This is a genomic window from Streptococcus sp. 68, assembly GCF_013277415.1.
Classification (GTDB): Bacteria; Bacillota; Bacilli; order Lactobacillales; family Streptococcaceae; genus Streptococcus.
The window spans coordinates 1-230686 of sequence record NZ_VMMX01000005.1 but is presented as its reverse complement, the minus strand read 5'-3'; the positions used below and the strand labels follow the sequence as shown (position 1 = coordinate 230686).

Annotated in this window: 207 protein-coding genes, 1 tRNA gene and 3 pseudogenes (1 of these 211 cut by a window edge); 168 read left to right on the top strand and 43 right to left on the bottom strand. The window is 40.7% G+C overall.

Annotated features, from left to right (window positions below; translation table 11 throughout):
* The 4 genes from HT720_RS03410 to HT720_RS03395 form a co-directional block, all read left to right on the top strand.
* Positions 1 to 538 carry the 3' portion of a threonine/serine exporter family protein gene (locus HT720_RS03410; RefSeq protein WP_173274710.1) on the top strand. It extends 221 nt beyond the left edge of the window, so the window shows 538 of its 759 coding nt (coding positions 222-759); the start codon falls outside the window, past its left edge; its stop codon occupies positions 536 to 538.
* Position 539: 1 nt separating this feature from the next.
* Positions 540 to 989, top strand: coding sequence for a threonine/serine exporter family protein (locus tag HT720_RS03405; protein WP_000176928.1), 450 nt, complete (start codon positions 540 to 542; stop codon positions 987 to 989).
* Between the two features lie 112 nt (positions 990 to 1101).
* Positions 1102 to 2274, top strand: a complete 1173-nt coding sequence (locus HT720_RS03400) for a hydroxymethylglutaryl-CoA synthase (RefSeq protein ID WP_173274709.1) — start codon at positions 1102 to 1104, stop codon at positions 2272 to 2274.
* Positions 2274 to 3548: a hydroxymethylglutaryl-CoA reductase, degradative gene (locus tag HT720_RS03395; RefSeq protein ID WP_173274708.1), complete on the top strand. Its 1275-nt coding sequence runs from the start codon at positions 2274 to 2276 to the stop codon at positions 3546 to 3548. Before HT720_RS03400 ends, HT720_RS03395 begins: the two co-directional genes overlap by 1 nt.
* A 36-nt stretch (positions 3549 to 3584) precedes the next feature.
* On the opposite strand, the gene HT720_RS03390 is transcribed toward HT720_RS03395, so the two are convergent.
* Both HT720_RS03390 and HT720_RS03385 read right to left on the bottom strand, forming a co-directional pair.
* Positions 3585 to 4550, bottom strand: coding sequence for a LacI family DNA-binding transcriptional regulator (locus HT720_RS03390; protein ID WP_173274707.1), 966 nt, complete (start codon positions 4548 to 4550; stop codon positions 3585 to 3587).
* Positions 4531 to 5985 (bottom strand): glycoside hydrolase family 32 protein, encoded by a 1455-nt coding sequence (locus HT720_RS03385; RefSeq protein WP_173274706.1) that lies wholly within the window; start codon positions 5983 to 5985, stop codon positions 4531 to 4533. The genes HT720_RS03390 and HT720_RS03385 overlap by 20 nt, the downstream gene beginning before the upstream one ends.
* A gap of 381 nt (positions 5986 to 6366) precedes the next feature.
* Here HT720_RS03385 and HT720_RS03380 point away from each other — a divergent pair, with 381 nt between their 5' ends.
* Both HT720_RS03380 and scrK read left to right on the top strand, forming a co-directional pair.
* The gene (locus tag HT720_RS03380) at positions 6367 to 8253 is read left to right on the top strand and encodes a sucrose-specific PTS transporter subunit IIBC (RefSeq protein ID WP_188111064.1); all 1887 of its coding nucleotides are present in this window, start codon (positions 6367 to 6369) and stop codon (positions 8251 to 8253) included.
* Between the two features lie 149 nt (positions 8254 to 8402).
* The gene (gene scrK / locus HT720_RS03375) at positions 8403 to 9290 is read left to right on the top strand and encodes a fructokinase ScrK (protein WP_164226651.1); all 888 of its coding nucleotides are present in this window, start codon (positions 8403 to 8405) and stop codon (positions 9288 to 9290) included.
* Between the two features lie 319 nt (positions 9291 to 9609).
* On the opposite strand, the gene HT720_RS03370 is transcribed toward scrK, so the two are convergent.
* Complete coding sequence (locus tag HT720_RS03370) at positions 9610 to 10227, bottom strand: TVP38/TMEM64 family protein (protein ID WP_000076168.1); 618 nt, start codon at positions 10225 to 10227, stop codon at positions 9610 to 9612.
* A 450-nt stretch (positions 10228 to 10677) separates the two neighbouring features.
* Positions 10678 to 10910 (bottom strand): annotated as a pseudogene (locus HT720_RS03365) (IS30 family transposase); the annotation flags it as partial.
* 339 nt (positions 10911 to 11249) lie between these two features.
* Here HT720_RS03365 and HT720_RS03360 point away from each other — a divergent pair.
* The 3 genes and pseudogenes from HT720_RS03360 to HT720_RS10400 all read left to right on the top strand — a co-directional run.
* Positions 11250 to 12143 carry an ABC transporter ATP-binding protein gene (locus HT720_RS03360; RefSeq protein WP_000895303.1) on the top strand — a complete coding sequence of 298 codons (894 nt, stop codon included), beginning with the start codon at positions 11250 to 11252 and terminating at the stop codon, positions 12141 to 12143.
* Positions 12140 to 13339, top strand: coding sequence for an ABC transporter permease (locus HT720_RS03355; protein WP_173213035.1), 1200 nt, complete (start codon positions 12140 to 12142; stop codon positions 13337 to 13339). The genes HT720_RS03360 and HT720_RS03355 overlap by 4 nt, the downstream gene beginning before the upstream one ends.
* A 566-nt stretch (positions 13340 to 13905) precedes the next feature.
* Positions 13906 to 14055 (top strand): annotated as a pseudogene (locus tag HT720_RS10400) (IS630 family transposase); the annotation flags it as partial.
* A gap of 63 nt (positions 14056 to 14118) precedes the next feature.
* Here HT720_RS10400 and HT720_RS03350 read toward each other — a convergent pair.
* The 5 genes from HT720_RS03350 to HT720_RS10180 form a co-directional block, all read right to left on the bottom strand.
* Positions 14119 to 14814, bottom strand: coding sequence for an LrgB family protein (locus tag HT720_RS03350; protein WP_173213033.1), 696 nt, complete (start codon positions 14812 to 14814; stop codon positions 14119 to 14121).
* Positions 14811 to 15185: a CidA/LrgA family protein gene (locus HT720_RS03345; protein ID WP_000781325.1), complete on the bottom strand. Its 375-nt coding sequence runs from the start codon at positions 15183 to 15185 to the stop codon at positions 14811 to 14813. Before HT720_RS03345 ends, HT720_RS03350 begins: the two co-directional genes overlap by 4 nt.
* A 183-nt stretch (positions 15186 to 15368) precedes the next feature.
* Positions 15369 to 16916, bottom strand: a complete 1548-nt coding sequence (locus tag HT720_RS03340; RefSeq protein WP_173274705.1) for an ABC transporter ATP-binding protein — start codon at positions 16914 to 16916, stop codon at positions 15369 to 15371.
* Positions 16917 to 17192: 276 nt separating this feature from the next.
* Positions 17193 to 18338, bottom strand: a complete 1146-nt coding sequence (locus tag HT720_RS03335) for an N-acetylmuramoyl-L-alanine amidase family protein (protein ID WP_173274704.1) — start codon at positions 18336 to 18338, stop codon at positions 17193 to 17195.
* 12 nt (positions 18339 to 18350) lie between these two features.
* Entirely contained in the window at positions 18351 to 18503 is a 153-nt protein-coding gene (locus tag HT720_RS10180; protein WP_240149781.1) for a hypothetical protein, read from the bottom strand.
* 537 nt (positions 18504 to 19040) lie between these two features.
* Here HT720_RS10180 and HT720_RS03325 point away from each other — a divergent pair.
* A complete protein-coding gene (locus HT720_RS03325; protein WP_173274703.1) occupies positions 19041 to 19895 on the top strand; it encodes an Rgg/GadR/MutR family transcriptional regulator in 855 nt (284 codons plus the stop codon).
* 104 nt (positions 19896 to 19999) lie between these two features.
* Here HT720_RS03325 and HT720_RS03320 read toward each other — a convergent pair whose 3' ends face one another.
* The 3 genes from HT720_RS03320 to HT720_RS03310 are packed head-to-tail and all read right to left on the bottom strand — an operon-like array spanning position 20000 to position 21849.
* On the bottom strand, positions 20000 to 20767 hold the full coding sequence (locus tag HT720_RS03320) for a hypothetical protein (protein WP_050252784.1): 768 nt from the start codon (positions 20765 to 20767) through the stop codon (positions 20000 to 20002).
* Positions 20768 to 20783: 16 nt separating this feature from the next.
* On the bottom strand, positions 20784 to 21479 hold the full coding sequence (locus HT720_RS03315) for an ABC transporter ATP-binding protein (protein ID WP_004256110.1): 696 nt from the start codon (positions 21477 to 21479) through the stop codon (positions 20784 to 20786).
* Between the two features lie 4 nt (positions 21480 to 21483).
* Positions 21484 to 21849 carry a GntR family transcriptional regulator gene (locus HT720_RS03310; protein ID WP_000119149.1) on the bottom strand — a complete coding sequence of 122 codons (366 nt, stop codon included), beginning with the start codon at positions 21847 to 21849 and terminating at the stop codon, positions 21484 to 21486.
* 139 nt (positions 21850 to 21988) lie between these two features.
* Here HT720_RS03310 and nrdR point away from each other — a divergent pair, with 139 nt between their 5' ends.
* The 6 genes from nrdR (at position 21989) to HT720_RS10175 (ending at position 26977) form a co-directional block, all read left to right on the top strand.
* Positions 21989 to 22462, top strand: coding sequence for a transcriptional regulator NrdR (gene nrdR, locus HT720_RS03305; protein ID WP_001203672.1), 474 nt, complete (start codon positions 21989 to 21991; stop codon positions 22460 to 22462).
* Positions 22463 to 23632: a replication initiation and membrane attachment family protein gene (locus HT720_RS03300; RefSeq protein WP_173274702.1), complete on the top strand. Its 1170-nt coding sequence runs from the start codon at positions 22463 to 22465 to the stop codon at positions 23630 to 23632.
* Positions 23633 to 24529: a primosomal protein DnaI gene (dnaI, locus tag HT720_RS03295; protein ID WP_173274701.1), complete on the top strand. Its 897-nt coding sequence runs from the start codon at positions 23633 to 23635 to the stop codon at positions 24527 to 24529. It abuts the gene before it with no gap.
* A complete protein-coding gene (locus HT720_RS03290; RefSeq protein ID WP_173274700.1) occupies positions 24526 to 25239 on the top strand; it encodes an NADPH-dependent oxidoreductase in 714 nt (237 codons plus the stop codon). Before dnaI ends, HT720_RS03290 begins: the two co-directional genes overlap by 4 nt.
* 13 nt (positions 25240 to 25252) lie before the next feature.
* A complete protein-coding gene (der, locus tag HT720_RS03285) occupies positions 25253 to 26563 on the top strand; it encodes a ribosome biogenesis GTPase Der (protein ID WP_001207696.1) in 1311 nt (436 codons plus the stop codon).
* 81 nt (positions 26564 to 26644) lie between these two features.
* Positions 26645 to 26977 carry a hypothetical protein gene (locus HT720_RS10175; protein ID WP_240156314.1) on the top strand — a complete coding sequence of 111 codons (333 nt, stop codon included), beginning with the start codon at positions 26645 to 26647 and terminating at the stop codon, positions 26975 to 26977.
* A gap of 239 nt (positions 26978 to 27216) precedes the next feature.
* On the opposite strand, the gene rgg1518 is transcribed toward HT720_RS10175, so the two are convergent.
* On the bottom strand, positions 27217 to 28068 hold the full coding sequence (gene rgg1518 / locus HT720_RS03280; protein ID WP_173274699.1) for an Rgg/GadR/MutR family transcriptional regulator Rgg1518: 852 nt from the start codon (positions 28066 to 28068) through the stop codon (positions 27217 to 27219).
* 462 nt (positions 28069 to 28530) lie between these two features.
* Here rgg1518 and HT720_RS03275 point away from each other — a divergent pair, with 462 nt between their 5' ends.
* The 22 genes from HT720_RS03275 (at position 28531) to HT720_RS03170 (ending at position 52769) form a co-directional block, all read left to right on the top strand.
* On the top strand, positions 28531 to 29106 hold the full coding sequence (locus HT720_RS03275) for a phospholipase (RefSeq protein ID WP_173274698.1): 576 nt from the start codon (positions 28531 to 28533) through the stop codon (positions 29104 to 29106).
* Positions 29100 to 29390: a hypothetical protein gene (locus HT720_RS03270; protein ID WP_173274697.1), complete on the top strand. Its 291-nt coding sequence runs from the start codon at positions 29100 to 29102 to the stop codon at positions 29388 to 29390. The genes HT720_RS03275 and HT720_RS03270 overlap by 7 nt, the downstream gene beginning before the upstream one ends.
* A 145-nt stretch (positions 29391 to 29535) precedes the next feature.
* Positions 29536 to 32049: a preprotein translocase subunit SecA gene (gene secA / locus HT720_RS03265; protein ID WP_173274696.1), complete on the top strand. Its 2514-nt coding sequence runs from the start codon at positions 29536 to 29538 to the stop codon at positions 32047 to 32049.
* An 80-nt stretch (positions 32050 to 32129) separates the two neighbouring features.
* Positions 32130 to 33161 (top strand): 3-deoxy-7-phosphoheptulonate synthase, encoded by a 1032-nt coding sequence (locus HT720_RS03260; RefSeq protein ID WP_173274695.1) that lies wholly within the window; start codon positions 32130 to 32132, stop codon positions 33159 to 33161.
* Between the two features lies 1 nt (position 33162).
* On the top strand, positions 33163 to 34194 hold the full coding sequence (locus HT720_RS03255) for a 3-deoxy-7-phosphoheptulonate synthase (protein ID WP_050091698.1): 1032 nt from the start codon (positions 33163 to 33165) through the stop codon (positions 34192 to 34194).
* 44 nt (positions 34195 to 34238) lie between these two features.
* The gene (gene acpS, locus HT720_RS03250) at positions 34239 to 34601 is read left to right on the top strand and encodes a holo-ACP synthase (protein ID WP_000635003.1); all 363 of its coding nucleotides are present in this window, start codon (positions 34239 to 34241) and stop codon (positions 34599 to 34601) included.
* Positions 34591 to 35694 (top strand): alanine racemase, encoded by a 1104-nt coding sequence (alr, locus tag HT720_RS03245; protein ID WP_173274694.1) that lies wholly within the window; start codon positions 34591 to 34593, stop codon positions 35692 to 35694. The genes acpS and alr overlap by 11 nt, the downstream gene beginning before the upstream one ends.
* Positions 35695 to 35712: 18 nt before the next feature.
* Entirely contained in the window at positions 35713 to 37728 is a 2016-nt protein-coding gene (recG, locus tag HT720_RS03240) for an ATP-dependent DNA helicase RecG (protein WP_173274693.1), read from the top strand.
* A 577-nt stretch (positions 37729 to 38305) separates the two neighbouring features.
* Entirely contained in the window at positions 38306 to 39286 is a 981-nt protein-coding gene (locus tag HT720_RS03235) for an acetylxylan esterase (protein ID WP_173274692.1), read from the top strand.
* A gap of 930 nt (positions 39287 to 40216) precedes the next feature.
* Positions 40217 to 40669, top strand: a complete 453-nt coding sequence (locus tag HT720_RS03230; protein WP_000587470.1) for a YhcH/YjgK/YiaL family protein — start codon at positions 40217 to 40219, stop codon at positions 40667 to 40669.
* Between the two features lie 18 nt (positions 40670 to 40687).
* Positions 40688 to 42025, top strand: coding sequence for a sugar ABC transporter substrate-binding protein (locus tag HT720_RS03225; protein ID WP_000738775.1), 1338 nt, complete (start codon positions 40688 to 40690; stop codon positions 42023 to 42025).
* A 78-nt stretch (positions 42026 to 42103) separates the two neighbouring features.
* The gene (locus HT720_RS03220; protein ID WP_000237985.1) at positions 42104 to 42988 is read left to right on the top strand and encodes a sugar ABC transporter permease; all 885 of its coding nucleotides are present in this window, start codon (positions 42104 to 42106) and stop codon (positions 42986 to 42988) included.
* Positions 42988 to 43821: a carbohydrate ABC transporter permease gene (locus tag HT720_RS03215; RefSeq protein ID WP_000730332.1), complete on the top strand. Its 834-nt coding sequence runs from the start codon at positions 42988 to 42990 to the stop codon at positions 43819 to 43821. Before HT720_RS03220 ends, HT720_RS03215 begins: the two co-directional genes overlap by 1 nt.
* A 230-nt stretch (positions 43822 to 44051) precedes the next feature.
* A complete protein-coding gene (locus HT720_RS03210; RefSeq protein ID WP_173274691.1) occupies positions 44052 to 45155 on the top strand; it encodes a Gfo/Idh/MocA family oxidoreductase in 1104 nt (367 codons plus the stop codon).
* A 179-nt stretch (positions 45156 to 45334) separates the two neighbouring features.
* The gene (locus HT720_RS03205; protein WP_173274690.1) at positions 45335 to 46033 is read left to right on the top strand and encodes an N-acetylmannosamine-6-phosphate 2-epimerase; all 699 of its coding nucleotides are present in this window, start codon (positions 45335 to 45337) and stop codon (positions 46031 to 46033) included.
* Between the two features lie 114 nt (positions 46034 to 46147).
* Positions 46148 to 47476 carry an ABC transporter substrate-binding protein gene (locus HT720_RS03200; protein ID WP_173274689.1) on the top strand — a complete coding sequence of 443 codons (1329 nt, stop codon included), beginning with the start codon at positions 46148 to 46150 and terminating at the stop codon, positions 47474 to 47476.
* A 221-nt stretch (positions 47477 to 47697) separates the two neighbouring features.
* Positions 47698 to 48564 (top strand): sugar ABC transporter permease, encoded by an 867-nt coding sequence (locus tag HT720_RS03195; protein WP_173274789.1) that lies wholly within the window; start codon positions 47698 to 47700, stop codon positions 48562 to 48564.
* A gap of 15 nt (positions 48565 to 48579) precedes the next feature.
* Complete coding sequence (locus tag HT720_RS03190) at positions 48580 to 49419, top strand: carbohydrate ABC transporter permease (protein ID WP_001192009.1); 840 nt, start codon at positions 48580 to 48582, stop codon at positions 49417 to 49419.
* 125 nt (positions 49420 to 49544) lie between these two features.
* The gene (locus HT720_RS03185; RefSeq protein WP_000575436.1) at positions 49545 to 49997 is read left to right on the top strand and encodes a YhcH/YjgK/YiaL family protein; all 453 of its coding nucleotides are present in this window, start codon (positions 49545 to 49547) and stop codon (positions 49995 to 49997) included.
* A gap of 134 nt (positions 49998 to 50131) precedes the next feature.
* Entirely contained in the window at positions 50132 to 50776 is a 645-nt protein-coding gene (locus HT720_RS03180; protein WP_173274688.1) for a YesL family protein, read from the top strand.
* 173 nt (positions 50777 to 50949) lie between these two features.
* Positions 50950 to 51867: a dihydrodipicolinate synthase family protein gene (locus tag HT720_RS03175; protein ID WP_001281495.1), complete on the top strand. Its 918-nt coding sequence runs from the start codon at positions 50950 to 50952 to the stop codon at positions 51865 to 51867.
* 17 nt (positions 51868 to 51884) lie between these two features.
* Positions 51885 to 52769 (top strand): ROK family protein, encoded by an 885-nt coding sequence (locus HT720_RS03170; protein WP_173274687.1) that lies wholly within the window; start codon positions 51885 to 51887, stop codon positions 52767 to 52769.
* A 15-nt stretch (positions 52770 to 52784) separates the two neighbouring features.
* Here HT720_RS03170 and HT720_RS03165 read toward each other — a convergent pair whose 3' ends face one another.
* Entirely contained in the window at positions 52785 to 53636 is an 852-nt protein-coding gene (locus tag HT720_RS03165; RefSeq protein WP_173274686.1) for a MurR/RpiR family transcriptional regulator, read from the bottom strand.
* A 193-nt stretch (positions 53637 to 53829) separates the two neighbouring features.
* Here HT720_RS03165 and pbp2b point away from each other — a divergent pair, with 193 nt between their 5' ends.
* The 18 genes and pseudogenes from pbp2b (at position 53830) to HT720_RS03075 (ending at position 82210) form a co-directional block, all read left to right on the top strand.
* The gene (pbp2b, locus tag HT720_RS03160; protein ID WP_173274685.1) at positions 53830 to 55887 is read left to right on the top strand and encodes a penicillin-binding protein 2B; all 2058 of its coding nucleotides are present in this window, start codon (positions 53830 to 53832) and stop codon (positions 55885 to 55887) included.
* Positions 55888 to 55897: 10 nt separating this feature from the next.
* The gene (gene recR, locus HT720_RS03155) at positions 55898 to 56494 is read left to right on the top strand and encodes a recombination mediator RecR (RefSeq protein WP_000966754.1); all 597 of its coding nucleotides are present in this window, start codon (positions 55898 to 55900) and stop codon (positions 56492 to 56494) included.
* Between the two features lie 174 nt (positions 56495 to 56668).
* Entirely contained in the window at positions 56669 to 57712 is a 1044-nt protein-coding gene (locus HT720_RS03150; RefSeq protein WP_173274684.1) for a D-alanine--D-alanine ligase, read from the top strand.
* A gap of 85 nt (positions 57713 to 57797) precedes the next feature.
* Complete coding sequence (murF, locus tag HT720_RS03145) at positions 57798 to 59171, top strand: UDP-N-acetylmuramoyl-tripeptide--D-alanyl-D-alanine ligase (RefSeq protein ID WP_173274683.1); 1374 nt, start codon at positions 57798 to 57800, stop codon at positions 59169 to 59171.
* Positions 59172 to 59265: 94 nt separating this feature from the next.
* Positions 59266 to 59970, top strand: coding sequence for a TIGR02206 family membrane protein (locus tag HT720_RS03140; protein ID WP_001055238.1), 705 nt, complete (start codon positions 59266 to 59268; stop codon positions 59968 to 59970).
* A gap of 218 nt (positions 59971 to 60188) precedes the next feature.
* A complete protein-coding gene (gene ftsA / locus HT720_RS03135; protein ID WP_000090393.1) occupies positions 60189 to 61562 on the top strand; it encodes a cell division protein FtsA in 1374 nt (457 codons plus the stop codon).
* A 16-nt stretch (positions 61563 to 61578) separates the two neighbouring features.
* Positions 61579 to 62838 (top strand): cell division protein FtsZ, encoded by a 1260-nt coding sequence (gene ftsZ, locus HT720_RS03130; protein ID WP_000144272.1) that lies wholly within the window; start codon positions 61579 to 61581, stop codon positions 62836 to 62838.
* Positions 62839 to 62842: 4 nt separating this feature from the next.
* Complete coding sequence (locus HT720_RS03125; protein ID WP_173274682.1) at positions 62843 to 63514, top strand: YggS family pyridoxal phosphate-dependent enzyme; 672 nt, start codon at positions 62843 to 62845, stop codon at positions 63512 to 63514.
* Positions 63515 to 63523: 9 nt separating this feature from the next.
* A complete protein-coding gene (locus HT720_RS03120) occupies positions 63524 to 64063 on the top strand; it encodes a cell division protein SepF (protein WP_054385286.1) in 540 nt (179 codons plus the stop codon).
* Positions 64063 to 64326 (top strand): YggT family protein, encoded by a 264-nt coding sequence (locus tag HT720_RS03115; protein WP_173274681.1) that lies wholly within the window; start codon positions 64063 to 64065, stop codon positions 64324 to 64326. Before HT720_RS03120 ends, HT720_RS03115 begins: the two co-directional genes overlap by 1 nt.
* A complete protein-coding gene (locus tag HT720_RS03110) occupies positions 64323 to 65108 on the top strand; it encodes an RNA-binding protein (protein ID WP_173274680.1) in 786 nt (261 codons plus the stop codon). The genes HT720_RS03115 and HT720_RS03110 overlap by 4 nt, the downstream gene beginning before the upstream one ends.
* An 8-nt stretch (positions 65109 to 65116) precedes the next feature.
* Positions 65117 to 65998 carry a DivIVA domain-containing protein gene (locus tag HT720_RS03105; protein ID WP_050252815.1) on the top strand — a complete coding sequence of 294 codons (882 nt, stop codon included), beginning with the start codon at positions 65117 to 65119 and terminating at the stop codon, positions 65996 to 65998.
* 252 nt (positions 65999 to 66250) lie between these two features.
* A complete protein-coding gene (ileS, locus tag HT720_RS03100) occupies positions 66251 to 69043 on the top strand; it encodes an isoleucine--tRNA ligase (RefSeq protein ID WP_173274679.1) in 2793 nt (930 codons plus the stop codon).
* Positions 69044 to 71465: 2422 nt separating this feature from the next.
* Positions 71466 to 75367, top strand: a pseudogene (locus HT720_RS10395) (ZmpA/ZmpB/ZmpC family metallo-endopeptidase); the annotation flags it as partial.
* A 144-nt stretch (positions 75368 to 75511) separates the two neighbouring features.
* A complete protein-coding gene (locus tag HT720_RS03090; RefSeq protein ID WP_000240129.1) occupies positions 75512 to 76204 on the top strand; it encodes a phosphoglycerate mutase in 693 nt (230 codons plus the stop codon).
* Positions 76205 to 76256: 52 nt separating this feature from the next.
* A complete protein-coding gene (locus tag HT720_RS03085) occupies positions 76257 to 78668 on the top strand; it encodes a glycoside hydrolase family 95 protein (RefSeq protein ID WP_173274678.1) in 2412 nt (803 codons plus the stop codon).
* A 130-nt stretch (positions 78669 to 78798) separates the two neighbouring features.
* Positions 78799 to 79500, top strand: a complete 702-nt coding sequence (locus HT720_RS03080; RefSeq protein ID WP_172931860.1) for an ABC transporter ATP-binding protein — start codon at positions 78799 to 78801, stop codon at positions 79498 to 79500.
* 1 nt (position 79501) lies between these two features.
* Positions 79502 to 82210: an ABC transporter permease gene (locus HT720_RS03075; RefSeq protein ID WP_173274677.1), complete on the top strand. Its 2709-nt coding sequence runs from the start codon at positions 79502 to 79504 to the stop codon at positions 82208 to 82210.
* Between the two features lie 95 nt (positions 82211 to 82305).
* Here HT720_RS03075 and tpx read toward each other — a convergent pair whose 3' ends face one another.
* From tpx to HT720_RS03055, 4 genes are all read right to left on the bottom strand, one after another.
* Entirely contained in the window at positions 82306 to 82797 is a 492-nt protein-coding gene (gene tpx, locus HT720_RS03070; RefSeq protein ID WP_000256026.1) for a thiol peroxidase, read from the bottom strand.
* Between the two features lie 122 nt (positions 82798 to 82919).
* Positions 82920 to 83849 (bottom strand): metal ABC transporter substrate-binding lipoprotein/adhesin PsaA, encoded by a 930-nt coding sequence (psaA, locus tag HT720_RS03065; RefSeq protein WP_173274676.1) that lies wholly within the window; start codon positions 83847 to 83849, stop codon positions 82920 to 82922.
* Between the two features lie 34 nt (positions 83850 to 83883).
* A complete protein-coding gene (locus tag HT720_RS03060) occupies positions 83884 to 84732 on the bottom strand; it encodes a metal ABC transporter permease (RefSeq protein ID WP_000559787.1) in 849 nt (282 codons plus the stop codon).
* On the bottom strand, positions 84729 to 85451 hold the full coding sequence (locus HT720_RS03055; protein ID WP_000619142.1) for a metal ABC transporter ATP-binding protein: 723 nt from the start codon (positions 85449 to 85451) through the stop codon (positions 84729 to 84731). Before HT720_RS03055 ends, HT720_RS03060 begins: the two co-directional genes overlap by 4 nt.
* Positions 85452 to 85628: 177 nt before the next feature.
* Between HT720_RS03055 and pepO the strand changes: the two genes are divergently transcribed.
* Entirely contained in the window at positions 85629 to 87521 is a 1893-nt protein-coding gene (pepO, locus tag HT720_RS03050) for an endopeptidase PepO (protein WP_173274675.1), read from the top strand.
* Positions 87522 to 87649: 128 nt separating this feature from the next.
* Here the strand turns inward: pepO and HT720_RS03045 are convergent, their stop codons facing one another.
* On the bottom strand, positions 87650 to 88279 hold the full coding sequence (locus HT720_RS03045) for an MBL fold metallo-hydrolase (protein ID WP_173274674.1): 630 nt from the start codon (positions 88277 to 88279) through the stop codon (positions 87650 to 87652).
* Positions 88280 to 88528: 249 nt separating this feature from the next.
* On the opposite strand from HT720_RS03045, the gene HT720_RS03040 reads away from it, so the two are divergent.
* The 4 genes from HT720_RS03040 (at position 88529) to dtd (ending at position 93359) form a co-directional block, all read left to right on the top strand.
* Complete coding sequence (locus HT720_RS03040) at positions 88529 to 88741, top strand: hypothetical protein (RefSeq protein WP_173274673.1); 213 nt, start codon at positions 88529 to 88531, stop codon at positions 88739 to 88741.
* Positions 88742 to 88834: 93 nt separating this feature from the next.
* Positions 88835 to 90214, top strand: a complete 1380-nt coding sequence (locus tag HT720_RS03035) for a hypothetical protein (RefSeq protein ID WP_240156312.1) — start codon at positions 88835 to 88837, stop codon at positions 90212 to 90214.
* A 449-nt stretch (positions 90215 to 90663) separates the two neighbouring features.
* Complete coding sequence (locus HT720_RS03030) at positions 90664 to 92886, top strand: bifunctional (p)ppGpp synthetase/guanosine-3',5'-bis(diphosphate) 3'-pyrophosphohydrolase (protein ID WP_173274672.1); 2223 nt, start codon at positions 90664 to 90666, stop codon at positions 92884 to 92886.
* Positions 92887 to 92915: 29 nt separating this feature from the next.
* Positions 92916 to 93359, top strand: a complete 444-nt coding sequence (gene dtd / locus HT720_RS03025; RefSeq protein ID WP_000691419.1) for a D-aminoacyl-tRNA deacylase — start codon at positions 92916 to 92918, stop codon at positions 93357 to 93359.
* A gap of 38 nt (positions 93360 to 93397) precedes the next feature.
* Here the strand turns inward: dtd and HT720_RS03020 are convergent, their stop codons facing one another.
* Together HT720_RS03020 and HT720_RS03015 are read right to left on the bottom strand one after the other, a co-directional pair.
* Positions 93398 to 93811 (bottom strand): hypothetical protein, encoded by a 414-nt coding sequence (locus HT720_RS03020; protein ID WP_173274671.1) that lies wholly within the window; start codon positions 93809 to 93811, stop codon positions 93398 to 93400.
* 165 nt (positions 93812 to 93976) lie between these two features.
* A complete protein-coding gene (locus HT720_RS03015) occupies positions 93977 to 94627 on the bottom strand; it encodes a metal-dependent transcriptional regulator (protein WP_173274670.1) in 651 nt (216 codons plus the stop codon).
* Positions 94628 to 94738: 111 nt separating this feature from the next.
* On the opposite strand from HT720_RS03015, the gene HT720_RS03010 reads away from it, so the two are divergent.
* Positions 94739 to 95581, top strand: a complete 843-nt coding sequence (locus HT720_RS03010) for a metallophosphoesterase family protein (RefSeq protein WP_173274669.1) — start codon at positions 94739 to 94741, stop codon at positions 95579 to 95581.
* Between the two features lie 75 nt (positions 95582 to 95656).
* Positions 95657 to 96094 (top strand): Rrf2 family transcriptional regulator, encoded by a 438-nt coding sequence (locus tag HT720_RS03005; protein WP_001166796.1) that lies wholly within the window; start codon positions 95657 to 95659, stop codon positions 96092 to 96094.
* A gap of 58 nt (positions 96095 to 96152) precedes the next feature.
* On the opposite strand, the gene HT720_RS03000 is transcribed toward HT720_RS03005, so the two are convergent.
* Positions 96153 to 97226 (bottom strand): DUF2974 domain-containing protein, encoded by a 1074-nt coding sequence (locus HT720_RS03000; RefSeq protein WP_173274668.1) that lies wholly within the window; start codon positions 97224 to 97226, stop codon positions 96153 to 96155.
* A 155-nt stretch (positions 97227 to 97381) separates the two neighbouring features.
* Between HT720_RS03000 and HT720_RS02995 the strand changes: the two genes are divergently transcribed.
* The 3 genes from HT720_RS02995 to HT720_RS02985 all read left to right on the top strand — a co-directional run bounded on the left by HT720_RS02995 (position 97382) and on the right by HT720_RS02985 (position 101336).
* Positions 97382 to 98059, top strand: a complete 678-nt coding sequence (locus tag HT720_RS02995; RefSeq protein ID WP_173274667.1) for a response regulator transcription factor — start codon at positions 97382 to 97384, stop codon at positions 98057 to 98059.
* Complete coding sequence (locus tag HT720_RS02990; RefSeq protein WP_173274666.1) at positions 98052 to 99026, top strand: sensor histidine kinase; 975 nt, start codon at positions 98052 to 98054, stop codon at positions 99024 to 99026. Before HT720_RS02995 ends, HT720_RS02990 begins: the two co-directional genes overlap by 8 nt.
* A 798-nt stretch (positions 99027 to 99824) precedes the next feature.
* Positions 99825 to 101336, top strand: a complete 1512-nt coding sequence (locus HT720_RS02985; protein WP_173274665.1) for an ABC transporter ATP-binding protein — start codon at positions 99825 to 99827, stop codon at positions 101334 to 101336.
* 92 nt (positions 101337 to 101428) lie between these two features.
* On the opposite strand, the gene thrS is transcribed toward HT720_RS02985, so the two are convergent.
* Together thrS and HT720_RS02975 are read right to left on the bottom strand one after the other, a co-directional pair.
* Positions 101429 to 103372: a threonine--tRNA ligase gene (gene thrS, locus HT720_RS02980; RefSeq protein ID WP_173274664.1), complete on the bottom strand. Its 1944-nt coding sequence runs from the start codon at positions 103370 to 103372 to the stop codon at positions 101429 to 101431.
* Positions 103373 to 103426: 54 nt separating this feature from the next.
* A complete protein-coding gene (locus tag HT720_RS02975) occupies positions 103427 to 103750 on the bottom strand; it encodes a hypothetical protein (protein ID WP_000422772.1) in 324 nt (107 codons plus the stop codon).
* 834 nt (positions 103751 to 104584) lie between these two features.
* On the opposite strand from HT720_RS02975, the gene rpsO reads away from it, so the two are divergent.
* From rpsO to HT720_RS02940, 6 genes are all read left to right on the top strand, one after another.
* A complete protein-coding gene (gene rpsO, locus HT720_RS02965; protein WP_001018251.1) occupies positions 104585 to 104854 on the top strand; it encodes a 30S ribosomal protein S15 in 270 nt (89 codons plus the stop codon).
* A gap of 554 nt (positions 104855 to 105408) precedes the next feature.
* Complete coding sequence (locus HT720_RS02960) at positions 105409 to 106029, top strand: CadD family cadmium resistance transporter (RefSeq protein WP_000531713.1); 621 nt, start codon at positions 105409 to 105411, stop codon at positions 106027 to 106029.
* A gap of 235 nt (positions 106030 to 106264) precedes the next feature.
* Positions 106265 to 107311, top strand: coding sequence for an iron ABC transporter permease (locus tag HT720_RS02955; RefSeq protein ID WP_173274663.1), 1047 nt, complete (start codon positions 106265 to 106267; stop codon positions 107309 to 107311).
* A 1-nt stretch (position 107312) separates the two neighbouring features.
* Positions 107313 to 108068 (top strand): ABC transporter ATP-binding protein, encoded by a 756-nt coding sequence (locus HT720_RS02950; RefSeq protein ID WP_173274662.1) that lies wholly within the window; start codon positions 107313 to 107315, stop codon positions 108066 to 108068.
* 19 nt (positions 108069 to 108087) lie between these two features.
* On the top strand, positions 108088 to 109098 hold the full coding sequence (locus HT720_RS02945) for an ABC transporter substrate-binding protein (RefSeq protein ID WP_173274661.1): 1011 nt from the start codon (positions 108088 to 108090) through the stop codon (positions 109096 to 109098).
* Entirely contained in the window at positions 109079 to 109771 is a 693-nt protein-coding gene (locus HT720_RS02940) for an alpha/beta hydrolase-fold protein (protein ID WP_173274660.1), read from the top strand. Before HT720_RS02945 ends, HT720_RS02940 begins: the two co-directional genes overlap by 20 nt.
* A 43-nt stretch (positions 109772 to 109814) precedes the next feature.
* Here the strand turns inward: HT720_RS02940 and HT720_RS02935 are convergent, their stop codons facing one another.
* Entirely contained in the window at positions 109815 to 110564 is a 750-nt protein-coding gene (locus HT720_RS02935) for a 1-acyl-sn-glycerol-3-phosphate acyltransferase (RefSeq protein WP_173274659.1), read from the bottom strand.
* Between the two features lie 132 nt (positions 110565 to 110696).
* On the opposite strand from HT720_RS02935, the gene HT720_RS02930 reads away from it, so the two are divergent.
* The 6 genes from HT720_RS02930 to HT720_RS02905 all read left to right on the top strand — a co-directional run bounded on the left by HT720_RS02930 (position 110697) and on the right by HT720_RS02905 (position 117806).
* Complete coding sequence (locus HT720_RS02930; RefSeq protein WP_173274658.1) at positions 110697 to 113033, top strand: cation-translocating P-type ATPase; 2337 nt, start codon at positions 110697 to 110699, stop codon at positions 113031 to 113033.
* 102 nt (positions 113034 to 113135) lie between these two features.
* Positions 113136 to 113813: a tRNA (adenine(22)-N(1))-methyltransferase TrmK gene (locus HT720_RS02925; protein WP_049512302.1), complete on the top strand. Its 678-nt coding sequence runs from the start codon at positions 113136 to 113138 to the stop codon at positions 113811 to 113813.
* Positions 113800 to 114597, top strand: coding sequence for a Nif3-like dinuclear metal center hexameric protein (locus HT720_RS02920; RefSeq protein WP_173274657.1), 798 nt, complete (start codon positions 113800 to 113802; stop codon positions 114595 to 114597). The genes HT720_RS02925 and HT720_RS02920 overlap by 14 nt, the downstream gene beginning before the upstream one ends.
* Positions 114598 to 114613: 16 nt before the next feature.
* The gene (locus tag HT720_RS02915; protein ID WP_173274656.1) at positions 114614 to 115717 is read left to right on the top strand and encodes an FAD-dependent oxidoreductase; all 1104 of its coding nucleotides are present in this window, start codon (positions 114614 to 114616) and stop codon (positions 115715 to 115717) included.
* 102 nt (positions 115718 to 115819) lie between these two features.
* Complete coding sequence (gene galE / locus HT720_RS02910) at positions 115820 to 116839, top strand: UDP-glucose 4-epimerase GalE (RefSeq protein ID WP_173218569.1); 1020 nt, start codon at positions 115820 to 115822, stop codon at positions 116837 to 116839.
* A 1-nt stretch (position 116840) separates the two neighbouring features.
* Positions 116841 to 117806, top strand: coding sequence for a glycosyltransferase family 2 protein (locus HT720_RS02905; protein ID WP_173274655.1), 966 nt, complete (start codon positions 116841 to 116843; stop codon positions 117804 to 117806).
* 50 nt (positions 117807 to 117856) lie between these two features.
* On the opposite strand, the gene HT720_RS02900 is transcribed toward HT720_RS02905, so the two are convergent.
* Positions 117857 to 118063, bottom strand: a complete 207-nt coding sequence (locus HT720_RS02900; protein WP_173218573.1) for a ferredoxin — start codon at positions 118061 to 118063, stop codon at positions 117857 to 117859.
* A gap of 51 nt (positions 118064 to 118114) precedes the next feature.
* On the opposite strand from HT720_RS02900, the gene HT720_RS02895 reads away from it, so the two are divergent.
* The 8 genes from HT720_RS02895 to HT720_RS02860 all read left to right on the top strand — a co-directional run bounded on the left by HT720_RS02895 (position 118115) and on the right by HT720_RS02860 (position 123689).
* On the top strand, positions 118115 to 118582 hold the full coding sequence (locus HT720_RS02895; protein ID WP_173274654.1) for an SAG1386/EF1546 family surface-associated protein: 468 nt from the start codon (positions 118115 to 118117) through the stop codon (positions 118580 to 118582).
* Positions 118583 to 118590: 8 nt separating this feature from the next.
* The gene (cmk, locus tag HT720_RS02890) at positions 118591 to 119262 is read left to right on the top strand and encodes a (d)CMP kinase (RefSeq protein WP_173226968.1); all 672 of its coding nucleotides are present in this window, start codon (positions 118591 to 118593) and stop codon (positions 119260 to 119262) included.
* A gap of 130 nt (positions 119263 to 119392) precedes the next feature.
* A complete protein-coding gene (locus HT720_RS02885) occupies positions 119393 to 119731 on the top strand; it encodes a zinc ribbon domain-containing protein YjdM (RefSeq protein WP_001061596.1) in 339 nt (112 codons plus the stop codon).
* A 2-nt stretch (positions 119732 to 119733) separates the two neighbouring features.
* On the top strand, positions 119734 to 120363 hold the full coding sequence (locus tag HT720_RS02880; protein ID WP_173226970.1) for a Pr6Pr family membrane protein: 630 nt from the start codon (positions 119734 to 119736) through the stop codon (positions 120361 to 120363).
* Positions 120364 to 120487: 124 nt separating this feature from the next.
* The gene (locus HT720_RS02875; RefSeq protein ID WP_173274653.1) at positions 120488 to 121639 is read left to right on the top strand and encodes an MFS transporter; all 1152 of its coding nucleotides are present in this window, start codon (positions 120488 to 120490) and stop codon (positions 121637 to 121639) included.
* A gap of 98 nt (positions 121640 to 121737) precedes the next feature.
* A complete protein-coding gene (gene truA / locus HT720_RS02870) occupies positions 121738 to 122487 on the top strand; it encodes a tRNA pseudouridine(38-40) synthase TruA (RefSeq protein WP_173274652.1) in 750 nt (249 codons plus the stop codon).
* Positions 122477 to 123250, top strand: coding sequence for a bifunctional hydroxymethylpyrimidine kinase/phosphomethylpyrimidine kinase (locus tag HT720_RS02865; protein ID WP_173274651.1), 774 nt, complete (start codon positions 122477 to 122479; stop codon positions 123248 to 123250). Before truA ends, HT720_RS02865 begins: the two co-directional genes overlap by 11 nt.
* Positions 123228 to 123689, top strand: coding sequence for an ECF transporter S component (locus tag HT720_RS02860; RefSeq protein ID WP_000814989.1), 462 nt, complete (start codon positions 123228 to 123230; stop codon positions 123687 to 123689). The genes HT720_RS02865 and HT720_RS02860 overlap by 23 nt, the downstream gene beginning before the upstream one ends.
* 103 nt (positions 123690 to 123792) lie before the next feature.
* On the opposite strand, the gene HT720_RS02855 is transcribed toward HT720_RS02860, so the two are convergent.
* The 4 genes from HT720_RS02855 to HT720_RS02840 all read right to left on the bottom strand — a co-directional run bounded on the left by HT720_RS02855 (position 123793) and on the right by HT720_RS02840 (position 128542).
* The gene (locus HT720_RS02855) at positions 123793 to 124875 is read right to left on the bottom strand and encodes a Xaa-Pro peptidase family protein (protein WP_173274650.1); all 1083 of its coding nucleotides are present in this window, start codon (positions 124873 to 124875) and stop codon (positions 123793 to 123795) included.
* Between the two features lie 126 nt (positions 124876 to 125001).
* Positions 125002 to 125784 carry a lipid II isoglutaminyl synthase subunit GatD gene (gene gatD / locus HT720_RS02850; protein WP_173274649.1) on the bottom strand — a complete coding sequence of 261 codons (783 nt, stop codon included), beginning with the start codon at positions 125782 to 125784 and terminating at the stop codon, positions 125002 to 125004.
* Positions 125784 to 127127, bottom strand: coding sequence for a lipid II isoglutaminyl synthase subunit MurT (gene murT / locus HT720_RS02845; protein ID WP_173274648.1), 1344 nt, complete (start codon positions 127125 to 127127; stop codon positions 125784 to 125786). Before murT ends, gatD begins: the two co-directional genes overlap by 1 nt.
* A gap of 98 nt (positions 127128 to 127225) precedes the next feature.
* Positions 127226 to 128542 (bottom strand): FAD-containing oxidoreductase, encoded by a 1317-nt coding sequence (locus tag HT720_RS02840; RefSeq protein WP_125452543.1) that lies wholly within the window; start codon positions 128540 to 128542, stop codon positions 127226 to 127228.
* A 193-nt stretch (positions 128543 to 128735) separates the two neighbouring features.
* Between HT720_RS02840 and HT720_RS02835 the strand changes: the two genes are divergently transcribed.
* From HT720_RS02835 to whiA, 20 genes are all read left to right on the top strand, one after another.
* Entirely contained in the window at positions 128736 to 129962 is a 1227-nt protein-coding gene (locus HT720_RS02835) for an OFA family MFS transporter (protein ID WP_173274647.1), read from the top strand.
* A 197-nt stretch (positions 129963 to 130159) separates the two neighbouring features.
* Positions 130160 to 131734, top strand: a complete 1575-nt coding sequence (locus HT720_RS02830; RefSeq protein ID WP_173274646.1) for a DEAD/DEAH box helicase — start codon at positions 130160 to 130162, stop codon at positions 131732 to 131734.
* 397 nt (positions 131735 to 132131) lie between these two features.
* Positions 132132 to 132920 (top strand): GTP-sensing pleiotropic transcriptional regulator CodY, encoded by a 789-nt coding sequence (gene codY, locus HT720_RS02825; protein WP_000940732.1) that lies wholly within the window; start codon positions 132132 to 132134, stop codon positions 132918 to 132920.
* A complete protein-coding gene (locus tag HT720_RS02820) occupies positions 132920 to 133495 on the top strand; it encodes an isochorismatase family cysteine hydrolase (RefSeq protein WP_173274645.1) in 576 nt (191 codons plus the stop codon). Before codY ends, HT720_RS02820 begins: the two co-directional genes overlap by 1 nt.
* Before the next feature lie 80 nt (positions 133496 to 133575).
* Positions 133576 to 133661: transfer RNA gene (locus HT720_RS02815), tRNA-Leu, on the top strand.
* A 281-nt stretch (positions 133662 to 133942) separates the two neighbouring features.
* The gene (gene ugpC / locus HT720_RS02810) at positions 133943 to 135073 is read left to right on the top strand and encodes a sn-glycerol-3-phosphate ABC transporter ATP-binding protein UgpC (RefSeq protein WP_000229957.1); all 1131 of its coding nucleotides are present in this window, start codon (positions 133943 to 133945) and stop codon (positions 135071 to 135073) included.
* A 272-nt stretch (positions 135074 to 135345) separates the two neighbouring features.
* A complete protein-coding gene (locus HT720_RS02805) occupies positions 135346 to 135858 on the top strand; it encodes an adenine phosphoribosyltransferase (protein WP_001049318.1) in 513 nt (170 codons plus the stop codon).
* A 336-nt stretch (positions 135859 to 136194) separates the two neighbouring features.
* Positions 136195 to 137139: a homoserine O-succinyltransferase gene (gene metA / locus HT720_RS02800; protein WP_173274644.1), complete on the top strand. Its 945-nt coding sequence runs from the start codon at positions 136195 to 136197 to the stop codon at positions 137137 to 137139.
* 8 nt (positions 137140 to 137147) lie between these two features.
* Positions 137148 to 137825 carry a DnaD domain-containing protein gene (locus tag HT720_RS02795; RefSeq protein WP_173274643.1) on the top strand — a complete coding sequence of 226 codons (678 nt, stop codon included), beginning with the start codon at positions 137148 to 137150 and terminating at the stop codon, positions 137823 to 137825.
* A gap of 97 nt (positions 137826 to 137922) precedes the next feature.
* The gene (tpiA, locus tag HT720_RS02790) at positions 137923 to 138681 is read left to right on the top strand and encodes a triose-phosphate isomerase (protein WP_173274642.1); all 759 of its coding nucleotides are present in this window, start codon (positions 137923 to 137925) and stop codon (positions 138679 to 138681) included.
* 37 nt (positions 138682 to 138718) lie between these two features.
* Positions 138719 to 140209 carry a choline binding-anchored murein hydrolase LytC gene (gene lytC, locus HT720_RS02785; protein WP_173213485.1) on the top strand — a complete coding sequence of 497 codons (1491 nt, stop codon included), beginning with the start codon at positions 138719 to 138721 and terminating at the stop codon, positions 140207 to 140209.
* Positions 140210 to 140709: 500 nt separating this feature from the next.
* The gene (locus HT720_RS02780) at positions 140710 to 141228 is read left to right on the top strand and encodes a Dps family protein (protein ID WP_000229861.1); all 519 of its coding nucleotides are present in this window, start codon (positions 140710 to 140712) and stop codon (positions 141226 to 141228) included.
* Positions 141229 to 141357: 129 nt separating this feature from the next.
* The gene (locus HT720_RS02775) at positions 141358 to 141864 is read left to right on the top strand and encodes a dihydrofolate reductase (RefSeq protein WP_173274641.1); all 507 of its coding nucleotides are present in this window, start codon (positions 141358 to 141360) and stop codon (positions 141862 to 141864) included.
* On the top strand, positions 141864 to 142034 hold the full coding sequence (locus tag HT720_RS02770; RefSeq protein ID WP_000442276.1) for a hypothetical protein: 171 nt from the start codon (positions 141864 to 141866) through the stop codon (positions 142032 to 142034). The genes HT720_RS02775 and HT720_RS02770 overlap by 1 nt, the downstream gene beginning before the upstream one ends.
* A gap of 31 nt (positions 142035 to 142065) precedes the next feature.
* Positions 142066 to 143298: an ATP-dependent Clp protease ATP-binding subunit ClpX gene (clpX, locus tag HT720_RS02765; RefSeq protein ID WP_000106341.1), complete on the top strand. Its 1233-nt coding sequence runs from the start codon at positions 142066 to 142068 to the stop codon at positions 143296 to 143298.
* An 8-nt stretch (positions 143299 to 143306) separates the two neighbouring features.
* A complete protein-coding gene (gene yihA / locus HT720_RS02760; RefSeq protein ID WP_000422605.1) occupies positions 143307 to 143894 on the top strand; it encodes a ribosome biogenesis GTP-binding protein YihA/YsxC in 588 nt (195 codons plus the stop codon).
* A 10-nt stretch (positions 143895 to 143904) separates the two neighbouring features.
* On the top strand, positions 143905 to 144285 hold the full coding sequence (locus HT720_RS02755; protein ID WP_173274640.1) for a RidA family protein: 381 nt from the start codon (positions 143905 to 143907) through the stop codon (positions 144283 to 144285).
* Between the two features lie 51 nt (positions 144286 to 144336).
* Positions 144337 to 145227 (top strand): RNase adapter RapZ, encoded by an 891-nt coding sequence (gene rapZ / locus HT720_RS02750; protein ID WP_050153533.1) that lies wholly within the window; start codon positions 144337 to 144339, stop codon positions 145225 to 145227.
* A complete protein-coding gene (locus tag HT720_RS02745; RefSeq protein WP_001231075.1) occupies positions 145224 to 146201 on the top strand; it encodes a YvcK family protein in 978 nt (325 codons plus the stop codon). The genes rapZ and HT720_RS02745 overlap by 4 nt, the downstream gene beginning before the upstream one ends.
* Positions 146198 to 147109: a DNA-binding protein WhiA gene (whiA, locus tag HT720_RS02740; RefSeq protein ID WP_173274639.1), complete on the top strand. Its 912-nt coding sequence runs from the start codon at positions 146198 to 146200 to the stop codon at positions 147107 to 147109. Before HT720_RS02745 ends, whiA begins: the two co-directional genes overlap by 4 nt.
* A gap of 207 nt (positions 147110 to 147316) precedes the next feature.
* On the opposite strand, the gene HT720_RS02735 is transcribed toward whiA, so the two are convergent.
* The gene (locus HT720_RS02735) at positions 147317 to 147742 is read right to left on the bottom strand and encodes a hypothetical protein (protein WP_240156311.1); all 426 of its coding nucleotides are present in this window, start codon (positions 147740 to 147742) and stop codon (positions 147317 to 147319) included.
* Between the two features lie 699 nt (positions 147743 to 148441).
* On the bottom strand, positions 148442 to 149410 hold the full coding sequence (locus HT720_RS02730; protein WP_173274637.1) for an NAD(P)/FAD-dependent oxidoreductase: 969 nt from the start codon (positions 149408 to 149410) through the stop codon (positions 148442 to 148444).
* 135 nt (positions 149411 to 149545) lie between these two features.
* Here HT720_RS02730 and cdaA point away from each other — a divergent pair, with 135 nt between their 5' ends.
* The 8 genes from cdaA (at position 149546) to HT720_RS02690 (ending at position 157943) form a co-directional block, all read left to right on the top strand.
* Entirely contained in the window at positions 149546 to 150403 is an 858-nt protein-coding gene (gene cdaA / locus HT720_RS02725) for a diadenylate cyclase CdaA (RefSeq protein ID WP_101501303.1), read from the top strand.
* On the top strand, positions 150390 to 151169 hold the full coding sequence (locus tag HT720_RS02720) for a CdaR family protein (RefSeq protein ID WP_050236658.1): 780 nt from the start codon (positions 150390 to 150392) through the stop codon (positions 151167 to 151169). Before cdaA ends, HT720_RS02720 begins: the two co-directional genes overlap by 14 nt.
* A 24-nt stretch (positions 151170 to 151193) precedes the next feature.
* Complete coding sequence (gene glmM / locus HT720_RS02715; protein ID WP_173274636.1) at positions 151194 to 152546, top strand: phosphoglucosamine mutase; 1353 nt, start codon at positions 151194 to 151196, stop codon at positions 152544 to 152546.
* Between the two features lie 73 nt (positions 152547 to 152619).
* A complete protein-coding gene (locus HT720_RS02710) occupies positions 152620 to 152994 on the top strand; it encodes a DUF1149 family protein (protein ID WP_173274635.1) in 375 nt (124 codons plus the stop codon).
* Between the two features lies 1 nt (position 152995).
* Entirely contained in the window at positions 152996 to 153844 is an 849-nt protein-coding gene (locus HT720_RS02705) for a DegV family protein (protein WP_101501307.1), read from the top strand.
* Between the two features lie 267 nt (positions 153845 to 154111).
* Complete coding sequence (dapB, locus tag HT720_RS02700) at positions 154112 to 154879, top strand: 4-hydroxy-tetrahydrodipicolinate reductase (RefSeq protein ID WP_173274634.1); 768 nt, start codon at positions 154112 to 154114, stop codon at positions 154877 to 154879.
* Positions 154876 to 156075, top strand: a complete 1200-nt coding sequence (locus HT720_RS02695; RefSeq protein ID WP_345890273.1) for a CCA tRNA nucleotidyltransferase — start codon at positions 154876 to 154878, stop codon at positions 156073 to 156075. Before dapB ends, HT720_RS02695 begins: the two co-directional genes overlap by 4 nt.
* The gene (locus tag HT720_RS02690; RefSeq protein ID WP_173274633.1) at positions 156072 to 157943 is read left to right on the top strand and encodes an ABC-F family ATP-binding cassette domain-containing protein; all 1872 of its coding nucleotides are present in this window, start codon (positions 156072 to 156074) and stop codon (positions 157941 to 157943) included. Before HT720_RS02695 ends, HT720_RS02690 begins: the two co-directional genes overlap by 4 nt.
* 37 nt (positions 157944 to 157980) lie before the next feature.
* Here the strand turns inward: HT720_RS02690 and mntE are convergent, their stop codons facing one another.
* Positions 157981 to 159165, bottom strand: a complete 1185-nt coding sequence (gene mntE / locus HT720_RS02685; protein WP_112445507.1) for a CDF family manganese efflux transporter MntE — start codon at positions 159163 to 159165, stop codon at positions 157981 to 157983.
* Between the two features lie 307 nt (positions 159166 to 159472).
* On the opposite strand from mntE, the gene HT720_RS02680 reads away from it, so the two are divergent.
* The 5 genes from HT720_RS02680 (at position 159473) to yaaA (ending at position 165341) form a co-directional block, all read left to right on the top strand.
* On the top strand, positions 159473 to 162169 hold the full coding sequence (locus HT720_RS02680; protein WP_173274632.1) for a cation-translocating P-type ATPase: 2697 nt from the start codon (positions 159473 to 159475) through the stop codon (positions 162167 to 162169).
* Between the two features lie 117 nt (positions 162170 to 162286).
* Positions 162287 to 162697, top strand: coding sequence for a peptide deformylase (locus tag HT720_RS02675; RefSeq protein WP_173274631.1), 411 nt, complete (start codon positions 162287 to 162289; stop codon positions 162695 to 162697).
* An 11-nt stretch (positions 162698 to 162708) separates the two neighbouring features.
* Positions 162709 to 164304: a hypothetical protein gene (locus HT720_RS02670; protein WP_173274630.1), complete on the top strand. Its 1596-nt coding sequence runs from the start codon at positions 162709 to 162711 to the stop codon at positions 164302 to 164304.
* 65 nt (positions 164305 to 164369) lie between these two features.
* Entirely contained in the window at positions 164370 to 164534 is a 165-nt protein-coding gene (locus tag HT720_RS02665) for a YczI family protein (protein ID WP_000508321.1), read from the top strand.
* 78 nt (positions 164535 to 164612) lie between these two features.
* The gene (yaaA, locus tag HT720_RS02660) at positions 164613 to 165341 is read left to right on the top strand and encodes a peroxide stress protein YaaA (protein ID WP_173274629.1); all 729 of its coding nucleotides are present in this window, start codon (positions 164613 to 164615) and stop codon (positions 165339 to 165341) included.
* A 240-nt stretch (positions 165342 to 165581) separates the two neighbouring features.
* Here the strand turns inward: yaaA and HT720_RS02655 are convergent, their stop codons facing one another.
* Positions 165582 to 166130 (bottom strand): NADPH-dependent FMN reductase, encoded by a 549-nt coding sequence (locus HT720_RS02655; RefSeq protein WP_173274628.1) that lies wholly within the window; start codon positions 166128 to 166130, stop codon positions 165582 to 165584.
* Positions 166131 to 166511: 381 nt separating this feature from the next.
* Between HT720_RS02655 and HT720_RS02650 the strand changes: the two genes are divergently transcribed.
* From HT720_RS02650 to HT720_RS02570, 17 genes are all read left to right on the top strand, one after another.
* Complete coding sequence (locus HT720_RS02650) at positions 166512 to 167708, top strand: MFS transporter (RefSeq protein ID WP_173274627.1); 1197 nt, start codon at positions 166512 to 166514, stop codon at positions 167706 to 167708.
* Positions 167709 to 168000: 292 nt separating this feature from the next.
* On the top strand, positions 168001 to 168489 hold the full coding sequence (locus tag HT720_RS02645; protein ID WP_173274626.1) for a DUF5590 domain-containing protein: 489 nt from the start codon (positions 168001 to 168003) through the stop codon (positions 168487 to 168489).
* Positions 168486 to 169673 carry a pyridoxal phosphate-dependent aminotransferase gene (locus tag HT720_RS02640; protein ID WP_173274625.1) on the top strand — a complete coding sequence of 396 codons (1188 nt, stop codon included), beginning with the start codon at positions 168486 to 168488 and terminating at the stop codon, positions 169671 to 169673. The genes HT720_RS02645 and HT720_RS02640 overlap by 4 nt, the downstream gene beginning before the upstream one ends.
* Entirely contained in the window at positions 169666 to 170031 is a 366-nt protein-coding gene (locus HT720_RS02635; protein ID WP_000565214.1) for a VOC family protein, read from the top strand. Before HT720_RS02640 ends, HT720_RS02635 begins: the two co-directional genes overlap by 8 nt.
* Before the next feature lie 16 nt (positions 170032 to 170047).
* Positions 170048 to 171394, top strand: coding sequence for an asparagine--tRNA ligase (asnS, locus tag HT720_RS02630; protein WP_161802379.1), 1347 nt, complete (start codon positions 170048 to 170050; stop codon positions 171392 to 171394).
* A gap of 152 nt (positions 171395 to 171546) precedes the next feature.
* The gene (gene rpsF, locus HT720_RS02625) at positions 171547 to 171837 is read left to right on the top strand and encodes a 30S ribosomal protein S6 (RefSeq protein WP_001151784.1); all 291 of its coding nucleotides are present in this window, start codon (positions 171547 to 171549) and stop codon (positions 171835 to 171837) included.
* 11 nt (positions 171838 to 171848) lie between these two features.
* Positions 171849 to 172319 (top strand): single-stranded DNA-binding protein SsbA, encoded by a 471-nt coding sequence (ssbA, locus tag HT720_RS02620; protein ID WP_000609606.1) that lies wholly within the window; start codon positions 171849 to 171851, stop codon positions 172317 to 172319.
* 31 nt (positions 172320 to 172350) lie between these two features.
* The gene (gene rpsR, locus HT720_RS02615) at positions 172351 to 172590 is read left to right on the top strand and encodes a 30S ribosomal protein S18 (RefSeq protein ID WP_000068664.1); all 240 of its coding nucleotides are present in this window, start codon (positions 172351 to 172353) and stop codon (positions 172588 to 172590) included.
* A gap of 171 nt (positions 172591 to 172761) precedes the next feature.
* Complete coding sequence (locus HT720_RS02610) at positions 172762 to 173265, top strand: GNAT family N-acetyltransferase (RefSeq protein WP_173274624.1); 504 nt, start codon at positions 172762 to 172764, stop codon at positions 173263 to 173265.
* An 82-nt stretch (positions 173266 to 173347) separates the two neighbouring features.
* Positions 173348 to 174748: a bifunctional Cof-type HAD-IIB family hydrolase/peptidylprolyl isomerase gene (locus HT720_RS02605; RefSeq protein ID WP_023940251.1), complete on the top strand. Its 1401-nt coding sequence runs from the start codon at positions 173348 to 173350 to the stop codon at positions 174746 to 174748.
* A gap of 1 nt (position 174749) precedes the next feature.
* Entirely contained in the window at positions 174750 to 175109 is a 360-nt protein-coding gene (locus tag HT720_RS02600) for a S1 RNA-binding domain-containing protein (protein ID WP_016398574.1), read from the top strand.
* A gap of 53 nt (positions 175110 to 175162) precedes the next feature.
* Positions 175163 to 175912, top strand: coding sequence for a tRNA1(Val) (adenine(37)-N6)-methyltransferase (locus tag HT720_RS02595; protein WP_000390770.1), 750 nt, complete (start codon positions 175163 to 175165; stop codon positions 175910 to 175912).
* Entirely contained in the window at positions 175902 to 176186 is a 285-nt protein-coding gene (locus tag HT720_RS02590; RefSeq protein WP_023940249.1) for a GIY-YIG nuclease family protein, read from the top strand. The genes HT720_RS02595 and HT720_RS02590 overlap by 11 nt, the downstream gene beginning before the upstream one ends.
* An 85-nt stretch (positions 176187 to 176271) precedes the next feature.
* Complete coding sequence (locus tag HT720_RS02585) at positions 176272 to 177207, top strand: manganese-dependent inorganic pyrophosphatase (protein WP_172934623.1); 936 nt, start codon at positions 176272 to 176274, stop codon at positions 177205 to 177207.
* Between the two features lie 210 nt (positions 177208 to 177417).
* Positions 177418 to 177912, top strand: a complete 495-nt coding sequence (locus HT720_RS02580) for a YiiX/YebB-like N1pC/P60 family cysteine hydrolase (protein ID WP_173274623.1) — start codon at positions 177418 to 177420, stop codon at positions 177910 to 177912.
* Entirely contained in the window at positions 177896 to 178546 is a 651-nt protein-coding gene (locus HT720_RS02575; RefSeq protein WP_173274622.1) for a DUF1803 domain-containing protein, read from the top strand. Before HT720_RS02580 ends, HT720_RS02575 begins: the two co-directional genes overlap by 17 nt.
* Positions 178547 to 178646: 100 nt before the next feature.
* Positions 178647 to 178841, top strand: coding sequence for a CsbD family protein (locus HT720_RS02570; RefSeq protein ID WP_000051195.1), 195 nt, complete (start codon positions 178647 to 178649; stop codon positions 178839 to 178841).
* A gap of 45 nt (positions 178842 to 178886) precedes the next feature.
* Here HT720_RS02570 and HT720_RS02565 read toward each other — a convergent pair whose 3' ends face one another.
* The gene (locus HT720_RS02565) at positions 178887 to 180332 is read right to left on the bottom strand and encodes a UDP-N-acetylmuramoyl-L-alanyl-D-glutamate--L-lysine ligase (RefSeq protein ID WP_173274621.1); all 1446 of its coding nucleotides are present in this window, start codon (positions 180330 to 180332) and stop codon (positions 178887 to 178889) included.
* A 105-nt stretch (positions 180333 to 180437) separates the two neighbouring features.
* On the opposite strand from HT720_RS02565, the gene HT720_RS02560 reads away from it, so the two are divergent.
* The 23 genes from HT720_RS02560 to HT720_RS02450 all read left to right on the top strand — a co-directional run bounded on the left by HT720_RS02560 (position 180438) and on the right by HT720_RS02450 (position 204549).
* Positions 180438 to 182060, top strand: a complete 1623-nt coding sequence (locus HT720_RS02560; RefSeq protein WP_173274620.1) for a polysaccharide biosynthesis protein — start codon at positions 180438 to 180440, stop codon at positions 182058 to 182060.
* A 204-nt stretch (positions 182061 to 182264) separates the two neighbouring features.
* The gene (locus HT720_RS02555; protein ID WP_173274619.1) at positions 182265 to 184223 is read left to right on the top strand and encodes a peptide ABC transporter substrate-binding protein; all 1959 of its coding nucleotides are present in this window, start codon (positions 182265 to 182267) and stop codon (positions 184221 to 184223) included.
* A gap of 313 nt (positions 184224 to 184536) precedes the next feature.
* Entirely contained in the window at positions 184537 to 184992 is a 456-nt protein-coding gene (locus tag HT720_RS02550) for a hypothetical protein (protein WP_173218108.1), read from the top strand.
* Positions 184993 to 185156: 164 nt separating this feature from the next.
* On the top strand, positions 185157 to 186251 hold the full coding sequence (locus HT720_RS02545) for a cystathionine gamma-synthase (RefSeq protein WP_173218106.1): 1095 nt from the start codon (positions 185157 to 185159) through the stop codon (positions 186249 to 186251).
* Positions 186252 to 186258: 7 nt separating this feature from the next.
* Entirely contained in the window at positions 186259 to 187425 is a 1167-nt protein-coding gene (locus tag HT720_RS02540; RefSeq protein WP_173274618.1) for a MalY/PatB family protein, read from the top strand.
* Positions 187426 to 187517: 92 nt separating this feature from the next.
* On the top strand, positions 187518 to 190616 hold the full coding sequence (locus tag HT720_RS02535) for a DEAD/DEAH box helicase (protein ID WP_173274617.1): 3099 nt from the start codon (positions 187518 to 187520) through the stop codon (positions 190614 to 190616).
* 47 nt (positions 190617 to 190663) lie between these two features.
* The gene (locus HT720_RS02530) at positions 190664 to 191281 is read left to right on the top strand and encodes a cystathionine gamma-synthase (RefSeq protein WP_173274616.1); all 618 of its coding nucleotides are present in this window, start codon (positions 190664 to 190666) and stop codon (positions 191279 to 191281) included.
* A 10-nt stretch (positions 191282 to 191291) separates the two neighbouring features.
* The gene (murC, locus tag HT720_RS02525; RefSeq protein ID WP_173274615.1) at positions 191292 to 192626 is read left to right on the top strand and encodes a UDP-N-acetylmuramate--L-alanine ligase; all 1335 of its coding nucleotides are present in this window, start codon (positions 191292 to 191294) and stop codon (positions 192624 to 192626) included.
* A 9-nt stretch (positions 192627 to 192635) separates the two neighbouring features.
* A complete protein-coding gene (locus HT720_RS02520) occupies positions 192636 to 193118 on the top strand; it encodes a GNAT family N-acetyltransferase (RefSeq protein ID WP_173274614.1) in 483 nt (160 codons plus the stop codon).
* A complete protein-coding gene (locus tag HT720_RS02515; RefSeq protein ID WP_173274613.1) occupies positions 193094 to 193588 on the top strand; it encodes a GNAT family N-acetyltransferase in 495 nt (164 codons plus the stop codon). The genes HT720_RS02520 and HT720_RS02515 overlap by 25 nt, the downstream gene beginning before the upstream one ends.
* Positions 193589 to 193668: 80 nt before the next feature.
* On the top strand, positions 193669 to 195264 hold the full coding sequence (gene mltG / locus HT720_RS02510; protein ID WP_173274612.1) for an endolytic transglycosylase MltG: 1596 nt from the start codon (positions 193669 to 193671) through the stop codon (positions 195262 to 195264).
* Positions 195265 to 195325: 61 nt separating this feature from the next.
* Positions 195326 to 195808, top strand: coding sequence for a transcription elongation factor GreA (gene greA / locus HT720_RS02505; RefSeq protein ID WP_000818760.1), 483 nt, complete (start codon positions 195326 to 195328; stop codon positions 195806 to 195808).
* A gap of 75 nt (positions 195809 to 195883) precedes the next feature.
* Positions 195884 to 197248, top strand: coding sequence for an amino acid permease (locus HT720_RS02500; RefSeq protein ID WP_173274611.1), 1365 nt, complete (start codon positions 195884 to 195886; stop codon positions 197246 to 197248).
* Positions 197249 to 197348: 100 nt separating this feature from the next.
* The gene (locus tag HT720_RS02495) at positions 197349 to 197759 is read left to right on the top strand and encodes a GNAT family N-acetyltransferase (protein WP_173274610.1); all 411 of its coding nucleotides are present in this window, start codon (positions 197349 to 197351) and stop codon (positions 197757 to 197759) included.
* Positions 197760 to 197803: 44 nt separating this feature from the next.
* On the top strand, positions 197804 to 197962 hold the full coding sequence (locus tag HT720_RS02490; RefSeq protein ID WP_173274609.1) for a hypothetical protein: 159 nt from the start codon (positions 197804 to 197806) through the stop codon (positions 197960 to 197962).
* A gap of 255 nt (positions 197963 to 198217) precedes the next feature.
* Entirely contained in the window at positions 198218 to 198418 is a 201-nt protein-coding gene (locus HT720_RS02485) for a F0F1 ATP synthase subunit C (RefSeq protein ID WP_001054562.1), read from the top strand.
* 34 nt (positions 198419 to 198452) lie between these two features.
* The gene (gene atpB / locus HT720_RS02480; RefSeq protein ID WP_000392851.1) at positions 198453 to 199169 is read left to right on the top strand and encodes a F0F1 ATP synthase subunit A; all 717 of its coding nucleotides are present in this window, start codon (positions 198453 to 198455) and stop codon (positions 199167 to 199169) included.
* Positions 199170 to 199182: 13 nt separating this feature from the next.
* Positions 199183 to 199677 carry a F0F1 ATP synthase subunit B gene (atpF, locus tag HT720_RS02475; protein ID WP_112444247.1) on the top strand — a complete coding sequence of 165 codons (495 nt, stop codon included), beginning with the start codon at positions 199183 to 199185 and terminating at the stop codon, positions 199675 to 199677.
* Entirely contained in the window at positions 199677 to 200213 is a 537-nt protein-coding gene (locus tag HT720_RS02470; RefSeq protein WP_173274608.1) for a F0F1 ATP synthase subunit delta, read from the top strand. The genes atpF and HT720_RS02470 overlap by 1 nt, the downstream gene beginning before the upstream one ends.
* A 14-nt stretch (positions 200214 to 200227) precedes the next feature.
* On the top strand, positions 200228 to 201733 hold the full coding sequence (atpA, locus tag HT720_RS02465) for a F0F1 ATP synthase subunit alpha (protein WP_173229432.1): 1506 nt from the start codon (positions 200228 to 200230) through the stop codon (positions 201731 to 201733).
* A 15-nt stretch (positions 201734 to 201748) separates the two neighbouring features.
* Entirely contained in the window at positions 201749 to 202627 is an 879-nt protein-coding gene (locus HT720_RS02460; RefSeq protein ID WP_173234258.1) for a F0F1 ATP synthase subunit gamma, read from the top strand.
* A gap of 85 nt (positions 202628 to 202712) precedes the next feature.
* The gene (gene atpD, locus HT720_RS02455; protein WP_000094360.1) at positions 202713 to 204119 is read left to right on the top strand and encodes a F0F1 ATP synthase subunit beta; all 1407 of its coding nucleotides are present in this window, start codon (positions 202713 to 202715) and stop codon (positions 204117 to 204119) included.
* 10 nt (positions 204120 to 204129) lie between these two features.
* Positions 204130 to 204549 (top strand): F0F1 ATP synthase subunit epsilon, encoded by a 420-nt coding sequence (locus HT720_RS02450; protein ID WP_000068041.1) that lies wholly within the window; start codon positions 204130 to 204132, stop codon positions 204547 to 204549.
* A gap of 46 nt (positions 204550 to 204595) precedes the next feature.
* On the opposite strand, the gene HT720_RS02445 is transcribed toward HT720_RS02450, so the two are convergent.
* The gene (locus tag HT720_RS02445; protein WP_173274607.1) at positions 204596 to 205609 is read right to left on the bottom strand and encodes a lactonase family protein; all 1014 of its coding nucleotides are present in this window, start codon (positions 205607 to 205609) and stop codon (positions 204596 to 204598) included.
* Positions 205610 to 205805: 196 nt separating this feature from the next.
* On the opposite strand from HT720_RS02445, the gene HT720_RS02440 reads away from it, so the two are divergent.
* The 6 genes from HT720_RS02440 (at position 205806) to HT720_RS02415 (ending at position 212666) form a co-directional block, all read left to right on the top strand.
* Entirely contained in the window at positions 205806 to 207782 is a 1977-nt protein-coding gene (locus HT720_RS02440) for a peptide ABC transporter substrate-binding protein (protein ID WP_173274606.1), read from the top strand.
* Positions 207783 to 208005: 223 nt separating this feature from the next.
* The gene (locus tag HT720_RS02435; RefSeq protein ID WP_173274605.1) at positions 208006 to 209172 is read left to right on the top strand and encodes an AI-2E family transporter; all 1167 of its coding nucleotides are present in this window, start codon (positions 208006 to 208008) and stop codon (positions 209170 to 209172) included.
* The gene (locus HT720_RS02430) at positions 209162 to 210391 is read left to right on the top strand and encodes a tetratricopeptide repeat protein (RefSeq protein WP_173274604.1); all 1230 of its coding nucleotides are present in this window, start codon (positions 209162 to 209164) and stop codon (positions 210389 to 210391) included. Before HT720_RS02435 ends, HT720_RS02430 begins: the two co-directional genes overlap by 11 nt.
* Before the next feature lie 145 nt (positions 210392 to 210536).
* A complete protein-coding gene (locus HT720_RS02425; RefSeq protein ID WP_061423889.1) occupies positions 210537 to 211178 on the top strand; it encodes an amino acid ABC transporter permease in 642 nt (213 codons plus the stop codon).
* A 9-nt stretch (positions 211179 to 211187) separates the two neighbouring features.
* Positions 211188 to 211817 carry an amino acid ABC transporter ATP-binding protein gene (locus HT720_RS02420; protein WP_173274603.1) on the top strand — a complete coding sequence of 210 codons (630 nt, stop codon included), beginning with the start codon at positions 211188 to 211190 and terminating at the stop codon, positions 211815 to 211817.
* A 12-nt stretch (positions 211818 to 211829) separates the two neighbouring features.
* Positions 211830 to 212666, top strand: a complete 837-nt coding sequence (locus HT720_RS02415; RefSeq protein WP_173274602.1) for an amino acid ABC transporter substrate-binding protein — start codon at positions 211830 to 211832, stop codon at positions 212664 to 212666.
* Between the two features lie 277 nt (positions 212667 to 212943).
* Here HT720_RS02415 and HT720_RS02410 read toward each other — a convergent pair whose 3' ends face one another.
* The 7 genes from HT720_RS02410 to HT720_RS02380 all read right to left on the bottom strand — a co-directional run bounded on the left by HT720_RS02410 (position 212944) and on the right by HT720_RS02380 (position 220911).
* Positions 212944 to 213291, bottom strand: coding sequence for a PedC/BrcD family bacteriocin maturation disulfide isomerase (locus HT720_RS02410; protein WP_173274601.1), 348 nt, complete (start codon positions 213289 to 213291; stop codon positions 212944 to 212946).
* Positions 213292 to 213402: 111 nt separating this feature from the next.
* On the bottom strand, positions 213403 to 215121 hold the full coding sequence (locus HT720_RS02405; RefSeq protein ID WP_173274600.1) for a phospho-sugar mutase: 1719 nt from the start codon (positions 215119 to 215121) through the stop codon (positions 213403 to 213405).
* Positions 215122 to 215432: 311 nt separating this feature from the next.
* Positions 215433 to 216383 (bottom strand): Rpn family recombination-promoting nuclease/putative transposase, encoded by a 951-nt coding sequence (locus HT720_RS02400; protein WP_173274599.1) that lies wholly within the window; start codon positions 216381 to 216383, stop codon positions 215433 to 215435.
* A 193-nt stretch (positions 216384 to 216576) separates the two neighbouring features.
* Positions 216577 to 217476 (bottom strand): Rpn family recombination-promoting nuclease/putative transposase, encoded by a 900-nt coding sequence (locus tag HT720_RS02395; RefSeq protein WP_173274598.1) that lies wholly within the window; start codon positions 217474 to 217476, stop codon positions 216577 to 216579.
* A 209-nt stretch (positions 217477 to 217685) separates the two neighbouring features.
* The gene (locus HT720_RS02390; RefSeq protein ID WP_173274597.1) at positions 217686 to 218621 is read right to left on the bottom strand and encodes an Rpn family recombination-promoting nuclease/putative transposase; all 936 of its coding nucleotides are present in this window, start codon (positions 218619 to 218621) and stop codon (positions 217686 to 217688) included.
* A gap of 191 nt (positions 218622 to 218812) precedes the next feature.
* Positions 218813 to 219760, bottom strand: a complete 948-nt coding sequence (locus tag HT720_RS02385) for an Rpn family recombination-promoting nuclease/putative transposase (protein ID WP_173274596.1) — start codon at positions 219758 to 219760, stop codon at positions 218813 to 218815.
* Between the two features lie 191 nt (positions 219761 to 219951).
* A complete protein-coding gene (locus HT720_RS02380; RefSeq protein ID WP_173274595.1) occupies positions 219952 to 220911 on the bottom strand; it encodes an Rpn family recombination-promoting nuclease/putative transposase in 960 nt (319 codons plus the stop codon).
* A gap of 440 nt (positions 220912 to 221351) precedes the next feature.
* Here HT720_RS02380 and HT720_RS02375 point away from each other — a divergent pair, with 440 nt between their 5' ends.
* The 3 genes from HT720_RS02375 to HT720_RS02365 form a co-directional block, all read left to right on the top strand.
* Positions 221352 to 222476 carry a YSIRK-type signal peptide-containing protein gene (locus HT720_RS02375; protein WP_173274594.1) on the top strand — a complete coding sequence of 375 codons (1125 nt, stop codon included), beginning with the start codon at positions 221352 to 221354 and terminating at the stop codon, positions 222474 to 222476.
* Positions 222473 to 229444 (top strand): LPXTG cell wall anchor domain-containing protein, encoded by a 6972-nt coding sequence (locus HT720_RS02370; RefSeq protein ID WP_173274593.1) that lies wholly within the window; start codon positions 222473 to 222475, stop codon positions 229442 to 229444. The genes HT720_RS02375 and HT720_RS02370 overlap by 4 nt, the downstream gene beginning before the upstream one ends.
* Before the next feature lie 101 nt (positions 229445 to 229545).
* The coding region (locus HT720_RS02365; RefSeq protein ID WP_173274592.1) for a G5 domain-containing protein at positions 229546 to 230686 on the top strand (1141 nt) is incomplete at its 3' end.

Genomic DNA, 230686 nt, shown 5'->3' with positions numbered 1-230686 from the left:
TTCTTATAATATTGAAAAAGTCTGCGATGTCAACCAGATTTCTCGCCAGCTGGTTGGGGGGCAGATTGATTTAGAAACAGCCTTTAAGCAATTGACGACCTTGCAAGCCCAACCTCTTCCTTATACCAAGTTGCAGGTGACTTTGGCTGCGACCTTAAGTGCTCCTTTCTTTTCAATTATGTTTAGTGGAAATATCTATGACGCACTTGGGGCAGGAGTGGCGACCTTATTTGGTTTTGCCTTTTCCCTCTATGTGGAGAAGTTTATCCGAATTCCCTTTGTGACAGCCTTTGCTGGGGCCTTCGTCTTTGGAATGATTGCCCAGTTTTGGGCTCGCTACACAGGTTTTCCTTCAACAGCAGATTTGATTATAGCTGGTGCAGTCATGCCTTTTGTACCAGGTATTGCCTTGACCAATGCGGTTCGTGATATTATGACCAACCACATAAACTCTGGTATGAGCAAGATGTTTGAATCCCTACTCATTACCCTTGCTTTAGGGGCAGGAACTTCTGTCGCCTTGGTATTGATGAACTAATATGACACTAACAACCTTTTTATTACAAGCAGTGGCAAGTCTTCTTGCCATTATCACTTTTCTAATCGTACTCAATGTGCAGCGGTCCATGCTCTTACCTGGAGGAATTTTGGGCATGGCTGTCTGGCTAATCTATCTTTTGCTTAAGGAACCGACCAATGTTATTGTTGCTACCTTTATTGCGGCTATTATCGGTTCTTGTGTCAGCCAGATTTTAAGTATTCTTTATAAAACACCTGCTGTGGTCTTTATCTTGGCCATCTTGGCACCACTGGTTCCGGGATACCTTTCTTATCGGACAACTGCTTTTTTTGTGACAGGGGACTATAATAAAGCGCTGGCAAGTGCGACCTTGGTTGTCATGCTGGCTCTGGTCATTTCCATTGGAATGGCTAGCGGAACAGTGATTCTCAGACTTTATTCTTACTTACGAAAACAGCATAAAAGTTAGATTCATAAGAGGCTTGATTTGGTGAATCAAGTCTTTTTTCTCTCTTTTACTGCCATTTGTGATAAAATAGTACTGAACGATTTTTTACATGAATGATAAAACAGAGGTAAATATGACAATCGGTATTGATAAGATTGGTTTTGCGACCAGTCAATATGTCTTGAAGTTACAAGACTTAGCAGAAGCGAGGGGCATTGACCCTGAAAAATTAAGCAAAGGACTCTTACTCGAGGAATTGAGTATTGCGCCCCTAACTGAGGATATCGTGACCTTGGCGGCTAGTGCAAGTGACTCTATTTTAACTGAGCAAGAAAGAGCAGAAATTGACATGGTCATTGTGGCTACCGAGTCAGGAATTGACCAAAGTAAAGCTGCAGCCGTCTTTGTACATGGTTTGCTGGGCATCCAGCCCTTTGCTCGTAGTTTCGAGATTAAAGAAGCTTGCTATGGAGCGACAGCGGCCCTTCATTATGCCAAATTACATGTGGAAAATTCTCCAGAGTCCAAGGTCTTGGTCATTGCCAGTGATATTGCCAAATACGGTATTGAAACTCCAGGAGAACCCACTCAGGGTGCCGGAAGTGTGGCTATGTTGATTACACAAAATCCACGCATGATGGCCTTTAATAATGACAATGTAGCTCAGACCCGTGACATCATGGATTTCTGGCGTCCAAATTACTCGACAACTCCTTATGTAAATGGTGTCTATTCTACCCAACAATACTTGGATAGTTTGAAAACGACTTGGCTTGAATACCAAAAACGCTACCAGCTTACTTTGGATGATTTTGCGGCTGTTTGTTTCCATTTGCCATATCCTAAATTAGCACTAAAAGGCTTGAAAAAAATCATGGATAAGAGCCTGCCTCAAGAGAAAAAAGACCTCTTGCAAAACCATTTTGACCAGTCTATTCTCTACAGTCAAAAGGTGGGGAATATCTACACAGGTTCACTTTTCCTTGGACTTTTGTCTCTCTTGGAAAATACAGATAGCTTGAAGGCTGGGGATAAAATCGCCCTTTATAGTTACGGAAGTGGGGCCGTAGCTGAGTTCTTTAGTGGTGAATTGGTTGAAGGATATGAAGCTTATCTGGATAAAGACCGTTTGAACAAACTCAACCAACGAACTGCCTTGTCTGTTGCTGACTATGAAAAAGTCTTCTTTGAGGAAGTAGACTTGGATGGAACAAACTCTGCCCAGTTTGCTGGATATGAAAATCAAGATTTTGCCTTGGTTGAAATTGTTGACCACCAACGCCGTTATAGCAAGGTTGAAAAATAATGAAGATAAGTTGGAATGGATTTTCTAAAAAATCATACCAAGAGCGCCTCGAGCTGTTACAAGCTCAGGCGCTCCTTAGTCCTGAGAGACAAGAGAGTCTGGAGCAGGATGAACAGATGAGTGTGACTGTGGCAGACAAGCTGAGTGAGAATGTAGTTGGAACTTTTTCTCTGCCTTATTCGCTGGTCCCAGAGGTTCTCGTTAACGGTCAGGAATACACAGTTCCCTATGTGACAGAAGAACCGTCCGTGGTTGCTGCAGCCAGCTATGCAAGTAAAATCATCAAGCGAGCAGGTGGCTTTACTGCTCAAGTGCATGAGCGTCAGATGATTGGTCAGGTAGCTCTTTATCAAGTTGATGATCCAGAGCTAGCGCAAGAGAAGATTGCCAGCAAGAAAGCAGAACTCTTGGAACTTGCCAATCAAGCCTATCCTTCTATCGTTAAACGTGGAGGTGGGGCGCGTGATTTGCATGTAGAACAGATAAAAGGCGAAACAGACTTCCTTGTTGTTTATCTCCATGTTGATACCCAAGAAGCCATGGGAGCCAATATGCTCAATACCATGCTGGAAGCCTTGAAACCAGTCTTAGAAGAACTCAGTCAGGGACAAAGTCTCATGGGAATCCTGTCTAATTACGCGACCGATTCTCTGGTGACTGCAAGCTGTCGTATCGCCTTTCGCTACTTGAGCCGTCAAAAGGATCACGGACGAGAAATTGCAGAGAAAATTGCGTTGGCTAGTCAGTTTGCGCAGGCTGATCCTTATCGAGCAGCTACCCACAATAAAGGAATTTTTAACGGTATTGATGCCATTTTGATTGCCACTGGTAATGACTGGCGTGCCATCGAAGCAGGGGCTCATGCTTTTGCCAGTCGAGATGGATGCTACCAAGGTCTTAGTCGCTGGATGCTGGACCTTGAAAGAGAAGAATTGGTCGGTGAGATGACCCTGCCCATGCCTGTAGCGACCAAGGGTGGCTCTATCGGTCTCAACCCTCGTGTAGCCCTCAGTCATGAGCTACTGGGAAATCCTTCTGCCAAAGAATTAGCCCAGCTTATCGTGTCTATCGGTCTTGCCCAAAACTTTGCAGCCCTCAAAGCCTTGGTGAGTACAGGTATTCAGCAAGGCCACATGAAATTGCAGGCCAAATCCTTAGCTCTCCTAGCAGGTGCCAGTGAATCTGAGGTTGCTCCCCTAGTTGAGCGCCTTATAGCAGAGAAAACCTTTAACTTAGAGACTGCCCAGCGTTATCTAGAAAACTTAAGATCATAAAAAAACTCAGACGAATTGGTCTGAGTTTTCTTGTGTTTAAATACTTTTTCCAGGTAATAGAGTAACTGGTAAGAAGTAGCCTGTTGTGGCAACTTCCTTGCCTTCGATTTTTTGCAAGAGTAGGTCAACAGTGAGGCAGGCAATCTCTTCCAAAGGTTGTTTGATGGTCGCGAGTTGAGGATAGTAATTTTCGATAAAGTAAGTCCCATCATAGCCGATGACCTTGAGCTCTTCTGGGACAGAAATGCCCAGTTCTTGAGCGATTTTAATGACCAGAATGGCAGTCAAATCATCCGAAGTAAAGATGGCATCTGGTTTTTGTCGGGTCAAGATATTCTTGATTTCCATTTCTTTTCTGACGGGAGAAAAGTCACTGGAAACATTGATAATAGGTGCTTTGGGGAGTACGGATGCAAAACCAGCGTGGCGCAGTCCGGTTGGTGAGTTAGAATTGTCATTCCCTGTAATCATGATGATAGACTGGGCACCTGTCTTAACCAAGGTCTGGGCGGCTAGGACTCCACCAGCATAGTTGTCAGAGGAGACGACAGGGATGTCTGGCGATAGGTTTCGGTCAAAGGAAATAATCGGTGCTGTCACACGATTGTAGTCTTCGATTCCCAAGTTGTGACTACCAGAAATGATGCCGTCCACCTGATTGGCTTCGAGCATTTCGATGTACTCGCGTTCCTTTTCAGAGTCATGTTCACTGTTGCAGATGATGGTCTTATAACCATTTTTGAAGAGTTGGTGTTCCAGCTTATCAATTAATTCTGCATAGAAAACGTTGGAAATATTTGGGAAAATCAAGCCGATTAACTTAGCTGATTTTCCTTGCAGACTGCGAGCTAGGTTGTTGGGTTTATAGCCCAATTCTCGCATAGCTTCATTAACCTTTTGAATGGTTTTTTCAGAGAGATACCCTTTTTTATTGATAACCCGAGAAACGGTAGTAGGGCTGATGCCTGCAAGTTTGGCGACATCAGTTAGTTTTGCGACCATAATCTAATTCATAGTAAGTTCCAGTTGGGTTTCCAGATTTGATGAGGATCCCATTTTGGTCCGCATGTGGGAAGACACGACCAGAAAATACTTTTTCTCCTTTATTGATGAAAATTTCAAAGACAGAGTTATCGATGAAAATCGTAGCAGTAGCAGCCTGGTTATCGATAGGGCAAGAACGAGTAGTTCCAAATTCTTGGGCGTACTGTTCACCAGCCTGGCTACGATCTACTGTCACTTGACCATTTGCAAGGTCAAAGTTGATGGAGAGTCCCTTGCCTTCTTTATCAGCAAGTAAGACAATCTCGCTCTGGCTATTAGCTTCCAAGTTGAGTTCGAGTTCATAAGTGTTTTTGGTTTGGGCACGGTTTGAGAAAGGTTCTTCAGAAGCACGAAGGTCCTTGATAGCTGCGACTGGGTATTGGTAGAGTTTGCCGTCTTTGATAGTGAGTTCCTTGACCAAAGAGAAGGTTCCTTGGTGATCAAAACGGTCAGATGGATAAGAAACATCAGGCAATCCAAGCCAGCTAACAGCTAGAGCACGTCCATCAGGAGCGTTGAAGGCTTGAGTTGCATAGGCTTCGAAACCATAGTCCATGTTTTGAAGTTGAGACACATCTACCATTTTGGCATTTTCAGGGTCAAAGGAAGCCCCAATCTTATACATATTTGGAAAGATATTATCGTAGTCTAGAACGTTCTTATCCAATCCTTGTGGGCAGTAGAGAAGGACAGGTTGTTCCCCTACAAAGACCAGATTTGGACATTCCATCATGTAGGCAGTACGGTCGTTAGCAAAGTCAAGGTTGCCAACGGCTTGCCAGTTTGTATAGTCATTATCGACAGCCTTGTAGAGACGGACGAAGCCTTTTTTCTCCAAGTCCTGTCCACCGACGATAGCATAGTATTGGCCCTTGAAGTTAAAAATTTGCGGATCACGGAAGTGGTCAGTAGAGTCTGCTGGCTGGTCAATCAAGATCTTGTCAATCTTGGTAATCTTGCCATCCTTGTCCATCAAAGCCCCGATCTGGTATGGGTGACGAATCCAGTTTTCATCCCGAACATTTCCTGTATAAAATAGGAACAAGTTATCGCCAAACTGCATGGCAGAACCAGAGTAGGCACCGTGGCTATCTAATGGAGTATCAGGCAAAACTTTGACTCCAGTTTCCGTGAAGTGAACCAAATCATCACTTTCTAGCTGTGCCCAAGATTTTAAACCGTGGGCTGCACCAAAAGGAAAGTTTTGATAAAATAGGATCCACTTGCCATCAAAGTAAGAAAAGCCATTTGGGTCGTTGAGAAGTCCTGTTTTTGGCTCAACATGGTAATGAGTATGCCATGGAGATTGTGCCATATTTTCCTTTATATGTTGAATTTCTTCTTGCGTCCAATCTTGATAAAGTCTGTAACGACGCTTAGTTGTCCATTCCATTCATTCATTCCTCCAAAAATCTTATCACTTTTAATAGTAACCGTTTTCGATAAAAAATGCAAGCCTTTTATGTTAAAAAAGAGAAAAAACTGTCAAACGCTTATCATAAAATAGAAGCAGAAAATCAATCAACTATCTACAGAGAATTGAAATAAAGTGAAACAAAACCCTTTTGAACTCAGATTTCAAACTTATTTTTTCAAGTAATACCTGATAAAACAGTCAAAAACAATCAATCTAAAGCGTGTCCACTAAGTGGATAGAATATTTTTTCTGCAAAACGCTTGACATATTGCTAAAACATGATAAAATAATAGTCGTAAGGGCGGATAAAATCGCTTTCAAACAAGAACAAAATTTTATATAAGGAGATTTTTGCAAATGAACAATCAGGAAATTGCAAAAAAAGTCATCGATGCCTTGGGCGGACGTGAAAATGTCAACAGTGTTGCCCACTGTGCGACTCGTCTACGTGTCATGGTCAAAGATGAAGGAAAAATCAATAAAGAAGTGATTGAGAACTTGGAAAAAGTTCAAGGTGCTTTCTTTAACTCAGGTCAATACCAAATCATCTTTGGTACAGGTACAGTTAACAAAATGTACGATGAAGTTGTTGCACTTGGTTTGCCAACATCATCTAAAGATGATATGAAAGCAGAAGCTGCCAAACAAGGGAACTGGTTCCAACGTGCTATCCGTACTTTCGGTGACGTTTTCGTACCAATCATCCCAGTTATCGTAGCGACAGGTCTCTTCATGGGTGTGCGTGGTCTTTTCAACGCTCTTGAAATGCCACTTCCAGGCGACTTTGCAACTTACACACAAATCTTGACAGATACAGCCTTCATCATCTTGCCAGGTTTGGTTGTGTGGTCAACCTTCCGTGTATTTGGTGGAAATCCTGCCGTTGGTATCGTTCTTGGTATGATGCTTGTTTCTGGCTCACTTCCAAACGCTTGGGCAGTTGCTTCAGGTGGTGAAGTATCGGCTATGAACTTCTTTGGTTTCATCCCTGTTGTTGGTTTGCAAGGTTCCGTTCTTCCAGCCTTCATCATCGGGGTTGTCGGAGCTAAATTTGAAAAAGCTGTCCGCAAGGTTGTTCCAGATGTCATTGACCTTTTGGTAACACCATTCGTGACACTTTTGGTCATGTCTATCCTTGGACTCTTTGTCATCGGACCAGTCTTCCACGTCGTTGAAAGCTACATCCTTATCGCTACAAAAGCGATCCTTAGCTTGCCATTTGGTCTTGGTGGTTTCTTGATTGGTGGGGTTCACCAATTGATCGTCGTGTCAGGTGTGCACCACATCTTCAACTTGCTTGAAGTTCAATTGCTTGCTGCTGACCATGCTAACCCATTCAACGCAATCATCACAGCTGCTATGACAGCTCAAGGTGCTGCGACTGTTGCGGTTGGTGTCAAAACTAAAAATTCAAAACTAAAAACACTTGCTTTCCCAGCTGCTCTTTCTGCCTTCCTAGGTATTACAGAGCCTGCTATCTTCGGGGTGAACTTGCGCTTCCGTAAACCATTCTTCCTTTCATTGATTGCTGGTGCAATCGGTGGTGGATTGGCTTCTATCCTTGGACTTGCAGGTACTGGTAATGGTATCACCATCATCCCTGGTACAATGCTTTATGTTGGTAACGGACAACTTGTACAATACCTTCTTATGGTAGCTGTATCATTTGCACTTGGATTTGCCCTCACTTACATGTTTGGTTACGAGGACGAAGAAGAAGTTGCTACTGAAGCGACGACAGAACGTTTGGTTCAAGAAGAAACAACTGGCAACATTCCAGCAGCCCTTCAAAATGAAACACTTGTAACTCCTATCGTTGGTGATGTTGTCGCTCTTGCTGATGTCAATGACCCAGTCTTCTCAAGTGGAGCTATGGGGCAAGGTATCGCTGTGAAGCCAAGTCAAGGTGTAGTATATGCACCAGCTGATGCTGAAGTTTCAATTGCCTTTCCAACAGGACACGCTTTTGGTTTGAAAACAACTGATGGTGCTGAAGTTTTGATTCACGTTGGTATTGACACTGTATCTATGAACGGTGACGGTTTTGAAGCAAAAGTTGCTCAAGGTGACAAGGTGAAAGCAGGCGATGTTCTTGGAACATTTGACTCAAACAAAATCGCTGCAGCTGGACTTGATGATACAACAATGGTTATCGTTACAAACACAGCTGACTACGCTTCAGTAGCTCCAGTCGCAACAGGTTCAGTTGCGAAGGGGGATGCTGTGATCGAAGTGAAAATCTAATCAATCCTATCTAATGTGAAAACGAACAAATGACATGTTTGTTCGTTTTTGCTTGAATGGTAAGATTTACAGAGGAAAATCTAAAAAATAGAGAAATTTAGACTTTCGAAATATGCTATAATAAAGAAAATAAAAACAAGAGGTTTATCATGACAAAATTATATGGAAGCTTGGAAGCGGGCGGTACAAAGTTTGTCTGTGCTGTCGGTGATGAAAACTTTAACGTTGTAGAAAAAACACAATTTCCAACAACAACTCCAATCGAAACAATCGATAAAACCATTGAGTTCTTCTCGAAATTCGATAATCTTGCTGGTCTTGCAGTTGGTTCATTTGGTCCGATTGATATTGATAAAAACTCAAAAACTTATGGCTTTATCACGACGACTCCAAAACCAAACTGGGCAAATGTGGACTTGCTTGGTGCCCTTCGTCGTGCCCTCAACGTGCCAATGTACTTCACTACAGACGTAAACAGCTCTGCCTATGGTGAAGTGGTTGCCCGTAACAATGCTGGTGGTCGTATCGAAAACTTGGTTTACTACACAATCGGTACAGGTATCGGTGCAGGTGTCATCCAACGTGGCGAGTTTATCGGTGGTGTGGGTCACCCTGAAATGGGTCATTATTATGTTGCTAGACACCCAATGGATATTGAAAAAGAGTTTAAGGGTGTTTGTTCTTTCCATAAGGGATGTCTGGAAGGCTATGCAGCTGGTCCAAGTTTGGAAGCTCGTACAGGTGTTCGTGGGGAAAATATTGAACTCAACAACCCTGTTTGGGATGTTCAAGCCTACTATATCGCTCAAGCTGCGGTCAATGCGACAGTGACTTTCCGCCCAGACGTGATTGTCTTTGGTGGAGGGGTCATGGCTCAACAACACATGCTGGACCGTGTCCGTGAGAAATTTACATCTCTTCTCAATGGTTACCTACCAGTACCTGATGTGCGTGATTACATCGTGACGCCAGCAGTAGCAGGAAATGGTTCTGCCACACTTGGGAACTTCGTCCTTGCAAAAGAAGTTTCAAAATAAAGCATAAAATCCGCTTGGGAAACCAAACGGATTTTGTGGTTGAAAACAATATTTTTGAGCCTTTCCTTAAGTGATTACGGACGGTAGCGACTTTCTTCGAAATTCCATACCTAAACTTTGAGCCTAATGTCTCAAAGTTTCCGAACACCTGAAACCATTAGATTTCAGGTGTTTCTATCACGGTGGAAAGGCTAGGTAAGTCCTCACTTCACTATCGAAAAATAGGTATGATTTCCATACCAAAGTATATTTAGCATCAAGCTATAATCAATCTACTCTCTAAAAATCCGCTTGGGAAACCAAACGGATTTTTTATGTGTCAAAGCATTTGCCAGAAGAAGTCGATAATATAGGTCAGACCGTAGGTATAAACCACGAGGGTAAAGGGTTTGGTCAGAATGATGATGGTCATATAGCGCTTGAAGCTCATCTTGGTCAGGGCAGCCAGCATACAGAGAAAGTCAGCTGGACTAATGGGCCAAATCATCATAAAGATAAAGAAACGGTCAAAACGATTGCCCTTATCCAACCAGCCGATATACTTGTCGTAGGTACGCTTGCTGACGACAGACTGGACAAAGGCAGCCCCATAGAGGCGCACCAGATAAAATATAATGGCACAGCCAATCACGATGCCGATATAGTTGTAGATAGTCCCGATGATGTGCCCGTAGATAAAGACCCCAGCCACCGAGGTCAAGGCCCCGGGGATGATAGGGACGACCGTTTGTAAAATCTGTAAAAAGATAAAGAGGGGTGGCCCCCAGATACCTGCCTGCTGGATAAAGGCAGAGAGGGTTTCCTTAGACTGTAAAATCCCAGCCTGATAAGCCCAAATACAGAAAATCAAACTCCCAACCCCACCGACAATCGATGAGATATTGATAACTTGCTGTAAAAGGGGAGAAACAGCTTTCATTTGTTTATCCTGTGACATGTAAACTCCTCATAGATAGTATAACTCTACTATACCATATTTTGGGGGAGAAAGGGGGAATGAGTCTTTTTTGATAAGGAATAGAAAGTAAATAGCCCTTCGAGACTTAGAATAGGTCTCTTTCCTAAAGTTTACATGTATTCTAACTTTAGAACAATCGTCATTCCATAAATTTAAAAGTATTTTGAGTTTCGAATAGCTTATCTGAGATAATTTTGATGCATTCGAGCTTTCGAATAGTCATCTTCTCTAAAGTTTAGATGTATTCTGAAGCTAGAAAAGCTAAAATCTAAAAATAATAAGAGTCTCTATCTGATGGATATAATTTATGTTTAGTATGAATCCTTTGAATCGTTAGTTAATTTTAATATTAATCAGTTCTGAAATAATTACTAAATATAGTTAGATGGTGAATGAATTATTGCTAAATTTCAAGTTCAAGTTAGCCATTCAGAAGTCTTCTCTGGGGGACTTGTAGTTCAAGCATTTTTTAGGATAGTTGTTCATCCACTTTTCGATGAAGGCGACTTCTTTGGGAGTCGTTTTTTAGTTCCCTTAGGTAACCATCTACGAATGAGCCTGCTATGATTCTCATTAGTTCCCCTTTTCCAAGAGGCATAGGGATGTGCATAGTAGATATGTTCCTTAGAAAACACATTAGACAAGCGATTGAATTCCGCTCCGTCCATTAGTGGATAAAGGATTACTCCTTCTTGAAATGACAGATGAACTTGTTTCTTATAAAAAATGTTGTCAAGAAATTATCCGTTTTTTTCCAGAAGTTTTAGAGGAAGAAAATTTTATGAGGAAAAAGGAGCTACTCAAATAACAATTCAGGATCAAAAATAGACAGTTGAGGAGCAGAGTGGATAAATTAAGTTTACTACTGTATAATGGATTTATCACTAAAAACGCTCCATGCCATATTTTACATAGCATTAGTCTTCTAAAAATGGACAGAAATCATTGTAAAGGCTATCAAAAAAGAGTATAATGAGTGAAAGAAATTTCGGAGGTTAAAGATGCTAGAAGTAAGAAGTCTAGAGAAAAGTTTTGGATCCAAGCAAGTTTTGTTTGGTATTGACTTTCAAGCGCGACCAGGTCGTATTTTGGGATTAGTCGGGAAAAACGGTGCTGGGAAGACAACAATTTTCCACAGTATTTTGAAGTTTTTAGAATATCAAGGAGAAATCAGTCTGGATGGTCAGGATATTCGTCAGGAAACCTACGCTCGGATTGGCTATCTGCCTGAAGAACGCAGTCTCATGCCTAAATTGACAGTCCTTGAACAAGTTCGCTACTTGGCGACTCTAAAAGGCATGGATGCCAAGGAGGTCAAGGAAAAACTCCCTCAATGGATGAAGAGGTTGGAAGTGAAAGGGAAGCTGACTGATAAAATTAAGAGTCTGTCAAAAGGAAATCAACAGAAGATTCAGCTCATCATTACTCTGATTCATGAACCAGACTTGATTATCTTGGATGAGCCTTTCAGTGGATTAGACCCGGTCAATACAGAATTACTCAAGCAAGTCATTTTTCAGGAAAAAGAGCGCGGAGCAACCATTATCTTTTCTGACCATGTCATGACCAACGTCGAGGAGCTTTGTGATGATATTCTGATGATTAGAGATGGCCGTGTGGTCTTGCATGGACCAGTCCAGGATGTTCGCAATCAATACGGGAAAACGCGTCTCTTTGTTTCAAGTGAACGAAGCAAGGAAGAATTGGAAAATCTTCCTCATGTCAAACAGGTGAGTTTGACCAAACAAGGCAGTTGGAAATTGATCTTGGAGGATGAGAGCGCTGGAAGGGAACTCTTCCCAATCTTGACTCAGGGGCAATATATCGCAACCTTTGACCAGCAAGCGCCAACAATCGATGAAATCTTTAAACTAGAATCAGGGGTGGAAGTATGAGAAATATGTGGGTTGTAATCAAGGAAACCTATCTTCGACATGTCAAATCGTGGAGTTTCTTCTTTATGGTGATTTCGCCGTTCTTGTTTATCGGTCTCTCTGGAGGAATTGGCTATCTCCAAGGCTCTTCAATGGCTAAAAATGATAAAGTGGCAGTAGTGACAACAGTGCCGTCTGTAGCAGAAGGACTGAAGAATGTAAATGGTGTTAACTTTGACTATAAAGACGAAGCAAGTGCCAAAGAAGCGATTAAAGATGAAAAATTAAAAGGCTATCTGACTATTGATCAAGAAGATAGTGTTCTAAAGGCAGTTTATCATGGCGAAACATCGCTTGAAAATGGAATTAAATTTGAGGTTACAGGTACACTCAATGAACTACAAAATCAGCTTAATCGTTCAACGGCCTCCTTGTCTCAAGAGCAGGAAAAACGCTTAGCGCAGACAGTTCAATTCACAGAAAAGATTGATGAAGCCAAGGAAAATAAAAAAATGATTCAAACCTTTGCGGCCGCAGGGCTTGGTCTCATCCTTTATATGATTTTGATTACCTATGCTAGTGTCACTGCTCAGGAAGTGGCTAGCGAGAAAGGAACCAAAATTATGGAGGTGGTCTTCTCTAGTATCCGAGCTAGTCATTATTTCTACGCTCGCATGCTGGCTCTGCTTCTTGTGATTTTGACCCATATTGGCATTTACGTCGTGGGTGGACTTGCTGCCATTCTTCTCTTTAAAGACCTACCAATCTTGGCACAATCTGGTATTTTAAACCATATAGGAGAGGCTTTCTCGCTCAACACCTTATTGTTTGTCTTGGTTAGCCTCTTTATGTACGTTGTTTTAGCAGCCTTCCTAGGTTCTATGGTTTCTCGTCCTGAGGACGCAGGGAAAGCCCTGTCGCCTTTGATGATTTTGATTATGGGTGGTTTTTTTGGAGTGACAGCTCTAGGTGCAGCTGGTGACAATCTCATTTTGAAGATTGGTTCTTATATTCCCTTTATTTCGACCTTCTTTATGCCATTTAGAACCATTAATGGCTATGCAGGGGGAGTAGAAGCATGGATTTCACTTGCTATTACAGTGATTTTTGCGGTGCTAGCAACCGGATTTATCGGACGCATGTATGCTAGTCTAGTCCTTCAAACAGATGATTTAGGGATATGGAAAACCTTTAAACGTGCCTTAGCTTATAAATAGAAGAGCCTCGCGAAAGCGAGGTTTTTTAGAGATAAAAAGAGTGGAATCACGAACCTAATTATGCACACATTATGTAAACAGGTTGCTTGAAAACTCAATTGTATAGTGAACTGAATCTGGACTAGGATAATATTGCTTCTAAAACATTCTTATGAATTGATTTGAATTCCAAAATCTCATCGTTCCGTTCTTATTTCATTTTGCGATATAGTGAAAGGAAATAAGTCAGCTCATAAAAAACGCATACTACCAGGATTTTTTAAGACCTGATAGTATGCATTTTTTGATTGTGAAGACTTTTCATCCAGCCTCTTTATGTGATAAAGTATCGTTAATAGTCAATGAAAATCAGACTGGGAAGTTAGCGGAAGGCTCCTCGAAACATAGTTTTGAGGTTGAGGAACTGACCAAGTCAGTAACATATACACACTAAGGACAAGCTGATGTGGTTTGAAGAGTATAAAAATCTGTTTCGTAAGCATCCAATAATAGGGTGTTTTGATAGTGTCATCATTTGGATAAGCATTATAGTATAGTGATATGAAATCAACTAAAATAAATAAGAAATATAGATTATCAAAACTTTTTGAAAAGATTGCATTAAATCTAAATAACATAGACGTCTTCAGCGTGTGCTGTCTCATCTTATGCGAAAATCTTATAAGGAGAGTATAGAAAATCTCGATTGTAATCAACTAACTGATTGGAGAAACGTATAAATATGAGAAGTTAGACCCCCATGTCACTACCATAATGAGATTGCTCGAATTCCTTGCTTTTTAACTCAATATCAAACTGGCTACGATAGGGCTGACAAAGACATAGAGAATACCGGTGACACCGATAGCCAAACCACCCATGGCTCCTGCTACAGAGCCGTATCGGAAGGCTGTTCCTGTTCCAACTGCATGGCCTGTTCCTCCAAGGGAAAGACCAACAGCTACTGGGTCGTCAATTTTCAACCACTTCAAAAGGGTTGGGCCGACGACACTGGTTAAAATCCCAGTTGCCACTACTACCACCAAGGTCACAGTGGTCAGACCTTGCAATTTTTCTGTGATTCCCACTGCCATGGCGGTTGTCACTGACTTGGGAAAGAGAGAAATAGCTAGGAAAAAGTCCATGCCAAATATTTTCGCTACAAGAGCTGTGAAAGAGGTATTGACAACTACCGCTAGCAGACTACCAAAGAGAATACTCCGAGCGTGGTGCTTCATCAAGTGAAAACTCCTGTAAAGCGGAATCCCTAGAGCAACAGTCGATGGGACAATCAAGTTGTTCAAATAAACCCCACCTTGGTAGTAATCTTGGTAAGAAATACCTGTCACCTTTAGAAAGATGATAATGAAAACAGCTGACAAAAGCAAGGGCGTTGTCAAAGGATGGGGAAAACGTCTGTAAATCAACATTCCCACTAGATAAGCTAGGATAGATAGGGCAAGCCCAAATAGGGGATTGGAAACAAATTCACTCATTTGGCATCTCCTTTCTCATAATCTCCCTCAAATCGTCTCTTGATAAACTGAACGACCAAGGCAATAAGGATAATATTGATAACAGCTGCAAAAAAGACAATCAAAACAATGGGCAAAAGATAGGGAGCAATCACATCAAACTTTTCCATGATTCCCACTGCTGGTGGCAAAAAGAGAATGGTCATATTGGCCAGCAAGAAATTCCCCACCATGTTGACATGCCTGGTTCTCAGCCACTTGAATTGTAGGGCTAGAAAGAGAATAATCAAACCGATAATACTGCCTGGGATAGGCAAATGAAAGAAACTGGAAATCCCCTCTCCGATTAGAGAAATCACAAAGAGAATCATTAATTGAACATATAATTTCATCCTAAACTCCACGAAATAGATTTCTGCATACCAGTTTACTCTTTTTTCAGAAAATTTCAAGCAAATGCATAAGGGATAATGAAAATTAAAGAACAAACTAGGAAGTCAGCTGCATGTTGCTCAAAACAAAGTATTGGGGTTGTAGGTCAAACTGACATAGTTTGAAGCGATTTTCGAAGAATATTACTTTTCTTTGCTTAAGTGAATGACTTGGTCGTAGTGTTTTAAGTCTTCTTCCGTGTAGTGGTGAATGACTTCAATGACTGTTTGAGGTAGGGAGAAGAGCAAGTCGCTAATTTTTCTGCTATTTTCCGAGTCAAGATTGGCCTTAATCTCATCTGCTAAGATGAGTTGGCTATCATGGTAGAGGGCGCGAGCGATTTCTAGGCGTTGTTTCTCGCCACCAGATAGACTATCATTGCTGAGGGGTCGATTTTTCAAATGTTCTAATCCTGTTTTTTTGAGGATATGATTTAAAGTCTCTGGATTTTTATCCAGTCCTAGAAGGATATTGTCTTCCAGAGATAGCGTGTCAAAGCAATGGCTATCTTGGAGAATATAGGAACTAATACTTGTGATTTCTTGACGTGACAGGTTCTGACCAGCAAAGCTAATCTGACCACTTGTTGGTGTCTCTTCTCCATGAATGATATTGAGCAGGGTTGTTTTACCAGAGCCACTTTCCCCGATAATGGCAATTTTTTCTCCTTGCTTGATGTGTATGGAAATCGGAGACAAGAGGCTATTCCCCTCTTTTTCAAGGAAGATGGTGTCAAGTTGGATAGGGAAAATATTTTCTATGCTTCTAGGCGAGATGGGATCAGACTGGTTCAAAAGTTTTTGGTATTTGTTGAGAAGAGTTCGAGTCGCTTTTCGGGTGTTGGTAAAGTAAGCCAACTCTTGGAATTGATAGCCGATATTATGGGAAACTAGATAGATAGCCACAAAACTCGCCGCATCTAAATAATTATAGTAGGTCATAAAGCCACCGATGACGATTGGTGTGACAGAACAAAAGGCATCGATGCTATTGATCAAGAGACTGTTTAAAGTGCGTTGTTTTTCATAGTTGATTTCGGCATCTAGACTGGTTTGTAATTGTTTTTGGTAGCGAGTAAAAAAGTAGTCTTGTCCCTGATAATGGCGAATTTGTTGGCTACCACCAATAAAATTTGTCAAGCTTGCTAAGTAGCTCTGGTTAACAGTGGACCGCTTTTCAGAAAGTGAGTCCAAACGCTTTGATCCGATAGCACTGCAGAGTACAGGAAAGGAGTAGAAGAGGATGAAAATCAAGCCTAGGTAAAAATTAGTCCATAGGGCATAGAGAATGGACACAGTTGTGAAGCCAAGAGAAGAAATGATGATGACCGTTGGCTCAATATAGCTTTCTTCTAGTTGCTTGACGTCATTTTCTAGGTCGGACAAAATATCCTTTTCATCAATCTCATAACTGTTTAAAAATCGCTTGAAAATAGCACTCTTGATTCCATATTTGAAGTCAGTAATCAAACGAGCGTAGTAATAGCGTTTCCCAGCTAAGCCTAGTAAGAGGATGAGGTTTCCAAGGATTCCCAAAATCAAAACTTTCCAAAGAAGGCCTAGCTCTTGATTGGTAAAACTGGTAACAATATTCTGAACAAGGGCTGGTGTGATAATTGCTTCCAGCCAAGTAATCGCAATAGAAAAGAAGTAAAGTATGAGGTGTTTCTTAGTAACAAATCTTCTCAGCATAAAGAGTTGACCTCCCTATCGATATACATGTAATTAGTTTTAAAGTCATTATACTCCTTTTTATTAAATACTTCATATAAAAATGTAAATTTTTTGGGGATATACAATTAAATGAAAATATCGTAATGACACAGATTGAAACAAAAAGCGAACAAAACAGAGTTCATTGTTTCGATTCGCTTTTTGTATTATTATCTAGATTTTTCTTGCATATCTGATAACATTTAGTCTGAGTATGTACACTAATAGCTGATGGAATAAAATGTGTACTTTAGATTATTTCCAAGCGCCACTGGCATCTACATAGTAGCCATCTGGTGTGTAGGTATTGTGAAGCATCTTACCTGATGAAGCGAGGTAGTACCAAGATCCACTATCTTTTACCCAGCCTGTTGCCATAGCACCTGAGTCTTTTAGGTAGTACCAAGAGCCGCTATCTTTCACCCAGCCTGTTGCCATAGAACCTGAGTTGTTTAGATAATACCAAGATCCACTATCTTTGATCCAACCTGTCGCCATAGAACCTGAGTCTTTTAGGTAATACCAAGAGTGATTATCATATAGCCAGTCACTAGCAATCATAGCTCCTGATGATTTAAAGGCATACCAGTTGCCACCCTGATAGAGCCAAGTTTGATTGAACATGACTCCGTTATCATTCATAAAGTACCAAGTTCCCTTGTCCTTAACCCAAGCATTTTGAACCAATTGACCTTGTTTTTGATAGTACCACTTTTCACCTTGATTATTTTTTAGATTTAGCCAGCTTTCTGATTTTACAATCGGATAAAGTTCTCTGAAGACTCCTCCATCATCATATTTATGACTGATAGCACCTGGTTTTACAAGTTTAATACTACCATACTCCTCTGCCCAAGCATAGACTTTTTGACCATTGAGAGTCTCTGGTAAGGTAGCAGTGTAGGTCTTGGTTTGATAGTCCCATTTAGTATCAAGGTAGGTGTATTGATCATTTGATTCTTTAATCTGGTAGTAGCCACTCTTTCCACCATTATATACGTCATCTACCACTTTAGTGGACCAGGTCTTTACTTCATTTCCGCTCTTGGCTTCTACCTTGATATCTCCTCTATAGCCATAAGGTACATAGAAATTCAGGTAACGGCCCTCTGTACCGACCATAGATTTGTCCTTTTCTTGACCTAGGAAATTGATAGTCTGATCTTGACCATTGAGACTAACCGTCCACTCGATTTTCTCAGTTTTTGGCAAATCCAAGACTTTGATATCCACTTCATGGCCATTGTTAAATCGAAGAATTTTGCCATCTTGATACTTAACCCCACCCTTGATAACCCATTCTTCTTCCAACTCGAAGGCCTTTCCTGAATGAGGGAAAGCCAGTAAGGCTAGACCAGCTAAAGACAAACCAAATAATGTGATTTTTTTTGATACTTTCATTTTCTTAACTCCTTATTTTTGAAATAAAACAAATTGACTGTTTTCTGGATAAATTGATACATGTTGCTCCTTGTTACTGCTGGATGCAGCTTCAAGGACTAGAGGATAAGAGTATTGATACAGTTCCTCTAAAGTGATTTTTCCGTTAGTATTGGTGTTTGCCATAGGCGAAATAATTCCATTTTGAAGTGAATCCCAACCTGTAAATACCGTTTTATCGCTACCAATAGATATCGTACAGTTTTTTCCTCCATGACAAGTAAAGATAGTTCACATCGCTTTCGCTAGAAGATTTAAATAGTTCTTGCATATTTGCAATAATCTCAGCTTTTGTTTTATCTGGGAAACGAACAACTTTACTAAAGTTTTGGTTACTAAAAAACTTTTACATAGTATTAACATCTTCAATAGGTACTGCTCTTGTTGATGTTTCACTTGTTTTTAGTGTTTTATACCACCAACGACCATTCGATTGAATCCAACTGTCATTAGAGTGACTATAAGACTTGGGAGAAATAGATTCTTGAGCAGAAACTGGACTATTTACTGATAGTGATGTCACTAGGCTCAGTAAAGCAACTGATTACAATAAAATTTTTTTCATAATCATATTGTCCTTTCTGTTTTATTTTTGTATAATCATAATCATATCACAAATAAAAAAACAGGTTTTATTTTTTGCAGAAATGGAAGAGGAATAGTATGGAAAATTTTGGAGCAGTTTTAAAGGATATTCGTATTTCAAAAAATTTTCGTCTTAAAGATTTGGCTTGTGATAAGATTAGTGAGTCAACTATTTCTCGTTTCGAAAATGGGATTACAAAATTATCTATTGATCATTTTTACATGTTGTTAAATCGCCTGGGGATATCATTTTCGGAATTTGAAGAATTAGTTCATTGCTATTATTCCAAAAAAGAATGCTTTTTTGAAGAACTAGAACATGCTGTAAACTCTTCAGATATCATTTTGTTACAAGAATTAATAAAGAAAATAGAACTAAAACAAAAGCAGGAAAAAAGTCTATGCAATTGTCACATAAAATTGATTGCTGAACAACAGATTAATCGCCTTGCAAACCTTCCTTACAATGCATCTAAATGCAATGAGTTAATAAAGTACTTGCTTTCTGTAGATAATTGGATGGAGTATGAACTGAAAATTTTCTATAATTCGGTGTTTTTTATGAATACTAAGACCATAAGCTTACTATATAGAGCGGTAATCAAGAAAACACGACATTTTTTAAAAACAGATATGGGAACACATAGAGTAATTCCTTTATATTTATTTAATTTAGAATTATTATTAAAAAATAATTTGTTAGATAGCGCTCAATTTTTTATAGATGATTTAGAAAATTTACTGACCAGACAAGGATATTATTTTGAAAAGAATTATTTGCTTTTTTTAAAAGGTATTTATCTCATAAAAACGAATCAAGTAGAGTTAGGTAAAAAAGAATGTCCCAAAGCTATGAGAATATGTAAGGAATATAATGATAGTGATACAATAGAGAAATTAAACAAGACCTTTAAATCAGATTTTGTCATTTAATTGGTTAGAAGGATTCGTTTGTAAAATAAAGTTAGACAGAAAATGAGATAAAAGAAAAAGGATAGCCTCTCTGCGATGAGATGTTATCCTTTTTGATTATGAAACTATTGCAAATTAACCTTGTTTCTCAAAATATAGTAGGTTCCGAGGTAAAAGATAGCTATGAAAATGAGTTCTTCAACAATACTTATACTTGCTCCCATATAGAAATGGTCATTAAGTCCTACAAGTGAATTGACATAGAAATTAGAACTAAGATTGAAGAAAAGTTCAATAAATCCAATGACGATTTGGATACCAATGTAGGCTGCAACAGCGAGTGCTGTACGGTATTCATTGAAAAGCTGTCCAATGGAAATAGCCAAGTAGATGCAGAGGATGCTGGAAATGGTATTTAGTAGGAAGGATATACCTGTAAGAAAGATCTGAGGGAGATGTGTTTCTACAAATGTAATCACATAAGAAAGAGGGATCCATTCTGGAACCGTTATGGTCACAATAATAACAGCACTTAGAACTAGGATAGCAGTGCTAATCATCGACCAGATAAAGGCACCGACTAGTTTGGCTGTGATGATATGGTGTTCAGATACTGGAAGGGTCAAAGTCAGATAGCCTTGTCGGTCATAGACACTGCCTTTAAAGCGTTTAATGATTAAGAAAAGAGTTGAAATTCCAAGTGTAATCATCAAGCCACCAAAGACGAGGGCTAGAAAAGTAAGTAAAACAGGTTGGCTTTCTTTGACAGGCAGATTGTTATAGGTCTGTGCTTGTATCCCGATAAGGGCAGAAAGGACTAGCACAGCAGCGTAGAGGGCTAAATACCACTTGTTAACATTTTTAAATTCGTAGCGAACTAAATTCCAAAACATAAATAATCTCCTTTGCTTAAGCCTTAAATTCCTGACGGAAGAGTTGGTCAATGGATTCCCCCGACTCATAGCGAATATCATCTACATTGCCTTGACGGACGACTTTACCGTCTTTGAGGAAGACAATTTCATCCAAGATTGGCTCGATATCTGAAATCAAGTGGGTAGAAATCAAAACGGTAGAAGTTGGGGAGTAGTTGTTGATAATGGTATTGAGGATATAATCACGGGCTGCTGGGTCCACCCCACCAATGGGTTCGTCCAAAACGTAGAGACGAGCATCACGGCTCATAACCAAAATCAGTTGTACCTTTTCTTTGTTCCCTTTTGATAGTTTCTTGAGACGGCTATTTTCATCAATACCTAGGTCTGCAAGTAGATGATGGGCGCGTTCCAGATTGAAATCTTTATAGAAGGTCTTGAAGTAGGTTAGGGCTTCTTTGACCTTCATTTGCTCATTGAGATAGGTGGTATCAGGCAAATAAGCTACGATAGCCTTGGTTGCTGGGCTTGGGTCCATATCGTTGATAAGGACACGTCCTTGATCTGGTTGCAAGAGGCCATTGATTAGTTTAATCAGGGTTGTTTTTCCTGAGCCATTTGGCCCAAGGAGACCGACAATTTTTCCAGCTGGAATGTCAAGGGAAACATTTTCAAGGGCTGGGGTTGCTCCATATGATTTGGATACATTTTCAAATGCTAGTAGTGACATAGGTTTAAACTCCTTTAATATAATCGCCGACTACGCCTGGTAGTTCTTCTTTTTCATAGCCAAAATGGGTCATGGAGGAAACGAAGTGTTCCAATTCTTCTTCCGATAATTGTTTGCGCGATTGGGCGATTAGCTCCTTATCCTCAGTCACAAATCGTCCAGTTGTTCGCTTGCTGTAGACAAAGCCTTCTCGTTCGAGGTCTGATAAGGCTCTTTGGATGGTGTTTGGATTGACACCAGCCTCGCTAGCTAGCTCTCTCACGGTTGGAAGTTGTTGATTGGGTTCCAGTGTATGGGAAACAATCTGAAGCTTGATTTTCTCCATAATCTGTAAATAGATGGGTTTTTTGTTGTCAAATGTCCAGGACATCTTGGTCTCCTTTCTTTTACCTCTTTGTCTTAATTAAATAATACAACAAAACAAAAAACTTGTCAAGCAAAAAGAAGAATTGTTTTGGGAATCGTTTAAAAAATGGTATAATGAAAAGAAAACGATAAGGAGGGAAAGGATGCGTTGTCCAAAATGTGGGGCTACCAAGTCAAGTGTTATCGATAGTCGCCAAGCAGAAGAAGGGAACACTATTCGTAGAAGACGTGAGTGCGATGAATGCCAGCACCGTTTTACAACCTACGAACGAGTAGAAGAAAGAACCTTAGTAGTTGTTAAAAAAGATGGCACACGGGAACAATTCTCCAGAGATAAAATCTTTAATGGGATTATCCGCTCAGCCCAGAAACGTCCTGTGTCAAGTGATGAAATCAACATGGTAGTCAATCGTATCGAACAGAAACTCCGTGGTCGAAATGAAAATGAAATTCAAAGTGAGGACATTGGTTCACTCGTCATGGAGGAGTTGGCTGAACTGGACGAGATTACCTATGTACGTTTTGCCAGTGTCTATCGTAGTTTTAAGGATGTCAGTGAGCTAGAGAGCTTGCTCCAACAAATCACCCAGTCCTCTAAAAAGAAAAAGGAAAGATAAATGAAGCCAATTGACCGTTTTTCTTATCTAAAGAATAATCGGGTGTCGCAAGATACCTCATCTCTGGTACAGTGCTACCTCCCGATTATCGGTCAGGAGGCACTGAGCCTTTATCTTTATACGATTAGTTTTTGGGATAATGGCAGAAAGGAATATCTTTTTTCAAGCATTCTCAACCATCTTAACTTCGGAATGGATAGATTGATAAAATCCTTGAAAATCCTATCTGCTTTCAATCTCTTGACTCTCTATCAAAAGGGGGACGTTTATCAGTTAGTCCTCCATACTCCTCTATCTAGTCAGGACTTCTTGGAGCATTCTGTTTATCGCAGACTTTTGGAGAAGAAGATTGGCGATGCAGCTGTGGAGGATTTGAAAGTTGAGAGTGCTGAGGGAGAAGAAATACCTGTCTCACTCAATCAAGTCTTTCCAGACTTGGCAGAACTGGGAAGTCAAGAAGACCTTAGTCTCAAGAAGAAAGTGGCCAACGATTTTGACTTGGACCATTTTCGTCAGCTGATGGCTCGAGATGGGCTTCGTTTTGCGGATGAGCAGTCCGATGTCTTGAACCTCTTTGCCATTGCCGAGGAGAAGAAATGGACTTGGTTTGAAACCTATCAATTGGCTAAGTCAACAGCTGTTTCCCAGGTCATTTCAACCAATCGTATGCGGGAAAAAATTGCTCAAAAACCTATTTCCTCTGACTTTAGTCCTAAGGAAATGATCATTATCAAAGAAGCCAAAAGTAAAACGGCCTTGCAGTTCTTGGCAGAAATCAAGCAAACTCGTAAGGGAAACATTATCCAAACAGAAAGAGAACTCTTGCAACAGATGGCTGGCTTGGGCTTGCTGGACGAAGTCATCAATATCATTCTCTTGTTGACCTTTAATAAGGTCGATTCGGCAAACATCAATGAGAAATATGCCATGAAAGTGGCCAATGACTATGCCTATCAAAAGATTCATTCGGCAGAAGAGGCAGTCTTGCGCATCCGTGAGCGTGGGCAAAAGAGCCAGGCTCAAAAGGCTAGTAAACCGAGTCCTACCAAGTCCAATGTACCCAAGTGGAGCAATCCAGATTATAAGAATGAAACCAGCGAGGAAACTCGTCTGGAACTAGAACGTAAGAAACAAGAACTATTAGCTCGATTAGAAAAAGGAGGAGATTAGATGGAAAGTGTCGGAGACGTACTCAATCGTCAACCTAGCCGTTTTCATTATCAAGATTTGGTCCAGAAAATCATGAAGGACCCTGATGTTGCGGCCTTTATCCAGCAAGAATCCCTTACTCCAGAGGAATTAAATCGCAGTATCTCCAAGTTTAATCAGTACATCACCGAGCGTGACAAGTTTCTCCGTGGTGATACGGATTATATCGCCAAAGGCTATAAGCCGATTTTAGTTATGAATCATGGCTATGCGGATGTTTCTTATGAAGAAACTCCTGAACTAATCGCGGCGGAAAAAGAAGCGGCTATTAAGAACCGTCTCAAGTTAATCAATCTGCCAGCCAGTCTCAAGAAAGCTAGTTTAGCTCAAGTAGACTTGGATGATTTGGGGCGCTTGCCAGTTTTTGAAAAGCTATTAGCCTTCGTGGAGCAATATCCAGCTATTCGAAAAGGTCTTTACTTATATGGAGACTTTGGTGTGGGCAAAAGTTTCATGGTGGCTGCCTTAGCCCATGATTTATCAGAAAAACGTGGTGTTTCATCAACTCTCCTCCACTATCCTAGCTTTGTCATAGATGTCAAAAATGCTATCGGTGATGGTAATGTGAAGACCTTGGTGGATGAGATTAAGCTTTCTGAAGTCCTGATTTTAGATGATATTGGTGCCGAGCAATCAACAGCTTGGGTGCGTGACGAAATCCTGCAGGTCATTCTCCAATATCGGATGCAGGAAAATTTACCGACCTTTTTCACCTCCAACTTCAACTTTGAAGAATTGGAGCAGCATTTCGCTAAAGGGAAACATGGAAATGACGAAACCTGGGAAGCCAGACGGGTCATGGAACGCATCCGTTATTTGGCCGAGGAGACTCGTTTAGAAGGAGTGAATCGTCGATGACAGAAACAATCAAATTGATGAAGGCTCACACTTCAGTGCGCAGATTTAAGGAGCAAGCCCTTCCTCAGGAAGATTTGACTGAAATCCTGACAGCGGCCCAAATGGCCTCGTCTTGGAAGAATTTTCAATCCTACTCTGTGATTGTGGTACGAAGTCAAGAGAAGAAAGATGCCTTGTATGAATTGGTGCCTCAAGAAGCCATTCGCCAGTCAGCTGTTTTCCTTCTCTTTGTCGGAGATTTGAACCGAGCAGAAAAGGGAGCCCGACTTCATACGGACACCTTCCAACCACAAGGTGTAGAAAGTCTCTTGATTAGTTCGGTCGATGCGGCTCTTGCTGGTCAAAATGCCCTGCTGGCAGCTGAAAGTTTGGGCTATGGTGGTGTGATTATCGGTTTAGTCCGATACAAGTCAGAAGAAGTGGCAGAGCTTTTTAACCTGCCTGACTACACCTATCCTGTCTTTGGGATGGCACTAGGTGTGCCAAATGAGGAACATGAAGTCAAACCTCGCTTGCCATTGAATCAGGTGGTGTTTGAGGAAGAATATCAGGAACAAACAGTTGATGTGATTGAGGCTTATGACCGTGTGCAGGCTGACTATGCTGGGGCGCGTGCGACCACAAGCTGGAGTCAGCGCCTAGCAGAACAGTTTGGTCAAGCTGAACCAAGCTCAACTAGAAAAAATCTTGAACAGAAGAAGTTATTGTAGAAAGTGAGAAATTATGGCCCTACCAACTATTGCCATTGTAGGACGTCCCAATGTTGGGAAATCAACCCTATTTAATCGGATCGCTGGTGAGCGAATCTCCATTGTAGAAGATGTCGAAGGAGTGACACGTGACCGTATCTATGCGACGGGTGAGTGGCTCAATCGTTCCTTTAGCATGATTGATACAGGAGGAATCGATGATGTCGATGCTCCTTTCATGGAACAAATCAAGCATCAGGCAGAAATTGCCATGGAAGAAGCAGATGTTATCGTCTTTGTCGTGTCTGGTAAGGAAGGAATTACTGATGCAGACGAATACGTAGCTCGTAAGCTTTATAAGACCCACAAACCAGTTATCCTCGCAGTTAACAAGGTGGACAACCCTGAGATGCGAAATGATATCTATGATTTCTATGCCCTCGGTTTGGGTGAACCCCTGCCAATCTCATCTGTCCATGGTATCGGTACAGGGGATGTGCTAGACGCGATCGTAGAAAATCTTCCAAATGAATATGAAGAAGAAAATCCAGATGTGATTAAGTTTAGCCTAATTGGACGTCCCAATGTTGGAAAATCAAGCTTGATTAACGCTATTTTGGGCGAAGACCGTGTCATTGCTAGTCCTGTTGCTGGAACAACTCGTGACGCTATTGATACCCACTTTACAGATACAGATGGCCAAGAGTTTACCATGATTGATACGGCTGGTATGCGTAAATCTGGTAAGGTTTATGAAAATACCGAGAAATATTCTGTCATGCGTGCCATGCGAGCTATTGACCGGTCAGATGTGGTCTTGATGGTTATCAATGCGGAAGAAGGCATTCGTGAATACGACAAGCGTATCGCAGGATTTGCCCATGAAGCTGGTAAAGGGATGATTATCGTGGTCAACAAGTGGGATACACTTGAAAAAGACAACCACACTATGAAAAACTGGGAAGAAGATATCCGTGAGCAGTTCCAATACTTGCCTTACGCACCGATTATCTTTGTATCAGCTTTGACCAAGCAACGCCTCCACAAACTTCCTGAGATGATTAAGCAAATCAGCGAAAGTCAAAACACACGTATTCCATCAGCTGTCTTGAACGATGTCATTATGGATGCTATTGCCATCAACCCAACACCGACAGACAAAGGGAAACGTCTCAAGATTTTTTATGCGACCCAAGTGGCAACCAAACCACCAACCTTTGTCATCTTTGTTAACGAAGAAGAACTTATGCACTTTTCTTACCTGCGTTTCTTGGAAAATCAAATCCGCAAGGCCTTTGTCTTTGAGGGGACTCCAATCCATCTCATCGCAAGAAAGCGTAAATAAAAAAGTAGAATCTGGAATGACATTTCCAGATTTTTTTGATATAATAAGATAATAGAAAACGCTATCAAAAAGGAGGTGTCGATGAAACATTTGTTCAAATTTATAATCTTATTTCCCTGGTTTTACTTTTTCAGCTGGATTGAAAAGGATAATAGAGAAAGTAAATTTTTCCCAATTTTTTACTATTTTTACTGGTTTTACATTCCCCTCTATGCTCTTTTTAGCCTTGCTTGGACAGTTGTTTCAGTTCTGTTTTTCAATATCGTCTTGAGAAATTTGACATATATCAAGTTATGGGGCATTTGGTTTCTTTTTATTCTGCTAGCTATTGGTCTGAATAGGTTAACTTATTTCTGTTTCAAAAAAATGCTTAGATTAAGAAAGGAGTTAGGAAAGTCTAAGGGCGTGAATTAAGAAAAGGGTAGGAACTAAAAAATGACTGTATCTATGATTTGTTTATGGAGCTATAGATACAGTCGTTTTTATTTTGATTATGAAACTTGAGAGAAATATTCATCTTGTATAGTGGATTGAATATGGAATAATACAATACAACTTATAAAACATTGGTATAAAATGCTTTAGATCCCCTAATTGATTCGTTCACATTCTATTCCAATCTACTACAATAAAACGATAAGAATTATTACAAATTACAGGTTTGAAAAATCATAAATTTCTTTTTCGAGTATTTTAACTAATGACTCTTCTTTGGTTAGTCGTAATAAGGTTATTCCTTTATCAATCAAATCGGAGTTATGTTGTAGTATTCCCAAGCGTACTTGAGAAAATCCAAGAATATCGTATATTTTTAATTCTTCTGCTAATACCAAAAGTTGTAGGGTGATTGTTTCACATTCTTTGAATAAATGATGTTGAAAATATACAGTGGAGAGATTGGCTAAAAAAGATGATAAAAATACTTTTGTTTCTCGGAAGTATTTATATTTCTCGATGGTTTTCATAATTCTATCAATAAGAAGGGGAAGATTTTCAGAAGGAAAGAAAAAGAGAATGGTTCCAAGCAATTTCAAATCACTAATGTACCATGTATCCATAGGTTCAAGATAGTCCCAAATTTCTTCAGACAAATCTTTCAAGACGTGGTTGTTTTTGAAGCCTTTAGTTCGTAACTCTGTGACAATTTTTGTATGACGATAGATATTTTGAATAGGAACATCGTGATGTGTCTTAAGATATTTTTGACACTTCTCAGTGAGTTCAACCATTTTTTTAGTATCTTGAAAAGTAGACGGATTTTGGCTCTCTACAATAATGTCTCGTCTTTCACTAGGATGGTATTCGTTGCATATATATTTGAATTCTGCTAAGCTCATATCAATTTGTTCAAGAAGAAATACCATGTTTTCAAAACTGGGAATAACTTTACCGTGTTCAATATTTGTTAGAGTTGTCCGATGTATGACTTGTCCACATACATCTTGTTGGGTCAATCCTTTTGACTTTCGAATTTCTTTAAAAATCTGTCCATAATCCCATCTCATATTGTTCCTCCTAGGTAAATGTGAATATTTTCTACATTTATAAAAAACGTAGAAAAAGGTGGTATTATTATATCAAAAAGGAGGGAAAAAGTCATGGAAATAGAAGATTTACTTAATTTTGTTATATATTGTAATGTTTGGGAGCCTTTAATACCATGGTTTGATATATGGTTTTGGGAGTGACTAATTGATGTGTTATTTATATTCTTTAGTTAAGTTTGACATACTTATTTTTTGTAGTTTTATTATAGCCAAACTTAAATATTTTATAGCTTATAGGTAAGGAGGAGAACATATGAAATATCATCTGTTAGAATAATATAAAACATGTATTTCTTAAACTCATTTGACAAGCTTTAAGTTTATGTGTATTTAGTACATTTACCAAAAATTAACTTTCTTTTGGTAAAAATATAGTTTGCGTATTTAGCTTATAACTTATGTTTATTAGGAGGAGTAGTCATGAAAACTATCGTTAAAATTTGTTTAGTTGCTTTATCTGCCTTTTTACTTTTATTTGCTGGAAAAAATGTTTTTGCAGACTCTAATTCACATGATAACTTAAACTCTTTGGAAGTTAGCGATAGAAGTTTTCGTAACGGAGAATTGTTGAAGAGTTATCTTGTAAAAGATAAAGATAGGATTTATTTTGATTATGATAAAGCGGTTCAAGATAAACAAGCGAAAGATGTAATTGACATGGGTTTATTGGTAGAGACAATAAGCGAAGACTATAGTTCAAATACGTTTACACCTGCTAAATATTTTAAGGCAGGATTGCCTGTTCACGGGAATTACTGTGGTCCTGGTTACGACGGGGAAGGATTTACTTTACCTGTGGTAGACGTTTTGGATCAAGGTTGCCAAAATCATGATAGATGTTACAAGTGGGGAGCTGGTATTGGAGCTAATTGTGAGTGTAATCGTCAGTTAGTCGATTTTATAAAAGTTAACAGACGTTGGATACCAGAAAGTACCTTATGGGTTGCGGATGCTATCAGAGTTTATTTTGAAACGATTGGAGCTATAGGATGTTGAATCTAAAATCATTTATTACACGCTATTCCAAGGTTTATATTGGTTTAGTTCTGTTGATCTGGATTGCTTTCTTCTTTCTTCCTTGGGGCAGTCCGATTCTGGGGGGGAAGATTGACCTCTTCAGCATACAGAAAGTCTTGCTAGTTTTTGGAATTCTGTCGATTTTGATGGCCTTGCTGTCCAAGAAAGTCAGTCTCTTTGTTTTTGGATTGATCTGCTGTTTTTCTCTTTGGATAAATCTATTTATCCTATTTGCGATTTTGCCGATTTTTGTTGGCAATTAAAGCATCATAAAAGTCAGAGAGGTTAGCTTGGAAACTAGCCTCTTTTTCCTTTTCAAAATGGGGATTCTTCCTTGAAAATAATCAGTAATTGTGCTAAAATTAAAAGAACATTCTAAAATATTCGGAATTTAAAGTAAGGAAAAACATGGCTAATATTTTAAAAACAATTATCGAAAATGATAAAGGAGAAATCCGTCGTCTGGAAAAGATGGCTGACAAGGTTTTCAAATACGAAGACCAAATGGCTGCTTTGACAGATGACCAACTAAAAGCAAAAACAGTTGAATTTAAAGAACGTTATCAAAATGGAGAATCGCTGGATTCATTGCTTTATGAAGCATTTGCGGTTGTCCGTGAGGGTGCCAAACGTGTCCTAGGTCTCTTCCCATATAAGGTTCAGGTCATGGGGGGAATCGTTCTTCACCATGGTGACGTGCCAGAAATGCGTACAGGGGAAGGGAAAACCTTGACTGCGACCATGCCGGTATACCTCAATGCCCTTTCAGGTAAAGGGGTTCACGTAGTTACGGTCAATGAATACCTATCAGAACGTGACGCGACTGAGATGGGTGAATTGTACTCATGGCTTGGTTTGTCAGTAGGGATTAACTTGGCTGCCAAATCTCCAATGGAGAAAAAAGAAGCCTATGAGTGTGATATTACTTACTCAACCAACTCAGAAATCGGATTTGACTACCTTCGTGACAACATGGTCGTTCGTGCTGAAAACATGGTACAACGTCCGCTTAACTATGCCTTGGTCGATGAGGTTGACTCAATCTTGATTGATGAGGCCCGTACACCTTTGATCGTATCAGGTGCTAACGCAGTTGAAACCAGTCAGCTCTACCACATGGCAGACCACTATGTGAAATCTTTGGACAAAGACGACTACATCATCGATGTGCAGTCTAAGACTATTGGTTTGTCTGATTCAGGGATTGACAAGGCTGAAAGTTACTTCAAGCTTGAAAACCTTTATGACATTGAAAACGTAGCTCTGACTCACTTTATCGATAACGCCCTTCGTGCCAACTACATCATGCTTCTCGATATTGACTATGTGGTCAGCGAAGAGCAAGAAATCTTGATTGTCGACCAATTTACAGGTCGTACCATGGAAGGTCGTCGTTATTCTGATGGCTTGCACCAAGCTATTGAAGCCAAAGAAGGTGTGCCAATTCAGGATGAAACCAAGACATCTGCCTCAATCACTTACCAAAACCTTTTCCGTATGTACAAGAAATTGTCTGGTATGACAGGTACAGGTAAGACTGAGGAAGAAGAATTCCGTGAAATCTACAACATTCGTGTTATTCCAATCCCAACCAACCGTCCTGTTCAACGTATTGACCACTCAGACCTTCTTTATGCAAGTATCGAGGCTAAGTTTAAGGCGGTTGTCGAAGATGTTAAGGCTCGTTACCAAAAAGGTCAGCCTGTCTTGGTTGGTACAGTAGCGGTTGAAACTAGTGATTACATTTCTAAGAAATTGGTTGCAGCTGGCGTTCCTCACGAAGTCTTGAATGCCAAAAACCACTATAGAGAAGCCCAAATCATCATGAATGCTGGGCAACGTGGTGCCGTTACCATCGCGACTAACATGGCCGGTCGTGGTACCGACATCAAGCTTGGTGAAGGGGTTCGCGAATTGGGAGGACTTTGTGTGATTGGTACAGAACGCCATGAAAGCCGTCGTATCGATAACCAGCTTCGTGGACGTTCAGGTCGTCAAGGAGACCCAGGTGAGTCACAATTCTACCTCTCTCTTGAAGATGACTTGATGAAACGTTTTGGTTCTGAACGCTTGAAAGGCATCTTTGAACGCTTGAATATGTCTGAAGAGGCGATTGAGTCTCGTATGTTGACGCGTCAGGTTGAGGCAGCGCAAAAGCGTGTTGAAGGAAATAACTATGATACCCGTAAACAAGTCCTTCAATACGACGATGTCATGCGTGAACAACGTGAGATTATCTATGCTCAACGTTATGATGTCATCACTGCAGACCGTGACTTGGCACCTGAAATTCAGTCAATGATCAAGCGCACGATTGAACGTGTCGTTGATGGTCATGCGCGTGCCAAACAAGATGAAAAACTAGAGGCAATTTTGAACTTTGCTAAGTACAACTTGCTTCCAGAAGATTCTATTACGATGGAAGACTTGTCAGGCTTGTCTGATAAGGCCATTAAGGAAGAACTCTTCCAACGTGCCTTGCAAGTTTACGATAGTCAGGTTTCAAAACTACGCGATGAAGAAGCAGTCAAAGAATTCCAAAAAGTCTTGATTCTACGAGTGGTAGATAACAAGTGGACAGATCATATCGATGCCCTTGATCAATTGCGTAATGCGGTTGGACTTCGTGGCTATGCTCAGAATAACCCTGTTGTTGAGTATCAGGCAGAAGGTTTCCGTATGTTTAATGACATGATTGGTTCGATTGAGTTTGATGTGACACGCTTGATGATGAAAGCACAAATTCATGAACAAGAAAGACCACAGGCAGAACGCCATATCAGTACAACAGCGACTCGTAATATTGCTGCCCACCAAGCAAATATGCCAGAAGATTTGGATTTGAGCCAGATTGGACGCAATGAACTTTGCCCATGTGGTTCTGGTAAGAAGTTTAAAAACTGTCACGGTAAAAGACAATAAAATGAGATAGTTTAGAGGCGGATACCTTGTGAAAAGTAAATTTTTACTTGGTATCTGTTTGCTTTATAAGGAGATGAGTTATGGTATTTACAGCAAAAAGTCCTAAAATCAATATTGAAGAAGTTCGTGCCTTATCAAAATTAGAAGGTCAAGCTTTGGAGAGAAAATCTCAGCGCGATCAAGAGCTAGAAGCCATTATACGTGGAAAAGACCAGCGAATTCTCTTGGTAATCGGGCCATGCTCATCTGACAATGAAGAAGCTGTTCTTGAATACGCTAAGCGTTTGGCAGCTTTGCAAGAAGAAGTGGCAGACCGTATCTTTATGGTTATGCGTGTTTACACTGCCAAACCCCGTACCAACGGAGATGGCTATAAGGGCTTGATTCACCAGCCTAATGCGACAGAAGCCCCTAGCCTCATCAACGGAATCAAAGCCGTTCGACATCTTCATTATCGTGTCATCACGGAAACAGGTATGACTACTGCTGATGAAATGCTTTATCCTGAAAATCTACCGCTTGTAGATGATTTGATTTCTTACATGGCAGTTGGTGCACGTTCGGTTGAAGACCAGCAACACCGCTTTGTGGCAAGTGGAGCAGATTTCGCGACTGGGTTTAAAAATCCAACCTCTGGAAATCTCAATGTTATGTTTAATGGGATTTATGCTGCTCAAAACAAACAAAGTTTCCTTTTCCTAGGAAAAGAAGTGGAAACAACTGGTAACCCGCTTTCACATGCCATTCTTCGTGGTGCTCTTAATGAATATGGAAAAAATATTCCCAACTACTATTATGACAATTTAATTGACACCATTGCCCAGTATGAGAAAATGGGCTTGGAAAATCCTTTTATCATCATTGATACCAATCATGACAATTCTGGTAAGCAGTATATGGAACAGATCCGAATTGTCCGCCAGACCTTGATTAACCGTGCTTGGAATGAAAAAATCAAGCAGTTCGTTCGTGGTTTTATGATTGAGTCTTATCTGGAAGATGGTCGACAAAATGAGCCAGAAGTATTTGGCAAATCTATCACAGACCCTTGCCTGGGTTGGGAAAATACGGAAGCCCTTGTCAGAGAAATTTACAAAACGTTAGGAGAATAAGATGGCATTTATTGAAAAAGGTCAAGAAATCGATATGGAAGTCATCAAGGCTGAAACCCAATTGTCTGCGGAAGCCTTGAGACTCAAGGAAAGCCGTGACAGGGAATTGGCAGACATTATTTCAGGGGAAGATGACCGTATCCTCTTGGTGATTGGTCCTTGCTCTTCTGATAATGAAGAGGCGGTCTTGGAATATGCCCGCCGTTTGTCAGCTTTGCAAAAGAAGGTGGCGGACAAGATTTTCATGGTTATGCGCGTGTATACTGCTAAACCTCGTACCAATGGAGACGGCTATAAAGGGTTGGTGCACCAGCCAGATACTTCTAAGGCTCCAAGCCTGATTAACGGTTTGCAGGCTGTGCGCCAGTTGCACTACCGCGTGATTACAGAGACTGGCTTGACAACGGCAGATGAGATGCTTTATCCGTCAAATCTGATTTTGGTGGATGACTTGGTCAGCTACCATGCCGTTGGAGCTCGTTCTGTGGAAGACCAAGAGCACCGCTTTGTGGCTTCTGGGATTGATGCACCAGTAGGGATGAAAAATCCAACCTCAGGAAATTTGGGTGTTATGTTTAACGCCATCTATGCTGCTCAAAACAAGCAAACTTTCCTTTATCATGGGCAAGAGGTTGAGACTTCAGGTAATCCTTTATCCCATGTCATCCTCCGTGGAGCAGTTAACGAGTATGGCAATTATATGCCGAATTACTACTATGAAAACCTACTCCAAGCCATTGAACGCTATGAAACTATGGGACTTGAAAATCCTTTTATCCTCATCGACACCAACCATGATAACTCCGGCAAGCAGTATATGGAGCAGATTCGAATTGTTCGTCAGACCTTGCAAAATCGTGATTGGAATGAGAAAATCAAAAAGACGGTTCGAGGCTTTATGATTGAATCTTACCTAGCAGATGGTCGTCAAAACCAACCAGAGGTCTTTGGTTGCTCTATTACCGATCCTTGCTTGGGTTGGGAAAATACAGAGGCCTTGGTAGAAGAGATTTATGCTACCTTGACAAAATAAGTGAAAAGGATGGAGTTGGGGAATCTCAACTCCTTTTGATGAGAATGATAGTTGGACACGGAATTGACATCGAAGAATTGGCTTCGATAGAAAGTGCAGTTACACGCCATGAAGGATTTGCTAAGCGCGTGCTGACCGCTAAGGAAATGGAGCGGTTTAACAGTCTTAAAGGGCGCAGGCAGATTGAATATTTGGCTGGTCGCTGGTCGGCTAAGGAGGCCTTTTCCAAGGCTATGGGAACGGGTATTGGAAAACTAGGTTTTCAGGATTTGGAAGTCTTGAACAATGAACGCGGGGCGCCTTATTTTAGTCAGGCACCATTTTCAGGAAAAATTTGGCTCTCTATCAGCCACACCGATCAGTTTGTGACAGCCAGTGTCATTTTGGAGGAAAATCATGAAAGCTAGTCCGCATAGACCAACCAAGGCTCTGATTCATCTGGGAGCTATTCGACAAAATATTCAGCAAATGGGGGCTCATATTCCTCAAGGAACGCTCAAGTGGGCAGTGGTCAAGGCTAATGCCTATGGGCATGGGGCTGTTGCTGTTGCGACGGCTATTCAAGATGATGTAGATGGTTTTTGCGTTTCGAATATTGATGAAGCCCTTGAACTCAGACAGGCTGGACTCAGCAAGAAAATCCTTATTTTAGGAGTTTCTGAGCTAGAAGCTGTTGCTCTAGCTAAAGAATACGACATCACCTTGACGGTGGCTGGGCTGGAGTGGGTTCAAGCCCTCTTAGATAGGGAAGAAGACCTAACTGGATTGACAGTCCATCTCAAGATTGACTCAGGAATGGGACGGATTGGTTTTCGAGAGGCTCGTGAGGCTGAGCAGGCTCAAGATTTGCTCCAACAACACGGTGTTCGTGTTGAAGGAATCTTTACCCACTTTGCTACTGCAGACGAGGAATCAGATGACTACTTTAATGCCCAGTTAGAGAGATTTAAAACTATTTTGGCCAGTATGAAGGAAGTGCCAGAGCTAGTTCATGCTAGTAACTCTGCAACGACTCTTTGGCATGCAGAGACTATTTTCAATGCAGTTCGTATGGGAGATGCCATGTATGGTCTCAATCCTAGCGGAGAGGTTTTGGACTTACCCTATGACTTGAGACCAGCCTTGACCTTGGAATCTGCCCTGGTTCATGTCAAGACAGTCCCAGCTGGATCTTGCATGGGTTACGGGGCGACCTATCAGGCAGATAGCGAGCAAGTCATCGCGACCGTGCCAATCGGCTATGCAGATGGATGGACACGAGATATGCAAAATTTCGCTGTCTTGGTAGATGGCCAAGCTTGCCCAATTGTCGGCAGGGTTTCGATGGACCAAATCACTATTCGATTGCCTAAGCCTTACCCACTCGGAACCAAGGTAACCTTGATTGGCTCCAATGGGGATAAGGAAATCACTGCAACTCAGGCAGCGACCTACCGCGGAACCATTAACTATGAGGTGGTTTGTCTTCTCAGCGACCGCATTCCGAGAGAATATGATTAGAAAAGAAAGGAGTGGAGCATGAATCTACATCAACCCTTGCATGTCTTACCTGGTGTGGGACCAAAGTCAGCAGAAAAATACGCCAAACTAGGAATTGAAAATTTGCAAGACCTCTTGCTCTACTTTCCTTTCCGTTATGAAGATTTCAAGACCAAGCAAGTATTGGAACTAGAAGACGGTGAAAAGGCGGTTCTGTCTGGTCAAGTCGTGACTCCTGCCAGTGTCCAGTATTATGGTTTCAAGCGCAATCGTCTGCGCTTTAGTCTTAAGCAGGGAGAAGTTGTTTTTGCCGTGAACTTCTTTAACCAACCCTACCTAGCTGATAAGATAGAGTTGGGAGCAACTCTTGCTGTCTTTGGAAAATGGGACCGTGCCAAGGCTAGTCTGACTGGGATGAAGGTCCTAGCTCAGGTGGAAGATGACCTCCAACCTGTCTATCGTCTGGCTCAGGGAATCAGTCAGGCCAGTCTGGTCAAGGTCATCAAAACGGCCTTTGATCAGGGACTGGACCTCTTGATTGAGGAAAATCTGCCCCAGTCTTTGCTGGACAAATACAAACTCATGTCCCGTTGTCAGGCAGTCCGAGCCATGCATTTCCCCAAGGATTTGGCAGAATATAAGCAGGCTCTTCGCCGTATCAAGTTTGAGGAACTCTTTTACTTTCAAATGCAGTTACAGACGCTCAAGTCTGAAAATAGAGTTCAGGGAAGCGGTCTGGTTCTGAATTGGTCTCAGGAAAAGGTGACAGCAGTCAAGGAAAGGCTGCCTTTTGCCCTGACCCCAGCTCAAGAAAAGAGTTTGCAGGAAATTTTAACCGATATGAAGTCGGACCATCACATGAATCGTCTCCTGCAAGGGGATGTGGGGAGCGGAAAAACAGTGGTCGCTGGTTTGGCTATGTTTGCGGCAGTGACAGCTGGTTATCAGGCTGCCCTCATGGTACCAACAGAAATCCTCGCAGAGCAACATTTTGAGAGTTTGAAGAGTCTCTTCCCAGACCTAAAACTCGCTCTCTTGACAGGTTCCTTGAAAGCTGCAGAAAAGAGAGAAGTCTTGGAGACCATTGCCAAGGGTGAGGCTGATTTGATTATCGGAACCCATGCTCTGATTCAGGATGGGGTAGATTATGCTCGTTTGGGCTTGATTATCATCGATGAGCAGCACCGTTTTGGTGTGGGGCAAAGGCGTATTTTACGGGAAAAAGGGGACAATCCTGACGTTCTCATGATGACGGCGACTCCCATTCCTCGAACGCTGGCTATCACAGCCTTTGGTGATATGGATGTTTCCATTATCGACCAGATGCCAGCAGGGCGGAAGCCTATTGTGACGCGCTGGATCAAGCATGAGCAACTACCTCAGGTCTTGAATTGGTTAGAGGGAGAAATCCAAAAAGGTTCTCAAGCCTATGTCATCTCTCCCTTGATTGAAGAATCAGAAGCTCTGGATTTGAAAAATGCCATTGCCTTATCAGAAGAGCTGACAGCTCATTTTGCAGGTAGGGCAGAAGTGGCTCTTCTACATGGTAAGATGAAGAGTGATGAAAAAGACCAGATTATGCAGGAGTTCAAAGAGAGAAAGACGGATATTCTGGTTTCGACGACGGTTATCGAGGTAGGGGTCAATGTTCCTAATGCGACTGTCATGATCATCATGGATGCCGATCGTTTCGGTCTCAGCCAGCTTCATCAGCTTAGAGGTCGTGTCGGTCGAGGAGACAAGCAGTCCTATGCTGTTCTCGTTGCTAATCCCAAGACGGATTCTGGGAAAGACCGCATGCGCATCATGACAGAAACAACCAATGGATTTGTCCTTGCGGAGGAAGATTTGAAAATGCGTGGTTCAGGTGAGATTTTTGGAACCAGACAGTCAGGTCTTCCAGAGTTCCAAGTGGCTGATATTATCGAAGATTTTCCGATTTTAGAAGAAGCCAGAAAAGTTGCTAGCTACATTAGTTCTATAGAAGGCTGGCAAGAGGATCCGGAGTGGCGCATGATTGCCCTTCATCTGGAAAAGAAAGAACATCTGGATTAAGCTTTCTCTAAGGAAAACTTAAGTTAGCTTTCAGGTTTGGCCCTTATACTAGAGTCATCAAAAAGAAACGAGGACTCTCACATGACAGTAACGATTAAAGTAAATTACCAAACTACTTTCCAAAAGAAGGAAGCAAAAAACTAGTGTAAACAGAAGAAAGAGCGAAAATGCTCTTTTTTCGTTACACAGAAGCTTGGCAAGAGGATCCAGAGTGGCGCATGATTGCCCTTCATCTGGAAAAGAAAGAACATCTGGATTAAGCTTTCTCTAAGGAAAACTTAAGCTAGCTTTCAGATTTGACCCTTATACTAGAGTCATCAAAAAGAAACGAGGACTCTCACATGACAGTAACGATTAAAGTAAATTACCCAAGCACTTTTCAAAAGAAGGAAGCAAAAAACTAGTATAAACAGAAGAAAGAGCGAAAATGCTCTTTTTTCGTTTCTGAAACTACTTTCAGTCAATAGGCTTGAAGGAAGAAAAGCTAAATTCACTTTCTATTTACCCTTCTTTCTTGCATTGCTTCCCTAGATGTGCTACAGTGGTGCTAGCGATTACAAAACAAAAGGAGCATGCTATGAAAAATCCAACTTTGTTAGAAGAGATTAAGACCTATCTAGGAAGGGATGAGGTTCCAGAGGACTTTGACGCTTTCTGGGATGAGGAAGTGAAAAAAGTTTCCACGCTTCCAGCCTACCACTTGGAGGAAAGAAATTTCCACATTACGCAAGTCAAGTGCTATGAGTTAACCTTTGAAGGAACTAATGAAGGCAAGGTCTATGCACGCGTTGTTCTTCCAAAGAGTGAGGAGAAGGTTCCACTAATCTTCCATTTCCATGGTTATATGGGACGTGGTTGGGATTGGGCAGACATGCTGGCCTTCACCGTGGCTGGTTACGGTGTTGTTTCAATGGATGTGCGGGGGCAGTCAGGTTATTCGCAAGACGGTTTGCGTTCTCCTCTAGGAAATACGGTTAAGGGGCATATCATCCGTGGTGCTGTGGAGGGTCGGGAGCACCTCTTTTATAAGGATGTTTATCTGGATATTTACCAGTTGGTTGAAATTATTGCTAGTCTGCCTCAGGTAGATGAGAAGCGTCTTTCTAGCTATGGTGCCTCACAAGGAGGAGCCTTAGCTCTGGTTGCGGCAGCGCTCAATCCTCGGATTCAGAAAACAGTTGCCATCTATCCCTTCTTGTCAGACTTTAGACGAGTTCTTGAGATTGGGAATACTAGCGAGGCTTACGACGAACTTTTCCGTTATTTCAAGTTTCACGATCCTTTTCATGAAACAGAGGAGGAAATCATGGCTACCCTTGCCTATATCGATGTGAAAAATCTTGCCCATCGTATCAAGGGTGAGGTTAAGATGATTACGGGCTTGGACGACGATGTTTGCTATCCTATTACCCAGTTTGCGATTTACAATCGTTTGACCTGTGATAAGGCTTATCGCATCATGCCCGAGTATGCTCATGAAGCCATGAATGTTTTTGTCAACGACCAAGTCTACAACTGGCTCTGTGGGAGTGAGATTTCTTTTAAATATCTAAAATAAGGAGTCGACTCTAAGCACAAAACCTTAAAAAACACAAACACGCATAGTATCAGGTGTTGAACAAGCTTGATACTATGCGTTTTATAGTGCATTGAATCTATATTAGGACATTACAATTCTTAAATCATTGTTAGAAATTAATTTTACTTTCCCAATCGATTTATTCTCATTTTATTTCAATCTGCTATATTTCCTTCATTTTCTCCTAAAATTGACTTTCTTGTTTCTTATCTTGTCCACTCGAAACAGGTCTTGCAAGAAACCTACTTATTTTTGAAAGTACTTTTAATGTAGTTGATATAGTTAAAAAGATTTGAAACTAAATTCCAAATTAGAAAAAGACTTGAAATGCTAAAAAAAAAAGTATACTCTAATTGAAAACGGTAACAAAACTAATTTAGAGTATTTCTCTCTTAAAAGTTTTTGGTGAAACGAGATGTAGAAAGGAGATTTAGCCAAAGAGTCTATTAGTGCTAGAATAATAGATTAGAATTATTTTAGAAAAACGAAGTAAGCAGCTTATAAATTCAACTCCCCAAATAGATTCATACTAGTGTCTTTTGAAAAAAATGAAGGGCGACTTCCTTCATGAATATCAATTTCATCTATAAGGAAGGTAGCTCATTGAACTAACTTATTTATTCTGTTTGTCGCTAGAAAAATCAGACCTCCTTGTGAAGATTGAGGAGATACTGAATGAAAATCAAAGAAGAAACTAGCAAGCTAGCAGTAGATTGCCCAAAACACCGCTTTGAGGTTGTAGATAAGACTGACCTATATAATTCAAGGTGAAGCGACTGTGGTTTGAAGAGATTTTCAAAGAGTATAGGCTAGAGAGTGTAGTGTTTTTATGTCCTTCTAGTAGAAAATGCTAGACAGAAGAATGGGGAACTTGGATAGGAAAAATAGATTGAGAAAGGAGGATAGGGTATGATTATTACAAAAATTAGCCGTTTAGGAACTTATGTGGGAGTAAATCCACATTTTGCAACATTAATAGATTTTCTAGAAAAAACAGGACTAGAAAATTTAACAGAAGGTTCGATTGCTATCGATGGTAATCGATTGTTTGGGAATTGCTTTACTTATCTAGCAGATGGTCAAGCAGGGGCTTTCTTTGAAACACACCAAAAATATTTGGATATTCATTTAGTTTTGGAAAACGAAGAAGCCATGGCTGTTACGTCGCCGGAAAATGTAAGCGTTACCCAAGAGTATGATGAAGAGAAGGATATTGAATTATACACAGGGAAAGTGGAACAGTTGGTTCATTTGAGAGCTGGCGAATGCCTCATCACTTTTCCAGAAGATTTACATCAACCCAAGGTTCGTATAAATGATGAACCTGTGAAAAAAGTTGTCTTTAAAGTTGCGATTTCTTAATGTAGAAAGGGAAGAACGATGAAAAAAATGAGAAAGTTTTTATGTCTAGCTGGAGTTGCGCTAGCAGCCGTTGCCTTGGTAGCTTGTTCAGGAAAAAAAGAAGCAACAACTAGTACTGAACCACCGACAGAATTATCTGGTGAGATTACAATGTGGCACTCCTTTACTCAAGGACCACGTTTAGAAAGTATTCAAAAATCAGCAGATGCTTTCATGCAAAAGCATCCAAAAACGAAAATCAAGATTGAAACATTCTCTTGGAATGACTTCTATACTAAATGGACTACAGGTTTAGCAAATGGGAATGTGCCAGATATCAGTACAGCTCTTCCTAACCAAGTAATGGAAATGGTAAACTCAGATGCTTTGGTTCCGTTAAACGATTCTATCAAGCGTATTGGACAGGATAAATTTAACGAAACTGCCTTAAATGAAGCAAAAATCGGAGATGATTACTACTCTGTTCCTCTTTATTCACATGCACAAGTTATGTGGGTTAGAACTGATTTGTTAAAAGAACATAATATTGAGGTTCCTAAAACTTGGGATCAACTCTATGAAGCTTCTAAAAAATTGAAAGAAGCTGGAGTTTATGGCTTGTCTGTTCCGTTCGGAACAAATGACTTAATGGCAACACGTTTCTTGAACTTCTACGTACGTAGTGGTGGAGGAAGCCTCTTAACAAAAGATCTTAAAGCAGATTTGACAAGCCAACTTGCTCAAGATGGTATTAAATACTGGGTTAAAATGTATAAAGAAATCTCACCTCAAGATTCTTTGAACTTTAATGTCCTTCAACAAGCTACCTTGTTCTATCAAGGAAAAACAGCATTTGACTTTAACTCTGGCTTCCATATCGGAGGAATTAATGCCAACAGTCCTCAATTGATTGATTCGATTGATGCTTATCCTATTCCAAAAATCAAAGAGTCTGATAAAGATCAAGGAATTGAAACCTCAAACATTCCAATGGTTGTTTGGAAAAATTCAAAACATCCAGAAGTTGCTAAAGCATTCTTAGAATCACTTTATAATGAAGAAGACTACGTTAAATTCCTTGATTCAACTCCAGTAGGTATGTTGCCAACTATTAAGGGGATTAGCGATTCTGCAGCCTATAAAGAAAATGAAACTCGTAAGAAATTTAAACATGCTGAAGAAGTGATTACTGAAGCTGTTAAAAAAGGTACTGCTATTGGTTATGAAAATGGACCAAGTGTACAAGCTGGTATGTTGACTAACCAACACATTATTGAACAAATGTTCCAAGATATCATTACAAATGGAACAGACCCTATGAAAGCAGCAAAAGAAGCAGAAAAACAATTAAACGATTTATTTGAGGCTGTTCAGTAGATGTAAAAGACTAGAAAATAGGTGGGCTAGTGAGCTGAAAAGCCCTAGCCCAATCTTGTAAAAGAAGGGAGAAGGAGAATGGTTAAAGAACGTAATTTAACTCGCTGGATATTTGTTTTGCCAGCTATGATTATCGTAGGATTACTCTTTGTTTATCCGTTTTTCTCGAGTATTTTTTATAGCTTTACCAATAAGCATTTGATTATGCCTAATTATAAATTTGTTGGTTTAGCTAACTATAAAGCTGTGCTATCAGATCCCAACTTCTTTAATGCGTTCTTTAATTCAATTAAGTGGACCATTTTCTCATTAGTTGGTCAAGTTTTAGTAGGGTTTGTATTGGCTTTAGCTCTTCACAGAGTACGCCACTTTAAGAAATTATATAGAACCTTATTGATTGTTCCTTGGGCATTTCCTACAATCGTTATTGCCTTTTCTTGGCAGTGGATTCTAAACGGGGTTTATGGCTACTTACCTAATCTAATCGTAAAATTAGGTTTAATGGAACATACACCTGCATTTTTGACAGATAGTACATGGGCCTTCCTATGTTTGGTGTTTATCAACATTTGGTTTGGAGCACCGATGATTATGGTTAATGTACTTTCAGCTTTGCAAACAGTACCCGAAGAACAATTTGAGGCTGCTAAGATAGATGGTGCTTCAAGTTGGCAAGTGTTCAAATTTATCGTCTTTCCACATATTAAAGTGGTTGTAGGGCTTCTAGTTGTTTTGAGAACTGTATGGATCTTTAACAACTTTGACATTATCTACCTCATTACTGGTGGTGGACCAGCCAATGCTACAACGACGCTTCCAATTTTTGCTTACAACCTAGGTTGGGGAACTAAATTGTTGGGTCGTGCTTCAGCAGTTACGGTATTGCTCTTTATCTTCTTGGTGGCGATTTGCTTTATCTACTTTGCTATCATCAGTAAGTGGGAAAAGGAGGGTAGAAAATAATGAAGAAGAAATCCGGTATTTATTTAGATATTCTCTCACATGTACTCTTGATTGGTGCGACCATTGTTGCAATTTTCCCATTGGTATGGATTATCATATCTTCTGTCAAGGGGAAAGGGGAATTAACTCAGTATCCAACACGATTTTGGCCTGAACAGTTTACATTAGATTATTTTACTCATGTTATCAACGATTTGCACTTTATTGATAACATTCGAAACAGTTTAATCATTGCCTTAGCTACAACTGTTATTGCGATTATTATTTCTGCTATGGCAGCCTATGGTATTGTTCGATTCTTCCCTAAATTGGGAGCAATCATGTCAAGACTACTCGTCATTACCTACATTTTCCCACCAATTTTGTTAGCAATTCCCTATTCAATTGCCATTGCTAAAGTTGGATTAACAAATAGTTTATTTGGCTTAATGATGGTTTATCTATCTTTTAGTGTTCCATATGCGGTTTGGCTTTTAGTTGGATTTTTCCAAACAGTTCCAATTGGAATTGAAGAAGCAGCTCGAATTGATGGTGCGAATAAATTTGTTACGTTTTATAAAGTTGTGCTACCGATTGTAGCACCAGGTATTGTAGCAACAGCTATTTATACATTTATCAATGCTTGGAATGAATTCTTGTATGCCTTGATTTTGATTAACAATACAGGAAAGATGACAGTAGCAGTAGCCCTTCGATCACTTAATGGTTCAGAAATCTTAGACTGGGGAGATATGATGGCAGCATCTGTTATTGTAGTTCTTCCATCAATCATTTTCTTCTCTATCATCCAAAATAAAATTGCAAGTGGATTATCAGAAGGATCTGTGAAGTAATACTCAATGAAAATCAAAGAGCAAACTAGGAAACTAGCCGCAGGCTGCTCAAAGTACAGCTTTGAGGTTGCAGATAAAACCGACGAAGTCAGCTCAAAACACGTTTTTGAGGTTGTAGATGAAACTGACGAAGTCAGTAACCATACGCACAGCAAGGCGACGTTGACGCGGTTTGAAGAGAAGTATAAGTTAAAATTAGAAAGTTTATTCAATAATAAAGGAGAAAAAACATGGTTAAATACGGTGTTGTTGGAACAGGGTATTTTGGAGCTGAATTGGCTCGCTATATGCAAAAGAATGATGGAGCAGAGATTACTCTTCTCTATGACCCAGATAATGCAGAGGCGATTGCAGAAGAATTGGGAGCAAAAGTAGCAAGTTCCCTAGATGAGTTGGTTTCTAGCGATGAAGTAGATTGTGTTATCGTCGCAACTCCAAATAATCTTCATAAGGAACCGGTTATTAAGGCTGCACAACATGGTAAAAATGTTTTCTGTGAAAAACCAATTGCGCTTTCTTATCAAGATTGTCGCGAGATGGTAGATGCATGTAAAGAAAACAATGTAACCTTTATGGCAGGACATATTATGAACTTCTTCAATGGTGTCCATCATGCAAAAGAACTAATTAATCAAGGAGTTATCGGAGACGTTCTATATTGTCACACAGCTCGTAATGGTTGGGAAGAACAACAGCCGTCAGTATCATGGAAAAAAATTCGTGAAAAATCAGGTGGTCACTTGTATCACCATATTCATGAATTGGATTGTGTCCAATTCCTTATGGGTGGCATGCCTGAAACTGTAACCATGACGGGTGGAAATGTAGCCCATGAAGGTGAACATTTCGGTGATGAAGATGATATGATTTTTGTCAATATGGAATTTTCTAATAAGCGTTTTGCCTTGTTAGAATGGGGGTCAGCTTATCGTTGGGGTGAACATTATGTCTTAATCCAAGGAACGAAAGGCGCTATCCGCCTAGACTTATTCAACTGTAAAGGAACTCTTAAGCTAGATGGGCAAGAAAGCTATTTCTTGATTCATGAATCGCAAGAAGAAGATGATGATCGTACTCGTATCTATCATAGTACAGAGATGGACGGAGCAATTGCTTATGGTAAACCAGGTAAACGTACTCCATTATGGTTATCATCTGTGATTGACAAAGAAATGCGATATCTGCATGAGATTATGCAAGGAGCTCCAGTATCAGAAGAATTTGCAAAACTATTGACTGGTGAAGCTGCTCTAGAAGCAATTGCTACTGCAGATGCTTGTACCCAATCTATATTTGAAGATCGCAAAGTAAAATTGTCAGAAATTGTAAACTAAATTTTGGTATTCTCCTATTATAGGTCGACTTGCTCCTCTGAAAGTACTTTTAGAGGAGCTGTTTGACTTGGCTAGTTTTTGAAACTGAAATCTATTGTACTACAAACTCTTGAAAGCGTTTTATTTTTAAGGTATAATAATCTTATAGAAACAAAGAAAAAGGAAAAGGAGGTAAGAGGATGCCACATATTAGCAAAGAAGCCTTGATTGAGCAAATCAAAGATGGAATCATCGTTTCTTGTCAGGCTCTTCCTCATGAACCGCTTTATACAGAAGCGGGAGGGGTGATTCCCTTGCTGGTCAAAGCGGCTGAGCAAGGTGGAGCAGTCGGTATCCGAGCCAATAGTGTTCGCGATATCAAGGAAATCAAGGAAGTCACCAAACTTCCGATTATTGGAATAATCAAACGAGATTATCCGCCACAAGAACCCTTCATCACGGCTACAATGAAAGAAGTTGATGAATTGGCAGAACTGGACATCGAGGTGATTGCTCTGGATTGTACCAAGCGTGAACGATACGATGGCTTGGAAATTCAAGAGTTCATTCGTCAGGTTAAGGAGAAATATCCTAAACAGCTCTTGATGGCAGACACCAGTACTTTTGAAGAAGGATTGGCAGCGGTCGAAGCAGGAATTGACTTTGTCGGAACAACCTTATCAGGCTACACATCCTACAGTCCAAAAGTAGACGGCCCAGATTTTGAACTCATCAAAAAACTCTGCGATGCCGGTGTAGATGTCATTGCAGAAGGGAAAATTCATACACCAGAACAAGCCAAACAAATCCTTGAATATGGAGTGCGAGGTATCGTTGTTGGTGGCGCTATTACTAGACCAAAAGAGATTACAGAACGCTTTGTTGCTGGTCTCAAATAACACAATCTTAAAACAGAGGAGAGTGGTGGATGAGTAGGATGGAATGAAATCGCATACAAGAAATAAAGAACTCATTATCCAAGTTGGATACGCTTATTACATAGGAGAATACAGATGAAATTTAGAAAATTAGCTTGTACAGTACTTGCGAGTGCTGCGGTTCTTGGTCTTGCTGCTTGTGGCAATTCTGGCGGAAGTAAAGATGCTGGCAAATCAGGTGGTGACAGTGCCAAAACAGAAATCACTTGGTGGGCATTCCCAGTATTTACCCAAGAAAAAACTGGTGACGGTGTTGGAACTTATGAAAAATCAATCATCGAAGCTTTTGAAAAAGCCAATCCAGATGTAAAAGTGAAATTGGAAACCATCGACTTCAAGTCAGGTCCTGAAAAAATCACAACAGCTATCGAAGCTGGAACAGCTCCAGACGTACTCTTTGATGCACCAGGACGTATCATCCAATACGGTAAAAACGGTAAATTGGCTGAGTTGAACGATCTTTTCACAGATGAATTTGTTAAAGATGTCAACAATGAAAACATCGTACAAGCAAGTAAAGCTGGAGACAAGGCTTACATGTATCCAATTAGTTCTGCTCCATTCTACATGGCAATGAACAAGAAAATGTTAGAAGATGCTGGAGTGGCAAACCTTGTAAAAGAAGGTTGGACAACTGATGATTTTGAAAAAGTTTTGAAAGCGCTTAAAGACAAAGGCTACACACCAGGTTCATTGTTCAGTTCTGGTCAAGGGGGAGACCAAGGAACACGTGCCTTCATCTCAAACCTTTACGGCGGTTCTGTAACAGATAAAGATGTAACAAAATATACAACTGATGATCCTAAATTCGTCAAAGGTCTTGAAAAAGCAACTGGCTGGATTAAAGACAATTTGCTCAATAATGGTTCACAATTTGACGGTGGAGCAGATATCCAAAACTTTGCCAACGGTCAAACATCTTACACAATCCTTTGGGCACCAGCTCAAAACGGTATCCAAGCTAAACTCTTGGAAGCAAGTAAAGTAGAAGTGGTAGAAGTACCATTCCCATCAGATTCAGGCAAACCAGCTCTTGAATACCTTGTAAACGGATTTGCAGTATTCAACAACAAAGACGACAAGAAAGTTGCAGCATCTAAGAAATTCATCCAATTTATTGCGGATGACAAAGAATGGGGTCCAAAAGACGTTGTTCGTACAGGTGCCTTCCCAGTTCGTACATCATTTGGCAAACTTTATGATGACAAACGTATGGAAACAATCAGTGGTTGGACTAAATACTACTCACCATACTACAACACTATCAATGGTTTTGCTGAAATGAGAACACTTTGGTTCCCAATGTTGCAATCTGTATCAAATGGTGACGAAAAACCAGCGGACGCTTTGAAAGCCTTCACTGAAAAAGCGAACGAAACAATTAAAAAAGCTACAAAACAATAAGCACTAAATCAGATTGACTCCTCCCTTTTCCCTGTGCATAGCCTATGTAAGAAAAGGGAGGATTTTATTTGAAATGTAAGGAACTGTCACGAAATTAAAATGAAGTTCTTACATAAGCTAATCTTAAAAAATTTCATTTTGATTTTAAAACAGTTCAAGAAAATCCAAAATATTCTATTTGTGAAAGAGAGGTGCCGACTGTGAAAGTCAATAAAATTCGTATGCGGGAAACAGTGATTTCCTACGCTTTCCTAGCACCAGTATTATTCTTCTTTGTCATCTTTGTATTGGCTCCTATGATTATGGGATTCATTACAAGTTTCTTTAATTACTCTATGACAAACTTTGAGTTTGTAGGCTTAAACAACTATATCCGTATGTTTAAAGACCCTGTCTTTATGAAGTCTTTGATCAACACGGTTATCCTGGTTATTGGATCTGTACCAGTTGTTGTTCTATTCTCGCTCTTTGTAGCATCGCAGACCTATCATCAAAATGCCATTGCCAGATCTTTCTACCGTTTCGTCTTCTTCCTTCCTGTTGTAACAGGTAGTGTTGCCGTAACAGTTGTATGGAAATGGATCTATGACCCACTATCAGGGATTCTAAACTTTGTCCTTAAGTCAAGTCATATCATCAGCCAGAACATTTCTTGGCTGGGAGACAAACACTGGGCTTTGATGGCGATTATGATTATCCTTTTGACAACTTCAGTTGGTCAGCCGATTATCCTTTATATCGCTGCTATGGGGAATATTGACAATTCATTGGTTGAAGCGGCGCGTGTCGACGGTGCAACTGAGTTTCAAGTCTTCTGGAAGATTAAATGGCCAAGCCTTCTTCCAACAACTCTTTATATTGCAATCATTACAACAATTAACTCATTCCAGTGTTTTGCCTTGATTCAGCTTTTGACATCTGGTGGTCCAAACTACTCAACAAGTACACTTATGTATTACCTTTACGAAAAAGCCTTCCAATTGACAGAGTATGGCTATGCCAACACCATCGGTGTCTTCTTGGCAGTCATGATTGCTATCGTAAGTTTTGTTCAATTTAAAGTACTCGGAAACGACGTAGAATACTAAAGAAAGGAGACAGCTATGCAATCTACAGAAAAAAAACCATTAACAGCCTTTACTGTTATTTCAACAATCATTTTGCTCTTGTTGACTGTGCTGTTCATCTTTCCATTCTACTGGATTTTGACAGGGGCATTTAAATCACAACCTGATACAATCGTTATTCCTCCTCAGTGGTTCCCTAAAATGCCAACCATGGAAAACTTCCAACAACTCATGGTGCAAAACCCTGCTATGCAATGGATGTGGAACTCAGTATTTATCTCATTGGTAACTATGTTCTTAGTCTGTGCAACTTCATCTCTAGCAGGTTATGTATTGGCTAAAAAACGTTTCTATGGTCAACGTATCCTCTTTGCAATCTTTATTGCTGCTATGGCTCTTCCAAAACAAGTTGTCCTTGTACCATTGGTACGTATCGTCAACTTCATGGGAATTCATGACACTCTTTGGGCAGTTATCTTGCCTTTGATTGGATGGCCATTTGGTGTCTTCCTCATGAAACAATTTAGCGAAAACATCCCAACAGAGTTGCTTGAATCAGCTAAAATCGATGGTTGTGGTGAGATTCGTACTTTCTGGAGCGTAGCCTTCCCAATTGTAAAACCAGGGTTTGCGGCTCTTGCAATCTTTACCTTCATCAATACTTGGAACGACTACTTCATGCAGTTGGTTATGTTGACTTCACGTAACAATTTGACCATCTCACTTGGGGTTGCGACCATGCAGGCTGAAATGGCAACCAACTATGGTTTGATTATGGCAGGAGCTGCCCTTGCTGCTGTGCCAATCGTAACAGTCTTCCTTGTCTTCCAAAAATCCTTCACACAAGGGATTACTATGGGAGCGGTCAAAGGATAAGAAACGATTTCTTTTACAGTATCAATTGGCTATTGCTAGCACTATCTAAAAGCCTCCGACAGTAAATGACACTGTTGGAGGTGTTAGTTTTAATCGCTTAATGACGATTTTTAAAGGAGAAAATAATGATTTTTGACGATTTGAAAAATATTAGCTTCTATAAAGGGATTCATCCCAATCTTGACAAGGCAATTGATTATCTTTATGAACATCGTAAAGATTCATTCGAGTTAGGAAAATATGATATTGATGGTGATAAGGTCTTTCTAGTTGTTCAAGAAAATGTCCTAAATAAAGCTGAAAATGACCAGTTTGAACATCACAAGAACTATGCAGACTTGCATTTGTTGGTAGAAGGGCATGAATATTCGAGCTACGGTTCACGTATCAAAGACGAGGCAGTAGCATTTGACGAAGCAAGTGACATTGGTTTTGTCCATTGTCATGAACACTACCCACTCTTGTTGGGTTATCACAATTTTGCGATTTTCTTCCCAGGAGAGCCACATCAACCAAATGGTTATGCAGGTATGGAAGATCAAGTTCGCAAGTATTTGTTTAAAATTTTAATTGATTAGAATGATCAGCAGAGATAGCTGATGACTATCTTACTAAGCACTTTTGAAAATTGAGTTTAAGAGTTGAATCTTATCAATTGATAAATCGGAATGATTTAGCAAGTGATATAAATTAAATTATAGGGGGAGCAAACATGTCACAAAAAGGAAGAAGTCTCATCAAGGCTGCATTTGATACAGATAATTTTCTCATGCGAATTAGTGAGAAGGTTTTAGATATTGTAACAGTCAATCTTCTCTTTGTAGTAACTTGTTTGCCAATCGTAACGATTGGAGTGGCTAAAATCAGCCTCTACGAGACCATGTTCGAAGTTAAGAAGAGCAGACGTGTTCCAGTTTTTAGAACCTATCTAAGAGTTTTCAGGCAAAATTTGAACCTAGGTTTTCAGTTGGGGATGTTAGAATTAGGAATTGTATTTCTAACCCTTTCAGATCTCTATCTTTTCTGGGGTCAAACAGCTTTGCCCTTCCAATTGGTTAAAGCTATTTGTCTAGGTATTCTGATTTTCCTTACCATTGTGATGTTGGCTAGCTATCCTATCGCTGCGCGCTATGACCTATCTTGGAAAGAAATTCTTCAAAAAGGATTGATGTTGGCTAGTTTTAACGCTCCTTGGTTTATCTTGATGATTGCAATTATCTTTTTGATTTTGATGATTCTATATCTATCAGCCTTTACCCTTCTATTGGGAGGATCAGCTTTTATTCTCTTTGGTTTTGGATTTCTTGCTTTTTTACAAGTGGGAGTGATGGAAAAGCTATTTGCTAAGTATGAGTAAGGGGTGCAATTATTTCTGAAACTACTTTCAAACGCTCCAAACGCTATTCTATAAGCGAGAAACTAAAATCTAAGTGTCTATAAGATATTGAAAGCCTTTTTGGTAAAGTGTATACTAAAGAAGTAAAGAAAGAATCTGCTTTAGCAGAAAATAGAAATAATAGGAGAAAATCTATGTCAGATTTAAAAAAATACGAAGGTGTCATTCCGGCCTTCTACGCATGTTATGATGATCAAGGAGAAGTAAGCCCAGAGCGCACACGTGCCTTGGTTCAATACTTCATTGATAAAGGTGTTCAAGGTCTTTACGTCAATGGTTCTTCTGGTGAATGTATCTACCAAAGCGTTGAAGACCGCAAGTTAATTTTGGAAGAAGTCATGGCAGTTGCCAAAGGTAAATTGACCATCATTGCTCATGTTGCCTGCAACAATACTAAAGATAGTATGGAACTGGCTCGCCACGCAGAAAGCTTGGGTGTAGATGCCATTGCAACGATTCCGCCGATTTATTTCCGCTTGCCAGAATACTCAGTTGCTAAATATTGGAACGATATCAGTTCTGCAGCTCCAAACACAGACTACGTGATTTACAACATTCCTCAATTGGCAGGGGTTGCTTTGACTCCAAGCCTTTACACAGAAATGTTGAAGAATCCTCGTGTTATCGGTGTGAAGAACTCTTCAATGCCAGTTCAAGATATCCAAACCTTTGTAAGCCTTGGTGGGGAAGACCATATCGTCTTTAACGGTCCAGATGAACAGTTCCTAGGTGGTCGCCTCATGGGTGCCAAAGCTGGTATCGGTGGTACATATGGTGCTATGCCAGAACTATTCTTGAAACTCAATCAGTTGATTGCAGATAAAGATTTGGAAACAGCGCGTGAATTGCAGTATGCTATCAACGCTATCATTGGTAAATTGACTGCTGCACATGGTAATATGTATGGTGTCATTAAAGAAGTCTTGAAGATCAATGAAGGCTTGAATATTGGTTCTGTACGTTCACCATTGACGCCAGTAACGGAAGAAGATCGTCCAGTTGTAGAAGCAGCTGCAGCCTTGATTCGCGAAACCAAGGAGCGCTTCCTCTAATCCATAAGGAGGTATTTATGACACACTATGTTGCAATTGATATCGGTGGAACTAACATCAAGTATGGTTTGGTTGATCAAGAGGGGCAACTTCTTGAATCGCATGAAATGCCAACAGAGGCGCATAAAGGTGGACCACATATTTTACAAAAGACAAAAGATATCGTAGCCAGCTATTTAGAACAAGGACCAGTAGCAGGTGTTGCCATTTCTTCTGCAGGAATGGTGGATCCGGATAAGGGAGAAATTTTCTATGCTGGGCCTCAGATTCCAAATTATGCAGGAACCCAGTTCAAGAAGGAAATCGAGACTAGCTTTACTATTCCTTGTGAAATTGAAAATGATGTCAACTGTGCAGGTCTTGCTGAGGCAGTATCTGGTTCAGGCAAGGGAGCGAGTGTCACCCTTTGCTTGACCATTGGAACAGGTATCGGTGGTTGCTTGATTATGGATGGGAAGGTTTTCCATGGATTTAGCAATTCGGCCTGTGAAGTCGGGTATATGCATATGCAGGATGGGGCTTTCCAAGATTTGGCTTCTACAACAGCTTTAGTGAAATATGTAGCTGAAGCACATGGAGATCCAGTCGACCAGTGGAATGGCCGACGCATCTTTAAGGAAGCCACTGAAGGCAACAAAATCTGCATGGCTGGTATTGACCGTATGGTAGACTATCTAGGAAAAGGTCTGGCAAATATTTGCTACGTTGCTAATCCAGAAGTAGTCATTCTCGGGGGTGGTATCATGGGGCAAGAGGCTATCCTCAAACCCAAAATCCGTACAGCCTTGAAGGCGGCCTTGGTGCCAAGCCTAGCTGAGAAAACACGATTAGAATTTGCCCATCACCAAAATACAGCAGGTATGCTTGGTGCATATTATCATTTTAAGACAAAACAATCCTAGTTTGGCCCAGCCAAACTAGGATTTTCTGACACGTTTTTGTCTACGATAGCCGTTGAGTTTTTTATTTTCCCAGTAGCTATTAAAGATTTTTTCCTTGCTTTCGCGATTGATTTCTAAAAAATAGGCATAAATCAAATCGATAAAGAAGAGCATAGGAAGTTGAGCGGATATTCGTTGGATATAGGAAGACTGGCTGTGGGTGGCTACAAGAACAGTCTCTGTGTAGGCCTGACTATCTTTATTGGGAACACTTGAAAAGAGTACAGTCTTTGCCCCCATCTCCTTAGCGTCTAATAAACTGTCTAAAATAGAGGGAGTTGTGCCAGAAAGTGAGAAACCAAGTACGAGACAATTTTCGTCCATAATACTGGTTGTCCAGGCAAAGCCGTCTTGATCGGTCAAAGCCTCGCAGACCACACCCAGACGCATGAAGCGCAATTTCATTTCACGAGCAACAAGACCAGAACTCCCTGTTCCGAAGAAGTAGACACGCTCAGCATCTTCGATTAATTGGGCAATTCGTTCTAGTTGGACTTCGTCAATCAAGTCTTGTGTTTGTTCCCGCATATTGCTATAACTTCTGAGGACTCGTTTGGTCAGTGGACTGTGCTTGAAGACTTGGTTGGCTTGATTTTCTGCCTCATGTTGGTATTGGAAAATAAATTCTCGGTAGCCAGTAAAGCCACACTTTTTAGCAAAGCGAGTTAGTGCAGCCTGAGAGATATGTAATTTTTGAGTGACCTGTTGGGAGGAAAGGTCATCTTGAATGGTTTCTGCTTGTAAAAAATAGCGAGCGATTTCTTGCTCTAGGTCTGTCATTTCTTCAAAATGTGAATCAATGACAGTTGCGATATCTGGTTTGTCCATAGGGAAGGCTCCTTTAAATGAGTCGTGTTGGAAAAAGACTAGATTATTGAACTTTTACATTCATTATAACATATAATATAGGGATGGATAAATAAAAACGTATCTTACTGTAAAAACGAAAAAAAGCTTCTTTCTTTTCCATAATTTTCTGCTCAAATTGTGGTACAATTAAGAGTAAGATTTTAAGTTAGAAATGAGACTGATTTGTATGAGAAAATTTAACAGCCATTCGATTCCGATTCGGCTTAATTTATTGTTTTCAATCGTCATTTTACTCTTTATGACCATTATTGGTCGTTTGTTGTATATGCAGGTTTTGAACAAGGATTTTTACGAAAAAAAGCTAGCCTCAGCTAGTCAGACCAAGGTCACAACCAGTTCTGCCCGTGGGGAAATCTATGATGCTAGTGGAAAACCTTTGGTAGAAAATACGTTAAAACAGGTTGTTTCCTTTACGCGTAGCAATAAAATGACGGCTACAGACTTAAAAGAAATAGCTAAAAAGTTACTGACTTATGTGAGCATCAGTTCGCCAAATTTGACAGAACGCCAGCTGGCTGATTACTATTTGGCTGATCCTGAAATCTATAAAAAAACGGTGGAAGCTCTCCCAAGTGAGAAACGATTGGATTCAGATGGCAATCGCCTATCCGAATCAGAACTGTATAACAATGCGGTCGATAGTGTCCCAACAAGTCAACTAAACTATACAGAGGATGAAAAGAAAGAAATCTATCTTTTTAGTCAGTTAAATGCTGTTGGAAACTTTGCGACAGGAACCATTGTGACAGATCCTCTAAATGATTCTCAGGTGGCTGTTATTGCCTCTATTTCAAAGGAGATGCCTGGCATTAGTATTTCTACTTCTTGGGATCGAAAGATTTTGGAAACTTCCCTTTCTTCTATAGTAGGGAGTGTATCCAGTGAAAAAGCTGGTCTCCCAGCGGAAGAAGCAGAAGCCTATCTTAAAAAAGGCTATTCTCTAAATGACCGTGTTGGAACCTCCTATTTGGAAAAGCAATATGAAGAGACCTTACAAGGAAAACGCTCGGTAAAAGAAATCCATCTGGATAAATATGGCAATATGGAAAGCGTGGATACAATTGAGGAAGGTAGTAAGGGAAACAATATCAAGCTGACCATTGATTTGGCCTTCCAAGATAGTGTGGATGCTTTGCTGAAAAGTTATTTCAATTCCGAGCTAGGAAATGGTGGAGCCAAGTATTCTGAGGGTGTGTATGCAGTCGCCCTTAATCCAAAAACAGGTGCTGTGTTATCCATGTCAGGGATCAAACATGACCTGAAAACGGGAGAGTTGACGCCAGATTCCTTGGGAACGGTAACCAATGTCTTTGTCCCAGGTTCGGTTGTCAAGGCGGCGACCATCAGCTCTGGTTGGGAAAATGGAGTCTTGTCAGGAAACCAGACCTTGACAGACCAGTCCATTGTCTTTCAAGGTTCAGCTCCAATTAATTCTTGGTATACTGCCTTTTCTGTGCCAATGCCGATTACGGCAGTTCAGGCTCTAGAGTATTCATCAAATGCTTATATGGTCCAAACAGCCTTAGGTCTTATGGGGCAAACCTATCAACCCAATATGTTTGTCGGTACCAGCAATCTAGAGTCTGCTATGGGGAAACTGCGTTCAACCTTTGGCGAATATGGCTTGGGATCTGCGACTGGGATTGACCTACCAGATGAATCCACTGGATTTATTCCCAAAGACTATAGCTTTGCTAATTACATTACTAATGCCTTTGGGCAGTTTGATAACTATACGCCCATGCAGTTGGCTCAGTATGTAGCAACTATTGCAAATGATGGTGTTCGTGTGGCTCCTCGTATTGTTGAAGGCATTTATGGTAATAATGATAAGGGAGGCCTAGGCGACTTGATTCAGCAACTGCAACCGACAGAGGTGAATAAGGTCAATATATCCGACTCCGATATGAGTATCTTGCACCAAGGTTTTTATCAGGTTGCTCATGGGACTAGTGGCTTGACAACTGGACGTGCCTTTTCAAATGGTGCCTTGGTATCTATTAGCGGAAAAACGGGTACAGCCGAAAGCTATGTGGCAGATGGTCAGCAAGCAACCAATACCAATGCGGTGGCCTATGCTCCATCTGATAATCCCCAAATCGCTGTTGCAGTGGTCTTTCCTCATAATACCAATCTAACAAATGGTGTAGGACCTTCCATTGCGCGTGATATTATCAATCTGTATCAAAAATACCATCCAATGAATTAGAAAGGAAATTATGCTTTATCCAACACCCATTGCCAAGCTGATTGACAGTTATTCCAAGTTACCAGGTATCGGGATTAAGACGGCTACGCGTCTGGCCTTTTATACGATTGGGATGTCTGATGATGATGTCAATGAATTTGCAAAAAATCTCCTTTCTGCTAAGAGAGAATTGACCTACTGTTCCATTTGTGGACGTTTGACAGACGACGACCCTTGCTCTATCTGTACCGATCCGACTCGTGACCAGACAACGATTTTGGTGCTAGAGGATAGTCGGGATGTGGCAGCCATGGAAAACATCCAAGAATACCATGGCCTCTATCATGTCCTGCATGGCCTTATTTCTCCTATGAATGGTATCAGTCCAGATGATATCAATCTCAAGAGTCTCATGACTCGTCTGATGGATAGTGAGGTTTCAGAAGTAATCGTAGCAACCAATGCCACAGCAGATGGGGAAGCGACTTCCATGTATCTTTCCCGCTTACTCAAGCCAGCTGGGATTAAGGTCACTCGCCTGGCACGAGGCCTTGCTGTGGGAGCAGATATCGAGTATGCGGACGAAGTGACCCTCTTACGGGCTATTGAAAATCGAACAGAGTTGTAAGTGTAGACAAATTTACGAACTCCATTCATTTATAAAAAATCAAGGAGGCTGAAAATCGTTCCTATCGGCCTTTTTTGTATAGTGTGATGAGTAGTGTCAGGTTCAAGTTTTAAAAAAACAAGCAAATATGATATACTAAAGAGCGAGTATTCTAGTAGAATTAGGACAAATAATATGAAACAAACGATTATTCTTTTATATGGTGGACGGAGTGCAGAGCGTGAAGTCTCTGTCCTTTCAGCTGAGAGTGTCATGCGTGCGGTCAATTACAACCGTTTCACAGTTAAGACTTTCTTTATCAGTCAGTCAGGTGACTTTATCAAAACTCAAGAGTTTAGTCAGACTCCAGGTCAAGAGGACCGTCTCATGACCAATGCGACCATTGATTGGGATAAGAAAGTTGCACCAAGTGCCATCTACGAAGAAGGGGCAGTGGTCTTTCCAGTCCTTCACGGTCCGATGGGAGAAGATGGCTCTGTTCAAGGATTCTTAGAAGTTTTGAAAATGCCCTACGTTGGTTGCAACATCTTGTCATCAAGCCTTGCCATGGATAAAATCACTACTAAGCGTGTGTTGGAATCTGCTGGCATTGCCCAAGTTCCTTATGTGGCCATCGTTGAAGGCGATGATGTGACTGCTAAAATCGCTGAAGTGGAAGAAAAATTGACTTATCCAGTCTTCACTAAGCCGTCAAACATGGGTTCTAGTGTCGGTATTTCTAAATCTGAAAATCAAGAAGAACTCCGCCAAGCTTTGGAACTTGCCTTCCAATATGACAGCCGTGTCTTGGTTGAGCAAGGAGTGAATGCTCGTGAAATCGAGGTTGGTCTACTGGGCAACTACGATGTCAAAAGCACCCTACCAGGAGAAGTAGTCAAGGATGTTGCCTTCTACGACTACGATGCCAAGTATATTGACAACAAGATTACCATGGATATCCCAGCTAAAATCAGTGATGATGTGGTAGCTGTCATGCGTCGAAATGCGGAAACAGCCTTCCGTGCCATTGGTGGCCTCGGTCTCTCTCGTTGCGATTTCTTCTATACAGATAAGGAAGAGATTTTCCTAAACGAGCTCAATACCATGCCAGGTTTTACCCAGTGGTCAATGTACCCACTGCTTTGGGACAATATGGGAATCAGCTATCCAGAACTAATCGAGCGTTTGGTTGACCTTGCCAAGGAAAGTTTTGACAAGCGCGAAGCGCATTTGCTATAAGAATGAAAAGAGAGGGTAGAAGCCAGAACCATCACTGTAAGGTGATTAGAGTTCTTGGACTTCAACCCTTTTTAAAGGAGTAGAAATGAAATTAACAATTCATGAAGTGGCTCAAGTTGTAGGAGTCAAAAATGATGTCAGTATCTTTGAGGACATCCAGTTAGAAAAAGCTGAGTTTGATAGTCGTTTGATTGGAACTGGAGATTTATTTGTGCCACTTAAAGGTGCGCGTGATGGCCATGACTTTATTGAAACAGCCTTTGAAAATGGTGCAGCAGTAACCTTGTCTGAGAAAGAGGTCTCAAATCATCCTTACATTCTAGTAGATGATGTGCTGACTGCCTTTCAGCAACTAGCAGCCTATTATCTTGGAAAAACGGCTGTTGATGTCTTTGCAGTTACAGGTTCGAACGGTAAGACAACGACCAAGGATATGTTAGCGCATTTACTGTCAACGACCTACAAGACCTACAAAACACAAGGAAACTACAATAACGAGATTGGACTTCCCTACACAGTTCTCCATATGCCTGAAGGGACAGAAAAGTTGGTCTTGGAGATGGGGCAGGATCACTTGGGAGATATTCATCTCTTGTCTGAATTAGCTCGTCCAAAAACAGCCATTGTGACCTTAGTTGGAGAAGCCCATTTGGCCTTTTTCAAAGACCGTTCGGAAATCGCTAAAGGGAAAATGCAAATTGCAGACGGTATGGCTTCGGGTTCTTTGCTTTTGGCACCAGCTGACTCCATTGTAGAGGACTACTTGCCAGCTGATAAAAAGGTGGTTCGTTTTGGGCAAGGAGCAGAGCTGGAAATTACCGACTTGGTTGAGCGCAAGGATAGTCTGACCTTTAAGGCTAACTTCTTGGAACAAGCCCTCGATTTGCCAGTGACTGGTAAGTACAATGCCACTAATGCCATGATTGCGTCTTATGTTGCCCTACAAGAAGGAGTTTCAGAGGAGCAAATTCGTCAGGCCTTCCAACATCTTGAATTAACACGTAACCGTACCGAGTGGAAGAAAGCAGCCAATGGAGCAGATATCCTATCAGATGTTTACAATGCCAATCCAACTGCTATGAAGTTGATTTTGGAGACATTCTCTGCCATTCCAACCAATGAAGGAGGCAAGAAAATCGCTGTTCTAGCAGACATGAAGGAACTCGGCGATCAGTCTATTCAACTCCATAATCAGATGATTTTGAGCCTTTCACCAGATGTACTGGATACCGTGATTTTCTATGGAGAAGATATTGCTGAATTAGCCCAATTGGCTAGTCAAATGTTCCCAATTGGCCATGTTTACTACTTCAAGAAAACAGAAGACCAGGACCAATTTGAAGATCTAGTTAAGCAGGTTAAGGAAAGCCTCAGTGCCAATGATCAAATCTTGCTCAAAGGCTCTAACTCCATGAACCTAGCTAAGCTGGTAGAAAGTTTAGAACATGAAGACAAGTGATTTTGTCAAACATTTACGTATTTTTAAATCCATTTTTGACAAATAGCATGGTATAATAATATGCAGGAAAATTTTGAATCATGAGGAAGACTAGATGAATTTATGGGATATTTTCTTTACGACCCAAGCAACAGAACCACCCAAATTTGACCTTTTTTGGTACGTGAGTATATTTACACTATTAGCCTTGACCTTTTATACAGCCTATCGTTATCGTGAAAAGAAGGTTTACCAACGATTTTTCCAAATCTTGCAGGCAGTTCAGTTGATCCTCCTTTATGGCTGGTATTGGGTCAATCATATGCCACTGTCAGAAAGTTTACCCTTTTACCATTGCCGTATGGCTATGTTTGTGGTGCTCTTGCTTCCTGGTCAGTCTAAATATAGGCAGTATTTTGCATTGCTAGGAACATTTGGGACATTAGCAGCCTTTGTTTATCCAGTGCCAGATGCCTATCCTTTCCCCCATATTGCGATTTTGTCCTTTATCTTTGGGCATTTAGCACTCTTGGGGAACTCTCTAGTTTATCTATTGAGACAGTATAATGCGCGATTGCTGGATGTGAAGGGAATTTTTCTCATGACCTTTGGACTAAATGCCTTGATTTTTGTGGTCAATTTAGTAACAGGTGGAGATTACGGATTTCTGACAAAACCACCATTGGTTGGAGACCATGGCTTAGTAGCTAATTATTTAATCGTTTCTCTGGCCTTGTCAGCGGCGATTACGTTGACAAAGAAAATCTTGGAACTATTTTTAGAACAAGAAGCAGAAAAAATGATTGCAAAGAAAGCTTAGAAATGAGCTTTCTTTTTTCATAAATCTGATTTTTTATAATTTGTTTGGAAAATAAACAAAGTTGATGAGCAAAAGTGAAAAAATAGCAAGTAAATTTAGGAAAAAACTAAGCACAATTAGATTTTTTGTGTTATAATATTCTGTGAATAGCTATGCCTAGGTTTAGCTATGGAATAATACGAAGTGCGAAACTTGGAAGATAGAGAGGATGCGATGTAATGGCTAGAGAAGGCTTTTTTACAGGTCTAGATATTGGAACAAGCTCTGTCAAGGTGCTTGTAGCCGAGCAGAGAAATGGTGAATTAAATGTAATTGGCGTGAGTAATGCCAAAAGTAAAGGTGTAAAGGATGGAATTATTGTTGATATTGATGCAGCAGCAACTGCTATCAAGTCAGCTATTTCCCAAGCAGAAGAAAAGGCAGGCATTTCGATTAAATCAGTGAATGTCGGCTTGCCTGGTAATCTTTTGCAGGTAGAACCAACTCAAGGGATGATTCCAGTAACATCTGATACCAAGGAAATTACGGATCAAGATGTTGAAAATGTTGTCAAATCAGCTTTGACAAAGAGTATGACACCTGACCGTGAAGTCATTACCTTTATTCCTGAAGAATTTATTGTGGATGGTTTCCAAGGGATTCGTGACCCACGTGGCATGATGGGGGTTCGCCTTGAAATGCGTGGCTTGCTTTATACAGGTCCTCGTACTATCTTGCACAATTTGCGTAAGACGGTTGAGCGTGCAGGTGTTCAGGTTGAAAATATTATTATTTCGCCACTAGCAATGGTTCAATCAGTTTTGAACGAAGGTGAACGTGAATTTGGTGCTACAGTGATTGATATGGGGGCAGGTCAAACGACTGTCGCTACAATCCGTAACCAAGAACTTCAGTTCACCAATATTCTCCAAGAAGGTGGAGATTATGTAACTAAGGATATCTCTAAAGTCTTGAAAACTTCTCAGAAGTTGGCTGAAGGTTTGAAATTAAACTATGGAGAGGCTTACCCTCCTCTTGCAAGTAAAGAAACCTTCCAAGTAGAAGTTATTGGAGAAGTAGAAGCAGTCGAAGTGACGGAAGCCTACCTGTCAGAAATTATTTCTGCACGAATCAAGCACATCCTTGAACAAATCAAGCAAGAATTAGATAGAAGACGTCTATTGGAGCTCCCTGGTGGTATTGTCTTAATCGGTGGGAATGCCATTTTACCAGGTATGGTTGAACTTGCTCAGGAAGTATTTGGCGTCCGTGTCAAGCTTTATGTTCCAAATCAAGTTGGTATCCGTAATCCAGCCTTTGCGCATGTGATTAGTTTATCAGAATTTGCTGGACAATTGACAGAAGTCAATCTTTTGGCTCAAAGAGCGGTCAAGGGTGAAGTTGCTCTGACTCATCAGCCAATTAGTTTTGGGGGAATGATACAGAAAACAGCTCAGTTTGTACAATCAACGCCTGTTCAACCAGCTCCTGCTCCAGAAGTAGAGCCGGTGGCGCCTACAGAACCAATGGCGGATTTCCAACAAGCTTCACAAAATAAACCGAAATTAGCAGATCGTTTCCGTGGCTTGATCGGAAGCATGTTTGACGAATAAAGAGGAAAAATAAATTATGACATTTTCATTTGATACAGCTGCTGCTCAAGGTGCAGTGATTAAAGTAATTGGTGTCGGTGGAGGCGGTGGCAATGCCATCAACCGTATGGTCGACGAAGGTGTTACAGGCGTAGAATTTATCGCAGCAAACACAGATGTACAAGCATTGAGTAGTACAAAAGCTGAGACTGTTATTCAGTTGGGACCTAAATTGACTCGCGGTTTGGGTGCAGGAGGTCAACCTGAGGTTGGTCGTAAAGCTGCTGAAGAAAGCGAAGAAACACTGACAGAAGCTATCAGTGGCGCAGATATGGTCTTCATCACTGCTGGTATGGGAGGAGGCTCTGGAACTGGAGCTGCCCCTGTTATTGCTCGTATCGCCAAAGATTTAGGTGCTCTTACAGTTGGTGTTGTAACACGTCCTTTCGGTTTTGAAGGAAGCAAACGTGGACAATTTGCTGTAGAAGGAATCAATCAACTACGTGAGCATGTAGATACTCTATTGATTATTTCAAACAACAACTTGCTTGAAATTGTTGATAAGAAAACACCGCTCTTGGAGGCTCTTAGCGAAGCGGATAACGTTCTTCGTCAAGGTGTTCAAGGAATTACCGATTTGATTACCAATCCAGGATTGATTAACCTTGACTTTGCCGATGTGAAAACAGTTATGGCAAACAAAGGGAATGCTCTTATGGGGATTGGTATCGGTAGTGGAGAAGAACGTGTTGTTGAAGCAGCGCGTAAGGCAATTTACTCTCCACTTCTTGAAACAACAATTGATGGAGCAGAAGATGTGATTGTCAACGTAACTGGTGGTCTTGACTTAACCTTGATTGAGGCAGAAGAGGCTTCACAAATTGTGAACCAAGCAGCAGGTCAAGGAGTGAACATCTGGCTCGGTACTTCAATTGATGAAAGTATGCGTGATGAAATTCGTGTAACAGTTGTTGCAACAGGTGTTCGTCAAGACCGCGTAGAAAAGGTTGTGGCTCCACAAGCTAGACCTACTACTAACTACCGTGAGACAGTGAAACCAGCTCATTCACATGGCTTTGATCGTCATTTTGATATGGCAGAAACAGCTGAATTGCCAAAACAAAATCCACGTCGTTTGGAACCAACTCAGGCATCTGCTTTTGGTGATTGGGATCTTCGCCGTGAATCGATTGTTCGTACAACAGATTCAGTCGTTTCTCCAGTTGAACGCTTTGAAGCCCCAACATCACAAGATGAAGATGAATTGGATACACCTCCATTTTTCAAAAATCGTTAAGTAAATGAATGTAAAAGAAAATACAGAACTTGTTTTTCGAGAAGTCGCAGAGGCGAGTCTGAATGCTCATCGAGAGAGTGGTTCAGTCTCTGTCATTGCAGTTACCAAGTATGTAGATGTACCGACAGCGGGAGCCTTGCTTCCGCTAGGTGTTCATCATATCGGTGAAAATCGTGTCGATAAGTTTCTGGAGAAATATGAAGCTTTAAAAGATCGAGATGTGACTTGGCATTTGATTGGTACCTTGCAAAGACGTAAGGTGAAAGATGTCATTCAATACGTTGATTATTTCCATGCCTTGGATTCCGTCAAGCTAGCAGAGGAAATACAAAAAAGAAGTGACCGAGTCATCAAGTGTTTCCTTCAAGTAAATATTTCTAAAGAAGAAAGCAAACACGGTTTTTCGAGAGAGGAACTGCTGGAAATCTTGCCAGAGTTAGCCAGACTAGATAAGATTGAATATGTTGGTTTAATGACGATGGCCCCCTTTGAAGCTAGCAGTGAGCAGTTGAAAGAAATTTTCAAGGCGACCCAAGATTTGCAAAGAGAAATCCAAGAAAAACAAATTCCAAATATGCCTATGACTGAGTTAAGTATGGGAATGAGTCGTGATTATAAAGAAGCGATTCAATTCGGTTCCACCTTTGTTCGTATAGGTACAGCATTTTTTAAGTAGGAGAGGACCATGTCTTTAAAAGATAGATTCGATAGATTTATAGATTATTTTACGGAGGATGAGGATTCAACGATTCCTTATGAAAAAGGAAATGAACCTGTGTTTACTCCAGTAAATTCTTCACAGGAAACGGCTCTCCCAATGAATCAACCTTCACAGTCTGCTGGTGCAAAAGATAGCAATATCACCAGACTGCATGCACGACAACAGGAATTGGCAAACCAGAGCCAGCGTGCAACGGAGAAGGTAATTATAGATGTTCGTTATCCTAGAAAATATGAAGATGCAACAGAAATTGTTGATTTATTGACAGGAAACGAAAGTATTTTGATTGATTTTCAATATATGACAGAAGTGCAGGCCCGTCGTTGTTTGGACTATTTGGATGGAGCTTGTCATGTTTTAGCTGGTAATCTGAAAAAGGTAGCATCTACCATGTATTTGTTAACACCAGTGAATGTCATTGTGAATGTAGAAGATATTCGTTTACCAGATGAAGAACAAAATGGTGAGTTTGGCTTTGATATGAAGCGAAATAGAGTACGATAATGATTTTTTTAATTCGTATGATTTATAATGCAGTGGATATTTACTCCCTGATTTTGGTAGCCTTCGCTGTCATGTCTTGGTTTCCAGGTGCCTACGAATCAAGTTTAGGTCGTTGGATTGTAGCATTGGTAAAACCAGTGCTTGCTCCTTTGCAACGCCTGCCTTTACAGATAGCAGGTCTTGATTTATCTGTTTTGGTTGCGATTGTTTTGGTTCGATTTTTAGGAGAAAACCTAGTCCGTTTTCTGGCGATGATAGGATGAATAAAGGGATTTACCAGCATTTCTCCATAGAAGATCATCCATTTCTTGACAAGGGAATGGAATGGATAAAGAAGGTAGAAGATAGCTATGCTCCTTTTTTAACTCCTTTTATCAATCCTCATCAGGAGAAGCTATTAAAGATTTTGGCCAAAACCTATGGTCTTGCTTGTAGCAGTAGTGGGGAATTCGTCTCGAGTGAGTATGTTCGAGTTTTATTATACCCAGATTATTTCCAGCCAGAGTTTTCAGATTTTGAAATATCTCTCCAGGAAATAGTGTATTCCAATAAATTTGAACACTTAACGCATGCTAAGATTTTAGGGACAGTCATCAATCAATTAGGGATTGAACGGAAACTTTTTGGAGATATCCTAGTAGATGAAGAACGGGCGCAGATTATGATTAATCAGCAGTTTCTTCTTCTCTTTCAAGATGGATTAAAGAAAGTTGGCCGTATACCTGTTTCGCTGGAGGAACGTCCTTTCACCGAGAAAATAGATAAGCTAGAACAGTATCGAGAGCTGGATTTATGTGTGTCTAGTTTTCGATTAGATGTTCTTTTATCAAATGTTTTAAAACTATCTAGGAATCAAGCAAACCAGTTGATTGAAAAGAAACTTGTCCAAGTAAATTACCATGTGGTAGACAAATCAGATTATACTGTTCAAGTTGGAGACTTGATTAGTGTGAGAAAATTTGGACGCTTGAGATTGCTTCAAGATAAGGGACAAACAAAAAAAGAGAAGAAAAAAATAACCGTCCAGTTATTATTAAGTAAGTGAGGAATAGAATGCCAATTACATCATTAGAAATAAAGGACAAGACCTTTGGAACTCGATTCAGAGGTTTTGATCCAGAAGAAGTCGATGAATTTTTAGATATTGTAGTTCGTGATTACGAAGATCTTGTTCGTGCGAATCATGATAAAGATTTGCGTATTAAGAGTTTAGAAGAGCGTTTGTCTTACTTTGATGAAATGAAAGATTCATTGAGCCAGTCTGTATTGATTGCCCAGGATACAGCTGAGCGAGTGAAACAAGCGGCACATGAACGTTCAAACAATATCATTCATCAAGCAGAGCAAGATGCGCAACGCTTGTTGGAAGAAGCTAAATATAAGGCAAACGAGATTCTTCGTCAAGCAACAGACAATGCTAAGAAAGTTGCTGTTGAAACCGAAGAATTGAAGAACAAGAGCCGTGTCTTCCACCAACGTCTTAAATCTACAATTGAGAGCCAGTTAGCTATTGTTGAATCTTCAGATTGGGAAGATATTCTCCGTCCAACAGCTACTTATCTTCAAACCAGTGATGAAGCCTTTAAAGAAGTGGTTAGTGAAGTACTTGGAGAACCGATTCCAGCTCCAATTGAGGAAGAACCAATTGATATGACACGTCAGTTCTCTCAAGCAGAAATGGCAGAGTTACAAGCTCGTATTGAGGCAGCCAATAAAGAATTGGCTGAATTTGAAGCTCAGGCTAAACAGGAAGTGGAAAATCCAACTCCTGTAGTGAGTCCTCAAATGGAAGAAGAGCCTGCTCATCCAGTTGGTCCAATGTACGAAGAACCAGAAGTAGCTCCAGTACATCCTTCGGCTCCAACACCAGCTACAGAAACGTTTGATTCAGCACCAGGATTTGAAGCACCGCAAGAATCTGTTACAATTTTATAAGAAATGATATGAGAACAATATCTTATCTTTATATTTCCAGCGAGCAGGAGATGGTGTGAGTCCTGTAATCCCTATTGATAAGGTTATCCTCTCAAAAACTCAAGTCTGAATGGAGTAAGATTTGACGTTCCCCACGTTACGGGATAAGAGGGAGAAAGACTAGATCTTTTTCCGAATAAAGGTGGTACCACGATTTTCGTCCTTTTTGGCAGTCGTGGTTTTTAATTTGTTATTATTTATAAAGGAGATACCATGAAACTCAAAGATACCCTTAATCTTGGGAAAACAGCTTTCCCAATGCGTGCAGGCCTTCCGACCAAAGAGCCAGTTTGGCAAAAGGAATGGGAAGATGCAAAACTTTACCAACGTCGTCAAGAATTGAACCAAGGAAAACCTCATTTCACCTTGCATGATGGCCCTCCATACGCGAACGGAAATATTCACGTTGGACACGCTATGAATAAGATTTCAAAAGATATCATTGTTCGTTCAAAATCAATGTCAGGTTTTTACGCACCATTTATCCCAGGTTGGGATACTCATGGTCTGCCAATCGAGCAAGTTTTGGCAAAACAAGGTGTTAAACGTAAAGAAATGGACTTGGTTGAGTACTTGAAACTTTGCCGTGAATACGCTCTTTCTCAAGTAGATAAACAACGCGAAGACTTCAAACGTTTGGGTGTTTCTGGTGACTGGGAAAATCCATATGTGACTTTGACTCCTGACTATGAAGCAGCCCAAATCCGTGTATTTGGTGAGATGGCTAATAAAGGTTATATCTACCGTGGTGCCAAGCCAGTTTACTGGTCTTGGTCATCTGAGTCTGCCCTTGCTGAAGCAGAGATTGAATACCATGACTTGGTTTCAACTTCCCTTTACTATGCCAACAAGGTTAAGGACGGAAAAGGTATCCTAGATACAGATACTTATATCGTTGTTTGGACAACTACTCCATTTACTATCACAGCTTCTCGTGGTTTGACTGTTGGAGCGGATATTGATTATGTCTTGGTTCAACCTGCTGGTGAAGCTCGTAAGTTTGTCGTTGCTGCAGAATTATTGACTAGCTTGTCTGAAAAATTTGGCTGGGTTGATGTTCAAGTCTTGGCAACTTACAGTGGTCAAGAACTCAACCACATCGTAACAGAACACCCATGGGATACAGCTGTAGATGAGCTCGTTATCCTTGGTGACCACGTTACAACTGACTCTGGTACAGGTATTGTCCATACAGCCCCTGGTTTTGGTGAGGACGACTACAATGTCGGTATTGCTAATGGTCTTGAAGTCGCAGTGACTGTTGACGAACGTGGTATCATGATGAAGAATGCTGGTCCTGAGTTTGAAGGTCAATTCTATGAAAAGGTAGTTCCAACTGTTATCGAGAAACTTGGTAACCTCCTTCTTGCCCAAGAAGAAATCTCTCACTCATACCCATTTGACTGGCGTACTAAGAAACCAATCATCTGGCGTGCAGTACCACAATGGTTTGCTTCAGTTTCTAAATTCCGCCAAGAAATCTTGGATGAAATTGAAAAAGTGAAATTCCACTCAGAATGGGGTAAAGTTCGTCTTTACAACATGATTCGTGACCGTGGTGACTGGGTTATCTCTCGTCAACGTGCTTGGGGTGTTCCACTTCCTATCTTCTATGCTGAAGATGGTACAGCAATCATGACTGCTGAAACGATTGAGCATGTAGCTCAACTCTTTGAGGAACATGGTTCAAGCATTTGGTGGGAACGTGATGCCAAAGACCTCTTACCAGAAGGATTTACTCATCCAGGTTCACCAAATGGCGAGTTCAAAAAAGAAACTGATATCATGGACGTTTGGTTTGACTCAGGTTCATCATGGAATGGAGTTGTGGTAAACCGTCCTGAGTTGACTTACCCAGCAGACCTTTACCTAGAAGGTTCTGACCAGTACCGTGGTTGGTTCAACTCATCACTCATCACATCTGTTGCTAACCATGGCGTAGCACCTTACAAGCAAATCTTGTCACAAGGTTTTGCTCTTGACGGTAAAGGTGAGAAGATGTCTAAATCTCTTGGAAATACCATTGCTCCAAGCGATGTTGAAAAACAATTTGGTGCAGAAATCTTGCGTCTCTGGGTAACAAGCGTAGACTCAAGCAACGACGTGCGTATCTCTATGGATATCTTGAGCCAAGTTTCTGAAACTTACCGCAAGATCCGTAACACTCTTCGTTTCTTGATTGCCAATACATCTGACTTTAACCCAGCTGAGGATGCAGTAGCTTACGAAGAACTTCGTTCAGTTGATAAGTACATGACCATCCGCTTTAACCAGCTTGTTAAGACAATTCGTGATGCTTATGCTGACTTTGAATTCTTGACAATCTATAAAGCACTAGTGAACTTTATCAACGTTGACTTGTCAGCCTTCTACCTTGATTTTGCCAAAGATGTTGTCTACATCGAAGGTGCTAAATCACTTGAACGCCGTCAAATGCAGACTGTTTTCTATGACATTCTTGTGAAAATCACGAAACTCTTGACACCAATCCTTCCTCACACTGCGGAAGAAATCTGGTCATACCTTGAGTTTGAAGCCGAAGACTTCGTTCAATTGTCAGAATTACCAGAAGCAGAAACTTTTGCTAATCAAGAAGAAATCTTGGATACATGGGCTGCCTTCATGGACTTCCGTGGACAAGCTCAAAAAGCCTTGGAAGAAGCGCGTAATGCAAAAGTTATCGGTAAATCACTTGAAGCACACTTGATAGTTTATCCAAACGAAGTTGTGAAAACTCTACTTGAAGCAGTAAACAGCAATGTGGCTCAACTCTTGATCGTGTCAGACTTGACCATTGCAGAAGGACCAGCTCCAGAAGCTGCTGTTAGCTTCGAAGATGTAGCCTTTACAGTTGAACGCGCTGCAGGCCAAGTATGTGACCGTTGCCGTCGTATCGACCCAACAACAGCAGAACGCAGCTACCAGGCAGTCATCTGTGACCACTGTGCAAGTATCGTAGAAGAAAACTTTGCGGACGCAGTCGCAGAAGGATTTGAAGAGAAATAAGGTTGAAAAGTTTCTATGCGTCTAGTATATAAAAATCAGTTATTCCAAGTTTATAATCTCTCTTGTGAGATGCTAAAGTTTGATGAGAATTGGTTTTGCTAATACTAGGAGAAAGTAAGTATGCTAAAATCGCAAGATTGTTTTTCTTGCGATTTCTTAAACTAGTGAGGAAAAATAAACATTATGAGACAAACAAATGTTAGAGGAAGCTTGTCCCTCCGTGGCTTTAGAAAATTGAGAACTGGTGCAATTGTTGCGACAGGTGTCATTTTATTGGGTCTGGGCTTTTTAGCTCCAACTGTGTCAGCCAGTGAACAAGATGGTATCTGGGTAGCCAGAACAGTTGAGGAAGTGAAAGCTGACCTTCAAAAAGAAGGTGATTTATTTAAGTATGTCATTAAGTGGGGAGATACATTAAGTGTTATCAGCGAAGCAAGCAATATCCCGGTAGATGTACTCCAAGAAATGAATCAAGCTTCAGGTAAGAATTTATTCTTACCACACAATGAATTGTATTTTACTGAATCTGAAACGGTTTCAGATACAGTCACAAAACACAAGATTGTCATCAAAGAAAGTGGTGCAAGTGGCGAAGTTCGCACTTACGAAGTCTTGCTCAAGAAAGACCAAGAGACAAAAGCTGTTACCTTTGAATTAACAGATGTCACTGAGAAAGTTGAAAAAATGGCTGTGAACTATAGCTCAGTCTATCAGCCTGTATCAGCACCAGTAGTGGAAAGAGCGGAAGAATCGGGTGAAGAACCTGCTTCAGAAGCACCAGCAGAGACAAGCCCAGAAGTTAAAGAAGAAACAGAAGCTCCAGTAGCACAAAAAGCAGAAGAGCCAACTGTAACAACGCCAAAAGCAGAAAAACCAGTGTCTCCAGCACCAACAGAATCAGCGCCAGAGGTAGAAAAACCAGCTGAGCCTAAAGAAGCAGAATCAACACCTGAAGGAACATTTACAGGAACAGCAGAATCAGCACCAGATTCAACAGAATTAGTGGCAAATGGAGCTTCAGGAAGAACAGAAGGGGCTTCAGAAGTAACTCCAGGAGTAACAGGAAAAGAAACTGAAGAATCAGGAACAGAAGCACCTACAACTCCAAAAGAAGATACACCTGAAGGAACAGTTTCAGAAGGAGAAACAGGAACAGAGTCAGCAGAATTGGCTGAACCAAAAACAGAAGCACCTACAACTCCAGAAAATAAAGAAGAACAACCAGGTGCAACAGAAGCACCGGAACCACAAGTAACAGAGTCCGAGGCAGCGAAACCAGCTCCAAAAGAAGCAGGAACAACAGCAGGAAATGAAGTAAAAGAAACTGAAGAAGCAGGAACAGGTTCAGAAGTAGCTACAACAGGTGCACCAGCAGCGGAAGGAAGTTCAGAAGCGACTCTAGGTTCAACAGAAGAAGCTTCAGGAACAACACCAAAAGCAGAAGTTTCAGAAGCACCAGTGGCAGAGGCTACAACTTCAGGAGAACAAAGTCAACCAGCAGAAGAAACTCCAGCACCATCAAAACCAGAAACCCCAGCTTCAACAGAAGCAGCTACAGAGGCTACAACTTCAAGTGAAGTAGGCAATGCAGAAGAAACCTCTGTTGAGGAGACAGGAAAACAAGATAGCGCAACAAATACACCGTCAGCTGAGTCTAAAGAAGAAGCGGTAACAACACCAGAAGCAACAGAAAAAGAAGCAAAAGCAGAAGAGTCAGCAGAACCAGGAACATCTGCAACTGTGGAATCAACACCAGCAGGAGAAGAAGGTAAAGCCGAAGCAACGGAAGAAGCTGAAGAACCAGGAATAATAGCAGAAGCAACTCCAGCACCAAAAGAATCAGGAGAAGAAGGTAAAGCGGAGGATTCAGTTTCTTCAACTGAATCTTCATCAACTGCTTCTGAAGGGGAGTCAACAGCTACGCAGCCAGCTGTAGAAGCAGAAACAGATTCAACATCGGAAGCTGAAGAACTTGCAACTACGGAAACAGCAACAGCACCAAAAGCGGAAGAGCCAGAGGCGGCAACCCCAGCTTCAGAAGTACCATCAGAATCAGAGTCGAAAGAAGAAGATTCATCTGCAGGGGATACAACAGTTACAGAAGAACAGCCGGCTTCAGAAACTGTCTCTGAAGGTGGGGCACCAGCTACACAACCAGCTGGAGAAGAAAATAAATCCGAACCAACGTCAGAAACTTCAACTATTCCATCTGTAGATGCTACAAATGATTCAGGTAATTCAGAGTCATCACCTTCAGTAACAGAAGGCAATAAAGAAGAAACAAATTCACAAAATACTGAAGCTTCGACTGTGAACGAAAACTCAGAATCATCTAATTCAGATTCAGAAAAACCACAGGGTGATGAACCAGCTGTACAAGTAGGATCAGACCCAACAGCGTCAACAGAAGGAACATCTACAGGAAAAGAAGAATCAGCACCAAAAGCAGAAGAAAAACAAGTCGACAAGAAACTAGAACTTAGAAATATTTCAAATGTGGAATTGTTTACAGTAGAAAATAATAAATATCGACATGTAACTTCACTTGCGAGTGTTCCAACTACTCCAACTGATTACTTTATGAAAATAAAATCAGAGAACTTTAAAGATGTTATGTTGCCAGTTAAGAGTATTGAGAGTGTTAGAAAAGATAATCAAGATGTTTACAAAATTGTAGGACAAGCTAACGATTTAATTCAACACGAAAACAATAGTACTTTAGACAATTACACTTACTACCTACCTAAGATGGTGAGAAGTGAAAATGGAGTTTATACATCGTTTAAAAATCTAGTAGATGCTATGAATAGTAATCCTTCTGGAGAGTTTCGTTTAGGGGCAACTATGGATGCTCGTGAAGTAGAACTTCAAGATGGTCAAGAAAGTTATATTGATAAAGAGTTTAGTGGTAATTTAATAGGTGAAAACAAAGGTAAGTATTATGCTATATATAACTTGAAAAAACCATTATTTAGAACTTTAAACCGTGCTACAGTAAAAGATATTTCAATAAAAGATGTAAATATTTCTGCAAAAGATCACTCTGCTACAATAGCTAAAGAAGCGAAAAATGGTACTAACATTACTAATGTTCACTCATCTGGTGTAATTGCTGGTGAACGTAGCATTGGTGGATTAGCTTCACAAGTAACTAACTCTACAATTTCTAATAGTAGTTTTACTGGAAGAATAACTAATACTTATGATACAAGAGCTACTTATCAAATAGGTGGTTTAGTAGGAAAACTTTCAGGAGCTAGTGCTTCAATAGATAAATCAATTTCTTCTATTGATATGGCGACAAATGCTAATACAGGAGACCAGGTTGTTGGTGGTATAGCGGGAGCTGTAGATAAAAAAGCAACAATTAGAAATAGTTATGCTGAAGGAAATCTTAATAATGTAAAACATTTCGGTTATGTTGGAGGAATAGCTGGGTATCTTTGGGATAGGGATACTTCAGAACTAAGTAACTCTGGTAATCTTACAAACGTATTAAGTGACGTTAATGTTACGAACGGTAATGCTATTACGGGGTATGATTTTACAGGTATAAAAGCAATAGACACATACAGTAATAAAAATAATAAGGTAGTTAATGTAGAGCAAGTAGATGATGAAGTATTAAGTAGAGATTCAGAAAAACAAAGAGGTACTATATTAGAAAATAATAAAGTTCTTGAGAAAAAAGCTGCACTTGTTACTAAGAAAAATACTAAGATTGAAGAATTCAACTTCTCATCTAGATATGTAACTGACTATAGAAATCTTGAAAATGCTGATTCATCAAAAGAACAAGTTTATAAAAATATAGAAAAACTATTACCATTCTATAATAGAGAAACAATAGTTAAGTACGGGAATTTAGTAGATACTAATAGTAATCTTTACAATAAACAATTATTGTCAGTAGTGCCTATGAAAGATAAAGAAGTAATTAGTGATATTAATGGAAATAAATCTAGTATAAATAAACTATTACTATATTACGCAGATAATACATCTGAAACGGTAAATGTACAATACCAAAGTGATTTTTCAAATGTAGCAGAGTATGGTGTGAACGGTACAAAATTAATTTACACACCTAATACATTACTTCGTAATAATAAAAATATTTTAGATGAAGTATTACCAGAATTAAATAAAGTAGAATATAAATCAGATGCAATTAGAAAAGTATTAGATATTTCTAAGGATATCAGTTTAACAGAATTATATCTAGATGAACAATTTGAAAAAACAAAAGAAGCTATAGGTGATAGTTTAGCGAAACTTCTGTCAGCAGATGCAGCAATCGCTGAGAATAGTAATTCGATAATTGATAATTATGTAATCGAGAAAATCAAGAAAAATAAAGAGGCGTTACTTCTAGGTTTAACATATCTTGAACGCTGGTATAATTTTAAATATGATAATGCAAGTGCAAAAGATTTAGTATTATATCATTTAGATTTCTTTGGTAAATCAAATAGTTCAGCTCTAGATAATGTTATTGAATTAGGTAAATCTGGCTTTAACAATTTACTAGCGAAAAATAATGTAATTACTTACAATGTATTATTATCTAAAAATTATGGAACTGAAAGTTTATTTAAAGCATTAGAAGGATATAGAAAAGTATTCTTACCAAAAACTTCTAACAATGAGTGGTTTAAAACTCAAACTAAAGCACATATTGTAGAAGAAAAATCTACAATTGAAGAGGTAAGTAAAAAACAATCAGAACAAGGAACTAAGTATTCTATAGGTGTCTATGATAGATTAACTAGTCCATCATGGAAATATCAAAGTATGGTCTTACCGTTATTAACTTTACCAGAAGAAAAAATGATATTTATGATTGCCAATATTTCAACTATAGGATTTGGTGCTTATGATAGATATAGAAGTTCTGAATATCCTGAGGGAGAAAAATTAAACAAATTTGTAGAAGATAATGCACAAGAAGCGGCTAAACGATTTAGAGATCATTATGATTATTGGTACAAAATACTAGATACGAAAGAAAAAGATAAATTGTTTAGAAGTATTTTGGTATATGATTCTTTTAGATTTGGTAATGATAAAGATAAAAATACTAGTCAAGCAGATTTTGAAACTGATCATCCAGCAATAAAACATTTCTTCGGTCCTGCGGGGAATAATGTTGTTCATAATGGACACGGAGCATATGCTACGGGAGATGCGTTCTACTATATGGCTTATCGTATGCTTGATAAATCTGGTGCGGTAACATATACTCATGAAATGACACATAATTCTGATAGAGAGATTTATCTTGGAGGATATGGAAGAAGAAATGGGCTTGGACCAGAGTTTTATGCAAAAGGATTATTGCAAGCTCCTGATCATCCAAATGATGCAACAATCACGATAAACTCTGTGTTGAAATATAATGAAGCGGAAAATGCTGATAGACTACAAGTAAAAGATCCAACTCAACGATTTAATAATGCAGAAGATTTACGTAAATATATGCACAATTTATTTGATTTAGTTTATACACTTGAGATGTTAGAAGGAGAAGCAGTAGCTAAGTTAGATAGCAATCAAAAATATGATCTGTTGAGAAAAGTTGAGAATAAATTTAAACCTGATCCTGATGGAAATGAGGTTTACGCAACAAATGTTGTTCGTAGATTAAAACTAGATGAGCTTAATAAATTAACTTCTTTCAATAGTTTAATAGAAAACGATATAATCACAAGAAGAGGGTATATTGATGAAGGTGAGTATAAACGAAATGGATACTACACAATCAATCTTTTCTCGCCAATATATTCTGCCTTAAGTAGTGATAAAGGGACTCCGGGTGATTTAATGGCTCGTCGTATGGCATTTGAACTATTAGCTGCAAAAGGATATAAAGAAGGTATGGTACCATATATTTCTAACCAATATGAAAATGAAGCGAAAGCTAATGGAAGTAAAATTAATTCATACGGTAAAGAAGTAGGATTGGTAACTGATAAATTAGTGCTTAATAAGATATTTAATAACCAGTATTCATCTTGGGCTGATTTTAAAAAAGCAATGTATAAAGAACGAGAAAGTAAATTTAATAAATTAACAAATATTAACTTTATAGATCCAACTAATTGGAGACGTCAAGAGACGGTAACTATTGATAATATTAGTAAGTTAAAAACATTGATTGAAAAAGCGGTGCAAGAAGATGCTACTAATTATGCTTCAATATTATATCCAAAAGAAAGTAGTAAAGTTTACAAACTTAAAAAAGCTATTTTCAAAGCTTATCTAGATCAAACTGATGATTTTAGAACTTCAATATTTGATGAGGAAAATAAATTTACTAATTAGGGTAGCACATGAAGATAGGTTTCGTTTCTTCATGTGTGAAACTCTTTCCTTTTTGGTTATGACTAGCTTTTTTGTGAAAAATTGTGTAAAATAGAATAGATAAACGAGGGGAAACCTCGGAAAATTTAAAGGAGAATCCATCTAATGGTAAAATTGGTTTTTGCTCGCCACGGTGAGTCTGAATGGAACAAAGCTAACCTTTTCACTGGTTGGGCTGATGTTGATTTGTCTGAAAAAGGTACACAACAAGCGATTGACGCTGGTAAATTGATCAAAGAAGCTGGTATCGAATTTGACCAAGCTTACACTTCAGTATTGAAACGTGCGATCAAAACAACTAACTTGGCTCTTGAAGCTTCTGACCAATTGTGGGTTCCAGTTGAAAAATCATGGCGCTTGAACGAACGTCACTACGGTGGTTTGACTGGTAAAAACAAAGCTGAAGCTGCTGAACAATTTGGTGATGAGCAAGTTCACATCTGGCGTCGTTCATACGATGTATTGCCTCCAAACATGGACCGTGATGATGAGCACTCAGCTCACACTGACCGTCGTTACGCTTCACTTGACGACTCAGTTATCCCAGATGCTGAAAACTTGAAAGTGACTTTGGAACGTGCCCTTCCATTCTGGGAAGATAAAATCGCTCCAGCTCTTAAAGATGGTAAAAACGTATTCGTAGGAGCTCACGGTAACTCAATCCGTGCCCTTGTAAAACATATCAAAGGTTTGTCAGATGACGAAATCATGGACGTGGAAATCCCTAACTTCCCACCATTGGTATTCGAATTTGACGAAAAATTGAACGTAGTTTCTGAATACTACCTTGGAAAATAAAAAATTGTAAGTCTAGAATTGATTTCTAGGCTTTTTATGTTAGTATGGTAGTATGATAAGGAATAAAAAACAAGATTATGTACTGGCCTACAAGCAACCAGCGTCAACAACATATAAGGGCTGGGAAGAAGAGGCCTTACCGATAGGAAATGGTTCTTTAGGGGCAAAAGTATTTGGGCTTATAGGGGCTGAGCGGATTCAATTCAATGAAAAAAGTCTCTGGTCTGGAGGTCCACTTCCTGATAGTTCAGATTATCAGGGTGGAAATCTTCAAGAACAGCATAACTTTTTAGCTGAGATTCGGCAGGCTTTGGAAAAGAGAGATTACAATCGGGCTAAGGAACTGGCTGAACAGCACCTGGTCGGGCCCAAAACGAGTCAATATGGGACCTATCTGTCCTTTGGGGATATTTTCATTGAGTTCAGCCAGCAAGGTACGACTTTGTCTCAGGTGACGAACTATCAGAGACAGCTGAATATTAGTAAGGCACTTGCGACGACTTCTTATGTCTATAAGGGAACGAAATTTGAACGTGAAGCCTTTGCCAGTTTTCCAGATGATCTCTTGGTTCAGCGCTTTACTAAGGAAGGGTTGGAAACTCTAGATTTTACTATAGAACTGTCGCTAAGTCGTGATTTGGCTTCTGATGGAAAGTATGAGCAGGAAAAATCTGATTACAAGGAATGTCAGCTGGATATCACTGATTCTCATATCTTGATGAAGGGGCGAGTTAAGGATAATGACCTGCAGTTTGCTAGTTATCTAGCTTGGCAAACGGATGGAGACATTAGAGTCAGGTCAGATAAGGTTCAGATATCAGGAGCCAGTTATGCCAATCTTTTCTTGGTAGCTAAGACGGATTTTGCCCAAAATCCTGCTAGCAATTATCGCAAGAAACTAGATTTAGAGCAACAGGTGATAGACTTGGTGGACACAGCTAAAGAAAAGGGCTATGCCCAATTGAAATCAAGGCATATTGAGGACTACCAAGCCTTATTCCAACGTGTTCAATTGGATTTGGGGTCTGATGTTGACGCATCCACTACAGATGATTTGTTAAAAAATTATAAGCCACAAGAGGGGCAGGCTTTGGAGGAGCTGTTCTTCCAGTATGGACGGTATTTATTGATTAGTTCTTCCAGAGACTGCCCAGATGCTCTACCAGCTAACCTACAAGGGGTCTGGAATGCGGTCGATAATCCTCCTTGGAATTCGGACTATCACTTAAATGTCAATCTGCAGATGAATTATTGGCCAGCCTATGTTACCAATCTCCTAGAGACGGCCTTTCCGGTCATCAACTATGTAGATGATTTGCGTGTCTATGGTCGCATATCGGCTGCAAGGTATGCAGGAATCGTCTCTCAGGAAGGGGAGGAAAATGGTTGGTTGGTTCATACTCAAGCGACTCCCTTTGGTTGGACAGCACCTGGTTGGGATTACTATTGGGGTTGGTCACCAGCTGCCAATGCGTGGATGATGCAAACCGTTTATGAAGCCTATTCATTTTACAGGGACCAAGACTATCTCAGGGAGAAAATTTATCCCATGTTGAGGGAAACGGTTCGTTTTTGGAATGCCTTTTTACATAAGGATCAGCAGGCGCAGCGTTGGGTCTCTTCTCCATCTTATTCGCCAGAACATGGGCCGATTTCGATTGGCAATACCTATGACCAATCTCTGATTTGGCAGTTATTTCATGATTTTATTCAGGCTGCTCAAGAATTGGGACTGGATGAGGCTTTGTTGACTGAGGTTAAGGAGAAGTTTGACTTGCTTAATCCTCTTCAAATCACTCAATCTGGTCGAATCAGAGAGTGGTATGAGGAGGAAGAACAGTATTTTCAAAATGAGAAAGTGGAGGCCCAGCATCGGCACGCTTCCCATCTGGTGGGACTCTATCCTGGAACTCTCTTTAGCTATAAGGGAAAAGAGTATCTTGAAGCCGCGCGTGCTAGTCTTAATGATCGTGGAGATGGGGGCACAGGTTGGTCCAAGGCAAATAAGCTCAATCTCTGGGCGCGTTTGGGAGATGGCAATCGAGCCCATAAATTATTAGCAGAGCAGTTAAAATCATCGACCTTGCCAAATCTTTGGTGTAGCCATCCTCCTTTTCAGATAGATGGTAATTTTGGTGCTACTAGTGGCATGGCAGAAATGTTGCTCCAGTCTCACACGGCTTATCTGGTGCCTCTAGCCGCCCTACCTGATGCATGGTCAACAGGTTCCGTTTCAGGCTTAATGGCACGTGGACATTTTGAAATTAGCATGAGGTGGGCGGATAAAAAACTCTTACAGATGACCATTTTATCAAGAAGCGCGGGAGATTTGCGAGTTTCTTATCCAGATATTGAGAAGAGTGTGGTTGAAGTGAATCAAGAAAAAGCAGAGGTGAAATGCATGGGGAAAGATTGTATTTCGGTAGCAACAGCAGAAGGCGATCTGGTTCAATTTTATTTTTAAGAAGATGTTAGAAGGCAGTAGTTTGAGACTGCCTTTTAATAAGGATTTGAGAATGTAAGCAGTTTCCAACTAGTTGAAAAAGCGTTATAATGGTAGTAGGAAGTAATTTGTTTGAGAGAGGGTGGGTCTGATGGCTTATATTGAGATGAAACACTGTTACAAGCGTTATCAGGTTGGGGACACGGAGATTGTGGCCAATCGTGATGTGAATTTTGAGATTGAGAAGGGTGAATTGGTTATTATTCTAGGTGCGTCTGGTGCAGGCAAGTCAACGGTTCTTAACCTTCTTGGGGGAATGGATACCAATGATGAAGGGGAAATCTGGATTGATGGTGCCAATATTGCAGACTATAGTTCCCACCAGAGAACCAATTACCGTAGAAATGATGTCGGGTTTGTTTTTCAGTTTTATAATCTAGTTTCCAATCTAACCGCTAAGGAAAATGTGGAGTTGGCTTCAGAAATCGTGACGGATGCCTTGGATCCTGAGCAGGTCTTGACAGATGTAGGTCTGACTCATCGTCTCAATAATTTTCCAGCCCAGCTTTCTGGAGGGGAGCAACAGCGAGTCTCCATTGCACGCGCAGTAGCTAAAAATCCTAAAATTCTCCTTTGTGATGAACCGACAGGCGCTTTGGATTATCAGACGGGCAAGCAGGTTTTGAAAATTCTGCAAGACATGTCTCGTCAAAAGGGAGCGACGGTAATCATCGTGACTCACAATGGAGCTTTGGCGCCCATTGCGGATCGCGTGATTCATATGCACGATGCCAGTGTCAAGGATGTGGTGCTCAACCAGCATCCTCAGGATATCGACAGTTTGGAGTACTAGTATGATCAAGCGAAAGACTTATTGGAAGGACTTAATTCAGTCCTTCACAGGCTCCAAGGGACGTTTTTTATCCATCTTGACCTTGATGATGTTGGGGTCTCTAGCCCTAGTAGGTCTCAAAGTAACCAGTCCCAATATGGAGGCGACAGCTAATGCTTATTTAATAAATGCTCAAACCTTGGATTTAGCAGTTATGTCTAATTATGGTTTGGATCAAGCAGATCAAGAAGAACTAGAACAGACTCAGGGTGCAGAGGTCGAGTTTGGCTATTTGACAGATGTGACTATGGAGAATGGGCAGGATGCCATTCGGCTGTACTCCAAACCAGAGCGAATTTCAACCTTTCAGCTAAGAGAGGGACGACTTCCTCAGTCAGACAAGGAAATCGCTTTGGCCACTCATTTGCAAGGCCAATACAGCGTGGGACAGGAGATTAGTTTTAAAGAAAAAGAAGAGGGTCATTCCCCTTTAAAAGACCATACTTATACCATTACTGGTTTTGTGGATTCAGCTGAAATCCTCTCCCAGCGAGATATGGGCTACGCAGGAAGTGGAAGTGGGACTCTGACAGCCTATGGGGTGATTTTACCTAGTCAGTTTGATCAGAAAGTCTACAATATAGCTCGTTTGAAATATCAAGATTTAGCAGGATTAAATGCTTTTTCAGCAGCTTATGAACAGAAATCCAAGCAACATCAGGAAGAACTTGAACAAGTTCTATCTGATAATGGCAAGGCACGTCTACAACTCTTGAGAAAAGAAGGACAAGAGTCTCTAGACAAAGGCAAAGAAACCCTTGATAAGGCTGAGACTAATCTGCAGGAAGGCCAGCGTCGTTTAGCAGCTGCTCAAGCTCGTTTACAGGCTCAGGAAAGTCAACTAGCCTTGCTTCCTCAAGCTCAGAGAGAGCTGGCTAGTGCTCAACTTACCCAAGCTAAGCAGGAATTGGGTAAAGAAGAGGATAGACTAAAGCAGGCTGAACAAAATCTAGCCCAAGAAAAGGAAAAACTAGAAAAACATCAGCAAGCCTTGGATGATTTGGCTGAGCCCAAGTATCAAGTCTATAATCGTCAGACCATGCCTGGAGGTCAAGGCTACCTCATGTATAGTAATGCTTCAGCCAGTATTCGGGCAGTGGGCAATATCTTTCCTGTAGTGCTTTATGCCGTAGCAGCTATGGTGACCTTTACCACCATGACTCGTTTTGTGGATGAAGAGCGAACTCATGCAGGGATTTTTAAGGCCTTGGGCTATCGTAGCAAGGATATTATTGCCAAGTTTCTCCTTTACGGTCTAGTAGCTGGGACTGTCGGAACGGCTCTAGGCAGTATCCTTGGCCATTATTTACTAGCCGGTGTGATTTCAAGTGTCATTACAAAAGGCATGGTGGTGGGAGAAACCCAGATTCAGATCTATTGGACCTATAGCTTACTGGCTCTTGTCTTGAGTTGGTTGGCAAGTGTGTTACCAGCCTACTTGGTAGCTAGTAGAGAACTTCATGACGAAGCAGCCCAGCTTTTATTGCCTAAACCTCCTGTTAAAGGAGCTAAAATCTTACTGGAGCGCATCGGTTTTATTTGGCGTCGTCTCAGTTTTACTCATAAGGTGACAGCCCGCAATATCTTTCGTTATAAGCAGCGGATGTTGATGACGATCTTTGGTGTGGCAGGTTCTGTAGCTCTGCTTTTTGCAGGTTTGGGAATCCAATCCTCTGTAGCAGGAGTTCCTTCTAAACAGTTTCAACAAATCCAACAGTATCAAATGATTGTCTCTGAAAATCCTAGTGCGACCAATCAAGACAAGGCAGAGTTGGAAGAAGTGTTGAAAGAGCAAGATATCCAAGCTTATCAGAAAATCTATTCTAAAACGCTAGACAAGGATTTCAAAGGTAAGGCTGGTCTTCAAACCATTACTCTTATGATGACAGATAAGGAGGATTTGACTCCCTTTATCCATCTGCAAGACCATCAGCAAGAGTTGACATTAAAAGATGGAGTTGTTATTACAGCTAAACTCGCCCAGTTGGCAGGTGTCAAGGTTGGACAGACTCTAGAAATTGAAGGTAAGAAGCTAAAGGTCGCTGCTATTGCTGAGAACTATGTTGGTCATTTTATTTATATGAGTCATACTGACTATGAGCAACTTTACGGACAGCTACCCCAAGCCAACACTTATCTGGTTTCGCTAAAGGATTCTAGTGCGCCTAGTATTGAAAGGCAGGCAGGCTTGCTTATGAATCAAGCTGCGGTGTCCAGCGTTGTCCAAAATGCTTCAGCCATTCGACTCTTTGACTCGGTCGCTAGCTCACTCAATCAGACTATGACTATCTTAGTTATCGTGTCGGTTCTGTTGGCTATTGTTATCCTCTACAATCTGACCAATATCAACGTGGCTGAGAGAATCCGTGAACTCTCCACTATCAAGGTGCTCGGTTTTCATAATAATGAAGTCACCCTCTACATTTATCGTGAGACGATTGTGCTGTCCCTTGTGGGAATCGTACTTGGTTTGGTATCTGGTTTCTATTTACATCAATTTTTGATTCAAATGATTTCGCCTGCGACTATTCTCTTTTATCCGCAGGTAGGCTGGGAAGTCTACGTAATCCCAGTGGCAGCAGTAAGCATCATTTTGACCTTGCTTGGTTTCTTTGTCAATTATCATCTGAGAAAGGTTGATATGCTTGAAGCCTTGAAATCTGTAGAGTAAGGCAGTTGGTTTTAGCTGATTGAAATTATATTTACTCGTAAGCAAAAATCCTCCGTTTCAAAGAGTAGGGAACTCTTTGTGACAGAGGATTTTTTCTATAGGGCTTTAGCAGCTGCAATTGCGGCTTCGAAGTTTGGCTCAGAATTGATATTGTCCACGTATTCAACGTAGCGAATCGTATTGTCAGTATCGAGGACAAAGACTGCGCGTGCCAATAGGTGCCACTCATTGATTAAGAGGGCATAATCACGTCCAAAAGAATGGTCAAAGTAGTCTGAGAGCATGATGGCATTTTCAATACCTTCAGCACCGCACCAACGTTTTTGGGCAAAAGGCAGGTCCATTGAAACAGTCAAGACAACCGTATTATCCAGTCCAGCCAGTTCTTCATTAAAACGACGCGTTTGAGTTGAGCAGATGCCTGTATCGATAGAAGGCACGACACTCAAGACTTTTTTCTTGCCATCAAAATCAGCCAGAGATTTTTTAGAAAGGTCTGTTGTAGTGAGAGAAAAATCAAGCGCCTTGTCGCCGACTTGTAGTTGTTTACCTGTAAAGCTCACAGGATTTCCGAGAAAAGTTACCATAAGATACTCCAATCTTTTTTCTTCCATTGTAGCTGAAACGGTCAGAATTTTCCAATGATTTGACCGGAAATGTGTGCATAGAAAAAACGTCAGCTCATGTGAGAATGACGTTTTTAAGAGGCTTATTTTGCCAATCCTTCAGCAATCTTGTCAAGGTTGTATTTCATCATGCTGTAGTAGCTGTCGCCTTCTTTACCTTGTTCTGCGATAGAGTCAGTAAAGATTTGTGCGTAGATTGGGATGTTTGTGTCTTGAGAAACAGTTTTCATTGGACGGTCATCCACACTTGATTCTACAAAGAGTGATGGAACTTTTGTTTGGCGAAGTTTTTCAACCAAGGTCTTGATTTGTTCAGGTGTTCCTTCTTCTTCAGTGTTGATTTCCCAGATGTAAGCACTTGGGACACCATAGGCTTTAGAGAAGTATTTGAATGCTCCTTCGCTGGTTACAATGAGTTTCTTTTCAGCAGGGATGTTATTAAATTTATCCTTACTTTCTTTATCAAGTTTGTCTAACTTATCAGTATATTCTTTGAGATTTTTTTCATAGAATTCCTTGTTGTTAGGATCTTTGGCGCTCAATTGTTTAGCGATATTTTTAGCAAAGATAATCCCATTTTCAAGGTTGAGCCAAGCGTGTGGGTCTTCTTTACCTTTTTCATTTTTTCCTTCAAGGTAGATGACATCAACGCCTTCGCTGACTGCAAAGTAGTCTTTGTTTTCAGTTTTCTTAGCATTTTCTACCAATTTGGTAAACCAAGCATTGCCACCTGTTTCAAGGTTGATACCGTTATAGAAAATGAGGTCAGCCTCAGAAGTTTTCTTAACATCTTCAGGAAGTGGTTCGTATTCGTGTGGGTCTTGCCCAATCGGAACGATACTATGAAGATCAATCTTGTCACCAGCAATATTTTTAGTAATATCAGCGATGATTGAGTTTGTAGCAACAACTTTTAGTTTTTGACCAGAAGCTGCATCTTTTTTTCCGCTAGCACATGCTACAAGAACAATAACGGAAAGAAAGAGAACGAGTAATGTACCTAATTTTTTCATTAGATCCTCCAATTTATTATTGGGGCTTTGCCCCTTATTTTAACAAATGTTTATTTTTTAGTTTCAAATATCGTTGTTTTGGAGCGATAAAGAAGCTAATGAGAAAGAAACTAGCAGCTGTAAGCACGATACTAGAACCTGCCGCAACGTTAAAGCTATAACCGATAAAGAGTCCCAAAACTGAAGCAGTAGCTCCAAAGGTTGAGGAAAGGAAAATCATGCTTTTCAGGCTATTAGCATACAGATAAGCAGTTGCAGCTGGGGTAATCAGCATGGCTACAATCAGGATAGTTCCGACACTTTGCATGGCTGTCACAGACACGAGAGTCAAGAGTACCATGAGAAGGTAGTGATAGAAATTGACAGGCATTCCCATGGCTTTAGCCAAGAGTTCATCAAAGGAAGTTATCAAGAGTTGCTTGAAGAAAATCCAGATTAACAAGAGAATGACTGCCCCAACACCCATAGTAATAAACATATCCGTATCTTGGACGGCTAGGATATTACCAAAAAGGATATGGAAAAGGTCAGTTGAACTTTTAGCGACACTAATCAAGATGATACCGAGGGCTAAGAAAGAAGAAAAGGTAATGCCGATGGCGGTATCGCTTTTGATAATCGAGTTCCCCTTGATGTAGGTAATGATGATGGCAGCTAGCAATCCAAAGACAATGGCTCCGATAAAGAAGTCAAGGCCCAAGATAAAGGAGAGGGCTACACCTGGTAAGACAGCATGTGAAATGGCATCTCCCATGAGTGACATCCCGCGTAGAATGATGAAACATCCCACAGCTCCAGCTACGACCCCGACGACAATAGCTGTTATCAAGGCATTTTGTAGGAAATGGAATTTTTGCAATCCATCGATAAATTCTGCAATCATAGGTCACCTCCATTGAAAAAGAGTCGATTACCGTAAGCTTCTTTTAGATTGGTTTCGGTAAAGGTTTCTTTGGTTGGACCAAAGGCAATCACTTCTCGATTAACAAGCAAGACTTGATCGAAGTAGTGGGGAACCTTGCTGAGGTCGTGGTGGACGATGAGAACCGTCTTCCCAGCTTTTTTCAGATCTCTCAGCGTATTCATGATGATTTCCTCACTGACAGAGTCAATCCCAACAAAGGGTTCATCCAAGAGGATATAGTCGGCTTCCTGTACCAAACATCTGGCAATCAAGACCCGCTGGAATTGACCTCCAGACAGTTGACTGATTTGCCGTTCAGCGTAGTCAGCTAGACCGACGATTTCAAGGGCTTCTTTCACTTTCTTCCAATGTTTAGCCTTTAAACTTCGAAAGAGAGGGATAGAGGGAAAGAGTCCTAACGAGACGCATTCCTTGACCTTGATGGGAAAGTTGTAGTCGATATTGATTTTTTGTTCGACATAGGCAATTCGGTGTAAGGATTTTTTAACTTCCTTGTCATCGAGAAATGCCTGACCTTGATGTGGGATAATTCCCAGCATCCCTTTTAATAATGTTGATTTTCCAGCACCGTTTGGGCCAATGATACCTGTAATTGTCGGTCCATGGAGCACTAGTGAAATATCCTTAAGTGCCAACGTTTCTTTGTAGGAGACACTGAGGTTTTCGATACGTATCATAAACTTATATTCCTCCTGTCTCTTAATATACATTAAAAAAAAAATTAAGTCAAGTTAATTTTTGAAAAAATTAAAATAATAACTGAAAAATAATGGGAAACATCTATTCATTTTTAATTGCATTCCCAAGCAATTTTTGTTAAGCTAAAAACAAGTACAAATGAAAGCGAGAACACGATGACACGTTATCAAGATGATTTTTATGATGCAATCAATGGAGAATGGCAACAGACAGCTGAAATCCCAGCAGATAAGTCTCAAACGGGAGGTTTTGTTGATTTAGACCAGGAAATTGAAGACCTGATGTTGGCGACAACAGACAAGTGGTTGGCAGGAGAAGAGGTGCCTGAGGATGCTATTTTAGAAAATTTTGTCAAATACCACCGCCTAGTTCGTGATTTTGACAAGAGAGAGGCTGACGGTATCACACCTGTTTTACCTCTTCTTAAAGAATTCCAAGAATTGGAGACTTTTGCAGATTTTACAGCTAGACTAGCAGAGTTTGAGCTTGCAGGAAAACCAAACTTCCTTCCTTTTGGTGTATCACCAGACTTTATGGATGCCAGAATCAACGTTTTGTGGGCTAGCGCTCCAAGCACGATCCTTCCAGACACGACCTACTATGCAGAAGACCATCCTCAGCGCGAAGAGCTCTTAACTCTTTGGAAAGAAACTAGCGCAAATCTTCTCAAGGCTTATGATTTCTCTGATACAGAAATTGAAGATTTGCTAGAGAAAAGACTAGAATTGGACCGCCGAATTGCAGCAGTAGTTCTTTCTAATGAAGAAAGTTCAGAGTATGCTAAACTCTACCATCCATATTCATATGAAGATTTCAAGAAATTTGCGCCTGCCCTACCTCTGGATGATTTCTTCCAAGCCGTTCTTGGACAAGTACCAGACAAGGTTATCGTAGATGAGGAACGCTTCTGGCAAGCAGCAGACCAATTCTATAGTGAAGAAGCTTGGCCTCTCCTCAAGGCAACCTTGATTTTGAGTGTTGTCAATCTCTCAACCAGCTATTTAACAGAAGAAATCCGTGTCTTGTCAGGTGCCTATAGCCGTGCGCTTTCAGGAGTTCCAGAAGCCAAAGACAAGGTCAAGGCAGCTTATCAACTAGCACAAGGTCCTTTCAAACAAGCCTTGGGTCTCTGGTATGCCCATGAAAAATTCTCTCCAGAAGCTAAGGCAGATGTAGAGAAAAAAGTGGCAACCATGATTGATGTCTATAAGGAACGCTTGGCTAAAAATGACTGGCTGACTCCTGAAACTCGTGATAAGGCCATCGTCAAACTCAATGTCATCAAGCCTTATATCGGTTACCCTGAAGAATTGCCAGAACGCTACAAGGACAAGGTAGTGGATGAAAATGCTAGTCTTTTTGATAATGCTCTAGCCTTTGCGCGTGTGGAAATCAAGCACAGTTGGAGCAAGTGGAACCAGCCTGTAGACTACAAGGAATGGGGCATGCCTGCTCATATGGTCAATGCCTACTACAATCCACAGAAGAACCTGATTGTCTTTCCAGCGGCTATTTTACAAGCACCTTTCTATGATTTGCATCAGTCATCTTCTGCTAACTACGGTGGTATTGGTGCAGTTATTGCCCATGAAATTTCTCACGCCTTTGATACCAATGGAGCTTCCTTTGATGAAAATGGTAGCCTCAAGGATTGGTGGACAGAGAGCGACTATGCTGCCTTCAAGGAGAAAACACAAAAAGTCATTGACCAATTTGATGGACAAGATTCTTATGGAGCAACCATCAACGGTAAATTGACTGTATCAGAAAACGTGGCTGACTTGGGAGGAATCGCAGCAGCGCTTGAAGCAGCTAAGCGAGAACCAGACTTCTCAGCAGAAGAATTCTTCTACAACTTCGGTCGCATTTGGCGCATGAAAGGTCGCCCAGAATTTATGAAACTTTTGGCTAGCGTCGATGTACATGCACCAGCTAAACTCCGTGTCAATGTACAAGTACCAAACTTCGATGATTTCTTTACAACCTATGATGTCAAAGAAGGCGACGGAATGTGGCGTTCACCAGAAGACCGCGTCATTATTTGGTAATGCAAAAAATCTAGTCATCAGAAAAAAGGCATCCAATCAGGTGTGAAAAACTTGATAGGATGCCTTTTATAATGGAAAGATTTGCTGGATAGTGTACTTAAAATGCGATAGACATTGTCATCATTTTACTAGAAAAAAGGATTGAAAGTTTTTTCGTGAGCGATAGTAGTAGCTGGACCATGCCCTGGATAGACGTCGTAGTTTGGTAGGGTCAAAAGTTGAGTCTGGATACTATGGAGGAGTTGTTCCATGCTACCAGTTGGAAGATCCGTCCGTCCGATTGTTTCACGGAACAGAGCATCACCTGTCAAGACCAAATGAGCTTGCGGAAAGACGATAGAAACACCACCGATAGAATGCCCTGGTGTTGGCAAGACAGTGAAACGAAATTCCTCTAGTTGGTATTCTTCGTGAAAGACAAAGGTGTGTTCAGCTGGTTTTGCGACCACATCTGCCATATCATCGTGGCGAGGTAGTCCAGAGAGATTATCGACAGGAGTATAGAGCCAGCTGGCTTCGCTATCTGCGATATAGACAGGAGGATTGCCAAAAGTTTCACGAACCAAGTCCAAGCTCATGATATGGTCATAATGGGCATGGGTCAATAGAATGGCACAGATCGGTTTGTTGATCTTCTCGATTGTCTGACGAATGGCTTCCCAATGGCTGCCAGGATCGACGACGATGAGGTGTTTTTCGCCTTCCAAGTAATAGGTATTTTCATAGGCAACAGGATTCACGGTTTTATGGATTTTCATACTAGCTCCAATCTCAAAGAATGTACTAAGATAAGTATAGCACAGTTAGGGAGAATAGGTAAGAAAGAGGTAGATTTTTGATTTTAAGGAAATGTATAAAACTTATGATATAAATGTTGTTGGATGGATATAAAAAATCAATGAAAATTGTAATATAAAATACTTGACAAGGATTTAAAGTGGAAGGTAGAATTGAAATGTAAACATTCTAATTAGAGTGTTTTAAAAATGTTAAAAGAGGTAGTATAGATGGATAAGAAAAGACTAATATTAGCTAGTACTGTGGTGTTAGGATTAGTATTTACGGTAGATCAATCATTAGTGGTACAAGCTACTGAAGAAACTGGAAAACATTTAAAAGAGATTGTAAAAACAGAAAAAGAACAATTAGATTTTGAGTTGAAAAATACTCAAAAAGAATTGGAAAAAATTAATAATGAAATTCATGTTTTAAATAAGTAGGTCGAAGAGATTAGAAACGAAAGAGATACGAAAGAGAATGAAGTTTTCAAAATTGAACTAGAGATAGAGGATAAAAATAATATTGAAAAAGTTTTGAAAACAAGAGAAAAAGAAAAGGAATTATTAAAAGAAAAAATTCAAAAAGATAAAGCAATACTTCCCGAAAAAAAACAAAGTTATCAAAATGCTTATCAAAAAAATGAAGAAGCACTTCAAAAATTGTTGGATGAATCAAAAAAGCTTCAATATTTAAACCATCCGGAAGATTTAAAAAGAAAAATGAGGGAGAAACAAGATAAGATAAAAGAATTTGAAAAAAATATAAAGGAACATGAGGAAATTCTTGAGATTGATATAGCTAATAAAAAACAAAGTGAAAAGGAAAATTTATCAGAAATTAATAATGCTAAAGATATTATTATGCAATTAAAAAAAGAGTTTGAAATTTTGCAAAAAGAATATGAAAAGAATATTGAGCTATTTAAGGATTATTATAAACTTGCTGAAGAATTGGAAGTTTCTGAGAGAGAATTGATAGATTTTCAAAAAGAAGTGGCTAGAATAAACTCTGATATTTACTCAATGACAGGAGAAGTTGAAAATATAGAAAAATATGTTGCTAACGATAAGAAAAAAATTGAAAATTTAAAAGAATTACAAATTAAATTAGAGGAAGCACGTAGAGTGTTACAGGCTTTAAGGGATGACTATACTATAAAACAAAAAGAGTTAGGAGAAAAACAGGATATATCTAAAGATATATTTTTTAAAATGCATGATTTGTTAATAAAGATAGAAGATTTAAAACAAGCTGATAATAATATTAATCAATCAGATAATTATGTTAACACAAAGCAAGAAAATGATGCTAAAGAAAAATATTCAAATCAGGATCGAGAAAATGATAGTAGAAACGAAATTATAAAAATAGCAGGGAAAACTCCTGATTGGAAGCAATTTGAAAGTAGGTGGAATTACCTTAGTCAAAATCAAACAAAAACAGGAGTGCTTTATCAAGAAGTTCGATACTCTTTTAATAACTCAAATGTGCAAACAAGATGGGTGAAAAGAGGTGATTCATGGTATTATCTTGATAGCTCAGGCGCTATACAAACAGGATGGGTAAAAAGTAGTGGTTTATGGTATTATCTTGATAGTTCAGGTGCTATGCAAACAGGATGGGTAAAAAGTAGTGGTTTATGGTATTATCTTGATAGTTCAGGTGCTATGCAAACAGGATGGGCAAAAAGTAGTGGTTTATGGTATTATCTTGATAATAACTCAGGTGTTATGAAAAGAGGTTGGTTACAAGACAATGGAACTTGGTACTATCTAAATCAATCTGGTATCATGCAAACAAGTTGGTTTGAAGTAAATGGGAAATGGTACTATGCAGACAATTCAGGAGCTATATTAACTAACACAACAACACCAGATGGTTACCGAGTGAACGATAATGGTGAATGGATTTAATGTAATCTGAGCAAGAGGTAAAGAATTACCTACTACGATAGGACTTGCGTTTCAAAAGTTAAATAGTTAGGTTATTTGTTAACGGTAGTGCGTATATTGTTAAGAATTAGTATTAGATTATTAAGAAGTCTAGCTTATAACTAGAAAAGCGAACAGATTTAGTTTTTCAAAACAATGTATATTAATTTATTGATTTGTTCTACAGATAAAAATTAAAAGAGTATAAATTTATATACATAATGATTTTCTTTGAGAACTATACCATGGATTCTTTAGACTATAGTAGTCTTTATAAGAACTGTTGAATTTCAAAGTATATTGTTGAACTAAGAGATTTCTTGAGTGTTATCCTCCTTCCTAACAAACTGAATAAGCTTTAGAATCCTCTTTTTCTAGTTTTCATATTCTTAAAAAAGTGATAAAATGGTAGGAAGAATTGGAGAGTAGAGATGCCAAAAGAAGTGAATTTAACAGGCGAAGAAGTTGTCGCCTTAACCAAAGAATATTTAACAGAAGAGGATGTCCATTTTGTCCATAAGGCCTTGATCTATGCGGTGGAATGCCATAGTGGTCAATATCGCAAATCAGGTGAGCCTTATATCATTCATCCTATCCAAGTGGCAGGTATTTTAGCCAAACTCAAACTAGATGCTGTAACAGTAGCTTGTGGTTTCTTGCATGATGTGGTAGAAGATACTGATGCGACCTTGGACGATTTGGAAAGAGAGTTTGGTCCTGATGTGCGGGTAATCGTCGATGGGGTTACCAAGCTTGGTAAGGTCGAGTACAAATCTATCGAGGAGCAATTAGCGGAAAATCATCGTAAGATGCTCATGGCCATGTCTGAGGACATCCGTGTTATCTTGGTCAAACTGTCTGACCGCTTGCACAATATGCGGACCCTGAAACATCTTCGAAAAGACAAGCAGGAGCGCATTTCCAAAGAAACCATGGAAATCTATGCTCCACTTGCCCATCGTTTGGGAATTTCCAGTGTCAAATGGGAGTTGGAAGACCTATCTTTCCGTTATCTCAATCCAACGGAGTTTTACAAGATTACCCATATGATGAAGGAAAAGCGCAGGGAGCGTGAAGCCTTGGTGGATGAGGTGGTCACAAAATTAGAGGAATATACGACAGATCGTCACCTAAAAGGGAAAATCTATGGTCGTCCCAAGCATATTTACTCGATTTTCCGCAAAATGCAGGATAAGAGAAAACGGTTTGAGGAAATCTATGACCTGATTGCCATTCGTTGTATTTTGGATACCCAAAGTGATGTTTATGCCATGCTTGGTTATGTGCATGAGCTTTGGAAACCCATGCCTGGTCGTTTCAAAGACTATATTGCTAACCGCAAGGCCAATGGTTACCAGTCTATCCATACGACAGTTTATGGGCCAAAAGGGCCCATTGAGTTCCAGATTCGAACTAAAGCCATGCACGAGGTTGCTGAGTACGGGGTTGCGGCTCACTGGGCTTATAAGAAAGGCGTTAAGGGGCAGGTTAACAGCAAGGAATCGGCTATTGGGATGAACTGGATCAAGGAGATGATGGAGCTTCAAGATCAAGCTGATGATGCCAAGGAATTTGTGGACTCTGTTAAGGAAAACTATCTGGCTGAGGAGATTTACGTCTTTACACCAGATGGAGCTGTCCGTTCTCTTCCCAAAGATTCAGGACCGATTGACTTTGCCTACGAAATTCATACCAAAGTCGGTGAAAAAGCGACGGGTGCCAAGGTCAATGGCCGTATGGTTCCACTGACAACCAAGCTCAAGACAGGGGATCAGGTTGAAATTGTCACCAACCCTAACTCCTTTGGACCGAGCCGTGATTGGCTCAATATGGTCAAGACCAGCAAGGCTCGTAACAAGATTCGTCAGTTCTTTAAAAATCAAGATAAGGAATTGTCTGTCAACAAGGGTCGTGAAATGCTGATGGCTCAGTTCCAAGAAAATGGCTATGTGGCCAATAAATTCATGGACAAGCGTCATATGGACCAAGTTCTTCAAAAGACCAGCTACAAGACAGAAGAATCACTCTTTGCGGCCATTGGTTTTGGGGAAATCGGTGCTATTACCGTCTTTAACCGTCTGACTGAAAAGGAACGCCGTGAAGAAGAACGTGCCAAGGCCAAGGCGGAGGCAGAAGAACTTGTCAAAGGTGGCGAGGTCAAGGTTGAGAACAAAGAAACCCTCAAGGTTAAGCATGAGGGTGGAGTGGTCATTGAAGGTGCCTCAGGTCTCCTGGTGCGGATTGCCAAGTGTTGTAATCCAGTGCCTGGTGACGATATTGTCGGCTATATCACCAAGGGGCGTGGTGTAGCTATTCACCGTGTGGACTGTATGAACCTGCGTGCCCAAGAAAACTACGAGCAACGTCTCCTTGATGTGGAGTGGGAAGACCAGTACTCTAGCTCAAATAAGGAGTATATGGCCCATATCGATATCTACGGTCTCAACCGTACAGGACTGTTGAACGATGTACTGCAAGTTCTTTCAAACACAACTAAGAATATCTCAACAGTCAACGCCCAACCAACCAAGGATATGAAGTTTGCTAATATCCATGTGTCCTTCGGTATTGCCAACCTCTCTACATTGACCACGGTCGTGGACAAGATTAAGAGTGTGCCAGAAGTTTACTCTGTCAAACGAACTAACGGTTAATTGCCCTAGCTCTTACTAGAAAGGCTATTATGAAAATCATTATCCAACGGGTTAAAAAAGCCCAAGTGAGTATCGAAGGTCAGGTTCAGGGCAAAATCAATCAGGGACTCTTATTGCTGGTTGGTGTTGGACCAGAGGACCAAGAGGAAGATTTGGACTATGCTGTGAGAAAGCTTGTCAATATGCGGATTTTTTCAGACGCAGAAGGTAAGATGAACCTGTCTGTCAAAGATATTGAAGGAGAAATCCTTTCTATTTCTCAGTTTACCCTCTTTGCGGATACCAAGAAAGGCAATCGTCCAGCCTTCACAGGAGCAGCCAAACCTGATATGGCATCAGACTTCTATGATGCTTTCAATCAAAAATTAGCGCAAGAAGTACCCGTTCAGACAGGCATCTTTGGAGCGGATATGCAGGTTGAGCTGGTCAATGATGGGCCAGTTACCATTATCCTAGATACTAAAAATAGATAAGAAAGACCAAGCCCAGATGGCTTGGTTTTTCTTATCTATCACAAAATACTCCAAAAAGACATCGGTTCTTGATAGGCCTTGGGGAAATCTTGTTTCAGGATTTGGCTTATGCGATAGGAAGGGATGAGATGACCTAGGATGAGGAGAGTTCCCTGAAGAAAAAGTGGAATACCGCTTAAAAAGATCAAGGAGAGAATTATTAGGCTATCCCATAGAAGGATTTGTAAGGCAAAGCGCCAGAATCTCGGTCTAATCTGAGAATAGAGTTGACTGAAGTGATCACAAAGTTGGTTAGAAAGATAGGTCAATAGCACAGGATGAAAGAAAATGAGCCAACCACTATAAATCAAAATCCAATCCCAAGTAAGTCCCTCTTTAAATGTCAAAAATGCCAGCATGATTCCATCAATGACAAGGAGTTGAGTGGTTTTGATGAAGATGATTTTTTTCATGCTAAAACCTCCTTTTTTCATCTGTTAGTGACGTAATATTGTATATAATTATTATATAATATTTAGTCGGAGTATGAAAGCGTTTGCTATTATTTTTGATATAAAAAATAGATAAGAAAAACCCTGAAAATAAAACTTTCAGGGTTGGTTGGGGTACTTGAGAAATTAGTCGATTTTTTCGACATAGAGTTGTTTGGCAATGTCCATATTTACTTGTAAATCTTCATTTTTACTGAGGATAGTGAAGGTGTTGCTGAAGCCATCAAACTGCTGGACTTGGAGCGAATCACCGATGTGAAGCGAGTGCTTGTCCAGATAATGGAGAATGTCAAAACTATCATGCACCCGAGTTAGGCGATAGGAGCCAGCTTCCTTGATGTCAGCTAGTGGTAGGTTATTGATTTCAACCAGGAGTTCTCCCTTGGCAGGAATAGTTCCTCCGTGGGGGCAGGTCTTGGGGAAACCTAGCAGTTTATCCAGTCTTTCCACGAATAAGTCAGAGACAGTATGTTCCAAGACCTCAGCTTCCTCGTGAATCTGGTCACTTGTATAGTCTAAATGATGGACTAGAAAAACTTCAATCAAGCGGTGTTTGCGATAGAGTTCAGAGACCAAATTGAGTCCGATGTCAGTCAGTAGATAGCCACATTCCTTGTCCTTGAGGATGAGATTTTCGCTCTTCATCCGTTTAATCATTTCAGTTACTGCAGGGGGAGAGACTTGCATGCGAGCCGCAATTTCCTTGTTGGTGATTTTATGCAGGTCTGTGCCAATTTCATAAATACATTTTAGATAGTCTTCTTTATTCGGGGTCATTCGTTTCCTCTTGTCTAATATCTTTATCTAGTATATCAAAAAAAGCTAGATTTCTCTAGCTGTGACTTTTTATGTTATACTTATTGCAAGAGAAAAAACGAGGAGATGGATATGACGAAAATAGCTCTTCTTTCAGATATTCATGGAAATACCACCGCCTTGGAGGCTGTTTTGGCAGATGCTCGGCAGCTAGGAGTGGATGAATACTGGCTTTTGGGAGATATTCTCATGCCAGGGACAGGGCGTAGAAGGATTTTGGACTTGTTGGATCAACTACCGATTACAGCTAGAGTTTTGGGAAACTGGGAAGATAGTCTGTGGCATGGTGTCCGCAAGGAATTGGATAGTACTCGTCCCAGTCAACGCTATCTCTTGCGCCAGTGCCAGTATGTTTTAGAGGAAATTTCCCTAGAAGAAATCGAAATGCTCCACAATCAACCTCTCCAGATTCATCGTCAGTTTGGTGATTTGACGGTAGGAATTAGCCATCATCTGCCTGATAAGAACTGGGGGCGTGAGTTGATTCATACTGGAGCACAAGAGGACTTTGACCGCTTGGTGACCAATCCGCCTTGTGATATTGCTGTTTATGGTCATATTCACCAGCAGTTACTTCGTTACGGGACTGGTGGGCAATTGATTGTAAATCCGGGTTCGATTGGCCAACCTTTCTTTATAGATGCCCAGCTACGGAAGGACTTGCGAGCGCAGTATATGATTTTGGAGTTTGATGACAAGGGCTTGGTAGATATGGACTTCCGACGGGTAGACTACGATGTGGTAGCTGAATTGCAGCTAGCTAAAGATCTTAAACTTCCCTATTTTGAGGTTTACTATGAAAGTCTGGTCAATGGTATCCATCATACTCACAATCAGGAATTTCTGAGAGAATTAGCCCAGAAAGAGGGTTATGATAGGGAATTAGATGCTTGGTTGAAAAGTGGTAACGATTGACATTACAACTAAAAAGGGTATAATAAAAGAAAAAGAAGAGTAGAGGCAGGGGAGCCTCGTAAAAAGGAGAAGAGGATGCAAATTCCAAGTAGATTTACCATTGCGACTCATATGCTGATAATCATTGCCCTCAAGGGGAAGGAAAGCAAGGTGACCAGTGATTTTCTGGCTGCTAGTGTTGGGGTCAATCCTGTCATTATCAGAAAGACCTTGTCCCAGTTGAAGAAGGCAGAGCTGATTTCAGTCGCGCGCGGAACAGGGGGAACAGAGATTGTCAAGGACCTCAAAGACATTAGTCTATTAGATGTTTATCAAGCGGTTGAGTGTCTTGGTAAGACTGGTCAACTCTTTAGTTTCCATGACAATCCAAATCCAAATTGCCCAGTTGGAGCTCATATTCATGATGTTTTGGATCAAAAATTGGAGAGAATTCAGTTGGCTATGGAGGCAGAGCTTGGTCAGACCAGTTTAGAACAAGTCGTGGCCGATGCAGAGAGTCAAATGAAGGAGTGAATTCTTCTTTAAAACAAGAAAAGCTTATGAAAAGTTTTTTACCTTTTCATAAGTTTTTTTATCTATTTTTCCAGGCTTGGTAACGGGTATCAATCAATAACTGGGTAAGGCGTCCCAAGGTTTCTCTTTCTTCTGGAGTGAGGGATTGCGCTTGGACAAAGAGATGATGAATGTGTTCAAGCGCCTTGAAGGAAGCCAAGTCATTGATAGAAGTAATACCAGAATCAAGAATGGTGCCAAAGAAAAGGTCGAAGTAAAGTTGAAGTTCCTCGTCAGGGACTGTGGCCACCCACTCCTTGAAGGTTGTGTCGACTTGTTGGCTATCACTGTTGGTCTTATCCAGTTGGACGAAGCGCTTGTCCTCAATCTGCCAACTAAAGGTATCGTGCTGGGCGATACCACCCAAGGCAGTACTGTACACGATGATTTGGTGGTTAGGGATTTCCATCATCATACCGATAATAGATCCTTGTGGGATGAAGACCTTGGTTCTATCCATTATCCCTTGATAGCCTGCAGCTTGTGTCAGTTCTTTGTGGAGACCAGGCGCATCAAAGGTATAAACTGTTGTGATTTGATTTTGTAAACTTTGCTCAATTTGGCTAGCAGCATAGATAGCTAGATTTCCTCCCTTGGAATGCCCAGCCAGAATGACCTTTTGCTTAGGATGGTAGGCAAAAAAGTTCTTTAAATAGCGAAGGGCGTGCTTTTGAGCAGGAATTTCCTTCATATAGGTCAGGTGGAAATCTTCCTTCCAGCCAATGATACTGTCATCAGTTCCACGAAAGACAATCAGATAGGTATCGAGAGTGAGGCGGTAGGTCATAGCAGCAAATTGCTTTTGCAGTTCAGGGTCGATGTCGTTGATAAAATGGGAGAGTTTGCAATTTTTGAAGCGCTTGTGTTGAGCTAATTCATCTAATAATTGAAGGCGATTTTTGCTAGTAAGCATGGTGGGCTCTCTTGGAACCTGAGGAGCCAGTTCTAAAAGTCGCTGAGGAGTTGTGGAGACCAGATTATCAAAGGAGAGGTAGGTGGTTTCTGTTGAGGCTAAAATATCTAATTCATTTAAAGGAAGGTCGTAAAAGGAATCGTATGCGACATTTTTCAGATAGTCAAAAATATTGGCCATAAGAGCTCCTTTCTTTTTATTTATCTTATCAAATTTCCCTCAAATTAGCTAGTCGGCTTGCCTATATCTGCTGGTTAAAAACAAGCTCTTTCAAATTCAGTTTTAGACCTTCTAGCATAGAAAAATCTGTTATAATAATAGAAAAGGAGGAGCGCATGCACAAGGTTTTACTAGTAGAAGATGATCAGGTTATTCGTCAACAGGTCGGGAAAATGCTCTCTGAATGGGGATTTGAAGTGGTGCTGGTAGAAGACTTTATGGAAGTTTTGAGTCTATTTGTTCAGTCGGAGCCTCATCTGGTCCTCATGGATATTGGTTTGCCCTTGTTTAATGGTTATCACTGGTGTCAGGAGATTCGCAAGATTTCCAAGGTACCTATCATGTTTCTGTCTTCGAGAGATCAGGCTATGGATATCGTCATGGCAATAAATATGGGGGCGGATGACTTTGTGACCAAGCCTTTTGACCAACAGGTTCTTTTAGCCAAGGTTCAGGGCTTGCTGCGCCGTTCCTATGAGTTTGGACGTGACGAGAGTTTGCTAGAATATGCTGGTGTTATCCTCAATACCAAATCCATGGATGTACATTATCAAGGGCAAGTCTTGAATTTGACCAAGAATGAGTTTCAGATTTTACGCGTTTTGTTTGAGCATGCGGGCAATATTGTAGCGCGTGATGACCTGATGCGGGAACTTTGGAATAGTGACTTTTTTATTGATGATAATACCCTCTCTGTCAATGTGGCTCGTTTGCGTAAAAAGTTGGAAGAGCAGGGCTTGGTAGGATTTATCGAGACCAAGAAAGGGATAGGGTACGGACTGAAGCATGCTTGATTGGAAACCATTTTTTCTAGCCTATCTGCGCTCCCGTAGTCGTCTTTTTGTCTATCTGCTTTCTTTAACATTTCTGATTTTGCTCTTTCAGTTTTTATTTGCCAGTTTGGGAATTTACTTTCTCTACTTTTTCCTGCTGTGTTGCTTTGTAACCATCTTATTTTTCACTTGGGACATATTGGTGGAAATGCAGGTCTATCGCCAGGAACTTCTCTATGGTGAGAGGGAAGCCAAATCTCCATTGGAAAGAGTTTTGGCTGAAAAATTAGAAGCGCGTGAGATGGAACTCTATCAGCAGAGGTCTGACGCAGAAAGAAAACTGACGGATTTGTTGGATTACTATACCTTGTGGGTCCATCAGATTAAGACCCCCATTGCAGCCAGTCAACTCTTAGTTGCAGAAGTAGATGATCGCCAATTAAAGCAGCAGTTAGAACAGGAAATTTTTAAAATCGACTCCTATACCAATCTAGTCTTACAGTACCTGCGTTTAGAAAGTTTTCATGATGATTTGGTCTTGAAGCAGGTGCAAATCGAGGACTTGGTCAAGGAAATAATTCGTAAATATGCTCTTTTCTTTATTCAAAAAGGCCTAAATGTCAATCTACATGACCTTGATAAAGAAATCGTGACGGATAAAAAGTGGCTGCTAGTGGTTATTGAGCAAATTATCTCAAACAGTCTCAAGTACACTAAGGAAGGTGGTCTGGAGATTTATATGGACGGGCAAGAGCTTTGTATCAAGGATACAGGAATCGGGATAAAAAATAGTGATGTCCTCCGAGTCTTTGAACGTGGATTTTCAGGATATAATGGGCGCCTAACCCAGCAGTCATCTGGACTTGGACTTTACCTATCTAAGAAAATTTCTGAAGAACTAGGTCACCAGATTCGTATCGAGTCTGAGGTTGGAAAAGGAACGATAGTGCGGATTCAGTTTGCTCAAGTGAACTTAGTCCTTGAGTGAGAAGAGATAATGAGTTTTTACCCAATCTCTTTTTGCTATATTTCAGGATATTTGAAGACTGTTTTTTACAAAACCAATAATAGGATTTTTAATACGGAATATAGTATAAATACTGGTTCAAAGTGAAGTTTTGTATGCTTTATACTTTTGTTGAGTATAAAATCTATAAACTAAGGGTGAATTACAAAAATTAATTTGAGATGAAGTGAATTGTAGACTTGGGAAATGTCTCCTATTCGATTTCAGAATGAATCGTTGATACAGGATTAAAAGAACTGCAGCCTTCTTTTTATTTTGAATGAGATAGGTGTATATAGATTTGTGTAACTGGTGTAGAACTGTTTCCAAGAATTTATTGAATGTATCGAATACACACATTCTATTGATTTTGAACCAGTTTTTAATTTCTAAATGTTATAATAGTTTTATCAAGTAAAAGGAGACTGCCATGATTGGAGACAATATAAAATTCTTACGAAAATCACATAATCTGATATAACCAGAATTTTCACGGATTGTGGGTGTGTCATGAAATAGCCTAAATCGTTAGAAAAACTGAAAAAGCTTACTTTCAATAGAAGTATTGGAAATATTCATTTTACATCTATCAAAGAAACATGGGATAGACCTATATTTTACAAAATAGCAAATTATATTTTGAATGATAGTAAAAACGGCAGTACTTGTGTGATTTACAATTATTGCACTCAATGTCCGAGTATCGCACTATCTGAAATAGGGAATAGTAGAGATTGTTCTGCGATATGTAAAAAAACGCATTAGCAAGGAGTATCGTATATGCTACCATATCTTAAAACTATTAGATGGTATCTCTTCTTTAATTTTCTTTTTGGTGTAGTATCGAATATCTGCACAGCTTTGTTACCGTATTTCACGCAGGCATTAATCAAAGGTGAATATCAAGTAGCTCTATATGGTTACTCTATGTCAGTGGCAGGCTATTTGAGTTGTAACTATATCCAAATGATACTTGATTGGAAGCAGGGGATTATCTTTTCGACTACTTTGAAAAATGAGTGGTTTCGTTCACTTCTGGGACTCAGTCACCACGATTTCAAGCAGAAAACAGTAGCAGAGTATATTTCCTATCAATCTAATGACCTAGATTCGTTGGAAAAGGATTACCTTCCTCCATTGATGAGTTTTATCAAACAAATTTTACGTATCCTCATTTACGCTTTCATTATTAGCAGAACAATTAATCCTATTGTATCACTGATTTTAATCTTTTCCACTGGAATTAGTATTCAAATTCCTAAAATCGTTGGGAAGTTGACCGCTAATCGTAGACAGGTTTACTTGAAAAAACAAGGAGATTACTATCGAACTTTGGAGGATTTGCTCATGGGACATCATTTGGTAAATAAACTAACTATGTCGCATTTTTTGAATCAACAAAAGAGTTCTCTAAAGAATTTGCAGGATAAGTATTTTAAGTATGGTTTGACAAAAATTACTGGCATCTTATTGACAGGTGTTTCTTTTGAATTCATTAGTCTTGTTCTGTTTATTTATTTAGCCTACTCTCTATCTCACCAGCAACTCGGTATTCCTGAGGTGGTGGCGAGTTTCGGATATATTAATGCTTTTTCTGAACCAATACAGGAAATTCTTTATGATTTACAAATGTTAGAGTCCGTAAAGCCTGTAATCAAGAGTTTTCAAAACATTGTTGGGAGACCCGTTTCAGTTCAAGCACCTCAACATTCTTTTGATACGATTACTTTGAAAAACATTTCCAAACAACTGGGAGAATCAAAATTGATAATTACTTCCGCTACGATTCAAAAAGGGGATAAAATTGCGCTTATTGGTAAGAATGGGTCTGGAAAAAGTAGTCTTCTCAACATTTTAAATGGAACAGATGAAGATTTTGAAGGACAAATTGTGCTAGATGGGCTTGTTTTGGACCATCTTTGGGGAAGATTCGGTATGATTCTGCAACAAGAACATACATTTATTTCGAGTTATGAAAATAATGTAACGCTATTCAATAGTTTCAATGAAAAATTCAGAGAAGAAGATTTTGAAAAAATTCCACCACAATCCCTGTCAGGTGGTCAGCAACAACGAATGTATTTAAATCGTGAGAAAAATCGTAAAAATCCATTGCTTATTCTAGACGAACCTTTCTCTGCCTTGGATACTAATCAGTTTAAAATGGAATTGGAAAGAGTTCTGGAACTACCAAGTGCCGTCATTGTTACTTTACATCGCCAAAACGAATTATTAAGTAAGTTTGACCAAGTTTGGGAAATTAAGAATGGAGAACTTGTAATTTTGAAATAGCTAAATTATAAAGAATAAAACGCATAGTAACAAGGTCATTCTGAACCTGATATTATGCGTTTTTCTGATTTTAAGGACTTTTTACTAGGCTCTTATTTCTCAACGCGTGATTTGTTGGCGATATCAGCTAGGATAGCTTGAACAAAATCATCTACTGAGACAGTTTGTGTTTCTTTTTGGCCGTAGCGACGAACGTTAACAGTTCCGTCTTCCATTTCCTTGTCCCCAACGATCAATTGGTAAGGAATCTTGCTGGTTTGTGACGCACGGATCTTGAACTGCATTTTTTCATTGCGCTCATCTACATCTGCACGGACACCACGGTCACGGAGTTTCTTTGCTACTTCCCAAGCGTAGTCCACGTGTTTTTCGTTAGATACTGGGATGAGGGTTACTTGGTGTGGTGCAAGCCATGTTGGGAAGGCACCCTTGTAGTTCTCAATCAAAATAGCTGTGAAGCGTTCCATAGTTGAAATAACTCCACGGTGGATCATAACTGGACGGTGCTCTTCGCCATCAGCTCCGATGTATTTAAGGTCGAAGCGTTCTGGAAGCAAGAAGTCAAGTTGGATAGTAGAAAGAGTTTCTTCTTTTCCAAGAGCGGTCTTAACTTGAATATCCAATTTTGGTCCGTAGAAGGCTGCTTCACCTTCGGCTTCAAAGTAGTCCACGCCCATTTCATCAAGAGCTGCACGAAGCATAGTTTGGGCATTCTCCCACATCTCATCGTTATCAAAGTACTTATGAGTATCTTGAGGGTCACGAAGAGAGAGGCGGAAGCGGTATTCAGTCAAGTTGAAGTCTTCATAAACATCGATAATCAACTGAAGGGCACGTTGGAATTCTTCTTGGATTTGTTCTGGAGTAACGAAGAGGTGACCGTCGTTGAGTGACATTTCACGTACACGTTGAAGACCAGTGAGGGCACCAGATTTTTCATAACGGTGCATCATACCGATTTCAGCGATACGGATTGGCAACTCACGGTATGAGTGAACATGGTGTTTGAAGACTTGAATGTGGTGTGGACAGTTCATTGGACGAAGGACAAATTCTTCCCCGTCACCCATGTCCATAGTTGGGAACATGTCTTCTTGGTAATGATCCCAGTGACCAGAAGTCTTATAAAGCTCAACAGAAGCAAGTGGTGGAGTGTAGACGTGTTGGTAGCCTGAAGCTAGCTCTTTGTCTACGATGTAGCGTTCCAACTCACGACGAATAGTCGCACCATTTGGCAACCAGAATGGAAGTCCTTGACCAACCTCTTGAGAAATCATGAAGAGGTCAAGCTCTTTACCAAGTTTACGGTGGTCACGTTCCTTAGCTTCTTCACGCATTTGAAGGTAGTTTTTCAAGTCTTTCTTGTCAAACCAAGCTGTACCATAGATACGTTGCATCATAGCGTTGTCGCTATTTCCACGCCAGTAAGCACCTGCTACATGGAGAAGGTGGAAGATTTGGATATGACCTGTTGAAGGGACGTGTGGGCCACGGCAAAGGTCTACATATTCACCCTGACGATAGATAGTCAAACCACCTTCGTCTTCTGAGTGTTCTTCAATCAATTCTAACTTGTAAGGGTCGTTCTTGAAGATTTCACGTGCCTCGTCTTTAGTCACTTCTTCACGAATTGATGGGAAGTTTTCTTTAACGATTTTTTGCATTTCTTCTTCGATACGAGGAAGGTCTTCGTTAGAGATTTGACCAGCTGTGTTGTCAGTATCGTAGTAGAAACCATCTTCGATGGCTGGACCAACTCCCAAGTGAATGTCTGGGAAAAGACGACGAGCTGCTTGGGCGAACAAGTGAGCGGCTGAGTGACGCAAGATTGGAAGGGCATCTTCGTGATCAGGTGTCACGATTTCAATGCTTCCATCTTCAGTGATAGCACGAGTAGTGTCGATGAGTTTGCCGTTGAATTTACCAGCTAAGGCTTTTTTAGCTAGGGAATTGCTGATAGATTGGGCAATTTCAAAAGTTGTAACGCCAGATTCGAATTCACGAACAGCGCCATCTGGGAAAGTAATGTTAATCATGATGTTCTCCTTTTTTATTATTTCATAGTTTCTAAGCATTGACTTTTTTGCAGACTACTTCCTAGTCTTAATATTCAATTGCTTTTCTTTATCAGAGAGGAAGTTTTCCATTTCCGTCAGAATGTCTATATCCAAACGTTGAGAAAGTTCTACTAGCCACCAGATATTTTCTGAAAGCTTTTGTTCCAGTGTGTAGGGTGTTTCATCATAGTAGCGTCCTTGCTTTGTCATCACCAGTCGTTGGAAATTTCCAATATCATTAGATAAAGCCAAGAGGTCTTCTTCTACCGTCCACTTGGAATCATGATGCTTAACTTCCAGTTTGTGATAAGCTTGTCGGATTGCCCCACAGCGCTCCACTAATTCTTGCAACTCCATAGTTAGCCTCCTCATAAAAAAATTGCGACATCCCGAAAGGACGTCGCAACGTGGTTCCACCTTCATTTATGTACCTCAAAAGAGAGGGACACCTCTGATTGGCTCTAACGTGGCCACCGTTTTATGTTTTCATAAAAAACTCAAGAGTAGTGTCAGTTTAGGCTTTCTATGCGTTTCCAGCAACCACGCACTCTCTAGTAGAAAGGGACTAAGTGACTTGTCTCTATGGATTATTATAGCATGATTGTGAGATTTTTCAAGGATTTTGTGAAAGTTTTTTGTTTTTCATTTTTGTAGAATATGCTTGATGCCAATACCGGAAGCTATGCCCACCAGAGCCAAGGTTTCATAGATTAGCAAGTAAATTAGTATAAACTCACCAAAGGTTATGATAGTAAAGCAAAAGAGCAGTCCGTTACCAATTAACCACCAAAGTGAGAAAATGAAACGGTAGCTATAAAGTAGCGATACAATCAAGATTACCAGAGGTGTAAAGAAGAGAATATTATTTACGTAGAGACTCTTGAGAAAAAGGGGGTCAGAAATAATTAGTGATAACAACTGATAAAGTGGCCAATAAAAGAAAAGTATGACCAGATAGTAGGGGAGATGGGAATAGAATCTACGCATGATAATCACCTCGTTTTAAAAAACAGACAACTTAGATTTCTTGCTATGATTATTATAACATATTTAAAACAAGAAAGTAAATCTGTTGACAAAGAAGTTAGTTATTGGTAGAATAGGGATTGTCGTAAAGACAAATAACTTCTTCTTGGTTCCAGGCATGCCAACCTGTCACTCGGATGAAGCCAAATAAAAAGGAGAAACATCATGGCAATCTCAAAAGAGAAAAAAAATGAAATCATTGCACAATATGCACGTCACGAAGGTGATACAGGTTCAGTAGAGGTTCAAGTTGCTGTCCTTACTTGGGAAATCAACCACCTTAACGAACACATCAAACAACACAAAAAAGACCACGCTACTTACCGTGGATTGATGAAAAAAATTGGTCGCCGTCGTAACTTGCTTGCATACTTGCGTAAAAACGACGTTAACCGTTACCGTGAGTTGATTAACTCTCTAGGACTTCGTCGCTAATTCAAGATACAAAGGCCGTCAAAAGCACAAAGCAAAAATAGGAAAATTGACGAAGAAACTTCAGTTTCTAGGAGGTTTTATCTTTTTTGCCAAGTGCTTAGGCCGTGTTCAATTGAGCATATCTTGATAATGAAGCTACTCTAAATAGGGTAGCTTTTTTGTATGGATTTTATCCCAATCTCAAATCAGCTCTCTGACTTCAGAGGGCTTTTTTATTGAGGTTTTATCGGTCACAATTTTGGAGACTACAAAAACCTCAAATGGTATCAGCTAATTACACCATAAAGGTGCGTAGCTACTCGGCTTGAAAAGCCGAGTAGCTGTCTGCAAGCCCCTTCGGAGAGCCCACACTTTACGAAGTAAAGTATAGTATGTTATACTTTACATGGAAGTAGTCACCGAATTTCAGTTAGAAATTACTTTGTAACTACGTTTTGAGGAGGAGTAAAATGCTTTCCTATGTTCGAAATTACCCACTAGCGATAGCTAAATTAATGTGTCTGTGCTCTCCTAAAATCTGCTGATTTATTACTGACCAATACAGGAGGTTTTTTATGGGACAGACAATCATATCTGCTATTGGTGTTTATATTTCCACCAGTATCGATTATTTAATTATTTTATTTATTTTATTTGCACAGCTATCACAGAATAAACAAAAATGGCATATTTATGCGGGGCAATATCTAGGCACAGGCTTACTTGTAGGGGCGAGTTTAGTTGCTGCTTATGTCGTTAATTTCGTGCCTGAAGAATGGATGGTTGGATTGCTTGGTTTAATCCCTATCTATTTAGGGATTCGCTTTGCAATTGTTGGAGAAGGTGAGGAAGAAGAGGAAGAAGAGGAAGAAATTATTGAAAGATTAGAACAAAGCAAGGCAAATCAACTGTTTTGGACAGTTACATTGCTAACAATTGCGTCTGGCGGAGATAATTTAGGTATCTATATACCTTATTTTGCTTCGTTAGATTGGTCACAGACCCTCGTGGCCTTGCTTGTGTTTGTAATCGGTATAATTATCTTATGCGAGATTAGTCGGGTGTTATCCTCTATTCCGTTAATATTCGAGACAATTGAAAAATACGAGCGAATCATTGTGCCCTTAGTATTCATTCTACTTGGATTATACATCATGTATGAAAATGGCACGATAGAGACTTTTCTGACCGTGTAGATTTTTTTGTTTCACTAGGATTTTATCCCGAGCTCAAATCAGCTCTCTGATTTTCAGAGGGCTTTTTGCGTTGGCACCTTACCTCGATATACTCAAGTATAATCTTCGGTTACGGTTCCTAGCACAATAAAATCAACTATATTCATTTGTTCTCATCTTGTTCCATTGTTGAAAATATGGTATACTTTTCATGAGAATTTTCTAAATTTTTAAGATTCTATCAAAGGAGGTTTGCATGCTTTCCAAATTTTCTGGAAGCCGACAAGACCAGCAATTTGTGTTACTTTTAGTTATTTTGCTAGGTATTTTAGGGATTTCTCTCTTTCTAGCAGTTTCAATGGGATCTGTTGTGATTAATCTAGGAGATACCTATCGGATTATTTTGAGCAGGTTGGGATTTCCTCTTGAGATAGGAGAGGTTTCCAAGTCGACTCTTGCCATTGTATGGAATATGAGATTCCCTCGAGTATTGTTAGGTCTGATAGTAGGAGTAGGCCTTTCTATGTGTGGTAGTGTGATGCAGTCCACAGTGAACAATCCCATCGCAGAGCCTTATGTCTTAGGAATATCTGCGGGTGCTACTCTAGGGGCAACTTTGAGCATCATTCTTGGTTTAAAAGTGATGATTAGCCTTGGAGCTTTTCTTGGAGCTATTTTGGCAACAATTGCTGTCCTCATCATTGCCTCTATGCAGGGAAGGATGACGACTTCCAGTCTGATCTTATCAGGAACGGTGGTCAATGCTCTCTTTCTAGCTTTTTCCAACTTTATTATCTCAGTTGGCGCTAATGCGGACAGTGTGATGACCATTAAGTTTTGGACCATGGGCTCGCTCGCTGGGACTTCCTGGGCAGACTTGGTCCTGCCAACTATAGTAGTAGGAATAGCCTTTCTATTTTTCTCTACTCAGTATCGTGTTTTCAATGCGATGATGATGGGAGATGAGGCTGCTTTAACTTTGGGAATTCCCTTACGCTTTTATTGGTATCTTTATGTGACCATGGTGGCTGTGCTGACAGCAGTCTTAGTGGCAACCTGTGGGATTATTGGATTTGTCGGTCTGATTACTCCACATTTAGCTCGAGGGTTAGTAGGAACGAATTACAAGAGGCTTTTTCCTGTTGCAACCTTGCTAGGTGCCCTCTTTGTCATCTGGGCAGACGTACTCTCTCGTATCATCATTCCAAACGCAGAGCTTCCTATTGGTATTTTCACAGCCTTAGTAGGTGCTCCCTTCTTTATCTACATTGTTGGAGGTAGACGAAGGGAGGTGAGGGTCTGATATGGACTTGATTTGTCAGGATGTCCACTTTGGACTGGGAGAGAAAAAAATCCTCAAGGGAGTTTCTCTTAAGGTTGAAGGGAATCAATTTCACACGATACTAGGACCAAATGGAAGCGGGAAAACCAGTCTACTTAAACTCCTCTATCGTCAGGAAAAGGCAGACAAAGGCTTGATAAGCCTAGATGGGAAACCTCTTGAACAATGGACAATCAAAGAAACAGCCAAGCAAATGGCAATTGTGACCCAGTTTAACCAACTGCAGTTTGATTGTACAGTTGAGGAAATCGTCTTGCTGGGAAGAACTCCCCACCTCTCTTTTTTACAGAAGGAAAGGGAAAGGGATTATGCGCTTGTTCAAGATGCTCTCGTCAAGGTGGATATGCTTGAGAAGAAAACTCGTCTCTATTCGTCTCTGTCAGGGGGAGAGAAACAGCGAGTCATACTAGCCCGCGCCTTGGTGCAAGAACCGACTCTCTTGCTCCTGGACGAACCAACCAATCACCTGGATATCAAGTATCAGCTAGACTTGTTGGCCATTGTGAAGGAGCTCAAGGTCAATGTTCTAGCTGTCCTACATGATATTCAACTTGCTTGTCGCTATTCGGATTATCTCTATCTGATGAAAGAGGGAGAAATCCTTTACCAAGGGACTCCAAAGGAGACCATCACCCCTGAGTCATTGCAAACTGTATACGGAGTTCAAAGTCAGGTTACTTGGACCGAGGATCAGCAAGCCATGATTCACTATTTATAAGAATGAAAAGGAAAACAAAATGAAAAAAACACTCAGTATTTTACTCGTGACAGTAGCTACCTTAACGATGGCAGCTTGTAGCAACACTACCACTGAAAAAGCTACCACACAATCTAGCACAGAAACAAGTCAAAAGGCGAGCACAGAGACGACTTATCCACTAACGGTCAAAACCTATGACGCGAAAGGGAATGAAGTCGAACAAATCTTTGACAAGGCACCTGAAAAAGTTATCACCAACAATCTTTCAACCACTGAAATCTTATTGGAGTTGGGGTTGAAGGATAAAATTGTTGGCATGCTCAATCCAGACAATGTTGTGACGGACAAATACAAGGACGCGATTGCATCTATTCCTCAAATTGGGGATAAAAAAACAGTCTCACAAGAGACAGTTCTTTCTTATGAGCCAGACGCTGTGATGGGTCGAAATATGATGTTTTCTGAAAAATCCTTGGGGACAGTTAGCACTTGGAATGAAAATAAAATCCCAGTTTATACGCAAAAAGCTTCTCTCTCAACAATTCAGCAAGATTTGGGGAATATCGTAGAAGATGTCAAAAATCTTGGAATGATTTTTAATGTTCAGGACAAGGCTAATGAATACGCAGCCCAATTACAAACTAAAATTGACGCTGTTAAGAAAGCAAACCCAGCAAGTCAAGGTGAAAAGAAAAAGGCTTTGATTATGGTTGCTTATAATGATGAAACCTTCGGTGCCTACAAGTCTGCTTTGCAAGAGAGCCTGCTCAATCAACTTGGTTATACAAACGTTGCTACGGGGACATCAGGCTTGACCTTGGAAAACCTCGTGTCAATGGATCCTGAATTGATTATCTATGTAACCAGCGATCGTAATAAAAAATTGGATGAAAAAGCAGTAGAGTTGATGAAGGCAAATGCTGTTTTGGAAAGCGTTCCTGCTATTAAGAATCAAAAAATCATGACCATTTCTTACGATGAGTTGATGGACTATGGTCCAGCAGTGATTGATTCCCTTGAGAAAATCAATGACTTTATCAATAAATAATGAGTTTGATTGGGAAGGAATTCAAGTCAAAATCAGCCTTCCTTCTAACTACGACCCCAATCAAACCTATCCGGCTATTTTATTGAATGATGGAAACTTGGATCTCCTATCCTTCCTTTCCGAATCTGTGATTTTAGTGGGCTTGACCTCTAAAAATCGCTTAGACGACTACACTCCCTGGGCAACATCAGCTCTGAGAGATGGAGCTCCAGATTTTGGAGGTCAGGCCAACGTCTATCATGATCATTTATTTGGAGGTCTTTTAGACAAGCTACAGTCGCTTTATCGACTGGATGAAGCACGCCTTGCCTACGGAGGTTATTCACTAGGTGGCTTGGCGGCAGTCTACAGTCTTTTCAGCTTTGACAAGGTTTCCTGTGTCTTTTCAATCTGCGGTTCCTTTTGGTATCCTGATTTTGTGACTTACTGCAAGGAAGAAAATGTGAAAAATTTGGACTGTTTGCTGTATTTACAGAATGGTCAAACAGAAGGAGCACACCATACTAATCGCTTGGGTCAAGCACCAGTCTATGCTGAGCAGATTCATACCAGTCTTCAGAAACGCTATCCGAACGGTCAGTTTGTCTTTGATTCTTATGGACACCATGAACAAGTAGCTGAACGATTTCTAGCTTTTTCCAGCTGGTTGGCCCAAAAATGGAAAATCGAATAAAAGATTTATCCCTTGGCTTTTGCCAAGGGATTCTTGTATTTATTTAACCAAGAGCCTCTCTCTTTTTATCTGGATTCCAGATGAAGCTTGCGATGAAGCTAAAGATGATAGTTAGGATAGCGAGGATAATGGCAAGGATGAGGGCAGGGATGCGGATAAGCCACCAGAGTGGGTTTGGTTTTTTATCATTGTGCCATTGTTTCGTTTCGTCGTCTAGACGTTGAAATTCTGATTGGATACGATTAGCGACTGTTTCAATGCCTTCATCATTCATTTTCTTGATATCTGAGATATCGATTGGATTTCCAAAGTTCATATCAACACGCTCACGGCTAACCAGGCCCTTCAAGGTCATAGGACCTGTATAGGTAACCGGCATGATACGGACCTTGGCCATTTTGGCAATCAGAGCTACGCCACCCTTGACATCGTTTGAGTGACGGCTCCCACTTGGAAACATGATGAGAGAGCGATCACTTTTTTTGAGAACATTGATAGGATATTTGATGGCAGAAGCGCTAGGATTTTCCCGGTCGATAGGAAAGGCACCACACATACGAATCCACCAACCAAAGATACGGTTGGTAAAGAGCTCTTTTTTGGCCATAAAGATAAATTGTTTTGGCTTGGTCGCAAAGGCCATGTAAACAGGATCCCACCAGGTACGGTGAGGGGCAACCAGAATATAATTTTCATCTTGATTAGGAATTTTATCAGTATTATGATAGTGGGCATTGCCATTGATGGACCATAGGAGCAAGACAACCAATCCACGTAAATAAGTATAAAACATGCGATCTCCTTCGATTATTTTCTTGTTATTATTATACCTTATCAAAGGAGGGCTGGCAAACTTTTCCCTTGACCAGGTTCATATTTGGGATGAGATTAGAATTCTTTTAGAAAAAATGATATGATAGAGTTTATGGACAAAAATAAGATTATGGGATTAACCCAAAGAGAAGTTACGGAAAGACAGGCTAAGGGCTTGGTCAATGATTTTACTGTTTCGGCCAGTACCAGCACTTGGCAAATCGTTAAACGAAATGTCTTTACCCTTTTTAACGCTTTGAACTTTGCCATTGCTTTGGCCCTTGCCTTTGTGCAGGCTTGGAGCAATCTGGTCTTCTTTGCTGTTATCTGCTTTAACGCTTTTTCTGGAATTGTGACCGAGCTACGGGCCAAACACATGGTGGACAAGCTCAATCTTATGACCAAGGAAAAAGTCAAAACCATTCGTGATGGCCAAGAAGTGGCTCTGAATCCTGAAGAATTGGTGTTAGGAGATGTCATTCGTTTGTCTGCAGGAGAGCAGATTCCTAGTGATGCCTTGGTTTTGGAAGGCTTTGCGGAAGTCAATGAAGCCATGTTAACGGGGGAAAGTGATTTGGTGCAAAAGGAAGTGGATGCCTTGCTTTTGTCTGGAAGTTTCTTGGCTAGTGGGTCAGTTTTAGCTCGTGTCCATCATGTCGGTGCAGACAACTATGCCGCCAAACTTATGCTGGAAGCCAAGACCGTTAAACCCATCAACTCTCGTATCATGAAATCGCTGGACAAGCTAGCAGGTTTTACTGGGAAAATTATCATTCCTTTTGGTCTGGCTCTCTTGCTGGAAGCCTTGCTTTTAAAAGGCTTGCCTCTTAAGTCGTCCGTTGTAAATTCGTCGACAGCCCTTCTGGGAATGTTGCCTAAGGGAATTGCCCTTTTGACCATTACTTCGCTCTTGACTGCAGTGATCAAGCTGGGCTTGAAAAAGGTTTTGGTGCAGGAGATGTACTCTGTTGAGACCTTGGCGCGCGTGGATATGCTCTGTTTGGACAAGACGGGTACCATTACCCAAGGAAAGATGCAGGTGGAGGCAGTTCTTCCGCTGACGGCAACTTATGGTGAAGAGACTATTGCCAGCATCCTGACCAGCTACATAGCTAACAGTGAGGATAAAAATCCAACTGCCCAAGCCATTCGCCAACGTTTCCAAGGTCTAGTAGCCTATCCTATGATTGCCAATCTTCCCTTCTCAAGCGACCGCAAGTGGGGAGCCATGGAGTTAGAAGGTTTGGGAACAGTTTTCTTAGGTGCACCTGAGATGTTGTTGGATTCTGAGGTCCCAGAAGCCAGAGAGGCCTTGGAGAGAGGTTCACGTGTATTGGTCTTAGCTCTCAGTCAGGAAAAACTGGACCATCACAAGCCACAAAAGCCATCTGATATTCAGGCTCTGGCCTTGCTGGAAATTTTGGACCCGATTCGAGAGGGAGCAGCAGAGACGCTGGACTATCTCCGTTCTCAGGAAGTGAGCCTCAAGATTATCTCTGGTGACAATCCAGTTACGGTGTCCAGTATTGCCCAGAAGGCTGGTTTTGCGGACTATGACAGTTATATAGATTGCTCAAAAATCACGGATGAGGAATTGGTTGCTATGGCTGAGGAGACAGCTATTTTCGGACGTGTTTCCCCTCATCAAAAGAAACTCATCATCCAAACACTGAAAAAAGCGGGTCATACAACGGCTATGACAGGGGATGGAGTTAATGATATCCTGGCCCTTCGTGAGGCGGATTGTTCTATCGTGATGGCTGAGGGAGATCCTGCGACTCGTCAGATTGCCAATCTGGTTCTTTTGAACTCTGATTTTAATGATGTTCCTGAGATTCTCTTTGAAGGTCGTCGTGTGGTCAATAACATTGCCCATATCGCACCGATTTTCTTGATAAAGACAATCTACTCATTCTTGCTCGCAGTCATCTGTATTGCTAGTGCTCTTCTGGGACGGTCTGAATGGATCTTGATTTTCCCCTTCATTCCGATCCAGATTACCATGATTGACCAGTTTGTGGAAGGTTTCCCACCATTCGTTTTGACTTTTGAGCGAAATATCAAACCTGTCGAGCCAAACTTCCTCAGAAAATCCATGCTTCGTGCCCTACCAAGCGCTCTCATGGTTGTATTCAGCGTTCTCTTTGTGAAAATATTTGGCGCGAGCCAAGGTTGGTCTGAGTTAGAAATTTTAACCCTACTCTATTATCTGCTTGGGTCTATTGGTTTCTTATCCGTATTTAGAGCCTGCATGCCATTTACCCTCTGGCGTGTCCTCTTGATTGTTTGGTCAGTAGGAGGCTTCCTAGCCACAGCTCTCTTCCCAAGAATTCAAAAACTGCTTGAAATTTCAACCTTAACAGGACAAACTTTACCTGTTTATGGTGTCATGATGTTGGTCTTTACCGTGATTTTCATCCTGACCAGTTGCTATCAAGCTAGAAAATAAAGACAGACTGCAATCTGTGGATTGCGGTCTTTTTTAGGTGCAGGATTGCCAGCTGAAATGTGGTATAATAATAGGTAATAGAGTTTTGGAAAGAGAGAGAAAATGATTTCAAAGAGATTAGAATTAGTGGCTTCCTTTGTGCCACAGGGAGCCATTTTACTCGATGTGGGAAGTGACCATGCTTATCTGCCTATCGAGTTAGTCGAAAGAGGACAAATCGAAAGTGCCATTGCGGGTGAGGTGGTGGAAGGTCCCTACCAGTCCGCGGTTAAAAATGTTGAAAGTCACGGGTTAAAGGAGAAAATTCAAGTCCGTTTAGCAAATGGCTTGGCAGCTTTTGAAGAGGCAGACCAAGTGTCTGTCATTACCATTGCTGGTATGGGTGGTCGTTTGATTGCTAGGATTTTAGAAGAAGGCTTGGACAAGTTAGCTAATGTAGAGCGGTTAATCCTCCAACCTAATAATCGTGAAGACGACTTGCGTATCTGGCTACAAGAGAATGGGTTTCAGATTGTAGCCGAAAGCATCCTAGCAGAAGCTGGCAAGTTTTACGAGATTTTGGTGGTGGAAGCAGGACAAATGAAGCTATCAGCCAGTGATGTTCGCTTTGGTCCTTTTTTGTCCAAAGAAGTTAGTCCAGTCTTTGTCCAAAAATGGCAAAAAGAAGCTATTAAGCTAGAGTTTGCCCTCGGACAAATCCCAGAAAAAAATCTGGAGGAACGTCAAGTTCTAGTAGATAAAATTCAAGCTATCAAGGAGGTTCTCCATGCAAGCAAGTGAAGTCATTAAACGTTATGAAGACTTTTGTCCGCAAGAATTTTCTATGGAGGGGGATAGTCGTGGTCTGCAAATTGGTACTTTGGACAAGGATATCCAAAGGGTCATGGTTGTTCTCGACATTCGTGAAGAAACGGTGGCTGAAGCTATTGAAAAGGGTGTGGACTTGATTATTGTCAAGCACGCGCCGATTTTTCGTCCCATCAAGGATTTGGTAGCTAGCCGTCCACAAAATCAGATTTACATTGATCTGATCAAGCATGACATCGCAGTTTATGTCAGCCATACCAATATTGACATCGTTGAAAATGGCCTCAATGATTGGTTCTGTCAGATGCTAGGTATCAAGGAAACGACTTATTTGCAGGAAACAGGTCCTGAGCGTGGAATTGGTCGTATTGGAAATATTCAGCCTAAGACATTTGGGGAATTGGCCCAGAATGTCAAGAAAGTCTTTGGTTTAGATAGTCTTCGATTGCTGCATTATCAAGAGAGTGATTTGCAGAAGTCTATTTCAAGAGTGGCCATCTGTGGTGGTAGCGGGCAGTCTTTCTATAAGGATGCTTTAGCTAAAGGAGCGGATGTCTATATCACTGGTGATATTTACTACCACACTGCCCAGGATATGTTGTCTGATGGCTTGCTAGCATTGGACCCAGGTCACTATATTGAAGTGCTTTTTGTGGAAAAAATTGCAGAGCTTCTTAGTCAATGGAAAGAGGAAAAAGGCTGGACAATCGATATTGTACCTAGTCAAGCATCGACCAATCCTTTCCACCATATCTAGTTAGAAAGTGAAAACAATGAAAAAAGTTGCTATTATCGGAGCAGGAATTGTGGGAGCCACAGTTGCCTACTACCTCTCGAAAGAAAGTGACCTAGAGGTGACCGTTTTTGACCATGGACAAGGTCAAGCTACCAAGGCCGCAGCAGGAATTATCAGTCCTTGGTTTTCCAAACGCCGCAATAAAGCCTGGTACAAAATGGCGCGCTTGGGGGCTGATTTTTATGTGGATTTGTTGGCTGATTTAGAAAAGTCGGGGCAAGAAATTGACTTTTACCAGCGTTCGGGAGTCTTTCTCCTGAAAAAGGATGAAACTAAGTTGGAAGAACTCTATCAACTAGCCCTCCAGCGTAGAGAAGAATCTCCTTTGATAGGGCAATTAGCCATTCTAGACCAAGCATCAGCTAATGAATTATTCCCTAGCTTACAGGGATTTGACCACCTGCTCTATGCTTCTGGTGGAGCGAGAGTAGATGGCCAACTCTTAGTGACTCGTTTGCTAGAAGCCAGTCAGGTCAAGCTGGTCAAAGAAAAAGTAACTCTGACACCTTTAGCATCAGGTTACCAGATTGGCGAAGAGGTGTTTGATCAGGTTATTTTGGCAACGGGAGCTTGGTTGGGACACCTGTTAGAGCCTTTAGGTTATGAAGTAGATGTTCGTCCCCAAAAGGGGCAACTCCGAGATTATCAACTTGCCCAAGACATGGAAGATTCCCCTGTTGTTATGCCAGAAGGGGAGTGGGATTTGATTCCTTTTGCAGGTGGGAAATTATCCCTAGGTGCTACTCATGAAAATGACATGGGATTTGATTTGACGGTAGATGAAACCTTACTCCAGAAAATGGAGGAGGCAGCCTTGCCTCACTATCCAGTCTTGGCAGTAGCGACTTCAAGGGCTGAGCGTGTGGGAATCCGTGCCTATACCAGTGATTTCTCACCTTTCTTTGGGCAAGTACCTGGCTTAGCAGGTGTCTATGCTGCTAGTGGACTAGGTTCATCAGGCCTCACAACTGGTCCTATCATTGGTTACCACCTAGCCCAACTGGTCCAAAGCAGGGAAATGACCTTAGACCCAGCAAACTACCCAATTGAAAACTATGTCAAACGAGTAAAAAGCAAATAAGAATTTTACTGAAATTTTAGCCTCCCCTCTAGGATGGCAAATGACATTCCCTATCAAAAATGGTAAAATAAGAAAAAATGATCCGAGAATCGAGGAAAAAAGATGCAAGAAAAGATTTTGGTAACGGGTGGAGCAGGTTTTATCGGAACCCACACAGTTATTGAGTTAATCCAAGCAGGTCATCAGGTTGTTGTGGTGGATAACCTTGTGAATAGTAACAGAAAAAGTTTAGAAGTTGTTGAAAGAATCACAGGAGTTGAAATTCCGTTTTATGGGGCAGATATTCGTGATACTGATACTCTCAGAGATATTTTCAAACAAGAAGAACCAACAGGGGTCATTCACTTTGCTGGTTTGAAGGCTGTTGGCGAATCAACCCGTATCCCTCTTGCCTACTATGACAACAATATCGCTGGAACTGTTAGTCTTTTGAAGGTCATGGAAGAAAACAACTGTAAAAACATTATTTTCAGTTCTTCTGCGACAGTTTACGGAGATCCGCATACAGTGCCAATCTTGGAAGATTTCCCACTTTCAGTGACCAACCCATATGGCCGCACCAAGCTTATGCTAGAGGAAATTTTGACGGATATTTACAAAGCAGACTCAGAATGGAATGTGGTCTTGCTTCGTTACTTTAACCCAATCGGAGCCCATGAGAGTGGAGATTTGGGAGAAAATCCAAACGGTATTCCAAACAATCTCTTGCCATATGTGACTCAAGTAGCCGTTGGTAAACTAGAGCAAGTGCAAGTGTTTGGAGATGATTACGATACGGAAGATGGAACAGGTGTTCGTGACTATATCCATGTTGTCGATTTGGCTAAAGGTCACGTTGCAGCTCTGAAAAAAATTCAAAAAGGTTCAGGTCTAAATGTTTATAACCTTGGAACTGGTAAAGGCTATTCTGTTCTAGAAATTATCCAAAACATGGAAAAAGCAGTGGGACGTCCAATTCCTTACCGCATTGTAGAACGTCGCCCAGGGGATATCGCAGCCTGCTATTCAGATCCTGCAAAAGCCAAAGCAGAACTCGGCTGGGAAGCAGAACTCGGCATCACCCAAATGTGTGAAGACGCATGGCGTTGGCAAAGCAAGCATCCAAATGGATTTGAAGACTAAGATGGTGATGTCAATCATTGTCCCCTGTTTAAACGAAGAGGAAGTACTTCCTCTTTTTTATCAGGCTTTGGAAGCTTTACTTCCAGATTTGGAAACAGAAATCGAGTATGTTTTTGTCGATGATGGATCAAGTGATGGGACCTTGAGACTCTTAAAGGCCTATCGAGAACAAAATCCGGCAGTTCATTATATTTCTTTCTCGCGAAATTTTGGCAAAGAAGCTGCTCTATATGCAGGCTTGCAATATGCAACCGGAGATTTGGTGGTGGTGATGGATGCAGATCTCCAAGATCCTCCTAGTATGTTGCTTGAGATGAAAGCCTTACTAGACCAGAATGCAGATTTAGACTGTGTAGGAACACGCAGAACCAGTCGGGAGGGAGAACCCTTCTTTCGCAGTTTCTGTGCTGATCTCTTTTACGGCTTCATGAAAAAAATCAGTCCAGTAGCCCTGCCGTCAGGTGTTCGTGATTTTCGCATGATGAGAAGGTCTGTGGTCGATGCCATTTTAAGCTTGACTGAGTCCAATCGTTTTTCGAAGGGACTTTTTGCCTGGGTCGGCTTTAAAACCCACTATCTGGACTATCCAAATGTCGAAAGGAAGGCTGGCAAGACCAGTTGGAGTTTTAGGCAACTCTTTTTCTACTCCATTGAAGGGATTGTTAATTTTTCAGATTTCCCGTTGACTATAGCCTTTGTAGCTGGTCTCCTATCTTGTTTTATTTCTCTACTGATGACCTTTTTTGTTGTGGTTCGGACCCTCATTTTGGGCAATCCGACATCAGGTTGGACCTCTCTGATGGCTGTCATTCTCTTTCTTGGAGGCATTCAACTCTTGACCATTGGGATTCTCGGCAAGTACATCAGTAAAATTTATTTGGAGACTAAAAAAAGACCACTTTATCTGATCAAAGAAAAAAGTGACCTTCCTGATTTTACAGAAAAAAATAAAGTGAAAAGACTATAATTTTACATGGAAATGTGCTAAACTAGAGGAAGTGGATTATCGCTATTGATTTAGGCTTCCTGATTGCTAATCAGGGCGCGAGTTGGGCAATTTTTAACAGCCTCTAAGACATCCTGGCTAGGAGAAATTTCTTTTTCTAGTTGGTCAGGGTCATCGTAAAAACGCACGATTCCATTATCGTGGTAATCAAATAAATCAGAATAAGTTTGGCAAAGCCCACAGGCGATACATCGTTCAGGTATAAGTGTGATTTTCATGTTCATATTTATATTGTAATAAGAAACGTAAAAAAAAACAAGGAGTAGGGTATGGAAAAAGAACCGTGGCAAGAAGATATTTATGATCAAGAAGAATCAAGAGCAGAGCGTCGTAAGAGAACTCAAGGCAGAGATGTAGTGGCCAATCGTGTCTTGACGATCTTAGCTAGTATTTTCTTTGTAATTGTGGTAGTGATGATTATTGTTCTCATCTATCTATCATCGGGTGGGAGTAATCGCACAGCAGCCTTGAAAGATTTTCATGATTCTGATACAAGTGTAGTACAAGTCTCATCTTCAAGCAGTTCCCAGCCTGAGCAGAGTTCAGAATCTTCTTCTGAACACTCGGAGGAAGCTACAGATCCAGAAGGGACGACAAAAGTCTTAGCTGGAGAAGGGGAAGCAGCCATTGCCGCTCGTGCAGGAATCTCCATTGCTCAGTTAGAGGCCTTAAATCCTGGGCACATGGCTACAGGATCTTGGTTTGCTAATCCAGGTGATGTTATAAAAATAAAATAGGAGCCGATATGAAAACAATTCAAATTGCTATTGACGGTCCTGCTTCAAGTGGTAAGAGTACGGTCGCAAAAATTATTGCCAAGGACTTTGGATACACCTACCTAGATACAGGTGCCATGTATCGTGCAACGACCTACATGGCTCTCCAAAACCAGTTAGGAGTAGAAGAAGTCGAAGCCCTTCTAGCCTTGTTGGACCAGCATCCAATCAGTTTTGGACGTTCAGAAACTGGAGAACAGCTTGTCTTTGTAGGGGATGTGGATATTACCCACCCTATCCGTGAAAATGAGGTGACCAATCATGTTTCTGCTATTGCAGCAATTCCTCAAGTGCGTGAGAAACTGGTTTCTCTCCAACAAGAAATTGCCCAACAAGGCGGGATTGTCATGGACGGTCGCGATATTGGGACTGTTGTATTGCCACAAGCAGAATTAAAAATTTTCCTAGTAGCTTCTGTTGATGAGAGAGCAGAGCGTCGTTACAAGGAAAATGTTGCCAAGGGAATTGAAACAGACCTTGAAACTCTAAAAGAGGAAATTGCTGCGCGTGACTACAAGGATAGTCATCGTGAGACTTCGCCTCTCAAACAAGCAGAGGATGCTGTCTACCTTGATACAACTGGTTTGAACATTCAAGAAGTAGTTGAAAAAATCAAAGCAGAAGCTAAAAAAAGAATGTAAATGTAGAAAAGCCGATAGATAGATATCGGTTTTTTTCTAAATTTGTCAAAATGCTGATTTTAGGGTATAATAGTTGCTGTTCGAGAAATTTTGATTTTCAAAGAATAGCGAATGATGATAAGGAGAAACCATGAACAACCTACCAAATTGCCCAAAATGTAACTCAGAGTATGTCTACGAAGACGGTGCCCTACTGGTTTGCCCAGAGTGTGCTTATGAGTGGAATCCTGCTGAAGTTGCAGATGTAGAAGAGGGTCTTGTTGCTATCGATGCCAATGGAAATAAATTGGCTGACGGTGATACAGTAACTCTCATCAAGGACTTGAAGGTAAAAGGTGCGCCAAAAGATTTGAAACAAGGGACGCGCGTGAAAAATATTCGCATCGTAGAAGGCGACCACAATATCGACTGTAAGATTGATGGCTTCGGTGCCATGAAACTCAAATCAGAGTTTGTGAAGAAAATTTAAACATGTCAAAACACTATAAACTTGTATTTTATAGCCGTATCTTCTTGTTTCTAGCGGCTTTTACGGGAGTTTACCTTGAAATTACCAAGCATGGTGGTTTTGGGATGCTTCTCTATTACACGGTTCTGTCCAACCTCTTGGTAACTATTTTTACCCTTTATCTTCTAAAGGTTATGAGCCGTGTAGGTGAAAACTGGCAAAGACCAAGTCTCTTGCGCTTAAAAGGTGGGGTCACCATGAGTATCATGATTACCTGTGTGATTTACCATTTCCTCTTAGCGCCTATTGCGACTAATTTCTATACCCTAGAAAATTTCCTTTGCCACTATATCGTTCCCCTCTGGTTTTTCGCAGATACCCTCTTTTTTGACAAACAGGGTCAATACAAGATTTGGGATCCAATTGTGTGGACCATTTTACCCTTGCTGTATATGATGTTTGCTCTTTTTAATGGCTTGGTTTTAAAACTCAATATTCCAAATGCCAAGGATAATCCTTTCCCTTACTTCTTTTTGAATGTGAACAAGGGTTGGGATGTTGTGTTTAAGTGGTGTCTGATTATCTTTGTTGCCTATATGGTAGCAGGATTTATCTTCTACTTTATTAAGCAAATCAAGAGAAAGTCATCCTAAGACACAAGGGATTCATTTTCGAGTTTAAGAAGGAGTCTGTATACCAATGGGACTTCTTCTTTTCTTGCTTGTTTGATAACGATCAAAAAAGTAGAAGATTAAGAGAAATATAGAAAGAGATTTCATGAAACAATTTTTAGAACGGGCCAGTATTTTGGCTCTCTCCCTCGTTTTGATTACCTCCTTTTCCATCTCGAGTGCCCTGCCAGCCATGTTTGACTATTATCAAGGTTATCCTAAGGAACAAATTGAGCTCTTGGCGAGCTTGCCTTCCTTTGGAATCATGATGATGTTACTACTAAATGGTTTCTTAGAAAAAATATTTCCTGAGCGATTACAGATTAGTTTGGGATTGCTGATTTTATCACTGAGTGGAATAGCACCCTTTTGGTATCAAGCCTATCCTTTTGTCTTTGGAACACGGATTCTTTTTGGCTTGGGTCTTGGGATGATCAATGCCAAGGCCATTTCCATTATCAGTGAACGCTATCAAGGAAAAACGCGAATTCAGATGTTAGGGCTACGTGGTTCTGCAGAGGTTGTTGGGGCTTCTCTCATCACCTTGGCAGTCGGTCAGTTGTTGGCCTTTGGTTGGACAGCTACCTTCCTAGCCTATAGTGCTGGATTTTTGGTGCTGACCCTTTATTTGCTCTTTGTACCTTATGGAAAAGAAAAGAAAGAAGTCAAGAAAAAAACGAAGGAAGCAAGTCGTTTAACTCGAGAAATGAAAGGCTTGATTTTTACCCTAGCTATAGAAGCAGCAGTGGTAGTTTGTACCAATACGGCTATTACCATCCGTATTCCAAGTTTGATGGTGGAAAGAGGACTTGGAGATGCCCAGTTATCTAGTTTTGTTCTTAGTGTCATGCAGTTAATTGGGATTGTGGCTGGTGTGAGTTTTTCTTTTTTGATTTCTATCTTTAAGGAAAAGTTGCTCCTCTGGTCTGGTATTACCTTTGGCTTAGGGCAAATTGTGATTGCCTTGTCTCCATCCTTGTGGGTGGTAGTGGCAGGGAGTATTCTGGCTGGTTTTGCCTACAGTGTAGCCTTGACGACGGTCTTTCAACTTGTCTCTGAACGAATTCCAGCTAAACTCCTCAATCAAGCAACTTCATTTGCTGTATTAGGCTGTAGTTTCGGAGCTTTTACAACCCCATTTATTCTAGGTGCAATTGGCTTACTAACTCACAATGGGATGTTGGTCTTTGCTATCTTAGGATCTTGGTTAATTGTAACCTCTATCTTTGTCATGTACCTACTCCAAAAGAGAGCTTAGGATTGGTTTCCTAGGTTTTTCTTTTGAGTTTTTTGTACCCAGACAATATTTATTTTAGAACCTTGTCTACAGATTAATTTCTTGATAAAATAGAAGTTATGACGAGATATAAAGCAACTATTTCCTATGATGGTTACGCCTTTGCTGGTTTTCAGCGCCAGCCTCATGCGCGTAGCGTTCAGGAAGAAATTGAAAAAACCTTGACTAGATTGAATAAGGGGAAAGCCATCACTGTTCACGGTGCTGGTAGGACTGATAGTGGGGTTCATGCTTTGGGACAGGTTATTCATTTTGACCTACCTTATCAGATGGATGAGGAGAAGCTCCGTTTTGCTTTGGACACTCAGTCTCCTGAAGATATTGATGTGATTTCAATTGAGCTTGTGGCGGATGATTTTCATTGTCGTTATGCCAAGCATAGCAAGACCTATGAGTTTATCGTGGATAGAGGACGTCCCAAAAATCCGATGCGCCGTCACTATGCCACCCACTTCCCTTACCCACTTGATGTGGAGAGGATGCAGGAGGCCGTCAAAAAGCTAGAAGGAACCCATGATTTCACTGGCTTTACAGCCTCTGGGACTAGTGTAGAGGATAAGGTTCGCACTATTACAGAAGCCAGTCTTAGGGTTGATGAGACAGGCCAGTTTTTGACTTTTACCTTTTCAGGAAATGGTTTCTTGTATAAACAGATTCGCAATATGGTGGGGACGCTACTCAAAATTGGCAATAACCGCATGCTAGTAGAGCAGATTGACCTCATCTTGGAGAAGAAGGACAGGCAACTTGCAGGTCCCACTGCAGCACCTAATGGTTTGTATTTAAAGGAGATTCGTTATGAAGAATAATCGTATTTTAGCACTTTCAGGAAATGATATTTTTAGTGGTGGTGGATTGTCCGCTGATTTGGCTACCTATACCTTGAACGGCTTGCATGGCTTTGTAGCAGTGACTTGTTTGACAGCCTTGACAGAAAAAGGATTTGAAGTCTTTCCAACTGACGATACCATTTTTCAACATGAATTGGATAGCTTGCGTGATGTGGAGTTTGGGGGAATTAAGATTGGTCTTCTCCCTACTGTCAGTGTGGCTGAGAAGGCATTGGACTTTATCAAGAAACGCCCAGGAGTGCCTGTGGTATTGGACCCTGTCTTGGTCTGCAAGGAAACGCATGATGTAGCTGTCAGTGAACTCTGCCAAGAGTTGATTCGCTTTTTCCCTTATGTCAGTGTGATTACGCCTAATCTTCCTGAAGCAGAATTATTAGCTGATCAGGAAATTAAAACCTTGGAAGACATGAAAACTGCAGCGCAGAAATTGCATGAATTAGGAGCGCCAGCAGTCATTATCAAGGGAGGCAATCGACTTAGTCAGGACAAGGCTGTAGATGTCTTTTATGACGGACAAAACTTTACAGTCCTAGAAAATCCTGTCATCCAAGGGCAAAATGCTGGTGCAGGTTGTACCTTTGCCTCTAGCATTGCCAGTCACTTGGTTAAAGGTGATGAACTTTTATCAGCAGTAGAAAGCTCTAAGGCTTTCGTTTACCGTGCCATTGCACAAGCAGATCAGTATGGAGTAAGACAATATGAAGCAAACCAAAACAACTAAAATCGCCCTTGTATCCCTATTAACCGCCCTCTCTGTGGTTCTAGGTTATTTCTTAAAAATCCCAACGCCGACAGGTATTCTAACTCTTTTAGATGCGGGTGTCTTCTTTACGGCCTTCTACTTTGGTAGTCGTGAAGGGGCTGTAGTCGGAGGACTAGCAGGTTTCTTGATTGACCTCTTATCAGGCTATCCTCAGTGGATGTTCTTTAGTTTGGTCAACCATGGCTTGCAGGGATTTTTCGCAGGATTTAAAGGAAAAACTCAGTGGTTAGGCCTTATCTTAGCAACGATTGCCATGGTAGGGGGTTACGCCTTGGGCTCTACATTGATGAATGGCTGGGCAGCAGCTCTACCAGAAATCCTACCAAATTTCATGCAAAATATGGTAGGGATGATTGTAGGATTTATTCTTAGTCAAAGTATCAAGAAGATTAAGTAAAGAGGCTGAGTCAAAAGTCCTAAGAATTAGAAAAAACGCATAGTATCAGGTGTTGAAAACCTTGATAGTATGCGTTTTATTGTGGGAAGATTTTTGAAAAATTTTAATCAAAATAAAGCAGGTCTTTGCTGGTGCTTGTAAAGAGGTCAAAGCCGTCCTTGGTAACAGCACCGCAGTCTTCGATACGGACACCGACTTTACCAGGGATATAGATACCTGGTTCAACAGAGAAGCACATGCCTTCTTCGATAATCATGTCGTTTCCTTCCATGATAGATGGGAATTCATGGACATCCATACCGATACCGTGACCAAGACGGTGGTTGAAGTACTCGCCGTAACCAGCTTTTTCAATGACCTCACGGGCAGCGCGGTCCACTTCATGGGCAGTCACACCCGGCTTGATAAAGTCAAGAGCAGCTTGTTGGGCTTCAAGGGTCAAGTTGTAAATATCTTTCTTGAATTGGTCAGGTTTGCCGACTGCGACTGTACGAGTCATATCTGACGCATAGCCGTTGACTAGAACACCCAGGTCAAAGAGGAGAAGAGCATCATTTTCAACTTTGTTAGCTGCTGGAATACCGTGTGGATTTGCAGCATTATCACCAGTCAAGACCATGGTATCAAAGCTCATTTCATAACCTTCACGTTTCATGGCAAAGTCAATTTGGGCAATAATATCTGTCTCAGTCTTATCAAGAGAAATATTGTCAAAACCAACCTTAACAGCCTTGTCCGCATAGAGACCTGCAACCATCATTTTTTGCACTTCATCAGCTGATTTGATGAGGCGCATGCGTTGGATACGAGGAGTGAGGTTTTCAAACTCAGCAGTTTCAAAGACTATTTTCAAGCCATGATATTTGGTCAAGATGAGATTGTCAAACTCAACAGCGACACGTTTGAAATCAAGTTGTGGAAGAGCATGTTTCATTTTTTGCCATGGATTTTCAGAATCCACATAGCCCACAACTGGGAAGGAAACAGTGCTAGTAGCACGCTCAACTTCAAGGGCTGGGACAAAGAGGAGGGGTTCCTGATCTGCTAGGACAAAAAGGAACATTTGGCGTTCATGGGGATCACTGTAAAAGCCAGTGAGGTAATTGATTGTGACGGGGTCAGATACGACAGCGACGTCTAGTTTTTCTGATTCAAGATATGTTACGATTTGTTGTAATTTAGACATATGCTACCTTCTTTCTACCCCTCTATTTTGGCAAAAAATGAGAGAAAATGCAAGGGAGAAGGGTAAAAGAACAGACAAAAAGAACTCCGACAAATAACGGAGTTCTTTGATATCATTTTCCTTTGTTTAAGAAAAGTCAGCTTTGCTTTTGACGTCGCTGTATTCCTCAGCGATTTCTTGGCTGAGAATGTCCTCATAGGCAGGGAGTTGGATGTCCTGACCATATTTCTTCTTGAGGGCTGTAGTGACTAGGCGATAAGCTAGATTGGCATTACGAGAGAGGATAGGCCCGTGAAAGTAGGAACCAAAGACATTCTTATAATGAACACCTTCGCCGACTTTTTCTTCATTGTTTCCATTTCCATAGACTACCTGTCCCAGTGGTTTTTGGTCATCAGAGAGGAAGGTACGGCCCTGATGATTTTCAAAACCATAGTAGGTTTCATCGAAATCTTCATTGTGAATCTTGATGTCACCGATAAAACGGTTATTGGTCTGGTTGAGGGTGTAGTGGCCCATGACCCCTAGTCCTTCGATACGTCTCCCTGAAGCTTCAACATAATATTGCCCCAATAGTTGGAAACCACCGCAGATAGCCAGAACCACACCGTCGTTTTGGATGTAGTTGTCAATGCTTTCTTTTTTGGCAGGTAGGTCGTCTGCAATAATACTTTGTTCAAAGTCTTGACCACCACCAAAAAAGGCAATGTCGTAATGATTTTCGTCAAAGTCATCATGGAGTGAAACGATGTCAACGGTCACATGGGCTCCCAGTTTTTCAGCCACATACTTGAGCATGAGGATGTTTCCATTGTCCCCATAGGTATTCATGAGGTTTCCGTAGAGGTGGGCAATGTTAATCTGATAGGGGTAATTACCAGCTTTTGAGGAAAGTGAAGTATAAACCATTAGTTCATCTCCTTTCTAACAATCTGACGACTAGCCAGCAATTCCCGGAATTCCAGCATAGCAGTATAGGTAGCTAGAATATAAGCATGCTTGCAGTCTTGGTTCTCAATGGTCTTAAGAACTTGTTCCAGACTACTTGTTTCAGTGATTTTCTCAGCTGGATAGCCTGTTACTCGTAGACGACGTGCAATTTCAGAATGGCGAACACCGCCAGCGTTGATTTCAGGGATGTCCATCTCAGTGATTTGTTCAAAATCAGCATCCCAGATCCAGCTGGTATCAATACCGTCTGCATAGTTGGCATTAAGAAGAACAGATAGACTAAATGGATAAGGTGCTAGTTTAATCATCTCGATAGCTTGGGTCGCACCGACTGGATTTTTAATCAAGACAAGGGTACATTCCTTATCCCCGATATGGAAGGTTTCCTGGCGTCCAAAGACTGCACGGCTCTTATCAAATCCTTGCTTGATGAGTTGCGAATCTGCACCGAGAAAACGGGCGATGGCAACCGCAGCTAGGGCGTTATAGATATTGTAGAGACCACCGATTTGAATACCGTATTCTTGTCCGTCAATGACAAAGCGAGAGCGATTGTTGGTCAACTCAACTAGTTCTGTCAAGCGATAGTCGAGCTTAGGACGTTTACATCCGCAGCCTTCACAGATATAGGCACCCAAGTTTGCATAGGTATTATGCTCATATTTGAGGATGCTTTGACAGTCAGGGCAGAGAATCCCTTCGGTATTGTAGTGAGCCAGTTGGGCTGGCCCTTTCTCCAAGTCAAAACCAAAATACTGTATAGGATTTGGGAAAGATGGTTTGTAGAAAAGTGGGCTGTCACCATTGAGAAGAACAGTGGCAGTTGGAACTTTTCGAATGGCATCCAATATCATGTTATAGGTAGTATAGATTTCACCGAAACGGTCCATCTGGTCACGGAAGATATTGGTAATGACGAAGAGACTTGGCTGGATGTAGTCGCAGATACGAGATAGACTGGCTTCATCAATTTCTAAGACGGCAATATTTTTCCCAGTTTTAGAAGATTTGGCAGTCAGGAAAGTTGTTGCAATCCCTGTGATCATGTTGGCACCGCTTGGGTTGGTTAGAACTTGACCATAAACCTCTTTTAAAATGCCGACAGTGAGGGCAGTTGTCAAGGTTTTTCCATTTGTTCCAGTGACCACGACAATCTCGTAGTTCTTAGCTAGGTTTTGTAAAATATCTTTATCAAATTGAAGGGCGACTTTTCCTGGGAGCGTACTTCCACGGCCAAGACGGCTTAAAATGAAGTGGGAAGAACGCCCAGCTAGGAGGCCCAAAGTAGTTTTTAAGTTCATGTTTCTATTATATCACAAAAGAGGGAAAAGACAGATTTGGTGTTTCGTAGAAGCAAAAACAGCCCAAAGAGGGCTGTTCGATACGATTGAATCTCAACTTAAATCGCAAACAAGTCATTCAAGTTCTCAGCCAAGGTTGGGTGAGTGAAGATTTGTTTTGTGAAGTAAGTGTAAGGAATCTTGTTGTCCATCGCAACAGTGATGATGTTGATGATTTCTTGAGAACCTTCTGAGAAGATGCTTGCTCCAAGAATTTCTTTGGTTTCAGTATTGACAACAGCTTTGAAGGCTCCACGAAGGTCTCCGTTTACGTGACCACGAGGCATTGCTGCAACGGGGATTTCCTTAACAGCGTATGGAAGTTTCAAATCAGCTGCTTGGCTTTCAGTCAAACCAACTTGTGAAAGTGCAGGTGTGATGAACATAGTATTTGGCACATTGAGACGGTCTTCAAGTGTGTAGCTGCCATCTCCAGCAAGGTAGCTGTAAACAACACGGAAGTCATCAAGTGAAATGTAAGTAAATTGAAGGCCACCGTTGACATCTCCAACTGCAAAGACACCAGGAACGTTTGTTTGACAATGTTTGTCTACTTTAATAGCACCACGTTCAGTTAGTTCAATATCTGTATTTTCAAGTTGAAGTGGTTCTACGTTTGGTTTACGTCCAGTTGCGTAGAGAAGGGCATCGAAACGGTAAGTTTCGTTTTCAGTCACGACAAGCACTTGGTCACCGTCGTTTTTGATTTCAGTAGTACGGATGTTTTGAAGTAATTCAATACCGTCTTCTTCCATGTATTGTTTAGCAAGAGCTGCGATGGAAGGTTCTGCACGAGGTAGGAATGTATCCAAGGCATCTAGGACTGTAACCTTGCTTCCAAGTTTGTTGTAAAGGCCGGCAAATTCAAGACCGATATTTCCACCACCAAGGACTCCAAGTTTTTCAGGTAATTTGTCCAAATTTTGGATACCTGTTGAGTCAAAGACATTCTTGCTTGTAGCAAGTCCAGGAATTGGCAAGACGTTTGAAACAGCACCAGTGTTGATGACGATTGTTTCAGCAGTCAGTTCTTTCTTTTCATCACCAGCTTGGATTTCGATGACTTTATTTGAAAGGAAGTGAGCTTCCGCATCAAAGATATCGACGCCAGTACCAGCAACAGTCGCATAGTTTTTACCGTTGAGGCGACCAGTGATAGTGTTTTTGGTAGCAATGACTTCTTCAAAAGACAAGTCTTTTTCAGCAGCAACTAGCAAAGTTTTAGTTGGGATACAACCAATGTTGATACAAGTTCCACCGTACATAGCTTTGCTACGTTCAATGAGGGCAACTTTTTTACCAGCTGAAGCCAATTTACCTGCTAGTGTTTTACCAGCTTTACCAAATCCGATAACGATTAAATCATAAGTTAACATTTAGAGTTCCTCCTATTCGCATTTCATTCTAGCACAAGAAAAAAACTTTTGCACAATTCTGCTACGAAAAAGACAGAAAAAGATAAAAACGCTTTCCAGACAAAAAACTAGTAATTTTTTGACAAGCTTGATAAACTAAAATCCTATCTATTTTTATATAAGATAGAATAAATGTTCGAAAATAGGAGGTTTTATGAAATCGAATCGTTATATTATTGCCTTTGCTGGGGTCATTTTACACTTAATGCTGGGTTCGACTTATGCTTGGAGTGTTTATCGTAACCCTATTATTGAAAAAACGGGATGGGATCAGGCTTCTGTTGCCTTCGCCTTTAGTCTAGCAATCTTTTGTTTGGGCTTATCAGCTGCATTCATGGGGCGTTTGGTAGAAAAATTTGGTCCGAGAGTCATGGGGAGTCTATCTGCTTTTCTATACGCAGGTGGAAATATATTAACAGGATTTGCAATAGACCGTCAGGAGCTGTGGTTGTTGTATCTCGCTTATGGTATTTTAGGTGGGCTTGGTTTGGGAGCAGGCTACATTACCCCTGTGTCAACGATTATAAAATGGTTTCCTGATAAACGTGGTCTCGCAACAGGTTTAGCGATTATGGGGTTTGGCTTTGCTTCTTTATTGACTAGTCCCATAGCGCAACATCTCATCGCAGGGGTAGGGCTTGTAGAAACTTTTTATATTTTAGGTGCAAGTTACTTTATTATCATGCTCCTAGCTTCACAATTCATTCAGCGTCCAAATGAGCAAGAGCTTGCAATTTTATCTGTTTCAGGGAAAGAAAAAACAGCCTCTTTGACGCAAGGAATGGCTGCAAATCAGGCTCTAAAAAGCAATCGGTTTTATATACTTTGGATTATTTTCTTTATCAATATAGCTTGTGGTTTAGGATTAATTTCAGCGGCATCGCCAATGGCACAGGAGATGGCTGGCTTGTCTACCAGTCATGCAGCAGTAATGGTGGGTATTTTGGGGATTTTCAATGGATTTGGTCGCTTGCTCTGGGCGAGTTTGTCTGACTATATCGGTCGCCCTCTAACCTTTAGTATATTACTGCTTGTCAATCTTTTCTTTTCTCTCTCACTTTGGCTCTTTACAGATTCCGTTTTATTTGTAGTCGCTATGTCTATTTTGATGACTTGCTATGGAGCTGGTTTTTCATTGATTCCAGCTTATCTCAGTGATATTTTTGGAACCAAGGAATTGGCCGCTCTGCATGGTTATATTTTAACAGCTTGGGCAATGGCTGGTTTAGCAGGACCTATTTTATTAGCAGAGACTTATAAAATGGCTCATTCTTACACACAAACCTTGTTCGTTTTTATCATTTTATATAGTATCGCCTTGGCTTTGTCTTATTATTTAGGTCGTTCAATCAAAAAGGAAAGCCAAAAACCGCTTACATGATTTTCTAGAGAAATTGGGCTATCTTTTGCTCTAGTCTTGTGTTATACTAGATAGGTTGCAAAGAAAACAGTACTTTTCTTTTGTGGAAAAGAAGCAACACGATTTTATATCCAGTATATGAAAATACGTCATAAAAAGAAAAGTATACACTAAGCCCTATAGGGTGGCTTCGCACCACCTTTAGAAAGAAGAATAACGTGAAATTTAATGAATTAAACTTGTCTGCTGATTTGTTAGCAGAGATTGAAAAAGCTGGTTTTGTAGAAGCCAGTCCGATCCAAGAACAAACTATTCCCTTGGCCCTTGAAGGCAAGGACGTTATCGGTCAAGCTCAGACTGGTACAGGGAAAACCGCAGCTTTTGGCTTGCCTACCCTTGAAAAAATCCGTACAGAAGAAGCGACTATCCAAGCCTTGGTTATCGCTCCAACACGTGAACTAGCTGTCCAAAGTCAAGAGGAATTGTTCCGTTTTGGTCGTAGCAAGGGAGTCAAAGTCCGCTCAGTATATGGCGGATCGAGCATTGAAAAACAAATTAAGGCTCTTAAATCTGGTGCCCATATCGTGGTGGGAACTCCTGGTCGCCTCTTGGACTTGATTAAACGCAAGGCCTTGAAATTACAAGATATTGAAACGCTCATCCTTGATGAAGCGGATGAAATGCTCAACATGGGCTTCCTTGAAGATATTGAAGCCATCATCTCGCGTGTCCCTGAAAACCGTCAAACTCTACTCTTCTCAGCAACTATGCCAGATGCCATCAAACGTATCGGTGTTCAGTTTATGAAAGAACCTGAGCATGTGAAGATTGCTGCTAAGGAATTGACAACAGAATTGGTTGACCAGTACTATATCCGAGTTAAAGAACAAGAAAAATTTGACACCATGACTCGTCTCATGGATGTGGAGCAACCTGAGCTTGCTATCGTATTTGGTCGTACCAAGCGCCGTGTGGATGAATTGACTCGTGGTCTGAAAATCCGTGGCTTCCGTGCAGAAGGAATTCATGGTGACCTAGACCAAAACAAACGTCTGCGTGTCCTTCGTGACTTTAAAAATGGCAATCTTGATGTTTTGGTTGCGACGGACGTTGCAGCGCGTGGCTTGGATATTTCAGGTGTGACCCATGTCTATAACTACGATATTCCACAAGATCCTGAAAGTTATGTTCACCGTATCGGTCGTACAGGTCGTGCTGGTAAGTCAGGTCAGTCTATTACTTTCGTATCACCAAATGAAATGGGCTACCTCCAAATCATTGAAAACTTGACCAAGAAACGCATGAAAGGTCTCAAGCCTGCAAGTGCAGAAGAAGCCTTCCAAGCAAAAAAACAGGTAGCTCTCAAGAAAATTGAACGTGATTTTGCAGATGAGACTATCCGTGCTAACTTTGAGAAATTTGGTAAGGATGCTCGTAAGCTAGCTGCCGAATTTACTCCAGAAGAATTGGCAATGTATATCTTGAGTCTGACTGTTCAAGATCCGGATAGCCTTCCAGAAGTGGAGATTGCGCGTGAAAAACCACTGCCATTTAAACCATCAGGTAATGGCTTCGGTGGTAAAGCTAAGGGAGGTCGTCGTGGAGATGACCGTCGTGATAATCGCCGAGGAGACAACCGTCGTGGTGGTCGCCGTGATGATTTCAAAAAAGGAAGTCGTGGCAATGATCGTTTTGATAAAGACAGACGTTACCGTAAGGATAATAAAAAACCACGCAATACTTCAAGTGAAAAGCAAACAGGCTTTGTGATTCGTAACAAGGGCGATAAATAGGAAAAAGCGGTTCAAAATGAATCGCTTTTTTATATAAGGAGACCAAGGGTGAAAAAAGATAATACTCTTCGAAAATCTCGTCAACGTCGCCTTGCCGTAGGTATATGTTACTGACTTCGTCAGTTCTATCTGCAACCTCAAAGTAGTGCTTTGAGCAGCCTGCGGCTAGTTTCCTAGTTTGCTCTTTGATTTTCATTGAGTATAAATAAAATCAGTGTATTATCTTTTTATAATGTTATAATACACAAAAATAGGGGGCTTGTCAATAGAAAAGAAGCAATTTAATTAAAAATATTCTTGTTTTTTCAAATTGCAATTAAATAAGGAATTTTCAGATAATTATTGAAAAAGAGAAGTTTTTATGTTATAATGATAGCGATTAAATTCGAGGTGAAAAATGGCACATTTATTAGAAAAAACAAGAAAGATTACATCAATTTTGAAGCGCTCAGAGGAGCAGTTGCAGGATGAGCTTCCTTACAACGCTATTACGCGTCAGTTAGCGGATATTATTCATTGCAATGCCTGCATTATCAATAGTAAGGGACGTCTGCTTGGCTATTTCATGCGTTATAAAACAAATACAGATCGCGTAGAGCAATTCTTCCAAACTAAGATTTTCCCAGATGACTACGTTCAAGGGGCTAATATGATTTACGAAACAGAAGCAAACTTGCCTGTTGAGCATGATATGAGTATTTTCCCTGTTGAGAGTAGAGATGATTTTCCAGATGGCTTGACGACTATTGCACCGATTCATGTATCGGGGATTCGCCTTGGTTCTTTGATTATTTGGCGCAATGATAAAAAATTCGAAGACGAGGACTTGATTCTTGTTGAGATTGCCAGTACCGTTGTTGGGATTCAGCTTCTTAACTTCCAGCGTGAAGAAGATGAGAAAAATATCCGTCGCCGTACTGCTGTTACCATGGCGGTTAATACCCTTTCTTACTCCGAACTCCGTGCTGTTTCAGCAATTTTAGGGGAATTAAATGGAAATGAAGGGCAGTTGACTGCGTCAGTGATTGCAGATCGTATCGGAATCACTCGTTCTGTGATTGTTAATGCCCTTCGTAAACTTGAGTCTGCGGGGATTATTGAAAGTCGCTCACTTGGAATGAAGGGAACCTATCTTAAGGTCTTGATTTCAGATATTTTTGAAGAAGTGAAGAAAAGAGATTACTAATGACAAATGCTTTAATTTCGATTGATTATACAGAAGATTTTGTTGCTGATAGTGGGAAGCTGACAGCAGGTGCTCCAGCTCAAGCTATTTCGGAAGCCATTAGCAAGGTGACTCGATTGGCTTTTGAAAGAGGAGATTACATCTTCTTTACCATTGATGCGCACGAGGAAAATGATTGTTTCCATCCAGAAAGTAAACTATTCCCTCCTCATAATCTGATTGGGACGAGCGGACGGAATTTATATGGAGATTTGGGGATCTTTTATCAAGAGCATGGTTCAGACAGTCGTGTCTTTTGGATGGATAAACGCCATTACTCAGCTTTTTCAGGGACTGACCTAGATATTCGTTTGAGAGAGCGTAGAGTGTCTACCGTTATCTTAACAGGTGTCTTGACGGATATCTGTGTCCTGCATACAGCTATCGATGCCTATAATCTAGGATATGACATCGAGATTGTTCAACCAGCTGTTGCTTCCATCTGGCCTGAAAATCACCAATTTGCCCTAGGTCATTTCAAAAATACACTTGGAGCTAAGTTAGTAGATGAAAATCTAAATGAACTTTCAGAGTAACCTGGTTGGTGAAAATGAAAAAATTTGAAAAAAGTATTGACAAGCATCTCAAAAGTTGATATACTAGTAAAGTAATCGACGCGGGGATGGCGGAATTGGCAGACGCGCAGGACTAAGGATCCTGTGACCGCTTTAGGTCGTGAGGGTTCAAGTCCCTCTCTCCGCATAGGATAAGAGTTAGCTTAGGCTAGCTCTTTTGTATTTCTCTAAAAAATTAGAATCCAGTCAAATGTAGTGGAGAATCAGCGAAAATATGGGAAAGCTAATCCTTGTTTCTGCTTTTGTATAGAAGAATAATAAAGATTATCTTCTTCAAATTCTTCGATATTCTCTAAAGTTTTGTGCAAGTTGCACAGAACTTTTTTGTTTTTTTGGTCACCTTGCCATAGAAATGTAAAGCGTTTTCATATATAATGTAATTATCAAAAGACAAAAGGAGTTCACCTCATGGTAGAATTGAATCTTAAAAATATTTACAAAAAATATCCAAACAGCGAACACTATTCAGTTGAAGATTTCAACTTGAACATCAAAGATAAAGAATTTATCGTTTTCGTAGGTCCTTCAGGATGTGGTAAATCAACTACACTCCGTATGATTGCTGGTCTTGAAGACATCACAGAAGGAACTGCATCTATCGATGGCGTGGTTGTCAACGACGTAGCTCCAAAAGACCGCGACATCGCTATGGTATTCCAAAACTACGCTCTTTACCCACACATGACTGTTTATGACAACATGGCTTTCGGTTTGAAATTGCGTAAATACAGCAAGGAAGACATCGACAAACGTGTGCAAGAAGCAGCTGAAATCCTTGGATTGAAAGAATTCTTGGAACGTAAACCAGCTGACCTTTCAGGTGGTCAACGTCAACGTGTTGCCATGGGTCGTGCCATCGTCCGTGACGCAAAAGTATTCTTGATGGACGAACCTTTGTCAAACTTGGATGCAAAACTTCGTGTATCAATGCGTGCTGAAATCGCTAAAATCCACCGTCGTATTGGAGCTACAACTATCTACGTAACTCACGACCAAACAGAAGCGATGACACTTGCAGACCGTATCGTTATCATGTCAGCAACTAAGAACCCTGCTGGTACAGGTACTATCGGACGTGTAGAACAAATCGGTACTCCTCAAGAAGTTTACAAAAACCCAGTTAACAAATTCGTTGCAGGATTCATCGGAAGTCCAGCAATGAACTTCATCAATGTGAAATTGGTTGGTAGCGAAATTATTTCAGACGGTTTCCGTTTGAAAGTTCCAGAAGGCGCTTTGAAAGTACTTCGTGAAAAGGGCTATGAAGGTAAAGAATTGATCTTCGGTATCCGTCCAGAAGACGTGAATGCAGAACCTGCTTTCCTTGAAACATTCCCAGACTGTGTTGTAAAAGCGACTATCTCTGTATCAGAACTGCTTGGTTCAGAATCTCACCTATACTGCCAAGTTGGTAAAGACGAATTTGTTGCTAAAGTTGATGCTCGTGATTACTTGCAAACAGGCGCAACAGTTGAACTTGGATTTGACTTGAACAAAGCACACTTCTTTGATGTAGAAACTGAAAAAACAGTCTATTAAAATAAATAAAATTTAAAGCACTACAAGAAAAGATATCTCTTTATCAATTGTAGTGGAGAGATATCAGTTAATCTAGGGAGAGAAACGAAATGCTTCTCTCCTTTTTGCTAGGGAAGTCATATTATGCATCTATCTTGTGATACCCTTTGAATAAAAATGGTCATCTTATTTGACTTATAGGGTGACTAGCAGATGAAATATTGTTTTCTCTTTCTTCTTTACTAGAAAGTATGGTATAATAGAGAGTAAAAAACTTTGAAAGAAAGAAAAAGATGAATTTAAAAGATTATATTGCAACAATTGAAAATTATCCGAAGGAAGGTATTACTTTCCGTGATATTAGTCCTTTGATGGCTGATGGAAACGCTTATAGCTACGCTGTTCGTGAAATCGTTCAGTATGCTACTGACAAGAAAATTGACATGATCGTGGGACCTGAGGCTCGTGGTTTTATCGTGGGCTGTCCAGTTGCCTTTGAGTTGGGAATTGGTTTTGCGCCTGTTCGTAAGCCAGGTAAATTGCCACGCGAAGTTATTTCTGCTGACTATGAAAAAGAGTACGGTGTTGATACCTTGACTATGCATGCTGACGCCATTAAGCCAGGTCAACGTGTTCTTATCGTAGATGACCTCTTAGCAACAGGTGGAACTGTTAAGGCAACCATCGAGATGATTGAAAAACTTGGTGGTGTTGTAGCAGGTTGTGCCTTTCTTGTTGAATTGGATGAATTGAACGGCCGTGAAAAAATCGGTGACTACGATTACAAAGTTTTGATGCATTATTAATGAAAAACAGTCCCTAGGGCTGTTTTCTCTACATTGGGATATAAAAATAGACTATAGCTAGTTAGAGAAAAACTATAATTGAAAACTATATCTTCTTGCAGTATAATAAAAGGACTAGATGTTTGAGATTTAGTTTCATACTCAATGAAAATCAAAGAGCAAACTAGGAAACTAGCCGTAAGCTGCTCAAAGTACAGCTTTGAGGTTGCAGATAGAACTGACGAAGTCAGTAACATATACGTACGGCAAGGCAACGTTGACGCAGTTTGAATTTGATTTTCGAAGAGTTTCAAACATATGCAATGATTCCTGAAAGAATACAGTTAGGAGAGGGTTATGCCGATTCGAATTGATAAAAAATTACCAGCTGTTGAGATTTTGCGGACAGAGAATATCTTTGTCATGGATGATCAACGTGCTGCCCACCAAGATATTCGCCCGTTGAAGATTTTAATTTTAAATCTCATGCCACAGAAAATGGTCACAGAAACCCAGTTGTTACGCCATTTGGCCAATACACCTCTACAACTGGATATTGATTTTCTCTATATGGAGAGCCATCGATCTAAAACAACTCGTTCAGAGCACATGGAGACCTTTTATAAAACTTTTCCTGAAGTCAAGGATGAGTATTTTGATGGGATGATTATCACAGGTGCTCCAGTTGAGCATTTACCATTTGAGGAAGTGGACTATTGGGAGGAATTCAGTCAAGTAATCGAGTGGTCCAAGACCCATGTCTATTCGACCCTTCATATCTGTTGGGGGGCTCAGGCAGGACTCTATCTGCGTTATGGGGTGGAAAAATACCAGATGGACAGTAAGTTATCGGGTATCTATCCTCAGGACACCTTAAAGGAAGGTCATCTTCTTTTTAGAGGCTTTGACGATAGCTATGTATCTCCTCATTCACGGCATACGGAGATTTCTAAGGAAGAGGTCTTAAACAAAACCAATCTCGAGATTTTATCAGAAGGACCTCAGGTTGGGGTTTCGATTTTGGCCAGTCGTGATTTGCGAGAAATTTATAGTTTTGGGCATTTGGAATATGACCGTGATACTTTGGCAAAAGAGTATTTTAGGGATCGTGATGCAGGTTTAGCCCCACATATTCCAGAAAATTACTTTAAGGATGATGATGTTAATCAGACACCTTGTCTTTGTTGGTCTTCATCAGCAGCCCTCTTTTTCAGTAACTGGGTGAATTATGCAGTCTATCAGGAGACACCTTTTGACTGGAGAAAAATAGAAGATGATGCATCTGCATTTGGGTATTTATAAGAGGAATTATGACATATTTAGACGCTTTTAAATCAGGGAACTTGGTTTTACCGAGTGCCCTGCTCTTGCATTTTAAGGAACTCTTTCCTTCTAGCGATGATTTTCTAGTCTGGCAATTTTTCTATTTGCAAAATACGACTGGCTTAGAAGAAATGTCGCCAAGCCAGATTGCTGACAGGATTGGCAAGGAAATTTCAGATGTCAACCAGTCCATTTCCAATCTGACGGAGAGGGGACTACTTCAGTATCGTACTATCGAATTGAATGGCGAAATCGAATTGCTTTTTGATACCAGTTTGGCCTTGGAACGTTTGGATGACTTGCTTGGTGCTACTCATTCGAATTCAGACCAGTTGACACCTCAAAACCAGCTCAAGGATTTGGTGGAAACTTTTCAGCAGGAGTTGGGACGCCTGTTGACCCCTTTTGAAATTGAGGATTTGACCAAGACACTAAAGGAAGATGGAACCAGTGCTGACTTGATTAAGGAAGCTCTTCGTGAAGCTGTTTTGAATGGAAAACCAAACTGGAAGTACATCCAGGCGATTTTGAGAAACTGGCGCCATGAAGGCATCAAAAGTGTGGCCCAAATAGAGGCCAAGCGGGCAGAAAGAGAAGCCAGCAATCCTCAGTTGACACAGGTATCTGCAGATTTCAGAAATGCTATGGATCTTTGGAAGGATTAATCCATGCAAGCAGGCTTGAAATCCGAGTAAGATTTGCAAGCTGTGTATAATTGTGATAAAATAAATAGAAAATAAATTGAAAAAAGAGGTATGTGAAATGTCACGTAAACCATTTATCGCTGGTAACTGGAAAATGAACAAAAATCCAGAAGAAGCTAAAGCATTCGTTGAAGCAGTTACGTCAAAACTTCCTTCATCAGATCTTGTTGAAGCAGGTATCGCTGCTCCAGCTCTTGATTTGACAACTGTTCTTGCTGCTGCTAAAGGTTCAAACCTTAAAGTTGCTGCTCAAAACTGCTACTTTGAAAATGCAGGTGCTTTCACTGGTGAAACTAGCCCACAAGTTTTGAAAGAAATCGGTACTGACTACGTTGTTATCGGTCACTCAGAACGCCGTGACTACTTCCATGAAACTGACGAAGATATCAACAAAAAAGCAAAAGCAATCTTTGCAAACGGTATGCTTCCAATCATCTGTTGTGGTGAGTCACTTGAAACTTACGAAGCTGGTAAAGCTGCTGAATTCGTAGGTGCTCAAGTATCTGCTGCACTGGCTGGATTGACTGCTGAACAAGTTGCTGCATCAGTTATCGCTTATGAGCCAATCTGGGCTATCGGTACTGGTAAATCAGCTTCACAAGACGATGCACAAAAAATGTGTAAAGTTGTTCGTGACGTTGTAGCTGCTGACTTCGGTCAAGAAGTTGCGGACAAAGTTCGTGTTCAATACGGTGGTTCTGTTAAACCTGAGAACGTTGCTTCATACATGGCTTGTCCAGACGTTGACGGTGCCCTTGTAGGTGGTGCGTCACTTGAAGCTGAAAGCTTCTTGGCTTTGCTTGACTTTGTAAAATAATCAGTAAGTAGCAAAAGCTAGGTGGAACAGCATTCAGGTGCCTGTTCCATTTTTTATAGGAGAGGAAAGATTGAAAACAAAATTTGTATGTATAGGGCTAGCAAGTCTTTGCTTACTTGGCGCAAGAGTTTCAGGAATTGCGGCAGATGAAACAAGTGGAAGCACAGTTTCAGAAAAATCTAGTCTATCAACAGGAACTTCATCAACTAGTAGCAATGAACAGAGAAACAGTGTCTCTGCCCACTGGGATGGGGATTATTATGTAAAGGCTGATGGTTCTAAAGCTCAAAGTGAATGGATTTTTGACAACTACTATAAGGCTTGGTTTTATATTAATTCAGATGGTCGTTACGCGCAGAATGAATGGCATGGAAATTACTACCTGAAATCAGGTGGATATATGGCCCAAAACGAGTGGCTTTATGATAATAATTACAAGAGTTGGTTTTATCTCAAGTCAGATGGGGCTTATGCTCATCAAGAATGGCAATTGATTGGAAATAAGTGGTACTACTTCAAGAAGTGGGGTTACATGGCTAAAAGCCAATGGCAAGGAAGTTATTTCTTGAATGGTCAAGGAGCTATGATGCAAAATGAATGGCTCTATGATCCAGCCTATTCTGCTTATTTTTATCTCAAATCAGATGGAACTTATGCTAACCAAGAGTGGCAAAAAGTGGGCGGCAAATGGTACTATTTCAAGAAGTGGGGCTATATGGCTCGGAATGAGTGGCAAGGCAACTACTATTTGACTGGAAGTGGTGCCATGGCGACTGACGAAGTGATTATGGATGGTGCTCGCTATATCTTTGCGGCCTCTGGTGAGCTCAAAGAAAAGAAAGATTTGAATGTTGGCTGGGTTCACAGAGATGGTAAACGCTATTTCTTTAATAATAGAGAAGAACAAGTAGGAACCGAACATGCTAAGAAAGTTATTGATATTAGTGAGCACAATGGTCGTATCAATGATTGGAAAAAGGTTATTGATGAAAATGAAGTAGATGGTGTCATTGTTCGTCTAGGTTATAGCGGTAAAGAAGACAAGGAATTGGCGCATAACATTAAGGAGTTAAACCGTCTGGGAATTCCTTATGGCGTCTATCTCTATACCTATGCTGAAAATGAGACCGATGCTGAGAATGACGCTGAACAGACCATTGAACTTCTGAAGAAATACAATATGAACTTGTCTTACCCTATCTACTATGATGTTGAGAACTGGGAGTATGTGAATAAAAGTAAGCGTGCTCCGAGTGATACAAGTACTTGGGTTAAGATCATCAACAAGTACATGGAGACGATGAAGCAGGCGGGTTATCAAAATGTGTATGTCTATAGCTATCGTAGTTTATTACAGACACGTTTAAAACACCCAGATATTTTAAAACATGTAAACTGGGTAGCGGCCTATACCAATGCTTTAGAATGGGAAAACCCTCATTATTCAGGAGAAAAAGGTTGGCAATATACCTCTTCTGAATACATGAAAGGAATCCAAGGGCGCGTAGATGTCAGCGTTTGGTATTAAGATCTGATTAGAAAGAGGGATGTGATAGTAGCACCCTCTTTTTCTTTGTTTTATGATAGTTTATCCTCGAGTAAATTCAAGAACTTGCTCGGAAATGAATCTTAATATAGTAGATTGAATATAGACCAGGACATTGCGGTTGCTAAAACATTTTTAGAAATTCATTTGTCTTTCCTAATCGACTTGGTTCCATCTTATTTCAATCTATTATAGTCTTGGGGAATTTCTTCAAACCACATCAGCGTGGTCAGTTCTACCTGCGACCTCAAAACTTATGCTTTGGCCAAACTGGGTTTAGCTTCCTAGTTTGCTGATGGATTTCTATTGACTATAAGCATCCAGACCTCTTTTTCGTCTTCTAAAGAATTCTTAAATTATCAGTCTATTGCAACTTTTCTCATGTGGGTCATTTGGCTTGCTATTGTCTTTCATTAGTAGTATACTAAGGTAGTAATCATTAAGAAGTGGTTACATAAAAATAATGAATGAGGTAAAATAAAATGGTAGAATTGAAAAAAGAAGCAGCAAAAGATGTCGCAACATTAACAAAAGCAGCGCCAGTAGCATTGGCAAAAACAAAGGAAGTTTTGAATCAAGCTGTTGCTGATTTGTACGTAGCCCACGTTGCTTTGCACCAAGTACACTGGTATATGCGTGGACGCGGTTTTATGGTATGGCATCCAAAAATGGATGAGTACATGGATGCTCTTGATGGTCATTTAGATGAAATCAGCGAACGATTGATTACACTCGGTGGAAGCCCATTCTCTACATTGACAGAATTCCTTCAAAATAGTGAAATCGAAGAAGAAGCTGGTGAATACCGTAATGTTGAAGAAAGCTTGGAACGTGTTCTAGCTATTTATCGCTACCTCATCACTCTTTTCCAAAAAGCGTTGGATGTGACTGACGAAGAAGGCGATGATGTTACAAACGATATTTTTGTTGGTGCTAAGGCTGAACTTGAGAAAACAGTTTGGATGCTTGCCGCAGAACTTGGACAAGCACCTGGTTTGTAAGAAACAAGGCAACATAGATAAATCTGTAGGAAATTTCTTACAGATTTTTTCTATTTTGTAAGCTATTCCAAACCAGTCTTTTTTTGAGTTTTTTGATAGAATAGTACTATCAGTAAAAAGGATGGAAGCATGACTAAGAAAATCGTAGCTATTTGGGCCCAGGATGAAGAAGGTGTGATTGGGAAAGACAATCGTCTGCCTTGGCATTTGCCAGCAGAACTGCAACACTTCAAAGAAACAACCCTGAATCATGCTATCTTGATGGGACGTGTGACCTTTGATGGGATGGGGCGTCGCTTGCTTCCACAACGGGAAACCCTGATTTTGACGCGTAATCCGGAAGAAAAGATAGATGGGGTTGCTACTTTTCAGGACGTCCAGTCTGTTCTCGACTGGTATCAGGCTCAAGACAAGAATCTCTATATTATCGGTGGGAAGCAGATTTTTCAAGCTTTTGAACCCTACCTTGATGAAGTGATTGTGACTCAAATTCATGCTCGGGTGGAGGGAGATACCTATTTTCCTGAGGAGTTTGACCTATCCCTTTTTGAGACAGTTTCAAGCAAATCCTATACCAAAGATGAGAAAAATTCTTATGATTTTACCATCCAATACCGCAAGAGAAAGGAAGTCTAATGGAACGGAGTTTATTTGGTTTATTCACGGCTTTTCTGTGTTTCATCTGCCTTTTGGCAGGAGCACAGGCTTTTCGTAAAAAGCGTTACGGGCTTTCTATCCTCCTTTGGTTAAATGCCTTTACCAATCTGGTCAATAGTATTCATGCTTTTTACATGACCTTATTTTAGATAGAATGATAGTATAGAATGGAAGGAAATCATGTCTACAAATAGAAAAAATGATATGATGGTTTATTGCTCATTTTGTGGCAAAAACCAAGAAGAAGTACAAAAAATAATCGCTGGCAACAATGCTTTTATTTGTAATGAATGCGTGGAGTTAGCTCAAGAAATCATTCGAGAAGAATTGGTTGAGGAAGTCTTGGCAGACTTGTCTGAGGTGCCAAAACCAATTGAACTCCTCCATATCTTGAACCACTATGTAATCGGTCAAGATCGTGCCAAGCGTGCCTTGGCAGTGGCAGTTTACAACCACTACAAACGCATCAATTTCCACGATACGCGTGAAGAGTCAGAAGATGTGGATTTGCAGAAGTCAAACATCTTGATGATTGGCCCGACTGGTTCAGGGAAAACTTTCCTTGCCCAGACCTTGGCTAAGAGCTTGAACGTGCCTTTTGCGATTGCGGATGCGACAGCTCTTACTGAGGCTGGTTATGTAGGTGAGGATGTGGAAAATATCCTCCTCAAACTCTTGCAGGCTGCTGACTTTAACATCGAACGTGCAGAGCGTGGCATTATCTACGTGGATGAAATTGACAAGATTGCTAAGAAGAGCGAGAACGTGTCTATCACACGTGATGTTTCTGGTGAAGGGGTGCAACAAGCCCTTCTTAAGATTATCGAGGGAACTGTTGCCAGCGTACCGCCTCAAGGTGGACGCAAACATCCGCAACAAGAAATGATTCAAGTGGATACCAAAAATATCCTCTTCATAGTGGGTGGTGCCTTTGATGGTATCGAAGAAATCGTCAAACAACGTCTGGGTGAAAAAGTTATCGGATTTGGTCAAAACAATAAGGCGATTGACGAAAATAGCTCTTACATGCAAGAAATCATCGCAGAAGATATTCAAAAATTCGGGATTATTCCTGAGTTGATTGGACGCTTGCCAGTCTTTGCAGCTCTTGAGCAATTGACGGTTGATGACTTGGTTCGTATCTTGAAAGAGCCAAGAAATGCCTTGGTCAAACAGTACCAAACCTTGCTTTCTTATGATGATGTCGAGTTGGAATTTGACGACGAAGCCCTTCAAGAGATTGCTAATAAAGCTATCGAACGCAAGACAGGGGCGCGTGGTCTTCGCTCAATTATCGAAGAGACCATGTTGGATGTCATGTTTGAAGTACCGAGTCAGGAAAATGTGAAATTGGTTCGCATTACAAAAGAAGCTGTCGATGGAACGGATAAACCAATCCTAGAAACAGCTTAGAGGTGACTATGGAACTTAATACACACAATGCTGAAATCTTGCTCAGTGCGGCGAATAAGTCCCACTATCCGCAGGATGAACTGCCAGAGATTGCCCTAGCAGGGCGTTCAAATGTTGGCAAGTCTAGTTTTATCAACACCATGCTGAACCGTAAGAATCTGGCTCGTACGTCAGGGAAACCTGGGAAAACTCAGTTGCTCAATTTCTTTAATATCGACGACAAGATGCGCTTTGTGGATGTGCCTGGCTATGGATATGCCCGTGTTTCTAAAAAGGAACGTGAAAAGTGGGGGCGCATGATTGAGGAGTATCTGACAACTCGAGAAAATCTCCGTGCGGTAGTCAGTTTAGTTGACCTTCGTCATGACCCGTCAGCAGATGATGTACAGATGTACGAATTTCTCAAGTATTATGAGATTCCGGTTATCATCGTTGCGACCAAGGCAGATAAGATTCCTCGTGGTAAATGGAACAAGCACGAATCAGCAATCAAAAAGAAATTAAACTTTGACCCAAGTGACGACTTTATCCTCTTTTCATCTGTCAGTAAGGCAGGGATGGATGAGGCTTGGGATGCAATCTTAGAAAAATTGTGAGGAAAAGAAAATGGCAAAAACAATTCATACAGACAAAGCTCCAAAGGCTATCGGACCCTATGTTCAAGGAAAAATCGTTGGCAACCTTTTGTTTGCTAGTGGTCAAGTTCCTCTCTCTCCTGAAACTGGGGAAATCATTGGAGAAACGATTCAAGAACAGACAGAGCAAGTCCTAAAAAACATCGGTGCTATTTTGGCAGAAGCAGGAACAGACTTTGACCATGTTGTCAAAACAACTTGCTTCTTGAGCGATATGAACGACTTCGTTCCTTTTAACGAGGTTTACCAAACGGCCTTTAAGGAGGAATTTCCAGCTCGTTCAGCTGTGGAGGTAGCTCGTCTTCCTCGTGATGTAAAAGTCGAAATTGAAGTCATCGCAGAGATTGGATAAGCTAGCTGAAGTTTGGTGTTGCCAAACTTCTTTTGATATAAGGAGAAAAAGATGACAAAGAAACAACTTCACTTGGTGATTGTGACAGGGATGAGTGGTGCAGGGAAAACAGTTGCCATTCAGTCCTTCGAAGATTTGGGTTATTTTACTATTGATAATATGCCTCCAGCTCTCTTGCCTAAGTTTTTGCAGTTGGTGGAAACAAAGGAAGACGACCATAAGTTGGCCTTGGTAGTGGATATGCGTAGCCGTTCTTTCTTCTCAGAGATTCAAGCTGTTTTGGATGAGTTGGAAAATCAAGATGATTTGGATTTTAAAATCCTCTTTTTGGACGCAGCAGATAAGGAATTGGTAGCCCGTTACAAGGAAACCAGACGGAGTCACCCACTAGCTGCAGATGGACGGATTTTGGATGGAATCAAGTTGGAACGTGAACTTTTGGCACCTTTAAAAAATATGAGCCAAAATGTGGTGGATACAACTGAACTTACTCCTCGTGAGCTGCGTAAAACCCTTGCAGAGCAGTTTTCAGATCAAGAGCAAGCCCAGTCTTTCCGTATTGAAGTCATGTCTTTCGGCTTTAAATATGGAATCCCAATTGATGCGGACTTGGTCTTTGATGTGCGCTTTTTGCCAAATCCATACTACCTACCAGAACTGCGAAACCAAACGGGTGTGGATGAACCTGTTTATGACTATGTCATGAATCATCCTGAGTCAGAAGACTTTTATCAACATTTGTTGGCCTTGATTGAGCCAATTTTGCCAAGTTACCAAAAGGAAGGAAAGTCTGTTTTGACTATTGCCATGGGATGTACGGGTGGACAACACCGTAGTGTGGCCTTTGCCAAACGCTTGGCGCAGGACTTATCCAAGAATTGGCCTGTCAATGAAGGACATCGTGACAAAGACCGAAGAAAGGAAACGGTAAACCGTTCATGAGAAAACCAAAGATAACGGTGATTGGTGGAGGGACTGGGATCCCCGTCATTCTTAAAAGTCTGCGGGAAAAAGATGTGGAAATCGCGGCTATCGTAACGGTGGCAGATGATGGTGGTTCTTCAGGTGAACTCCGAAAAAATATGCAGCAATTGACACCGCCAGGTGATCTTCGTAATGTCCTTGTGGCCATGTCGGATATGCCTAAGTTTTATGAAAAGGTCTTTCAGTATCGCTTTTCTGAAGATGCTGGAGCCTTTGCTGGCCATCCATTGGGAAATCTCATTATTGCAGGTCTGTCAGAAATGCAGGGTTCGACCTATAATGCCATGCAGTTGCTGAGCAAATTTTTCCATACCACTGGGAAGATTTATCCTTCCAGTGACCATCCCTTGACCCTTCATGCAGTCTTCCAGGACGGGACAGAGGTGGCTGGAGAGAGTCATATTGCAGACCATCCAGGCATGATTGATCATGTTTATGTGACCAATACCCTCAACGATGATACACCTCTGGCCAGTCGTCGAGTAGTGCAGACCATTCTTGAAAGTGACATGATTGTCCTCGGACCTGGTTCCCTCTTTACCTCGATTTTGCCCAATATCGTGATTAAGGAAATCGGGCAGGCACTTTTGGAAACCAAGGCAGAAATCGCCTATGTCTGCAATATCATGACCCAACGTGGGGAGACGGAACACTTTACAGATAGTGACCACGTAGAGGTCTTGCATCGTCACCTTGGTCGACCTTTTATCGATACTGTCTTGGTGAATATCGAAAAAGTGCCTCAGGAATACATGAATTCCAACCGCTTTGATGAATACTTGGTCCAGGTGGAACATGATTTTGCAGGTCTTTGTAAGCAAGTTCCGCGTGTGATTTCATCCAACTTCCTTCGTCTGGAAAATGGGGGTGCCTTCCACGATGGAGATTTGATCGTGGACGAATTGATGCGGATTATACAGGTGAGAAAATGAGTTTCACAGTAGCAGTAAAAGAAGAAATCCTAGGTCAGCACCATCTGAGCCGGCATGAATTATCTGCCATTATCAAGATGTCTGGCAGTATTGGTCTCTCGACTTCGGGTTTGACCTTGTCTGTCGTGACAGAAAATGCTAAGCTGGCTCGTCACCTCTATGAGTCCTTTCTCCATTTCTATGAAATCAAATCGGAAATTCGTCACCACCAACGGAGCAATCTTCGCAAGAATCGGGTCTATACCGTTTTTACAGATGAAAAGGTGCAGGATTTGTTGAGTGATTTGCACTTGGCAGACTCTTTCTTTGGCCTGGAAACAGGTATTGATGAGGAGATTTTATCAGACGAGGAAGCAGGTCGTGCCTATCTTTGTGGCGCTTTCTTGGCGAATGGGAGCATTCGTGACCCTGAGTCAGGCAAGTATCAGTTGGAAATCAGTTCTGTTTATCTGGACCACGCGCAAGGGATTGCCTCTCTTCTCCAGCAATTTTTACTGGATGCCAAGGTGCTTGAGCGTAAGAAGGGGGCTGTGACCTATCTCCAGCGTGCCGAAGATATTATGGATTTCTTGATAGTCATCGGAGCCATGCAGGCGCGTGATGATTTTGAGCGGGTTAAGATTTTGCGAGAAACCCGTAATAATCTCAATCGGGCCAACAATGCCGAAACAGCTAATATCGCTCGGACAGTTTCTGCCAGCATGAAGACCATCAACAATATCAGTAAAATCAAAGATATCATGGGTTTAGAAAACCTGCCAGTGGATTTGCAGGAAGTAGCGCAGTTGCGGATTCAGCACCCAGACTACTCTATCCAGCAGTTAGCAGATAGCCTCAGCAATCCCCTTACAAAAAGTGGTGTCAATCACAGACTCAGAAAGATAAATAAATTAGCTGATGAACTATAAAACCAGGCTCTTGTTTTGCGAGGTTCTTTTTTGAAATAAAAAGAGGTTGGGCAAAAAGCAATGTCATTAAGTTAAGAAATTTGGCTCTTTAAAATCAAAAACGCATAATATCCGGTGCTGACTTGAACCGTAATACTATGCGTTTTATTGTGAGAAAATTTATTTCATTTTCTCCTGAAATTGAGTTTTTACCCAGTCTCTAATGAGTTATTTCCAAGTGACCAGTTCGCTCCAAACGCTAACATTCGATATAGTAGAGGTTTCACCAGCTGGAACCCATTTGTTGGTGCCTAAGTATCTAACTTCTAGTTTACGAACGTTTACTGTGTAAGATGCTTTTAGTCTAATATAACCATAAGTGTAGGGTGGTACGTTATGGGAGACTGAGTGATTTAAACTAAGTCCAGCTCCAGACTCCGGAGTAGAAAAGCTAACACCTGCACCTACAGTCAGAGTAGCTCCAGCTTTTCCACCATAGGCAGTTGAACTTACAGGACCTGATGTGGTGCTTTTCTTGTAAGAGTGAGAGTATTTAGTTCTATAGTCTGCAACACCAGTTGCATTAGAACGAGTCTGATACGTAGATTTAGACTCTAAATAGGCGTCTCTAAGTTCAGTCGTATAAAATGACAATAACTCTCCTGTGTTGATATCTTTTACAATACGATTAGATACAATTTCATAATTTGTACCAGGATAGACATCAGCAAAAACCGTAGATGTTGTGACTAAGAATAATAGACTTGATAGTAGAGAGAAAAACAATAGTTTCAGTTTAATCATAACAAATTTCCTTTCTTCATGAGTAAAAGATTATTTTTTCAATCCTTTGAAAGTTATAATGCAACCCGAAATAATACTGAGAGTTCCTACAGGTCTCCAATATAGTTGCCAAAAGAATAAATTTATTCTTTCTTTCAGTGTCGCATAGGGTTCGGCATAATAGGGGTTGATGTGAAATAATAAAAAACCAAAACATAAAACTATGATTCCAGTTAAGAATAAAATGTCCTTATTTACTTTCCTCATAAAACCTCCTTTTATTTTATTTAAAGCGCTTTCTATTATTAGAATACGTCAAAAAAAGAAAAAAACAAGTCTATTTATTTATTTTTTTATATGGTATAATAGAATAGTTGGAGAGTTTTTATATAGCTTTAAAAGGCTGATATGAATACTTTGTATAATCTAATGATTCTTCAAAAAATTTCTTATTCAAACAAGAGCAAAGAGAAGGTGGGCTGCATATCAGAAGTTAGATGTATTTCTGTCTAACTTTTGAGGTGTAGTTCATTTTAAAACCACGAATCCTATGTGACTCGTGGTTCTTTTTTATAAACTAGTAGAGTGTTTTGGTTGTACTTTTTGCTCAGGGTCGATGTAGTTGATAGCATTATTGACAGCAGTTGGAGCTTCTCCGAGACCTGTCGCAATCAAGTCAATTTTTCCGTCATAGTAGCAGCAGTCACCGATAGCATAGATACCTGCTTGGCTAGATTCTTGTTTGCTGTTGACGATAATCTTGTGGCGGTTGAGGTCGAGCCCCCAGTTTTTAAGATTACCGACCGAAGATTTGAAACCATAGTTGACAAAGAGGTGGTCTAGGTCAATCGTTTCGGTTTCATCAGATTTGACTTTTGTGATTTCAAGTTTATCGAGTGCTTTTCCATCTCCAAGGAGTTGGCTAGGAACGAATGGTGTCTTGATGGATACAGATGATTCTTGCAGGGCTTGAACACTGTGTTCCAAGGCACGGAAATTATCTCTGCGGTGAACAAGGGTGGTTGGTGCAATTTTTTCAAAAGCCAAAGCCCAATCCACTGCTGAGTCTCCCCCACCAAGAATCGTCACGTTCTTACCAGCGTATTGCTGGATGTTGGAAACGTGGTAATGGATATTTTCATAGCCCTCAACGCCTTCTAGTTCCAAAGGACGTGGTTTGAAGGCACCGCCACCCATAGCGATGATAACTGTTTTAGTCAGGTGACTTCCTTTAGAAGTCGTGATGGTAAATCCTTCTTCTTGTTTTTCAATCTCAAGAACCGTTTCATTGAGATGAATAGGGGTATCAAATCCATTTAGCTGTTCAATCAAGCGATTAGTCAACTCTTCTCCAGTCAGGTTTGGGAAGCCTGGGACGTCTAGGATTTCTTTTTCAGGGTAGAGAATAGCAGGTTGTCCACCTAGCTGGGGAAGAGAGTCAATGATTTGAACCTTGGCTTGACGTAGGTGGGCATAAAAGGCTGCAAAAAGCCCAACAGGACCACCACCTACAATGGTAATATCATAGAGTTGAGACATGGTTTCTCCTTTGTTTTTTCTAGTCAGTTTATTGTATCATATTTTTGCTCAATGTAAAATGGACTAGGATAGGGAAAAAAATGCCAGAAAATGGTATAATAGGACGAAAGTGTTTTGATAGGGAGGATATCAGGGATGAATTTTCAACAATTATCCAATCTGCAATATTGGACCAGTTTGTTTGCAAGTCCATGGACGATAGCTATCAATCTGATTGATATTTTGATTGTTGCTTATATTTTATACCATTTTACAAAAGCTATTGCAGGAACCAAGATTATGATTTTGGTACGTGGAGTTTTGGTGTTTATTTTAGCTCAAATCCTTGCAAATATGATTGGCTTGACTACGATTTCTTGGTTGATCAATCAAATTATTACTTATGGGGTTATTGCGGCGGTTGTTATCTTCTCTCCAGAGATTCGGACTGGTTTGGAACGTTTGGGAAGAGCGACAGATTTCTTTTCCAATGCCCCTATTAGTGCTGAGGAACAGATGATTCGTGCCTTTGTTAAGTCCGTCGAATACATGAGTCCTCGTAAAATCGGTGCCTTGGTTGCTATTCAGCGTGTACGTACCTTGCAGGAGTATATTTCGACAGGAATTCCCTTAGATGCTAAGATTTCTGCAGAACTTCTCATTAACATTTTTATTCCCAACACTCCTCTACATGATGGTGCGGTGATTATCAGAGAAGAACGTATCGCTGTGACGTCTGCCTATCTGCCCTTGACAGAAAGTACAGGAATTTCCAAGGAATTTGGGACCAGACACCGGGCGGCTATTGGTTTATCAGAAGTCTCAGATGCCTTGACTTTTGTCGTATCAGAGGAAACGGGAGGAATTTCGATAACCTATAATGGAATCTTTAAGCACAACCTAACACTTGATGAATTTGAAACAGAATTACGTGAAATCTTACTTCCAAAAGAGGAAGCAGGTCTTAGTTTTAAAGAACGATTGCTAGGAGGATGGAAACATGAGAAAAAATAGTTTATATATCATATCCTCACTCTTTTTTGCTTGTGTCTTATTTGTCTATGCTACGGCGACGAATTTTCAAAACAGTACCAGTGCTAGGCAGGTAAAAACGGAAACCTATACGAATACAGTAACAAATGTCCCTATTGACATACGCTATAATAGTGATGAGTATTTTATTAGTGGTTTTGCTTCAGAAGTCTCAGTGGTCTTGACTGGTGCAAATCGCCTATCGCTAGCTAGTGAAATGCAAGAAAGTACACGTAAATTCAAGGTTACTGCTGACCTAACAGATGCCAGTGTTGGAACGATTGAAGTTCCTTTGAGCATTGAAGATTTACCCAATGGTCTGACCGCTGTGGCGACTCCGCAAAAAATTACAGTCAAGATTGGTAAGAAGGCTCAGAAGAATAAGGTAAAGGTTGTACCAGAGATTGACCCTAGTCAAATTGATAGTCGGGTACAGATTGAAAATGTCACGCTGTCAGATGAAGAAGTGTCGATTACGAGTGACCAAGAGACATTGGATAGAATTGATAAGATTATCGCTGTCTTGCCAACTAGCGAACGCATAACAGGTAATTACAGTGGTTCAGTACCTTTGCAGGCAATCGACCGCAATGGTGTTGTCTTACCGGCAGTTATCACTCCGTTTGATACAATAATGAAGGTGACTACAAAACCAGTAGCACCAAGTTCAAGCACATCAAATTCAAGTACAAGCAGTTCATCGGAGACATCTTCGTCAACGAAAGCAACTAGTTCAAAAACGAATTAAAAATAGAAAAAGGATTTTATAAAAATGGGTAAATATTTTGGGACTGATGGAGTCCGTGGAGAAGCTAATGTAGAACTTACTCCAGAATTAGCCTTTAAATTAGGACGTTTTGGAGGCTATGTTCTTAGTCAACATGAAACGGAAGCACCGAAAGTCTTTGTAGGACGTGACACACGTATTTCAGGGGAAATGCTAGAATCTGCCTTGGTGGCAGGTCTTCTTTCAGTAGGGATTCACGTATACAAACTAGGCGTTTTGGCAACACCAGCAGTAGCTTACTTGGTCAAAACTGAGGGAGCAAGTGCGGGTGTCATGATTTCTGCTAGCCACAACCCAGCCCTTGATAATGGGATTAAGTTCTTTGGTGGTGATGGCTTCAAACTAGATGACGAAAAAGAAGCAGAAATTGAAGTCTTGCTAGATGCTGCGGAAGATACTCTTCCTCGTCCAAGTGCAGAAGGCTTGGGAACCTTGGTAGATTATCCAGAAGGCTTGCGTAAGTATGAAGGCTACCTTGTTTCAACTGGAACTCCTCTTGAAGGAATGAAGGTTGCCTTGGATACAGCCAATGGTGCAGCTTCTACAAGTGCCCGTCAAATCTTTGCAGACCTTGGCGCTCAATTGACGGTTATCGGGGAAACACCAGATGGTCTTAATATCAACCTTAATGTTGGTTCTACGCACCCAGAAGCCCTTCAAGAAGTGGTCAAAGAAAGCGGATCAGCTATCGGTTTGGCCTTTGATGGAGACAGTGACCGTTTGATTGCTGTCGATGAGAATGGCGACATCGTCGATGGTGACAAGATTATGTACATCATCGGGAAATACCTTTCTGAAAAAGGACAATTGGCTCAAAATACAATCGTGACGACTGTGATGTCTAATCTTGGTTTCCACAAGGCCTTAGACCGTGAAGGCATTAACAAGGCAGTTACTGCAGTCGGCGACCGCTATGTTGTTGAAGAAATGAGAAAATCAGGCTACAACCTTGGTGGTGAACAGTCTGGGCACGTCATCTTGATGGATTACAATACAACAGGTGATGGTCAATTATCTGCTGTTCAATTGACAAAAATCATGAAGGAAACTGGTAAGAGCTTGTCAGAGTTGGCAGCAGAAGTAACCATCTATCCACAAAAATTAGTCAATATCCGAGTGGAAAATGCCATGAAGGAAAAGGCTATGGAAGTGCCAGCTATCAAGGCTATCATCGAGAAGATGGAAGAAGAAATGGCAGGGAATGGCCGTATCCTAGTACGCCCAAGTGGAACAGAGCCTCTTTTGCGTGTTATGGCAGAAGCGCCTACAACAGAAGAAGTGGACTACTATGTTGATACCATCGCAGATGTAGTTCGAGCTGAAATCGGGATTGACTAAATCCTAGAAAACTAGATGAAAATAAAAAATTATGGTACAATAGCTTATAATATTGTAGCCAAGGGAGAAAGACATGAATCTTAAACGTGAACAAGAATTTGTTAGTCAGTATCATTTTGATGCGCGTAATTTTGAATGGGAAAATGAAAATGGAGCTCCTGAAACTAAGGTGGATGTGAACTTCCAATTGCTCCAACATGATCAAGAAAATCAAGTGACTTCCTTGATTGTCATCTTGACCTTTATGATTGTATTTGATAAGTTTGTCATTAGTGGAACCATTTCACAGGTAAATCATATCGATGGCCGTATTGTCAATGAACCAAGTGAATTGAGCCAAGAAGAAGTGGAAACTTTGGCTCGTCCAATTTTGAACATGCTCAACCGTTTGACTTACGAAGTAACTGAAATTGCATTAGACTTACCAGGAATCAATTTGGAGTTCTAATATGAAACTAGCTGTTATCACAGATTCTTCTGCCTATCTCAGTGCAGAGACCTTGCAAAGAGAAGATTTGTATGTCTTGGATATTCCTGTTAATATTGATGGTGAGGAGTATGTCGAAGGTATCAATCTGACTGCTGAGGAATTTTACCAAAAAATGGCTCAGGCTTCTGAATTGCCTAAGACCAGTCAACCAAGTATTGCCAAGTTAGATGAGATTCTAACTTCGCTTAAAGAACAAGGCTATACACATGCTTTGGGGCTTTTCCTATCTTCTGGAATTTCAGGTTTTTACCAAAATATCCAGTACATGGTCGATGATTATGAGGGCTTAACCATTGCCTTCCCAGACACTTTGATTACAAGTGCTCCTCTGGGTATCATGGTTGAAAGCGTCTTTAATTGGCGTGACCAGGGCGATGATTTTGCCAGCATTCAGGATAAGCTAGCCATTCAAATCAGCCGTACGTCAGCCTTTATCATGGTAGATGATTTGGATCATTTGGTGAAAGGTGGGCGCCTTTCAAATGGAGCTGCTATTTTGGGCAATTTGCTTAGCATTAAGCCAATCCTTTATTTTAACGATCAAGGTGTGATTGAAGTTTACGAAAAAGTTCGTACTGAAAAGAAAGCAACCAAGCGCTTAATTGAAATTATCAAGGAAACAACGGCTTCAGGCCAATATCGGGTCATTGTCATTCATGGGAATGCTCCTGAAAAGGCTGAGGAATTGCGTCAACACTTGCTTGAATCTGGAGTGGGTACGGATATTTCACTTGCTACATTTGGTAGTGTCATTGGGACACACCTAGGATCAGGAAGCATTGCCTTGGGTTATATTCCAGTGATTTAGTTGGCACTTTTAGACTAGTTAAGAAGTTAGCAGTTGAACACGCCTGGAACCCTGTATGAAAAAGATAGTTCTTCCAAGGAGTAGACACTTCTTGAACAAAACTCCTATTTTCACTTTGTGTTCCTACAGGCTTTGTATCTTAGCAATTGAACACGGACTAGCTACCTCTTGAAAAAAGATGCCTGACTTGCCTTTCATGGAAAGTCAGCGTCATTCCCTATTTTTCATGGGCAGCTAACGTCCTTTGTATCTTAGACAGGAGTAGAGATGAGTATTCGAGTAATTATTGCTGGTTTTAAGGGAAAGATGGGACAAGCTGCTTGTCAGATGGTCTTGGCTGATCCAGACTTAGACTTGGTAGCAGTTTTGGATCCTTTTGAGTCTGAGTCAGAATGGCAGGGTATTCCTGTTTTCAAGGATAAGGCTGATTTAGCAGGCTTTGAAGCGGATGTCTGGGTAGATTTTACTACTCCAGCTGTTGCCTATGAAAATACACGCTTTGCTCTTGAAAATGGCTTTGCTCCAGTAGTTGGAACAACAGGTTTCACAAGTGAAGAAATTGCAGAGCTAAAAGCATTTTCTTGTGAACAAAATTTGGGTGGTTTGATCGCTCCAAATTTTGCCTTGGGTGCTGTTTTACTCATGCAATTTGCAAAGCAAGCTGCCAAATATTTCCCAAATGTGGAGATTATCGAGCTCCATCATGATAAGAAAAAGGATGCTCCGAGTGGAACAGCTATCAAAACAGCTGAGTTGATGGCAGAGGTTCGAGAGTCCATTCAGCAAGGTGCAGTAGATGAGGAAGAACTCATTGCAGGTGCCCGTGGTGCTGACTTTGATGGCATGCGGATTCACTCAGTTCGTTTACCAGGCTTGGTAGCACATCAGGAAGTCATCTTTGGCAATCAAGGAGAAGGATTGACCCTCCGTCATGACTCCTATGATCGCAGCTCCTTCATGACAGGGGTGAGTTTGGGAATTAAAGAAGTTGTCAAGCGTCATGAGCTTGTCTATGGATTAGAACACTTATTATGAGATTAACGCAAATGCCTTCTGAATTTCAGAAGGCTTTACCAGTATTAGAAAAAATTAAAGAAGCAGGTTTTGAAGCTTATTTTGTTGGGGGTTCTGTTCGAGATGCCCTCCTTAATCGCACTATCCACGATGTGGACATTGCGACGTCTTCTTATCCAGAAGAGACCAAGCAGATTTTTCCGCGAACAGCCGATATCGGCATCGAGCATGGAACTGTCTTGGTCTTAGACGGGGATGAGGAGTACGAGGTAACCACCTTCCGGACAGAGGATGTCTATGTGGACTATCGCAGACCAAGTGCGGTTTCCTTTGTGCGTTCGCTAGAAGAAGACCTCAAGCGCCGTGATTTCACAGTCAACGCCTTTGCCTTGGACGAGACAGGGGAAATCATTGACTTGTTTCATGGTTTAGACGATTTGGAAAATCAAGTCTTGCGGGCAGTTGGAGTGGCTAGTGAGCGTTTCAACGAAGATGCTCTACGGATTATGCGTGGTTTCCGTTTTCAGGCCAGTCTTGGCTTTGAACTTGAGCCAGAAACGTTTAAAGCTATGAAGACCTTGACGCCACTTTTGGAGAAAATTTCTGTGGAGCGTACCTTCGTTGAGTTTGATAAACTCTTGCTGGCTCCATTTTGGAGAAGGGGCTTGGCTTCCATGATTGAGAGTCAAGCTTATGACTATCTCCCTGATATGGCAGCTAGCCAGGACAAGCTCAATAGACTGTTTGATTTGGAGACTGATTTCACCTTTGAATCTTCAGAGCAAGCCTGGGCGGCTCTACTGTGGGCTTTGGAGATTGAAAATGCGCAGCCATTTTTGAAGGCTTGGAAGACCTCACGCCAGTTTGCCAAGCAAGTTCAGGATTTGCTGACTATTTTGGCCTTGCGTGAAAAGGGAGAGTTGAGCAAGCGCGATTGTTATCGCTTTGACTTGGATTTGCTTTTACAGGCTGAAAATCTTCGTCAGGCTCAAGGAAAAGAAGTTAACCCACAAGCTATCACAGAAACCTACCAGAGTTTGACCATTCATGATAAGAAAGAAATCCAAATCAACGGTGGTATTTTGATCAAGGAATATGGTTATCAGCCGGGACCAGACTTGGGAGAGATTTTAACAGAGATTGAGTATGCCATTGTCGATGGAGAATTGGAAAATGACCGTCAAGCCATCCATGCTTATCTGAGGGAGAAAAAATGAGTGATTTTATCGTTGAAAAACTAAGTAAATCCGTCGGTGATAAGACCGTTTTTAAGGATATTTCCTTTATCATCCATGACCTAGACAGAATTGGTTTGATTGGTGTCAATGGAACGGGGAAGACCACCCTTTTAGATGTCCTTTCTGGTGTTTCTGGCTTTGATGGGGATGTCAGTCCCTTTTCAGCTAAGAATGATTACCAGATTGGTTACTTGACTCAAGATCCTGATTTTGATGATAACAAGACAGTTTTGGATACGGTCCTCTCCAGCGACCTAAAGGAAATCCAGCTTATTCGTGAGTATGAACTCCTCATGCTCAACTATAGTGAGGACAAGCAGGCGCGTTTGGAACGGGTCATGGCAGAAATGGACTCTCTCCAAGCTTGGGAAATTGAGAGTCAGGTCAAGACTGTCCTTAGCAAGCTGGGTATTCAGAACTTATCTACTCCAGTTGGAGAATTGTCAGGTGGTCTAAGAAGACGGGTCCAGTTGGCGCAAGTTTTACTTGGTAATCACGACCTTTTGCTTTTAGATGAGCCGACCAACCATCTGGATATTGCGACTATTGAGTGGCTGACCCTCTTTTTGAAAAATTCCAAGAAGACCGTCCTTTTTATTACCCATGATCGTTATTTCCTAGACGCTTTATCAACACGTATTTTCGAGTTGGACCGAGCAGGATTGACGGAGTATCAGGGCAATTATCAGGATTATGTTCGCCTTAAGGCGGAACAGGACGAGCGCGACGCGGCTCTTCTTCACAAAAAAGAGCAACTTTATAAGCAAGAATTGGCCTGGATGCGCAGACAACCGCAGGCGCGTGCAACCAAGCAGCAGGCTCGTATCAATCGTTTCTACGATTTGAAGAAAGAAGTTTCAGGTGGCGTTGCTGAAACAGATTTGACCATGAACTTTGAAACCAGTCGGATTGGGAAGAAAGTCATCGAGTTTCAGGATGTTTCCTTTGCCTATGAAAACAAGCCTATTTTGCAAGATTTTAATCTCTTAGTTCAGGCCAAAGACCGCATCGGAATCGTTGGGGATAACGGTGTTGGAAAATCAACCCTGCTCAACCTGATTGCAGGCAGTCTTGAGCCGACAGCAGGTCAAGTTGTGATTGGGGAAACAGTTCGCATTGCCTATTTCTCTCAGCAAATTGAGGGCTTGGATGAAAGCAAGCGAGTGATCAATTACCTGCAGGAAGTGGCAGAAGAGGTCAAGACCAGCGGTGGTTCTACGACTTCGATTGCAGAGTTGCTGGAGCAGTTCCTTTTCCCACGTTCGACGCATGGAACCTTGATTGAGAAATTGTCAGGTGGCGAGAAAAAACGTCTTTATCTCCTCAAACTGCTCTTGGAAAAACCAAATGTTCTTCTCTTGGATGAACCGACAAATGACCTAGACATTGCAACCTTGACAGTTTTGGAGAATTTCTTACAAGGCTTTGCTGGTCCAGTTTTGACTGTTAGTCACGACCGCTATTTCTTGGATAAGGTAGCGACTAAGATTCTCGCTTTTGAAGATGGCAAGATTCGTCCTTTCTTTGGTCATTACACCGACTATCTTGATGAAAAAGCCTTTGAAACAGAGATGGCCAATCAAGTACAAAAGGTCGAAAAGGAAAAAGTAGTCAAGGTTCGAGAAGAGAAGAAACGCATGACCTACCAAGAAAAGCAGGAGTGGGCAAGCATTGAAGGTGATATTGAAGCCTTGGAAAACCGTATCGCTGCGATTGAAGAGGAAATGCAGGCCAACGGCTCTGACTTTGGTAAGCTGGCTACTCTCCAAAAAGAACTGGATGAGAAAAACGAAGCACTCCTTGAAAAATACGAACGCTATGAGTATTTAAGTGAGTTTGATAGCTAGAAGAATGGAAAAATCCCGTCTCATGGACAGGATTTCTCTATTCTTTTTTGGTTTCTTGATGAAAGATATTTTGCCAGGTTTCGTGGCGGCGCCAGATACTGGTATGGACGATACCATCTAACTCATAGCAGATGAGTTTTGTTTTCTGACTGATGGAAGTGATTTGGATGTCCTTGATAGCAGCATTCAAGTCTTTTTCGGCTTTATAAGCCTCTTTATCCATCTGCTCTCCATCCTGACGAATATAGACAAAATCGTCAGCCAAGAGTTCTTCCAGTTGATTTCCTTGATCAATCAATTGTTCACGCATAAGCAATTTTTTATAGACATTGTCTAAAATTTCATCCTCAGGGATAGGTGCTGGCTCGATATGGACATCGGTGTCAAAGACGCCAAAACGCTCCTCCAGCATAGACTCGACCTGATCCGCGATTTCATGACTCTCAAAAACAGATAAGTCAGGATTCATTTCTAGCGTAATATCAAGGTAAATGTTGCTACCGTAGGTGCGACCTCTTTGCGACTTAACCTTGCTGATCTTGGGAATTTCCATAATGGCCTTTTGATAGTCCTCAAGCAGACGATCGTCAAAGCCATCTGAAAGACTAAAGGAAGACTCGATAAAGATATCATAGGCGGTCTTCAAGATAAAGAAAGTGATGATGATAGCAACCAGTTTATCTACAATCGGATAATTGAAACTGCTAGCTAGGATGGCAATAGTCGTACCAAGTGAGGTAACAGCATCAGAAAGATTGTCCTTGGCGGCAGCCTTTAGTGCCTTGGAGTTGGATTTCTTACTGAGGCGAGTGTTGTAGAGATACACCACAAACATAATCGCTGCAGACATAATTCCTAGAGTTGCACCCAGAGGATCAATGACCGTTTCTTCCCGACTGAGAATCTTTTGAATGGTATCCCTCAGCACATCAAAGCCAACATAAAACATGATGATGGAAGTGATTAAGCTAGCCAAATCTTCAATCTTCCAGTGACCAAAACGGTGGTCTCGGTCAGCAGGTTGGCGCGCCATCCGAATGCCAATCAAGAGGGCCACATTTCCAATGATGTCCGATATGTTGTTAAAACCATCGGCCACCAAACTGGATGAATGAAGGAGGTGGCCTGTTGCTAATTTTGCTGCAGACAAGATCAAATAGGTTGAAATGCTGATAATGGCCCCACGCTCAGCCAACTTGAGATTTGAAATAGATTGCTTCATTCAACTTCCTTTCTAGTCACATAGCATTCTACCATTATACTGGTTTTCAAGAGAAAATTCAAATGAGTCAGTTTTTACTCTTTGAAAACTTTTCAAAATTTGGTATAATAGAATTACTCAAGGGAGTAGCTGGCAGAAACCTGTGATAGTGTCGTCATTCCGAATTTTATACTGAAAAGTATGCTTTCCGGCACTATCTTAAACAGCGAGACTTGTTATGATTAACAGGTCTCTTTTTGTTTGTCGTAAAAAGATACGATGAGGGAAAAGAGAGTCTGTTTTGCACACAATGTCAAGGAGGAGACACATGTCAAAAGAACAAAAACGCCAAGCGTTTTACACTCAGAGTCCTGAAGAGGTCTTGCAGGCTGTGGATGCGACCGAGCAAGGTTTGTCATCAAGTGAGGCGGAAAAGCGCCTTGCTGAATTTGGCCACAATGAACTCGAAGAAGGCGAGAAACGATCAATCCTGGTCAAATTCATCGAGCAGTTTAAGGATTTGATGATTATCATCCTAGTTGCGGCAGCTATTTTGTCAGTCGTGACTTCTGGTGGGGAAGATATCGCAGATGCCATTATCATCTTAGCCGTGGTTATCATCAATGCTGCCTTTGGTGTTTACCAAGAAGGAAAAGCAGAAGAAGCTATCGAAGCCCTCAAATCCATGTCTAGTCCAGCTGCCCGTGTTCTTCGTGATGGGCACATGGCTGAGATTGACTCTAAAGAATTAGTACCAGGTGATATTGTTGCCCTTGAAGCTGGTGATGTAGTACCTGCAGACCTACGTTTGCTTGAAGCTAACTCTCTTAAAATCGAAGAAGCAGCTCTTACAGGTGAGTCTGTTCCAGTTGAAAAAGACTTGACAGTTGAACTTGCTGCAGATGCTGGTATTGGTGACCGTGTCAATATGGCCTTCCAAAACTCTAACGTGACCTATGGTCGTGGTCTTGGTGTTGTTGTCAATACAGGTATGTACACTGAAGTTGGTCATATTGCTGGTATGATCCAAGATGCGGATGAGACGGATACACCCCTCAAACAAAACTTGAACAACCTTTCTAAGGTCTTGACCTATGCAATCTTGGTCATTGCCCTTGTTACTTTTGTAGTGGGTGTCTTCATTCAAGGAAAAAATCCACTTGGTGAGTTGTTGACTTCTGTTGCCCTTGCCGTTGCAGCCATTCCAGAAGGACTTCCTGCTATCGTGACCATCGTTCTTTCCCTTGGTACTCAAGTTTTGGCCAAACGAAACTCTATCGTTCGTAAGTTGCCAGCAGTAGAAACACTTGGTTCAACTGAAATCATCGCTTCTGATAAGACTGGTACGCTGACTATGAACAAGATGACAGTCGAAAAAGTCTTCTACGATGCGGTTCTACATGATTCAGCTGATGACATTGAACTAGGTCTTGAAATGCCACTACTTCGTTCAGTTGTCTTGGCAAATGATACGAAAATCGATGTGGAAGGAAATCTGATTGGTGACCCAACCGAAACAGCCTTTATCCAATATGCCTTGGACAAGGGCTACGATGTTAAAGGATTTTTAGACAAATATCCTCGTGTAGCTGAATTGCCATTTGACTCTGACCGTAAGCTCATGTCAACAGTTCACCCATTGCCAGATGGTCGTTTCCTTGTAGCAGTCAAGGGTGCGCCAGACCAACTTTTGAAACGTTGTGTTCTTCGTGACAAAGCTGGGGATATTGCTCCGATTGATGAGAAGGTTACAAATCTCATTCATACAAACAATTCTGAAATGGCTCATCAAGCCTTGCGTGTCCTTGCAGGTGCTTATAAGATTATCGATAGTATTCCAGAAAATCTCACTTCTGAAGAGCTTGAAAATGATTTAATTTTTACTGGTTTGATTGGGATGATTGACCCTGAACGTCCTGAAGCCGCTGAGGCTGTTCGTGTGGCTAAGGAAGCGGGAATTCGTCCAATCATGATTACAGGTGACCATCAAGACACTGCAGAAGCTATTGCTAAACGTTTGGGGATCATTGACGCAAACGATACAGAAGGCCACGTTTTAACTGGTGCTGAACTCAATGAACTGTCAGATGAAGACTTTGAAAAAGTAGTTGGGCAATACTCTGTTTATGCCCGTGTGTCTCCAGAACACAAGGTTCGTATCGTCAAGGCTTGGCAAAAACAAGGTAAAGTCGTTGCCATGACAGGTGACGGTGTCAATGATGCGCCAGCTCTGAAAACAGCAGACATCGGTATCGGTATGGGAATCACTGGTACAGAGGTTTCTAAGGGGGCTTCTGATATGATTCTTGCTGACGACAACTTTGCGACTATCATCGTCGCAGTTGAAGAAGGACGTAAGGTATTCTCAAACATTCAAAAGACTATTCAATATCTTCTTTCTGCCAATACTGCTGAAGTATTAACCATCTTCCTATCAACCTTGTTTGGTTGGGACGTCTTGCAACCAGTTCATCTTTTGTGGATTAACTTGGTAACGGATACCTTCCCAGCAATTGCACTAGGTGTTGAACCTGCTGAGCCTGGTGTCATGAACCATAAACCACGTGGACGCAAGGCAAGCTTCTTCTCAGGTGGTGTTTTGAGTTCTATCATCTATCAAGGTGTACTCCAAGCAGCTATTGTTATGAGTGTTTATGCCCTTGCGATTGCTTATCCAGTACATGTGGGGGACAATCATGCCATTCATGCTGATGCCCTTACTATGGCTTTTGCAACACTTGGTTTGATTCAGCTCTTCCATGCCTACAATGTCAAGTCTGTTTACCAATCCATCTTGACAGTTGGTCCATTCAAGTCTAAGACATTCAACTGGTCCATCTTGGTATCCTTCATCCTTCTCATGGCAACAATCGTCGTAGAACCGCTTGAAGGAATCTTCCATGTAACCAAACTAGACTTGTCACAATGGGGAATCGTTATGGGCGGAAGCTTCTCAATGATTATTATCGTCGAAATTGTTAAATTTATCCAACGTAAACTCGGCTTTGACAAGAATGCGATTTAAAAAGAAAAAGTCATCTTCGGATGGCTTTTTGCTACAGTTGAGGGAAAGGGCTTGCAGTTATCGTCTTTTGTGCTATAATTGCTATAATATAGTAAAAATCAAGAGGAGTGTGAGGAAGTGGAAAAGAAAATTGTGAAGGATATTTTGTTCTTATCTCAGGTATCTCAACCGGCAAGTCAGGAAGACCTTTATCTTGCCAGAGATTTGCAGGATACGCTTTTAGCAAATCGTGAGACTTGTGTCGGTCTGGCTGCCAATATGATTGGGGTGCAGAAGCGCGTGATTATTTTTAATCTTGGCTTGGTTCCCGTGGTCATGTTTAACCCAGTGCTCCTGTCATTTGAAGGACCTTATGAGGCAGAAGAAGGCTGTTTGTCCTTGGTAGGTGTGAGATCAACTAAGCGTTATGAAACCATAAGGGTTGCTTATCATGACAGCAAGTGGCAGGAACAGACCATTACCTTGACAGGCTTCCCAGCTCAGATTTGCCAGCATGAACTGGATCACTTGGAAGGACGAATCATTTAGGAGGACAGCAAATGAAACGGATAATCTTTGAACTTATTTTTATCGCAACGACCTGGTATATCTTTTTACCACCCCTTAACCTGACTAGCTGGGAATTTCTCTTTTTCCTCTGTGGGCATTTGCTGCTTGTAGCAGTCTTATTTGGCTTTGGCAAGGGAATCAATCTGGTCAAAACGGTTCATGTGCGCCACGGCAAGGCGGAAGCTGCCTTAAATCTTGAGGGTTTCAAAATCAATCGGTTAGGGAAAATCCTTTTAGCTTCTATTGGAGGAATTCTTCTCTTAGCAGCCTTGGTTTCTTTAGTGACTTCCAGCATTTTTCAGGCTAAAAATTATGCCAATGTAGTCACGGTTACGGAAAAAGACTTCACTGAATTTCCTAAGACTGACACCAGTAAGGTTCCAATCTTAGATAGAAGTACTGCTGAAAAAATTGGTGACCGCTACTTGGGTTCCCTAACAGATAAGGTATCGCAGTATGTAGCGGCAGACACCTATACCCAATTGACGATTGATGGGAAACCTTATCGAGTTACGCCACTAGAATACGCAGACCCTATCAAATGGTTTAACAATCAAGCCAAGGGAATCGGCGAGTATATCAAGGTAGACATGGTAACTGGTAATGCGGACTTGGTGGACTTGAAGACACCAATCAAGTATTCTGACTCGGAGTATTTTAACCGTGACGTCAAACGTCACCTACGCTTGAAGTACCCAACTAAAATCTTCAAGACTCCATCTTTTGAGGTGGACGATGAGGGCAATCCTTTCTACGTGGCGACGGTTTACCAAAAGCAATTTGGACTTGCGGTTCCTCGTCCTGTTTCAGTCATTATCTTGGATGCTACAAATGGAGAAACCAAGGAATACAGCTTGGCAGATGTTCCGGAATGGGTGGACAGAGTTTATCCAGCTGAGGAAACCATTGAGCAAATCAACTACAACGGCAAGTACAAGGATGGTTTCTGGAATGCCATGATTTCCAAGAAAAACGTGACCCAGACTACCAAGGGATATAATTATTTGTCTATCGGTAATGACATCTATCTCTACACAGGTGTGACGTCGGCCAATGCAGATGAAAGTAATCTTGGTTTCATCCTTGAAAATATGCGGACAGGAGAAATCACTAAGTATAGCTTGGCTTCTGCGACCGAAGAATCAGCCCGTGAATCAGCCGAAGGTGCTGTTCAGGAGAAATCCTACAAGGCGACCTTCCCAATCCTCATCAACCTCAATGACAAGCCTCTCTATATCATGGGCTTGAAGGACAATGCTGGCTTGGTCAAAGAGTACGCCCTGGTAGACGCAGTCGAGTACCAAAACGTTATCGTAGCTACGACAGTGGAAGAGCTACTCAGCAAGTACGCCAATAAAAACGACCTTGAAATTGACAATGCAACAACAGAAAGCATCAAGGGTGTGGTAGCAGACCTTAAATCAGCTGTTATCAAGGGCGACACCGTCTACTTCTTTAAAGTTGATGGTAAGATATACAAGGTCAAGGCCTCAGTATCAGATGACCTTCCTTACCTTGAAAATGGTAAAACCTTCGAAGGTCAAGTAGGAAAAGACAACTATCTCAAGACCTTTAAAGTCCAGTAAAAAAAGGTTTATTTAAGAAATATATGTTATAATAAGGTAAATTAAGATTAATGGAGGACAAACAAATGGGTTTTTATGTGATGCTTGCTTCAATGCTACTCGGATTGTTAGCTTTGAAGATAGGTTTTTCTCAGTTCAAGGAGAAAAAAGATAAATTCTTATCTATCTTAACAAGTTTAGCTGGCCTAGCCCTTGTTCTCGTAGCTGTCTGGTTAGGATGGCCAAAATAAATAGAGAAGCCTCGGTCAAACCGAGGTTTTTCAGATGAATTTCTTGGTAGTGGCTAAAAAATATGCTACACTATCAATATGAAAATTTTAATCCCAACAGCAAAAGAAATGAACACAGACTTGCCGAGTATCGAGGCAACTCCTTTAAGACCAGAAAGTCAGGCTGTGCTGGATGCCTTGGCTCTCTATTCTGCTAGTCAATTAGAGAGTTTTTACAAAGTTTCAGCCGAGAAAGCTGCGGAAGAATTTCAAAATATCCAAGCTTTGAAAAGTCAAGCTGCTCAACACTACCCAGCCTTGAAACTTTTCGATGGGCTCATGTACCGCCATATCAAGAGAGATAAGTTGACCGAGGCAGAACAAGCCTATCTTGAAAACCATGTCTTTATTACCTCGGCCTTGTACGGTGTCGTTCCAGTCTTGTCACCTATGGCTCCTCACCGTTTGGATTTTTTGATGAAGTTGAAAGTCGCTGGTAAGACTTTGAAGAGCCATTGGAAGGCAGCCTATGATGAAGCTATGAATGGTGAAGACCTAATTTTCTCTCTCTTGTCGTCCGAGTTTGAGACCGTATTTTCTAAGGAAATTAGAGAAAAAATGGTGATCTTCAAATTTATGGAGGATAGAGGCGGTCAGCTGAAAATTCACTCAACCATTTCCAAGAAAGCGCGTGGTGCCTTCCTGACAGCCCTGATAGAAAATCAAGTACAGACGGTTGATGAAGCTCGTCGCTTAAGCTTTGCAGGATTTAACTACCGAGAAGACCTGTCCCAGCTACAGGAATTGGTTTTTGTTAAGGAAGTATAGAAATCAGATATTTTGTATTTGGCAATATGTATCATCAGCCATTTTGGTTTATAAATGAGAAAAAAAGCGAACAAGCTAGTCTTCTGAGTGTCAGAAAAGTAGTCTTGTTCGCTTTTATTGTGTTAGTTAGTTTAGTTATACTCAATGAAAATCAAAGAGCAAACTAGGAAGCTAGCCGCAGGCTGTACTTGAGTACGGTAAGGCGACGCTGACGTGGTTTGAAGAGATTTTCGAAGAGTATTACTTGATCGCATTGACCAAGTCTTGAGCTTGTTTTTCAAGTGAGTTTAGGACTGTTTCTTCAAGAACCAATTTTCCGTCTGCCCAGGCAGAGTCATTGACACGTGCAGCAGTGAAATCACCAACGACTTGTGTACGGATAAATGGCAAGAGGTCCTTGTAAATAGCGAAAAGTTGATCGTGACCTGCATTGGCTACAGATGATACGGTGACAAACTTGTCTTGAAGGGCAGAAGCGCCACGTGTATCAGACAAGTCAAGGGCACGAGATAGCCAATCAAGCAAGTTCTTCACTGTTCCAGGGATAGAGAAGTTGTAGACTGGAGAGAAGATCCAGATAGCATCCGCAGCGAGAACCGCTTCACGAGCAGCCGCTACAGCTGGATGAGTTGGAACTTCCAAATCTTGGCTGAAGAGAGGAAGGGCTGAATAATCAAGGTAGCTAACTTCCGCTTTACCAGCAAGTGCTTTCTCAGCTTCGAGAGCCATTTGGTGGTTAAAAGAACCTTGACGTAGTGATCCGACGATAAATAATACTTTTTTAGACATGATGTGTCTCCTTTTTCTTTAAATTTACGAGAACTCTCTCGTTGTTATAAAATATATTACAACAAAACAAAAGGACTTGCAAGAAATTTGCTCAGAGATTATTTGAGAAATATAAAATTTCAGAAACTCTAGTTATTTGCGACTGGAATGCATTTGATTTTCGAAGAGTATTCTAACATTCTCTTGTAATATGATGACATAAGTGCTAAAATAAACAAGAAAACTCGTAATAGAAACCGCATAACAGCTATTTTCCGGTATCATTTCAGGAACAATAATGGCATTGAAGAATGCTTCTAAAAAGGGGTGGAGATCATGTAAGACACAGATTAACAAGTGACGGACAAAAGAAATAATAATACACTTGTTAAAGGAGAAAAGATGTTAATAAGAAATTATCGGAAAAATATTGGCCTGATGGCCGGAGTTGAGTTTTTTGCATTTTTAGGGATTACCAGTTTTTGGATTCTCTTTCTCAGTCAAAACGGCATGTCTCTTTGGCAGATTGGACTTCTGGAGAGTATCTTTCATGCGACCAGTCTTCTCTGTGAAATTCCATCTGGAATGTTAGCTGACCGCTATTCCTATAAGACCAACCTTTATTTAAGTCGAATAGCAGGGATTGTGTCTTCTATTCTTATGTTGGCTGGGCAGGGAAATTTTTGGATTTATGCACTAGCTATGGCGGTAAGTGCCTTGTCTTATAATTTTGATTCAGGCACAAGCGCAGCAATGGTCTATGACTCGGCTGTAGAGGCTGGACTAAAGGAGCGTTATCTATCCATTTCAAGCTTCCTATCAGGGGTGTCGGAAGGAACTCGGTCTTTGGGGACAGTGTTGGCGGGATTTTTTGTCCATGGTCAATTGCACCTGACCTACTATATCATGATTGCCACTTCTATCATAGTTCTTTTCCTGATTTGGATGCTGAAAGAACCGAGTGTCAAGCTAGAAAAAGCTGATAGTGTGACCATGAAACAGATTATTTGGACTGTTAAGGATGAGTTGAAGCGAAATCCCATACTGTTCAACTGGATGATTTTATCTCAGATTGTCGGAGTACTCATGTGCATGTTTTATTTTTACTATCAAAATCAGTTACCAGATTTAAGTAGTTGGCAAATTTCAGCAGTTATGCTACTTGGTAGTCTCTTGAATATCGTCGCAGTCTATCTAGCGAGTAAGATTGGAAAGAAATATGCTGCCTTGAAGCTTTTCCCTATCCTCGTGCTGCTGACTGGCGTCACCTATATGTTGTCCTACTTTGGAACACCTCTCATCTATATTTTGGTCTATTTGATTAGTAATGCTCTATATGCTCTTTTTCAGCCGATTTTTGACAATGATTTGCAAGAGCGCCTTCCAAGTGAAGTAAGGGCAACCATGCTGAGTGTCTACTCTATGATGTTTAGCCTGAGTATGATTGTCTTCTTCCCACTGACAGGCTGGTTGATTGACCATTTAGGCTTTATAGTAACATTTCTTTATCTAGGATTCTTTTTAGTCATGATTAGCCTTCTACTGGCTATCTTTTTAGGAAAATTGGCTAAAAGAATGGATGATAAAATGATTCCATAGATTAAAAGAATTTCTGAAAACTTGAGTGCCAAGCTCAGGTTTTTTAATCGGTTGATTTTGGAGCTGTCTTTACTTTTCTTGCTCGGTTTTAACTAAGAAAAATCTGTTTTGTTTAAAGGAAGAAATAGAATTGGTTTCTTATACTCAATGAAAATCAAAGAGCAAACTAGGAAGCAAGCCGCAGACAGTACTTGGGTACGGCAAGGCGACGCTGACAAAGTTTGAATTGGATTTTCGCAGAGTATTCTTATATTCGCTTGTAATAAAGCCCAATAGATGGTAAAATAGACGAGTGAAAAAAAGACAAAACAAAGCAAAAAATAATCTACTGTGGCAGTATGGTCTAGGGATGACGATTTTGTTTGTGGTTATCAGTGCTTCCTTTCTGTATCTAGTGTTTCTGAGTATGAAACCTTATCAAACAGCTAAAAGTGAAGGAGAAAAATTAGCTCAGCAGTATGCAGGATTAGAGCAGGCTGATCAGGTTGACTTATACAATGGCTTGGAATCTTATTACAGCGTTCTTGGTCGTAATAAACAGCAAGAAGCACTTGCTGTCCTGATTGGAAAAGATGACCATAAGATTTACGTTTATCAGCTAAATCAGGGTGTTTCACAAGAAAAAGCAGAAGCGATTTCTAAGGAAAAAGGAGCTGGCGAGATTGACAAAATTACCTTTGGTCGTTATCAAGACAAGCCAATCTGGGAAGTCAAGTCAGGATCTGATTTTTATCTAGTAGATTTTGAAACAGGAGCATTGGTCAATAAGGAGGGCCTATGAAACTATCCAACCGTGTTTTAGAAATGGAAGAAAGTGTCACTCTAGCTAGTGATGCGAGAGCAAAAAAATTAAAAGCTCAAGGTAAGGATGTCCTTTTCTTGACCTTGGGACAACCAGATTTTCACACTCCTGAAAATATTCAAGATGCAGCTGTTGTAGCCATTCGAGATGGACGTGCTTCTTTCTATACGGTAGCTTCAGGTTTGCCTGAGTTAAAAGCAGCAGTCAATACCTATTTTGAGCGTTATTATGGTTATTCCGTAGCGGCCAACGAAGTCACATTTGCTACCGGTGCTAAGTTCTCACTCTATACTTTCTTTATGGCTGTGGTCAATCCAGGTGATGAAGTTATCATCCCAACCCCATATTGGGTCAGCTATGGAGATCAGGTCAAGATGGCAGAAGGTGTGCCAGTCTTTGTTCCTGCTAAGGAAGACAATCACTTTAAGGTGACCGTAGAGCAGTTGGAAGCAGCTCGCACAGACAAAACCAAGGTTTTGGTGCTAAATTCGCCATCTAATCCGACTGGTATGATTTACACTCGCGAGGAACTCTTGGCTATCGGAAATTGGGCAGTTGAACATGACATTCTCATCCTAGCAGATGATATTTATGGTCGTTTGGTCTATAACGGGAATGAGTTCGTACCAATATCTAGTCTATCAGAAGCCATTCGCAAGCAAACCATTGTCATTAACGGTGTATCAAAAGCTTATGCCATGACAGGTTGGCGGGTAGGTTATGCAGTGGGTGATCCAGAAATCATTGCTGCTATGAGCAAATTGACAGGTCAAACAACTTCTAACCTAACTGCTGTTTCACAATATGCAACTATCGAAGCCCTAACTGGGCCGCAAGATTCTGTGGAAGTTATGCGTCAAGCATTTGAAGAACGTCTCAATACCATCTATCCACTCTTGTGTGAAGTCCCTGGTTTTGAAGTTGTCAAACCACAAGGAGCTTTCTATCTCTTTCCAAATGTCAAAAAAGCTATGGAGATGAAAGGTTATAGCGATGTAACAGCATTTACGACGGCTATTCTTGAAGAAGTTGGTCTAGCCTTGATTACAGGAGCAGGATTCGGAGCACCAGAAAATGTCCGCCTCAGCTATGCGACAGACCTAGACACGCTTAAAGAAGCAGTTAAACGCTTGAAAGCATTTATGGGTAGTGAGAATGATTGATCATTTTGAGATTAAGGTAAAGGATTTACAAATTTCAGAAGGATTTTATAAGAGTTTTCTCGCTCCTTTGGGCTATAAATTGGCTTTTAAGACTAGTTCTCTAATCAGTTTTCTTGCCCCGAACAGCCCTCATCCTGGTGGTGATTTTTGGCTGGCTCAGGGGACACAAGATCCTATTCACTTTGCTTTTTTAGCAGAAAATAAGGAAGAAGTTCAGGCTTGTTATGAGGCTGGTTTAGAGGCAGGTGGGCGAGACAATGGGGCTCCTGATTATCGCAGTGAGCATCCGATTTACTACGCTGCTTTTGTGATTGACCCAGATGGGAACAATATAGAAGTGGTTTGCCATAAAGAATAAAAAAGAAAAAGGAAAAATAATGACAAAACGTGTAACGATTATTGATGTAAAAGACTATGTTGGTCAGGAAGTGACGATTGGCGCTTGGGTTGCCAACAAATCAGGAAAAGGGAAAATTGCCTTCTTGCAATTGCGTGATGGAACAGCCTTCTTCCAAGGTGTGGCTTTTAAACCAAACTTTGTCGAAAAATTTGGTGAAGAAGTAGGACTTGAGAAGTTTGATGTCATCAAACGCTTGAGCCAAGAAACGTCTGTTTATGTGACAGGTATTGTCAAAGAGGACGAACGTTCTAAATTTGGCTATGAGTTGGACATCACAGACATCGAAGTGATCGGTGAATCTCAAGACTACCCAATCACACCAAAAGAACACGGTACAGACTTTTTGATGGACAACCGTCACTTGTGGCTCCGTTCTCGTAAGCAAGTGGCCGTGATGCAAATCCGTAACGCTATTATCCATGCAACTTATGAGTTCTTTGACAAGAACGGTTTCATGAAATTTGACAGCCCAATTCTTTCAGGAAATGCGGCAGAAGATTCAACAGAACTCTTTGAAACGGACTACTTCGGAACGCCAGCCTACTTGAGCCAATCAGGTCAGCTTTACCTAGAAGCAGGTGCTATGGCTCTTGGTCGTGTCTTTGACTTTGGTCCAGTTTTCCGTGCTGAAAAATCAAAAACGCGCCGTCACTTGACCGAGTTCTGGATGATGGATGCAGAGTACTCATACTTGACACATGATGAGTCGCTTGACTTGCAAGAAGCTTATGTGAAAGCTCTTCTACAAGGTGTTCTTGACCGTGCGCCTCAAGCCTTGGAAACCTTGGAACGTGATACAGAGCTCTTGAAACGCTACATTGCAGAGCCATTCAAACGTATCACTTACGATCAAGCCATTGACCTCTTGCAAGAACATGAGAATGATGAAGACGCTGACTACGAACATCTTGAGCATGGTGATGACTTTGGTTCACCACATGAAACTTGGATTTCAAACCACTTTGGTGTGCCAACTTTTGTCACGAACTACCCAGCAGCCATCAAGGCCTTCTATATGAAACCAGTTCCTGGAAATCCAGAGCGCGTGCTTTGTGCAGACTTGCTTGCTCCAGAAGGTTACGGAGAAATCATCGGTGGTTCTATGCGTGAGGAAGACTATGATTCCCTTGTCGCTAAGATGGATGAACTTGGCATGGACCGTACAGAGTATGAATTCTACCTTGACCTTCGTAAATACGGTACAGTTCCACACGGTGGATTTGGTATCGGTATCGAGCGTATGGTAACCTTCGCAGCAGGAACAAAACATATCCGTGAAGCCATTCCATTCCCACGTATGTTACACCGTATTAAACCATAAGAACAGGAAAACGCCCATGTGGCGTTTTTTCGAATTCCAGAGTTTTTACTTGCGTAAAAAATTTTTTTCTAGTATAATAGTTTATTGTGAGCGAACCTCACTTACCCCTTGCAAAGTCTTGGGGTCATTAGACCAAAAGGAGGAACATATCAATGGCTAAATACGAAATTCTTTATATCATTCGTCCAAACATTGAAGAAGAAGCTAAAAACGCTTTGGTAGCACGTTTTGACTCTATTTTGACTGACAACGGTGCAACTGTTGTTGAATCAAAAACTTGGGAAAAACGTCGTCTTGCATACGAAATCAAAGATTTCCGTGAAGGACTTTACCACATCGTTAACGTTGAAGCAAACGACGATGCAGCTCTTAAAGAGTTTGACCGTCTTTCAAAAATCAACGCTGACATTCTTCGTCACATGATCGTCAAAACTGACGCGTAAGAAGGTAAACTATGATTAACAATGTTGTACTTGTAGGGCGTATGACACGTGACGCTGAGTTGCGTTATACCCCATCAAATGTAGCAGTTGCGACTTTTACTCTTGCAGTAAACCGTACATTTAAGAGTCAAAATGGCGAACGTGAGGCTGATTTTATCAATGTCGTTATGTGGCGCCAACAGGCTGAAAACCTTGCTAACTGGGCTAAAAAAGGCTCACTTATCGGGGTGACAGGCCGTATCCAGACTCGTAGTTACGATAACCAGCAAGGACAACGTGTCTACGTGACAGAAGTCGTGGCTGAGAATTTCCAAATGTTGGAAAGCCGTAGTGTGCGTGAAGGTCATACAGGTGGAGCTTACTCTGCCCCAACTGCAAACTATTCAGCACCTACAAATTCAGTGCCAGACTTTTCACGTGATGAAAATCCATTTGGAGCAACAAATCCATTGGATATTTCAGATGATGATTTACCATTCTAATGGACAACTAAAATTATAAAGGAGAAAAAACATGGCTCAACAACGTCGTGGCGGATTCAAACGCCGTAAAAAAGTTGATTACATCGCAGCAAACAAAATTGAATATGTTGATTACAAAGATACTGAGCTTCTTAGCCGTTTCGTTTCAGAACGTGGGAAAATCCTTCCTCGTCGTGTAACAGGAACTTCAGCTAAAAACCAACGTAAAGTAACAACAGCTATCAAACGCGCTCGCGTAATGGCTTTGATGCCTTTCGTAAACGAAGATTAAAGAAAAGACCCGGTTGGGTCTTTTTTTCAGGTCCAGTGGACCTCTTTTTCATGAGCTTGAAAACAAGAAAGTGAATTAAGACCCCGACGGGTCTTTTTTCACGAGATAGTTTTTTTCTGACCTTGGCGTGCTATAATAGTAATAGAAAGAGTAAAGGTGGGTAAGTCAAAGATGAATTGTACGATTAGAAATATGATTAAGTCTGATATTGAATCCTTATCTCATGGATTTATGAATCAAGGTTGGCCTGGTAGAGAGGAAATTTTGGCTAGATATTTTCTGGAACAGGAAAGTGGGGAGAGAGAAGTCTTAGTTGCAGAGATTGATGGTGCTGTAGCGGGCTACGTTACCATTTTGCCCTCTGCTAAACATAGTCCTTTTGCAGAAGTCTATCCAGAATTATCAGATTTTAATGTGTTTGAGCCTTTTCGAAATCAAGGGATTGGGAGTCAACTGCTAGAAGAGGCAGAAAATCGAGTTAAGTTTTTTTCAGACAAAGTGACGTTGGGTGTAGGTTTGCACTCAGGCTATGGACCTGCCCAGAGATTGTATATCAGACGGGGCTACATTCCAGATGGGACAGGTGTCTGGTATCGAAATCAACCCTTGGAAATGAATGCTACTATTCAAAATAATGATGATTTAGTTCTGTACTTATCAAAGAAGTTCGAATAAGAGATGGCGAATTTCTTTGAAAATAGGGGATTTAGCTACTTTATGGTATAATGGAAAGAGTTAGATTGAAAGAGGTAGTGAGATGGATGCCAAATTAAGATACAAGGCAAAAAAGATTAAGATTGTCTTTTTTGATATTGATGATACATTGCGAAATTCCAAGACAGGTTTTATTCCGTCTTCAATCCCAACTGTTTTTAAGCAATTACGTGAGAAAGGAATCTTGACAGGTATTGCTTCTGGACGGGGGATTTTTGGTGTTGTACCAGAGATTCGTGAACTGAATCCTGACTTTTTTGTGACCTTAAATGGGGCTTATATCGAAGATAAAAAAGGTCAGGTTATTTATCAACATCAGATTGAGAAGTCAGATGTTGAGGAGTATATTTCTTGGGCCAAGCAAGAGGAAATAGAGTATGGCTTGGTTGGGAGTCATGATGCCAAATTGTCGACTCGTACCGATATGATTAGTGAAGCTATCAATCCAATTTATCCCGATTTAGATGTAGATCCTGATTTCCATGAAAAAGAAAATATCTATCAGATGTGGACTTTTGAAGATAAAGGAGATGACTTGCACTTGCCTGACAGTCTCTCAGACAAACTTCGCATGGTTCGTTGGCATGAGCATTCGTCTGATATTGTGCCGATTTCAGGCTCCAAAGCGACGGGGGTGGAAAAGGTTGTGGAACATCTTGGCTTGAAACCAGAGAACGTCATGGTTTTTGGAGATGGCCTCAACGACTTGGAACTCTTTGATTATGCTGGAATCAGCGTTGCAATGGGAATTTCTCATGATAAGATCAAAGAAAAAGCAGATTATATTACAAAAGCACTAGAAGAAGATGGCATTTTTGATGCCTTAGAAGGATTTGGTATGGTAGAAAAAGAATTGCATTTCCCACAAGTAGACATTGAAACAGTAGAAGGTCCTATCGCGACTATTAAGACCAATCACGGAGACTTGCGTATTAAACTTTTCCCTGAACATGCTCCTAAAACAGTAGCTAACTTTGTAGCTCTTGCAAAAGATGGTTACTATGATGGTGTCATTTTCCACCGTATTATCAAGGACTTTATGATTCAAGGTGGAGACCCAACTGGAACTGGTATGGGTGGCGAGTCCATCTACGGCGAATCTTTTGAGGATGAATTCTCAGAAGAACTTTACAATGTCCGGGGTGCCCTTTCTATGGCCAATGCTGGTCCAAATACTAACGGCAGCCAGTTCTTTATCGTGCAAAACCAACACCTACCTTATTCTAAGAAAGAAATTGCTCGTGGTGGTTGGCCAGAACCGATTGCGGAAATCTATGCCAACCAAGGAGGAACTCCTCACCTAGACCGCCGTCATACTGTTTTTGGTCAGCTAGCTGATGAAGCTTCTTACGCTGTTTTGGATGCAATCGCTGCTGTTGAAACAGGGGCTATGGACAAGCCAGTTGAAGATGTTGTGATTGAAACAATTGAAATCGAGGACTAAGATGAAAATCGGTGATAAGCTAAAGGGCCGTATTACAGGGATTCAGCCCTACGGTGCCTTTGTTGAGCTAGAGACAGGTGATACGGGGCTGATTCACATTTCAGAGATTCGGACAGGCTTTATTGAAAATATTCATGACGCCTTGAAAGTCGATGAAGAGGTTCAAGTTCAGGTAGTGGATTTAGATGAATTTACAGGGAAAGCAAGTCTTTCTATCCGCACTTTGGAGGAAGAAAAGCACCAGTTTCCGAGACGGAGACGCTTTTCAAGCGACCGTTTTAACTACGGCTTTGCGCCTCTTAAACGAATGATGCCAATTTGGACTAGAGAAGCCTTGCACTATTTAAAAAAGAAGAAGTAGTTTAGAATTTTATATTTTTTGTAATGTTAATATAAATCTGCTATAATAGAACCATGGAAGAAGAACAATTATTAAAATCAGGGGAGCGAATTAACCAGCTCTTCTCAACAGATATTAAAATCATTCAAAATAGAGAGGTTTTTAGCTATTCGGTGGATAGTGTTCTCTTGTCACGTTTTCCACGTTTTCCTAAAAAGGGCTTGATAGTGGATTTCTGCGCTGGGAATGGAGCGGTGGGGCTATTTGCTAGCACTCGTACTCAGGCACAGATTTTGGCTGTTGAGATTCAGGAGCGTTTGGCGGATATGGCTGAACGCTCTGTCCGTTTGAATGGTTTGGAAGAGCAGATGGAGGTCATCTGTGATGATTTGAAAAATATGCCTGCTTATATCCAGGGAAGTAAGGTGGATATGATTTTGTGTAATCCGCCCTATTTCAAGGTGGATCCTCATTCAAACCTGAACGAGAGTGAACATTATCTCTTGGCGCGACATGAAATCACGACCAATTTGCAGGAAATCTGTCGTAGTGCCCAGAGTATTCTCAAATCTAATGGGCGTTTGGCCATGGTTCATCGTCCTGATCGACTTCTGGATATTTTGGATACGTTACAACGGCATAATCTAGCCCCTAAGCGTCTGCAATTTGTCTATCCAAAAAAGGAAAAGGAAGCCAATATGCTCTTGATTGAAGCTATCAAGGATGGTTCAACAAGTGGCTTTAAGGTCTTACCACCTCTCATTGTTCACAATGATGATGGCTCTTATACGCCGGAACTCGAAGAGATTTATTATGGATTATAAGGCTTATATGTATGTGCTGGAGTGCCGTGACGGATCCTACTATACAGGCTATACGACTGATGTGAAGAGACGCCTCGCTGTCCATAATAGTGGGAAGGGAGCCAAATACACACGAGTACGCTTGCCAGTCAAACTCATCTATGCTCAAGGTTTTGCCAGTAAGGAAGAAGCCATGTCGGCAGAAGCCCTTCTCAAGCGTAAGAAACGACCACAGAAGGAAAGATTTTTATCTGAAAATCAAGATAGAAATTTACTCAGTTATTTTGAAGAGTAGCGGGGAGTCCTTTGACTCCTCTTACTTTTGTCAAAAAGCGAAAAAAATGCTACAATAAAGAGAATAAACAAAATGAGGTATTATCATGTCTAAGATTCTAGTATTTGGTCACCAAAATCCAGACTCAGATGCCATCGGGTCATCTGTAGCCTTTGCCTACCTTGCAAAAGAAGCTTACGGTTTGGATACGGAAGCTGTTGCTCTTGGAACTCCAAATGAAGAAACAGCCTTTGTCTTGAACTATTTTGGTGTAGAAGCACCGCGTGTTATTACTTCTGCCAAAGCAGAAGGAGCAGAGCAAGTTATCTTGACTGACCACAATGAATTCCAACAATCTGTATCAGATATCGCTGAAGTAGAAGTTTATGGTGTTGTAGACCACCACCGTGTGGCTAACTTTGAAACTGCAAGCCCACTCTACATGCGTTTGGAGCCAGTTGGTTCAGCGTCTTCAATCGTTTATCGTATGTTCAAAGAACATGGTGTAGCTGTGCCTAAAGAGATTGCTGGTTTGATGCTTTCAGGTTTGATTTCAGATACCCTTCTTTTGAAATCACCAACAACACATCCAACAGATAAGATTATTGCTCCTGAATTGGCTGAATTGGCTGGTGTAAACTTGGAAGAGTATGGCTTGGCTATGCTGAAAGCTGGTACAAACTTGGCTAGCAAATCTGCTGACGAATTGATTGACATCGATGCTAAGACTTTTGAATTGAACGGAAATAATGTCCGTGTTGCCCAAGTAAACACAGTTGACATCGCTGAAGTTTTAGAACGTCAAGCAGAAATTGAAGCTGCAATGCAAGCTGCCAACGAAGCAAACGGTTACTCTGACTTTGTCTTGATGATTACAGATATCGTCAACTCAAACTCAGAAATCTTGGCTCTTGGTGCCAATATGGACAAGGTCGAAGCGGCTTTCAACTTCAAACTTGAAAACAATCATGCCTTCCTTGCTGGTGCCGTTTCACGTAAGAAACAAGTGGTACCTCAATTGACTGAAAGCTTTAATGCTTAAGATTTTGAGTGTTAATTCAAATTAGGAAAGGCTAGTTTGCCTTATATCGAAAGGAGTTTCGGCTCCTTTTTTTCTAGGAGTGAAGTATGTTAGAAAATGGTGATTTGATACTCAATGAAAATCAAAGAGCAAACTAGGAAGCTAGCCGCAAGCTGTACTTGAGTACGGTAAGGCGACGCTGACGTGGTTTGAATTTGATTTTCGAAGAGTATGATTTTTGTGAGAGATGGGTCAGACATGGGACAGGCCATCCAGACTTCCACAGGCAACTATAACCATGTTGCCATTTATTTGGATGAGATGATTTACCATGCTAGTGGACAGGCTGGTGTTATCTGTCAGGAACCAGCAGATTTCTTTGAGTCCAATCATTTGTACGACCTCTATGTCTACTCAGAAATGGATATCCAGTCGGTGAAGGAAAGAGCTTGCAAATATCTAGGGGCTCCCTACAATGCTTCTTTCTATCCAGATGGAGTTGGTTTCTATTGTTCCCAGTATATAGCAGAAATCCTACCGATTTTTGAAACTATTCCCATGAAATTTGGGGATGGGAAGCAAGAGATTAGTGATTTTTGGAGGGAGTATTACAGAGAATTAGGTCTTCCTGTTCCTCTGAACCAAGCTGGGACCAATCCTAGTCAGTTGGCAGCATCGCCTCTGTTAGAATGTAAAGAAAGGAATCTTCATGATTCAGATTTTTAATCCATCTCGTTTGACGAGACAGCCATTTTTTGGAGAATTGATCCGCTATCTGGACCAGCATGATGATGTTATTTTGAGAGAAATTAAGGCTCAATTTCCAGATCTAGCAGTTGACAAACTCATGGAAGAGTATATAAAGGCTGGCTTGATTCTACGGGAAAATAAGCGTTATTACCTTAATCTTCCTATGCTTAAAACACTCGATAGTCTCGAACTGGATCAAGAGATTTTTGTCAGCGAAGATAGCCCGGTCTATCAAGCCTTGTTGGAGCAGAGTTTTGAGACGGAATTATGCAATCAAACCAATACAGCTATTTTAGTTGAAAAGACCGATTTTGCGCGCACTAAAATGACCCTGTCTAATTATTTCTACAAGGTCAAAAATCAGTATCCTTTGACAGAAAAACAGCAGGAACTCTATGCCATTTTAGGAGATGTTAATCCTGAGTATGCTCTTAAATATATGACGACTTTTTTGTTGAAATTTCTCAAAAAAGACCAGCTTATGCAGAAACGCCGTGACATCTTTGTGGACAGTTTAGTTGTCCTAGGTTATATTGTCCAAAATGCAGATGGAAAGTATGAGTTGGCTATCGATTTTGATAAGGAAAGATTAACTTTCTATTTAGTGTGATTGCTTTTTCTGAGCACATTGTTTGACTTTCCTTAGTATTCAGTATAAACTATATGTAACCGATAACACATATCGGAATAAGACTAAAGGAGACAATCATATGTCACTTGAAAACAAATTAGAACAAGCAACAGGCGCTGTCAAAGAAGGTTTTGGTAAAGTTACTGGAGACAGCAAGACAGAACTTGAAGGAGCTGTTGAAAAAACAGTTGCTAAGGCAAAAGACGTTGTAGAAGACGCTAAAGGTGCTGTAGAAGGTGCCGTGGAAGGTTTGAAAAACGTTTTTACTAAATAATAGTAAAAAATCAAGGGTTTCATTTTCCCTTGATTTTTTCTATTCTTATAAATAATTTTCTGCGACGGCTGCATCTCCTGGATAGGCTTCTTTTTTTCCTTGGACGATTTGGTAGCAATCAGCTCCCTTACCAGCAATAATGACAGCATCGAGTTCTTGTTCAGTGATAGCCATGGCTGCCTTGATGGCTTCTTGCCGATCTGCAATCTTTTCAACAGGATGGTTGATGTAGCTACTAATTTCATCTGCAATGGTCATTGGGTCTTCATAGTTGGGGTCATCAGCAGTCAAAAAGACTTGAATCTCAGGGTGCTGATTGAGGAGGAGGCCAAAGTCCTTACGACGACTTTCTCCCTTATTTCCTGTCGAACCGAGAACCAGAGCAATTTTTCCAGTTTGATGAGTTTCAACCACATTGATGAGTTTTTTGAGACTATCCCCATTGTGGGCGTAGTCGATGAAGACCTTGGCTCCATTTTTCTGGGTGAGGACTTCCATACGACCAGGAACGCGGGTTGCTGCGATTCCTTTTTTGATGTCCTCAAGACTAGCTCCGAGACGGAGGCAAGCAAGTCCAGCAGCAAGGGCATTTTCTTGGTTGAAATGACCAATCAGTTGGATATCATAATCACCAGCCAGTTTCCCCGTAGCTGAAAAACTAAAGGCTTTGGAATTCACGATTTGGTTATCAGATTGGCTACCATAGAAATCATGGTCTTGATCTGCCACTTGTTCTTTTAGTACAGAGAAGTGGTCCATGTCACTGTTAATGATGACTGCTCGGCTATTTTCCATCAAGAGACGCTTGTGGTAGAAGTAGTCTTCAAAGCTGGGGTGTTCAATAGGACCGATATGGTCGGGGCTGATATTGAGGAAAACTCCCACATCAAAGGTTAGACCATAGACACGTTTGACCAGATAGGCCTGACTGGATACTTCCATGATGAGGTGGGTACGGTCATTTTGCACAGCTTGATGCATCATATCAAATAGGTCAATACTTTCAGGGGTTGTCAATGCAGACTTAAAGAAAGTCTTGCCATCAAGAGTTGTATTCATAGTCGAGAGCATAGCAGGTCGGTGACTTTGAGATAAAATGTTATAGGCGAAATAGGCTGCTGTTGTCTTACCCTTAGTACCAGTAAAGGCGAGGAGTTTGAGTTTTTCCTGTGGATTTCCATAAAATTCCATAGCAATCAGACTCATGGCTTTCTTAATGTCGTTCACGATGATGGCAGGAATACCAACCTCATAGTCTTTTTCAGCAACATACCAAGCTAAGCCTTGTGTTATAGCAGAAAGAAGGTATTCTTTTTTAAAGGCAGCGCCTTTTGCGAAAAAAAGAGTGTCTTCTTTTACTTTTCGGCTGTCGTAGCTGATGCTATCAAAAACAACTTTGCTGTAGTTGTAGTGGTAGTGTCCTTGGTCGATAATCTCGCGGAAGAGACCATCTTTCTTTAATATATCTAATACGGTTTCAATTTTTATCATACTTTCTATTGTAAACCGAAAGTCGCAAATTTACAAGTAACAAGGAAAAGTTTATAATGGAAGATAAGGAGTTTTTCCTAGTTATCAAAATTGAATGAGGAATCTATGTCGCACGAAAACAATCACCAGCAGGCCCAGATGTTACGGGGGACTGCTTGGCTAACGGCTAGTAACTTTATCAGTCGCCTACTCGGGGCCATCTATATTATCCCTTGGTACATCTGGATGGGATCTTATGCAGCTACGGCAAATGGTCTCTTTACCATGGGTTACAATATCTATGCTTGGTTCTTGCTGGTTTCAACAGCAGGGATTCCAGTTGCGGTGGCCAAGCAAGTTGCCAAGTACAATACCATTCGAGAAGAAGAGCATAGCTTTGCCCTGATTCGGAGCTTTTTAGGCTTTATGACAGGACTAGGCCTGGTTTTTGCTTTAGTCTTGTATGTCTTTGCTCCTTGGCTAGCAGACTTGTCTGGCGTGGGTAAAGACTTGATCCCAATCATGCAAAGCTTGGCTTGGGGAGTCTTGATTTTCCCGTCTATGAGTGTTATCCGAGGATTTTTCCAAGGGATGAATAACCTCAAACCTTATGCTATGAGTCAAATTGCTGAGCAGGTCATTCGTGTTATCTGGATGCTCTTAGCAACCTTTATCATTATGAAGCTCGGTTCAGGAGATTATCTAGCAGCGGTTACCCAATCCACCTTTGCAGCCTTTGTCGGTATGGTAGCCAGTTTTGCAGTTTTGATTTATTTCCTTGCTCAAGAAGGCTTACTCAAAAGAGTCCTTGAAACAGGGGATAAGATTAACAGCAAACACCTGTTAATGGATACCATTAAGGAAGCCATTCCTTTTATCCTGACAGGCTCTGCCATCCAGCTTTTCCAGATTTTGGATCAGCTGACCTTTATCAATAGTATGAGTTGGTTTACCAACTACAGCAACGAGGACTTGGTTGTCATGTTTTCTTATTTCTCAGCCAATCCTAATAAAATCACGATGATTTTGATTTCTGTTGGAGTTTCAATTGGGGGTGTCGGTTTACCACTTTTGACTGAAAACTATGTCAAGGGGGACTTGAAGGCAGTTTCTCGTCTCGTTCAGGACAGCATTACCATGCTTTTTATATTCCTACTGCCAGCAACGGTTGGAGTGGTCATGGTAGGAGAACCTCTGTATACGGTCTTCTATGGTAAGCCAGATAGTTTGGCTATGGGCTTATTTGTCTTTGCAGTTTTGCAGTCTATTATTTTAGGCCTGTACATGGTCTTGTCTCCAATGCTTCAGGCCATGTTCCGTAACCGCAAGGCCGTTCTCTATTTTATCTATGGTTCCATTGCCAAGCTGGTCTTACAACTACCAACCATTGCTCTCTTTCACAGTTACGGGCCTTTGATTTCAACAACCATTGCTCTCATCATTCCTAACGTCTTGATGTATCGGGACATTTGTAAGGTAACGGGTGTTAAGCGCAAGGTGATTGTGAAGCGAACCATTTTAATCAGTTTGCTGACCCTAGTCATGTTTCTGTTAATAGGAACCATCCAGTGGCTGTTAGGATTTTTCTTCCAACCAAGTGGACGTTTGTGGAGCTTCTTTTATGTAGCTCTTGTCGGTGCCATGGGGGGTGGACTTTATATGGTTATGAGTCTGCGTACCTATTTATTAGATAAGGTAATAGGAAAAGCCCAAGCAGATCGCCTGCGAGCAAAATTTAATCTTTCGTAAGATAGCATTTATAAATAAAAGGAATAAGTTGAACAATCTTTTAGGAGAACTTGAAACTTATTCCTTTTTTAGCGTCAAAACAGCTAAAATTATCTTTTGAAAGTAGAAGATGAGGTATTTTTCGATTTTTTCAGAAAAAATCATTGACTAAACAAACTAAACGTTGTATAATAAAACAAATATTTAAAGCAGGAGGTTCTGGAAATGAAAAAGTCTAAGAGCAAATATCTAACCTTGGCAGGTCTTATCCTGGGTACAGGAATTTTATTGAGCGCCTGTGGAAATTCTAGCACAGGGTCAAAAACATACAATTATGTTTATTCAAGTGATCCGTCTAGTTTGAACTATCTAGCAGAAAACCGCGCAACAACCAGTGATATTGTGGTCAATTTGGTAGATGGTCTCATGGAAAATGACCAGTACGGAAACTATATTCCATCCTTGGCTGAGGATTGGACTGTTTCTCAAGACGGTTTGACCTATACCTATAAACTGCGTAAGGATATTAAGTGGTATACTGCAGATGGGGAAGAATATGCTCCTGTAACTGCCCAAGATTTTGTGACAGGTTTGAAATATGCGGCTGATAAAAAATCAGAAGCCTTGTACTTAGTGCAAGAATCCGTTGCTGGTTTAGATGACTATATCACTGGTAAAACAAGCGACTTTTCAACTGTCGGAGTCAAGGCTCTTGATGACCAAACGGTTCAATATACCTTGACACGACCAGAACCTTACTGGAACTCAAAAACAACCTCAACTATTCTCTTCCCAGTCAATGCAGATTTCTTGAAATCAAAAGGGGATGATTTCGGGAAGGTAGATCCATCTAGCATTTTGTACAATGGACCTTTCTTGATGAAATCCTTTGTTTCAAAATCGGTCATCGAATTTAAGAAAAATCCTAACTACTGGGATGCTAAGAATGTCTTTGTAGATGATGTGAAATTGGCCTATTATGATGGTAGTGACCAAGATGCACTAGCTCGTAACTTTGTCGAGGGGGCTTATAGCTACGCTCGTCTTTATCCAAATAGTTCAAGCTTTGAAGGAATTAAAGAAAAGAATAAGGACAATATCATTTATAGCTTGCAAGATGCTACTTCTTACTTCTTAAACTTTAACCTAGATAGAAAATCTTATAAATTCACTTCTAAGACAAGTGATGCTGAAAAGAAATCGACTCAGGAAGCGGTTCTTAACAAGAACTTCCGTCAAGCCATTAACTTTGCCTACGACCGTACAGCCTATGGAGCTCAATCTCAAGGAGAAGATGGTGCAACTAAGATTTTGCGTAACTTGGTTGTTCCTCCAAACTTCGTAAGTATCAAGGGAAAAGACTTTGGTGAAGTAGTAGCCTCTAAGATGGTCAATTATGGTAAGGAATGGCAAGGAATCAACTTCGCGGATGCCCAAGATCCATACTACAATCCAGAGAAAGCCAAGGCCAAATTTGCAGAAGCAAAGCAAGAGCTAGAAGCCAAGGGAGTAACCTTCCCTATCCACTTGGACATGACAGTTGATCAAGCTGTTAAAAAGGGTGTTCAAGAGGCAAATTCTATGAAGCAATCTATTGAAGCAGCCTTAGGTGCAGAAAATGTTGTAATTGATATTCAACAACTTTCTACTGAAGACTTTGATAATACCAGCTATTTGGCTCAGACTGCAGCTCAGAAAGATTACGATCTATACAATGGTGGTTGGAGTCCAGACTATCAAGATCCTTCAACCTATCTTGATGTATTTAACGTTAATTCTGGTGGTTTGATGCAAAATCTAGGTTTAGAGCCAGGTGAAGCTAATGACAAGGCCAAGGCTGTTGGGCTGGATGTCTATACCCAAATGTTGGAAGAAGCCAATAAGGAACAAGATCTTGCAAAACGCTATGAAAAGTATGCTGATGCCCAAGCTTGGTTGGTAGATAGCTCTCTAGCAATTCCAAATGTTTCACGGGGTGGAACACCAACATTGAGAAAAACAGTTCCATTCTCAGCGCCATATTCATTGGCTGGTAATAAAGGGGTCGAATCCTATAAATACCTCAAAGTACAAGATAAGACAGTCACAAAAGACGAATATGAAAAAGCTAAAGAAAAATGGTTGAAAGAAAAAGAAGAATCTAATAAAAAAGCCCAAGAAGAATTGGCAAAACATGTTAAATAAGGATTTTTCAAGAAAAACGATGGTTTCGAAAGAAGCTGTCGTTTTTTAATAGAATGATGGTAAATTTGGAAGAAAAATCTCACATTTTTTTCTTTGTTTCTTGAATTTATGTTATAATGAATATAACATAAATATGAGGAGCTATTTTCGAAAATCTACCCAATGTTGATTGAAGTATGCACATGCTAGGATGATTTAATAGGAGGGATGCTGTCTACTGGAAAAGTAAGATAAAATGTAACTAATGATAAGTTCTTCTTTTATGTGAAGAGCTCTTATCTGCCTATTTACTAATCGTTATGGAGGTATCATCATGGGCGCTATTATGGAGTTTGCAACAGAAAAACAGATTGCATCATTTCTTTCAACTTGTCGCATTGAAGGGCAAAAGAATTTTCTGATGGCTTTCAAGAAAAAGACATGGTTCAAATCCTTTATTGATTTTTTCATTATAGGAGGTAGTTACTATGTTCAGTCGAGTGTGAAGCCTAAGATTCTGGCATTCACACCTAAGGGAATCTACTTGATGGACATCAGTGATGTAACAGAAAATCATTCTAATCATGTCGTAGAGATGCCTTGGAATCAAGTCAAAGATTTTACTTATAAGCCAGTCTTGAATACAGTTAGGCTGAACTGGAACTATCAAAATGAAGCCTATATTTTTTCCGTGGATGTCGGTCAGATTAGTCAGCATGTGGGCCAATATCAATTTAACAAAGAGCATTATGATTATTTATCCCAACAGGATTTCTTTCAGTCTAAGTAAGCCCTAGCAATCATTTTCACAAAAGAATCTGGAAGCTTTTCTGGATTCTTTTTAGCTTTACTATCTAAGTATATAGTTTAAAACTATAACTAGCTCTTGAAAAGAAGAAAATGAGTTGATGAAAATAAGTGGTACAATAGTTACTATAGATTTGGAGGAATTGTATGAGCAAGGAATTACACATTAACACAATTTTGGCCCAGGCGGGTATTAAGTCAGATGAAGCGACAGGTGCATTGGTGACACCGCTTCATTTTTCAACGACCTATCAGCATCCAGAGTTTGGTCAATCTACTGGATTTGACTATACGCGCACCAAAAACCCAACTCGCAGTAAGGCTGAGGAAGTCTTGGCAGCTATTGAGTCAGCAGACTATGCCCTAGCGACTAGCTCAGGAATGTCAGCTATTGTACTGGCCTTTAGCGTCTTTCCAGTAGGAAGTAAGGTCTTGGCGGTGCGTGACCTTTATGGAGGTTCTTTCCGCTGGTTCAATCAAGTGGAGCAGGAAGGTCGTTTCCATTTTACCTATGCCAACACAGAAGAAGAATTGATTGTCGAGTTGGAGAAGGATGTGGATGTTCTCTATATCGAAACGCCAACCAATCCCTTGATGTTGGAATTTGATATCGAAAAACTAGCAAAATTGGCTCATGCTAAGGGTGCCAAAGTGGTGGTGGACAATACCTTCTACAGCCCTATCTACCAACGTCCGATTGAAGATGGAGCAGATATCGTTCTCCATTCAGCAACCAAGTATCTGGCAGGCCACAATGATGTCCTGGCTGGAGTGGTTGTGACCAATAGTTTAGAACTATACGAGAAGCTTTTCTACAATCTCAATACGACAGGGGCAGTCTTGTCACCATTTGACAGCTATCAATTGATTCGTGGTCTCAAGACCTTGTCTCTTCGTATGGAGCGCTCAACAGCTAATGCCCAAGAAGTGGTTGCCTTTTTGAAGGATTCTCCAGCAGTTAAGGAAGTTCTCTATACTGGTCGTGGGGGCATGATTTCCTTTAAAGTAGCCGATGAAACGCGCATTCCACATATTTTGAACAGTCTCAAGGTCTTCTCTTTTGCGGAAAGTTTGGGTGGGGTAGAAAGTCTCATTACTTATCCAACGACTCAAACCCATGCTGATATTCCAGCAGAAGTGCGCCATTCCTATGGTTTGACAGATGACCTCTTGCGTTTGTCGATTGGGATTGAGGATGCTAGAGATTTGATTGCAGATTTGCACCAAGCCTTGGAAGGATAAGACAAAGATGGGAAAATATGATTTTACAAGCCTGCCCAACCGTTTAGGGCACCATACCTATAAATGGAAAGAAACAGAAACGGATAGTGAAGTTCTACCAGCTTGGATAGCGGATATGGACTTTGTAGTCTTGCCTGAAATCCGCCAAGCCGTGCAGACTTATGCGGATCAACTGGTTTATGGCTATACCTATGCCAGTGATGAGTTAATTAAGGAAGTTCAAAAGTGGGAAGCCACACAACACGGTTACCACTTTGACAAAGAGGCTCTTGTCTTTATCGAGGGTGTGGTACCAGCTATCTCAACAGCTATTCAAGCCTTTACAAAAGAAGGCGAGGCAGTTCTGATTAACACACCTGTCTACCCACCTTTTGCTCGCAGTGTCAAGTTGAATAATCGTAGATTGATTACCAATTCTTTGGTGGAAAAGGATGGTCTGTTTGAGATTGACTTTGACCAACTTGAAAAGGATTTGGTGGAAGAGGATGTCAAACTTTATATTCTCTGCAATCCTCACAATCCTGGTGGACGTGTTTGGGAAAAAGAAGTGTTGGAGAAGATTGGTCAACTCTGTCAAAAATATGGTATTTTCTTGGTTTCAGATGAGATTCACCAAGATTTAGCCCTCTTTGGTCACAAACACCAGTCTTTCAATACTGTCAACCCTGACTTTAAAGAATTTGCGATTGTCTTGAGCAGTGCTACTAAAACCTTTAATATTGCTGGGACAAAAAATTCCTATGCAGTTATTGAAAATCCTAAGTTGAGACTGGCTTTCCAGAAACGCCAGTTGACCAATAATCAGCATGAAATTTCAGGCTTGGGCTATTTGGCGACAGAAGCTGCTTATCGCTATGGGAAGGGTTGGCTAGAGGAACTCAAGCAAGTCTTTGAAGACCACATCAATTACGTGGTGGATTTATTTGGAAAAGAGACTAAAATCAAGGTTATGAAACCGCAAGGAACCTACTTGATTTGGCTTGATTTTTCAGCCTATGACCTGACTGATGAAGCATTGCAAGAGCTGTTGAGAAATGAAGCTAAGGTTATCCTCAATCGTGGTTTGGATTTTGGGGAGGAAGGAAGTCTCCATGCCCGTCTCAATGTAGCCATGCCTAAATCTCTGCTGCAAGAAGTTTGTCAGCGAATTGTGACGACTTTTGCCAAACGTTAAAAATCCAGCCTTCTAGGAGAAAAGTCTTCCTAGAAGGCTATTTTCATAGGGGAAAATATGGTATAATAAAAAGATAAGGTAAAGGTGAAAATATGGCTAAATTGATTCCGGGGAAAGTCCGTATCGAAGGCGTTGCCCTTTATGAAACTGGTAAGGTTGACATCATCAAGGAAAAGAACAATCGGCTCTATGCTCGCGTGGCAGAAGAAGAACTGCGCTATAGTTTAGAGGATGATTTGGTTTTTTGTGCCTGCGATTTTTTCCAAAAGAGGGGCTACTGTGTCCACTTGGCAGCGCTGGAGCATTTTCTGAAAAATGATGATCGTGGTCAGGAAATCTTGCAGAGTCTGGAAGAAGGTCATGAAGAAAAAGAGGCCGTTGAAACCAAGGTGACCTTGGGTGGCAAATTTTTGGATCGAATCTTGTCTCCAAAATCAGACCGAGCCTATGAATTATCGGCTGTGGGGCAGGTGGAAGCAGGAACCAATCATATCTTGTGGACTCTGAGAATCGGCCAAATCAATAGCCAAAAATACTATGTCATTCGAGATATTCCACTCTTTTTAAGGATTGTCGAGCAGAGAAAGTCTTATATGATTGGCAAAACTTATGAGGAATCCTTGTCTTGGGAAGCCTTTGATGAGGCTAGTCAAGAACTTCTGACTTTCTTGCGCGGACTAATGGAGGAAGGACAGGCTCCAGACCTCTTTTTCCAAAACCAAGGTCGGCACCTCTTTTTCCCCCTGACCTTTTTTGAGCAGGGTGTGAATTTACTGATGACCTTGCCGCATTTTCAATTTGACCATCAAGTGGATAGCTATCAGACTCTGCTTTTTCAGGATATGCATGCTGATGCCAATCTATTTGCCTTTACAGTAACAGCATACTCGGATTATTTTGAAATGGAAATCAGTGAAAGTCCAAGGGTCAATGCCTTTTATCAGGGAGCTGTGCTTTTCCATAAAGGACAGGTTTATTTTCTAACAGACCAGCAGATGCAACTTCTCAAGGAAATCAAAGCGCTGCCTTTGGATCAGCATGGAAAGAAATACCTGCAATTTGATAGCAGTGACCGCGATAAGTTGGCTTCCTGTCTAACGCTCTTTAGCCAGATGGGGACCGTTTCAGCTCCAGAGCGTCTACAAATCAAAACTTTTGCACCCTCTTTTTACTTTGATAGGGAAGAGGATAATCGGATTCGTTTAGAGATTCAGTTTGATTATGGAGATAAGCAGGTATCTAGCCGACAAGAGCTAGAAGAATTGCCATTTTCGAGTGACGCGGACTTAGAAGAAAGAGTTTTCCAAGTCTGTTTGGCAGCTGGATTTGAAGCAGACTTTCAATCTTGGCGTCAGGCCTTAAAAGCAGAGTCTGTCTATCATTTCTTCCATGAAATCATTCCAGTCTTTGAAAAACTCGGAAATGTTGACCTATCAGACAAGCTAGAAGAGCTTTATAGCCTAGCAAGCCCTCAAGTACAGATTGCCTCCAAGGGAGGTCTCTTGGAAATTCAGTTTGATTTTCAAGATATTGCCCAGGAGGAAATCGACCAAGCCATGCAGGCCTTGGTTGCCAACAAGGATTTTTACATTGGTTCGTCTAATCAAGTCTACTTTTTCGATGAAGAAACCAAGAAAATTCGCCAAAATCTACAGGAACTAGGACAATTTGAATTAAAAGATGGCTCCTTACAGGCTCGGAAATCCTTGGCCTACAGTTTAGCTCATCTCTTTGAAGGGCGAGACCGTGTTTCTTTTTCACAAGAATTTCAGAATCTGGCCCACGATTTGACGCATCCAGAGGACTTCCCTAGACAAGCAACTCAGGTTCAGGCTGATTTGCGAGATTATCAGGAAAAGGGAATCGGCTGGTTGCAAATGCTCCATCATTATGGTTTTGGTGGGATTTTGGCTGATGATATGGGATTGGGGAAAACCCTCCAGACCATTGCTTTTTTGACCAGCCAAGTGACAAAAGAAAGTCGAGTTTTGATTCTCGCTCCGTCGGGTTTGATCTACAACTGGGCAGATGAATTTCAGAAATTTGCTCCACAGTTGGATGTGGCTGTTGTTCATGGTTTGAAAACGAGTCGTGAAGAGATTCTTGCCGAAAGCCATCAAATTTATGTGACGAGCTATGCCACCTTCCGTCAGGACAGTGAACTTTATCAGGGGATGGCCTTTGACTTCCTTTTCTTAGATGAGGCTCAGGTTATGAAAAATGCCCAGACCAAGATTGCCCAGACCTTGAGACAATTTGTAGTACCGTCAGTCTTTGCCTTGTCAGGAACTCCTATTGAAAATCATCTGGGTGAGTTGTGGTCCATTTTCCAAATCGTCATGCCAGGACTCTTGCCAAGTAAGAAAGAATTTATGAAATTGCCAGCCGAGCGTGTGGCTCAGTTTATCAAGCCCTTCGTTATGCGGCGCAAGAAAGAAGAAGTTCTGACTGAATTGCCAGACTTGATTGAAGTGGTTTATAAGAATGAACTGGAAGACCAGCAAAAGGCTATTTACCTAGCCCAATTGCAACAGATGCGAGATCGTCTGGCTCAAGTGTCAGATCAGGAATTTCAGCGAAGTCGGGTGGAAATCTTATCTGGTCTGATGCGCTTGCGTCAAATTTGTGACACTCCTGCCCTCTTTATGGAGGATTATCAGGGAGCCAGTGGCAAACTGGATAGTCTCCGAGACCTGCTGCTACAGGTGGCAGACGGTGGACACCGTGTCTTGATTTTCTCGCAGTTCAAGGGAATGTTGGAAAAAATAGAACAAGAACTGCCAGACTTAGGATTGACATCCTTTAAAATTACAGGTTCAACCCCAGCCAAGGAAAGACAAGACATGACCAAGGCCTTTAATCAAGGGGAAAGAGATGCCTTTCTGATTTCCCTCAAGGCTGGTGGTGTCGGTCTGAACCTGACAGGTGCTGATACCGTTATCTTGGTTGACCTTTGGTGGAATCCAGCGGTGGAAGCGCAAGCCATTGGCCGTGCCCATCGGATGGGTCAGGAAGAAACGGTTGAGGTTTATCGCTTAGTGACCAGGGGAACCATTGAAGAAAAAATTCAGGAACTCCAAGAACAAAAGAAACATCTGGTGTCACAAGTATTGGACGGCACAGAGTCACGTGGCAGTCTGACCCTAGCAGAAATTAGAGAAATTTTGGGAATTTCTGAAGCCAGCACTTGAAAAATCAAGACAATACGCTATAATGAAGTGTTGAAAGGAAATAGAAAATGAAACAAGAACGATTTCCATTGGTGTCAGATGACGAGGTCATGCTGACTGAAATGCCAGTCATGAACTTGTACGATGAGTCTGATCTGATCAGTAATATCAAGGGTGAGTATCGAGATAAAAATTATTTAGAATGGGCTCCTATTACTGAAGAGGCGCCAGTAAAACCGATTGAAAAGCAAGTCGAGAAACCTAAAAAAGCTCCTTTAGGGGTGAAAAAAGAAGGAAAGAGCTATGCAGAGGTGGCGCGTGAAGAAGCGCGTGCAGACTTGAAAAAGAAACGCTCTGCCAACTATTTAACTCAGGATTTCAGCCGTGCGAGACGTCATTCTAAATCAGGCCTTCTTAGACAGGGCAATCAACCGACAGCGCCTTTCCAAAAGGAAAATCCTGGTGAATTTGTCAAATATAGCCAAAAATTGACCCAGTCTCATTATATCTTGGCGGAAGAAGTTCATTCTATCCCTACCAAGAGTGAAGAAGTGTCAGCACCTGCTCCAAAGAAAAACAACTATGATTTTCTAAAGAAGAGCCAAATTTACAATAAAAAAAGTAAACAAACAGAACAAGAACGTCAGGTTGCACAAGAGTTGAATCTGACAAGAATTACAGAATAGGGGAGGAAACATGTCAAAGACATATCATTTTATCGGAATTAAGGGATCAGGGATGAGTGCCTTGGCCTTGATGTTGCACCAAATGGGGCATAAGGTACAGGGATCAGATGTTGAAAAGTACTACTTTACTCAACGTGGTCTTGAGCAGGTAGGAATCACCATTCTTCCTTTTGATGAAAAGAACCTAGACGGTGATATGGAAATTATCGCTGGAAATGCCTTTCGTCCAGATAACAACGTCGAAATCGCCTATGCGGACCAAAATGGTATCAGCTACAAACGTTACCATGAATTTCTAGGTAGCTTTATGCGTGACTTTGTTAGCATGGGAGTAGCAGGAGCGCATGGAAAAACTTCAACGACAGGTATGTTGTCTCATGTCTTATCTCACATCACAGACACTAGCTTCTTGATTGGGGATGGGACAGGTCGTGGTTCGGCCAATGCCAAATATTTTGTCTTTGAATCTGACGAATATGAACGCCACTTTATGCCTTACCACCCAGAATACTCTATTATCACCAACATTGACTTTGACCATCCAGACTATTTCACAAGTCTAGAGGATGTTTTCAACGCTTTTAACGACTATGCTAAACAAATTACCAAGGGTCTTTTTGTCTATGGTGAAGACGCAGAATTGCGTAAGATTACGTCTGATGCTCCGATTTATTATTATGGTTTTGAAGCAGAAGGTAATGATTTTGTAGCTAGTGAGCTTCTTCGTTCAACAACTGGTTCAACCTTCACCGTTCACTTCCGTGGACAAGAATTGGGTCAATTCCACATCCCAACCTTTGGTCGTCACAATATCATGAATGCGACAGCCGTTATTGGTCTTCTTTACACAGCAGGATTTGATTTGAACTTGGTGCGTGAGCACTTGAAAACATTTGCTGGTGTTAAGCGTCGTTTCACTGAGAAAATTGTCAATGACACAGTGATTATTGATGACTTTGCCCACCATCCAACAGAAATTATTGCGACCTTGGATGCGGCTCGTCAGAAATACCCAAGCAAGGAAATTGTAGCAGTCTTCCAACCGCATACCTTTACAAGAACCATTGCCTTGTTGGACGAATTTGCTCACGCTTTGAACCAAGCGGATGCTGTTTATCTAGCGCAAATTTATGGGTCAGCTCGTGAAGTGGATCATGGGGATGTTAAGGTAGAAGACCTAGCTAATAAAATCAACAAGAAACACCAAGTCATTACTGTTGAAAATGTTTCTCCACTCCTTGACCATGACAATGCTGTCTATGTCTTTATGGGAGCAGGAGACATCCAAACCTATGAATACTCATTTGAGCGTCTCTTGTCTAATTTGACAAGTAATGTTCAATAGGATGCTCCCATGGAAATTCCAATTAAGATCATTCAGGCAAGCAAGTCTGATTTGGCTGAGATAGAGGCGATTCAAACTTCGTCTTTTCCAGCTGAAAAGCAGCAACCTTCCCATATTTTAGAAGAAAGTATCCGTAAGTGTGCGGATACCTTTCTTCTAGCTAGGGATGAAAACAAACTTTTAGGCTATATTCTATCAAGTCCCCAGTCAGACAATCCGCAATGTCTAAAAGTACATTCTTTAGTCATTGAGTCTGACCATCAGAGACAGGGCTTGGGAACACTTCTTCTTGCAGCCTTGAAAGAGGTGGCAGTTGAGCTGGATTACAAAGGGATTCGTTTGGAGAGTCCTGATGAGCTGCTTTCCTATTTTGAAATGAACGGTTTTATTGATGAAGAAACTTCGCTTTATGCAACTAGCCAGGGATTTAGTATGATTTGGTTTAATCCCTTTTATCTGGAGGCACAATGGAAATTAGGAAAGCAAGATTAGAAGATTTGGATCGGATTGTTGAGATTGAACTAGAAAATTTCTCGATTGAAGAAGCCATTCCTCGCTCTGTTTTTGAGGCACATTTGCGAGAAATTCAGACCTCGTTTCTGGTTGCAGAAAAAGAGGGTAAGATTATTGGTTATATCGAAGGGCCAGTTGCCCCTCACCGCTATCTACAAGACCAGTCTTTTACAGAAGAGATAGAAGATTATAGTCATGAGACTGGTGGTTATATCTCTGTGACCTGTCTTTCTATTGCCAAGGAGGCACAGGGCCTCGGACTGGGTCAGCAATTGCTAACAGTCTTGAAAGAACTGGCTCTTGAAGATGAGAGAGATGGCATTAACCTAACCTGCCATGACTATCTCATCGCCTACTATGAAAAACATGAATTTATCAACGAAGGCTTGTCCCAGTCAACCTTTGCAGGGGAAACCTGGTATGATATGGTCTGGGAAACGAAAAAATAAGCTAGGAAAAGTATCATAGGTTGCTTTTCTTGGACTTTTAAGATATAATATTATGGATTGTCAACAAGGAGGAAAAACTTTTGAGTGAAAAGTCAAGAGAAGAAGAGAAATTAAGCTTTAAAGAGCAGATTCTGAGAGATTTAGAAAAAGTAAAAGGCTATGATGAAGTTCTGAAAGAAGATGAGGCAGTAGTTCGCACTCCTGCAAATGAAGCTTCAGCTGAAGAACTCATGGCTGATTCCTTGTCAACGGTAGAGGAGATTATGAGAAAAGCTCCTACCGTGCCGACTCACCCAAGTCAAGATGTACCTTCTTCTCCAGCGGAAGAAAGTGGTTCAAGACCAGGACCAGGTCCTGTTAGACCTAAGAAACTTGAAAGAGAATACAATGAAACCCCAACAAGGGTAGCTGTTTCCTATAAGACAGCAGAGAAAAAAGCAGAACAAGCAGGTCCAGAAACACCTACGCCTGCTACAGAAACAGTGGATATCATCAGCGATACACCACGTCGTAGCCGTAGAGAAGGAGCAAAACCCGTTAAGCCTAAGAAAGAGAAGAAGTCACATGTGAAAGCCTTTGTGATTTCATTCCTTGTATTCCTTGCCTTGCTCTCAGCAGGTGGTTACTTTGGTTACCAGTACGTGCTAGATTCTTTGTTACCCATCGATGCTAATTCTAAGAAATATGTGACGGTTCAAATTCCTGACGGTTCAAACGTTCAAGAAATCGGTACGACGCTTGAAAAAGCTGGTTTGGTAAAGCATGGTCTGATTTTTAGCTTTTATGCCAAGTATAAAAATTATACCGACTTGAAAGCAGGTTACTACAATTTGCAAAAGAGTATGAGTACAGAAGACTTACTCAAAGAGTTGCAAAAAGGTGGAACAGATGAACCGCAAGAACCTGTCCTTGCGACTTTGACAATTCCAGAAGGTTATACGATTGATCAAATTGCACAAGCGGTAGGTCAATTGCAAGGTGACTTCAAAGAGCCTTTGACAGCGGAGGCTTTCTTGGCTAAAGTTCAAGATGAGAACTTTATCAGTCAAGAAGTTGCCAAATATCCGAGTCTACTTGAAAGCTTGCCTACAAAGGAAAGTGGGGCTCGTTATCGTTTGGAAGGATACCTTTTCCCAGCTACATACTCTATCAAGGAAAGCACAACTGTTGAAAGCTTGATTGATGAGATGTTGGCGGCTACGGATAAGAACCTATCTCCTTACTATAGTACTATCAAATCTAAAAACTTGACTGTCAATGAGTTGTTGACCATTGCTTCCTTGGTCGAAAAAGAAGGTGCCAAGACAGAAGATCGTAAGCTCATTGCAGGTGTATTCTACAATCGTTTGAATCGTGATATGCCACTTCAAAGTAATATTGCAATCTTGTATGCCCAAGGAAAACTGGGGCAAAATATCAGCCTAGCTGAGGATGTTGCGATTGATACCAACATTGATTCACCTTATAATGTTTATAAAAATGTAGGTCTCATGCCTGGTCCAGTCGATAGTCCAAGTCTGGATGCGATTGAGTCAAGCATCAATCAAACTAAGAGCGATAACCTCTACTTTGTAGCAGATGTCACAGATGGCAAGGTCTACTATGCTAACAATCAAGAAGACCACGATCGCAATGTTGCTGAACATGTCAACAGCAAATTAAACCAAACAAACTAAAATTATGTGATACTTCACATAATTTTCTTTCGAAAATATCATCAGAAGAAAGTTGAGAAAAATGGCAGAAAAAACATATCCTATGACCCTTGAGGAAAAGGAAAAACTTGAAAAAGAATTAGAAGAATTGAAATTGGTCCGCCGTCCAGAAGTGGTAGAACGCATTAAGATTGCCCGTTCATACGGTGACCTTTCAGAAAACAGTGAGTACGAAGCAGCTAAGGATGAACAAGCCTTTGTTGAAGGACAAATCTCTAGCTTGGAAACAAAAATCCGCTATGCTGAAATCGTCAATAGCGACGCAGTTGCCCAAGACGAAGTAGCGATTGGTAAAACAGTCACCATCCAAGAAATTGGTGAGGACGAAGAAGAAGTTTATATTATTGTAGGTTCAGCGGGTGCGGATGCCTTTGCAGGTAAAGTTTCAAATGAAAGCCCAATTGGACAAGCCTTGATTGGCAAGAAAACAGGTGACACAGCAACCATTGAAACACCTGTTGGTAGCTATGATGTAAAAATCTTGAAGGTTGAAAAAACAGCCTAAAAACAGAAAAAAGGAGTGGGGAGGCTATGCGCTTCACTCACTCCTTTTTCCATTTTAAATTGAATTGGAGACGATATGAGTTCAAAGAAGAAAAAAAATAAGATGGAGCGTGGTCTAACCAATCGTCACGTGCAGGTTATGGCCATTGCGGGAACAATCGGAACAGGACTCTTTCTGGGAGCGGGTCGCTCTATCAGCCTAACAGGTCCTTCCATTGTACTGATTTATATGATTACTGGGGCTTTCATGTTCCTCATGATGCGTGCTGTTGGTGAAATGCTTTACCAAGACCCTGAGCAACATACCTTTATCAACTTTATCACACGCCATTTGGGTAAGGGCTGGGGCTATTTCTCGGTTTGGTCTTACTGGCTATCTGTTGTCTTTATCGGTATGGCGGAAATCACTGCTATCGCACATTATGTGCAATTTTGGTTCCCAACTTGGCCGAGTTGGATGATTGAGATTGGATTTTTGACCATTCTAGCCTTGGTCAACCTAATCGCGGTGAAGCTCTTTGGAGAAGTTGAGTTTTGGTTTGCTATGGTCAAGATTGTGGCTATTTTAGCCATGATTGCGACAGGAGTCTTTATGGTCTTGACAGGCTTTAAGACACCCCATGGAGTAGCAAGTTTAGCCAATATTGCCGACAATTTCTCTCTCTTTCCAAATGGTGGAGTTAACTTTGTTATGGCCTTCCAGATGGTTTTCTTTGCCTACCTCATGATTGAGTTTATCGGGGTAACGACTTCAGAAACCAAAAATCCACGTCAGGTCTTGCCAAAAGCCGTTAAGGAAATTCCTTTGCGTATCGCCTTTTTCTATGGGGGTGCCCTCTTAGCCATCATGGCTATCATTCCGTGGCGTGAACTTGCATCAGCTGATTCTCCCTTTGTAACAGTATTTGAATTGGCAGGTATCAAGTGGGCAGCGGCCTTGATTAACTTCGTTGTTTTGACGTCAGCAGCATCTGCTCTTAACTCAACCCTTTATTCAACAGGGCGCCATTTGTACCAGATTGCCCATGATTCGCCAAATCGCTTCCTAAAGGCTATTAAAGCAGATACTCTTTCTCGCCACAATGTACCACAAAATGCCATCATTGCCTCAGCGATTTTGATTGCCCTAGCAGCCTTTATCAACGTCTTGCCAGGAGTTTCGGATGCCTTTGCCTTGATTACGGCATCATCATCAGGTGTCTATATTGCCATTTATATCTTGATTATGGTGGCTCACCTTAAATACCGCAAGTCACAGGATTTTATGGCGGATGGCTATCTCATGCCCCATTATCGTTTCTTAAATCCTTTAACCATGCTCTTCTTTGCCTTTGTCTTTGTAACCCTCTTTTTACAAGAGTCTACATTTGTAGGAGCAATTGGTTCAGCTATCTGGATTATCGGTTTCGGGATTTATAGCCAGTGGAAATTTAGAAAATAGATTAAAGACTCACCAACTCAGGTTGGTGGGTTTTTGCTAGTTTGACAGTCTATTGAAATAAGACTATAATCAAGTTGTAATAGTGTTTGAGGAGGTTTAGATGTACTTTAGATTGGAAAACAAGGAGTCTCAGAAAGCACAAGAAATTGGGAATTTGATTCGTGTTTATAACCGTTCAAAACGAGAAGATGCCGAAAGTGAGCCACTTAATCTTTATGTCGAAGATGAAAAGGGCAATCTCCTGGCAGGTTTGATAGCAGAGACTTTTGGAAATTGGCTAGAAATCGAGTATTTATTTGTAAAAGAGGAATTGAGAGGACAAGGAATCGGTTCAAAACTATTGCAGCAAGCAGAAACTGAAGCTAAGAATCGAGACTGTCGTTTTGCTTTTGTCAATACTTACCAGTTTCAAGCTCCAGATTTTTATAAAAGGCATGGCTACAAGGAAGTCTTTACCTTACAAGACTATCCCTACATTGGGCAAAGATATTATTACCAAAAGGATTTGTAAGGAGAATATGAAATCATAAAGTAAAGAGGGGGCTTGACATAAGTATGAAGGAGATTCTTGATAAATACCAGTTAAATCCTACAAATTGTGTCTTTCTGGGCAATATTGGGTACAATGCAATGACAGCTGAGAAATTGGTAATCAAGTCCTATCAGGTTAAGAAAAGAAGCGATGCCGTCGATATTTTGAAATCCTATATTTAAACTTAACACTCTCTATTTTTTTAAATTGACCTTAATCCGAGATTCCCCTCTCGGATTTTGTGTTGCTTTCATTAAATTTACAGGTAAGACTTGCTAGCTTCAGTAAATATACACAAGCTTTTCAGAATAGAGTGAAATACGAAAGAAAATGGAAGTAATTTTCATTAAACGCTTCCAATGTGCAAAAAAAGTTGACAAATTTAAATTTTAGGACTACACTAAGTAAGTAAATTTTATTTTAAAGGAGAATTCGTTATGAATTTAACATTTTTAGGCTTATGTATTGCCTGTATGGGCGTATCTGTCGGTGAAGGTTTATTGATGAATGGACTGTTTAAATCAGTAGCACGCCAACCAGATATGCTTTCTGAGTTTCGTAGTTTGATGTTTTTAGGTGTTGCCTTTATTGAAGGAACTTTCTTTGTAACTCTTGTCTTCTCATTTATTATCAAATAAATACATGGAACGAGAAGAAAAGGGAGGATTTTAGATGGAAGAAAGTATTAATCCAATCATCTCTATTGGTCCTGTTATCTTCAATCTGACTATGTTAGCCATGACCTTGTTGATTGTGGGAGTTATTTTTGTCTTTATTTATTGGGCAAGCCGCAATATGACCTTGAAACCCAAAGGAAAGCAAAATGTACTTGAGTATGTCTATGACTTTGTTATTGGATTTACAGAACCTAACATTGGTTCGCGCTACATGAAAGATTACTCACTCTTTTTCCTTTGTTTATTTCTTTTCATGGTGATTGCCAATAACCTTGGCTTAATGACAAAGCTTCAAACGATCGATGGGACTAACTGGTGGAGTTCGCCAACCGCTAATTTACAGTATGACTTAACCTTATCTTTTCTTGTCATTTTGTTGACACATATAGAAAGCGTTCGTCGTCGTGGATTTAAAAAAAGTATAAAATCTTTTATGAGTCCTGTTTTTGTCATACCGATGAATATCTTGGAAGAATTTACAAACTTCTTATCTTTGGCTTTGCGGATTTTTGGGAATATCTTTGCAGGAGAGGTCATGACGAGTTTGTTACTTCTTCTTTCCCACCAAGCTATTTATTGGTATCCAGTAGCCTTTGGAGCTAATTTGGCTTGGACTGCATTTTCTGTCTTTATTTCCTGCATCCAAGCTTATGTCTTTACTCTTTTGACATCTGTGTATTTAGGGAATAAGATTAATATTGAAGAGGAATAGAAAGGAGTAACTGATGCACGTAACAGTAGGTGAATTGATTGGTAATTTTATTTTAATCACTGGCTCTTTTATTCTTTTGCTAGTCTTGATTAAAAAATTTGCATGGTCTAATATTACAGGCATTTTCGAAGAAAGAGCTGAAAAAATTGCTACTGATATTGACAGTGCTGAAGAAGCCCGTCAAAAAGCAGAAGTATTGGCTCAAAAACGCGAAGATGAATTGGCTGGTAGCCGTAAAGAAGCCAAGGCAATCATTGAGAATGCGAAAGCAACAGCTGAGAAAAGTAAGGCTAGTATTTTAGTAGATGCTAAACTAGAAGCAGGACGCTTAAAAGAAAAAGCAAACCAAGAAATTGCTCAAAACAAAGCTGAAGCTTTACAAAGCGTTAAGGGTGAGGTAGCAGATTTGACCATCAGCCTAGCTGGTAAAATCATCTCACAAAACCTTGACGGTCATGCCCATAAAGAACTCATTGATCAGTATATCGATCAGCTAGGAGAAGCTTAATGGACAAGAAAACAGTAAAGGTAATTGAAAAATACAGCATGCCTTTTGTCCAATTGGTACTTGAAAAAGGAGAAGAAGCCCGTATCTTTTCAGACTTGACTCAAATCAAGCAAGTTGCTGAAGAAACAGGTTTACCTTCTTTTTTAAAAAAAGTGACAGTAGATGAGTCTGACAAGAAAAAAACGATTGCTTTTTTCCAAGACTCTGTGTCACCTTTATTACAAAACTTTATCCAGGTTCTGGCCTACAATCACAGAGTAAATCTTTTTTATGATGTGCTTGTAGATTGCTTGAACCGACTTGAAAAAGAAACAAATCGATTTGAAGTGACGATTACTTCAGCTCATCCTTTAACAGATGAACAAAAGAGTCGCTTGCTCCCTTTGATTGAGAAAAAAATGTCTCTGAAAGTAAGGAGTGTAAAAGAAGAAATCGATGAAAGTCTCATTGGTGGTTTTGTCATTTTTGCCAATCACAAGACAATTGATGTGAGTATTAAACAACAACTTAAAGTTGTTAAAGAAAATTTGAAATAGAAAGTGGTGTTCTTTTGGCAATTAACGCACAAGAAATCAGCGCTTTAATTAAGCAACAAATTGAAAATTTCAAACCCAATTTTGATGTGACTGAAACAGGTGTTGTAACCTATATCGGGGATGGTATCGCGCGTGCTCATGGCCTTGAAAATGCCATGAGTGGAGAGTTGTTGATTTTTGAAAACGGCTCTTATGGTATGGCTCAAAACTTGGAGTCAACAGACGTTGGTATTATCATCCTAGGTGACTTTACAGATATCCGTGAAGGCGATACAATCCGCCGTACAGGTAAAATCATGGAAGTCCCAGTAGGTGAAAGTCTGATTGGTCGTGTTGTGGATCCGCTTGGTCGTCCGGTTGACGGTCTTGGAGAAATCCACACTGATAAAACTCGTCCAGTAGAAGCGCCAGCTCCTGGTGTTATGCAACGTAAGTCTGTATCAGAACCATTGCAAACTGGTTTGAAAGCTATTGACGCCCTTGTACCGATTGGTCGTGGTCAACGTGAGTTGATTATCGGTGACCGTCAGACAGGGAAAACAACCATTGCGATTGATACAATCTTGAACCAAAAAGATCAAGACATGATCTGTATCTACGTAGCGATTGGACAAAAAGAATCAACAGTTCGTACGCAAGTAGAAACACTTCGTCAGTACGGTGCCTTGGATTACACAATCGTTGTGACAGCCTCTGCTTCACAACCATCTCCATTGCTCTTCCTAGCTCCTTATGCTGGGGTTGCCATGGCGGAAGAATTTATGTATCAAGGGAAACATGTTTTGATTGTTTATGATGATTTATCAAAACAAGCGGTAGCTTATCGTGAACTGTCACTCTTGCTTCGTCGTCCTCCAGGTCGTGAAGCCTTCCCAGGGGATGTTTTCTACCTTCACAGCCGTTTGCTTGAGCGCTCAGCTAAAGTTTCTGATGAACTTGGTGGTGGATCAATTACAGCCCTACCATTTATCGAGACACAAGCGGGAGATATCTCTGCCTATATCGCAACCAACGTGATTTCAATCACTGATGGACAAATCTTCCTTGGTGATGGTCTCTTCAATGCGGGTATTCGTCCAGCCATCGATGCGGGTTCATCTGTATCACGTGTAGGTGGTTCTGCGCAAATCAAAGCCATGAAGAAGGTTGCTGGTACACTTCGTATCGACCTTGCTTCATACCGTGAATTGGAAGCCTTCACTAAGTTTGGTTCTGACTTGGACGCAGCAACACAGGCTAAGTTGAACCGTGGCCGTCGTACCGTTGAGGTCTTGAAACAACCTGTTCACAAACCATTACCTGTTGAGAAACAAGTAACCATTCTTTATGCTTTGACACATGGTTTCTTGGATACTGTTCCAGTAGATGATATTGTTCGTTTCGAGGAAGAGTTCCATGCCTTCTTTGACGCTCAACACCCAGAGATTTTGGAAACCATTCGTGATACAAAAGACTTGCCAGAAGAAGCAGTCTTGGATGCTGCGATTACAGAGTTTCTCAATCAAACCAGCTTCCAGTAAGAATAGAGGTGTCAGATGGCAGTATCTCTAAATGATATTAAAACAAAAATCGCCTCAACAAAAAATACGAGTCAAATCACTAATGCCATGCAAATGGTATCGGCTGCTAAGCTAGGTCGCTCTGAAGAAGCTGCTCGCAACTTCCAAATTTACGCTCAGAAGGTTCGCAAACTTTTGACAGATATTCTTCATGGTAATGGAGCTGGTGGTTCAACCAATCCCATGCTGATTAGCCGTCCTGTGAAGAAGACAGGCTATATCGTCATCACTTCAGATCGCGGTTTGGTTGGAGGTTATAATTCCTCTATTCTGAAAGCCGTTATGGAGTTGAAAGAAGAATACCACCCAGACGGTACAGGTTTTGAAATGATTTGTATCGGTGGAATGGGAGCTGATTTCTTTAAGGCTCGCGGTATTCAACCACTTTATGAACTACGTGGCTTGGCAGACCAACCTAGCTTTGATCAAGTTCGTAAGATTATTTCAAAAACTGTTGAAATGTACCAAAATGAACTCTTTGATGAGCTTTATGTTTGCTACAACCACCATGTCAATACGCTAACCAGTCAAATGCGTGTGGAACAAATGCTTCCGATTGTTGACTTGGATCCAAATGAAGCGGATGAAGACTATAGCTTAACTTTTGAATTGGAAACCAGCCGAGAAGAAATTTTGGAGCAGTTGTTGCCACAGTTTGCAGAAAGTATGATTTACGGTGCCATTATCGATGCCAAGACAGCTGAAAATGCTGCTGGTATGACAGCCATGCAAACAGCGACAGATAATGCTAAGAAAGTCATCAATGATTTGACAATTCAGTATAACCGTGCCAGACAGGCGGCGATTACACAAGAAATTACAGAAATCGTAGCAGGAGCTAGTGCCTTAGAATAGGCTCTAGTCCAGCTCGTATGAAAATGAACTTAGGACCTAGTTGAGCTAGGAACCGACAGTATCTTATATAGAATAGGAGAAGGAGATGAGTTCAGGTAAAATTGCTCAGGTTATCGGTCCCGTTGTAGACGTCTTGTTTGCAGCAGGGGAAAAACTTCCTGAGATTAACAATGCACTTGTCGTCTACAAAAATGACGAAAGAAAAACAAAAATCGTCCTTGAAGTAGCCTTGGAGTTGGGAGATGGTATGGTCCGTACTATCGCCATGGAATCAACAGATGGGTTGACTCGTGGAATGGAAGTATTGGACACAGGTCGTCCAATCTCTGTACCAGTAGGTAAAGAAACTTTGGGACGTGTCTTCAATGTTTTGGGAGATACCATTGACTTGGAAGCTCCTTTTACAGAAGACGCAGAGCGTCAGCCAATTCATAAAAAAGCTCCAACTTTTGATGAGTTGTCTACCTCTTCTGAAATCCTTGAAACAGGGATTAAGGTTATCGACCTTCTTGCCCCTTACCTTAAAGGTGGTAAAGTTGGACTCTTCGGTGGTGCCGGAGTTGGTAAAACCGTCTTAATCCAAGAATTGATTCACAACATTGCCCAAGAACACGGTGGTATTTCAGTATTTACCGGTGTTGGGGAACGTACTCGTGAGGGGAACGACCTTTACTGGGAAATGAAAGAATCAGGCGTTATCGAGAAAACAGCCATGGTATTTGGTCAGATGAATGAGCCGCCAGGAGCACGTATGCGTGTTGCCCTTACTGGTTTGACAATCGCTGAATACTTCCGTGATGTGGAAGGCCAAGACGTACTTCTCTTTATCGATAATATCTTCCGTTTCACTCAGGCTGGTTCAGAAGTATCTGCCCTTTTGGGTCGTATGCCATCAGCCGTTGGTTACCAACCAACACTTGCTACAGAAATGGGTCAATTGCAAGAACGTATCACATCAACTAAGAAGGGGTCTGTAACCTCTATCCAAGCTATCTATGTGCCAGCGGATGACTATACTGACCCAGCGCCAGCAACAGCCTTCGCTCACTTGGATTCAACAACTAACTTGGAACGTAAGTTGGTACAATTGGGTATCTACCCAGCCGTTGACCCACTTGCTTCAAGCTCACGTGCCTTGGCACCTGAAATCGTTGGAGAAGAGCACTATGCAGTTGCTGCTGAAGTAAAACGCGTTCTTCAACGTTACCATGAATTGCAAGATATCATTGCTATCCTTGGTATGGATGAGCTTTCTGATGAAGAAAAGACCTTGGTTGCTCGCGCCCGTCGTATCCAGTTCTTCTTGTCACAAAACTTCAACGTTGCGGAACAATTTACTGGTCAGCCAGGTTCTTATGTTCCAGTTGCTGAAACGGTACGTGGCTTTAAGGAAATCCTTGATGGTAAATACGACCACTTGCCAGAAGATGCCTTCCGTGGTGTAGGTTCTATCGAAGATGTGATTGCAAAAGCTGAAAAAATGGGATTTTAAGAGGTGATCTATGGCTCAGTTAACTGTCCAGATCGTGACACCAGATGGTCTCGTCTATGATCACCATGCCAGCTATGTATCGGTTCGAACTCTGGATGGTGAGATGGGGATCTTGCCACGACATGAAAATATGATTGCGGTTTTAGCAGTTGATGAAGTAAAGGTAAAACGTATTGATGACGAAGATCACGTGAACTGGATTGCAGTAAACGGCGGTGTTATTGAAATTGCCAATGATATGATTACAATCGTCGCTGACTCTGCAGAACGTGCTCGTGATATCGATATCAGTCGTGCAGAACGTGCCAAACTTCGTGCAGAACGTGCAATTGAAGAAGCACAAGACAAACACTTGATTGACCAAGAACGTCGTGCTAAGATTGCACTGCAACGTGCCATTAACCGTATTAATGTCGGAAATAGACTATAAGAAAAAATGAACTTGAAAATTCCAAGTTCATTTTTTATATGTTTTATTAAGGAGCAAAACGGATGCAGACTGCTTCGGGAACATGGAAGTCGTTGGAAAGTTCTGCTAGACGACCATTGTCACAATTACGTTTAAAGACAGTTGCATTGTCAGAGTCTTGATGGACAACAATGAGAAATTTTTGGTCAGGTGTCAAATCAAAATCACGTGGGGTCTGACCATGTGTTGGAACGATTTCTAGCAACTCTAAGCTACCGTCCGCAAGGATGGTATATACTGCGATAGAATCATGGCCACGGTTAGAAGCGTAGAGGTATTTACCGTCTTTAGAGAGACGAATAGCAGCGGTTCCATTAAAGCCTTCGTAAGCTTCTGGTAAAGTTGAAATGACCTGCATACGTTCAAATTCGCCAACGCCATCGTAGATTAAAACCTCGATAGTGCTATTGAGTTCACAAATGAGATAAGCGATTTTATAGTGGTTATGGAAAACAATATGACGAGAACCAGCTCCAGGAATACTATTGTAGGTATAGAGCTTAGATAATTTCCCTTCTTGATCAAGGTCATAAGTGATAACTTGGTCAGTACCCAAATCACAGGTCACTAGATAGTGGTCAGGTGTTAAATCTGTATAGTGAACATGGGGGGAAGCTTGATTCTCATGTGGACCTTGGCCACTGTGTTGATCTACATCACTAAGTAAAAGACTCCCATCCTCCTGACGTTTATAAACAAGGACCTGTCCTTTATGGTAGTTGGCTGCATAGACCAAATCACGCTTTTCATCAACGGCAACATAACAGTGGGGGGCTCCCTCCTCAACGACGTGATTTAATAAAGTCCCGTCAGTTTGATAGGCTGCAATGCCCCCCTTGCCATTTTGACTACCAACAGTGTATAGGTGTTGGTGCTGGTCAAAGGCAAGGTAGGTTGGACTTGGCTCAGCTGCAAAAAGTTCTAGGTTTGAAAGCTGACCAGTTTCTGTATCAAAGTCAGCCTTGTAAATCCCTTGGGAAGTACGACGTGTGTAAGTTCCAAAATAAACAGTTTCTTTCATAACTCTACCTCTATATAAAGATAAGACTATTATATCACAAAAACAAGCCAATTAAAGACATCCAATTAGATGTAAGCACTTTAAAAAATAATTGATTGGTTTTTTAAAAAACATAATAATATTGAGATTGTTTTCCTTACTTTTCTTCTTAAAAGTGCTATAATGAACTCATAAAATGTTTAAAGGAGTCCTTACTATGAAAAAACGAGTTTTTCTAGCAGCTGGTGTAGCTATACTCTCGGCGGCTATGCTAGCAGCGTGTTCAACAGGTGGTAAAGATGCTACTAAACCTGTTACCTATACCTATGTCTTCTCTACAGATCCTACGACTCTGGATTATACAGTTTCTGGGAATGTCAGCACTAAACAGATTACAGGTAATGTTATTGATGGTTTACTAGAAAATGATCAATATGGAAACCTAATTCCATCGGTTGCAGAAGATTGGACTGTTTCTAAAGATGGTTTGACCTATACCTATAAAATTCGCCAGGGTGTCAAATGGTATACTAATGAGGGTGAAGAGTACGGTGAAGTCAAAGCTCAGGACTTTGTAACTGGTCTGAAGCACGCAGCTGATAAGAAATCACAGGCTCTTTATCTGGTTCAAGACTCAGTTCAAGGTTTGGACGATTATGTCAATGGGAAAACAACAGATTTCTCTACTGTTGGTGTAAAAGCGACAGATGATTATACGGTTGTTTACACTTTGAACCATCCAGAATCTTTCTGGAATTCCAAGACAACAATGGGCGTTCTTGCCCCAATTAGCGAGGACTTTTTGGCTTCTAAAGGAGAAGACTTTGGGAAGGCGACTGATGTAACAAGCATTCTTTATAATGGTGCTTACCTCCTCAAGGGATTGACATCTAAATCTTCCATTGAGATGACCAAAAATCAAAACTATTGGGATAAGCAAAATGTCTTTATTGATGATATTAAATTGTCTTTCTTTGATGGTCAGGATGCCGATTCTCTTGGACGTGGCTTTGATGAAGGACATTATCCAGCGGCGCCTCTCTTTAAAAATTCTGCCAACTATGAGCGTCTAAAAGAAAAGTACAAGGATAATATTGTGTATGGGCCACAAAGAGGCGGAACTTTCTATATCTCAACTAATATCGATCGTGTAGCTTATAACCATACTGCTAAAACAAGTGATGCGGAAAAATCATCCACTAAAAAGGCTTTGTTGAATAAAGATTTCCGTCAATCCTTGGCTTTCGCTGCAGATCGTACCGCTGCAGTATCTCAAGTATTTGGGGACGAAGTGGCACCTCGTAAATTACGTACAAGTTTTACCCCTCCAACATTTGTCCAAGTTGGAGAGCAGTCGTTTGGGCAAGTAGCTAAGGCAGAACTGGATAAGTTAGATGATGTATGGAAAGATGTCAGTCTTGATGATGCCCAGGATTCACTTCATAATGTAGACAAGGCTAAAGCTAAATTTGAAGTTGCTAAGAAAACACTTCAAGCCGATGGAGTACAGTTCCCCGTTCATTTAGACCTTCCAGTTTCCTCTACTCAGACAGATTTTATTCGTCAAGCCCAATCTTATAAACAATCCATTGAGGAAGCCTTAGGATCTGAAAATATAGTGATTGACATTCAACAAGTTTCTGATGATGAATTGGGAAATATGACAGTATTTGCAACATCGACTAACAATACTGATTGGGATATCAATGTAAATAGTGGTTGGAGTCCGGATTATGCAGATCCATCAACCTATTTAGATGTATTTGATCCAACATCTGGCCCAACTCTTCTAGGAGCACTTGGTGTAGCACCAGGTACAGATAATCCGGCAATCAAAGCTGTTGGTTTAGATAAGTTTAAAGAGTTAATTACGGATGCTAGTGGTGAGAAAATAGATCTGCAAAAACGTTATTCTAAATATGCTAAAGCTCAAGCTTGGTTAACAGATAGTGCCTTGGTTATTCCTGTACACTCAGATGGTGCCCAAATGCTAATAACGAAGAAAGTTCCAGGTAGCGGTGCAGGTGGTTGGGTAGGTGATAAGACAAGTGAAAACAGCTACAAGTACCAAAAATTACAAGACAAGATTGTAACGTCTAAAGAAATGGATGACTTCCGCAAGAAATTTGCTGATGAAAAAGCCAAATCAAATGCTGATTATCAGAAGAACTTAGATCGTCATATTCAAGACTAATCGAATCTCCTCTTTTGAGGGGATTTTTTATATCGCTGTCTCCATGTAATACTCAATGAAAATCAAAGAGCAAACTAGGAAGCTAGCCGCAGGCTGTACTTGAGTACGGCAAGGCGAAGCTGACGTGGTTTGAATTTGATTTTCGAAGAGTATAAGCACTTAAAAAAAGAGTTATTTTACTTCAAAAATGGTATAATGAGAGAACGATAGAAAGGAAGTATTTATGGAGCAAAAAGAGAAACATTTTAGCCTATCTTGGTTTTTTAAGTGGTTTTTAGATAACAAGGCCATTACGGTATTTTTAGTAACCTTATTATTGGGACTCAATCTTTTTATTTTAAGTAAGATTAGTTTTCTATTTTCACCTGTTTTAGACTTTTTAGCAGTTGTGATGTTGCCAGTCATTCTGTCTGGTTTGTTATATTATTTGTTGAATCCTATTGTTGATTGGATGGAAAAACACAAAGTCAATCGCGTCATAGCCATCAGCATTGTCTTTGTCATCATAGCTCTCTTTATCATTTGGGGCTTGGCAGTCGCCATTCCAAATCTGCAACGTCAGGTTTTGACCTTTGCAAGAAACGTTCCTGTTTACTTAGAAGATATAGATAGGATTGTTAATGGATTGGTAGCCCAGCATCTGCCAGATGATTTCAGACCTCAGTTAGAGCAGGTTTTGACAAACTTCTCTAGCCAGGCTACAGTTTGGGCAAGTAAGGTTTCATCTCAGGCAGTCAACTGGGTGAGTGCCTTTATTAGCGGGGCTTCTCAAGTGATTGTTGCCTTGATTATCGTTCCTTTCATGCTCTTTTATCTCTTGCGTGATGGGAAAGGCCTGCGTCACTATTTGACCCAATTCATGCCAAGAAAATTGAAAGAACCTGTTGGACAAGTTTTGTCAGACGTGAATCAACAGTTGTCCAACTATGTTCGAGGGCAAGTGACAGTGGCTATTATTGTAGCAGTAATGTTTATGATCTTCTTCAAGATTATCGGTCTACGCTATGCAGTTACGCTGGGTGTTACTGCTGGTATTCTAAATCTGGTTCCTTATTTGGGTAGTTTCCTAGCCATGCTTCCTGCCCTAGTATTGGGCTTGATTGCTGGTCCAGTCATGCTTTTGAAAGTAGTGATTGTCTTTATCGTAGAACAAACTATTGAAGGCCGTTTTGTCTCTCCATTGATTTTGGGAAGTCAATTAAACATCCATCCCATTAATGTTCTCTTTGTTTTGTTAACTTCAGGATCTATGTTTGGTATCTGGGGAGTTTTACTTGGTATTCCAGTTTATGCCTCTGCTAAAGTTGTCATTTCAGCCATTTTCGAATGGTATAAGGTAGTCAGTGGCCTATATGAACTAGAGGGAGAGGAAGCTAAGAGTGAACAATAGTCAACAGATGTTACAGGCTTTGGAGGAGCAAGATTTAGTTAAGGCAGAGCATTATTTCGCCGAAGCTTTAGAAAATGATCCAAGTGAGCTTTTGTATGAGTTAGCCACCTATCTTGAAGGAATTGGTTTTTATCCTCAGGCCAAGGAAATTTACCTGAAAATCGTAGAGGATTTCCCAGAGCTTCATCTTAATCTAGCTGCAATTGCTAGCGAGGATGGTCAAATCGAGGAAGCCTTTGCCTATCTTGAAGAAATCCAAGCTAACAGTGACTGGTATGTCTCGTCTTTGCTTCTTAAGGCAGACCTCTACCAGATGGAAGGTTTGACAGATGTGGCGCGTGAGAAATTGCTGGAGGCCTTGACTTATTCAGAGGATCCTCTCTTGATATTGGGCTTAGCAGAGTTGGATAGTGAGTTGGAAAATTACCAAGAGGCCATTCAAGGCTATGCCCAGTTAGATAATCGCTCGATTTATGAGCAAACGGGCATTTCCACCTATCAACGAATTGGCTTTGCCTATGCTCAGTTAGGGAAATTTGAAACGGCCACAGAGTTTTTAGAAAAAGCTCTGGAGTTAGAATACGATGACCTAACAGCTTTTGAGCTGGCCAGTCTTTACTTTGATCGAGAAGAATACCAAAAGGCCGTCCTCTACTTTAAGCAGATCGATACCATTTCTCCTGATTTTGAAGGATATGAGTATGGGTACAGTCAGGCCTTACATAAGGAACATCAAGTTCAAGAAGCCCTGCGTATCGCTAAGCAAGGCTTAGAGAAAAATCCCTTTGAAACTCGCCTCTTGCTAGCTGCTTCACAATTTTCTTATGAATTGCATGATGCTAGTGGAGCAGAGAACTACCTCCTTACTGCTAAAGCAGATGCTGAGGATACGGAAGAAATCTTACTCCGTCTAGCAACTATTTATCTGGAGCAGGAGCGTTATGAGGATATTATAGACTTGCAAAGTGAGGAGCCAGAAAATCTCTTGACCAAGTGGATGATTGCTCGTTCCTATCAAGAAATGGACGATTTGGATACTGCTTATGAGCATTACCAAGAGTTGGCAGGAGATTTGAAGGACAATCCAGAATTTTTGGAACACTATATCTATCTCTTGCGTGAATTGGGACATTTTGAAGAAGCAAAAGTCTATGCTCACGCTTACTTAAAACTGATTCCAGATGATGTGCAAATGCAAGAACTGTTTGAGAGATTGTAAGAATGTTTAAACATATAGAACTGTAGTTTATCTCTTTTGATAGCTACGGTTTTTATTTGTATATGATAGAATTTTTTTGCAAAAATGGTTGGTTATTTTGTTTATTCATGCTATAATAGGAACAATTACTTTTAGGAGGTGCAGTATGTCTTATTTATTTGAGATATTACCGAGTTTACTGAATGGTGCGAGCACGACTGTACAGGTCTTTGCACTGGTCTTGCTATTTTCGATTCCTTTGGGCGTTTTGATTGCCTTTGCCTTGCAAGTCCATTGGAAGCCCCTCCATTATCTGATTAACATTTACATCTGGATTATGCGGGGAACCCCCTTACTCTTGCAACTGATTTTTATCTATTATGTGCTCCCGAGTATTGGGATTCGTTTGGATCGCCTTCCTGCTGCCATTATTGCCTTTGTTCTCAACTATGCGGCTTACTTTGCAGAAATTTTCCGTGGGGGAATTGACACTATTCCAAGAGGACAGTATGAGGCTGCCAAGGTCTTGAAGTTTAGCCCTTTTGACACAGTACGTTATATTATCTTACCACAGGTGACCAAGATTGTTCTTCCTAGTGTCTTTAATGAAGTCATGAGTTTGGTCAAGGATACCTCTCTGGTTTATGCTCTAGGCATTTCAGACCTTATCTTGGCGAGTCGAACAGCTGCCAACCGTGACGCCAGTCTGGTTCCTATGTTCTTGGCAGGAGCCATTTACTTGATTTTAATTGGGATTGTGACAATTATTTCCAAAAAAGTTGAGAAGAAGTATAGTTATTATAGATAGGAGGCTGCCATGTTAGAATTACGAAATATCAATAAGAAATTTGGAGACAAACAAATCCTGTCTGATTTCAGTCTAAGTATTCCTGAAAAGCAAATCCTGGCTATCGTTGGGCCTTCCGGTGGAGGTAAGACAACTCTTTTACGTATGCTTGCAGGTCTTGAAACTATTGATTCAGGGCAAATCTTTTATAATGGACAACCTTTAGAGCTGGATGAATTACAGAAGCGCAATCTACTGGGATTTGTATTCCAAGATTTTCAACTGTTCCCTCATTTATCAGTTCTGGACAATTTGACTTTATCGCCTGTGAAGACCATGGGGATGAAGCAGGAGGAGGCTGATAAGAAGGCGCGTGGTCTCTTGGAACAATTAGGACTAGCAGGGCATGCAGATGCCTATCCATTTTCATTATCTGGTGGGCAAAAGCAGCGGGTGGCCTTGGCGCGTGCTATGATGATTGACCCAGAAATCATTGGCTACGATGAACCAACTTCTGCCCTAGATCCAGAATTGCGCTTGGAAGTGGAGAAGCTAATCTTGCAAAATAGGGAACTTGGGATGACCCAGATTGTGGTAACCCACGATTTGCAGTTTGCTGAAAATATCGCAGATGTATTATTGAAAGTAGAACCTAAATAGGAGGAAAAATGGATGAAAAAATGGATGCTTGTATTAGTCAGTCTGATGACTGCTTTGTTCTTAGTAGCTTGTGGGAAAAATTCTAGCGAAACTAGTGGAGATAATTGGTCTAAGTACGAGTCTAACAAGTCTATTACTATTGGATTTGATAGTACTTTTGTTCCAATGGGATTTGCTCAGAAAGATGGTTCTTATGCAGGATTTGATATTGATTTAGCTACAGCTGTTTTTGAAAAATACGGAATTACGGTAAATTGGCAACCGATTGATTGGGATTTGAAAGAAGCTGAATTGACAAAAGGAACGATTGATCTGATTTGGAATGGTTATTCTGCTACAGATGAACGCCGTGAAAAGGTGGCTTTCAGTAACTCATATATGAAGAATGAGCAGGTATTGGTTACGAAGAAATCATCTGGTATCACGACTGCAAAGGATATGGCTGGAAAGACATTAGGAGCTCAAGCTGGTTCATCTGGTTATGCGGACTTTGAAGCAAACCCAGCGATTTTAAAGGATATTGTCGCTAATAAGGAAGCGAATCAATACCAAACCTTTAATGAAGCCTTGATTGATTTGAAAAATGATCGAATTGACGGTTTATTGATTGACCGTGTCTATGCAAACTATTATTTAGAAGCAGAAGGCGTTTTAAACGATTATAATGTTTTTACAGTTGGACTAGAAACAGAAGCTTTTGCGGTTGGAGCCCGTAAGGAAGATACAACTCTGGTTAAGAAGATAAATGAAGCTTTTTCTAGGCTTTACAAGGACGGCAAGTTCCAAGAAATCAGCCAAAAATGGTTTGGAGAAGATGTAGCAACCAAAGAAGTAAAAGAAGGACAGTAAGATAAAATAGTGGCTGAGACTGCGTTTTGATTAGCAAAACGTAGTTTTTTTGTAATCTAGGAAAACGATAATAGCGATTGAATCTGGATAATTGAATATGGAATAGCCCACTGTGATTTCTAAAGCATTGTTAAAAATTGATTTGACTTTCAAAATTAAAATGTTCTGTAATGAAATGCTGATGTAACTGTTTTAGGAACAATAAAACGCATAATATCAAGGTTTTTGCACCTTACATTATGCGTTTTTGTGATTTTAAAACTTGTTAGCTGATTTTTTACAATCCTGCGAAATCTTTGATTTCTTGTGCTGACATTGAAGAGTCGCAACGGACATTGATTTGTCCATCCGAAATGTGAACGAAGCCGGGTACAGTTGGGATTCCGTAGCGTGAGCGGAATGCTTGCAACTCATTGAGTTGGCTTGCTTCTTCACTATTGATGAAGTAGATGTGAGCTTTGGTTTCAGCTACGACACCTGCCAAAGTACCTGCAAATTTACGGCAGTAAGGGCAAGTTTTGCGACCGATAAAGAAGGTTGCAGTTTCTTTTTTGTCAAGAGCTTCTTGCGCACGCGCAACTGTAGTGACTTCAAGGTCTTTGATATTATCTAAAAATTGTTCCATGAGATTACCTCGCTTTCATTGATAAGTCTAGTATGCCATAAAGTTTCTAAAATTGCTTAGATTTGATACGAAAAAAAGATGAGATCGCTTGGTCTCATCTTTTATAGGGCTTTATTTTACAAAAGCATTGATTTCTGCTTCGATGTTAGCAATTTTAGCTTGTGATTCTTCGTTGGTTTCACCTACAACTGCAATGTAGAACTTGATTTTTGGTTCTGTCCCTGAAGGGCGAACGGCAATCCATGAACCGTCAGCAAGTGTGTATTTCAAAACATCACTTGGAGGTGTTGTCAAGTTTGTAACAGTTCCGTCAGCAGCAGTAGCAGTTTGAGCCTTGAAGTCTTCTACGACAGTGATAGCTGTTGCGTTCCATTCTTTTGGAGCATTGTTGCGGAATTTAGCCATAATCGCTTTGATTTGTTCAGCACCATCGACACCTGAAAGGGTAACAGAGATTGTTTTTTCTGCATAGTAACCGTACTCTTTGTAGATTTCTTCGATGCCGTCAGCAAGGGTCAAACCACGTGAACGGTAGTAGGCAGCAAGTTCAGCAACGACTAGAACGGCTTGGATAGCATCTTTATCACGTACGAATGGTTTAATCAAGTAACCGAAGCTTTCTTCAAATCCCATCATGTAAGTGTGATTGTGTTTTTCTTCGAATTCTTGGATTTTCTCAGCGATAAATTTGAAACCTGTCAAAACGTTGAACATGGTTGCGCCGTAGCTTTCAGCAATCTTCGTTACCAAGTCAGTTGATACAATCGATTTGCAAAGGGCTGCATTTTCAGGAAGAGTTCCAGCGTTTTTGTGGGCTTCCAAGATGTATTTAGCCATGATAGCGCCGATTTGGTTACCTGAAAGGTTGAGGTAGCTACCATCTTTTTGAAGAACTTCAACACCAACACGGTCAGCGTCTGGGTCAGTTGCGACAAGAACATCTGCACCAACTTGACGACCAAGTTCTTCAGCAAGGGCAAAGGCTGCTTGGCTTTCTGGGTTTGGAGATTTTACAGTTGAGAAGTCTGGGTCAGCAGTTGCTTGAGCTTCTACGACTTGAACAGAGTCAAATCCTGCTTGGGCAAGAGCACGACGAGCCAACATTTCCCCAGTACCATGAAGTGGTGTGTAGACAATCTTCATGTCTTTACCAAATTCTTCAATCAAGGCTGGGTTGATGTTTACGTCCTTAACTTCTTTAAGGTATTCTACGTCAACAGCTTCGCTGATAACTTCAATCAAGCCCGAAGCTTTTTCAGCCTCCACATCAGCAACTTCAACTGCAAATGGGTTTTCGATTGCACGGATATAAGTAGTCAAAGCGTCCGCATCGTGTGGAGGCATTTGTCCACCGTCTTCACCGTAAACCTTGTAACCGTTAAATGGTGCAGGGTTATGGCTGGCTGTGACCATGATACCCGCGAAACAGTTGAGGTGACGAACTGCAAATGATAATTCTGGAGTTGGACGAAGGCTTTCAAATACGTAAGATTTGATGCCGTGTTTGGCAAGAACTGCCGCAGATTCAAAGGCAAACTCTGGTGAGAAGTGACGGCTATCGTAGGCGATTGCGACACCACGTTCTTTTTCGTTTCCACCTTTTGACTCAATCAAACGAGCCAATCCCTCAGTAGCTTGACGAACAACGTAGATGTTGATGCGGTTTGTACCAGCACCAATCAGGCCACGCATACCTGCAGTACCAAATTCAAGATTTGTATAGAAGGCATCTTCCTTTGTTTTTTCGTCCATATTTTCCAAATCTTGACGAAGGTAGTCAGGAAGCTCTGCAAAATCAACCCATTTCTGGTAATTTTCTTGGTAAGACATTAAAATTCTCCTTTATTTTTAAAACATTTAATCAGTTTGATTATATCATTTTTTTTAGTTTTAGTAAAACCTTATCTGTTTCGAAAATCTCTTCAAACCAGGTCAGATTGAATTTGGGGTTTATACGATGTTGAGGCTAGGAAAAATTCAATCTCAGTAAAAAAGTAAGTCTTCTCATAATAAAANNTTTTATTATGAGAAGACTTTTACCCAGCATTTTTATACACAACCTCAAAACAGTGTTTTGAGTAATCTGTGACTCGACATTTAGTTCTAAGAATACCAGCTTGACCAGATGGTTTTCTTGACCGTTATTGGTGATAATCTTCTAGCAAGGCTTCAAACTCAGCCACAGTCATTCCCAATTGCTGGCTGGCAACCTCGGAAGTCAGAATACCTTGACGTACTAGATTTACTAAACCTACTTTTAATCCCTCTTCAATGCCTTCTGCTCGCCCACGCTCTAAACCTTGTTCAATCCCCTCTGCACGACCTCTCTCTAACCCTTTTTCCTCCGCTTGTTCCAAGGCATAGTCCTGTGCTAACAAGGCTTGTTCTTCACGCATACGTAGTTGACTAAACATTTTCCTGTCCTCCTCGGACCAGCTTTTATAGTCTAGCAGTTGGTCTGCCTGGCTAATGGCTCGCTCGGGTTGTTGAGTAAAGGGTTTGTTCCCGAAAAACTCTAACCATGGTTTGCGAATACTATCTTTGCTGGTTTCCCTATATTTTTTTAATTCCAAGAATGCCATTTTAACTAGATGGTTTTCTTGACCGTTATTTGTGATGGTTAAGACCTCACCTGTCGTGTCCTCTCGCATGCTAAAGCTATGAAAAGCTTGATCATCATGGAAGTAGTTACTATCGACAATTGCAATAGCGTATACTGGTGCAATGTGTTTGTAACTCTGGTGAGTATTTCCTTCTTGTTGGCGAATTTTTTCTAGGTTTTGATTGACCTGACTACATAGATAAGCCCACAAGCGATTGATGAAAAAATTCTGATGATGCACTTGAATCTCAATGATTACCTGAGTTCCATTATCCAACTCCGCTAAGACGTCTATACTGGTATAGAAATCCTGCGCCGAGTAAGGCAGGGAAGGCAAGACATGAATATTGCTCCCTTCCAAAATGGTTACATTTTTGGCTGGTAAATCCAGCATATCGCGGATAAATTGACAAGTGATTTCTGGATTGCTGAAAATTTTCTTAGCAACCAAATCGTTGGTCGGGCTAATGCCCGGATGACGTACAGTCATATTTCATCTCCTTTCATTATAGCACATTTTTAAATCTAGGTTTACTAGATTCGATGCTTCTATCTATTTATTCGGAAAAGAAAGTGAAAAGTTCAAACTTTCCTAACAAAAAAGATAGCTAATCTCTTTTCCATCAAGAAATTTAGCTATCTTTTTTAGGTTGTTTTAAGACTGCATAACGCGTACAGATTTCTCACTTATGTTCTTTCAACAGTGCCTCAAACTCAGCCACAGTCATACCCAGCTGTTGGCTGGCAAATTCAGTGCTTAATACATGTTGGCGAACTAGATTTGCTAACATTGCGAAACCGCCTTCAGCTCTCCCACGCTCCAAGCCCTTTTCCTCAGCTTGTTCCAAGGCATAGTCCTGTGCTAACAAGGCTTGTTCTTCGCGCATACGTAGTTGACTAAACATTTTCCTGTCCTCCTCGGACCAGCTCTTGTAGTCCAGCAGTTGATCTGCTTGGCTGATGGCTCGCTCAGGTTCTTGGGTAAAGGGCTTATTCCCGAAAAACTCCAACCACGGCTTACGAACCTCGTCTTTGCTGGTTTCTCTGTACTTTCTTAATTCCAAGAATGCCATCTTAACCAGATGGTTTTCCTGTCCATTGTTTGTAATTGTTAAAACCTCACCTGTCGTGTCCTCGCGCATACTAAAACTATGAAAAGCTTGCTCATCTGAGAAGTAATTACTATCTACAATAGCGATTGCGTAAACTGGTGCGATGTGCTTGTAACTCTGGTGTGTATCACCTTCTCGTTGGCGAATTTTTTCAAGATTTTGATTGACCTGACTGCACAGATAAGCCCACAGGCGATTGATGAAAAAATTCTGATGATGAACCTGAATCTCAATGATAACCTGTGTCCCATTGTCCAACTCCGCCAAGACGTCTATACTGGTATAGAAATCCTGAACCGAGTAGGGTAGAGAAGGCAAGACGTGAATATTGCTCCCCTCCAAAATGGTCACACTTTTGGCTGGTAAGTCCAGCATGTCGCGGATAAATTGACAAGTGATTTCTGGATTGCTAAAGATTTTCTTAGCAACCAAGTCATTAGTTGGGCTGATTCCCGGATGACGTACAGTCATATTTCTTCTCCTCTCATTATAGCACATTTTTTAATCTAATTTACTAGATTTGATGCTTCTATCTATTTATTCGGAAAAGAAAGAGAAAAGGTCAAACTTTCTTGAAAATAACAATACATTAAGTAAAAAAAGATAGCCAAACTCTTTACATCAAGAAATTTAGCTATCTTTTTTAGTTGTTTTTGTACAGTGTAATATTTACAGATTTCTTACTCATGTCTTGCCAATAACGCCTCAAACTCAGCGACAGTCATGCCTAATTGCTGGCTGGCTACCTCAGAAGTCAGAAGACCTTGGCGGACCATATCTAGGAAGGCAAAAAGTTTTCCACGCTCTAGACCTTGTTCAATCCCTTCAGCTCGTCCACGTTCAAGACCACGCTCCAACCCTTTTTCCTCAGCTTGTTCCAAGGCATAGTCCTGTGCTAATAATGCTTGTTCTTCACGCATACGTAGTTGACTAAACATTTTCCTGTCCTCCTCGGACCAGCTCTTGTAGTCCAGCAGTTGATCTGCTTGACTGATGGCTCGCTCGGGTTCTTGAGTAAAGGGTTTGTTGCCGAAAAACTCTAACCATGGTTTGCGAATACTATCTTTGCTGGTTTCTCTATATTTTTTTAATTCCAAGAACGCCATCTTAACCAGATGGTTTTCCTGTCCATTGTTTGTAATTGTTAAAGCCTCTCCCGTCGTATCCTCTCGCATGCTAAAACTATGAAAAGCCAAGTCATCTGAGAAGTAGTTACTATCCACGATTGCGATAGCGTATACTGGTGCGATATGTTTGTAACTCTGGTGGGTATCACCTTCTCGTTGGCGAATTTTTTCGAGATTTTGATTGACCTGACTGCATAGGTAAGCCCACAGGCGATTGATAAAAAAATTCTGATGATGTACTTGAATTTCGATGATAACTTGCGTTCCATTATCTAACTCCGCCAAAACATCTATACTGGTATAGAAATCCTGTGCCGAGTAAGGCAGGGAAGGTAAGACGTGAATGTTACTTCCCTCTAAAATGGTCACATTTTTGGCTGGTAAATCCAGCATATCGCGAATAAATTGACAAGTAATTTCTGGATTGCTAAAAATCTTCTTAGCAACCAAGTCATTAGTCGGGCTAATGCCCGGATGTCTGAGAATCATATTTCCTCTCCTTTCATTATAGCACATTTTTAAATCTAATTTACTAGATTTGATGCTTCTATCTATTTATTCGGAAAAGAAAGTGAAAAGTTCAAACTTTCCTAACAAAAAAGATAGCTAATCTCTTTTCCATCAAGAAATTTAGCTATTCTTTTTAATTGTTTTCATATCGTATAATATTTACAGATTTCTCACTCATGTCTTGCCAACAGCGCTTCAAACTCCGCTACGGACATATCCAGTTGCTGGCTGGCTACCTCAGAAGCCAGAAGACCTTGGCGGACCATATCTAGGAAGGCAAAAAGTTTTCCACGTTCAAGTCCTTGTTCTAAACCTTTTTCGATGCCTTGTTCAATCCCCTCTGCGCGACCTCGCTCCAACCCTTTTTCTTCAGCTTGTTCCAAGGCATAGTCCTGTGCTAACAAGGCTTGTTCTTCACGCATACGTAGTTGACTAAACATTTTCCTGTCCTCCTCGGACCAGCTCTTGTAGTCTAGCAGTTGGTCTGCTTGGCTGATGGCTCGCTCGGGTTCTTGGGTAAAGGGCTTGTTCCCAAAAAACTCCAACCATGGTTTGCGAATGCTATCTTTGCTGGTTTCTCTATATTTTTTTAGTTCCAAGAATGCCATCTTGACCAGATGGTTTTCTTGTCCATTGTTTGTGATGGTTAAAACCTCACCTGTCGTATCCTCTCGCATGCTAAAACTGTGGAAAGCTAGATCATCTTGGAAATAATTACTATCCACAATAGCTATTGCGTAAACAGGTGCGATGTGTTTGTAGCTCTGGTGGGTATCACCTTCTCGCTGGCGAATTTTTTCTAGGTTTTGATTGACCTGACTACATAGATAAGCCCACAAACGATTGATGAAAAAATTCTGATGATGAACCTGAATCTCAATGATTACTTGAGTGCCATTATCTAGTTCAGCTAAAACGTCTATACTGGTATAGAAATCTTGGGCTGAATAAGGCAGGGAAGGTAGTACATGAATATTGCTCCCCTCCAAAATGGTCACATTTTTGGCTGGCAAGTCCAGCATATCGCGAATAAATTGACAAGTGATTTCTGGATTGCTAAAAATCTTCTTAGCAACCAAATCGTTAGTTGGGCTAATGCCCGGATGTCTTAGAATCATCCTTTTCCTCCTTTTATTATAGCACATTTTTTAATCTAGGTTTGCTAGATTCTCTGCTTCTATCTATTTATTCGGAAAAGAAAGTGAAAAGTTCAAACTTTCCTAACAAAAAAGATAGCCAAACTCTTTACATCAAGAAATTTAGCTATCCTTTTTAGTTGTTTTTGTATCGTGTAATATTTACAGATTTCTCACTTATGTTCTTTCAACAGTGCCTCAAACTCAGCCACAGTCATACCCAGCTGTTGGCTGGCAAATTCAGTGCTTAATACATGTTGGAGAACTAGATTTGCTAACATTGCGAAACCGCCCTCAGCTCGTCCACGTTCAAGTCCTTGTTCTAAACCTTTTTCGATGCCTTGTTCAATCCCCTCTGCACGACCTCTCTCTAAACCTTTTTCCTCAGCTTGTTCCAAGGCATAGTCCTGTGCTAACAAGGCTTGTTCTTCGCGCATACGTAGTTGACTAAACATTTTCCTGTCCTCCTCGGACCAGCTTTTATAGTCCAGCAGTTGGTCTGCTTGGCTGATGGCTCGCTCGGGTTGCTGGGTAAAGGGTTTGTTCCCGAAAAACTCCAACCACGGCTTGCGAATGCTATCTTTGCTGGTTTCTCTGTATTTTTTAAGTTCTAAGAACGCCATCTTAACCAGATGGTTTTCTTGTTCGTTATTTGTGATGGTTAAAACCTCACCTGTCGTGTCCTCGCGCATACTAAAGCTATGGAAAGCCAAGTCATCTGAGAAATAATTGCTATCTACGATTGCAATGGCATAAACGGGGGCGATGTGTTTATAACTCTGGTGGGTATCACCTTCTCGTTGGCGAATTTTTTCAAGATTTTGATTGACCTGACTGCACAGATAAGCCCACAGGCGATTGATGAAAAAATTCTGATGATGCACCTGAATCTCAATGATAACTTGGGTTCCATTATCCAACTCCGCCAAAACGTCTATACTGGTATAGAAATCCTGCGCCGAGTATGGCAGGGAAGGTAGTACATGAATATTACTTCCCTCCAAAATAGTTACATTTTTTGCTGGTAAATCCAACATATCGCGAATAAATTGACAAGTGATTTCTGGATTGCTAAAGATTTTCTTAGCAACCAAATCGTTGGTCGGGCTAATGCCCGGATGTCTGAGAATCATATTTCCTCTCCTTTCATTATAGCACATTTTTTAATCTAGGCTCACTAGATTCGATGCTTCTATCTATTTATTCGTAAAAAGTAGAAAAAGAGTAGAAAAAATGTCAAATTGTCTCATTTTTAAAGAAATAAGTGTAAAAGTTAATGGAAATCTAAAAGCAAGCTGGAAAGGTCTCAAAGCACGGCGCTGAGCTTGCTGATAGGAGGAAGTAAGTCCATAAGATGCACACGACAAGGCAAGGATGATGAGGCTTCATCTTTGGTGTTGGCTTACTGATGATGGACTTCTAACCTAGCTTTGGTCTTAGTAAAAAGAGTCGTCTTTCCATTCAAAAAATTTGAAGTTTCAAGCCGACTGGTGTATAATATATTCATGAATTGTATTCTATTATATAGGAAGTAATAGGGCACAATATATATATATATATATGGAGTGTAAGAATGAATCATCCAGAAAAACAATTAAAATATAGTATTCGGAAAGTGAGTGTTGGTGCAGCTAGTGTTGTCATTGGGGCGCTCTATCTTTTGATGGGAGCTGGGATTGCTCATGCTGAGGGCATGGAGTCAGCGAGAGAAGCTGAGAGGGCAGCAAACCCGACAGATGCAGAACAGTCTGGAAATGGAGAGACAGGAAACAAGCCTGACCTCAGCAATACAGATGCAGCAGCAAACACCTACAATGCTCCAGTAGCTGAAAATCCGCTAGTAGCTCCAGAAGCTGCCAAACCTCGTCGGACTAAAAGAGAATTACCTGATGGGGACGCAAGTAATTCATCGAATGGAGCTACAGGGACTGAATCAGGAGAGAACCAGCCAACAGGTGAAAATTCACCTGTACTGGATGCCAATCGTAAAGGTGACATAGTAAAAGACAATCAGCCTGGGGTACGTGTACCTAAAGATGGAGAAAAGGGTGGGGATGATAAGAATGCCCACTTAACATTTGATACTCCTGCTGAAAATGCTACAGTTGAGTACATGTACAAAATCATCCAAAATATGCCGGATGACTTCCAAAACAACGAGCGTTCATACTTGAGAAATATGAACACCCTTGGGGATGCACTGAGATTTAAAGACGGAAAAGTCGTTAAAGATGAAGATGGCGAGAAACTACAAGATGGTGAAATTCGTGAAATTAACGAGTTCGGTGGTTGGAAAGCTATAAACGGTGGAACGTTCGCCATCGGTAAGAAAAATGCTCAAGGGTATTTCACTGGTTGGTACTATAAAAAGGGTTCAACCACAGAAAAAGAGCAAGGTGGAATGCTGGGTTCTGACGCCCTGGACCGAGTCTACCTTCACGAGCAAGCCCTAGATCGTCGTTTTAATTACATGTTAATGCTTGCCAAAGGACGTACTATCGCCAATAAAGATGATAAAGCACAAGATAACTCTCAGTTTGATATAAAGACAGCAAATAACAAGGATAATAAAGAGAAGCTTGATAATTTACCTGTAAAAGAGAAGGAAGATATTCTCCAACATTCTCCAAATATTGAGGGATTCAATGGAATAGAAAAACCTTCACTGCCTTTTCTACCAAATATGGAAGTCGCTTGAAAATCGACTTTGTAACAGGATATATCTCAGACTATGAAGGGTCAAAAGGGACCTATCGTATCGTTGTTAAAGCGATTAAAAAGGATAAGAATGATACTTCAAAAGAAGTGGAAGAGACCATCTATGACCATACTATTAACAGAATTGACGGAGTAGTAGAGAATGAAGAACGCTATAGCCAAGGTGTGGATTTAAGTGGGTTTAATAAAGTAATTAAAAAATTATTGAAGCTTGAGTACGATAAAAAAGTTAATATTCTTGCAGATGCTAAATATAAGGAAAAATATGGTAGAGTAAAAAAAGTTAAAGAGAAACTAGACGCTTTAAAAGAGGAAGTAAAACAAGAACTTGCTAAAAGTGGAGACGTTATATATGAGTTGCCTATAGATAAGGATAAATTACATGAAAAAAAATTCAAAATGGAGACTAATTTTCAAGAAAACTTTGTTAGATGGGGAAATGAATTAAATACTGTATTAAAATCAATAACGGATGGAGAGGTGCAAAAAAACTCTCCAGCATGGAATAATGCTTCTATGGAAAAAAATGCAGATGGAACAATAAAAAGTAAAGACCCAGATCGTGTCTATAAATTATTGGATTTTGTATTACCAACTGCGAAAAAAATTATCTATCATGCAGATACAGACCAATTAGAACTCCAAACAGACCCAGAAAAAGTAGACAAACATCGTAAAGAGTTAAATGCTAGACTAGCAACTAAAAAAGCAGATTTAAAAACTGCTACAGATGAAACTGAAATAACTAAACTAAAAAAAGAAATCTCTGTCTTAAAAGCAGCCATTGGATCCACAAACGCCTACACTTACCTGGAAGCAAGAAACGGTAGTCAAGAAGCAAAAATCCTTGGCTCACACATGGAAGCGGAAACTAAACCTTCACCAACTGAGATGAAGGAATCTGACTATAACAAATATTATACTAATGAACTTGCTGCGCAACATGATTCGAAGGATGATGATGGTCTTAAAGCATTCACTGCCTACTTTGTTGAAAAAGAAAACGTTATACGTAATAAGGTAATTTCTGATGAGGAATTATCCAAAGAAATTACTAAGGCAATTGGTGGAGATCGGGATAAACTAGGTAAAGGGGGTTACTTCTCAACAGGGGATATTCCATTGGACAAAGATGTCGTAGCCTATAAAATACAAGTGTTTGCGGAAAATAAAAAGCGTGTCGGTGTTAATAAGCAAAGTCCAAGACTTCAATATAACTTACCTATCCTAGCCGATTTCTCAGTAATCCAAGATACAGTAGAACCATCAAAAGAAGTAGCCAAACGGATTGTTGAGAAACAGATAAAAGAAAATAAAATCCCGCCAGAAGAAGGGGAAAAACTAAAAAGAAAAATTGATGAAAGTAAGAAAACATCGGAAGTTAGAAAAGCTATCTCAGGGAATGTAAAGGTCAAGTATGTCGATGAACAGGGACGAGATATACCACTATCTGATGAAGAAGCTAAAAAAGTCGGAGAAAAGTCTGATAATGGTACCTACCTTGTAGAAAAAGAAGCCCTTATTGGGTCAAGCTACGATGTAACAAGTAAGAAATTACGAGGGATTAACGCAGGTGAGAAAAAATACCGCCTAAAACGCTCTCTTGATAATACTGATGGCTTATATACAAATTCAGCAGCTGTCACAGGTTCAGTAACTTCAGCTGATAAGGTTGTAACATTTGTCTATGAAGAAGGGGAGCCAGCCAAAGCAAAAGCAGTTGTTCATGTGAAGAAGCAACAAGAAGCAGGAGACCCTGTCGAATTAGTTGACCATAAGCTAAATCTTGAAACAGAAGTAGGCGAAGAATTCCCATCAAAATCTGTAGAAGACAAAGTAAAAGAGTTGCAAAACTTAGGATATGAAATCGTCGATAATACCTTTACAAAGGGAACTCCTGATTCAAGAAAAGGAGACGACAAAGAGGATAAAGACGGAGAAGAGCCAACGCAGTCTTATACGATTACTGTAAGAGAAAAAGTGGAAACAGTAACAGAGCCGAAAAATCCAAACGATCCAGTAGATCCGAATAACGGAGAAGGACCAAAATGGCCAGAAACAGGACTAAAAGAGTCAGATCTTAAAAAAGAAGTAACAAGAACAATTACTTACGTTAAGAAAGAAACAGCGGATGGACAAGAAGAGCCAAGTGGAGTAGAAGATAAGGTAGATAAAGTTCTATTCAAACGAACTGCAACATATAATGTGGTTACTAAAAAAATCACTTATGGGGAATGGACGGCAACTACGGATGAAAGCCATCCAGCAAGTCAATTACCAGCAGTCGATACACCATTAAAAACTGGCTATGTAGCGGATATTAAACAAGTAGAAGGGCAAGATGCTCCAAAACCTACTGAGACAGGTGAAATAACAAACATTAACAAAAAAGTTGTTTATACTAAGTTAGGATCATGGGTACCGAAAATACCAGGAAAAACTCCAACACCGATTCCATATCCAAACAATCCGACAGATCCAACAAAACCTAAATATCCTGATTATCCAACAACACCAGTAAATCCAGGAGAAACACCAAACCCTCAACCTGAGAACCCAGGAGGAAATAACACTCCCGGTGGAGGCAATGAGACCCCAGGTGGTGAAACTCCAGGAACTCCTGAAAAACCAAAAACTCCAGAATTGCCGGTAATTCCATACGAACCAGGATACACACCAAAAATTGGTGAAACACCGTTAGAACCAGTTGATCCAAAAGATCCTAAAAAAGGATACAAGGTACCAGAAATACCAAAGGATCCTCAAAATAATACTATAATTGAGTACAAACCAAATCCACAAAAAATTCTTATCAAAGTTGTAAACGTCACAACTGGAGAAGAAGTAGAATTACCTAAAGAAAAACTTGAATTCAATGGCGTTTCTGATCAAGTAGTAACAACAGAAGATAGGGAAAAAGTTGATAATAAAATTGCATCTTTAAAACAACGAGGATATATCGTATCAACGAAGAACCCTATATCAGAAACAACTAAATATGATACAAAGGACGATTCTACAGAACCAACACAAATTTACAAAATTGTAGTAAATGAACTTATATCAAAAGATAAAGAAATTATACCAGTAACACGTACAATTAAATACGTTCAAATCGATGTTAAAGACGGAAAAGAAGTCAAAACAGAACTTAATACAGAAAAAATCAAAACAAAAGTAGATAAAGTTGAATTTTCAAGAGATGCATCTACTAGTTTGACAACATATATAACAAAATTTGGCAATTGGGATGCTGAAACAAAAGAGTTATTAAAAGTTGATACACCTGTATTAGATGGCTACCTTGCAAATGTCGCATCTGTAGAAAATAAAACTGTTCAACCTGCTACAGAATCATATGAGGTGACAGTTGAATACAGAAAAATTGGGTCATGGGTATTAACACCTCCAACAGGCGTAACGCCACCAGATGGAAGTAATTTTGAACCTAAACCATATCCAAATCACCCAACAGATCCAACAAAACCTGGAACACCAGTATACCCTGAGCCAGGAATTCCAAAGGATCCGAATACACCGGAACCGCCAGTAATTCCATACGTACCAGGATACACACCAATGGTTCCTACGGACCCAACAAAACCAGTAGATCCAAATACAAACCCACTGAAACCGTTGGTACCAGTAGAACCAGAACATCCAGGAAAAGGATATAAAGTTCCAGATTTACCTAAAACACCAGAAACGAATACACCGATTACGTATGAAGCAGATCCGCAAAAAGCAGTAGTTAAAGTTTATAATGTCAAGGATAGTGTGGAAACTGAATTAACGAATGACAAGTTAACAATGAATGGTAAAACTGATGAAGTTATTCCTACTCAATCATTGAAAGATAAAATTGAAGAATTGAAAAAACGTGGATATATTATTGATGAAGAGCCACTAAAAAATGGAGAAAAATTTGATAGTGAAAAAGATTCAGATTCTCAAGATCCTACTCAAGTATTTAAGTTGAAAGTACATGAAAAACTTGTACCAGTAACACCGCCAACACCAGAAAAACCACTTGAACCTGGAAAACCAATTGATCCAGATGTGCCGGTAGATCCTAATACTCCTGTTGATCCAAACACACCAGTATGGACAGAGGATTTAATCAATAAAGTTAAGAACGCGGAAACTACAAAAGAAGTAACACGTACAATTAATTATGTTGACGAATCAGGAACTAAGCTAACATATACGGATAACGGTAAAGAAACAAAAGAGCCAAAAACAGATAAAGTAACCTTTACACGTGAAGCTAAGATTAACGTAGTAACAGGTGAGATTACTTATGGAGAATGGACAGCTAAAGATAATGACACAACATTCGATGAAGTAACATCACCAGTAGTAAAAGGATACATCTTAAAATCAAATCAAGACTCACAAGGTAATTTGGTATCAACAGATGGAACAAGTGTAGCAGCAAGTGAAAACTTAACAGAAGCTTCTAAAAATCAAAATGTAAATGTGGTGTACACTAAGTTAGGATCATGGGTATTAACACCGCCAACAGGTGTAACACCACCAGAAGGAACGAATTTCGATCCAAAACCATATCCAAACCATCCAGCAGATCCAACAAAACCTGGAACACCAGTATATCCTGAACCAGGACAACCAATCACACCTGGTACACCGGTAATTCCATATGTACCTGGATACACACCAAAAATTGGAGACAAACCGTTAGAACCAGTTGATCCAAACTATCCGGAAAAAGGATACAAAGTACCACCAGTACCAGAAACACCAGGTAAGGATACACCGATTACTTATGAAGGAAATCCACAAAAGATTTTAATTAAAGTAGTTAATGTAACTACAGGGGTAGAAGTGCCACTAGACAATGAAAAATTAGAATTTAACGGCAAATCAGGAGAAACGGTTAAAGAAACTGATAAAAATTCTGTTGATGCTAAGATAACTTCACTAAGAAATCGTGGATACATTGTAGATACAGTAAATCCACTAACTGCAACTACAAAATATGATACAGAGTCTGACGCTGGAAAACAAGAACCGACTCAGACATATAAATTAGTAGTAAGAGAAAAAATCTCAGCTGATAAAGAGTCTACAACTGTAACACGTACAATTAAATACGTTAAAGTTGATGTTCAAGATGGAAAAGAAGTCAGAACAGAACTTAACACGGAAAAAATCACGATGAAAGTAGATAAGGTTGAGTTTTCAAGAGATACAACAACTAATCTAACAACAGGTTTAACGGAAATTGGAACTTGGAATCATGAAAAACAAGAGTTCCCTAAAGTAGATACACCAGTTTTAGAAGGATATTTAGCAAATAAAGTGTCAGTACCTTCTAAAGAGGTAACGCCAGAATCTGATTCAATAGAAGAAGTAGTTGAATACAGAAAAATCGGTTCATGGGTGCCAAAAGTACCAGGAAAAGAAGAACCGACACCAATTCCGTATCCAAATGATCCAGATGATCCAACTAAGCCTAAAACTCCAGATTATCCAACCACTCCGCCACAACCAGGGCAACCAGTACCGAAAGTGCCAGTGATTCCATACGTTCCAGGCTATACACCTAAGACACCAAACGGAACTCCATTAGTACCTATAGATCCAGAACATCCAGAAAAAGGATATAAGGTGCCACCGGTTCCAGAAACGCCAAATGATCCTAAGATGGATACACCAATCAAGTATACACCAGATGGACAAAGAGCTATTGTCAAATTTGTTGTCATAGGCGAAGATGGAAAAGAAACGGAGCTTGTTGCTTCAAGGATGTCGCTGACAGGTAAAACTGGAGAGAAAATCCCAACAGAAAACTTTAATGATACATTGAAGAAACTAACAGGTGACCCAGTTAATAATGGTGACTACGAGTTAGTAGACAATCCTCTGAAAGATGGAGCGACATTTGACAACGTAAAAGATGAAGAAGGAAAAGATCCGTCTCAAGTCTTTGTCGTGAAGTTACGTCAAATCTATGTTATTCCACCGACACCGAGAATTGTCGAACGTCCAAGCGGTAATACTGTAGAAGTTGACGTGCCAAATAAAGATGCTGATACTTTATCTATTACATTTACAAAACGAAACAGTACTGAAAAAGAAACTATCGTTACGAAGAAAGATAAAGATGGTACGTGGAAAATTGAAAAATCTCCAGTTGGAGTGACTATCAATCCGACGAATGGTCGTGTTTACATTCCAAGTGAACAAGTTCAACCGAAGACATGGGTAGATACGCAAACAAAACATAAATACAAACAAAGTAAGATTGTTAGTGTTATGCCGAATATTCTTGATGTACCTAAATTTGAAGGAACAACAGAATGGATTGACGTAAATGGAAATGTCTTAAGACCAACTGAAAATGGTTTACATGAAAAAGGTCGAATTGCAAATCATGTTTGGTTGGAAAGTCGTTTGGAAGGAAATAAAGTCACACATATTTTCTTTGCAGGTTCTCCATCTGTAGATAAGCCAGAATATAAAATTACAGTCTGGTTTGATAAAGATGGTAATCCACTTAAACCAGATCAACCAGGTACTCATGAAGCTGGAAATATTCCAGGATACAGATATATTACAACTGTAACGGAGGAAGGTATTACGATTCATAGATTTGAAAAGATACCGCCAGTTCTCCCTAACGAACCAATTCCAGATAGACCTGAGGAGCCGAGACCACAACCAAATCCAGAGCATCCAAGTGCTCCTACTCCAAGCCCAGAACTACCAAATCAAGAGACTCCAATACCAGAACCAGATACTCCAAGACCTGAAACTCCAGTGAGTCCAGATCCAGAAGTGCCGACTTATGAGACAGGTAAGAGAGAGGAGTTGCCAAATACAGGTACAGAGGCTAATGCTGGCTTAGCTGGGGCAGGATTGTTGACCTTGTTAGCAGGTTTGGGACTAGGATTCTTCAAGAAAAAAGAAGATGAATCCGAATAATATAAAAACGTTGCTTCTTGCCAAAAGTTGGATGAGTTATCTGGCTTTTGGCTCGGAGTTAACAATCTATAAACTAAAATAAATATTAAATTGAGGAAAATATGACAAGAAAATCAACTAAGAATAAAAAGTATGCTCTACGCAAAATCGGAAAAGTTTTCGGTTCCTGCGTGGTGGCTACTGTCCTTACCCTAGGTGGTGTTGCAATAATGGCACCTAATGTAGTCTACGCTTCAGGTAATGAATCGGGGGGAGAGCCTCAGGATATTACAGATTTAAGTAGTAACGCAGATGGGTATGAAGTACGAATTCCTAAAGGGAAAAAATATGTAGGAAATGACAAGATTGAAAGTACTGATCCTGTATTGAAACATAAAGGTCATGATGGTAGAAGTTTTATCTTAAAAGCTGAAGAAGCTGATAATCTGAGTAAAAGTGAAATAGATGGTTATTTTGAAGAAGAAGGAAATGAACTAGAAAATTTATTCACAAAATTATATGATGAAAACGAAGATCGTCAAACTGATGAGAAATATAAAAGAGAGGATGCTGCTACTATAAATGAGCATGCAGGTGACGATCTTACAGATGGGTCAGGTTTTAAGGAACCTAGAATAAGTGAAATTGACCCTAAATATCCTCATCGTGTTGATTCAGGGGTAACGAATATTACTGAGACATATGATAGTAATAACGATGGTAAACCAGATAGAGCTGATGGTATGATTGATGATCAAGATACTATTGTAGATGCCAATAAACCGATAACAGTCAATCCAGAGGCAGACGAAAATGTTGTAAAAGAAGATGGAACAGTTGTCTTATCTAAGTATTATCGTATTCATGTGAATAAAGGAGACACAGCTAATAAAGACGATGACATCTATGAAGTTGGTACAAAGCCAACAGTCACAACCAATGAGATTGATTTTAAAACGATTTATGAGCCAAATGATCAAGATGTTGCAGGACATCAAATAGAAAAAACTCCTGGTAAAAAAGGTACTTCTACAACGACAACTACCTATACAGTCAATCCAGAGACAGGTGCACGTACTGCGAATCCATCTACAACAGAGGAAACAGAAAAACCTGTTAATAAAGTTGTTTTAGTTGGAACAAAACCAAAAGTAGAAGAAAAAGAATTACCATTTACAACACGCTATGTAGAAGATAAAACCAAAGACAAAGATTATCGAGAAACAACTCAACAAGGTGTTAAGGGTAAGGAAACAAAAACAA

What these genes read in the sequence shown, in the direction of transcription:
- HT720_RS03405 (WP_000176928.1), top strand. Translation starts at nt 540, where the DNA reads ATGACACTAACAACCTTTTTATTACAAGCAGTGGCAAGTCTTCTTGCC.
- HT720_RS03400 (WP_173274709.1), top strand. Translation starts at nt 1,102, where the DNA reads ATGACAATCGGTATTGATAAGATTGGTTTTGCGACCAGTCAATATGTC.
- HT720_RS03395 (WP_173274708.1), top strand. Translation starts at nt 2,274, where the DNA reads ATGAAGATAAGTTGGAATGGATTTTCTAAAAAATCATACCAAGAGCGC.
- HT720_RS03390 (WP_173274707.1), bottom strand. Translation starts at nt 4,550, where the DNA reads ATGGTCGCAAAACTAACTGATGTCGCCAAACTTGCAGGCATCAGCCCT.
- HT720_RS03385 (WP_173274706.1), bottom strand. Translation starts at nt 5,985, where the DNA reads ATGGAATGGACAACTAAGCGTCGTTACAGACTTTATCAAGATTGGACG.
- HT720_RS03380 (WP_188111064.1), top strand. Translation starts at nt 6,367, where the DNA reads ATGAACAATCAGGAAATTGCAAAAAAAGTCATCGATGCCTTGGGCGGA.
- scrK (WP_164226651.1), top strand. Translation starts at nt 8,403, where the DNA reads ATGACAAAATTATATGGAAGCTTGGAAGCGGGCGGTACAAAGTTTGTC.
- HT720_RS03370 (WP_000076168.1), bottom strand. Translation starts at nt 10,227, where the DNA reads ATGTCACAGGATAAACAAATGAAAGCTGTTTCTCCCCTTTTACAGCAA.
- HT720_RS03360 (WP_000895303.1), top strand. Translation starts at nt 11,250, where the DNA reads ATGCTAGAAGTAAGAAGTCTAGAGAAAAGTTTTGGATCCAAGCAAGTT.
- HT720_RS03355 (WP_173213035.1), top strand. Translation starts at nt 12,140, where the DNA reads ATGAGAAATATGTGGGTTGTAATCAAGGAAACCTATCTTCGACATGTC.
- HT720_RS03350 (WP_173213033.1), bottom strand. Translation starts at nt 14,814, where the DNA reads ATGAGTGAATTTGTTTCCAATCCCCTATTTGGGCTTGCCCTATCTATC.
- HT720_RS03345 (WP_000781325.1), bottom strand. Translation starts at nt 15,185, where the DNA reads ATGAAATTATATGTTCAATTAATGATTCTCTTTGTGATTTCTCTAATC.
- HT720_RS03340 (WP_173274705.1), bottom strand. Translation starts at nt 16,916, where the DNA reads ATGCTGAGAAGATTTGTTACTAAGAAACACCTCATACTTTACTTCTTT.
- HT720_RS03335 (WP_173274704.1), bottom strand. Translation starts at nt 18,338, where the DNA reads ATGAAAGTATCAAAAAAAATCACATTATTTGGTTTGTCTTTAGCTGGT.
- HT720_RS10180 (WP_240149781.1), bottom strand. Translation starts at nt 18,503, where the DNA reads ATGGCAAACACCAATACTAACGGAAAAATCACTTTAGAGGAACTGTAT.
- HT720_RS03325 (WP_173274703.1), top strand. Translation starts at nt 19,041, where the DNA reads ATGGAAAATTTTGGAGCAGTTTTAAAGGATATTCGTATTTCAAAAAAT.
- HT720_RS03320 (WP_050252784.1), bottom strand. Translation starts at nt 20,767, where the DNA reads ATGTTTTGGAATTTAGTTCGCTACGAATTTAAAAATGTTAACAAGTGG.
- HT720_RS03315 (WP_004256110.1), bottom strand. Translation starts at nt 21,479, where the DNA reads ATGTCACTACTAGCATTTGAAAATGTATCCAAATCATATGGAGCAACC.
- HT720_RS03310 (WP_000119149.1), bottom strand. Translation starts at nt 21,849, where the DNA reads ATGTCCTGGACATTTGACAACAAAAAACCCATCTATTTACAGATTATG.
- nrdR (WP_001203672.1), top strand. Translation starts at nt 21,989, where the DNA reads ATGCGTTGTCCAAAATGTGGGGCTACCAAGTCAAGTGTTATCGATAGT.
- HT720_RS03300 (WP_173274702.1), top strand. Translation starts at nt 22,463, where the DNA reads ATGAAGCCAATTGACCGTTTTTCTTATCTAAAGAATAATCGGGTGTCG.
- dnaI (WP_173274701.1), top strand. Translation starts at nt 23,633, where the DNA reads ATGGAAAGTGTCGGAGACGTACTCAATCGTCAACCTAGCCGTTTTCAT.
- HT720_RS03290 (WP_173274700.1), top strand. Translation starts at nt 24,526, where the DNA reads ATGACAGAAACAATCAAATTGATGAAGGCTCACACTTCAGTGCGCAGA.
- der (WP_001207696.1), top strand. Translation starts at nt 25,253, where the DNA reads ATGGCCCTACCAACTATTGCCATTGTAGGACGTCCCAATGTTGGGAAA.
- HT720_RS10175 (WP_240156314.1), top strand. Translation starts at nt 26,645, where the DNA reads ATGAAACATTTGTTCAAATTTATAATCTTATTTCCCTGGTTTTACTTT.
- rgg1518 (WP_173274699.1), bottom strand. Translation starts at nt 28,068, where the DNA reads ATGAGATGGGATTATGGACAGATTTTTAAAGAAATTCGAAAGTCAAAA.
- HT720_RS03275 (WP_173274698.1), top strand. Translation starts at nt 28,531, where the DNA reads ATGAAAACTATCGTTAAAATTTGTTTAGTTGCTTTATCTGCCTTTTTA.
- HT720_RS03270 (WP_173274697.1), top strand. Translation starts at nt 29,100, where the DNA reads ATGTTGAATCTAAAATCATTTATTACACGCTATTCCAAGGTTTATATT.
- secA (WP_173274696.1), top strand. Translation starts at nt 29,536, where the DNA reads ATGGCTAATATTTTAAAAACAATTATCGAAAATGATAAAGGAGAAATC.
- HT720_RS03260 (WP_173274695.1), top strand. Translation starts at nt 32,130, where the DNA reads ATGGTATTTACAGCAAAAAGTCCTAAAATCAATATTGAAGAAGTTCGT.
- HT720_RS03255 (WP_050091698.1), top strand. Translation starts at nt 33,163, where the DNA reads ATGGCATTTATTGAAAAAGGTCAAGAAATCGATATGGAAGTCATCAAG.
- acpS (WP_000635003.1), top strand. Translation starts at nt 34,239, where the DNA reads ATGATAGTTGGACACGGAATTGACATCGAAGAATTGGCTTCGATAGAA.
- alr (WP_173274694.1), top strand. Translation starts at nt 34,591, where the DNA reads ATGAAAGCTAGTCCGCATAGACCAACCAAGGCTCTGATTCATCTGGGA.
- recG (WP_173274693.1), top strand. Translation starts at nt 35,713, where the DNA reads ATGAATCTACATCAACCCTTGCATGTCTTACCTGGTGTGGGACCAAAG.
- HT720_RS03235 (WP_173274692.1), top strand. Translation starts at nt 38,306, where the DNA reads ATGAAAAATCCAACTTTGTTAGAAGAGATTAAGACCTATCTAGGAAGG.
- HT720_RS03230 (WP_000587470.1), top strand. Translation starts at nt 40,217, where the DNA reads ATGATTATTACAAAAATTAGCCGTTTAGGAACTTATGTGGGAGTAAAT.
- HT720_RS03225 (WP_000738775.1), top strand. Translation starts at nt 40,688, where the DNA reads ATGAAAAAAATGAGAAAGTTTTTATGTCTAGCTGGAGTTGCGCTAGCA.
- HT720_RS03220 (WP_000237985.1), top strand. Translation starts at nt 42,104, where the DNA reads ATGGTTAAAGAACGTAATTTAACTCGCTGGATATTTGTTTTGCCAGCT.
- HT720_RS03215 (WP_000730332.1), top strand. Translation starts at nt 42,988, where the DNA reads ATGAAGAAGAAATCCGGTATTTATTTAGATATTCTCTCACATGTACTC.
- HT720_RS03210 (WP_173274691.1), top strand. Translation starts at nt 44,052, where the DNA reads ATGGTTAAATACGGTGTTGTTGGAACAGGGTATTTTGGAGCTGAATTG.
- HT720_RS03205 (WP_173274690.1), top strand. Translation starts at nt 45,335, where the DNA reads ATGCCACATATTAGCAAAGAAGCCTTGATTGAGCAAATCAAAGATGGA.
- HT720_RS03200 (WP_173274689.1), top strand. Translation starts at nt 46,148, where the DNA reads ATGAAATTTAGAAAATTAGCTTGTACAGTACTTGCGAGTGCTGCGGTT.
- HT720_RS03195 (WP_173274789.1), top strand. Translation starts at nt 47,698, where the DNA reads ATGCGGGAAACAGTGATTTCCTACGCTTTCCTAGCACCAGTATTATTC.
- HT720_RS03190 (WP_001192009.1), top strand. Translation starts at nt 48,580, where the DNA reads ATGCAATCTACAGAAAAAAAACCATTAACAGCCTTTACTGTTATTTCA.
- HT720_RS03185 (WP_000575436.1), top strand. Translation starts at nt 49,545, where the DNA reads ATGATTTTTGACGATTTGAAAAATATTAGCTTCTATAAAGGGATTCAT.
- HT720_RS03180 (WP_173274688.1), top strand. Translation starts at nt 50,132, where the DNA reads ATGTCACAAAAAGGAAGAAGTCTCATCAAGGCTGCATTTGATACAGAT.
- HT720_RS03175 (WP_001281495.1), top strand. Translation starts at nt 50,950, where the DNA reads ATGTCAGATTTAAAAAAATACGAAGGTGTCATTCCGGCCTTCTACGCA.
- HT720_RS03170 (WP_173274687.1), top strand. Translation starts at nt 51,885, where the DNA reads ATGACACACTATGTTGCAATTGATATCGGTGGAACTAACATCAAGTAT.
- HT720_RS03165 (WP_173274686.1), bottom strand. Translation starts at nt 53,636, where the DNA reads ATGGACAAACCAGATATCGCAACTGTCATTGATTCACATTTTGAAGAA.
- pbp2b (WP_173274685.1), top strand. Translation starts at nt 53,830, where the DNA reads ATGAGACTGATTTGTATGAGAAAATTTAACAGCCATTCGATTCCGATT.
- recR (WP_000966754.1), top strand. Translation starts at nt 55,898, where the DNA reads ATGCTTTATCCAACACCCATTGCCAAGCTGATTGACAGTTATTCCAAG.
- HT720_RS03150 (WP_173274684.1), top strand. Translation starts at nt 56,669, where the DNA reads ATGAAACAAACGATTATTCTTTTATATGGTGGACGGAGTGCAGAGCGT.
- murF (WP_173274683.1), top strand. Translation starts at nt 57,798, where the DNA reads ATGAAATTAACAATTCATGAAGTGGCTCAAGTTGTAGGAGTCAAAAAT.
- HT720_RS03140 (WP_001055238.1), top strand. Translation starts at nt 59,266, where the DNA reads ATGAATTTATGGGATATTTTCTTTACGACCCAAGCAACAGAACCACCC.
- ftsA (WP_000090393.1), top strand. Translation starts at nt 60,189, where the DNA reads ATGGCTAGAGAAGGCTTTTTTACAGGTCTAGATATTGGAACAAGCTCT.
- ftsZ (WP_000144272.1), top strand. Translation starts at nt 61,579, where the DNA reads ATGACATTTTCATTTGATACAGCTGCTGCTCAAGGTGCAGTGATTAAA.
- HT720_RS03125 (WP_173274682.1), top strand. Translation starts at nt 62,843, where the DNA reads ATGAATGTAAAAGAAAATACAGAACTTGTTTTTCGAGAAGTCGCAGAG.
- HT720_RS03120 (WP_054385286.1), top strand. Translation starts at nt 63,524, where the DNA reads ATGTCTTTAAAAGATAGATTCGATAGATTTATAGATTATTTTACGGAG.
- HT720_RS03115 (WP_173274681.1), top strand. Translation starts at nt 64,063, where the DNA reads ATGATTTTTTTAATTCGTATGATTTATAATGCAGTGGATATTTACTCC.
- HT720_RS03110 (WP_173274680.1), top strand. Translation starts at nt 64,323, where the DNA reads ATGAATAAAGGGATTTACCAGCATTTCTCCATAGAAGATCATCCATTT.
- HT720_RS03105 (WP_050252815.1), top strand. Translation starts at nt 65,117, where the DNA reads ATGCCAATTACATCATTAGAAATAAAGGACAAGACCTTTGGAACTCGA.
- ileS (WP_173274679.1), top strand. Translation starts at nt 66,251, where the DNA reads ATGAAACTCAAAGATACCCTTAATCTTGGGAAAACAGCTTTCCCAATG.
- HT720_RS03090 (WP_000240129.1), top strand. Translation starts at nt 75,512, where the DNA reads ATGGTAAAATTGGTTTTTGCTCGCCACGGTGAGTCTGAATGGAACAAA.
- HT720_RS03085 (WP_173274678.1), top strand. Translation starts at nt 76,257, where the DNA reads ATGATAAGGAATAAAAAACAAGATTATGTACTGGCCTACAAGCAACCA.
- HT720_RS03080 (WP_172931860.1), top strand. Translation starts at nt 78,799, where the DNA reads ATGGCTTATATTGAGATGAAACACTGTTACAAGCGTTATCAGGTTGGG.
- HT720_RS03075 (WP_173274677.1), top strand. Translation starts at nt 79,502, where the DNA reads ATGATCAAGCGAAAGACTTATTGGAAGGACTTAATTCAGTCCTTCACA.
- tpx (WP_000256026.1), bottom strand. Translation starts at nt 82,797, where the DNA reads ATGGTAACTTTTCTCGGAAATCCTGTGAGCTTTACAGGTAAACAACTA.
- psaA (WP_173274676.1), bottom strand. Translation starts at nt 83,849, where the DNA reads ATGAAAAAATTAGGTACATTACTCGTTCTCTTTCTTTCCGTTATTGTT.
- HT720_RS03060 (WP_000559787.1), bottom strand. Translation starts at nt 84,732, where the DNA reads ATGATTGCAGAATTTATCGATGGATTGCAAAAATTCCATTTCCTACAA.
- HT720_RS03055 (WP_000619142.1), bottom strand. Translation starts at nt 85,451, where the DNA reads ATGATACGTATCGAAAACCTCAGTGTCTCCTACAAAGAAACGTTGGCA.
- pepO (WP_173274675.1), top strand. Translation starts at nt 85,629, where the DNA reads ATGACACGTTATCAAGATGATTTTTATGATGCAATCAATGGAGAATGG.
- HT720_RS03045 (WP_173274674.1), bottom strand. Translation starts at nt 88,279, where the DNA reads ATGAAAATCCATAAAACCGTGAATCCTGTTGCCTATGAAAATACCTAT.
- HT720_RS03040 (WP_173274673.1), top strand. Translation starts at nt 88,529, where the DNA reads ATGGATAAGAAAAGACTAATATTAGCTAGTACTGTGGTGTTAGGATTA.
- HT720_RS03030 (WP_173274672.1), top strand. Translation starts at nt 90,664, where the DNA reads ATGCCAAAAGAAGTGAATTTAACAGGCGAAGAAGTTGTCGCCTTAACC.
- dtd (WP_000691419.1), top strand. Translation starts at nt 92,916, where the DNA reads ATGAAAATCATTATCCAACGGGTTAAAAAAGCCCAAGTGAGTATCGAA.
- HT720_RS03020 (WP_173274671.1), bottom strand. Translation starts at nt 93,811, where the DNA reads ATGAAAAAAATCATCTTCATCAAAACCACTCAACTCCTTGTCATTGAT.
- HT720_RS03015 (WP_173274670.1), bottom strand. Translation starts at nt 94,627, where the DNA reads ATGACCCCGAATAAAGAAGACTATCTAAAATGTATTTATGAAATTGGC.
- HT720_RS03010 (WP_173274669.1), top strand. Translation starts at nt 94,739, where the DNA reads ATGACGAAAATAGCTCTTCTTTCAGATATTCATGGAAATACCACCGCC.
- HT720_RS03005 (WP_001166796.1), top strand. Translation starts at nt 95,657, where the DNA reads ATGCAAATTCCAAGTAGATTTACCATTGCGACTCATATGCTGATAATC.
- HT720_RS03000 (WP_173274668.1), bottom strand. Translation starts at nt 97,226, where the DNA reads ATGGCCAATATTTTTGACTATCTGAAAAATGTCGCATACGATTCCTTT.
- HT720_RS02995 (WP_173274667.1), top strand. Translation starts at nt 97,382, where the DNA reads ATGCACAAGGTTTTACTAGTAGAAGATGATCAGGTTATTCGTCAACAG.
- HT720_RS02990 (WP_173274666.1), top strand. Translation starts at nt 98,052, where the DNA reads ATGCTTGATTGGAAACCATTTTTTCTAGCCTATCTGCGCTCCCGTAGT.
- HT720_RS02985 (WP_173274665.1), top strand. Translation starts at nt 99,825, where the DNA reads ATGCTACCATATCTTAAAACTATTAGATGGTATCTCTTCTTTAATTTT.
- thrS (WP_173274664.1), bottom strand. Translation starts at nt 103,372, where the DNA reads ATGATTAACATTACTTTCCCAGATGGCGCTGTTCGTGAATTCGAATCT.
- HT720_RS02975 (WP_000422772.1), bottom strand. Translation starts at nt 103,750, where the DNA reads ATGGAGTTGCAAGAATTAGTGGAGCGCTGTGGGGCAATCCGACAAGCT.
- rpsO (WP_001018251.1), top strand. Translation starts at nt 104,585, where the DNA reads ATGGCAATCTCAAAAGAGAAAAAAAATGAAATCATTGCACAATATGCA.
- HT720_RS02960 (WP_000531713.1), top strand. Translation starts at nt 105,409, where the DNA reads ATGGGACAGACAATCATATCTGCTATTGGTGTTTATATTTCCACCAGT.
- HT720_RS02955 (WP_173274663.1), top strand. Translation starts at nt 106,265, where the DNA reads ATGCTTTCCAAATTTTCTGGAAGCCGACAAGACCAGCAATTTGTGTTA.
- HT720_RS02950 (WP_173274662.1), top strand. Translation starts at nt 107,313, where the DNA reads ATGGACTTGATTTGTCAGGATGTCCACTTTGGACTGGGAGAGAAAAAA.
- HT720_RS02945 (WP_173274661.1), top strand. Translation starts at nt 108,088, where the DNA reads ATGAAAAAAACACTCAGTATTTTACTCGTGACAGTAGCTACCTTAACG.
- HT720_RS02940 (WP_173274660.1), top strand. Translation starts at nt 109,079, where the DNA reads ATGACTTTATCAATAAATAATGAGTTTGATTGGGAAGGAATTCAAGTC.
- HT720_RS02935 (WP_173274659.1), bottom strand. Translation starts at nt 110,564, where the DNA reads ATGTTTTATACTTATTTACGTGGATTGGTTGTCTTGCTCCTATGGTCC.
- HT720_RS02930 (WP_173274658.1), top strand. Translation starts at nt 110,697, where the DNA reads ATGGACAAAAATAAGATTATGGGATTAACCCAAAGAGAAGTTACGGAA.
- HT720_RS02925 (WP_049512302.1), top strand. Translation starts at nt 113,136, where the DNA reads ATGATTTCAAAGAGATTAGAATTAGTGGCTTCCTTTGTGCCACAGGGA.
- HT720_RS02920 (WP_173274657.1), top strand. Translation starts at nt 113,800, where the DNA reads ATGCAAGCAAGTGAAGTCATTAAACGTTATGAAGACTTTTGTCCGCAA.
- HT720_RS02915 (WP_173274656.1), top strand. Translation starts at nt 114,614, where the DNA reads ATGAAAAAAGTTGCTATTATCGGAGCAGGAATTGTGGGAGCCACAGTT.
- galE (WP_173218569.1), top strand. Translation starts at nt 115,820, where the DNA reads ATGCAAGAAAAGATTTTGGTAACGGGTGGAGCAGGTTTTATCGGAACC.
- HT720_RS02905 (WP_173274655.1), top strand. Translation starts at nt 116,841, where the DNA reads ATGGTGATGTCAATCATTGTCCCCTGTTTAAACGAAGAGGAAGTACTT.
- HT720_RS02900 (WP_173218573.1), bottom strand. Translation starts at nt 118,063, where the DNA reads ATGAAAATCACACTTATACCTGAACGATGTATCGCCTGTGGGCTTTGC.
- HT720_RS02895 (WP_173274654.1), top strand. Translation starts at nt 118,115, where the DNA reads ATGGAAAAAGAACCGTGGCAAGAAGATATTTATGATCAAGAAGAATCA.
- cmk (WP_173226968.1), top strand. Translation starts at nt 118,591, where the DNA reads ATGAAAACAATTCAAATTGCTATTGACGGTCCTGCTTCAAGTGGTAAG.
- HT720_RS02885 (WP_001061596.1), top strand. Translation starts at nt 119,393, where the DNA reads ATGAACAACCTACCAAATTGCCCAAAATGTAACTCAGAGTATGTCTAC.
- HT720_RS02880 (WP_173226970.1), top strand. Translation starts at nt 119,734, where the DNA reads ATGTCAAAACACTATAAACTTGTATTTTATAGCCGTATCTTCTTGTTT.
- HT720_RS02875 (WP_173274653.1), top strand. Translation starts at nt 120,488, where the DNA reads ATGAAACAATTTTTAGAACGGGCCAGTATTTTGGCTCTCTCCCTCGTT.
- truA (WP_173274652.1), top strand. Translation starts at nt 121,738, where the DNA reads ATGACGAGATATAAAGCAACTATTTCCTATGATGGTTACGCCTTTGCT.
- HT720_RS02865 (WP_173274651.1), top strand. Translation starts at nt 122,477, where the DNA reads ATGAAGAATAATCGTATTTTAGCACTTTCAGGAAATGATATTTTTAGT.
- HT720_RS02860 (WP_000814989.1), top strand. Translation starts at nt 123,228, where the DNA reads ATGAAGCAAACCAAAACAACTAAAATCGCCCTTGTATCCCTATTAACC.
- HT720_RS02855 (WP_173274650.1), bottom strand. Translation starts at nt 124,875, where the DNA reads ATGTCTAAATTACAACAAATCGTAACATATCTTGAATCAGAAAAACTA.
- gatD (WP_173274649.1), bottom strand. Translation starts at nt 125,784, where the DNA reads ATGGTTTATACTTCACTTTCCTCAAAAGCTGGTAATTACCCCTATCAG.
- murT (WP_173274648.1), bottom strand. Translation starts at nt 127,127, where the DNA reads ATGAACTTAAAAACTACTTTGGGCCTCCTAGCTGGGCGTTCTTCCCAC.
- HT720_RS02840 (WP_125452543.1), bottom strand. Translation starts at nt 128,542, where the DNA reads ATGTTAACTTATGATTTAATCGTTATCGGATTTGGTAAAGCTGGTAAA.
- HT720_RS02835 (WP_173274647.1), top strand. Translation starts at nt 128,736, where the DNA reads ATGAAATCGAATCGTTATATTATTGCCTTTGCTGGGGTCATTTTACAC.
- codY (WP_000940732.1), top strand. Translation starts at nt 132,132, where the DNA reads ATGGCACATTTATTAGAAAAAACAAGAAAGATTACATCAATTTTGAAG.
- HT720_RS02820 (WP_173274645.1), top strand. Translation starts at nt 132,920, where the DNA reads ATGACAAATGCTTTAATTTCGATTGATTATACAGAAGATTTTGTTGCT.
- ugpC (WP_000229957.1), top strand. Translation starts at nt 133,943, where the DNA reads ATGGTAGAATTGAATCTTAAAAATATTTACAAAAAATATCCAAACAGC.
- HT720_RS02805 (WP_001049318.1), top strand. Translation starts at nt 135,346, where the DNA reads ATGAATTTAAAAGATTATATTGCAACAATTGAAAATTATCCGAAGGAA.
- metA (WP_173274644.1), top strand. Translation starts at nt 136,195, where the DNA reads ATGCCGATTCGAATTGATAAAAAATTACCAGCTGTTGAGATTTTGCGG.
- HT720_RS02795 (WP_173274643.1), top strand. Translation starts at nt 137,148, where the DNA reads ATGACATATTTAGACGCTTTTAAATCAGGGAACTTGGTTTTACCGAGT.
- tpiA (WP_173274642.1), top strand. Translation starts at nt 137,923, where the DNA reads ATGTCACGTAAACCATTTATCGCTGGTAACTGGAAAATGAACAAAAAT.
- HT720_RS02780 (WP_000229861.1), top strand. Translation starts at nt 140,710, where the DNA reads ATGGTAGAATTGAAAAAAGAAGCAGCAAAAGATGTCGCAACATTAACA.
- HT720_RS02775 (WP_173274641.1), top strand. Translation starts at nt 141,358, where the DNA reads ATGACTAAGAAAATCGTAGCTATTTGGGCCCAGGATGAAGAAGGTGTG.
- HT720_RS02770 (WP_000442276.1), top strand. Translation starts at nt 141,864, where the DNA reads ATGGAACGGAGTTTATTTGGTTTATTCACGGCTTTTCTGTGTTTCATC.
- clpX (WP_000106341.1), top strand. Translation starts at nt 142,066, where the DNA reads ATGTCTACAAATAGAAAAAATGATATGATGGTTTATTGCTCATTTTGT.
- yihA (WP_000422605.1), top strand. Translation starts at nt 143,307, where the DNA reads ATGGAACTTAATACACACAATGCTGAAATCTTGCTCAGTGCGGCGAAT.
- HT720_RS02755 (WP_173274640.1), top strand. Translation starts at nt 143,905, where the DNA reads ATGGCAAAAACAATTCATACAGACAAAGCTCCAAAGGCTATCGGACCC.
- rapZ (WP_050153533.1), top strand. Translation starts at nt 144,337, where the DNA reads ATGACAAAGAAACAACTTCACTTGGTGATTGTGACAGGGATGAGTGGT.
- HT720_RS02745 (WP_001231075.1), top strand. Translation starts at nt 145,224, where the DNA reads ATGAGAAAACCAAAGATAACGGTGATTGGTGGAGGGACTGGGATCCCC.
- whiA (WP_173274639.1), top strand. Translation starts at nt 146,198, where the DNA reads ATGAGTTTCACAGTAGCAGTAAAAGAAGAAATCCTAGGTCAGCACCAT.
- HT720_RS02730 (WP_173274637.1), bottom strand. Translation starts at nt 149,410, where the DNA reads ATGTCTCAACTCTATGATATTACCATTGTAGGTGGTGGTCCTGTTGGG.
- cdaA (WP_101501303.1), top strand. Translation starts at nt 149,546, where the DNA reads ATGAATTTTCAACAATTATCCAATCTGCAATATTGGACCAGTTTGTTT.
- HT720_RS02720 (WP_050236658.1), top strand. Translation starts at nt 150,390, where the DNA reads ATGAGAAAAAATAGTTTATATATCATATCCTCACTCTTTTTTGCTTGT.
- glmM (WP_173274636.1), top strand. Translation starts at nt 151,194, where the DNA reads ATGGGTAAATATTTTGGGACTGATGGAGTCCGTGGAGAAGCTAATGTA.
- HT720_RS02710 (WP_173274635.1), top strand. Translation starts at nt 152,620, where the DNA reads ATGAATCTTAAACGTGAACAAGAATTTGTTAGTCAGTATCATTTTGAT.
- HT720_RS02705 (WP_101501307.1), top strand. Translation starts at nt 152,996, where the DNA reads ATGAAACTAGCTGTTATCACAGATTCTTCTGCCTATCTCAGTGCAGAG.
- dapB (WP_173274634.1), top strand. Translation starts at nt 154,112, where the DNA reads ATGAGTATTCGAGTAATTATTGCTGGTTTTAAGGGAAAGATGGGACAA.
- HT720_RS02695 (WP_345890273.1), top strand. Translation starts at nt 154,876, where the DNA reads ATGAGATTAACGCAAATGCCTTCTGAATTTCAGAAGGCTTTACCAGTA.
- HT720_RS02690 (WP_173274633.1), top strand. Translation starts at nt 156,072, where the DNA reads ATGAGTGATTTTATCGTTGAAAAACTAAGTAAATCCGTCGGTGATAAG.
- mntE (WP_112445507.1), bottom strand. Translation starts at nt 159,165, where the DNA reads ATGAAGCAATCTATTTCAAATCTCAAGTTGGCTGAGCGTGGGGCCATT.
- HT720_RS02680 (WP_173274632.1), top strand. Translation starts at nt 159,473, where the DNA reads ATGTCAAAAGAACAAAAACGCCAAGCGTTTTACACTCAGAGTCCTGAA.
- HT720_RS02670 (WP_173274630.1), top strand. Translation starts at nt 162,709, where the DNA reads ATGAAACGGATAATCTTTGAACTTATTTTTATCGCAACGACCTGGTAT.
- HT720_RS02665 (WP_000508321.1), top strand. Translation starts at nt 164,370, where the DNA reads ATGGGTTTTTATGTGATGCTTGCTTCAATGCTACTCGGATTGTTAGCT.
- yaaA (WP_173274629.1), top strand. Translation starts at nt 164,613, where the DNA reads ATGAAAATTTTAATCCCAACAGCAAAAGAAATGAACACAGACTTGCCG.
- HT720_RS02655 (WP_173274628.1), bottom strand. Translation starts at nt 166,130, where the DNA reads ATGTCTAAAAAAGTATTATTTATCGTCGGATCACTACGTCAAGGTTCT.
- HT720_RS02650 (WP_173274627.1), top strand. Translation starts at nt 166,512, where the DNA reads ATGTTAATAAGAAATTATCGGAAAAATATTGGCCTGATGGCCGGAGTT.
- HT720_RS02640 (WP_173274625.1), top strand. Translation starts at nt 168,486, where the DNA reads ATGAAACTATCCAACCGTGTTTTAGAAATGGAAGAAAGTGTCACTCTA.
- HT720_RS02635 (WP_000565214.1), top strand. Translation starts at nt 169,666, where the DNA reads ATGATTGATCATTTTGAGATTAAGGTAAAGGATTTACAAATTTCAGAA.
- rpsF (WP_001151784.1), top strand. Translation starts at nt 171,547, where the DNA reads ATGGCTAAATACGAAATTCTTTATATCATTCGTCCAAACATTGAAGAA.
- ssbA (WP_000609606.1), top strand. Translation starts at nt 171,849, where the DNA reads ATGATTAACAATGTTGTACTTGTAGGGCGTATGACACGTGACGCTGAG.
- rpsR (WP_000068664.1), top strand. Translation starts at nt 172,351, where the DNA reads ATGGCTCAACAACGTCGTGGCGGATTCAAACGCCGTAAAAAAGTTGAT.
- HT720_RS02610 (WP_173274624.1), top strand. Translation starts at nt 172,762, where the DNA reads ATGAATTGTACGATTAGAAATATGATTAAGTCTGATATTGAATCCTTA.
- HT720_RS02605 (WP_023940251.1), top strand. Translation starts at nt 173,348, where the DNA reads ATGGATGCCAAATTAAGATACAAGGCAAAAAAGATTAAGATTGTCTTT.
- HT720_RS02600 (WP_016398574.1), top strand. Translation starts at nt 174,750, where the DNA reads ATGAAAATCGGTGATAAGCTAAAGGGCCGTATTACAGGGATTCAGCCC.
- HT720_RS02595 (WP_000390770.1), top strand. Translation starts at nt 175,163, where the DNA reads ATGGAAGAAGAACAATTATTAAAATCAGGGGAGCGAATTAACCAGCTC.
- HT720_RS02590 (WP_023940249.1), top strand. Translation starts at nt 175,902, where the DNA reads ATGGATTATAAGGCTTATATGTATGTGCTGGAGTGCCGTGACGGATCC.
- HT720_RS02585 (WP_172934623.1), top strand. Translation starts at nt 176,272, where the DNA reads ATGTCTAAGATTCTAGTATTTGGTCACCAAAATCCAGACTCAGATGCC.
- HT720_RS02580 (WP_173274623.1), top strand. Translation starts at nt 177,418, where the DNA reads ATGATTTTTGTGAGAGATGGGTCAGACATGGGACAGGCCATCCAGACT.
- HT720_RS02575 (WP_173274622.1), top strand. Translation starts at nt 177,896, where the DNA reads ATGATTCAGATTTTTAATCCATCTCGTTTGACGAGACAGCCATTTTTT.
- HT720_RS02570 (WP_000051195.1), top strand. Translation starts at nt 178,647, where the DNA reads ATGTCACTTGAAAACAAATTAGAACAAGCAACAGGCGCTGTCAAAGAA.
- HT720_RS02565 (WP_173274621.1), bottom strand. Translation starts at nt 180,332, where the DNA reads ATGATAAAAATTGAAACCGTATTAGATATATTAAAGAAAGATGGTCTC.
- HT720_RS02560 (WP_173274620.1), top strand. Translation starts at nt 180,438, where the DNA reads ATGTCGCACGAAAACAATCACCAGCAGGCCCAGATGTTACGGGGGACT.
- HT720_RS02555 (WP_173274619.1), top strand. Translation starts at nt 182,265, where the DNA reads ATGAAAAAGTCTAAGAGCAAATATCTAACCTTGGCAGGTCTTATCCTG.
- HT720_RS02550 (WP_173218108.1), top strand. Translation starts at nt 184,537, where the DNA reads ATGGGCGCTATTATGGAGTTTGCAACAGAAAAACAGATTGCATCATTT.
- HT720_RS02545 (WP_173218106.1), top strand. Translation starts at nt 185,157, where the DNA reads ATGAGCAAGGAATTACACATTAACACAATTTTGGCCCAGGCGGGTATT.
- HT720_RS02540 (WP_173274618.1), top strand. Translation starts at nt 186,259, where the DNA reads ATGGGAAAATATGATTTTACAAGCCTGCCCAACCGTTTAGGGCACCAT.
- HT720_RS02535 (WP_173274617.1), top strand. Translation starts at nt 187,518, where the DNA reads ATGGCTAAATTGATTCCGGGGAAAGTCCGTATCGAAGGCGTTGCCCTT.
- HT720_RS02530 (WP_173274616.1), top strand. Translation starts at nt 190,664, where the DNA reads ATGAAACAAGAACGATTTCCATTGGTGTCAGATGACGAGGTCATGCTG.
- murC (WP_173274615.1), top strand. Translation starts at nt 191,292, where the DNA reads ATGTCAAAGACATATCATTTTATCGGAATTAAGGGATCAGGGATGAGT.
- HT720_RS02520 (WP_173274614.1), top strand. Translation starts at nt 192,636, where the DNA reads ATGGAAATTCCAATTAAGATCATTCAGGCAAGCAAGTCTGATTTGGCT.
- HT720_RS02515 (WP_173274613.1), top strand. Translation starts at nt 193,094, where the DNA reads ATGGAAATTAGGAAAGCAAGATTAGAAGATTTGGATCGGATTGTTGAG.
- greA (WP_000818760.1), top strand. Translation starts at nt 195,326, where the DNA reads ATGGCAGAAAAAACATATCCTATGACCCTTGAGGAAAAGGAAAAACTT.
- HT720_RS02500 (WP_173274611.1), top strand. Translation starts at nt 195,884, where the DNA reads ATGAGTTCAAAGAAGAAAAAAAATAAGATGGAGCGTGGTCTAACCAAT.
- HT720_RS02495 (WP_173274610.1), top strand. Translation starts at nt 197,349, where the DNA reads ATGTACTTTAGATTGGAAAACAAGGAGTCTCAGAAAGCACAAGAAATT.
- HT720_RS02490 (WP_173274609.1), top strand. Translation starts at nt 197,804, where the DNA reads ATGAAGGAGATTCTTGATAAATACCAGTTAAATCCTACAAATTGTGTC.
- HT720_RS02485 (WP_001054562.1), top strand. Translation starts at nt 198,218, where the DNA reads ATGAATTTAACATTTTTAGGCTTATGTATTGCCTGTATGGGCGTATCT.
- atpB (WP_000392851.1), top strand. Translation starts at nt 198,453, where the DNA reads ATGGAAGAAAGTATTAATCCAATCATCTCTATTGGTCCTGTTATCTTC.
- atpF (WP_112444247.1), top strand. Translation starts at nt 199,183, where the DNA reads ATGCACGTAACAGTAGGTGAATTGATTGGTAATTTTATTTTAATCACT.
- HT720_RS02470 (WP_173274608.1), top strand. Translation starts at nt 199,677, where the DNA reads ATGGACAAGAAAACAGTAAAGGTAATTGAAAAATACAGCATGCCTTTT.
- HT720_RS02460 (WP_173234258.1), top strand. Translation starts at nt 201,749, where the DNA reads ATGGCAGTATCTCTAAATGATATTAAAACAAAAATCGCCTCAACAAAA.
- atpD (WP_000094360.1), top strand. Translation starts at nt 202,713, where the DNA reads ATGAGTTCAGGTAAAATTGCTCAGGTTATCGGTCCCGTTGTAGACGTC.
- HT720_RS02450 (WP_000068041.1), top strand. Translation starts at nt 204,130, where the DNA reads ATGGCTCAGTTAACTGTCCAGATCGTGACACCAGATGGTCTCGTCTAT.
- HT720_RS02445 (WP_173274607.1), bottom strand. Translation starts at nt 205,609, where the DNA reads ATGAAAGAAACTGTTTATTTTGGAACTTACACACGTCGTACTTCCCAA.
- HT720_RS02440 (WP_173274606.1), top strand. Translation starts at nt 205,806, where the DNA reads ATGAAAAAACGAGTTTTTCTAGCAGCTGGTGTAGCTATACTCTCGGCG.
- HT720_RS02435 (WP_173274605.1), top strand. Translation starts at nt 208,006, where the DNA reads ATGGAGCAAAAAGAGAAACATTTTAGCCTATCTTGGTTTTTTAAGTGG.
- HT720_RS02425 (WP_061423889.1), top strand. Translation starts at nt 210,537, where the DNA reads ATGTCTTATTTATTTGAGATATTACCGAGTTTACTGAATGGTGCGAGC.
- HT720_RS02420 (WP_173274603.1), top strand. Translation starts at nt 211,188, where the DNA reads ATGTTAGAATTACGAAATATCAATAAGAAATTTGGAGACAAACAAATC.
- HT720_RS02415 (WP_173274602.1), top strand. Translation starts at nt 211,830, where the DNA reads ATGAAAAAATGGATGCTTGTATTAGTCAGTCTGATGACTGCTTTGTTC.
- HT720_RS02410 (WP_173274601.1), bottom strand. Translation starts at nt 213,291, where the DNA reads ATGGAACAATTTTTAGATAATATCAAAGACCTTGAAGTCACTACAGTT.
- HT720_RS02405 (WP_173274600.1), bottom strand. Translation starts at nt 215,121, where the DNA reads ATGTCTTACCAAGAAAATTACCAGAAATGGGTTGATTTTGCAGAGCTT.
- HT720_RS02400 (WP_173274599.1), bottom strand. Translation starts at nt 216,383, where the DNA reads ATGACTGTACGTCATCCGGGCATTAGCCCGACCAACGATTTGGTTGCT.
- HT720_RS02395 (WP_173274598.1), bottom strand. Translation starts at nt 217,476, where the DNA reads ATGACTGTACGTCATCCGGGAATCAGCCCAACTAATGACTTGGTTGCT.
- HT720_RS02390 (WP_173274597.1), bottom strand. Translation starts at nt 218,621, where the DNA reads ATGATTCTCAGACATCCGGGCATTAGCCCGACTAATGACTTGGTTGCT.
- HT720_RS02385 (WP_173274596.1), bottom strand. Translation starts at nt 219,760, where the DNA reads ATGATTCTAAGACATCCGGGCATTAGCCCAACTAACGATTTGGTTGCT.
- HT720_RS02380 (WP_173274595.1), bottom strand. Translation starts at nt 220,911, where the DNA reads ATGATTCTCAGACATCCGGGCATTAGCCCGACCAACGATTTGGTTGCT.
- HT720_RS02375 (WP_173274594.1), top strand. Translation starts at nt 221,352, where the DNA reads ATGAATCATCCAGAAAAACAATTAAAATATAGTATTCGGAAAGTGAGT.